General features: G+C 61.2%; 217 protein-coding genes, 1 tRNA gene, 3 pseudogenes and 1 riboswitch (2 of these 222 cut by a window edge). Of the genes and pseudogenes, 116 read left to right on the top strand and 105 right to left on the bottom strand.

The annotated features are described in order from the left end of the window. The 3 genes in view from rpsP to ffh are tightly spaced (at most 48 nt apart) and all read right to left on the bottom strand, a layout consistent with a single transcriptional unit that may run on beyond the window. Positions 1–316, bottom strand: the 5' portion of a protein-coding gene (gene rpsP, locus RL_RS23435) for a 30S ribosomal protein S16 (protein WP_003543667.1). 56 nt of this gene lie to the left of the window's left edge; only the first 316 of its 372 coding nucleotides appear in the window; it begins with the start codon at positions 314–316; its stop codon lies beyond the left edge, outside the window. Between the two features lie 48 nt (positions 317–364). After that, positions 365–685 (bottom strand): chorismate mutase, encoded by a 321-nt coding sequence (locus tag RL_RS23430; RefSeq protein ID WP_003543666.1) that lies wholly within the window; start codon positions 683–685, stop codon positions 365–367. Positions 686–701: 16 nt separating this feature from the next. Beyond that, on the bottom strand, positions 702–2,288 hold the full coding sequence (ffh, locus tag RL_RS23425) for a signal recognition particle protein (protein ID WP_011653905.1): 1,587 nt from the start codon (positions 2,286–2,288) through the stop codon (positions 702–704). Positions 2,289–2,790: 502 nt separating this feature from the next. On the opposite strand from ffh, the gene RL_RS23420 reads away from it, so the two are divergent. The 6 genes from RL_RS23420 (at position 2,791) to RL_RS23395 (ending at position 8,226) form a co-directional block, all read left to right on the top strand. After that, a complete protein-coding gene (locus tag RL_RS23420) occupies positions 2,791–3,015 on the top strand; it encodes a hypothetical protein (RefSeq protein ID WP_011653904.1) in 225 nt (74 codons plus the stop codon). Between the two features lie 118 nt (positions 3,016–3,133). Next, complete coding sequence (gene dapF, locus RL_RS23415; RefSeq protein ID WP_028742612.1) at positions 3,134–4,039, top strand: diaminopimelate epimerase; 906 nt, start codon at positions 3,134–3,136, stop codon at positions 4,037–4,039. Then, a complete protein-coding gene (mtaB, locus tag RL_RS23410; protein ID WP_011653902.1) occupies positions 4,036–5,310 on the top strand; it encodes a tRNA (N(6)-L-threonylcarbamoyladenosine(37)-C(2))-methylthiotransferase MtaB in 1,275 nt (424 codons plus the stop codon). Before dapF ends, mtaB begins: the two co-directional genes overlap by 4 nt. A 16-nt stretch (positions 5,311–5,326) precedes the next feature. Then, a complete protein-coding gene (gene ftsY, locus RL_RS23405) occupies positions 5,327–6,922 on the top strand; it encodes a signal recognition particle-docking protein FtsY (protein ID WP_011653901.1) in 1,596 nt (531 codons plus the stop codon). Positions 6,923–6,997: 75 nt separating this feature from the next. Further along, entirely contained in the window at positions 6,998–7,642 is a 645-nt protein-coding gene (locus RL_RS23400; RefSeq protein ID WP_011653900.1) for a septation protein A, read from the top strand. After that, the gene (locus RL_RS23395; protein ID WP_011653899.1) at positions 7,639–8,226 is read left to right on the top strand and encodes a DUF2585 domain-containing protein; all 588 of its coding nucleotides are present in this window, start codon (positions 7,639–7,641) and stop codon (positions 8,224–8,226) included. The genes RL_RS23400 and RL_RS23395 overlap by 4 nt, the downstream gene beginning before the upstream one ends. A gap of 27 nt (positions 8,227–8,253) precedes the next feature. On the opposite strand, the gene RL_RS23390 is transcribed toward RL_RS23395, so the two are convergent. Genes RL_RS23390 through ccmA form a run of 5 tightly spaced genes read right to left on the bottom strand, consistent with a single transcriptional unit; the run spans position 8,254 to position 11,212 of the window. Continuing rightward, a complete protein-coding gene (locus RL_RS23390; RefSeq protein ID WP_011653898.1) occupies positions 8,254–8,862 on the bottom strand; it encodes a DsbE family thiol:disulfide interchange protein in 609 nt (202 codons plus the stop codon). Next, a complete protein-coding gene (ccmD, locus tag RL_RS23385) occupies positions 8,859–9,038 on the bottom strand; it encodes a heme exporter protein CcmD (RefSeq protein ID WP_024320429.1) in 180 nt (59 codons plus the stop codon). The genes RL_RS23390 and ccmD overlap by 4 nt, the downstream gene beginning before the upstream one ends. A 4-nt stretch (positions 9,039–9,042) precedes the next feature. After that, positions 9,043–9,804, bottom strand: coding sequence for a heme ABC transporter permease (locus RL_RS23380; protein WP_011653897.1), 762 nt, complete (start codon positions 9,802–9,804; stop codon positions 9,043–9,045). Between the two features lie 48 nt (positions 9,805–9,852). Continuing rightward, the gene (gene ccmB, locus RL_RS23375; protein ID WP_011653896.1) at positions 9,853–10,512 is read right to left on the bottom strand and encodes a heme exporter protein CcmB; all 660 of its coding nucleotides are present in this window, start codon (positions 10,510–10,512) and stop codon (positions 9,853–9,855) included. Positions 10,513–10,564: 52 nt separating this feature from the next. After that, positions 10,565–11,212 carry a heme ABC exporter ATP-binding protein CcmA gene (gene ccmA, locus RL_RS23370; RefSeq protein ID WP_011653895.1) on the bottom strand — a complete coding sequence of 216 codons (648 nt, stop codon included), beginning with the start codon at positions 11,210–11,212 and terminating at the stop codon, positions 10,565–10,567. A gap of 262 nt (positions 11,213–11,474) precedes the next feature. Here ccmA and acnA point away from each other — a divergent pair, with 262 nt between their 5' ends. The 3 genes from acnA to RL_RS23355 all read left to right on the top strand — a co-directional run bounded on the left by acnA (position 11,475) and on the right by RL_RS23355 (position 15,913). Beyond that, a complete protein-coding gene (acnA, locus tag RL_RS23365; RefSeq protein WP_011653894.1) occupies positions 11,475–14,165 on the top strand; it encodes an aconitate hydratase AcnA in 2,691 nt (896 codons plus the stop codon). A 234-nt stretch (positions 14,166–14,399) separates the two neighbouring features. Next, positions 14,400–15,140 (top strand): DUF1223 domain-containing protein, encoded by a 741-nt coding sequence (locus RL_RS23360; RefSeq protein ID WP_003543652.1) that lies wholly within the window; start codon positions 14,400–14,402, stop codon positions 15,138–15,140. 371 nt (positions 15,141–15,511) lie between these two features. After that, entirely contained in the window at positions 15,512–15,913 is a 402-nt protein-coding gene (locus tag RL_RS23355; protein WP_028742610.1) for a DUF2794 domain-containing protein, read from the top strand. A 6-nt stretch (positions 15,914–15,919) separates the two neighbouring features. Here RL_RS23355 and RL_RS23350 read toward each other — a convergent pair whose 3' ends face one another. The 4 genes from RL_RS23350 to RL_RS23335 all read right to left on the bottom strand — a co-directional run bounded on the left by RL_RS23350 (position 15,920) and on the right by RL_RS23335 (position 20,745). Continuing rightward, positions 15,920–16,477, bottom strand: coding sequence for a GNAT family N-acetyltransferase (locus tag RL_RS23350; protein WP_028742609.1), 558 nt, complete (start codon positions 16,475–16,477; stop codon positions 15,920–15,922). A gap of 111 nt (positions 16,478–16,588) precedes the next feature. Next, the gene (locus RL_RS23345; protein WP_011653891.1) at positions 16,589–17,317 is read right to left on the bottom strand and encodes a Bax inhibitor-1/YccA family protein; all 729 of its coding nucleotides are present in this window, start codon (positions 17,315–17,317) and stop codon (positions 16,589–16,591) included. Positions 17,318–17,497: 180 nt separating this feature from the next. Next, positions 17,498–20,041 carry an ABC transporter permease gene (locus tag RL_RS23340; RefSeq protein WP_011653890.1) on the bottom strand — a complete coding sequence of 848 codons (2,544 nt, stop codon included), beginning with the start codon at positions 20,039–20,041 and terminating at the stop codon, positions 17,498–17,500. After that, complete coding sequence (locus tag RL_RS23335; protein ID WP_011653889.1) at positions 20,038–20,745, bottom strand: ABC transporter ATP-binding protein; 708 nt, start codon at positions 20,743–20,745, stop codon at positions 20,038–20,040. The genes RL_RS23340 and RL_RS23335 overlap by 4 nt, the downstream gene beginning before the upstream one ends. 72 nt (positions 20,746–20,817) lie before the next feature. On the opposite strand from RL_RS23335, the gene RL_RS23330 reads away from it, so the two are divergent. Together RL_RS23330 and thpR are read left to right on the top strand one after the other, a co-directional pair. Then, positions 20,818–21,462, top strand: coding sequence for an arylesterase (locus RL_RS23330; RefSeq protein ID WP_011653888.1), 645 nt, complete (start codon positions 20,818–20,820; stop codon positions 21,460–21,462). 68 nt (positions 21,463–21,530) lie between these two features. Then, the gene (thpR, locus tag RL_RS23325; RefSeq protein WP_003543644.1) at positions 21,531–22,124 is read left to right on the top strand and encodes an RNA 2',3'-cyclic phosphodiesterase; all 594 of its coding nucleotides are present in this window, start codon (positions 21,531–21,533) and stop codon (positions 22,122–22,124) included. On the opposite strand, the gene RL_RS37845 is transcribed toward thpR, so the two are convergent. Next, entirely contained in the window at positions 22,031–22,531 is a 501-nt protein-coding gene (locus RL_RS37845; RefSeq protein ID WP_086935571.1) for a low molecular weight protein-tyrosine-phosphatase, read from the bottom strand. The two genes, thpR and RL_RS37845, sit on opposite strands and share 94 nt — an antisense overlap. Before the next feature lie 33 nt (positions 22,532–22,564). On the opposite strand from RL_RS37845, the gene RL_RS23315 reads away from it, so the two are divergent. Further along, entirely contained in the window at positions 22,565–22,870 is a 306-nt protein-coding gene (locus RL_RS23315; protein WP_003543642.1) for a 4a-hydroxytetrahydrobiopterin dehydratase, read from the top strand. A 68-nt stretch (positions 22,871–22,938) separates the two neighbouring features. Continuing rightward, positions 22,939–23,331, top strand: coding sequence for a YkvA family protein (locus RL_RS23310; protein WP_003543641.1), 393 nt, complete (start codon positions 22,939–22,941; stop codon positions 23,329–23,331). An 87-nt stretch (positions 23,332–23,418) separates the two neighbouring features. Here RL_RS23310 and RL_RS23305 read toward each other — a convergent pair whose 3' ends face one another. Further along, a complete protein-coding gene (locus RL_RS23305; RefSeq protein WP_011653885.1) occupies positions 23,419–23,979 on the bottom strand; it encodes a sigma-70 family RNA polymerase sigma factor in 561 nt (186 codons plus the stop codon). A 336-nt stretch (positions 23,980–24,315) separates the two neighbouring features. On the opposite strand from RL_RS23305, the gene RL_RS23300 reads away from it, so the two are divergent. From RL_RS23300 to RL_RS23280, 5 genes are all read left to right on the top strand, one after another. Next, complete coding sequence (locus RL_RS23300; protein WP_011653884.1) at positions 24,316–24,825, top strand: invasion associated locus B family protein; 510 nt, start codon at positions 24,316–24,318, stop codon at positions 24,823–24,825. A gap of 245 nt (positions 24,826–25,070) precedes the next feature. Then, positions 25,071–26,297, top strand: coding sequence for a 23S rRNA (adenine(2503)-C(2))-methyltransferase RlmN (gene rlmN / locus RL_RS23295; RefSeq protein ID WP_011653883.1), 1,227 nt, complete (start codon positions 25,071–25,073; stop codon positions 26,295–26,297). A gap of 93 nt (positions 26,298–26,390) precedes the next feature. Further along, positions 26,391–27,344 (top strand): ABC transporter substrate-binding protein, encoded by a 954-nt coding sequence (locus RL_RS23290; protein ID WP_011653882.1) that lies wholly within the window; start codon positions 26,391–26,393, stop codon positions 27,342–27,344. Positions 27,345–27,474: 130 nt separating this feature from the next. Next, complete coding sequence (locus RL_RS23285; protein WP_011653881.1) at positions 27,475–28,353, top strand: ABC transporter permease; 879 nt, start codon at positions 27,475–27,477, stop codon at positions 28,351–28,353. Beyond that, positions 28,350–29,144 (top strand): ABC transporter ATP-binding protein, encoded by a 795-nt coding sequence (locus tag RL_RS23280; RefSeq protein WP_011653880.1) that lies wholly within the window; start codon positions 28,350–28,352, stop codon positions 29,142–29,144. Before RL_RS23285 ends, RL_RS23280 begins: the two co-directional genes overlap by 4 nt. 48 nt (positions 29,145–29,192) lie before the next feature. Here RL_RS23280 and RL_RS41150 read toward each other — a convergent pair whose 3' ends face one another. The 3 genes from RL_RS41150 to RL_RS23265 all read right to left on the bottom strand — a co-directional run bounded on the left by RL_RS41150 (position 29,193) and on the right by RL_RS23265 (position 31,477). Beyond that, the gene (locus RL_RS41150; protein ID WP_011653879.1) at positions 29,193–29,558 is read right to left on the bottom strand and encodes a hypothetical protein; all 366 of its coding nucleotides are present in this window, start codon (positions 29,556–29,558) and stop codon (positions 29,193–29,195) included. A 340-nt stretch (positions 29,559–29,898) separates the two neighbouring features. Then, positions 29,899–30,540: a LysE family translocator gene (locus tag RL_RS23270; protein WP_011653878.1), complete on the bottom strand. Its 642-nt coding sequence runs from the start codon at positions 30,538–30,540 to the stop codon at positions 29,899–29,901. A gap of 85 nt (positions 30,541–30,625) precedes the next feature. Beyond that, positions 30,626–31,477, bottom strand: a complete 852-nt coding sequence (locus RL_RS23265) for an SDR family NAD(P)-dependent oxidoreductase (protein WP_011653877.1) — start codon at positions 31,475–31,477, stop codon at positions 30,626–30,628. A 177-nt stretch (positions 31,478–31,654) separates the two neighbouring features. Here RL_RS23265 and RL_RS23260 point away from each other — a divergent pair, with 177 nt between their 5' ends. After that, a complete protein-coding gene (locus RL_RS23260) occupies positions 31,655–32,878 on the top strand; it encodes an argininosuccinate synthase (protein ID WP_011653876.1) in 1,224 nt (407 codons plus the stop codon). A gap of 387 nt (positions 32,879–33,265) precedes the next feature. On the opposite strand, the gene arsA is transcribed toward RL_RS23260, so the two are convergent. Together arsA and RL_RS23250 are read right to left on the bottom strand one after the other, a co-directional pair. Beyond that, positions 33,266–35,032 (bottom strand): arsenical pump-driving ATPase, encoded by a 1,767-nt coding sequence (gene arsA / locus RL_RS23255; RefSeq protein ID WP_011653875.1) that lies wholly within the window; start codon positions 35,030–35,032, stop codon positions 33,266–33,268. Positions 35,033–35,417: 385 nt separating this feature from the next. After that, complete coding sequence (locus RL_RS23250; RefSeq protein WP_011653874.1) at positions 35,418–36,575, bottom strand: acyl-CoA dehydrogenase family protein; 1,158 nt, start codon at positions 36,573–36,575, stop codon at positions 35,418–35,420. Between the two features lie 165 nt (positions 36,576–36,740). Between RL_RS23250 and RL_RS23245 the strand changes: the two genes are divergently transcribed. Then, positions 36,741–37,433 carry a winged helix-turn-helix transcriptional regulator gene (locus RL_RS23245; protein ID WP_011653873.1) on the top strand — a complete coding sequence of 231 codons (693 nt, stop codon included), beginning with the start codon at positions 36,741–36,743 and terminating at the stop codon, positions 37,431–37,433. A 174-nt stretch (positions 37,434–37,607) separates the two neighbouring features. Here the strand turns inward: RL_RS23245 and RL_RS40660 are convergent. Next, a pseudogene (locus tag RL_RS40660) lies at positions 37,608–37,747 on the bottom strand (integrase); the annotation flags it as partial. A 161-nt stretch (positions 37,748–37,908) separates the two neighbouring features. Between RL_RS40660 and RL_RS23235 the strand changes: the two are divergent. Beyond that, positions 37,909–38,550: a LysE family translocator gene (locus tag RL_RS23235; RefSeq protein WP_011653872.1), complete on the top strand. Its 642-nt coding sequence runs from the start codon at positions 37,909–37,911 to the stop codon at positions 38,548–38,550. A gap of 61 nt (positions 38,551–38,611) precedes the next feature. Here RL_RS23235 and RL_RS23230 read toward each other — a convergent pair whose 3' ends face one another. Next, positions 38,612–39,043, bottom strand: coding sequence for a hypothetical protein (locus RL_RS23230; RefSeq protein ID WP_011653871.1), 432 nt, complete (start codon positions 39,041–39,043; stop codon positions 38,612–38,614). A 229-nt stretch (positions 39,044–39,272) separates the two neighbouring features. Between RL_RS23230 and RL_RS23225 the strand changes: the two genes are divergently transcribed. The 4 genes from RL_RS23225 (at position 39,273) to ppa (ending at position 44,828) form a co-directional block, all read left to right on the top strand. Next, on the top strand, positions 39,273–41,360 hold the full coding sequence (locus tag RL_RS23225) for a M3 family metallopeptidase (RefSeq protein WP_011653870.1): 2,088 nt from the start codon (positions 39,273–39,275) through the stop codon (positions 41,358–41,360). Between the two features lie 158 nt (positions 41,361–41,518). Continuing rightward, the gene (gene typA / locus RL_RS23220) at positions 41,519–43,339 is read left to right on the top strand and encodes a translational GTPase TypA (protein WP_011653869.1); all 1,821 of its coding nucleotides are present in this window, start codon (positions 41,519–41,521) and stop codon (positions 43,337–43,339) included. A gap of 247 nt (positions 43,340–43,586) precedes the next feature. Continuing rightward, positions 43,587–44,093, top strand: a complete 507-nt coding sequence (locus RL_RS23215; RefSeq protein ID WP_003543622.1) for a GNAT family N-acetyltransferase — start codon at positions 43,587–43,589, stop codon at positions 44,091–44,093. A gap of 201 nt (positions 44,094–44,294) precedes the next feature. Continuing rightward, positions 44,295–44,828, top strand: coding sequence for an inorganic diphosphatase (ppa, locus tag RL_RS23210; RefSeq protein WP_011653868.1), 534 nt, complete (start codon positions 44,295–44,297; stop codon positions 44,826–44,828). 4 nt (positions 44,829–44,832) lie between these two features. Here ppa and RL_RS23205 read toward each other — a convergent pair whose 3' ends face one another. Beyond that, the gene (locus tag RL_RS23205; RefSeq protein ID WP_011653867.1) at positions 44,833–45,144 is read right to left on the bottom strand and encodes a DUF167 domain-containing protein; all 312 of its coding nucleotides are present in this window, start codon (positions 45,142–45,144) and stop codon (positions 44,833–44,835) included. Next, positions 45,141–45,431, bottom strand: a complete 291-nt coding sequence (locus tag RL_RS23200) for a YggT family protein (RefSeq protein ID WP_041936506.1) — start codon at positions 45,429–45,431, stop codon at positions 45,141–45,143. The genes RL_RS23205 and RL_RS23200 overlap by 4 nt, the downstream gene beginning before the upstream one ends. A gap of 139 nt (positions 45,432–45,570) precedes the next feature. Between RL_RS23200 and RL_RS23195 the strand changes: the two genes are divergently transcribed. Beyond that, positions 45,571–46,806, top strand: a complete 1,236-nt coding sequence (locus RL_RS23195; RefSeq protein ID WP_011653865.1) for an MFS transporter — start codon at positions 45,571–45,573, stop codon at positions 46,804–46,806. A gap of 26 nt (positions 46,807–46,832) precedes the next feature. Here RL_RS23195 and RL_RS23190 read toward each other — a convergent pair whose 3' ends face one another. The 6 genes from RL_RS23190 to hemC all read right to left on the bottom strand — a co-directional run bounded on the left by RL_RS23190 (position 46,833) and on the right by hemC (position 52,695). Next, entirely contained in the window at positions 46,833–47,606 is a 774-nt protein-coding gene (locus RL_RS23190) for a glutamine amidotransferase (protein WP_041936505.1), read from the bottom strand. Beyond that, positions 47,575–48,060, bottom strand: a complete 486-nt coding sequence (locus RL_RS23185; RefSeq protein ID WP_011653863.1) for a TerB family tellurite resistance protein — start codon at positions 48,058–48,060, stop codon at positions 47,575–47,577. The genes RL_RS23190 and RL_RS23185 overlap by 32 nt, the downstream gene beginning before the upstream one ends. Positions 48,061–48,077: 17 nt before the next feature. Continuing rightward, entirely contained in the window at positions 48,078–49,706 is a 1,629-nt protein-coding gene (locus tag RL_RS23180; RefSeq protein WP_011653862.1) for a heme biosynthesis protein HemY, read from the bottom strand. 4 nt (positions 49,707–49,710) lie between these two features. Further along, the gene (locus RL_RS23175) at positions 49,711–50,982 is read right to left on the bottom strand and encodes a COG4223 family protein (protein ID WP_011653861.1); all 1,272 of its coding nucleotides are present in this window, start codon (positions 50,980–50,982) and stop codon (positions 49,711–49,713) included. A 68-nt stretch (positions 50,983–51,050) separates the two neighbouring features. Further along, a complete protein-coding gene (locus RL_RS23170) occupies positions 51,051–51,758 on the bottom strand; it encodes a uroporphyrinogen-III synthase (RefSeq protein WP_011653860.1) in 708 nt (235 codons plus the stop codon). A gap of 7 nt (positions 51,759–51,765) precedes the next feature. Beyond that, the gene (gene hemC / locus RL_RS23165; protein ID WP_011653859.1) at positions 51,766–52,695 is read right to left on the bottom strand and encodes a hydroxymethylbilane synthase; all 930 of its coding nucleotides are present in this window, start codon (positions 52,693–52,695) and stop codon (positions 51,766–51,768) included. Positions 52,696–52,767: 72 nt separating this feature from the next. On the opposite strand from hemC, the gene tsaD reads away from it, so the two are divergent. From tsaD to RL_RS23135, 6 genes are all read left to right on the top strand, one after another. Then, positions 52,768–53,865 carry a tRNA (adenosine(37)-N6)-threonylcarbamoyltransferase complex transferase subunit TsaD gene (tsaD, locus tag RL_RS23160; RefSeq protein WP_011653858.1) on the top strand — a complete coding sequence of 366 codons (1,098 nt, stop codon included), beginning with the start codon at positions 52,768–52,770 and terminating at the stop codon, positions 53,863–53,865. Then, entirely contained in the window at positions 53,862–54,845 is a 984-nt protein-coding gene (locus RL_RS23155; RefSeq protein ID WP_011653857.1) for an NAD(P)H-dependent glycerol-3-phosphate dehydrogenase, read from the top strand. Before tsaD ends, RL_RS23155 begins: the two co-directional genes overlap by 4 nt. 9 nt (positions 54,846–54,854) lie before the next feature. Next, the gene (locus RL_RS23150; RefSeq protein WP_011653856.1) at positions 54,855–55,148 is read left to right on the top strand and encodes a YciI-like protein; all 294 of its coding nucleotides are present in this window, start codon (positions 54,855–54,857) and stop codon (positions 55,146–55,148) included. Positions 55,149–55,150: 2 nt separating this feature from the next. Then, a complete protein-coding gene (locus RL_RS23145) occupies positions 55,151–55,582 on the top strand; it encodes an EVE domain-containing protein (protein WP_003543603.1) in 432 nt (143 codons plus the stop codon). Next, positions 55,579–56,226: a class I SAM-dependent methyltransferase gene (locus RL_RS23140; RefSeq protein WP_011653855.1), complete on the top strand. Its 648-nt coding sequence runs from the start codon at positions 55,579–55,581 to the stop codon at positions 56,224–56,226. Before RL_RS23145 ends, RL_RS23140 begins: the two co-directional genes overlap by 4 nt. A gap of 213 nt (positions 56,227–56,439) precedes the next feature. After that, positions 56,440–58,119: a glycoside hydrolase family 3 protein gene (locus RL_RS23135; RefSeq protein WP_011653854.1), complete on the top strand. Its 1,680-nt coding sequence runs from the start codon at positions 56,440–56,442 to the stop codon at positions 58,117–58,119. Positions 58,120–58,712: 593 nt separating this feature from the next. Here the strand turns inward: RL_RS23135 and RL_RS23130 are convergent. The 8 genes from RL_RS23130 to RL_RS23095 all read right to left on the bottom strand — a co-directional run bounded on the left by RL_RS23130 (position 58,713) and on the right by RL_RS23095 (position 67,519). Beyond that, positions 58,713–59,126, bottom strand: a complete 414-nt coding sequence (locus RL_RS23130; RefSeq protein WP_011653853.1) for a DUF3830 family protein — start codon at positions 59,124–59,126, stop codon at positions 58,713–58,715. Next, positions 59,123–60,556 (bottom strand): dihydropyrimidinase, encoded by a 1,434-nt coding sequence (gene hydA / locus RL_RS23125; protein WP_011653852.1) that lies wholly within the window; start codon positions 60,554–60,556, stop codon positions 59,123–59,125. The genes RL_RS23130 and hydA overlap by 4 nt, the downstream gene beginning before the upstream one ends. Before the next feature lie 11 nt (positions 60,557–60,567). Then, positions 60,568–61,296, bottom strand: coding sequence for an amino acid ABC transporter ATP-binding protein (locus RL_RS23120; protein ID WP_011653851.1), 729 nt, complete (start codon positions 61,294–61,296; stop codon positions 60,568–60,570). Further along, on the bottom strand, positions 61,293–64,241 hold the full coding sequence (locus tag RL_RS23115) for an FAD-dependent oxidoreductase (RefSeq protein ID WP_011653850.1): 2,949 nt from the start codon (positions 64,239–64,241) through the stop codon (positions 61,293–61,295). Before RL_RS23115 ends, RL_RS23120 begins: the two co-directional genes overlap by 4 nt. Further along, positions 64,238–65,128 (bottom strand): 4-hydroxy-tetrahydrodipicolinate synthase, encoded by an 891-nt coding sequence (dapA, locus tag RL_RS23110; RefSeq protein WP_011653849.1) that lies wholly within the window; start codon positions 65,126–65,128, stop codon positions 64,238–64,240. Before dapA ends, RL_RS23115 begins: the two co-directional genes overlap by 4 nt. A gap of 15 nt (positions 65,129–65,143) precedes the next feature. After that, positions 65,144–65,836, bottom strand: a complete 693-nt coding sequence (locus tag RL_RS23105; RefSeq protein ID WP_011653848.1) for an amino acid ABC transporter permease — start codon at positions 65,834–65,836, stop codon at positions 65,144–65,146. A gap of 77 nt (positions 65,837–65,913) precedes the next feature. After that, positions 65,914–66,750: an ABC transporter substrate-binding protein gene (locus RL_RS23100; RefSeq protein ID WP_011653847.1), complete on the bottom strand. Its 837-nt coding sequence runs from the start codon at positions 66,748–66,750 to the stop codon at positions 65,914–65,916. 115 nt (positions 66,751–66,865) lie between these two features. Then, positions 66,866–67,519: a GntR family transcriptional regulator gene (locus RL_RS23095; protein WP_011653846.1), complete on the bottom strand. Its 654-nt coding sequence runs from the start codon at positions 67,517–67,519 to the stop codon at positions 66,866–66,868. Between the two features lie 112 nt (positions 67,520–67,631). On the opposite strand from RL_RS23095, the gene RL_RS23090 reads away from it, so the two are divergent. The 3 genes and pseudogenes from RL_RS23090 to RL_RS23080 all read left to right on the top strand — a co-directional run bounded on the left by RL_RS23090 (position 67,632) and on the right by RL_RS23080 (position 69,538). Further along, complete coding sequence (locus RL_RS23090; protein WP_011653845.1) at positions 67,632–68,315, top strand: GntR family transcriptional regulator; 684 nt, start codon at positions 67,632–67,634, stop codon at positions 68,313–68,315. 30 nt (positions 68,316–68,345) lie between these two features. Next, a pseudogene (locus tag RL_RS23085) lies at positions 68,346–68,504 on the top strand (IS701 family transposase); the annotation flags it as partial. A 176-nt stretch (positions 68,505–68,680) separates the two neighbouring features. Then, positions 68,681–69,538 (top strand): LysR substrate-binding domain-containing protein, encoded by an 858-nt coding sequence (locus RL_RS23080; protein ID WP_011653844.1) that lies wholly within the window; start codon positions 68,681–68,683, stop codon positions 69,536–69,538. A 93-nt stretch (positions 69,539–69,631) separates the two neighbouring features. On the opposite strand, the gene RL_RS23075 is transcribed toward RL_RS23080, so the two are convergent. The 4 genes from RL_RS23075 to RL_RS23060 all read right to left on the bottom strand — a co-directional run bounded on the left by RL_RS23075 (position 69,632) and on the right by RL_RS23060 (position 73,743). Continuing rightward, positions 69,632–70,813 (bottom strand): aspartate aminotransferase family protein, encoded by a 1,182-nt coding sequence (locus RL_RS23075; protein WP_233938700.1) that lies wholly within the window; start codon positions 70,811–70,813, stop codon positions 69,632–69,634. Positions 70,814–70,902: 89 nt separating this feature from the next. After that, the gene (locus RL_RS23070; protein ID WP_011653842.1) at positions 70,903–72,189 is read right to left on the bottom strand and encodes a TRAP transporter large permease; all 1,287 of its coding nucleotides are present in this window, start codon (positions 72,187–72,189) and stop codon (positions 70,903–70,905) included. Beyond that, positions 72,186–72,650: a TRAP transporter small permease gene (locus RL_RS23065; RefSeq protein ID WP_041936500.1), complete on the bottom strand. Its 465-nt coding sequence runs from the start codon at positions 72,648–72,650 to the stop codon at positions 72,186–72,188. The genes RL_RS23070 and RL_RS23065 overlap by 4 nt, the downstream gene beginning before the upstream one ends. A gap of 94 nt (positions 72,651–72,744) precedes the next feature. Then, entirely contained in the window at positions 72,745–73,743 is a 999-nt protein-coding gene (locus RL_RS23060) for a TRAP transporter substrate-binding protein (RefSeq protein ID WP_011653841.1), read from the bottom strand. A 221-nt stretch (positions 73,744–73,964) separates the two neighbouring features. Here RL_RS23060 and RL_RS23055 point away from each other — a divergent pair, with 221 nt between their 5' ends. Further along, positions 73,965–74,222, top strand: a complete 258-nt coding sequence (locus tag RL_RS23055; protein WP_011653840.1) for a CrpP-related protein — start codon at positions 73,965–73,967, stop codon at positions 74,220–74,222. A 135-nt stretch (positions 74,223–74,357) separates the two neighbouring features. On the opposite strand, the gene RL_RS23050 is transcribed toward RL_RS23055, so the two are convergent. From RL_RS23050 to speB, 19 genes are all read right to left on the bottom strand, one after another. Beyond that, positions 74,358–76,160, bottom strand: a complete 1,803-nt coding sequence (locus RL_RS23050) for an adenine deaminase (RefSeq protein ID WP_011649691.1) — start codon at positions 76,158–76,160, stop codon at positions 74,358–74,360. Between the two features lie 108 nt (positions 76,161–76,268). Beyond that, a complete protein-coding gene (locus RL_RS23045; protein WP_011653839.1) occupies positions 76,269–77,459 on the bottom strand; it encodes an amino acid aminotransferase in 1,191 nt (396 codons plus the stop codon). An 85-nt stretch (positions 77,460–77,544) separates the two neighbouring features. Beyond that, complete coding sequence (gene hutH, locus RL_RS23040; protein ID WP_011653838.1) at positions 77,545–79,158, bottom strand: histidine ammonia-lyase; 1,614 nt, start codon at positions 79,156–79,158, stop codon at positions 77,545–77,547. After that, entirely contained in the window at positions 79,155–79,337 is a 183-nt protein-coding gene (locus RL_RS39740; RefSeq protein ID WP_129557807.1) for a hypothetical protein, read from the bottom strand. The genes hutH and RL_RS39740 overlap by 4 nt, the downstream gene beginning before the upstream one ends. Beyond that, on the bottom strand, positions 79,334–79,930 hold the full coding sequence (locus RL_RS23035; RefSeq protein WP_011653837.1) for a TIGR02444 family protein: 597 nt from the start codon (positions 79,928–79,930) through the stop codon (positions 79,334–79,336). The genes RL_RS39740 and RL_RS23035 overlap by 4 nt, the downstream gene beginning before the upstream one ends. Beyond that, the gene (locus tag RL_RS23030) at positions 79,930–80,997 is read right to left on the bottom strand and encodes an ABC transporter ATP-binding protein (RefSeq protein WP_041936499.1); all 1,068 of its coding nucleotides are present in this window, start codon (positions 80,995–80,997) and stop codon (positions 79,930–79,932) included. The genes RL_RS23035 and RL_RS23030 overlap by 1 nt, the downstream gene beginning before the upstream one ends. Positions 80,998–80,999: 2 nt before the next feature. Continuing rightward, complete coding sequence (locus tag RL_RS23025; RefSeq protein ID WP_011653835.1) at positions 81,000–82,025, bottom strand: ABC transporter ATP-binding protein; 1,026 nt, start codon at positions 82,023–82,025, stop codon at positions 81,000–81,002. 1 nt (position 82,026) lies between these two features. Continuing rightward, complete coding sequence (locus RL_RS23020) at positions 82,027–82,950, bottom strand: ABC transporter permease (protein WP_011653834.1); 924 nt, start codon at positions 82,948–82,950, stop codon at positions 82,027–82,029. Continuing rightward, complete coding sequence (locus RL_RS23015; protein WP_011653833.1) at positions 82,947–83,942, bottom strand: ABC transporter permease; 996 nt, start codon at positions 83,940–83,942, stop codon at positions 82,947–82,949. Before RL_RS23015 ends, RL_RS23020 begins: the two co-directional genes overlap by 4 nt. A 67-nt stretch (positions 83,943–84,009) precedes the next feature. Beyond that, on the bottom strand, positions 84,010–84,948 hold the full coding sequence (locus RL_RS23010; RefSeq protein ID WP_017989680.1) for an isocitrate lyase/PEP mutase family protein: 939 nt from the start codon (positions 84,946–84,948) through the stop codon (positions 84,010–84,012). 145 nt (positions 84,949–85,093) lie between these two features. Beyond that, a complete protein-coding gene (locus tag RL_RS23005) occupies positions 85,094–86,704 on the bottom strand; it encodes an ABC transporter substrate-binding protein (RefSeq protein WP_011653832.1) in 1,611 nt (536 codons plus the stop codon). Positions 86,705–86,812: 108 nt separating this feature from the next. Next, positions 86,813–87,388 carry a UbiX family flavin prenyltransferase gene (locus RL_RS23000; RefSeq protein WP_003543560.1) on the bottom strand — a complete coding sequence of 192 codons (576 nt, stop codon included), beginning with the start codon at positions 87,386–87,388 and terminating at the stop codon, positions 86,813–86,815. Next, the gene (locus RL_RS22995; RefSeq protein ID WP_028743668.1) at positions 87,385–88,827 is read right to left on the bottom strand and encodes a UbiD family decarboxylase; all 1,443 of its coding nucleotides are present in this window, start codon (positions 88,825–88,827) and stop codon (positions 87,385–87,387) included. Before RL_RS22995 ends, RL_RS23000 begins: the two co-directional genes overlap by 4 nt. A 152-nt stretch (positions 88,828–88,979) precedes the next feature. Then, positions 88,980–90,830, bottom strand: coding sequence for a LysR family transcriptional regulator (locus tag RL_RS22990; protein WP_028743667.1), 1,851 nt, complete (start codon positions 90,828–90,830; stop codon positions 88,980–88,982). Between the two features lie 110 nt (positions 90,831–90,940). Further along, positions 90,941–91,912, bottom strand: a complete 972-nt coding sequence (locus RL_RS22985) for an ornithine cyclodeaminase family protein (protein ID WP_011653829.1) — start codon at positions 91,910–91,912, stop codon at positions 90,941–90,943. 157 nt (positions 91,913–92,069) lie between these two features. Beyond that, positions 92,070–92,717: an amino acid ABC transporter permease gene (locus RL_RS22980; RefSeq protein WP_011653828.1), complete on the bottom strand. Its 648-nt coding sequence runs from the start codon at positions 92,715–92,717 to the stop codon at positions 92,070–92,072. Next, the gene (locus RL_RS22975) at positions 92,714–93,382 is read right to left on the bottom strand and encodes an amino acid ABC transporter permease (RefSeq protein ID WP_011653827.1); all 669 of its coding nucleotides are present in this window, start codon (positions 93,380–93,382) and stop codon (positions 92,714–92,716) included. The genes RL_RS22980 and RL_RS22975 overlap by 4 nt, the downstream gene beginning before the upstream one ends. A gap of 144 nt (positions 93,383–93,526) precedes the next feature. After that, on the bottom strand, positions 93,527–94,324 hold the full coding sequence (locus tag RL_RS22970; RefSeq protein WP_011653826.1) for a transporter substrate-binding domain-containing protein: 798 nt from the start codon (positions 94,322–94,324) through the stop codon (positions 93,527–93,529). A gap of 84 nt (positions 94,325–94,408) precedes the next feature. Then, positions 94,409–95,470, bottom strand: coding sequence for an agmatinase (gene speB / locus RL_RS22965; RefSeq protein WP_041936498.1), 1,062 nt, complete (start codon positions 95,468–95,470; stop codon positions 94,409–94,411). 261 nt (positions 95,471–95,731) lie between these two features. Here speB and RL_RS22960 point away from each other — a divergent pair, with 261 nt between their 5' ends. From RL_RS22960 to RL_RS22935, 6 genes are all read left to right on the top strand, one after another. Next, positions 95,732–96,808 carry an extracellular solute-binding protein gene (locus tag RL_RS22960; RefSeq protein ID WP_011653824.1) on the top strand — a complete coding sequence of 359 codons (1,077 nt, stop codon included), beginning with the start codon at positions 95,732–95,734 and terminating at the stop codon, positions 96,806–96,808. A 93-nt stretch (positions 96,809–96,901) separates the two neighbouring features. Beyond that, a complete protein-coding gene (locus RL_RS22955; RefSeq protein WP_011653823.1) occupies positions 96,902–97,786 on the top strand; it encodes an ABC transporter permease in 885 nt (294 codons plus the stop codon). Further along, entirely contained in the window at positions 97,783–98,622 is an 840-nt protein-coding gene (locus RL_RS22950; protein ID WP_011653822.1) for an ABC transporter permease, read from the top strand. The genes RL_RS22955 and RL_RS22950 overlap by 4 nt, the downstream gene beginning before the upstream one ends. A 10-nt stretch (positions 98,623–98,632) precedes the next feature. After that, on the top strand, positions 98,633–99,697 hold the full coding sequence (locus RL_RS22945) for an ABC transporter ATP-binding protein (RefSeq protein ID WP_041936497.1): 1,065 nt from the start codon (positions 98,633–98,635) through the stop codon (positions 99,695–99,697). Between the two features lie 133 nt (positions 99,698–99,830). Further along, on the top strand, positions 99,831–100,700 hold the full coding sequence (locus RL_RS22940) for a LysR substrate-binding domain-containing protein (RefSeq protein ID WP_011653820.1): 870 nt from the start codon (positions 99,831–99,833) through the stop codon (positions 100,698–100,700). Positions 100,701–100,877: 177 nt separating this feature from the next. Beyond that, complete coding sequence (locus RL_RS22935; protein ID WP_011653819.1) at positions 100,878–101,231, top strand: RidA family protein; 354 nt, start codon at positions 100,878–100,880, stop codon at positions 101,229–101,231. Between the two features lie 128 nt (positions 101,232–101,359). On the opposite strand, the gene RL_RS22930 is transcribed toward RL_RS22935, so the two are convergent. After that, positions 101,360–101,851 (bottom strand): hypothetical protein, encoded by a 492-nt coding sequence (locus tag RL_RS22930; protein ID WP_011653818.1) that lies wholly within the window; start codon positions 101,849–101,851, stop codon positions 101,360–101,362. Positions 101,852–102,165: 314 nt separating this feature from the next. On the opposite strand from RL_RS22930, the gene sdhC reads away from it, so the two are divergent. From sdhC to RL_RS22835, 19 genes are all read left to right on the top strand, one after another. Next, on the top strand, positions 102,166–102,561 hold the full coding sequence (gene sdhC, locus RL_RS22925; RefSeq protein ID WP_003543532.1) for a succinate dehydrogenase, cytochrome b556 subunit: 396 nt from the start codon (positions 102,166–102,168) through the stop codon (positions 102,559–102,561). Positions 102,562–102,571: 10 nt separating this feature from the next. Then, a complete protein-coding gene (gene sdhD / locus RL_RS22920) occupies positions 102,572–102,952 on the top strand; it encodes a succinate dehydrogenase, hydrophobic membrane anchor protein (protein ID WP_003543530.1) in 381 nt (126 codons plus the stop codon). A 6-nt stretch (positions 102,953–102,958) separates the two neighbouring features. Continuing rightward, complete coding sequence (gene sdhA, locus RL_RS22915) at positions 102,959–104,800, top strand: succinate dehydrogenase flavoprotein subunit (RefSeq protein WP_011653817.1); 1,842 nt, start codon at positions 102,959–102,961, stop codon at positions 104,798–104,800. A gap of 18 nt (positions 104,801–104,818) precedes the next feature. Further along, entirely contained in the window at positions 104,819–105,598 is a 780-nt protein-coding gene (locus tag RL_RS22910; protein WP_003567268.1) for a succinate dehydrogenase iron-sulfur subunit, read from the top strand. After that, positions 105,595–105,846: a hypothetical protein gene (locus RL_RS22905; RefSeq protein WP_011653816.1), complete on the top strand. Its 252-nt coding sequence runs from the start codon at positions 105,595–105,597 to the stop codon at positions 105,844–105,846. Before RL_RS22910 ends, RL_RS22905 begins: the two co-directional genes overlap by 4 nt. Positions 105,847–105,981: 135 nt before the next feature. Further along, positions 105,982–106,497 (top strand): protease inhibitor Inh/omp19 family protein, encoded by a 516-nt coding sequence (locus tag RL_RS22900; RefSeq protein ID WP_011653815.1) that lies wholly within the window; start codon positions 105,982–105,984, stop codon positions 106,495–106,497. Between the two features lie 47 nt (positions 106,498–106,544). After that, the gene (gene zapE / locus RL_RS22895) at positions 106,545–107,708 is read left to right on the top strand and encodes a cell division protein ZapE (RefSeq protein ID WP_011653814.1); all 1,164 of its coding nucleotides are present in this window, start codon (positions 106,545–106,547) and stop codon (positions 107,706–107,708) included. Positions 107,709–107,885: 177 nt separating this feature from the next. Next, the gene (gene mdh, locus RL_RS22890; RefSeq protein ID WP_003543522.1) at positions 107,886–108,848 is read left to right on the top strand and encodes a malate dehydrogenase; all 963 of its coding nucleotides are present in this window, start codon (positions 107,886–107,888) and stop codon (positions 108,846–108,848) included. 36 nt (positions 108,849–108,884) lie between these two features. Then, the gene (gene sucC, locus RL_RS22885) at positions 108,885–110,078 is read left to right on the top strand and encodes an ADP-forming succinate--CoA ligase subunit beta (protein ID WP_011653813.1); all 1,194 of its coding nucleotides are present in this window, start codon (positions 108,885–108,887) and stop codon (positions 110,076–110,078) included. An 8-nt stretch (positions 110,079–110,086) separates the two neighbouring features. Then, complete coding sequence (locus RL_RS22880; protein ID WP_018482679.1) at positions 110,087–110,578, top strand: DUF1579 family protein; 492 nt, start codon at positions 110,087–110,089, stop codon at positions 110,576–110,578. 13 nt (positions 110,579–110,591) lie between these two features. Then, complete coding sequence (sucD, locus tag RL_RS22875) at positions 110,592–111,494, top strand: succinate--CoA ligase subunit alpha (RefSeq protein ID WP_011653811.1); 903 nt, start codon at positions 110,592–110,594, stop codon at positions 111,492–111,494. A 172-nt stretch (positions 111,495–111,666) separates the two neighbouring features. After that, a complete protein-coding gene (locus RL_RS22870; RefSeq protein ID WP_028743652.1) occupies positions 111,667–114,651 on the top strand; it encodes a 2-oxoglutarate dehydrogenase E1 component in 2,985 nt (994 codons plus the stop codon). Between the two features lie 15 nt (positions 114,652–114,666). After that, positions 114,667–114,975 carry a YciI family protein gene (locus RL_RS22865; protein ID WP_011653809.1) on the top strand — a complete coding sequence of 103 codons (309 nt, stop codon included), beginning with the start codon at positions 114,667–114,669 and terminating at the stop codon, positions 114,973–114,975. A 39-nt stretch (positions 114,976–115,014) separates the two neighbouring features. Beyond that, complete coding sequence (gene odhB, locus RL_RS22860; protein ID WP_011653808.1) at positions 115,015–116,292, top strand: 2-oxoglutarate dehydrogenase complex dihydrolipoyllysine-residue succinyltransferase; 1,278 nt, start codon at positions 115,015–115,017, stop codon at positions 116,290–116,292. Between the two features lie 13 nt (positions 116,293–116,305). Further along, positions 116,306–117,055, top strand: coding sequence for a DUF4241 domain-containing protein (locus RL_RS22855; RefSeq protein WP_041936496.1), 750 nt, complete (start codon positions 116,306–116,308; stop codon positions 117,053–117,055). After that, entirely contained in the window at positions 117,052–117,582 is a 531-nt protein-coding gene (locus RL_RS22850) for a hypothetical protein (protein WP_011653806.1), read from the top strand. The genes RL_RS22855 and RL_RS22850 overlap by 4 nt, the downstream gene beginning before the upstream one ends. Further along, a complete protein-coding gene (locus RL_RS22845; RefSeq protein WP_011653805.1) occupies positions 117,579–118,331 on the top strand; it encodes an SDR family oxidoreductase in 753 nt (250 codons plus the stop codon). The genes RL_RS22850 and RL_RS22845 overlap by 4 nt, the downstream gene beginning before the upstream one ends. Before the next feature lie 97 nt (positions 118,332–118,428). Further along, on the top strand, positions 118,429–119,835 hold the full coding sequence (gene lpdA, locus RL_RS22840; protein ID WP_011653804.1) for a dihydrolipoyl dehydrogenase: 1,407 nt from the start codon (positions 118,429–118,431) through the stop codon (positions 119,833–119,835). A gap of 101 nt (positions 119,836–119,936) precedes the next feature. Then, positions 119,937–120,437, top strand: a complete 501-nt coding sequence (locus RL_RS22835; protein ID WP_011653803.1) for a cytochrome b — start codon at positions 119,937–119,939, stop codon at positions 120,435–120,437. 12 nt (positions 120,438–120,449) lie between these two features. Here RL_RS22835 and RL_RS22830 read toward each other — a convergent pair whose 3' ends face one another. Beyond that, positions 120,450–121,526, bottom strand: a complete 1,077-nt coding sequence (locus RL_RS22830) for a TraB/GumN family protein (RefSeq protein ID WP_041936495.1) — start codon at positions 121,524–121,526, stop codon at positions 120,450–120,452. A 189-nt stretch (positions 121,527–121,715) separates the two neighbouring features. Beyond that, positions 121,716–122,651, bottom strand: a complete 936-nt coding sequence (locus tag RL_RS22825; RefSeq protein WP_041936494.1) for a tyrosine recombinase XerC — start codon at positions 122,649–122,651, stop codon at positions 121,716–121,718. Positions 122,652–122,790: 139 nt separating this feature from the next. On the opposite strand from RL_RS22825, the gene RL_RS22820 reads away from it, so the two are divergent. Then, positions 122,791–123,741: a GNAT family N-acetyltransferase gene (locus RL_RS22820; RefSeq protein WP_011653800.1), complete on the top strand. Its 951-nt coding sequence runs from the start codon at positions 122,791–122,793 to the stop codon at positions 123,739–123,741. 14 nt (positions 123,742–123,755) lie between these two features. Continuing rightward, the gene (locus RL_RS22815) at positions 123,756–124,253 is read left to right on the top strand and encodes a GNAT family N-acetyltransferase (RefSeq protein ID WP_011653799.1); all 498 of its coding nucleotides are present in this window, start codon (positions 123,756–123,758) and stop codon (positions 124,251–124,253) included. On the opposite strand, the gene RL_RS22810 is transcribed toward RL_RS22815, so the two are convergent. From RL_RS22810 to RL_RS22800, 3 genes are read right to left on the bottom strand one after another with little or no spacing between them, the layout of a single operon-like run. Continuing rightward, positions 124,234–125,166 (bottom strand): dihydrodipicolinate synthase family protein, encoded by a 933-nt coding sequence (locus RL_RS22810; protein ID WP_011653798.1) that lies wholly within the window; start codon positions 125,164–125,166, stop codon positions 124,234–124,236. The genes RL_RS22815 and RL_RS22810 overlap by 20 nt on opposite strands. 14 nt (positions 125,167–125,180) lie before the next feature. After that, positions 125,181–126,053 carry an amidohydrolase family protein gene (locus tag RL_RS22805; RefSeq protein WP_011653797.1) on the bottom strand — a complete coding sequence of 291 codons (873 nt, stop codon included), beginning with the start codon at positions 126,051–126,053 and terminating at the stop codon, positions 125,181–125,183. After that, on the bottom strand, positions 126,050–127,762 hold the full coding sequence (locus RL_RS22800; protein WP_011653796.1) for an IlvD/Edd family dehydratase: 1,713 nt from the start codon (positions 127,760–127,762) through the stop codon (positions 126,050–126,052). Before RL_RS22800 ends, RL_RS22805 begins: the two co-directional genes overlap by 4 nt. A gap of 240 nt (positions 127,763–128,002) precedes the next feature. On the opposite strand from RL_RS22800, the gene RL_RS22795 reads away from it, so the two are divergent. Beyond that, positions 128,003–129,028, top strand: coding sequence for a Gfo/Idh/MocA family protein (locus RL_RS22795; protein WP_011653795.1), 1,026 nt, complete (start codon positions 128,003–128,005; stop codon positions 129,026–129,028). Positions 129,029–129,160: 132 nt separating this feature from the next. Next, positions 129,161–129,832, top strand: a complete 672-nt coding sequence (locus tag RL_RS22790) for a GntR family transcriptional regulator (protein WP_011653794.1) — start codon at positions 129,161–129,163, stop codon at positions 129,830–129,832. Positions 129,833–129,887: 55 nt separating this feature from the next. Here RL_RS22790 and RL_RS22785 read toward each other — a convergent pair whose 3' ends face one another. Beyond that, the gene (locus RL_RS22785) at positions 129,888–131,516 is read right to left on the bottom strand and encodes a GH39 family glycosyl hydrolase (protein ID WP_041936493.1); all 1,629 of its coding nucleotides are present in this window, start codon (positions 131,514–131,516) and stop codon (positions 129,888–129,890) included. Between the two features lie 351 nt (positions 131,517–131,867). Here RL_RS22785 and RL_RS22780 point away from each other — a divergent pair, with 351 nt between their 5' ends. From RL_RS22780 to RL_RS22720, 13 genes are all read left to right on the top strand, one after another. After that, positions 131,868–133,769 (top strand): ABC transporter substrate-binding protein, encoded by a 1,902-nt coding sequence (locus RL_RS22780; protein ID WP_011653792.1) that lies wholly within the window; start codon positions 131,868–131,870, stop codon positions 133,767–133,769. A gap of 67 nt (positions 133,770–133,836) precedes the next feature. After that, on the top strand, positions 133,837–134,841 hold the full coding sequence (locus tag RL_RS22775; protein ID WP_003543481.1) for an ABC transporter permease: 1,005 nt from the start codon (positions 133,837–133,839) through the stop codon (positions 134,839–134,841). A gap of 6 nt (positions 134,842–134,847) precedes the next feature. Next, on the top strand, positions 134,848–135,705 hold the full coding sequence (locus RL_RS22770; protein WP_041936492.1) for an ABC transporter permease: 858 nt from the start codon (positions 134,848–134,850) through the stop codon (positions 135,703–135,705). 4 nt (positions 135,706–135,709) lie between these two features. Then, positions 135,710–136,744, top strand: coding sequence for an ABC transporter ATP-binding protein (locus RL_RS22765; RefSeq protein WP_011653790.1), 1,035 nt, complete (start codon positions 135,710–135,712; stop codon positions 136,742–136,744). After that, positions 136,741–137,631 carry an ABC transporter ATP-binding protein gene (locus RL_RS22760; RefSeq protein ID WP_011653789.1) on the top strand — a complete coding sequence of 297 codons (891 nt, stop codon included), beginning with the start codon at positions 136,741–136,743 and terminating at the stop codon, positions 137,629–137,631. The genes RL_RS22765 and RL_RS22760 overlap by 4 nt, the downstream gene beginning before the upstream one ends. A gap of 106 nt (positions 137,632–137,737) precedes the next feature. Continuing rightward, a complete protein-coding gene (locus RL_RS22755) occupies positions 137,738–139,954 on the top strand; it encodes a primosomal protein N' (protein ID WP_011653788.1) in 2,217 nt (738 codons plus the stop codon). Positions 139,955–140,034: 80 nt separating this feature from the next. Then, the gene (locus RL_RS22750; protein WP_011653787.1) at positions 140,035–140,424 is read left to right on the top strand and encodes a DUF4345 family protein; all 390 of its coding nucleotides are present in this window, start codon (positions 140,035–140,037) and stop codon (positions 140,422–140,424) included. A gap of 255 nt (positions 140,425–140,679) precedes the next feature. After that, positions 140,680–141,246 carry a F0F1 ATP synthase subunit delta gene (locus tag RL_RS22745; protein WP_011653786.1) on the top strand — a complete coding sequence of 189 codons (567 nt, stop codon included), beginning with the start codon at positions 140,680–140,682 and terminating at the stop codon, positions 141,244–141,246. Further along, positions 141,246–142,775: a F0F1 ATP synthase subunit alpha gene (gene atpA / locus RL_RS22740; RefSeq protein ID WP_003543468.1), complete on the top strand. Its 1,530-nt coding sequence runs from the start codon at positions 141,246–141,248 to the stop codon at positions 142,773–142,775. Before RL_RS22745 ends, atpA begins: the two co-directional genes overlap by 1 nt. 28 nt (positions 142,776–142,803) lie before the next feature. Beyond that, positions 142,804–143,688 carry a F0F1 ATP synthase subunit gamma gene (locus RL_RS22735; protein WP_003543466.1) on the top strand — a complete coding sequence of 295 codons (885 nt, stop codon included), beginning with the start codon at positions 142,804–142,806 and terminating at the stop codon, positions 143,686–143,688. Positions 143,689–143,711: 23 nt separating this feature from the next. Then, complete coding sequence (gene atpD, locus RL_RS22730; protein ID WP_011653785.1) at positions 143,712–145,148, top strand: F0F1 ATP synthase subunit beta; 1,437 nt, start codon at positions 143,712–143,714, stop codon at positions 145,146–145,148. Next, the gene (locus RL_RS22725) at positions 145,148–145,387 is read left to right on the top strand and encodes a hypothetical protein (RefSeq protein ID WP_003543462.1); all 240 of its coding nucleotides are present in this window, start codon (positions 145,148–145,150) and stop codon (positions 145,385–145,387) included. The genes atpD and RL_RS22725 overlap by 1 nt, the downstream gene beginning before the upstream one ends. Further along, the gene (locus RL_RS22720; RefSeq protein WP_003543460.1) at positions 145,387–145,794 is read left to right on the top strand and encodes a F0F1 ATP synthase subunit epsilon; all 408 of its coding nucleotides are present in this window, start codon (positions 145,387–145,389) and stop codon (positions 145,792–145,794) included. The genes RL_RS22725 and RL_RS22720 overlap by 1 nt, the downstream gene beginning before the upstream one ends. Before the next feature lie 278 nt (positions 145,795–146,072). Here the strand turns inward: RL_RS22720 and RL_RS22715 are convergent, their stop codons facing one another. The 7 genes from RL_RS22715 to RL_RS22685 all read right to left on the bottom strand — a co-directional run bounded on the left by RL_RS22715 (position 146,073) and on the right by RL_RS22685 (position 152,739). Beyond that, a complete protein-coding gene (locus RL_RS22715) occupies positions 146,073–146,810 on the bottom strand; it encodes a sugar transferase (RefSeq protein WP_011653784.1) in 738 nt (245 codons plus the stop codon). A gap of 167 nt (positions 146,811–146,977) precedes the next feature. Further along, positions 146,978–148,198, bottom strand: a complete 1,221-nt coding sequence (locus RL_RS22710; protein ID WP_011653783.1) for an acyltransferase family protein — start codon at positions 148,196–148,198, stop codon at positions 146,978–146,980. A 183-nt stretch (positions 148,199–148,381) separates the two neighbouring features. Continuing rightward, positions 148,382–149,392, bottom strand: coding sequence for an ABC transporter substrate-binding protein (locus tag RL_RS22705; RefSeq protein WP_011653782.1), 1,011 nt, complete (start codon positions 149,390–149,392; stop codon positions 148,382–148,384). A 64-nt stretch (positions 149,393–149,456) separates the two neighbouring features. Then, on the bottom strand, positions 149,457–150,269 hold the full coding sequence (locus RL_RS22700) for an ABC transporter ATP-binding protein (protein WP_011653781.1): 813 nt from the start codon (positions 150,267–150,269) through the stop codon (positions 149,457–149,459). Beyond that, complete coding sequence (locus RL_RS22695) at positions 150,266–151,072, bottom strand: ABC transporter permease (protein ID WP_011653780.1); 807 nt, start codon at positions 151,070–151,072, stop codon at positions 150,266–150,268. Before RL_RS22695 ends, RL_RS22700 begins: the two co-directional genes overlap by 4 nt. Before the next feature lie 89 nt (positions 151,073–151,161). After that, positions 151,162–151,794: a YkoF family thiamine/hydroxymethylpyrimidine-binding protein gene (locus RL_RS22690; RefSeq protein WP_011653779.1), complete on the bottom strand. Its 633-nt coding sequence runs from the start codon at positions 151,792–151,794 to the stop codon at positions 151,162–151,164. Then, a riboswitch (TPP riboswitch) is annotated at positions 151,785–151,898 on the bottom strand. It overlaps the preceding gene by 10 nt. A gap of 244 nt (positions 151,899–152,142) precedes the next feature. Beyond that, positions 152,143–152,739 (bottom strand): NADPH-dependent FMN reductase, encoded by a 597-nt coding sequence (locus tag RL_RS22685; RefSeq protein WP_011653778.1) that lies wholly within the window; start codon positions 152,737–152,739, stop codon positions 152,143–152,145. An 83-nt stretch (positions 152,740–152,822) separates the two neighbouring features. On the opposite strand from RL_RS22685, the gene soxR reads away from it, so the two are divergent. From soxR to RL_RS22635, 10 genes are all read left to right on the top strand, one after another. Then, entirely contained in the window at positions 152,823–153,287 is a 465-nt protein-coding gene (soxR, locus tag RL_RS22680) for a redox-sensitive transcriptional activator SoxR (RefSeq protein WP_011653777.1), read from the top strand. A 111-nt stretch (positions 153,288–153,398) separates the two neighbouring features. Continuing rightward, on the top strand, positions 153,399–154,169 hold the full coding sequence (locus tag RL_RS22675) for an SDR family NAD(P)-dependent oxidoreductase (protein WP_011653776.1): 771 nt from the start codon (positions 153,399–153,401) through the stop codon (positions 154,167–154,169). Positions 154,170–154,271: 102 nt separating this feature from the next. Then, positions 154,272–154,613, top strand: coding sequence for an ArsR/SmtB family transcription factor (locus RL_RS22670; protein WP_011653775.1), 342 nt, complete (start codon positions 154,272–154,274; stop codon positions 154,611–154,613). Between the two features lie 191 nt (positions 154,614–154,804). Continuing rightward, positions 154,805–155,698: a LysR family transcriptional regulator gene (locus RL_RS22665; RefSeq protein WP_003543441.1), complete on the top strand. Its 894-nt coding sequence runs from the start codon at positions 154,805–154,807 to the stop codon at positions 155,696–155,698. 135 nt (positions 155,699–155,833) lie between these two features. Then, positions 155,834–156,313 carry a formate dehydrogenase subunit gamma gene (locus tag RL_RS22660; RefSeq protein WP_011653774.1) on the top strand — a complete coding sequence of 160 codons (480 nt, stop codon included), beginning with the start codon at positions 155,834–155,836 and terminating at the stop codon, positions 156,311–156,313. Beyond that, positions 156,310–157,866, top strand: coding sequence for a formate dehydrogenase beta subunit (locus RL_RS22655; RefSeq protein WP_011653773.1), 1,557 nt, complete (start codon positions 156,310–156,312; stop codon positions 157,864–157,866). Before RL_RS22660 ends, RL_RS22655 begins: the two co-directional genes overlap by 4 nt. Positions 157,867–157,923: 57 nt before the next feature. Next, complete coding sequence (gene fdhF, locus RL_RS22650) at positions 157,924–160,803, top strand: formate dehydrogenase subunit alpha (RefSeq protein ID WP_011653772.1); 2,880 nt, start codon at positions 157,924–157,926, stop codon at positions 160,801–160,803. A 37-nt stretch (positions 160,804–160,840) separates the two neighbouring features. Beyond that, positions 160,841–161,665 (top strand): formate dehydrogenase accessory sulfurtransferase FdhD, encoded by an 825-nt coding sequence (gene fdhD, locus RL_RS22645; protein ID WP_011653771.1) that lies wholly within the window; start codon positions 160,841–160,843, stop codon positions 161,663–161,665. Beyond that, positions 161,655–161,900 carry a formate dehydrogenase subunit delta gene (locus RL_RS22640; protein ID WP_011653770.1) on the top strand — a complete coding sequence of 82 codons (246 nt, stop codon included), beginning with the start codon at positions 161,655–161,657 and terminating at the stop codon, positions 161,898–161,900. Before fdhD ends, RL_RS22640 begins: the two co-directional genes overlap by 11 nt. A 107-nt stretch (positions 161,901–162,007) precedes the next feature. Then, entirely contained in the window at positions 162,008–163,666 is a 1,659-nt protein-coding gene (locus RL_RS22635) for an OFA family MFS transporter (protein WP_011653769.1), read from the top strand. 91 nt (positions 163,667–163,757) lie between these two features. On the opposite strand, the gene RL_RS22630 is transcribed toward RL_RS22635, so the two are convergent. The 4 genes from RL_RS22630 to rocF form a co-directional block, all read right to left on the bottom strand. Beyond that, positions 163,758–165,518, bottom strand: coding sequence for a methyl-accepting chemotaxis protein (locus RL_RS22630; protein ID WP_011653768.1), 1,761 nt, complete (start codon positions 165,516–165,518; stop codon positions 163,758–163,760). 290 nt (positions 165,519–165,808) lie between these two features. Beyond that, positions 165,809–166,285, bottom strand: coding sequence for a chemotaxis protein CheW (locus tag RL_RS22625; protein ID WP_003543427.1), 477 nt, complete (start codon positions 166,283–166,285; stop codon positions 165,809–165,811). Between the two features lie 296 nt (positions 166,286–166,581). Continuing rightward, positions 166,582–167,781 (bottom strand): ornithine--oxo-acid transaminase, encoded by a 1,200-nt coding sequence (gene rocD / locus RL_RS22620; protein WP_011653767.1) that lies wholly within the window; start codon positions 167,779–167,781, stop codon positions 166,582–166,584. Positions 167,782–167,813: 32 nt separating this feature from the next. Continuing rightward, entirely contained in the window at positions 167,814–168,749 is a 936-nt protein-coding gene (gene rocF, locus RL_RS22615; RefSeq protein ID WP_011653766.1) for an arginase, read from the bottom strand. A gap of 123 nt (positions 168,750–168,872) precedes the next feature. Here rocF and RL_RS22610 point away from each other — a divergent pair, with 123 nt between their 5' ends. Beyond that, positions 168,873–169,310 carry an Lrp/AsnC family transcriptional regulator gene (locus tag RL_RS22610; RefSeq protein WP_011653765.1) on the top strand — a complete coding sequence of 146 codons (438 nt, stop codon included), beginning with the start codon at positions 168,873–168,875 and terminating at the stop codon, positions 169,308–169,310. A gap of 6 nt (positions 169,311–169,316) precedes the next feature. On the opposite strand, the gene RL_RS22605 is transcribed toward RL_RS22610, so the two are convergent. From RL_RS22605 to RL_RS22595, 3 genes are all read right to left on the bottom strand, one after another. Next, positions 169,317–175,418 (bottom strand): translocation/assembly module TamB domain-containing protein, encoded by a 6,102-nt coding sequence (locus tag RL_RS22605; RefSeq protein WP_011653764.1) that lies wholly within the window; start codon positions 175,416–175,418, stop codon positions 169,317–169,319. Between the two features lie 67 nt (positions 175,419–175,485). Further along, a complete protein-coding gene (locus tag RL_RS22600) occupies positions 175,486–177,414 on the bottom strand; it encodes an autotransporter assembly complex protein TamA (protein WP_011653763.1) in 1,929 nt (642 codons plus the stop codon). 169 nt (positions 177,415–177,583) lie between these two features. Then, entirely contained in the window at positions 177,584–177,841 is a 258-nt protein-coding gene (locus RL_RS22595; protein WP_011653762.1) for a YMGG-like glycine zipper-containing protein, read from the bottom strand. 325 nt (positions 177,842–178,166) lie between these two features. Between RL_RS22595 and hemA the strand changes: the two genes are divergently transcribed. From hemA to RL_RS22560, 7 genes are all read left to right on the top strand, one after another. Continuing rightward, on the top strand, positions 178,167–179,381 hold the full coding sequence (hemA, locus tag RL_RS22590) for a 5-aminolevulinate synthase (protein ID WP_011653761.1): 1,215 nt from the start codon (positions 178,167–178,169) through the stop codon (positions 179,379–179,381). Between the two features lie 360 nt (positions 179,382–179,741). Continuing rightward, positions 179,742–180,719 (top strand): LacI family DNA-binding transcriptional regulator, encoded by a 978-nt coding sequence (locus tag RL_RS22585; RefSeq protein ID WP_041936489.1) that lies wholly within the window; start codon positions 179,742–179,744, stop codon positions 180,717–180,719. A gap of 54 nt (positions 180,720–180,773) precedes the next feature. Further along, positions 180,774–182,012: an ABC transporter substrate-binding protein gene (locus RL_RS22580; RefSeq protein ID WP_011653759.1), complete on the top strand. Its 1,239-nt coding sequence runs from the start codon at positions 180,774–180,776 to the stop codon at positions 182,010–182,012. Positions 182,013–182,087: 75 nt separating this feature from the next. Next, positions 182,088–183,005: a carbohydrate ABC transporter permease gene (locus tag RL_RS22575; RefSeq protein WP_020572186.1), complete on the top strand. Its 918-nt coding sequence runs from the start codon at positions 182,088–182,090 to the stop codon at positions 183,003–183,005. Further along, entirely contained in the window at positions 183,002–183,865 is an 864-nt protein-coding gene (locus RL_RS22570) for a carbohydrate ABC transporter permease (protein ID WP_011653757.1), read from the top strand. Before RL_RS22575 ends, RL_RS22570 begins: the two co-directional genes overlap by 4 nt. 20 nt (positions 183,866–183,885) lie before the next feature. Beyond that, entirely contained in the window at positions 183,886–185,808 is a 1,923-nt protein-coding gene (locus tag RL_RS22565; protein ID WP_011653756.1) for a glycoside hydrolase family 127 protein, read from the top strand. A 24-nt stretch (positions 185,809–185,832) separates the two neighbouring features. Continuing rightward, complete coding sequence (locus RL_RS22560) at positions 185,833–186,906, top strand: ABC transporter ATP-binding protein (protein ID WP_173364448.1); 1,074 nt, start codon at positions 185,833–185,835, stop codon at positions 186,904–186,906. Positions 186,907–186,951: 45 nt separating this feature from the next. Here the strand turns inward: RL_RS22560 and dxr are convergent, their stop codons facing one another. Then, positions 186,952–188,142 (bottom strand): 1-deoxy-D-xylulose-5-phosphate reductoisomerase, encoded by a 1,191-nt coding sequence (gene dxr, locus RL_RS22555; protein WP_011653754.1) that lies wholly within the window; start codon positions 188,140–188,142, stop codon positions 186,952–186,954. 381 nt (positions 188,143–188,523) lie between these two features. Here dxr and RL_RS22550 point away from each other — a divergent pair, with 381 nt between their 5' ends. Next, the gene (locus RL_RS22550) at positions 188,524–189,174 is read left to right on the top strand and encodes a hypothetical protein (protein WP_041936487.1); all 651 of its coding nucleotides are present in this window, start codon (positions 188,524–188,526) and stop codon (positions 189,172–189,174) included. 63 nt (positions 189,175–189,237) lie between these two features. Further along, positions 189,238–189,528: a BON domain-containing protein gene (locus tag RL_RS22545; protein ID WP_011653752.1), complete on the top strand. Its 291-nt coding sequence runs from the start codon at positions 189,238–189,240 to the stop codon at positions 189,526–189,528. 74 nt (positions 189,529–189,602) lie between these two features. On the opposite strand, the gene RL_RS40240 is transcribed toward RL_RS22545, so the two are convergent. Beyond that, positions 189,603–189,755, bottom strand: coding sequence for a hypothetical protein (locus RL_RS40240; protein WP_165422420.1), 153 nt, complete (start codon positions 189,753–189,755; stop codon positions 189,603–189,605). 119 nt (positions 189,756–189,874) lie between these two features. Then, a complete protein-coding gene (locus RL_RS37820; RefSeq protein WP_086935569.1) occupies positions 189,875–190,117 on the bottom strand; it encodes a hypothetical protein in 243 nt (80 codons plus the stop codon). A gap of 147 nt (positions 190,118–190,264) precedes the next feature. On the opposite strand from RL_RS37820, the gene RL_RS22535 reads away from it, so the two are divergent. Then, a complete protein-coding gene (locus RL_RS22535; protein ID WP_041936486.1) occupies positions 190,265–190,783 on the top strand; it encodes a DUF2937 family protein in 519 nt (172 codons plus the stop codon). Between the two features lie 157 nt (positions 190,784–190,940). Here RL_RS22535 and eat read toward each other — a convergent pair whose 3' ends face one another. The 5 genes from eat to RL_RS22510 all read right to left on the bottom strand — a co-directional run bounded on the left by eat (position 190,941) and on the right by RL_RS22510 (position 196,407). Next, positions 190,941–192,305: an ethanolamine permease gene (gene eat, locus RL_RS22530; RefSeq protein WP_011653749.1), complete on the bottom strand. Its 1,365-nt coding sequence runs from the start codon at positions 192,303–192,305 to the stop codon at positions 190,941–190,943. A gap of 31 nt (positions 192,306–192,336) precedes the next feature. After that, entirely contained in the window at positions 192,337–193,083 is a 747-nt protein-coding gene (eutC, locus tag RL_RS22525; RefSeq protein ID WP_011653748.1) for an ethanolamine ammonia-lyase subunit EutC, read from the bottom strand. Then, a complete protein-coding gene (locus RL_RS22520) occupies positions 193,080–194,528 on the bottom strand; it encodes an ethanolamine ammonia-lyase subunit EutB (RefSeq protein WP_041936485.1) in 1,449 nt (482 codons plus the stop codon). Before RL_RS22520 ends, eutC begins: the two co-directional genes overlap by 4 nt. A gap of 584 nt (positions 194,529–195,112) precedes the next feature. Further along, positions 195,113–195,189: transfer RNA gene (locus RL_RS22515), tRNA-Arg, on the bottom strand. Between the two features lie 54 nt (positions 195,190–195,243). Continuing rightward, positions 195,244–196,407, bottom strand: coding sequence for a M20 aminoacylase family protein (locus RL_RS22510; RefSeq protein WP_011653746.1), 1,164 nt, complete (start codon positions 196,405–196,407; stop codon positions 195,244–195,246). Positions 196,408–196,563: 156 nt separating this feature from the next. Here RL_RS22510 and RL_RS22505 point away from each other — a divergent pair, with 156 nt between their 5' ends. Together RL_RS22505 and RL_RS22500 are read left to right on the top strand one after the other, a co-directional pair. After that, entirely contained in the window at positions 196,564–197,697 is a 1,134-nt protein-coding gene (locus RL_RS22505) for a D-alanyl-D-alanine carboxypeptidase family protein (protein WP_011653745.1), read from the top strand. Positions 197,698–197,716: 19 nt separating this feature from the next. Beyond that, positions 197,717–198,898, top strand: coding sequence for a CobW family GTP-binding protein (locus tag RL_RS22500; protein WP_011653744.1), 1,182 nt, complete (start codon positions 197,717–197,719; stop codon positions 198,896–198,898). Positions 198,899–198,929: 31 nt separating this feature from the next. Here RL_RS22500 and RL_RS22495 read toward each other — a convergent pair whose 3' ends face one another. The 9 genes from RL_RS22495 to RL_RS40235 form a co-directional block, all read right to left on the bottom strand. Beyond that, positions 198,930–199,703: a FadR/GntR family transcriptional regulator gene (locus RL_RS22495; RefSeq protein WP_011653743.1), complete on the bottom strand. Its 774-nt coding sequence runs from the start codon at positions 199,701–199,703 to the stop codon at positions 198,930–198,932. A 9-nt stretch (positions 199,704–199,712) separates the two neighbouring features. Then, positions 199,713–200,993 (bottom strand): TRAP transporter large permease, encoded by a 1,281-nt coding sequence (locus RL_RS22490; RefSeq protein ID WP_011653742.1) that lies wholly within the window; start codon positions 200,991–200,993, stop codon positions 199,713–199,715. A 4-nt stretch (positions 200,994–200,997) separates the two neighbouring features. Beyond that, positions 200,998–201,576, bottom strand: coding sequence for a TRAP transporter small permease (locus RL_RS22485; protein WP_011653741.1), 579 nt, complete (start codon positions 201,574–201,576; stop codon positions 200,998–201,000). A 147-nt stretch (positions 201,577–201,723) separates the two neighbouring features. Then, positions 201,724–202,701, bottom strand: coding sequence for a TRAP transporter substrate-binding protein (locus tag RL_RS22480; RefSeq protein ID WP_011653740.1), 978 nt, complete (start codon positions 202,699–202,701; stop codon positions 201,724–201,726). Between the two features lie 522 nt (positions 202,702–203,223). Then, positions 203,224–203,448, bottom strand: a complete 225-nt coding sequence (locus tag RL_RS22475; protein WP_011653739.1) for a sulfurtransferase TusA family protein — start codon at positions 203,446–203,448, stop codon at positions 203,224–203,226. A gap of 5 nt (positions 203,449–203,453) precedes the next feature. Further along, positions 203,454–204,680: a L,D-transpeptidase family protein gene (locus RL_RS22470; RefSeq protein ID WP_028743982.1), complete on the bottom strand. Its 1,227-nt coding sequence runs from the start codon at positions 204,678–204,680 to the stop codon at positions 203,454–203,456. A 195-nt stretch (positions 204,681–204,875) separates the two neighbouring features. Further along, positions 204,876–205,829: an acetyl-CoA carboxylase carboxyltransferase subunit alpha gene (locus tag RL_RS22465; RefSeq protein WP_011653737.1), complete on the bottom strand. Its 954-nt coding sequence runs from the start codon at positions 205,827–205,829 to the stop codon at positions 204,876–204,878. 62 nt (positions 205,830–205,891) lie between these two features. Then, positions 205,892–206,845, bottom strand: coding sequence for a site-specific tyrosine recombinase XerD (gene xerD / locus RL_RS22460; RefSeq protein ID WP_011653736.1), 954 nt, complete (start codon positions 206,843–206,845; stop codon positions 205,892–205,894). 5 nt (positions 206,846–206,850) lie between these two features. After that, positions 206,851–207,027, bottom strand: coding sequence for a hypothetical protein (locus RL_RS40235; protein WP_003543363.1), 177 nt, complete (start codon positions 207,025–207,027; stop codon positions 206,851–206,853). Positions 207,028–207,175: 148 nt separating this feature from the next. Here RL_RS40235 and RL_RS22450 point away from each other — a divergent pair, with 148 nt between their 5' ends. From RL_RS22450 to RL_RS22440, 3 genes are read left to right on the top strand one after another with little or no spacing between them, the layout of a single operon-like run. Then, positions 207,176–207,766 (top strand): shikimate kinase, encoded by a 591-nt coding sequence (locus RL_RS22450; RefSeq protein WP_041936484.1) that lies wholly within the window; start codon positions 207,176–207,178, stop codon positions 207,764–207,766. Next, positions 207,763–208,893 (top strand): 3-dehydroquinate synthase, encoded by a 1,131-nt coding sequence (gene aroB / locus RL_RS22445; RefSeq protein WP_011653734.1) that lies wholly within the window; start codon positions 207,763–207,765, stop codon positions 208,891–208,893. Before RL_RS22450 ends, aroB begins: the two co-directional genes overlap by 4 nt. Further along, positions 208,893–210,203: an HlyC/CorC family transporter gene (locus tag RL_RS22440; RefSeq protein WP_011653733.1), complete on the top strand. Its 1,311-nt coding sequence runs from the start codon at positions 208,893–208,895 to the stop codon at positions 210,201–210,203. Before aroB ends, RL_RS22440 begins: the two co-directional genes overlap by 1 nt. A 48-nt stretch (positions 210,204–210,251) precedes the next feature. On the opposite strand, the gene RL_RS22435 is transcribed toward RL_RS22440, so the two are convergent. Further along, a complete protein-coding gene (locus RL_RS22435) occupies positions 210,252–210,536 on the bottom strand; it encodes a BolA family protein (RefSeq protein ID WP_017989567.1) in 285 nt (94 codons plus the stop codon). Positions 210,537–210,638: 102 nt separating this feature from the next. Here RL_RS22435 and RL_RS22430 point away from each other — a divergent pair, with 102 nt between their 5' ends. From RL_RS22430 to RL_RS22410, 5 genes and pseudogenes are all read left to right on the top strand, one after another. Continuing rightward, on the top strand, positions 210,639–211,256 hold the full coding sequence (locus RL_RS22430) for a J domain-containing protein (RefSeq protein WP_011653732.1): 618 nt from the start codon (positions 210,639–210,641) through the stop codon (positions 211,254–211,256). A gap of 310 nt (positions 211,257–211,566) precedes the next feature. Further along, positions 211,567–212,559 carry a cobaltochelatase subunit CobS gene (cobS, locus tag RL_RS22425; protein ID WP_011653731.1) on the top strand — a complete coding sequence of 331 codons (993 nt, stop codon included), beginning with the start codon at positions 211,567–211,569 and terminating at the stop codon, positions 212,557–212,559. Positions 212,560–212,571: 12 nt separating this feature from the next. Next, complete coding sequence (cobT, locus tag RL_RS22420; protein WP_011653730.1) at positions 212,572–214,473, top strand: cobaltochelatase subunit CobT; 1,902 nt, start codon at positions 212,572–212,574, stop codon at positions 214,471–214,473. A 97-nt stretch (positions 214,474–214,570) separates the two neighbouring features. Beyond that, entirely contained in the window at positions 214,571–215,641 is a 1,071-nt protein-coding gene (locus RL_RS22415; RefSeq protein ID WP_011653729.1) for an esterase-like activity of phytase family protein, read from the top strand. A gap of 94 nt (positions 215,642–215,735) precedes the next feature. Continuing rightward, positions 215,736–216,285 (top strand): annotated as a pseudogene (locus RL_RS22410) (AAA family ATPase). A 1-nt stretch (position 216,286) separates the two neighbouring features. Here the strand turns inward: RL_RS22410 and RL_RS22405 are convergent. Continuing rightward, positions 216,287–216,922 carry a VUT family protein gene (locus tag RL_RS22405; protein WP_011653728.1) on the bottom strand — a complete coding sequence of 212 codons (636 nt, stop codon included), beginning with the start codon at positions 216,920–216,922 and terminating at the stop codon, positions 216,287–216,289. 112 nt (positions 216,923–217,034) lie between these two features. Then, positions 217,035–217,331 carry a 50S ribosomal protein L28 gene (gene rpmB, locus RL_RS22400; protein WP_003543341.1) on the bottom strand — a complete coding sequence of 99 codons (297 nt, stop codon included), beginning with the start codon at positions 217,329–217,331 and terminating at the stop codon, positions 217,035–217,037. 243 nt (positions 217,332–217,574) lie between these two features. Between rpmB and RL_RS22395 the strand changes: the two genes are divergently transcribed. Further along, on the top strand, positions 217,575–218,357 hold the full coding sequence (locus tag RL_RS22395) for a DUF3108 domain-containing protein (RefSeq protein ID WP_011653727.1): 783 nt from the start codon (positions 217,575–217,577) through the stop codon (positions 218,355–218,357). 30 nt (positions 218,358–218,387) lie between these two features. Next, positions 218,388–219,278 (top strand): aromatic amino acid exporter YddG, encoded by an 891-nt coding sequence (locus tag RL_RS22390; protein WP_011653726.1) that lies wholly within the window; start codon positions 218,388–218,390, stop codon positions 219,276–219,278. 116 nt (positions 219,279–219,394) lie between these two features. Here the strand turns inward: RL_RS22390 and RL_RS22385 are convergent, their stop codons facing one another. Together RL_RS22385 and gloB are read right to left on the bottom strand one after the other, a co-directional pair. Next, the gene (locus RL_RS22385) at positions 219,395–219,817 is read right to left on the bottom strand and encodes a cupin domain-containing protein (RefSeq protein ID WP_011653725.1); all 423 of its coding nucleotides are present in this window, start codon (positions 219,815–219,817) and stop codon (positions 219,395–219,397) included. Continuing rightward, complete coding sequence (gene gloB, locus RL_RS22380; protein ID WP_011653724.1) at positions 219,817–220,587, bottom strand: hydroxyacylglutathione hydrolase; 771 nt, start codon at positions 220,585–220,587, stop codon at positions 219,817–219,819. Before gloB ends, RL_RS22385 begins: the two co-directional genes overlap by 1 nt. 53 nt (positions 220,588–220,640) lie before the next feature. Between gloB and RL_RS22375 the strand changes: the two genes are divergently transcribed. The 4 genes from RL_RS22375 to RL_RS22360 all read left to right on the top strand — a co-directional run bounded on the left by RL_RS22375 (position 220,641) and on the right by RL_RS22360 (position 224,102). Further along, positions 220,641–221,453: a class I SAM-dependent methyltransferase gene (locus RL_RS22375; RefSeq protein ID WP_028743993.1), complete on the top strand. Its 813-nt coding sequence runs from the start codon at positions 220,641–220,643 to the stop codon at positions 221,451–221,453. Positions 221,454–221,656: 203 nt separating this feature from the next. After that, positions 221,657–222,754 carry a histidinol-phosphate transaminase gene (hisC, locus tag RL_RS22370; RefSeq protein ID WP_011653722.1) on the top strand — a complete coding sequence of 366 codons (1,098 nt, stop codon included), beginning with the start codon at positions 221,657–221,659 and terminating at the stop codon, positions 222,752–222,754. Beyond that, positions 222,751–223,674 carry a prephenate/arogenate dehydrogenase family protein gene (locus tag RL_RS22365; protein WP_011653721.1) on the top strand — a complete coding sequence of 308 codons (924 nt, stop codon included), beginning with the start codon at positions 222,751–222,753 and terminating at the stop codon, positions 223,672–223,674. The genes hisC and RL_RS22365 overlap by 4 nt, the downstream gene beginning before the upstream one ends. Before the next feature lie 8 nt (positions 223,675–223,682). Beyond that, positions 223,683–224,102 (top strand): GNAT family N-acetyltransferase, encoded by a 420-nt coding sequence (locus RL_RS22360; protein WP_011653720.1) that lies wholly within the window; start codon positions 223,683–223,685, stop codon positions 224,100–224,102. A gap of 105 nt (positions 224,103–224,207) precedes the next feature. On the opposite strand, the gene RL_RS22355 is transcribed toward RL_RS22360, so the two are convergent. Further along, positions 224,208–225,224 carry a DUF2125 domain-containing protein gene (locus RL_RS22355; RefSeq protein WP_011653719.1) on the bottom strand — a complete coding sequence of 339 codons (1,017 nt, stop codon included), beginning with the start codon at positions 225,222–225,224 and terminating at the stop codon, positions 224,208–224,210. A gap of 50 nt (positions 225,225–225,274) precedes the next feature. On the opposite strand from RL_RS22355, the gene RL_RS22350 reads away from it, so the two are divergent. Further along, positions 225,275–225,805 (top strand): gamma-glutamylcyclotransferase, encoded by a 531-nt coding sequence (locus RL_RS22350; protein ID WP_028743994.1) that lies wholly within the window; start codon positions 225,275–225,277, stop codon positions 225,803–225,805. A 2-nt stretch (positions 225,806–225,807) separates the two neighbouring features. On the opposite strand, the gene RL_RS22345 is transcribed toward RL_RS22350, so the two are convergent. Further along, a protein-coding gene (locus tag RL_RS22345) for a lysophospholipid acyltransferase family protein (protein ID WP_041936483.1) crosses the window boundary here: on the bottom strand, positions 225,808–226,106 show its 3' portion. 499 nt of this gene lie beyond the right edge of the window; the window shows 299 of its 798 coding nt (coding positions 500–798); the start codon falls outside the window, past its right edge; the stop codon is at positions 225,808–225,810.

Here is a 226,106-nt window from a genome sequence, read left to right as displayed (position 1 = left end):
CGGCGGCGCGTTCCTGGGCGCGCTTGCCGGGCTTTGCCTTGACCGGGTTGTTCTTGACTTCGCGCTTGGCAACGCCTGCCTCATCGAGGAAGCGCAGAACGCGGTCGGTCGGCTGGGCGCCGTGTTCGATCCAGTGCTTGATGCGCTCGGCGTTCAGCTGAACGCGCTTCTCATCGTCCTTGGCAAGCATCGGGTTCCAGGAACCGAGGTTTTCGAGGAAGCGGCCGTCACGCGGGCTGCGCGCATCGGCGAGAACGACGTGGTAATACGGGCGCTTCTTGGAACCACCGCGGGCGAGACGAATTTTCAGTGCCATGTTCTTTACTCCTTGGGCTTTTCTTGACCGCTTTCTTGAGCGGTACGGTTATCGGGCTGCAGCGCTTTGTTCAGCGTGATCCGCAGCGATTTGCTCATGATGCCGGATGACTTCCTTGATGACGAAGTTCAGGAACTTCTCGGCGAAATCCGGATCCAGATTGGCGGCTTTCGCCAGCTGGCGAAGGCGTTCGATCTGGTATTCCTCGCGCGCCGGGTCGGCCGGCGGCAAATTGTATTTGGCCTTCAGCACGCCGACCTCTTTGGTGCAGCGGAAGCGTTCGGCCAGCATGTGCACGAGAGCGGCGTCGATATTGTCGATCGACTGACGATAGCTCGCGAGCTGGGCTTTGACGTTTGGATCAATCATGGGGCAAGCGATCCTTTCACTTCTTCTTCGGCAATCCGGGCAATCCCGGGAAACCACCGCCAAGGCCCGGCAGCTTGGCGCCGCCGAGGCCCGAAAGACCACCCGGCAGACCGCCGAGACCGGGCATACCCCCACCCGGTTTTCCAAGCCCCGCCGCTTCCGCCTGCTTCTGCAGGGCCTCAAGCTGCCGCGGATCGATATTCGAGAGATCGGGCATGCCGCCACCCATGCCGCCCATGCCGCCGCCGAGCCCCATCTTGCCGGCAAGGCCGCCCATCATCTGCTTCATCATGCCGCCTTTGCCCTTGCCGCCCATCATCTTCATCATGTCCGCCATCTGGCGGTGCATCTTCAGAAGCTTGTTTATGGCGGCGGCATCGGTGCCGGAGCCGGCGGCGATGCGCTTCTTGCGCGAATGCTTGAGCAGGTCGGGATTGGTGCGCTCGGCCTTGGTCATCGACTGGATGATGGCGATCTGGCGGCCGAAAAGCTTGTCGTCGAGGCCGGCTGCGGCCATCTTGTCCTTCATGCCGGCCATGCCGGGCATCATGCCCATGATACCGCCCATGCCGCCCATCTTCTGCATCTGGCGCAGCTGGTCGGCCAAATCGTCGAGGTCGAACTTGCCCTTGGCCATCTTGGCGGCCATGGCGGCTGCCTTCTCGGCGTCGATGTTTTCGGCCGCGCGCTCGACGAGCGAGACGATGTCGCCCATGCCGAGGATACGGTCGGCGATGCGGCGAGGATGGAATTCCTCCAGCTCGCTCATCTTCTCGCCGACGCCGATCAGCTTGATCGGCTTGCCGGTGACGGCGCGCATCGAAAGGGCGGCACCGCCGCGGCCATCGCCGTCCATGCGGGTCAGCACCAGACCGGTGATGCCGACGCGTTCGTCGAAATTTCGGGCGAGGTTGACGGCGTCCTGGCCGGTGAGGCTATCGGCGACCAGCAGAATTTCATGCGGGTTCGACCGCTTCTTGATGTCGGCCATCTCGACCATCAAGGGCTCGTCGATATGCGTGCGGCCGGCGGTATCGAGGATGACGACATCATGGCCGCCAAGCTTGGCTGCCTGCACGGCGCGGGCGGCGATATCCGTCGGCGACTGGCCCGATATGATCGGCAGCGTGTCGATATTGGCCTGCGCGCCAAGCTGGCGAAGCTGCTCCTGGGCTGCCGGACGGCGCGTGTCGAGCGATGCCATCAGCACCTTCTTCTTCTCGCGCGTCGACAGGCGATGGGCAATCTTCGCCGATGTCGTCGTCTTGCCGGAACCCTGCAGGCCGACCATCATGACGACGACGGGGGCCGGCGCATGCAGGTCGATGCCGACCCCTTCGCCGCCCAGCATCTCGATCAGTTCGTCATGCACGATCTTGACGACCATCTGGCCGGGCTTGATCGACTTCAGGATCTCGGCGCCGACGGCCTTTTCACGCACGCGGTCGGTGAAGGAACGCACGACGTCGAGCGCGACGTCGGCCTCCAGCAACGCACGGCGAACCTCGCGCAGCGCTGCGGAAACATCGGCTTCCGAAAGCGCGCCACGGCCTGTCAGTCCATTCAGAATGGATCCAAGACGGTCCTGGAGGTTTTCAAACATCGGCTCTTCCTTGATACGTTTCGGGCGGGTTCTTACCTGCCCGGAAACGTCGTGCTTTTCCTTGACGAAAACAAGACGCAAAGCCAAAAAGCACCCGAGGGCGCATCGCGCTGTCGGGTGTTGACCTCCGGGATCTCAGGTCCCGGTCGGCGGCTCGGAGTCGTGTGGCTCGTCGCGGATTGGGCGCGATAAACAGGAAAGCCGCGCGAAAGTCAAGGCAATGCGGACAAATGACCGCATGACCGACTTCTCAGAAGCCGTGTGACGAGCGAGCGGCGGCGTGTGCTGTCGTTTCATCCGGCGGTTGCAGCAAAAGTACATACTCAAACAAAGTGATGTATTGGCTTGCGCAATCCGCCAGCGTTTCAGGTTTTGCCGATAAATATTGCCACTCGGGCGGGCGAATTCGCTGTCAACGCCAGTTGCAAATTATTCTGCTTATGATTCTACTTTCTACTTAAGTGCGTCCTGTAAAATGATTCGTGAATATCCTTGATGCCGAATGAATCGGCGGAGATATCGAATGTTAAATCCTGATATTGAGAGCTGGGCGCTGGCGCGGGCCCATCATATTGTCCTGAACGAAGGCCTGAATCTTGCCAAGGCGGCACAGGATCTGGATCGCAAGCGGTCCCGCTCGCTGGTCTACGAGCTGAGAAAGGTCATCACCGCAGCTATTGTCGAAGCCCATGCTGCGTCCTTCGATCCCGACGGTCCGCAGCGGTAAAAGCCGAACTGCTGCCTCGAAGGGGTCAGCGGGCCGCAACGCCTGCCCGGCACTCACCCACTGGTAATTCCTTCGCATTTCCGCCATATACACCGGAAAGACAGACGGAATGATACCCATGAGCGCAACGGTCGAATTCGCGAGGATGAACGGGCTTGGCAACAAGATCCTGGTCGTCGACATGCGCGGCCGGTCGGACAAGGTGACGCCGGCGGCGGCGGTCGCGCTCAATGCCGATCCGCAGACTGAGTTCGATCAGATCATGGCGATCCATGATCCGAAGGCCGAAGGCACCGATGCCTTCATCGATATCCTGAATTCCGATGGCTCGAAGGCGCAGGCCTGCGGCAACGGCACGCGTTGCGTCGTGCAGGCGCTTGCCGCCGAGACCGGCAGGAAGGTCTTTACCTTCCAGACGGTCGCCGGCATCCTCAACGCCGTCGAGCACGAGGACGGGACGATCTCCGTCGATATGGGCCGGCCGGTGTTCGATTGGGACAGGATCCCGCTGGCGGAAGAATTCCACGACACCAGCCGTATCGAGTTGCAGATCGGCCCGATCGACAAGCCTGTGCTGCATTCGCCGTCGGCGATGTCGATGGGCAATCCGCATGCGATCTTCTGGGTGGACAGGGACGTGATGTCCTATGATCTCGCCCGCTTCGGACCGCTGCTCGAAAACCATCCGATGTTTCCCGAGCGCGCCAATATCACGCTGGCGCAAGTGACGTCGCCGACATCGGTGACGACGCGCACCTGGGAGCGCGGCGCGGGGCTGACGCTTGCCTGCGGCTCGGCTGCCTGTTCTGCTGCTGTCAGTGCTGCGCGCACCGGCCGCACCGGCCGCAAGGTGACGATCAATGTGGCAAGCGCCAAGCCGCCGGCCACGCTTTCCATCGAATGGCGCGAGCGCGACGATCACGTCATCATGACTGGCCCCGCCGAATGGGAATGGTCGGGCAGGGTCGATCCTTCGACCGGTCTCTGGTCGCGCGAGGGTACCCGAGAGGCGGAGGCGCAGTGAGCGGCATCGAGGTCATTACCTTCGGCTGCCGCCTCAACACATATGAATCCGAAGTGATGAAGGCGCAGGCTGAGAAGGCCGGGCTCAACAACGCCATCCTGGTCAACACCTGTGCGGTGACCGGTGAGGCCGTGCGCCAGGCCCGCCAGGCGATCCGCCGGGCGCGGCGCGACCATCCGCATGCCCGCATCATCGTTGCCGGCTGCGCCGCGCAGACGGAAAAGCAGACCTTCGCCGCGATGGCGGAGGTCGATGCCGTGCTCGGCAACGAGGAGAAGCTGACGAGCGCCTCCTATCGCAGCCTGCCGGATTTCGGCGTTTCGGCTGAAGAGAAGCTCCGGGTCAACGACATCATGAGCGTCAAGGCGACGGCGCCGCAGATGGTCAGGCACATCGACGGCCATGTGCGCGCGTTCATCCAGGTGCAGAATGGCTGCGACCATCGCTGCACTTTCTGCATCATTCCCTATGGCCGCGGCAATTCCCGCTCCGTACCGATGGGAGCCGTCGTCGATCAGGCCAGCAAGCTCGTCGACGGCGGTTATCGCGAGATCGTACTGACCGGCGTCGATGCCACCAGCTATGGCGGCGATCTGCCGGGCGCCCCGACGCTCGGGCTTTTGGCGAAGACTCTTCTGAAGCAGCTCCCCGATATCCGCCGCCTGCGGCTTTCCTCGATCGACAGCATCGAGGCCGATGCCCACCTGATGGATCTCATCGCCGACGAGCCACGTTTCATGCCGCATCTTCATCTGTCGCTGCAGCATGGCGACGACATGATCCTGAAGCGCATGAAGCGCCGGCATTTACGCGCCGATGCGTTGCGTTTCATCGAGGATGCGCGCCGCCTCCGCCCCGAGATGAGCTTCGGCGCCGATATGATTGCCGGCTTTCCCACAGAAACCGAAGAGATGTTCGAGAACGCCGTGAGGCTGGCCGAAGAAGCCGGTATCGCCCATCTGCATGTCTTCCCCTACAGTCCGCGTCCCGGCACGCCGGCCGCCCGCATGCCGCAGCTCGACCGGTCGCTGGTCAAGGATCGCGCCGCAAGGCTGCGCGCCGCTGGACATATGCTGCATCAATCCCATCTCGATCGGATGATCGGAACCCGGCAATGGCTGCTTGTCGAAAACAACGGCCTGGCGCATACGGAGAACTTCACGCTGGTCGCAGCCCCCGGCCTTCGTCCCGGCGAACTTGTGCCGGTCACGATCACCGGCCACAATGGCAAGCATCTCGACATGCAATTGACGGCCGCAGCAGCGGCCTGACTTTCACGGAATCCCCATGGCGCTCAGTTTCATCAAAAAGGTCTTCACCTTCGGCAAGCCGGCTGAAGAACCTGTGCCTGCGGCCGTGGAAAGGGAGCTGGAGCCGCGTTCGCGCGACGAAGACCTGCCGGTTGCCGACGATCCGGTGCTGGCCGAGGAAATGGATACGGCCGGCGGGCCGGCTGCCGATATTGACGACGGCGGCGGCGAAGCAGCGGTTGCTGAAGATGATGTCGAATCCTCAATCCTGCCCGCCGCCGACCAGCTGAGCGACATGGGTGTCGTGCCGCTCTCATTGCTGGAAGCCGAGGCAGCAGCGGAGGCGGAGGCTGAAATCCAGGCGGTCGCCGAACCCGTTGCGGAACAACCACCTTCTGTCCCTCTGGGACATCTCCCGCACGAGGCGGCAGATCCTGTGGAGACCGGAGCGCTAGAACAGCCGGCTGACCTCGAAGAGATCGTCGAAAAGCTTCCGGAAGAGGTTCCGGCTGAGCCGGAAGAGATTCCGACTGAGGATGATGCAGGGCTGGATTCGTCCTCCCAGCCAATCTCCCCACCTGTGGGGGAGATGCCCGGCAGGGCAGAGGGGGGTGGCCCCGAGGTAGAACCGGAGACCGGCTCTCCCATCCTCCCCAGAGGCTTTGCCACCGGCCCGAAGGTCGTCGAGCCGGAGCCCGTTGTTCTGCAGCCAAAACTCAGCTGGTTCCAGCGCCTGCGCAATGGCCTTGCACGCACCTCTTCGCAGCTGACCGGCCAGATCACAGCGCTCTTCACCAAGCGCAAGCTCGATGACGAGACGCTGCAGGATCTCGAGGACCTGCTGATCCAGGCCGATCTTGGTGTCGAGACCGCCATGCGCGTCACCGACACGCTTGCTTCCGAACGCTATGGCAAGGATGTCACCGGCGAGGATGTCAGCCGGATCATGGCGTCGGAAATCGCCAAGGTGCTGAAGCCGGTCGCCAGGCCGCTGCAGCTCGACCTCTCGCACAAGCCGCATGTCATCCTCGTCGTCGGCGTCAACGGTACCGGCAAGACCACGACGATCGGCAAGCTTGCGGCAAAGCTTTCCGGCGCCGGGCTGAAGGTGATGCTGGCTGCCGGCGATACGTTCCGTGCGGCGGCGATCGAGCAGCTGAAAATCTGGGCCGACCGGACGAAATCCGAATTCATCGGCACCAAGCTCGGCGCCGATGCCGCTGGCCTTGCCTATGATGCCTTCGAACAGGCAAAGGCGAAAAAATGCGACGTGCTGATCGTCGATACCGCCGGCCGCCTGCAGAACAAGGCAGAGCTGATGGCCGAGCTCGAGAAGATCGTGCGCGTGCTCGGCAAACTCGATCCCGATGCGCCGCATACCGTGCTGCAGACGCTCGATGCCACGACGGGGCAGAACGCGCTCAGCCAGGTCGAGATCTTCCGCAACGTCGCCGGCGTCAACGGGCTGATCATGACCAAGCTCGACGGCACGGCGCGCGGCGGCATTCTGGTCGCCATCTCCGCCAAGCACAAGCTGCCGGTCTATTTCATCGGCGTCGGCGAGGGCGTCGAGGATCTGGAGCCGTTCGAGGCCGAGGATTTTGCCCATGCCATTGCCGGACTTGGGCAATGATGCCACAGATATGCCGCCGAAAGCCTGCAGGGCACGGCCGGAAACAGTTTCCAGGAAAACAGGTTTGAAGAACGCATGAGCACCGAAAGCGATATCACCCCGTCTGCTGCCGACCGGCATCATCCGCTGCTGAAACTGGCGCTGGAACTCGGGCCGCTGATGATCTTTTTCTTCGCCAATCTGCGCGGCCAATGGCTGGTGGAGACGTTTCCCGCTCTTTCCGAATTGGGCGGACCGCTGTTCGTCGCGACCGGCCTCTTCATGGCTGCGACGATCATCTCGCTGATCGTTTCGAAGATCGTGCTCGGCCATCTGCCGATCATGCCTTTTGTATCCGGCATCGTCGTCGTCATCTTCGGCTCGCTGTCGATCTGGCTGCAGAACGAGACCTTCATCAAGATGAAGCCGACCATCGTCAACGCGCTCTTCGGGGTGGCACTGCTCGGCGGCTTGGCCTTCGGCAAGTCGCTGCTCGGCTATGTCTTCAACGCCGCCTTCCAGCTCGATGCCGAGGGCTGGCGCAAGCTCACCATCCGCTGGGGTATCTTCTTTCTCTTCCTTGCCGTGCTGAACGAAGTCGTCTGGCGCAATTTTTCCGACGGTACCTGGGTCGCCTTCAAAGTCTGGGGCACGATGCCGATCACCATCATCTTCACGCTGGCGCAGATGCCGCTGGTGCTGAAACATAGCATCAACCTGGAAACGGAAGGCGAGAAGTGAGCGCTGTCGACGTAGAATCTCGCGTAAGACACCAGAACTTCTGGTTTGTCGCCTGCTTTGCGGTCCTGGTCATTCAGATCGCCGTCGAATATATGATGGGCCGCGTGCCGATCTGCGCCTGCGGTTATGTCAAGCTGTGGGAGGGCGGGGTCAATACCAGCGGCAACTCGCAGCATCTGTCGGATTGGTATACGCCGTCACACATCATCCACGGCTTCCTGTTCTACGGGCTCGCGCATCTCATCCTGCGCCGCAAGCCGCTGGCGGCAAAGCTGCTGCTGGCGCTGGTGATCGAATCCGGCTGGGAGCTCCTCGAAAACTCCCCTCTCATTATCGACCGCTACCGCACGGCGACGATCGCGCTCGATTATTACGGCGACAGCATCCTGAATTCGGCGATGGACACTGTCTTCATGTGCGTCGGCTTCTTCTTTGCGCGGCGCGCACCGGTGGCGCTCACGGTTGCGATCGCCACCTTCTTCGAGATTTTCACCGGCTACATAATTCGCGACAACCTGACGCTCAATGTTGTGATGCTGATCTGGCCGGTGGAGGCGATCAAGGTCTGGCAGGGTGGGGTGTAGGGCTTCTTTGTCCTGATAGGCGCTTCATTAGGAAACCGGCTTCCCGAGCGCCTTTTCCATCGCAGGAAAAAGCCCTTCCTTCAGGCTGATATCGTCGAAGGGTCCGACGCGCTTGTAGAGGATCGTGCCGTCAGGCCCGACCAGATAGCTTTCCGGAATGCCGTAGACGCCCCAGTCGATCGCTGCCTTGCCGTTCGGATCGATGCCGATCGCCCGAAAAGGGTTGCCGAGCTCGCCGAGGAAACGCAGGGCGTTGTCGTTATGGTCCTTGTAATTGATGGCGACGATGTTCAGCCGTCCGTCTTTTGCCAGTTCTTTCAATATTGGATGTTCGTCCCGGCAGGGGAGGCACCATGAGGCGAAGACGTTGACGAGGGTCAGCTTGCCCTTGATTGCCGTATCGGTCAGCGCCGGCAGGTTGGCGCCGTCGAGCGGCGGCAGGTTCAGCGCCGGCGCCTTGGTGCCGATCAGGGCGGAGGGAATTTCGGCGATGTTCTTGCCATGGAAATCCTGGTCGTAGAGCATCTTTGCGGCCGTGGCCGCAATGCCGCCGAAGACGACGAGCGGCAGCAGCGCCAATGCGTAACGGCTCCGCCCGCGCGGCTTGGCGGCGGTGTTTTCCGGCGTGTCGTTCATTCGCCATCCCCCACACTGTTCTTGGGGCGCGCCGAACGGCGGCGGATGCCGGCAGCCTCAAGGGCGGCAAGTTCCCTGCGGCGGGCGCGGCCGTCGGCCCAGGTCCAGGCCGTGACGGCGATCGTCACCAGGGCTGCAAAGCCATAGGAAGCGTAGACGTAGAAGTCATGCGTCACGGCTCTATTCCTCCCGGCTCGCCATGCGGGCGGCAAGACGGCGCTGGGCGGCAATGCGGCGGCGCCAGATCTCGTTCCTCATCGCCATGATGTGCAGCGTGAAGAAGAGCAGGGTGAAGGCGATCGCCATGATGAAGAGCGGGCGCAGGAATTCCGGATCGATCGCCGGGCCGTCGAGGCGCAGCACGCTTGCCGATTGGTGCAGCGTGTTCCACCACTCGACCGAGAATTTGATGATCGGGATGTTGACGAAGCCGACGAGGATAAGCACGGCGCTGACGCGCGCGGCCTTCGACGGATCGTCGATGGCGCGGCCGAGCGCAATCAGCCCGAGATACATCAGGAAGAGAACGAAGACGGAGGTCAGCCGCGCATCCCAGACCCACCAGGTGCCCCACATCGGCTTGCCCCAGAGCGAACCGGTGACGAGGGCAAGCAGGGTAAAGGCGGCGCCGAGCGGGGCTGCGGCCTTGGCGGAAACATCGGCCAGGGGATGCCGCCAGACCAGCGTACCGATCGCCGAGAGGCTCATGATCGTGTAACACATCATCGAAAGCCAGGCCGAGGGCACGTGCACATACATGATGCGTACGGTCTCGCCCTGCTGGTAATCGCCTTCGGTGGCGAAGCTCAGATAGAGGCCGACCGCGAAACAGAGAGCGGTGATGCCGGCCAGCCACGGAATGGCGCGCGCCGCCAGCGCCAGAAACCGCGTCGGGTTGGCGAGGTCACTGAATTTGCTGATGGCAAGGCTCGTTTCGCTCATGATCGCTTCCTTACCTTGATCCGGCTTTTCCCGCAATCGAATGGCCCATCAATCCGCTGTGTTTCGCAGCGCCAGGGCGGCGGCTGCCGGGCCGATGACTGCGAAGAACAGTGTCAGCGCAAGGAGGATCAGGAAGGGCGGCAGGAAGGGGGCGGGATCCTCGACTGCAGCATAGGTGGCGCTGACGCCGAAGATCAGCACCGGAATGGTCAGCGGCAGCACGAGGATCGAGACCAGCAGGCCGCCGCGGGGCAGCGCCACGGCAACGGCAGCACCGACGGCGCCGATGAAGGTGATGGCGGGCGAGCCGACGAGCAGCGTCAGCATGGTCGCGCCGATTGCCGTCTCGTCCATGTTCATGAAGAGGCCGAGCAGCGGCGAGGCGATGACCAGCGGCAGGCTGGTGGCCGTCCAATGGGCGAAGCATTTGACCAGCACGGTGAGGACGAGCGGCGTTTCCTGCATCAGCATCAAGTCGAGCGATCCGTCGTCGCGCTCGGCCTGGAACAGGCGGTCGAGGCCGAGAAGGGCGGCAAGCAGCGCGCCGATCCAGACGATGGCAGGGCCGATGCGCGACAGCAGTTTGAGATCGGGACCGACGCCGAAGGGAATGACGGCGACGATGGTCAGGAAGAACAGCACGCCGATCAGCGCACCGCCGCCGGCGCGGATCGAGAGCTTCAGGTCGCGCAGGAAGAGGGCAGTCATACGCGGCGGCTCTCTTTATGTGCGGTGGACGGGGTAGCGACCTCGAGAAACATCAACCCCATACCCCATTATCCACGCCGGCAAAGCCCGTCATCTTCAATTCCTGCGAATTCCTCAGCCCCAACGGCTGATGCGTCGCCGCCAGCACGATGCCGCCCTTTTCCAGATGCGCTTCAATCAAATCGGCAAACAGCCGGTCGGCGCTGGCATCGAGTGCGGCGGTCGGTTCGTCGAGGATCCAGACGGGGCGGTGGGCGACCAACAGCTTGGCGAAGGCTATTCGGCGCTGCTGGCCGGCGGAGAGATAACCGAAGGGAAGGTGGGTGATGCCGGAAAGACCGACGGCGTCAGTGGCGTCCTCGACGGAAAGGGCGGCGGCGGAGCCTGTATTGCCGAGAAAGGCGCGCCAGAAATCGAGGTTTTCTGCAACCGTAAGTTCATTCTTCATCGCATTTCGGTGGCCAAGGTAGTGGCTGACTTCCCCAGCGTGCCTGCCTCCCGGGCTCTCTTCGTCGTGAAATATGACAGTGCCTTTTTCCGGCCTGAGGAGGCCGGCGACGACACGCAGCAAAGTGGACTTTCCCGATCCATTTTTTCCCGTGAGCACAAGCGCCTCGCCGGCTGCCAAGTGAAAGGAAATGTTAACGAAAATGAGATCCTCACCGCGCCTTGCAGCCAGAATTTCGGCGGTGAGATGCATGCGTCGGCTCTTTCTTGGTTTCGGCTCGCGGCGGGGTCAAAAAATGTCCGATTTTGACTGTGCTCGGGTATGGCAAGTTTTTAGGAAATTATCTATAAGACCTGCAACCACGCCAGCGGTCGGCGTGAATTTCATCCTTGCGCCGAACTTGGAGCGTCTGTTCCACGTGCGGACAGCGGAAATGGCCGTACCCGCATCCTGATGTGCATTAAGTGCATAGGCGTTCGCACGACTGTGTTGGCTATCAGAAACGGGGTATCTCGTGTCTAAATCTCTTGACAGTTTCAATTGTCGTTCCACGCTTTCCGTGAACGGGAAGGACTATGTCTATTACAGCCTGCCCAAGGCTGAGGCAAACGGTCTGGCCGGCGTGTCGAAGCTTCCCTATTCGATGAAGGTGCTGCTTGAAAACCTGCTGCGCTTCGAAGACGGCCAGTCGGTCACCAAGGAGCACATCCTGGCCGTTGCCGAATGGCTGAACAATAAGGGTGCGGTCGAAAACGAAATCGCCTATCGCCCGGCGCGCGTGCTGATGCAGGACTTCACCGGCGTTCCCGCCGTCGTCGATCTTGCCGCGATGCGCGACGCGATGGTGTCGCTCGGCGGCGATCCGGAGAAGATCAACCCGCTCGTTCCCGTCGATCTCGTCATCGACCACTCCGTCATCGTCGACGAATTCGGCACGCCGCAGGCTTTCGCCCGCAACGTCGAGCTGGAATACCAGCGCAATGGCGAGCGTTACCGTTTCCTGAAGTGGGGCCAGCAGGCCTTCAAGAATTTCCGCGTCGTGCCTCCCGGCACCGGCATCTGTCATCAGGTCAATCTCGAATATCTCGGCCAGACCGTCTGGACCAAGGAAGAGGACGGCGAGACGATCGCCTATCCCGATACCTGCGTCGGCACCGACAGCCACACGACGATGATCAACGGTCTCGGCGTTCTCGGCTGGGGTGTGGGCGGTATCGAAGCGGAAGCTGCGATGCTCGGCCAGCCGGTCTCGATGCTGCTGCCCGAAGTCATCGGCTTCAAGCTGACCGGCAAGCTCAAGGAAGGCGTCACGGCGACCGACCTCGTTCTCACCGTCGTGCAGATGCTGCGCAAGAAGGGCGTCGTTTCGAAGTTCGTCGAATTCTTCGGCCCCGGCATGGACAACATGCCGCTCGCCGACCGCGCGACGATCGGCAACATGGGCCCGGAATACGGCGCCACCTGCGGCTTCTTCCCGGTCGACGGCGAAACCATCAATTACCTCACCATGTCCGGCCGCACACATGACCGGATCGCCCTCGTCGAAGCCTATTCGAAGGCGCAAGGCATGTGGCGCGAAGGCGACGGCTCCGAGCTCGTCTTCACCGATACGCTGGAACTCGATCTTAGCGACGTCGTGCCGTCGATGGCCGGCCCGAAGCGTCCGGAAGGCCGCATTTCGCTCGAGAACATCGCGACCGGCTTCGCCGGCTCGATGGACACGGATTACAAGAAGCCCGGCCAGCTTTCGAACCGCTATGCCGTCGAAGGCACGGATTTCGATCTCGGCCATGGCGACGTGGCGATCGCGGCCATCACGTCGTGCACCAACACCTCCAACCCGTCAGTGTTGATCGCCGCCGGCCTTCTTGCCCGCAACGCCGTTGCCAAGGGCCTGAAGACGAAGCCGTGGGTGAAGACCTCGCTGGCACCTGGAAGCCAAGTCGTCGGCGAATATCTCGCCAAGTCGGGCCTGCAGGCCGATCTCGACAAGCTCGGCTTCAACCTCGTCGGCTTCGGCTGCACCACCTGCATCGGCAATTCCGGCCCATTGCCGGCGCCGATCTCGAAGACGATCAACGACAAGGGCCTTATCGTTTCCGGCGTTCTCTCCGGCAACCGTAACTTCGAAGGCCGCATCTCGCCCGACGTGCAGGCGAACTACCTTGCATCTCCGCCGCTCGTCGTCGCTTATGCGCTTGCCGGCACGGTGCAGATGGATCTGACCAAGGAGCCGATCGGCGAGGACCAGAGCGGCAATCCTGTTTATCTCAAGGACATCTGGCCGACCTCGAAGGAAGTCCAGGAATTCATCCTGAAATACGTGACCCGCGAGCTCTACGAAAGCAAATATGCCGATGTCTTCAAGGGCGACGTCAACTGGCAGGCCGTCCAGGTCCCGCCGGGCCAGACCTATGCCTGGGACGACAATTCGACCTATGTGCAGAACCCGCCCTACTTCGTCGGCATGGGCAAGAAGGGCACCGGCGTTTCCGACATCAAGGGCGCCCGCGTTCTCGGCCTGTTCGGCGACAAGATCACCACCGACCACATCTCGCCTGCCGGTTCGATCAAGGCGGCATCGCCGGCCGGTGCCTACCTCATCGGCCATGACGTCGCCGTTGCCGACTTCAACCAGTACGGCACGCGCCGCGGCAATCATGAAGTGATGATGCGCGGCACTTTCGCCAATATCCGCATCCGCAACCACATGCTCGGCCCGAACGGCAAGGAAGGTGGCTACACCATCCACTACCCGTCGAAGGAAGAGACCTCGATCTACGACGCGGCGATGCAGTACAAGCAGGAAGGCGTGCCGCTCGTCATCTTCGCCGGTGTCGAATACGGCAACGGCTCCTCGCGCGACTGGGCTGCCAAGGGCACCAACCTGCTCGGCGTCAAGGCGGTGGTCGCCCAGTCCTTCGAGCGCATCCATCGCTCGAACCTGGTCGGCATGGGCATCATCCCCTTCGTCTTCGAAGAGGGCACGACCTGGCAGAGCCTCGGCCTCAAGGGCGACGAACTCGTCACAATCGAAGGTCTGGAAAAGATCAAGCCGCGCGAGAAGAAGATCGCCAGGATCACCTATGGCGACGGCACCGTGAAGGAGGTTCCGCTGCTGTCGCGCGTCGATACGCTCGACGAGGTGGTCTACCTCAACAATGGCGGCATCCTGCAGACGGTTCTGCGCGATCTCGCTGCCTGATTTTTAAGAGACTTAGCTGATAATGGCCGCCGGAGAGCAGTTTCCGGCGGCTTTTCTTTGCGGCGACAGTATTTTAACGGGGCTCACGATGATTTGTTTTACGCAAGTTCCCGTCGAGCTACGTCTCACCCGTTCGTGACTTTTCGTTTGGACCCGGAAGGATTATTCGTACGTTCATATGTCAGGGCCCCTGGTTCAAACATGCCGTCGGCGCTGAAAAAGAGGTGCAGGTGAATGTCCCCCCGTTTTTTGATTCCGCTGATCGCCGGCGTTGTTCTCTCAGGCCCGCTGCAGGCCGAAGACGGCACGCCGAAAGGTGTCGTCGAACTCTTCACGTCGCAGGGCTGCTCTTCCTGTCCTCCCGCTGATGCCGCTTTCCGCAAGCTGGTGAACCAGGGCGATGTCATCGCGCTCGCCTATCATGTCGATTACTGGAACTATCTCGGCTGGGCCGATACGCTGAGCTCCAAGGAAAACACCGAGCGGCAGTATGGCTATGCCAAGACGATGGGCCGCAGCAACGTCTACACGCCGCAGGCCATCGTCAATGGACGCGACCATCTGGCCGGCGCCGATCTGAATGGCATCAACAGCAAGATCGACACCTATAGCAGCGAAGGCAACGGGCTGACCGTTCCGATCAGTGCCGCGATGCGCGGCGACGAACTGGAGATCAAGATCGGCGCGGGACAGGGCAAAGCCAATGTCGTGATGGTCTACTTCGATAAGGAAAAGACGATCGACGTCGAAAAAGGCGAGAACAGCGGCCAGAAGATCTCCTATCTGCACAGCGTCACCAATGTCGAAACCGTCGGCATGTGGGACGGCAAGGCGACCAGTCTGACGCTGCCGGCCAGCGTCCTGCAGCGGCCGCAGCTCGAGGGCTGCGCCATCCTGCTACAATCGGCGACCGCAGACGGCGATCCGGCTGCGATCCTTGGCGCGACCGTGGTGATGGCTGGCAAAAATATCTGAGATTCCATCCGGCTCCGGATGAAGTGCTGGGGCGGCCCGGCCGAGCGTATTCGGGGCTGGGGTTAAGGTCGATACGCTCCGCCGGGCCCTTTGGCGCGCTGGCGCCAAACTGGAATTCATAAATCTCCTGCAAATGAGGCGCTGTTTTGACTGAAATGCGGCGCTGCGGAGAAAGCGTTGACCTGTCCAGTGCATCATGCTTTCCGCAAATCGAACCCAACTTTCGCAAGGCATGATGCGCTGACTCAAAGTGCTACAGCGTCCTTGCGCGAGAGACGTGCGGCGGAATGTGACGGCTGGCACTCTTGCAATTTGCGGCGGCTCGGGCAAACTGTCACCCTCCTGTCACATGTGGAGGCCTTGTGAGACTGATGACAGATCAGCCGGATTTGCGACACGGCGAAAGCCGTTCTGTCGACCACAGTTCCTCAGTCGTCGTCGATCTCAGGGAATACAAGCAAAGCAAGGACCCGCTTCCGGTGACCTTTCACCGGCGTGAACTGGACGCGATCCTCTGGATCTACGGCCGTATGGTCGGTGACGGTGAATGGCGCGACTACGCCATCGATCACCTGAAGGACAGGGCGGTCTTTTCCGTCTTCAAGCGTTCCGGCGAAATTCCGCTCTTCCGCATCGAGAAAAACCCGAAGCTCGCCGCCAAGCAGGGCGCCTATTCCGTGATCAGCGTCAACGGCACGATCCTGAAGCGCGGTCACGAGCTGAACCAGGTGCTGAAGGTCTTCGACAAGGCCCTGAAGCTCGTCGACAAGTAAGCCATATCAGCCGTTAAACAGCGTGCCGGGATAGGTCGACGGGTCCGGATCTGTGCTCATACCCTCACCGAGGGCGCGCTGCATGAACATCGTATCCAGCCAGCGGCCGTGCTTGTAGCCGGTGCCCTTCATCAGACCAACCTCCTCGAAGCCAGCCGTGCGATGGAGCGCGATCGATGCGGGACTGGCGCCACCGATGACGGCCGCCATCTGACGAAAGCCGAGGGTGGTGCAGCGGATGATCAGTTCGGCGAGCAGCGCCTTGCCGATGCCGCGGCCGCGGGCTTGCGGCGCCAGATAAATCGAATCCTCGACCAGCCAGCGATAGGCAGGACGCGTGCGGAAGGCCGAGGCATAGGCGTAGCCGAGAAGCGTCCCGTCCGCGCCGATGGCTGCAATATAGGGATACTGCTGGCCGACGATCGCCGAAAAACGCAGTGCCATCTCGGCCTCGGAGGGCGGGACGATCTCATAGCTCGCGACGCCGTTCAGGACCGATTCGCGATAGATATCGGCAATGGCGGGAATATCGGCGTTCGAAGCATCGCGCAGGAGGAAGGACATTTCAGCAGCATATCCATAAGGGCGGCAAGGGCTTTCTAAAACCATTCCGTGATAGCCTACGCAACAAAAAAAGGCGGCCGAAGCCGCCTTTTCGATCCCAGTCTGCCCTGCTTATTTACGGTTGCCCATGAACTGCAGCAGGAACATGAAGAGGTTGATGAAGTCGAGATAGAGCGTCAGCGCACCCATGATCGCCTTGCGGCCGGCGACGGCGACGTCATCGGCTTCCAGGTACAATTCCTTGATCCGCTGCGTATCGTAGGCGGTGAGGCCTGCGAAGATCAGCACGCCGAGCACCGAGATCGCGAACTGCACGGCAGACGACGCCAGGAAGATGTTGACCAGCGACGCGATGATCAGGCCGAACAGACCCATCATCAGGAACGAGCCCATCGCCGACAGGTTACGCTTCGTCGTGTAGCCGTAGAGCGACAGCGCGCCGAAGGAGGCAGCGGTGACGAAGAAGGTCTGAACGACGCTCTGACCCGTGTAGATCAGGAAGATCGATGAGAGCGACAGGCCGACGAGCGCGGCGTAGACCGCAAAGGTCGTCTGGGCGGCGGCTACCGTCATCGTATTGATCCGGAAGCTCAGGAAGAACACCAGAGCCAGCGGTGCCAGAATGACCACCCACTTCAGCGGGCTCACATAGATCGCCTGACCGAAAGCGGTCAGCTCGCCATTGGCGAAGGCGAATTGGAACGACAGATATGCGGCCACACCGGTGATCGCCAGACCCAGCGCCATCAGGTTGTAGACCTTGAGCATATAAGCGCGCAGGCCTTGATCAATCATCTCGCCGGTCTGAGCGCGGCTTTGATAGTTACGAAGATCAGCCATAGTTTCCTCTTACAAGCTCCGATGGAAATACGGTGTCGGGGTTTTCGACCCGGGCGCCGCTGCGGAGCTCCAGCATGCCTGCGGATAATATGAGGCTTTCGCCCTTTGCAAACAAGAGGCTTGCAAAGGCTCGGTCGGTTAAATCGCCGTAAGGTGAAGGGTTTGGGTGCCGCTGCCCGGTCAAAGCTCGCGCAAGACGGGGGCCGCCTTCTGTCCGAGGATGCGCCAGGTGCCGATAAGGCCGATGCCGACGGTGAGGACGAGTGCTGTGACGAGCGTCAGTCCGGCGACGTCGGGCAGAAAGGTCGAGGGCAGACGCATGATACGGGCGACGATGAACCAGGCGGCGACGCTGCCGGCGATCAGCGCGAAGATTGCGGTCGCGAGGCCGAGGATCAGATATTCGTAGCTGAAGGCGCGGATGAGCATCGCGCGCGTGGCGCCGAGCGTCTTCAGCACCACCGCGTCGTGGGTGCGCGCCCGGTTTCCGGCGGCAAGCGCGCCGGCAAGGACGAGGATCGAGGCGATCAGGGCAACCGAGGCTGCGGCGCGGATCGCGGTCGCCAGCTGTGCGACCAGCTGGTTGACGATATCGATCGCGTCCTTGACGCGCACACTTGTTATCGTCGGATAGGTGTTGGTGACGGATTTCAGGATCGCCGCATCTTCGGCCGGTGTCGAGGAGGGATCGGTCAGCGTCGCCAGCCACGCATGCGGGGCGCCGCGGAAGGTATTCGGGGAGAAGACCATGACGAAATTGATCGACAGCGATTCCCACTCGACGCGGCGCAGATTGGCGATCTTCGCCGTGATGTTGCGGCCGAGCACGTTGACGGTCACCTTATCGCCGAGCTTGAGGCCAAGTTCATGCGCCTCTTCCGAGGAGAAGGAGACGAGCGGCTCGCCGCTGTAATCCTTGTCCCACCATTTGCCTTCGGTGAGGGCGGCGTTGTCAGGCAGAGTTTCGGCATAGGTGATGCCGCGATCGCCGTTCAGCACCCAGCGGCCGGCGGCCGGCACGTTCATCTTGGCGACGTCCTCGCCGTTGAAGGCGATGATCCGGCCGCGCAGCATCGGCACTTCGACGAGCTTGCCCTGCGGCGCTTGGCCCTGGACGAGATCGCGGAAGGCGCCGACCTCGGCGCTCTGGATATCGACGAAGAAGAAGTTCGGCGCACCCTCGTTCATGCGGCCGGTCAGCTGCTGGCGCAGGTTCCCGTCGATCAGGGTCAGCGTCACCAGCAATGCCAGGCCAAGGCCGAGCGAGAGCACGACCGAGGGCGTCAGTGCGCCGGGGCGGTGGATGTTGCCGATCGCAAGCCGCAGTGCCGGCGAATTGACGCGGGGGCTGCGGCGCGCGAGCCAGGCGATCAGCGCGGCGACCAGGCGCAGGACGACGAAGGCGAAGACGATCGCGCCGACGAAGACGACGGCGATGAAGCGGTCATAGGCGGTAAGAATGGCAAGCCCGGCAAGGGCGGCCATGAACAGGGCGGCAAGCAGGATGTAGGGCCAGGAGGGCAGGTGGCGGGCCTCGAAGCCTTGCTCGCGGAACAGTGCGGTCGCCGGCACTTCGCGAGCGTGGCCGAGCGGCAGGATGGCGAAGGCGAGCGTCGTCAGGATGCCGAAGAGCGTCGCCAGCAGCAGGGCGCCGGGATAGAGGGTCGGCGCGGTCGAGACCGGCAGGAATTGCGCCAGGAACTGCGCGGCAAGCATCGGCGACAGGGCGCCGATGACGAGGCCGATCAGGATGCCGCCGAGAGCGATGATGGCGATCTGGAACAGATAGATCAGAACGACGACCTGCGCCGGGGCGCCGAGACATTTGAAGGTGGCGATGGTGGTGCGTTTGGAATCGAGGAAGGCACGCACGGCATTGGCGACGCCGACGCCACCGACGATCAGCGCCGTGAGGCCGACCAGCGTCAGGAACTGCGAGAAGCGGGTGATGTTTTCGGTGAGCGAGGGCGCGGCGCGGTCGCTGGTGCGGATCGCCCAGCCGGCGGAGGGAAACTCCTTGGAGGCGCGCGCCTGGATGCCCGACATCGCGCCCTTGTCGTCCAGCCGGATCTTATAGGCATGTTCGACCAGGCTTCCGGTCTGGATCAGTCCGGAGGCTTGGAGCGCCTGGCGGCTGACGAGCAGACGCGGCGCAAAGCCAAAACCTTCCGACAGTGCATCCGGCTCGGTTTTCACCGTGCCGGTGATGCTGAGCTTGACGTTGCCGAGCAGCAATTCGTCGCCGACCGCAAGCCCCAGCCGATCGAGAAGCAGTGGCGCTGCGACCGCGCCATAGGTGCCGCTTTGGCCCGAAAGCAGTGCTGCAAGCGGATAGTCCGGCTCGGCCACGAACTTGCCGTAGAGTGGGTAGGCGTCGTCGACGGCCTTGACCTCGACCAGCGCCTGATCGGAACCGTCGGGCTTGCGGGCCATCGAGCGCAGGCCTGTCGACACCGAAACGGTGCCGAGGCCTTCGAGGAAACCAATTTCCTGAGGCGTGGCTTCGCGGTTGTTGAGCTCGAAGCGGACGTCGCCGGCCAGCAGTTCCTGCCCCTGCGAGGCGATCGTGTCGGTGATCGACTGCGACACGGAGTTGACGGCGGCAATCGCGCCGGTGCCGAGCGCGATGCAGGCAAGGAAAATGTAGAAGCCGCGGATGCCGCCGCGCAGCTCGCGCAGCGCCAGGCGAAAAGCGAGCGAGACGCGTGGCGTGATGATCCTCATGCGATCGCCGCTTCAGTGCGGCGGGCGGCGCTGTCGCCTTCGATCCGGCCGGAGCGGACGCGAATCTGGCGCGAGCAGCGGTTTGCGAGCGAGACGTCGTGGGTGACGAGAAGCAGGGTCGTGCCGCGTTCGGCCTGCTTGGAGAACAGAAGGTCGGCGATCTGGCGGCCGGTCTCGGTATCGAGATTACCGGTCGGCTCGTCGGCGATCAGCAGGGCGGGCGAGGGGGCGAGCGCCCTGGCAATCGCCACGCGCTGCTGTTCGCCGCCGGAAAGCTGGCCGGGATAGTGGTTCAGCCGTTCGCCGAGGCCGACCGACTTCAGCTCGCGATGAGCGATCTCGAAGGCGTTGCCGACATTGGCGAGCTCGAGCGGCACGGCGACGTTTTCCAGCGCCGTCATGTTGGCGATCAGGTGGAAGGACTGGAAGACGATGCCGATGTTGCGGCCGCGGAAATCGGCGACCTGGTCCTCGCTGAGGCTATGGAGCGGCGTATCGTTGATGTTGATCTCGCCGCTATCGAGCTTCTCCAGCCCGGCAAGCACCATCAGCAGGGTTGATTTTCCGGAACCGGAAGGGCCGACGATGCCGACGGATTCGCCGGCCGCGATATCGAGATCGATGCCCTTCAGCACATGGACGGAGGCGGCTGCACTGCCAAGGGTCAGATCGGCGCCCTTCAACTCGATAATGGTTTTTGCCAACAGAAATCGCCCTATATAAGTCGGTAATCGAAAGGCCGCATAACGGCACCTCGCCAATCTAGGGAAACCAGGATGAGATTTAAAGTTGCCGCCCTTCAATTCACCGTCATCGCCGTCTCGCTGATCTTTGCTACTGCAGCCGATGCCCGGACGATCAATCTCGTCGGTTTTGGGGATAGTTTGATGGCGGGTTATCAGTTGCCGCCCGGCGACGGCTTTCCGGAAAAGCTTCAGGCGGCCCTGAAGGCGAAGGGGCTCGATGTCACCATCGCCAATGCCGGGGTTTCCGGAGACACGACGACAGGCGGTCTTGCGCGCATCGACTGGTCGGTACCCGACGGCACCGATGGGGTCATTCTCGAGCTTGGCGCCAATGATGCGCTGCGGGGCATCCCGCCGGAAGAGAGCGAGAAGAATCTCGACCAGATGATAACCCGGCTAAAGGAGCGCGGAATTGCCGTGCTGCTCGCCGGCATGATGGCGCCGCCGAACATGGGGGCGGATTATGCCGCACGATTCAACCCGATCTACCAGAAGCTCTCGGAAAAACATGGGCTTCCCCTCTACGCCTTTTTCCTCGACGGCGTCGCGCTGGAGGCGGGGTTGAAGCTCGAGGACGGCATGCATCCAAATGCGAGAGGTGTCGACGTCATGGTCGAAAAGATGGAGCCTGCTGTCACAAATTTCGTCGAAGCGATTTCTTCTGTGAAGAATTAGGGGCTTGCGCGGTTGTTGATTGCATGATTCCGTGTGAGCACCTGCAAAAGATTCGGGGAGTGCTCGTGATGCCGAGACTGTTTACCGCCCTCGAAATTCCGCGCAATGCGGCGATGAGTCTTTCATTGCTGCGCGGTGGCCTCCCCGGAGCACGATGGATCGATGTGGAGAATTACCACATCACCCTGCGCTTCATCGGTGATGTCGATGGCCGGACGGCCGATGAAATCGTTGAACGCCTCGACCGGATCGACCGGCCGGAATTCCAGTTCCGGCTGGAAGGCATCGGTTCCTTCGGATCGAAGAAGCCGCATTCGGTCTGGGCCGGCGTCTCGCAATCGCCTGAGATGTATGCGCTGCAGGGCGAGATCGAGCGCATCTGCCAGCGCATCGGCCTGCCGCCGGATCCCCGCAAATTCATGCCGCATGTGACGCTGGCGCGGCTCAAATCCTCGCGGCTCGACGATGTCGTGCAATATCTGGCGGGGCGCGGCAACTTCCATACCGCAACCTTCACCGCGCCGCGCTTCGTGCTGCTTTCGTCGCGCGAATCGGTCGGCGGCGGGCCTTACCTCACCGAGGAAGTGTTCCCGCTGCATGAGGCACGCTCGACGCCCAGCGTTTCGAGCAGCCTGCAGCAGCCGGTCAAGAGCCTGGTGTAGACCAGCTCGAAACCATCAGGGCCGCCATAATAGGGATCGGTGATATCCTCTCCGGTTCCCAGCGCAGCATCACCGAAAAGATGGATATTCGCCCCATGCGGCGCGCTCTTTTCGAGCGCCGCCAGGTTGTCGCGGTCCATGGCGAGAATCAGATCGAAATCCCTAAAGTCCCTCGGCCGTATTCGGCGAGCGCGCTGTCCCGATATGTCGATGCTGTGGCTTTTCGCGGTGGCGATCGAACGCCGGTCGGGCGGCTCACCTTCATGCCAGCCGCCAGTGCCGGCGGAATCGATCATAAAACCGCCAGTCAAGCCTGCCTCGGCGACGAGATGGCCAAAAATTCCCTCCGCGAGCGGAGAACGGCATATATTGCCCATGCAAACGAAGAGGATGCTGATGCGTTTCATCGGTGACCTGTCGACAGAGAAGAGGAGCATGGCATGAAAATGGAAAGACTGGAACGGACGGCGGTTGAGGCGCAACTGACCGAGCTTTCGGGCTGGGCGCTCAATGATGCGGGTTCGTCGATATCGAAGACGTTCAAGTTCGCAAATTTCGTTGAGGCTTTCGGCTTCATGACGCAGGCAGCGCTTGCGGCCGAGAAGCTCAACCACCATCCCGAATGGTTCAACGTCTATTCCAGGGTGGATGTGACGCTGAACACGCATGATGCCGGCGGGCTGACGGAACTGGATTTTAAGCTCGCCAAGGCAATGGAGAAGGCTGCGGCACGCGGTGTTGTTTGAAAGCGGGGCCGATTGAAAAAGACTGGGCGCCATCACCATATGTTCGCATGGATAAAAGGGATGCAGGGATGGACGAGGTCAAATTCGGGGAAATCCTGTTGCCGGGCGACGAGGACACGCAGAGCCGGCGCGAGAAAACCGTCAGGCAGAAATTCTGGCCGACTTTCCGGCGGGCGGTGCGGCAGATCCCGTTCTCGCGCGATGTCGTCGCCGGTTTCTATTGCGCGCTCGATCCGCAGACGCCGACCAAGGTGCGCGGCGTGCTGCTTGCGGCACTCGCCTATTTCGTCATGCCGGTCGACATGATCCCGGATATTTTTGCCGTCATCGGCTTTTCCGACGACATCGCCGTGCTTTCGGCGGCCTTCGCGATGGTGCGCGGCCACATACGGCCGGGCCACTACGAAGCCGCCGACCGCGTTCTCGCCGATCGGCCGGAAGAAGCGATGAAGACGATTTAACGCATGTCGCGTCCAACCGGGATGCGACCGCTTGTTTCATGCGTGTTGCCATCCCCAAAGCGCTGCGTCCTTTCGGGCGACATTGCATCAGGCAATTTCGCGTTCCAGCACCTTGCGGAGCTTGCCGAAGGCAAGCCGGATACGTGACTTCACCGTGCCGAGCGGCAGCCCGGTCGCTTCGGCGATCTCCGAATGCGATTGACCGAGGAAGAAGGCGGCGCGCAGCATGTCGCGCTGTTCCTCCGGCAATTGACCGACGGCGGCGCGTATCTTGGCGTCGCGATCGTCATTGGCGATGATTTCTTCCGCGCCGATATCGGCCGGCGGCTGCAGGGCCGGATCGGTCTCGTCGAAGATGCGGGTGTTGGCGCGGCGCTGCATGTCGATGCGGCGATTGCGGGCAATGCGGAAAAGCCAGGTCGAGAGGGAAGATCGCGTGGCATCGTAGAGCTCTGCCTTGTGCCAGAGCACGATCATGATCTCCTGGACCAGTTCCTCAGCCTCGCCTGATGTCATCTTCTGGCGCATCAGCCAGGCCTTCAGGCGGGGTGCGAAATAGTCGAACAGGATGGAAAAGGCCTGCTGGTCGCGGTCGTCCGCGACGGCCTTCGCGAGGGCAGCGAAACGCTGTCTTTCCTCGGCATCCATATCTCCTCACCAGCCCCCTGCGACAATAATTTCGTCCCGGATTTCCAAGTCTTACTGAGGTACAACGGATTTGGGAAAGGTCAAACTCTTGCCTGAATCTTTGTGTCTTAAATTCAGCCGAACGGAGGGCCAGTGCCATTGGGGCACGGTGTCGCGGCCGATACCGTTAAAGGGACGAAAATTGACACTCGAGCTGAAATGACACAGGCCGACACAAATCGCAGCTATTGTTGACCATTTGGTAACCTGAATTAAGTCAAAATAAAGCAGATCGTGATTATGCGGCGCCCGCTATGATCGCTTCGGGCCTTGAATCGCAAGAACCGGCAGGAATCCATGTTTGTAAAAAGTATCGTATCCGCTCTCGCACTCACCCTTGTTATGGCCGGAGTTGCGACAGCGCAACAGGCCGCGCCGAACCGCATCCAGCAGTTCCAGGCATGGGGCGCCTACTCCTACAAGTCGGGCAACAGCACCGTCTGCTACGTGCTGTCCGTTCCGACGGCAAAGCAGCCGGCAAGCGTCGACCACGGCGACAATTTCTTCATCGTCTCTCAGCGTCCGGGCCAGAACATCTCCTATGAGCCGCAGGCGATGATGGGCTACACGGTCAAGGAAAGTTCGAAGATCAACGTCGTGATCGACAACAAGACCTTTGTGATGTTCACCAAGGACAAGGCCGGCTGGGTCGAGAACGCGGCGCAGGAGCCAGCCCTCGTCGCGGCGATGAAGACCGGTCATTCGATGACGGTCAATGCCGTTTCGCGCAAGGGCACCGGCACCTCCTACAGCTATTCGCTCTCGGGTATCTCGGCTGCGCTGAAGCAGATCGAAACCTGCAAGTAAGCTTTTTTGTTGTCAGAGCTTCGAGGGCCGGCCTTGCGCCGGCCCTCGTCGTTTCCATCTATAGTGACGCGCGGGCAAAATGATGCTAAAGGCCGCGCAACAGCGGACAGATCGCGATATCCGTCGCCGTTCCGCCATTCAATTTCTGCTAATGTGCCGTCATGCACCCGCCAGTCTTCCGGCTTAGCCCTGAAGTTCGCAGGGCTTGCGGGGCGGTTACGTGTTCGAATTCGGGATGAAAGACTATGTCCGTCATGGATGAGATCGTTGTCACCAAGCCGCAGGCGCGCACGTCCGCCAGCCTCGAGAAGCCGTCGTTGATCGGCATGTCGCGCGAGGAGATGGGGGCGGCACTCCGGGAAAAGGGTGTGGCCGAGAAGCAGATCAAGATGCGCGTCTCGCAGCTCTGGAACTGGATCTATGTGCGCGGGGTCTCCGACTTCGACCATATGACGAATGTTGCCAAGGACATGCGGGAGATGCTGAAGCAGCATTTCACCATCGCACGTCCCGAGATCGTCGAGGAGCAGGTCTCCAACGACGGCACGCGCAAGTGGCTGCTGCGCTTTCCCCCGCGCGGCGCCGGGCGTCCCGTCGAGATCGAGGCCGTCTATATTCCGGAAGAGGGCCGCGGCACGCTCTGTATCTCCAGCCAGGTCGGCTGCACGCTTACCTGTTCCTTCTGTCATACCGGGACACAGCGTCTGGTGCGCAACCTGACGGCGGAGGAAATTCTTTCGCAGCTGCTGCTTGCCCGCGACCGGCTTGGGGATTTCCCGGACCGTGAAGCGCCGCAGGGCACGATCATGCCTGCCGAGGGCCGCAAGGTCAGCAACATCGTCATGATGGGCATGGGTGAGCCGCTTTATAACTTCGATGCCGTCAAGCAGGCATTGCTGATCGCCACGGATGGTGACGGCCTGTCGCTGTCCAGGCGCCGCGTGACGCTTTCCACCTCCGGTGTCGTGCCGGAGATCTTCCGAACCGGCGAGGAAATCGGCGTCATGCTGGCGATTTCGCTGCATGCGGTGCGCGACGATCTGCGCGACCTTCTGGTGCCGATCAACAAGAAGTATCCGCTGAAGGAGCTGATCGAGGCCTGCCGGACCTATCCGGGTCTTTCGAACGCGCGGCGCATCACCTTCGAATATGTGATGCTGAAGGATGTCAACGACAGCCTGGAAGACGCCAAGGGGCTGATCAAGCTCCTGAAGGGCGTGCCGGCGAAGATCAACCTCATTCCGTTCAATCCATGGCCCGGCACCAATTACCAGTGTTCCGACTGGGAGCAGATTGAGAAGTTCGCCGACTTCATCAATTCGGCAGGCTATGCCTCGCCGATCCGCACGCCGCGCGGCCGCGACATTCTTGCCGCCTGCGGCCAGCTGAAATCGGAATCCGAACGCATGCGCAAGACCGAACGTCTGGCCTTCGAGGCGATGATGATCGCCAATCACGGCGCCGACGACTGATCAGCAAGTTTGATCCTCGCTACAATTCTCCGCGATTGATTTCAGGGGGCGCTTTTCCTAAAAGTGCCCCCAAAATCATTCAGGAGGATCCTCATGCGCCCGATTTTGCTCGCTCTTGCCGCCACTTTGGCCCTTTCCCTGCCCGCGAAGGCTGATGACGTCACCGTCGCCGTGACGGCGATCGTCGAACATCCGGCGCTGGATGCGGCGCGCAAGGGCGTTCTCGATGCGCTGACGGCTGCCGGCTACAAGGAAGGCGAGAACCTGAAATTCGTATTCGAATCGGCGCAGGGCAATCCGGCGACGGCGGCCCAGATCGCCCGCCAGTTCGCCGGCGACGAGCCCAATGTCATCGTGCCGATCTCGACACCCTCGGCCCAGGCCGTCGTTTCCTCGACGCGGGACATTCCTGTCGTGTTCACGGCCGTCTCCGATCCGCTCGGCGCCCAGCTCGTCAAGAACATGGACAAGCCCGGCGGCAATGTCACCGGCCTCTCCGATATGTCGCCGGTCGCCGAGCACCTTGCGCTGATCAAGGAAATCCTGCCCGATGTGAAAACCATCGGCTATCTCTACAATTCCGGCGAGGCGAATTCCGTTTCGCTGCTCGCCGTGTTGAAGACCGAAGCCGAAAAGGCCGGCCTGAAGGTGGTCGAATCGGCGGCCACCAAATCGGCCGAGGTCCAGGGTGCGGCGCGTGCGCTCGTCGGCCGCGCCGATGCGATCTACATTCCGACCGACAACACCATCATCTCCGCGCTTGAAGGTGCTGTCGCCGTTGCCGAAGAGAGCAAGCTGCCGCTCTTTACCGCCGATACGGATTCGGTTTCGCGCGGCTCGATCGCCGCCCTCGGCTTCAACTATTATGATGTCGGCAAGCAGACCGGCGAGATCGTCGTGCGTGTGCTGAAGGGCGAGAACCCGGGCGACATCGCTGTCAAGACTGCTGCCGGCAGCGACCTCGTCGTCAACAAGGCGGCGGCCGAGAAGATGGGCGTCACCCTGCCGCAGGGCGTGCTTTCCCGCGCTACCAAAGTCATCGAATAACAAGGCGACTGCCGTCGCTGATCGAGTTTGCAGCCGCTCCCGTTCCACGCGGGGGCGGCTGATGGTATTAAGAGCCTGATGTTTTGCGCAAGGCGCGGAGCGGAAGCGGACAGAAGAGGGGCTGAAAGCCTTGAGCCAAATCGCATTCTGGGGGGCCGTCGAGCTCGGCCTGGTTTATTCTTTCGTCGCTCTCGGCGTCTATCTCGCCTTTCGAGTTCTCGACTTTCCCGACCTGACGGTTGACGGCTCCTTTCCGCTTGGTGCGGCGGTGACGGCCGTGCTGATCATTGCCGGCGTCAATGCCTGGCTTGCGGCGCTGATCGCCATGGCGGCCGGTGCCGCCGCGGGCATGGTGACGGCGCTGCTCAATGTGCGCTTCAAGATCCTCAATTTGCTCGCCTCGATTCTGACGATGATCGCATTGTTTTCCGTCAATCTGCGCGTGATGGGCAAACCCAATGTCGCCCTCATCAATGCCGACACGATGATCAGCCCGTTCTTCGGCCATGGCCTTCGCGATTTCTACGTGCGGCCGCTCTTCGTCGGTGTTCTCGTCGTCATCGCCCTCATCCTGGTCTGGCGTTTCCTGGAAAGCGATGCCGGGCTGGCAATGCGGGCGACCGGCGCCAATGCAAGGATGGCGCGGGCCCAGGGCGTCGATACCAGCCGGCAGATCTATCTCGGCATGGCGATCTCCAATGCGCTGGTGGCGCTCGGCGGCGCGCTGTTTGCCCAGACCAACGGCTTTGCCGACGTCACCTCCGGCGTCGGTACGATCGTCGTCGGTCTCGCTGCCGTCATCATCGGCGAGACGCTGCTCGGGCGGCGCGGTCTGCTGATCGCTCTGATCGGCTGCGTGCTCGGCTCGATCCTCTATCGCATTGCCATCCAGCTGGCGCTTTCGAGCGACGTCATCGGCCTGCAGGCGTCCGACCTCAATTTCGTCACGGCCGTGCTGGTGACCGTGGCGCTCATCCTTCCCCGTTTGCGCGGAGGTGCCGCGTCGTGATCAACCTCAAGAACATCAAGGTCGTTTTCGGGCGCGGTACGCCGCTGCAGAAGCAGGCGCTTTCGGGTGTCAGCCTGACGATCGAGGAAGGCTCCTTCGTCACCGTCATCGGCTCGAACGGCGCCGGCAAATCGACGCTGCTCGGCGTGCTCGCCGGCGATGTGCTGGCCAGCGAAGGACAGGTGCTGATCGGCAGTGCCGACGTGACCCGCAAGACGACGGCGGCGCGCGCCGGGCTGGTCGCCCGTGTCTTCCAGGACCCGCTGACCGGAAGCTGCGGTGCGCTGTCGATCGAGGAAAATCTCGCGCTTGCCGCGCGCCGCGGCGAACGGCGCGGACTTGTTTCGGCGCTTGGCGCAAAACGGCGCGACCATTTTCGCGAAAGGATCGCCGAACTCAATCTCGGGCTGGAGAACCGCATGAAGGACCGCATGGACCTGCTCTCCGGCGGCCAGCGGCAAGCGGTCTCGCTCGTCATGGCGACGCTGGCGGGCTCGGAGGTGCTGCTGCTCGACGAACATACAGCGGCGCTTGACCCCGGCATGGCGGAATTCATCATGGGCCTGACCCAGAAGATCGTTTCCGAGCGCAAGCTGACGACGCTGATGGTGACGCATTCGATGCGCCAGGCGCTCGACTATGGCCACCGAACCGTGATGCTGCATGGCGGCGAGATCGTGCTCGATGTCGCCGGCGACAGCCGCAAGACGTTGCAGGTCGAGGATCTGATCGCAATGTTCCGCAAGATGCGCGGCCAGACGCTGGATGACGATGCGTTGCTGATCGGTTAGCGGGCAGCTCATCGTTTCACGACTCCTCAGAGGCCAGTGGGACCGTCATCAAGAGCAGACTTCCACCAGCACGCGATGGCCGTACTGGTTGAGCCATTCCGGCTGGCACTGTTCCGGGTCATAGTCGTCATCGCCGAAGAACAGACGATTTCTATCATGGAAGGCGAAACGACCGTCGCGGTGTCCGCCAAAATGGCCGGCTCCGCCGAAATGATGCGCACCGAAGCCGCGATCGGCGAAATTGCCGCCGCCCGTATGCGCACCACCGCCGAAGTGGCCGCCGTCACGCGAGAAGCCGCCATCGCCATGGCCTCCGCCGGCGTGAGCTAAGGCAGGTGTTGTCGCTGTAAGGGATGTGGCGGCAAACGCCAGCGCAACAACTCCTGCCGTTATGATATTGCGGAACGTAATCATGGACTTATCCTTTCGAGGCAGCTCTTCGTGAGCCGTAAAGGATATGTGGGCAGAGAAGGTGGCGTGGCCTAGCCACAATTGCCGACTTACGATCATATGTTGATCACAAGTAATCGCGCGAAAGGCATGGAATAATTTTGGAAGACGACGAAATTCGCGGTCACCGCCTGCTCCGGCGTGGCGTCTCGCGAATATTGGTGTAGCTGGCGGCGGATCGTTTCACGCCGCGGGCGGATCGATCAACCGACCGCGGGCGGATCGATCAAGCGACCGCGGGCGGATCGATATGCCGACTGCGGGCGGATTGCTGCGCAACCGCGGGATTGCTTCGCAACCGCGCCTATCTCGCCTGGGTGAGCAGGATCTTTGCGGCAAAGATCGAGAAGACACCGGCGAAGGTGTAATCCATGCCGCGCAGCACTTTCTTGTTGTTCTGCAGCCAGGAGGCCAGCCAGTCGGCGGCAAAGACGACACTGGCATTGACCGGCATGCCGATCAGGATGAAGCAGAAGCCGAGAAAGAGCAGCTTGTGGGTGACGGCCGGATCGCCGGCGCTGACGAATTGCGGCAGGAAGGTCATGAAAAAGATGATGACCTTGGGGTTCAGAAGATTGACCCAGAAGCCCGACGAGATGTTCGAAAGCGCAGTGCCCTTCTGCTCCTCGACCTTGGCGACGGTGAGCTTCGAGCCGAAACGGATCGCCTGCACCGCCAGCCAGAGCAGATAGGCAGCACCACCGGTCTTCAGGATCAGGAAGGCGGTCGGTGAGGCGGTGATCAGCGCCGAAATGCCGAAAGCGACCAGCATGGTGTGGACGACGATACCGAGGCTGGTGCCGACGACAACGAAGAGCGCCGCCTTTTTGCCCTGGGCCAGCGCGCGGCTGATCGACAGCGTCATATCGGGGCCTGGGGTCGCCGCGAGCAGCAGCGTCGCGGCGCCAAAGGCGAGAAGGGTCGGCAGGCTGGGCAGGAAATCCATGACACACTCTGAAAGCCGGAAAGGATCTGGGGTTCTCTTACCCGGCTTTCGGAAAATTACCAATCAAACCTTCTGATGGTGCCGATTACTTCTGTTCGAGGAAGGCCTTGAACTTGTCGGCGTAGTCCTTGTGCCAGCGCGACAGCGGCGGCCGGTTCTCGATGATATCGCCGGCCGCCCAAGCCATCCGGCGCTCGTCGACCGGACGCGCCACGTCATTGTCAGGGCACAAAATATAGAAATCCCCGCGTTCGAGGCTCTCGACCATGAAATCGACCGTCTGCTCCGGCGTCCAGGCAGCGGCCGGTTTTTCGGCGCGGTCGCCCTTGGTGAGGCCGGTGAAGACGAAGCCGGGGATCAGAAGATGGGCGGAGATCTTTCCGCCTTCGACGTTGCGAAGCTCGTGCTGCAGCGCTTCGGTGAAGACTTTCACGCCTGATTTGGAGATGTTGTAGGCGGGGTTGCCGGGTGGCGTGGTGATGCCCTGCTTGGAGCCGGTGTTGATGATCAGGCCCGGCTCGCCGTGCGACAGCATCTTCGGGCCGAAGGTGCGCGTGCCGTTGATCACGCCCATCAGGTTGACGGCGAAGATATTGTCCCAGTTCGCCTGCGGGCTGAAGATCGAGGTTTCCGGGCCGATGCCGGCATTGTTCATCAGCACGTGCACACGGCCGAAACGCTGGAGCACGGCGCGTTCGAGCGCTTCCAGCGAGTCTCTGCTGGCGACGTCGGTCTCGACCGCCATCACATTTTCCTCGCCGGCAATGGCCTTGAGTTCGTTGGCGGCGTCGGCCAGCCGATCGCCGCCGAGATCGGCAATGGCGACGCTCATGCCGCGTCCGGCGAAATATTTCGCCGCAGCAAGGCCGATGCCGGAGGCGCCGCCGGTGATGACGGCAACATTGGATTTCTTGAAAATGTCTTGAATATTCGTCACGGGGGCAACCTCTCCTCGAGCATTTGCGGACGTTGGCGAATATGGGCTCCGCTTTCGCCCTGTCAAACGGTATCGGCACCATCACCGTCGCACTTGGCCTTGCGTCACGCGTCAATCTCGCTAAAAGTGCCGCGACACCGGGTTTTGCCGGCCTTTTATGCAACGGACCTCATCATCATGGCATCATACAAAGACGTGAAGAAAGTCGTTCTCGCCTATTCCGGCGGCCTCGACACCTCGATCATCCTGAAGTGGCTGCAGACGGAGCTCGGCGCCGAAGTCGTCACCTTCACCGCCGATCTCGGCCAGGGCGAAGAGCTGGAGCCGGCGCGCAAAAAGGCCGAGATGCTCGGCATCAAGGAGATCTATATCGAGGATGTGCGCGAGGAATTCGTGCGCGATTTCGTCTTCCCGATGTTCCGCGCCAATGCCGTCTACGAGGGCGTCTACCTGCTCGGCACCTCGATTGCCCGTCCTTTGATTTCCAAGCATCTGATCGATATCGCCAAGAAGACCGGCGCCGATGCGATCGCCCATGGCGCGACCGGCAAGGGGAACGACCAGGTCCGTTTCGAACTGTCCGCCTATGCCCTGAACCCCGACATCAAGATCATCGCGCCTTGGCGCGACTGGGCGTTCAAGAGCCGCACCGATCTGCTGGCCTTTGCCGAACAGCATCAGATCCCTGTTGCCAAGGACAAGATGGGCGAGGCGCCGTTCTCGGTCGACGCCAACCTTCTGCATTCCTCGTCCGAAGGCAAGGTTCTCGAGGACCCCTCCCAGGAGGCGCCTGAATATGTGCATATGCGCACCATTTCGCCTGAAGCTGCACCCGACAAGGCAACGACCATCAAGGTCGGCTTCGAAAAGGGTGATGCAGTTTCGATCAACGGCGTGCGCATGAGCCCAGCGACACTCTTGGCTGCGCTCAACAATTACGGCCGCGACAACGGCATCGGCCGTCTCGACCTCGTCGAGAACCGTTTCGTCGGCATGAAGTCGCGCGGCGTCTACGAGACACCAGGCGGCACGATCCTGCTTACGGCGCACCGCGCCATCGAATCGATCACGCTCGACCGCGGTGCCGCCCATCTCAAGGACGACATCATGCCGCGTTACGCCGAGCTGATCTATTACGGCTTCTGGTTCTCGCCGGAGCGCGAGATGCTGCAGGCGCTGATCGACAAGAGCCAGGAGCATGTCGAGGGCGAAGTGACGCTGAAGCTCTACAAGGGCAATGTTATGGTCATCGGCCGCGAAAGCGACAAGTCGCTCTATTCCGACAAGCTCGTCACTTTCGAGGACGATCAGGGCGCCTACGACCAGAAGGATGCGGCCGGCTTCATCAAGCTCAATGCGCTGCGCCTGCGCACGCTCGCCAAGCGCAACCTCGTGAAATAATCACGGTTCGCCTTCGAACCGGATATGAGCCCGCCGGCATCGCCGCGCGGGCTTTTTCGTGGAGTGAGGTGGCAAACGGCACCAAAATCGTAGAGCGTTTTGGATGGCCGGATCGCATCAACAACGGACATCGGCTCGGCTTGGATAGACGACCGCTACAGGGCCGTGAGGGGACAGTCCGATGTTGGAGTGCGGAAGGGAGAGAGCGGACATCCAAACATCTGGCGATGTGGTCACAGTTCGGCCAACTGCGGACATACTAAATATGTTTTTTAGGTAGGCAAAGCCTCAGGGCGCAAGCGCTTCCAGCCCGCCGCGGGAAGGGATATAGCGAGAACCGCCATCGGTTCGACGCGGCTTCCTAATTTGAGCTTGGCGTTCGTCGTCTCACTCCCGCCCGGACAGCCGTTTCAAAGCGTCGATGCCAACCGGGGGAACAGCCTGGAACGGCAGAATATAGGCTCGTTTCGCCAATTTGCGTGTGATCCGGTCGATCTGCACCCGTTCTCCCGCAAGGCGCGACTGCAAAAGCGGGTCATGCGTGCCACTCGCCGCCATGGTCCTGTTGACCACCCAACCGTAAGGCTCAATCTTTGCTCGGCGCAGATCTTCCTGCAGCATCGCCGCTTCGGAGACCGGCGTCGTTTCGGGAAGGGAAACGAGGATGACGCGCGTATATTCCGGGTCCTGAAGGCGCATCAGTGGCGTGACTATCCGGCCAGGGCCGACCGTCTCCATCTGTCGCGTCATCTGACGATGATAAGCGCCCGTCGCATCCAGCAGGAGAAGCGTGTGCCCCGTCGGAGCGGTGTCGATGACCACAAAGGCGTCGCGGGCCTCTGCCACGATCCGTGAGAAGGCGTGGAAGACAGCGACTTCCTCCGTGCAGGGAGATTCAAGGTCTTCCCGGAGAAGCGCCTTGCCTTCCTCGTCGAGATCGCGTCCGCGTGAGGACATGACTTTCTCGATGTAGCGTTTGGTTTCGGCAGCCGGATCAATCCTGTCAACCGTCAGACCGGGCATACTTCCCTCGACGATAAACGACAGGTGAGCCGCCGGATCAGTGGTCGTTAAATGCACGGCATGGCCGCGTTCGACCAGGCCGATCGCAAGGGCCGCAGCGACCGTCGTCTTTCCGACGCCGCCCTTTCCCATCACCATCACCAGGCCTTTGCGGCCACCGGCGATCTCGTCAATCAATTTCGCAAGCGACGGCAGGGTGGTCTGGGCGGCTGCCACCGGTTCCTGGATGGTCGACGCCTGCGACTGAGGTGCGAACAAGGCCCTCAGAGCATCAAGACCCACCATATCGAAGGGAAGCATCGGAAACTCGTCGCTCGGCAGCCTGGACAGTTCAACCGGCATCGTCGAGAGCGCGGCATCCTGTGATCGCTCAATCCCGACTGCAATCGGATCGTCGCGCTTAGTCGCACGAAACCGCCCATTGATCGCGAGCAGTTGGTTCTTTAGCCCGAGGGCCGCCAGTTCGCCCGACGTGCGTGAGGCCTCGCGAAGAGCACTCGAGTCCGGACGGGCGACCAAGACGATCCGGGTGCGCTTCTCATCTCCCAGGCATGCAAGCGCCTCCCGGAACCGCGCCTCCTGCATCTTCAGGCCCGAGTGCGGACCCAGGCACGATGCGCCCCTGTCATTACCCTCAAGAAAGCCGGTCCATGCCTTTGGAAGACTGAGAAGCCGCAATGTGTGACCTGTGGGTGCGGTGTCGAAAATGATATGGTCGAACGTCGACATGTCGTCTGCAAGGAGTCCGACAAAGGCATCGAACGCCGCAATCTCTGTCGTGCAGGCTCCGGAAAGCTGTTCCCGAACCGTGTTCCGTTCGCTCTCGGAAGCGCTGGCTGCCATCTGTGCCAATACACGTTCGCGATAGTCTTCGGCGGCGGCTTCCGGATTGATGTTCATGGCGTAGAGGCCGGGTACGGATGGGACTAGGGTGGGGATAGCCCGGAGCGGCGTAGCCAGCATTTCGTCCAGATTGGAGGCGGGGTCAGTGCTGACCAGCAGCACCTGCTTTCCGCCGTCGCAGAGCGTGATCGCGCTCGCACAGCTTAGGGACGTCTTGCCGACTCCGCCCTTGCCCGTGAAGAACAGGTACCGCGTCGGGTTGGTCAACATCTGCTGCGTCTCGGCCATGACGATCTCACTTTTAGAAAACCTTAGATGATCGAGGCCGAACCATCCTTGATCGACCTCAATCAATATGAATGAGGCGTAACCTTTCTGCGCAGCATTCTCTGCGCGATGGAATGCGAGCGCGTCCGCAACATGCATGATCGCTGATGGCGTACCGGCGACGTGGCGCCGCCACGGAGCTATGTCCGCTCTCTGGCCTGCGCGATGACGACGTTTCCGACCGAATTGACGGCGCAGAGCTGCCGTGGTCGAGGTCGCATATCGGCCCAAAGCGCGCAAGAGGTTGCTCTGTCGTCCCTGCTGGCGGGGCTCGTCCATTCGAATTCTGGACGTCAAAATACCCACCTAGCCTATGATTCCGCGGAGTTCGTCGTTGCGCCAGGCGCTAGAAAATCTTCTCGGTGGGAAGTCCGAGCGCGAATGAACCCGCGTATTGCGCCTGGGCTCCGGGCTGCATCGGATGATAGCGAGCGCCCTGTATGTCACGGAAGCAGCGCTCCAGCCCGTTCTCTCGATAGAATGCCGCGCCGCCTGCGACCTCCATTGCAAGCTCCGTCACCTCGATAGCGTGCCGTGCGACCAAGGAACGGCCGATCATAACCTCGTTGACGGTTTCCGCGGACGGTTCGTTTCGAGCAACTACCTCTAACATCCAGCGATGCGCGATCTGTGCGGCCCTCAGAGACGTTTCCATGCGCCCGGCTAACCCGATCACATGATCGCTGTTGGCCTTGCTACGGACCATCTTGACTGCGATGTCGCGGGCGCTCTCGGCGACGCCAAGATAGACCGCGTAGATCAGAGGAAACGCGATCATGCCGATGACTTGAAATACTGGATGCCATTGCCCCGCGCTTCTGGAAAATGCGACACTCGCATCCGGCACGAAGAGGTTTTCGATGATGACATCGTTTGACCCGGTTCCCCTCATTCCAAGTGTTCGCCACGTATCCTCTATCGAAACCTCTGGCGATGCCATCGGAACGCCGAAATGAATGACGGAGCGCGCGCCGTCCTGTTCTTCATAAACAGCACCGGTCATCAGGATGTTTCCTGCCGCCGCGCCGGAAGTGAAGCGTTTACGCGCGGTGATCCGGTATCCGCCATCAACTTTCATGGCCTTGCCCGATCCGCCGATCCAGTCCGATCCGCCGCTCGAGAGCAATATGATTTGCTCCGACGCAACACGTCTCAGGAGCGGCTCCACCGCGGCCACCTTTTGATGCCGCCAGCGCCAGGCGGGGATGGCGACTTGATGGGTATGCATGGAAAAGGCAAGCGCAGTGGACCCACATGCACGAGCAATGGATTTGAGCATCTCAGAAAGTTCGGGCACTTCCGCGCCCAGCCCGCCCAATTCGATTGGAACGCCTGCCCGCACGAGTCCAGATTCTTTTAGAAGCGCGTAATTCTCGCCGACGAAGGTGTTGCTCTCGTCGACCGATGCGGCGCGTTGAGCGATGGTGGGCAGGACCGAATTGGTTAGTTCGACAATGGTCCGACCGCCGGCAAAGTTCTGTTTTGGTTCTGTAAGCCCGAGCATATCAATGCCTCCTATCTCGTGAGGATTGAGACTCTGCGCTCGTTTCACAATTGCGGCTAGTACACGAACTGTACTGAACGCCGCCGCCGTATGGCCAGGCAAGGAGCATTTGGCGGACCGGTTGTTTTGCAATATTGTGCCTGATCCAGACCGGTGGAGGTCCTTATGGTAGAGCGTGACGGCTACGGGCAATTCTGTCCGGTATCAATGGCCTCGGAAATCCTCTGCTCGCGGTGGACGACCTTGGTCGTTCGAGAATTCCTTTGCGGATCGACGCGCTTTAATGAGTTGCGTCGCGGTCTACCAAAAATGTCTCCGGCACTCCTATCAAAACGACTGAAAGAACTGGAACAATCGGGCGTCATCACGGTGACAAGGAGTGCGAACGGCATTACCGATTACCAACTCACGGCAGCGGGCGAAGAATTGAGACCTCTGATCATAGGTCTCGGAAATTGGGCTCAACGGTGGATGGAATCGCGACTTTCCTTGAAGAATCTCGACCCTTCTCTGCTCATGTGGGACATGCGGCGCAGCCTCGATACAAGAAGACTTCCGACCCGCCGTTGTACGATACAGTTTCTGTACCCGGAACTTTCGGCCGCCCAAAAAAGCTGGTGGCTTGTGGTCGAAAACGGAAAAGTCGATCTCTGCAACTTCGATCCGGGCTATGATGTAGACCTTCTCGTTGAAGGGTTGCTCCGTTCGATGACCGCAATTTGGATGGGCCTCACGACCATACGTCAGGAAACCGATGCAGAAACGCTGAAACTTGAAGGGGACAGGGTCCTCGCGCGCGACATGCAGGAATGGCTCGGTCTTAGTGTGTTTGCCAAAACCCCCCGGATGAGGGCTTGAACCATCGAAGGCGAGTGGTTCTGATGGATACAGCCCAGCAACGAAGCCCGTCACCCAGCCGGAAAATTGGCACGCACTCCTGCAGAAGCCGATGCCCGCTCTTGGCGCATAGCCGCTCAATCGAACTGCTAAAACCGGAAACGTTTTCCCCAAGAGGCACGGCCCCGCACTCTGTCAAATCTCTGTATGCTCCGCTAGTTCCAACGCATCTCGATGTCCACACCAAGATACCTGACCGTGTTCTCGATCTTGGTATGTCCGAGCAGGATCTGGATTGCTCGAAGATTGCCCGTCGCTTTGTAGATCATCGCGGCAGCCGCATCCTTCAACAACGAACAGATGTCCGCCTCGGGCTTGAAAGCCGCCTCCGGTGTAGCGCGCTTGCTACCTGATCCCACTCTCCATAGCCGTGCACCACCCTTGACGGATGGCTGTGATCGCTTAGTCTGCTGCAATCATCCTCCGGAGCATTTCCATGACGCAGTCCCTGCTCTTCGGCGCCTTTCTGGCGGCGCTCTTTTACGTGCTCATTCCGGGACCCGCCTTCCTGCAACTGCTCGGCATCGGCGCCGGGCAGGGCCGCAAGGCCGGCGCCCTCTTTATGATGGGGCATCTGGTCGGGGACCTCATCTGGTCGTCGCTGGCGCTGATCGCGATCGTCGGTGCAAAGACGATCGGAACCTTCGTCTTCGACCTGCTCGGCCTTGCCTGCGGCTTCTACCTCGCCTGGATCGGCTGGAGCGCCGTCAATGCCAAGCCGAAAGCGGAGGGACAGGCGCTTGTTGTGGTCGAGCGACCGTTTCGCCGCGGTCTGATCTTCGGCGTCACCAATCCGAAGGGTTATCCGGTGGCGCTCGCCACCTTCACCGCACTCGTTGCAGGCTCGGCCGGCGCGCTCGATTTCGAAGCGTTGCCGGTGCTGCTCGTCGTGTCGTTCGTCGGTTTCGTGACGGCCGACATTATCCTGATCGGCATCATCGGCGCCGGTACGGTGCGGCGCTTCTATCGCGCCCATGAGCGATTGATCGTGCGCTGCTCCGGCGTGCTTTTCATGGGATTTGCCGCTCAGGCGCTCTGGCACGCAACGCCCGGCCTGCTCGGCTGGCGCAAGGCCTGATTAAAGCGCGTCGCGCCCGAGACATGCGACGCGCTTGTCTTTGATTTATGCATGCGTGAGGTCAGGCATTCAGGAAGCTGACGATCGATTTCAGTGTCTGGACCTCTTCAGAATCGCCGATCGACATGGCGATCTGCAGCTGGTTCTGGTAGTAATCGAGGAAATTGAAGCTGGTGCCGTCGGTGACGCTGGAGAGATCGATGATGTTGCCGAGCGGATCGATCGCATGCATCGGCAGCGGTTCGGAGATCGCGGCGTAGGTGTTTTGATCGATCAGGCCACTGTCGAAACCCTGGCGTGCGTAATTGCGCAGTTCCCCAGGGCTGACCGCGGTGAAATCCGGGCCTTCGCCAACATCGTCTTCGATCTGGAACGAGGCCGGGGCGGGAGCTCTGGTCTCGATTTGAATATCAGAGGTCTTCGAACTTTTTGCGTTATTAGGATTGTTTTTAAAAAGCAAACTCTGAGAAGACCGCACAGAAAAAATTTCCATGGCGCATGTCCCCTTACAAGAAGATCACCTGGAAACTAGCGCTTGCGCGTGATTCGCGTCAATCGTTAACGGTTGGTTAATTTTCACGTATCAATTGTTGTCCACCAGATTTGACAGGCGCCCGCCGGATTTGCCAGGCGAGGCAAAAGGTCCTTCCCGACAACATACCAATTCTATGGCCGCTCTCCTATATTGCCGATTCACTTGCATGCCAAAAAGGAATTCTCCGATGTCTTCTCCACATGATTTCAATCCGGCGCTGGTGACCTGGGACGGTCTTCACGGTCTGCCGCGTTTCGATGCCTTGAACGACGGCGATTTCGCTGCTGCCTTCGAAGCCGCACTTGCCGCGCATGAAAGGGAGATCGACGAGATTGCCGGAAACGGCGATGCGCCGACATTCGACAATACGGTCGTGGCGCTGGAGATTGCCGGCGACGCGCTGTCCCGCGTTTCGTCGCTGTTCTGGAACAAGGCGGGCGCCCATACCAATGATGTGATCCAGGCGCTGGAGCGGGAGATCTCGCCGAAGATGTCGCGCCACTATTCGAAGATCGGGATGAATGCCGCGCTTTTTGCCCGCATCGACACGCTCTGGGAGGGCCGCGAGACGCTTGGTCTGACGCTCGAACAGACACGCGTGCTGGAACGCCACTGGAAAGGCTTCGTCAAATCGGGCGCCAAGCTCGAAAAGGCCGAACAGGAAAAACTCGCGGCGATCAATGAAAAGCTTGCCGGCCTCGGGACGCAATTCGGCCAGAACGTGCTGGCCGACGAAAAGGCATGGGCGCTGGTCCTTTCTGATAGCGCCGAGCTCGAGGGCCTGCCGGAATTCCTTCGCGACGCGATGGCGGCAGCAGCGCGCGAACGCGGCGAGGAGGGCAAATATGCAGTGACGTTGTCACGCTCGATTATCGAGCCCTTCCTCACCTTCTCGGAGCGTCGCGATCTGCGCGAGCAGGCTTTCAAGGCGTGGGTGGCGCGCGGCGAAAATGAAGGGGAGACGGATAACCGCGCCGTCATCAGGGAAACGCTGGCGCTCCGCCATCAGGTGGCGACCCTGCTTGGCTACGGCAATTTCGCCGAGCTGAAGCTCGACAACACGATGGCGAAGACGGCGGATGCGGTGAACGGCCTGCTGAGGGCTGTCTGGGCACGGGCGGTGAAACGCGCCGGCGAGGAGGAGATCGATATCGCGGCGCTGATTGCCGAGGAAGGCCGGAACCACGAGGTGATGCCCTGGGACTGGCGCCACTATGCCGAAAAGATCCGGGCACGGAAGTTCGATTTCTCCGAGACCGAGCTCAAGCCTTATCTGCAGCTCGAGAAGATTATCGAAGCCTGCTTCGACGTCGCCGGCCGACTGTTCGGCGTCCGGGCCGTCGAGAAGAAGGGCGTGGCCGCCTATCACCCTGACGTCAGGGTGTTCGAAATCAGGGACCGCGAAGACAAGCTCGTCGCCCTCTTCCTCGGCGATTATTTCGCCCGCAGTTCGAAACGATCAGGCGCCTGGATGAGCTCGCTGCAATCGCAGCACAGGCTGGAACTGAAGAACGGCCGCCACGGCGAATTGCCGATCATCTATAATGTCTGCAACTTCGCCAAGCCGGCGGAAGGAAAGCCGGCGCTGCTGTCGCTTGACGATGCCCGTACGCTGTTCCACGAATTTGGCCATGCGCTGCACGGCATGCTTTCGAACGTCACCTATCCCTCGGTTGCGGGCACCGGCGTCTCTCGCGATTTCGTCGAGTTGCCGTCACAGCTCTATGAGCACTGGCTGACGGTGCCCGATATTCTGAAGCGCTATGCCGTGCATGTCGAAACCGGCGAGCCGATGCCGCAGGCCCTGCTCGACAAGGTGCTTGCCGCCCGCACCTTCAATGCCGGCTTCAATACCGTCGAGTTCACCTCGTCGGCGCTGGTCGACATGGCGTTTCACACGAGAACGGCCGTCGAGGACCCGATGGCGGTGCAGGCCGAGGTGCTGGCCGAGATCGGCATGCCGAAGTCGATCGTCATGCGCCATGCGACGCCGCACTTCCAGCACATCTTCTCCGGCGGCTATTCGGCCGGCTATTACTCCTACATGTGGTCGGAGGTGCTCGACGCCGACGCCTTTGCCGCCTTCGAGGAGACGGGAGACGCCTTCAATGGCGAGATGGCGCGCAAGCTCAAGGACAATATCTATTCCGTCGGCGGCTCGGTCGATCCGGAGGATGCCTACAAGGCCTTCCGCGGCAAGCTGCCGAGCCCCGACGCGATGCTCGTCAAAAAAGGACTTTCGACCTTCGAGGAATTGACAGGCAGCGACGCCTAAGACAGTTTGATGACACGCCATGATGCGGCAGGGCGACAGCCTTGCCGCAGCTTTTGCGCGTTCCCCCCCTTTCGCAAACGCAAAAAAAACTGTATGGACGCCCCAAACTAATAGGCGCGTCCTCTAGAGCGTGCGCCCCAGCTTCAGAGATTTCACATATGGCACTTCGCAATATCGCGATCATCGCGCACGTTGACCATGGCAAAACGACCCTGGTGGATGAGCTTCTCAAGCAGTCCGGCTCGTTCCGCGAAAATCAGCGTGTCGCTGAACGCGTGATGGACTCGAACGATCTCGAAAAGGAACGCGGCATCACCATTCTCGCCAAGGCGACCTCGGTGGAATGGAAGGGTGTCCGCATCAACATCGTCGACACCCCCGGCCACGCCGACTTCGGCGGTGAAGTCGAGCGCATTCTCTCGATGGTGGATGGCGCGATCGTTCTCGTCGACTCCTCCGAAGGCCCGATGCCGCAGACGAAGTTCGTTGTCTCCAAGGCGTTGAAGGTTGGCCTTCGCCCGATCGTCGCGATCAACAAGATCGACCGTCCGGATGGCCGCCACGAAGAAGTCATCAACGAAGTCTTCGACCTCTTTGCAAACCTCGACGCGACCGACGAGCAGCTCGACTTCCCGATCCTCTACGGTTCGGGCCGCGACGGCTGGATGAACGTCAATCCGGAAGGTCCGAAGGATCAGGGTCTTACGCCGCTTCTCGACCTGGTGCTCAAGCATGTTCCGGAGCCGACCGTCCACGAAGGTCCGTTCACGATGATCGGCACGATCCTTGAAGCCAACCCCTTCCTCGGTCGCATCATCACCGGCCGTATCAATTCCGGTTCCATCAAGCCGAACCAGGCCGTGAAGGTTCTCCACGCCGACGGCAAGACGATCGAAACCGGCCGTATTTCCAAGATCCTCGCCTTCCGCGGCATCGAGCGCACGGCAATCGACGAAGCGCATCAGGGCGATATTATCGCGATTGCCGGCCTTTCCAAGGGCACGGTCGCCGACACCTTCTGCGATCCTTCGATCACAATACCGCTGCCGGCGCAGCCGATCGATCCGCCGACCGTCACCATGTCCTTCATCGTCAACGATAGCCCGCTGGCCGGCACCGAAGGCGACAAGGTGACGAGCCGCGTCATCCGCGACCGTCTCTTCAAGGAAGCGGAAGGCAACGTCGCCCTGAAGATCGAAGAAGCCGAAGGCAAGGATTCGTTCTACGTGTCCGGCCGCGGCGAACTTCAGCTCGCCGTTCTCATCGAAACCATGCGTCGCGAAGGCTTCGAGCTTGCCGTGTCGCGTCCGCGCGTCGTGATGCACAAGGACGAAAGCGGCCAGCTTCTGGAGCCGGTCGAGGAGGTCGTCATCGACGTCGACGAAGAACATTCCGGTGTCGTCGTGCAGAAGATGTCCGAGCGCAAGGCCGAAATGGTCGAGCTGCGTCCGTCGGGCGGTAACCGTCTCCGCCTGCGTTTCTACGCACCGACCCGTGGCCTGATCGGCTACCAGTCGGAGCTGCTGACGGATACGCGCGGCACGGCGATCATGAACCGCCTGTTCCACGACTACCAGCCCTACAAGGGTGTGATCGGTGGCCGCGTCAACGGCGTGCTGCTCGCCAACGCCCCCGGCGAAGCCGTCGCCTATGCGATGTTCAACTTGGAAGATCGCGGCCCGATGATCATCGAGCCGGGCGAAAAGGTCTATGCCGGCATGATCATCGGCATCCATTCGCGCGACAACGACCTTGAAGTCAACGTCCTGAAGGGCAAGCAGCTCACCAACATCCGCGCCGCCGGCAAGGACGAAGCGGTGAAGCTGACACCGCCGATCCGCATGACGCTTGATCGCGCGCTCTCCTGGATCCAGGATGACGAGCTGATGGAAGTGACACCGAAGAATATTCGTCTGCGCAAGATGTATCTCGACGCAAACGATCGCAAGCGTTTCGAAAAGACGAAGGCGGCTCTCTGAGCGCCATTCAAACTGCTGCAGCGTCATGGGTCTCTCGAAAAGAGGCGCGGCGCTGGAGAGAAATCCTTCAAAACCCCGGCCTTCGCGCCGGGGTTTTTTATTGTGCGCCGCGTCGATTCCGTCTTGTGACAATCGTTAAAAAAGCGTTAACTTTTGATCGTCGTCCACATATCAAGTCTGTGGGCAATCGATCACAATGCCTCTGTGCATATGGTTAGTTGCCCTCGGCGGGACCAGAGTAAACGTTATGAAGACGTTGTCGATCGATGTCCGGCGGGCCGAGCCGCAAGATGCCCGAGCCATATCGGAAACACACAGGCTTGCCTGGCAACACACCTATGCGGGCATCATTCCGCATCGCGCACTGACGCAGATGATCGAGCGGCGCGGCGAAAGCTGGTGGCGCAAAGCAACGCGCGGACCGGCGACGCTGCTGGTTCTCGATGTTGCCGGGACAGTCGCCGGCTATGCGACACTCGGCCTCAACCGCGCCCGCGCGCTGCCGCAGGAAGGCGAGATTTACGAGCTTTATCTTCGGCCTGAGTATCAGGGCATCGGCCTTGGCAGGATGCTGTTCGGCGAAGCGCGCCGTCTCTTGAAGTCGCTCGGCTGCAACGGGCTGGTCGTCTGGTGCCTCGAGGATAACGAGACCGCCAGCCACTTCTACCGCAATCATGGCGGCGTCGATTTCTGCGAAGGCATGGAAAGTTTCGATCACAGGCAGTTGAAGAAGATCGGCTTCATCTGGAGCTGAACGGTCGTTCGAAGTGCCACAGCGTCCTTTGGCGTCTGAAAAGACGTGCGGCGCTGGAGTCTGCGTTCGCCTATCTCCTCTTAGAAACTTTTGATGTGAATGTGGCCCGGTGCAGTCAAGCATTGGCGCTGTGCGATGTTGCGTTGCCACATGAAACTGATTATCTGGCTGCCAGCACATTCAACCTCGCGGGAGTTTCTTATGCGCATCGACGCCATTTCAATCGGTAATAATCCACCTGAGGACGTCAACGTTATCGTCGAGGTTCCGGTCGGCGGTCATCCCATCAAGTATGAGATGGACAAGGAAGCCGGCACGCTGGTGGTCGACCGTTTCCTCTATACGCCGATGACCTATCCGGGCAATTATGGTTTCGTGCCGCACACTCTGTCGGAAGACGGCGACCCGATCGACGTCCTGATCGCCAGCACCCGCCCGCTGGTTCCCGGCTGCGTCATCAATGTGCGCCCGATCGGCGTCCTGAAGATGGAAGACAATTCCGGCAAGGACGAGAAGATCATCGCCGTGCCGTCGCCGAAGCTGACGCTGCGCTATGAGAAGGTGAAGGACTACACCGATCTTCCCGAGATCACGCTGAAGCAGATCGAGCATTTCTTCGAGCACTACAAGGATCTGGAACCCGGCAAGTGGGTGAAGATCTTCGGCTGGGGCGACTCCAAGGAAGCCGGCGAACTCATCCTCGAAGCCGTCGAGCGCGCCAAGAAGAAAGGCTGATCGCTCAGCCTAAAAATATCTCGAGCTTTTTTACCAAATCCTCCGGATCGCCGTCGATCCGGAGGATTTTTTTGCGTGCGGTCTCGCCCGAGACGAGGCTGACGCTGGATTTGGGAATGCGCAGGGATTTTGCGATCAAAAGCATGAGCGCCTTGTTGGCCTTGCCTTTCTCGGGCACGGCAGTGACGCGTGCCTTCAGGAAAGCTTCGCCCTCGCCGTCGGCCTCAATACCGTCGAGAGCATCACGCCCGCCATTCGGCGTCAGCCGGACAGCGAGGCGCAGATGGTCATCGAAAAGGCTCCAGGGACTGCTCAAGCGACCAGCGGGTACACTGTCGTCCAAAGCAAGGTGCGCAGGAAGAAGATGATCAGCAGCAGGATGATCGGCGAAATGTCGATGCCGCCAAGGTTCGGCAGCCGGCTGCGGATCGGCTTCAGCACCGGTTCGGTGACATTATAGAGGAATGTGCCGACCGAATTGACGAACTGATTGCTGGAATTGATAACATTGAAGGCATAGAGCCAGGAAAAAATGGCACTGGCAATCAGGATCCAGGTGTAAATATTCAAAGCCAAATCAATGGTTTGAAACAGCGCAAACATCATCGTCTCCAATTCGTTGTTGACAGACATGTAGACATTGGCGACTAAACGGGCAAGTGCCGTGTGAAAACGCACGGTGAATCATGTTTAACGGGCGGCTTTGCAGCTCTTCCGGCGCCCGTCTCCTCGGAAAACATCCATGTCGTTTTCGCCCACCGGAGACCGTTTTGCCGCGTTCCGGCATTCGTCCTACACGCGATTCTTCTTCGCGCGCTTCCTGCTTTCCTTCTCGCAGCAGATCGTCAGCGTCGCGGTCGGCTGGCAGATGTACGACCAGACGGGCAGCGCGATCTATCTCGGCTTGATCGGTCTCGTACAGTTCCTGCCGTCGCTGCTGCTCATCCTCGTCACTGGTTCGGTGGCCGACCGATACAATCGCCGGGCGATCGCCGCCCTCTGCTCGCTGGTGAGCGCGCTCTGCACGCTGGCACTGCTTGTCATGACTTTGATGGGAAGCTTTACGCCGCTGCCTGTCTTCGCGGTGCTTTTGATCTTCGGCATCGAGCGCGCCTTCATGTCGCCGGCAGTGCAGTCGTTGGCGCCCAATCTCGTGCCGGAGGAGGCGCTCTCCAATGCGATCGCCTGGAATTCGTCGTCCTGGCAGCTCGCGGCAATCACCGGCCCGGTGCTCGGTGGCCTGCTCTACGGTGTCAGTGCGCCGACTGCCTATACGGTGGCGGTGATATTTTCCGTGCTCGGTGCGGCCCTTCTCTACATGATCCCGAAACCGGTGCAGAAGACGACCGGCGAGACCAAGAGCTGGGCGATGATCCTCGGCGGCTTCAGTTTCATCCGCGCCGAAAAGGTGGTGCTCGGGGCGATCTCGCTCGATCTCTTCGCCGTGCTGCTCGGCGGGGCCACGGCGCTGATGCCGATTTTTGCGCGCGATATCCTCACCCTTGGTCCCTGGGGCCTCGGTCTGCTGCGCGCCGCACCGGGACTTGGCGCCATCGTCATGGCGATTTTCCTTGTCGCCTATCCGCTCAAGCATCGTGCCGGCATCTACATGTTCATCGGCGTCGCCCTGTTCGGCGTCGGAACGATCATCTTCGGCATCTCGACCAACACCGAGGTCTCGATCGCGGCGCTGGCGCTGATGGGGGCGGCCGACATGGTGTCGGTCTATGTGCGCGAGAGCCTGATTGCGCTCTGGACGCCGGATCAGCTGCGCGGCCGCGTCAATGCGGTCAACATGGTCTTCGTCGGCGCTTCGAACGAGCTCGGGGAATTCAGGGCGGGCACGATGGCGGCGATCTTCGGCGCGGTGCCGGCGGTCGTCATCGGCGGGGTCGGGACGCTTGTCGTGGCGGCGATCTGGGCGTCGAGTTTCCCCAAACTGCGCCGGATCGATACGCTCGACGCGCCCAGCACATAGTGGCGAAATCGGAATCGATTTCGGGGTTATGCGCGAAGAGCGATGGAGGACGTCGCCTTCGCCGCCTTTCCCTCGAAGACGATGTCGAGGAATTCGGTCAGCCAGGCTCTCAGCGGCGCGTCGAACAGCATGCGGCCTTCAAGATGTTCGCGGCCCTGCTGGGCGTTCGGCAGGATGAAGCGATGGGCGCCATGCACGACCCAGCGATGCATCATCGCCCGGGTCAGTTCGGCATGGAACTGCAGCCCCCAGGCGTTGCCGTCGTAGCGGAAGGCCTGGTTCGGATAGGCATCGCCTTCGGCCAAGAGGTCGGCGCCGCGCGGCAGTTCGAAGCCCTCGCGGTGGAAATGATAGACCATCCTCGGCCAGTGCATCAGCAGGCGGCCCTTCTCGGTCGGGTGCAGCGGATACCAGCCGATCTCCGTCGAGCCGTCGGCATTCGACTGCACCTTGCCGCCGAGATGACGCACCAGCATCTGCGCGCCGAGGCAGATGCCGAGGTAGGGGCGCTTTTCCCGGAGCGGAACATCGATCCAGTCGATCTCCTTCTTGACGAAGTCATCGGGATCATTGGCGCTCATCGGCCCGCCGAAGACGACGGCGCCGGCATGGTCTTCAAGTGTTATCGGAAGCGGCTGGCCGAGAACCGGGCGACGGATATCGAGGCGGTAGCCCTTTTCGACGAGCAACTGGCCGACGCGGCCGGGGCTCGACTGCTCCTGATGCAGGACGATGAGGATCGGGCGCCCGTCGCGGTTCGGGTCTTGCTCAGTCGGCATCATCTTGCGCAACCTGGACATCTGTCACCCTGGCGGCGGCCTCCTGCCGCTTCTGGATGCGCTCGCGCGAGGAGACGCCGAGCAGATCGGCGATACGCCAGATCACATGGTCTTCCATCTCGCTGCGTTCGCCATCGGCATAGACGATGTCCCAGAGGATGCCGATCAGCTCGAGGCGTTGCTCGGTATTGAGATGGCGCTTCAGGTCGGCGGTGAAGCGATAATAGTCGACGGCGGAGCTTTCGGCCTCGAGGCCGGCGGCCATCAGGGCATCGAGCTGTTTGCCGTCGAGCGCATACTGCTCCTTCAGGAGCTTGCGCAGCCGTTTCTTCTCGCTGGCTTTGATCTGACCGTCGGCTTCCATGACCTGCATGCAGAGCGCTGCCACTGTGATGCGCGGATCATCAGGGGCAAAACCTTTCTTCTGGTTGTCGGCGGTGAGCTTCTGAAAGAATGCCTGAAAGCGTTCGAACATGCGGTTTTCGTTCCATTTCAAAAAAGGCGGAGCCGTGTCTTGGGTTCCGGTTCCACCCTGGGATCGCGAACGCCGGGATCATCCGGCAGTCCGCCAAAGAAAGGCTTCGCCTCGCTTGGCGCCGGCGCTTTATCGCTCACGGCCGGTTCGACGGGTTTCGGTTTTGCCGATGTCGGTGCTGGTGCCGGTGCCGGCGTGGGGCGCACAGCCTCGGCAATCGTCGCGGCGCGTTCCAGCTCAATGATGCGATGGTCGTTGACGGGACTTTCCGGCCTGACATCACGCAGCGGAGGCAATGTCTTCAAAGCCGTTTCGATCGAGGCCGGCGCCGAACCGTCTTCGAGCGCACCCTCGATCTGGCCGAAGGGCGCCTTCCATTCGAAGGCGTCGAGACGGCCGGTCACGGGCGATACCGGCAGCCATTTGTCCGACACGAAGCCGTCTGCCACCCAAGCCGGATCGCGCGGCGCCTTGAGCGCCTGGGCCAGCCAATGGCGCACGCGGCCCTGGTCGCCAGTCTCGGCTTCTTCGATGTCGGCCAGCAGCAGGTAGGCGGCTTCACGCGGCTGCATGTGGGCCGCCGCTTCCGCCTTGGCGCGAGCCTTGGCGAATTCCTGCGCGTCGAGGGCTGCCTGGGCGACGACGAGAAGGGATTCGACGTTGTTCGGGCGCTGCCCTTCCAGCCGTTCTGCGCGCTTCAGCCGGTCGAGCGTCGAATCGCCGCTGCGGGCCCTGACATAGGCTTGGCCGATCTCAGGATGAGGTGCCGATTTCCATGCCTGTTCGAGGATCGAGGCGGCCTTGCGCACGCCGCCTTCGCGAAACAGCGCCTTTGCGGCGATGAGGGCCGCCGGAATGAAATCGGCGGCAAGCTTCAGCGCCTGCAGGGCGTCGTCGCGGGCACCCGTAGGGTTGCTTTCCAGCTTCTCGCCTGCGCGCGCCGTCAGGAGGACGGCGTGCAGACGGTTGGCTTCGGCCTTTTCGACGACGCGGGCGGCCTTTTGCTGTTCGAGCAGGCGGATCGCATCATCCCAGCGGCCGGCCTGGCTGCGATATTCGAGCGTCGCCTGTGCGGCCCAGGGAAGATATGGCGCATTGTCGGCAGCCTTTTCGGCATATTGGCGGGCGGCCTCGTTGGCGCCGAGACGGCGGGCTTCCAGATAGAGGCCGCGCAGACCGAGTTCGCGCGTCTCGGGATCGTTGGCCATGGCCTCGAACTTGGCGCGGGCCTCATCATGACGACCTTCGATCAGGGCGGCCTGGGCCTCGAGCAAGTTGATCAGCGGTTCCTGATCGGCGCGGATCAGGCCGCGCGAGCGGGCGGCCATCTTGCGGGCAAGCAGCGCATTGCCGGCGCCGGCGGCGATCAGGCCGGTCGATAGCGCCTGATAACCGCGGTCCCGCTTGCGGGCGCGGAAATAACGCGTCACCGAATGCGGCGAGGTCCAGACCAGCCGGACGAACCACCAGGCGATCATCACGGCGGCGACCAGCGCGATGATCGCGCTGGCGGCGACGATCAGCTTCGTCTGGTAGATCTGGCCCTCCCAGATCAGCGAGAGGTCACCGGGACGATCGGCAAGCCAGGAGAAGCCATAGGCGAGAAGCAATACGAAGAGGGCGAAGACGACAAGGCGGATCAGCATGGTCTTATCCCTCCTTGCCGGTGCCGGAAACCGCTTTCGACAGCGCCCCGCCAACCAGTTCCTCGACGCGGATGCGCGCTTCGAGCGATTGCTTGAAGGCGGCGGACGCTTGTTTGCCGAGGGCGGGCAGGCTGTTCCATTCGGCGGAAGCGCCGGGCAGGTCGCCGTTCTTCACCTTCTCCTCCATGCGGGCGGCGATGGCTTCGACGCTTTCACCCTCGATATTGCCGACGGGACGAACGCTCACCAGCGATTTGGCGCTCGACATCAGCCGGTCCGACCAGCTCTGGTTCGGATCCGGCTGGTTGACGGCTTCGACGATCGCGGTGGCGACATCGGGAACCTCGCGCACCAGCTCTGTGCGTGAGGGAATGCCGGTCTCGGCAAAGGCTTTGAGGTCGGCGACGGCTGGATCGTCGGGGGCAACGCCGGCGAAGGTGTCGAGTTCGGCCAGGAACGGGCCACCGCGATCGATCGCCGCCTTGAGGGCGGCAGCCGCGATCGCCCGGGCAACGGCGACGTCCTCGCGCGGCTCGTTCAGCTTCTTTTCGGCCTCTTCGAGGCGCTTGGCGATATCGGCGCCGTTCGTCGTCTGCTGCTCGGATGACTGGGCAAGTGTCGAGCGCAGCTGGTCGAGCTGACCGGTCAGCTCCGCAATCTTCTGGTTGAGTGCCTCGACGTTAGCAGCATCGGCCGGCGCGCCGGCTGCGGGGGCCTTGGCAGCCGTTTCCAGCGCAGCGACGCGTTTCGCAAGCTCGCCGTCATCCGCGCTCGCCGGATTGGCGGCAAGATTGGCGACGGTCTGTTTCAGGCCGTCGATCTCGCCGGCAAGATCGGCCGTCTCCGGCGATGTCGTCTGCGGCGTGGAGGAGCCAGGGAGGTAACCGGCATACTGAATGGCGCCGGCGCCAAGCAGCGCCACGAGGCCGCCGAAGATGCCGGCGGCAATCAGGCCGGAGGTGCCGGCGCTCTTCGGCGCGGGCTGTTCAGGAGGAGGGGTGAAGGAAGGTTCTGGAGCTGCCGGTTCCTCCTCCGGCGTATCCATCACAGGCTTCTCTTCATATTCGGCATGCGACGCGGTCTCGGTTTCGGGCGGCAGGCCGGCATCGGCGGCAGCGGTGCTGTCGGCGTCGGCAGTTTCATTGTTCACCGGTTTTTCGGTATCGGCCGCAGCGGCGAATTCCTGTGCATCGAGGTCGATCGTGACCGGCTCGTCGGCGCTCTTCGAATGGCGTGGCGGGTTTCCCGATACCATGAGGTCCTCTTTATCCTGCATTGCAACGAAACTAGACAGTGATGCCAGTTAAGGGAAGAGGTTAGATCAAATTTGGGCGGTTAGAGCGTTCAAAGCAGCGACAGAAGACTTTTCTCATCCGCCATCGGTGAAATCTCGACGCTTTTTTTCAGAGCCGTCGGGATGGCTTGCGCCACCGCCTCGCTGAGGCAGAGAAGGCGGGCTGTGCTGTGTTCCGGTGGCGCCAACCGCGGCTCCGGCAGACGAAAAAAATCCTCAGTCGTCTGGCGGGAGTAGAAGAGGATGGCGTCCGGGTAACCGTTAGCGAAGATCGCGTCGATCTCGGCGGGATCGGGGACGGTCGGCTGCATGCGGTAGCATTCGGCGACGGAAAAATGGATGCCGAGTTCGCGCAATCGCCTTTCAAAAGTCTCGGCGCGCGGGGTGCCGGCGAGGTAGAGCAGCGTGCCCGGTTTCTCCGCCGCGAGGAGATCGGCGAGATCGCGGCCGTTGCCCTGGGATGAGGCGACCGATCGGAAGCCAAGGCTGCGCGCTTCTTCGGCCGTCGTTTCGCCGACCGCAAAAAGCGAACGGGCAAGATGCGGGTGAAGTTTCTCGCCGAGCGCGGAGAGGACCCTGATGGCTTCGGCGCTGGTCACCGCGATTGCGCCACCGGTGATGGCGAGCGCGTCCGCGGCGGCATTGCTGTCGTGCAGCGGCTCACGCAGCGGCAGCAGCAGCGGCTCGTGGCCCATATCGCGCAGACGTTGTGCGGTTCTAGTCGCCGAATGCGCGGGGCGGGTGACGAGCACGCGCATGGCCGCTTCAGTGCCAGTCGTCGAAAAAGGCGCTGCCGGCCCTGGCGCGCACGTCCTGGCCGGCGCGGGTGCCGAGTGCTGCCGCATCCCGGCGGTGGCCGTCGGTCGTCACCGCATGCTGGCTGCGTCCGTCGGGGGTGATGATGAGGCCGGAGAACCGGATCAGGTCGCCTTCGCAGACGGCATAGCCGCCGATCGGCGTGCGGCAGGAGCCGTCGAGTGCTGCCAGGAAGGCACGTTCGCAGGAGACTGTGTCGAAGGTCATGATATCGTTGACCGGCGCCAGCAGATCGTCGATCCTGGCATCGCCGATGCGGCTTTCGATGCAGATCGCGCCCTGCGCCGGGGCTGGCGGGAAGGTGTCTGGGTCGAGGATATCGGTCAGTACGTCGACCTTGCCGAGGCGTTTCAGGCCGGCAAGCGCCAGCAGGGTCGCATCCACCTCGCCCTCTTCGAGCTTGCGCAGGCGCGTTTCCACCAGGCCGCGGAAGGTGACGACGTTGATATCCGGCCGCATGCGGCGGATCAGCGCCTGGCGGCGGAGCGAGGATGAACCGACGGTGGCGCCATGCGGCAGGTCGATCAGTTTGCGCGCAGTGCGGCCGATGACGGCGTCGCGGATATCTTCACGTGGCAGGTAGGCGGAGAGATAAAGCCCCTCGGGCAGCTTCGTCGCCATGTCCTTGGCGGAATGCACGGCGAAATCGAGCTCGCCGGCGGTAAGCTTCTGTTCGAGCTCCTCGGTGAAAAGGCCCTTGCCGCCGATTTCGGCCAGCGACCGGTCAGTGATGCGGTCGCCCTTGGTCGTCAGCACGACGATCTCGAACATGTCCTCGGGCAGATGATGCGCCGCCATCAGCCTGTCGCGGGCCTCATGCGCCTGGGCAAGCGCCAGCGGGCTGCCCCGCGTGCCGATCCGGAAAGGTTTTGTTTGCATCCGTTCTATTCCGTTGTTACCGGAGTTCTCGTAAACGGGTTTCCATCCCATCGCAATCAACGAACAGGCTTCATGGTTCCCTTTCTGCGCATCCTTGGCATCGAAACGAGCTGCGACGAGACCGCCGCCGCGGTCGTCGAGCGCGATGCGGAGGGGCATTCCAACGTGCTGTCGGACGTGGTGCTTTCCCAGCTCGACGAACATAGCGCCTATGGCGGCGTGGTGCCAGAGATTGCCGCACGCGCCCATGTCGAAGCGCTGGACGAGCTGATCGAGGAAGCGCTGAAGCGCGCCAATGTGTCGCTCAACGATGTCGACGCCATCGCCGCCACGTCGGGGCCGGGGCTGATCGGCGGGCTGCTGGTGGGGCTGATGACCGGCAAGGCGATCGCCAGAGCCGCCGGCAAGCCGCTCTATGCGATCAACCATCTCGAAGGCCATGCGCTGACGGCGCGGCTGACGGACGGGCTGTCCTTTCCCTATCTGATGCTGCTCGTCTCCGGCGGCCATACCCAGCTCATCCTGGTGCGCGGCGTTGGGCAGTACGAGCGTTGGGGCACGACGATCGACGATGCGCTCGGCGAAGCCTTCGACAAGACGGCAAAGTTGCTCGGCCTGCCCTATCCCGGCGGGCCGGCGGTGGAGCGGATGGCGCGGGACGGCAATCCCGATCGGTTCGATTTTCCGCGGCCGCTGGTCGGCGAGGCACGGCTCGACTTCTCGTTCTCCGGCCTGAAGACAGCGGTGCGGCAGGCGGCACAGGATATCGCGCCGCTCAGCGATCAGGATGTGGCGGATATCTGCGCCTCGTTCCAGAAGGCGGTTTCGCGGACGCTGAAAGACCGCATCGGCCGTGGCCTGCAGCGGTTCAAGACGGAATTCCCAGCGACTGGCGAAAAGCCGGCGCTGGTCGTTGCCGGCGGGGTCGCCGCCAATCTCGAACTGCGTGGCACGCTGCAGGCGCTGTGCAACAAGAACGGTTTCCGCTTCATTGCACCGCCGCTGCACCTCTGCACCGACAATGCCGTGATGATCGCCTGGGCGGGACTGGAGCGGATGGCGACCGGTGCCGCACCGGATACGCTCGACGTACAGCCGCGCTCGCGCTGGCCGCTCGATTCCAATGCGGAAACGCTGATCGGTTTCGGAAAACGAGGGGCCAAGGCATGAGCGAAAACATCGCCGTCGTCGGATCGGGGGCTTTCGGCACGGCGCTTGCCGCCGTCATCGCGCTTGCCGGCCGCAGCGCCGTGACCCTCGTCGGGCGTGACCCGTCACTGATTGCCGATCTGAAGGCCGAACGGCTGCATGATGCGGTACTGCCCGGCATTCTCCTGCCCGATACGCTGGAATTTTCCGCCGAGGCGGATGCGATCACCGGCGCCTCCATCGTGCTTTTTGCGATGCCGTCGCAGGCGCAGGCCGATGCGGCGCGGCAATACGGACCTTATCTTTGCAAGGATGCCGTGGTCGTTACCTGTGCCAAGGGTATCGAACGGGCGACGGGCAATCTTCTGACCGACATGCTGGAACGGGAACTGCCGGATCATTCCATCGCCGTGCTCTCCGGCCCGGGTTTTGCCGCCGATATCGCCAAGGGCCTGCCGACGGCGATGGCGATTGCGGCAGCCGACATGGAGACCGCGGAGCGGCTCGCTCAGGCCATATCGGGCCGAACCTTCCGGCTCTACGCCTCCAACGACCGGATCGGCGTGCAGCTTGGCGGCGCACTGAAGAATGTGCTGGCGATCGCCTGCGGCATCGTCGAAGGCCGTGGCATCGGCGATTCCGCCCGTGCGGCGCTGATTGCACGCGGTCTTGCTGAAATGTCGCGTTTCGTCGTTGCCAAGGGCGGGCAGGCGGATACGGTGCGCGGGCTTTCCGGCCTCGGCGATCTGGTGCTGACGGCGACGAGCCATCAGTCGCGAAACCTGCGCTTCGGCATTGCGCTCGGGCGCGGCGAAAAGACCGATCCCCTGCAGGGTGCGCTGGTGGAAGGTGCGTTTGCCGCCTCCGTCGCCTCGCGGCTTGCGGCGGAGTTGAAGGTCAGCATGCCGATCACCGATGCCGTTTCCGCCATCATCGACGGCAAGCTCGATATATCAGAGGCGATAGAGCAGCTGATGACGCGTCCGATCACCACCGAATAGGAGACAGACATGCTTTTCGCCCTTCTCTGCAAGGACAAACCGGGACATCTGAACGTGCGCATGGATACGCGTCCGACGCATATCGAGCATCTGAACAAGCTGAATGCCGAGGGAACGCTGAAGATCGCCGGCCCGTTTCTCGATGACGACGGCAAGCCCTGCGGCAGCCTGATCATCGTCGAAGCGGAATCGAAAGAGGCGGCGCGTGCGCTTGCCGATGCCGATCCCTATGCCAAGGCCGGGCTATTCGAAAGCGTCGAGGTCAAGGCCTACAACTGGGTCTTCAACAAACCGGAGGCGTGAGCATGGCGCACTGGCTCTATAAATCCGAACCCGCTTCCTGGTCCTGGGAGCAGCAGAAGGCTGCCGGCGAAAAGGGCACGGAATGGACCGGTGTCCGCAACTATCTGGCCCGCAACAACATGCGGGCGATGCAGATCGGCGACAAAGGGTTCTTCTATCATTCCAATGATGGACTGGAGATCGTCGGCATCGTCGAGGTCTGCGCCCTGTCGCATCCCGATTCTTCCGCCAAGGGCGATCCGAAGTGGGATTGCGTCGATATCCGCGCCGTCATGGACGTGCCGAAGCCGGTGACGCTGAAGGATGTCAAGGCGAGCGAGAAGCTCGCCAAGATGGCGCTCGTCACCTCGATGCGGCTTTCGGTGCAGCCGGTGACCGAGGAAGAATATCTCGAAGTCTGCCGGATGGGCGGATTGGACAATCCGCCGCGTTGAAGACTGATCCGCAAGCTTTCATCCGCGCCAATACCAGCCTGATGCCGCCGCCGCATGTGCCGGAGATTTCGCTCTATCTGGCGAGCGAGGCGCATGAGCTCTGGCTGAAGACGGAGGAGGAGCTGGAGGCGATCGGCCTGCCGCCGCCCTTCTGGGCTTTTGCATGGGCGGGCGGCCAGGGACTGGCGCGCTACGTTCTCGATCATCCGAAAACTGTCCGCGGCAAGCGCGTGCTGGATTTCGCCAGCGGTTCCGGCCTTGTCGGCATTGCGGCTGTCATGGCCGGCGCCCGGGAGGTCATGGCTGCCGATATCGATCCCTGGGCGGAAGCCGCAGTCCGGCTGAATGCCGAGGCCAACCGCGTTTCGCTCGGATTTACCGGCGCCGATCTGATCGGGCAGGCGGTCGATGCGGATATCGTGCTTGCCGGCGACGTCTTCTACGACCGCGCTTTCGCCGATGCGCTCGTTCCCTGGTTCGCTAAGCTCGCAGCCGACGGAAAGCGGGTGCTGGTCGGAGACCCCGGACGCAGTTACCTGCCCAGAGAGCGACTGGAATTCTGCGCGGTTTATGAGGTGCCGGTGACGCGGGCGCTGGAGGACAGCGAAATCAAGAAGACGACGGTGTGGCGGTTTGCTTCCTAGATCAAAAATGAGAGCCTGATGTCCCAGGCCATTCAGGGGGAACTAAAGCGGCCATCGCTTCGACGCCCGCTGCTCAAGCGACTACTCAAGCCGACCCTCGATATCCAAAATGTTCCCGACGAACTTAACCTGACATCACCGCGCTGGCTTATGACGGGATAGCGTGCATATTCACAGGGGCTATCCGCAGAGCGTTGATCAACGGGGGAACTTATGACGATCTACGACGAGCTTCGCAAAGCGCCGTTCAACCTCGACGACGCTGCGATATCCTGGGTCCGCGACGTCTATGCCTCGCTCGATCTCGATGACAAGATCGGCCAACTCTTCACCTTGATCATGATCGGGACGGATGAAGAGGATTTCAAACGCATTGCTTCATTAAGGCCGGGCGGCGTAACCCGCTTCTTCACGGCTGACCTCGAGTTCGAGCGGCGGGTCATCTCTGACCTCGTGGCCAAGAGCAAAGTCCCGCCCATCATCAGCGCAGACCTTGAAGGCAGCCGTCATTCCTTTGCTTTCGGCACGCCCGTGCTGGGACAACTTGGCCTTGCCGCCGTCGACGACGTTCAGGCGACCGAGAAAAGTTCGGAAATCTTGGCGCGCGAGGGCCGCGCGATGGGCGTGCGTTGGTCCTTCACGCCAGTCATCGATATAAATGCCGCGTTCCGATCGCCGATTGTCGGTACACGGTCATACGGCTCCGATGTCAGCAAGATTGAGCGGCACGCGGTTGCCCATGTTCACGGTCTCCAACGCAATGGCGTTGCCGCCACCGCAAAGCACTGGCCGGGCGAGGGATATGACGACCGCGATCAGCACCTCGTTACGACGACCAATCCGCTTTCCATGGACGAGTGGAAGGAAACCTTCGGTCGGCTCTATAGAACGCTGATCACCGAAGGCGTGTTGGCAATAATGAGCGGACACATTTCCCTTCCGGCCTATATTCGATCGAAGATGCCAGATGCCGGGCTTGAAGCTTTCCGACCGGCCTCGGTTTCCCGGTTGCTGAACGTTGATCTTCTCCGAGACGAACTCGGCTTCAATGGCATCATTGTCTCTGACGCGACACCCATGGGAGGGCTGTCTGCCTGGGGCCACCACCTCGATACGCTGCCTGATATCATCGCGAATGGCTGCGACATGATCCTCTTCAGCGATGCACCTGAGGAGGATATGGCGGCGGTCAAGGCTGCCGTCGAAGATGGGCGAATTACTCAGGAGCGACTTGAGGAAGCAGTTCTTCGCGTGCTGGCGCTCAAGGCGCATCTCAAGCTTTTTCAACCGTCAGATGTCCTCCCCGATGAGGCGGAAGTGCGCCACCTGCTTGCGCATCCAGACAGTGTCGCTGCATCAAGGGAATACATCGGCCGCTCGCCTACGCTTGTGAAGGACGTCAATGGTATCTTCCCGCTCGATCCGGCGAAAACAAAGCGCGTACTGCTGGTCGACGGCGGCATCATTCATCCGCTCATGCCGCAGCCACTGGAATTCTTGCTACCTGCGCTGTTGCGGAAGGAAGGTTTCGAAGTCACGATCGACCGACCGGACATCGTGCCGACCCCCGACGACTTCGACCTCGTCCTCTACACGCTAGGCGACGAGTCGCTGCTCGTCCGAGGCCGGATATTCGTCGACTGGCATAGGATGGGTGGTGGGGGCCTTTTCAAGGCCATGTACCGACCCTGGACGAATATTCCCTCCGCAATGATCTCATTTGGGCATCCCTATCACCTTTACGATGCGCCGCGCGTACCGGCCTATATCAATGCGTACTCCACCATGGACAGCGTCCAGGAAGCCGTCGTTGATTGTATGCTTGGTCGCAAGCCTTTCCTCGGCACCAACCCGGTAGACCCTTTCTGTGGCCTTGAAGATGCGCGTTATTGAAGTCGTTGGGAGCAGAGGCTGCCGGCCTATGGAACGGGCAACAGGCGCGTTCCGGCGACACAGCTCGTCAAGTGTCGCACGCACCGCATCTGCAGAAATGACGCCGCCTCGACGGGAATAGAACCATCGGCACAGCACCGCCTTACCTGTTCGACAAGGGTATCACAGCGTCATTGCGCATCACCACCTCTATATGTGCGCAGAATGCTGAGAGACGGACGAGGAGGAATTGGCGGCGAAGCCATGAACCTCTGCAGAAGAGACATCTTGCGCGTTTTTGGCTGCTTCTGCGACGGAGGCAGTTCTTGAGCCGCTCTTTTCGCAAGTTCGAAGTCAAAATCAAAAGACATTCTGGGCCTCGTCCACCATTTGGAAATCTCGAAGAAAATCTCGTAGACTAGAATGCAGGAAACGTGCCAACCGCTGCGTTTGGCGCTGCTGGCACGCCGGCGTCAACCCTGTCGCCTCGCGCTATTGCGCCTAGAGCATGATGCCGAAAAATGTGATCGGTTTTCGGACGACATCATGCTCTAACTCTTTAATTTAGAATAGGATTCAGATTTTAGGCCGACCCGGCCTAAAATCATCCTGCTCTAGGATACGGCCTCAAATCGAATGGATTGCGCGCCTTCCCACAGCGTGAGGCGCCCTATTTCGGCGAGTTGGTCGAGATTGGATGTGATTGTGATGAAATGATTGCCAGCCAGTTGGCCCATTTTCGATGAAAAATCGACGCCTCCGTAGGCAAGCAGGATTTCCGTTTCGCTGATGCCTCCCGGGTAAAGGATGATATGACCGGGGGCCGGATGGCTTGTATGGTTCTCATAACCGACGCCGAAATCATGGTCGCCAAGCGGGATCCAAACGCCCTCTCCAGACCAGCGAACGTGCACGATTTGACCATCGAACGGCATCTGCTTGATGAATGCTTCACAGGTTTTGGGCGCTCTGGCAGTTTCCAGGACAGCGTCGAAGATGAATGGCCCTGCTGTAATTTTCAGTTTCATGATGTCGCTCTTGTTAGATTTGACTGCTTGTTGATTTGTCTCGCCGCGGCTTTCCGATATTGCCCGTGGCCCTTGGTGCCCACCAGGACGCCGTTTTCGACGACAGGCTTTCCGGCGACAATTGTCGTTGTCGGCCAGCCGGTGATCTCGATCCCCTCGTAGGGCGAATAGTATGCGCCATCATGCAGGTCCGCATGACGGATGGTCCGTTCGATGGCTGGATCCCAGATCGCGATGTCCGCATCCGCCCCCACGGCAATCGTTCCCTTTTGTGGATAGAGGCCATAGGTCTTTGCATGGTTCGTCGAAGTCAGGGCGACAAAGCGCGGCAGATCGATGCGTCCGGCCATGAACCCTTGCGAAAACAGGATGGGAAGGCGGGTTTCGACGCCTGGAATGCCATTGGGAATGTGCCTGAAATTCGTGCGGCCTTTGGGATTAAGCTTCCCGTGCTGGTCATCGTAGCGGAATGGACAATGATCAGATGAAAAGAGTTCGAATGCCCCGGTCTCGATGCCGCGCCAGCATTCTTTCTGGGCATCTTCATCCCGCGGCGGCGGAGAGCAGACAAGTTTCGCGCCCTCCCAATCCATGCCGTCGAGGTCCTTGGCGGTGAGCGTCAGATATTGCGGGCAGGTTTCCCCGACGACCTTGACACCTCTCGTCCTTGCGCGAGCGATCTCTTCCATCGCCTCGCCGTTCGAGACATGCACAATGACAATGGGAACGTCTACGATTTCGGCGAGCGTCAGGGCGCGATGCGTTGCTTCACGTTCGACAGCGACCGGACGGGTAGAGGCATGAGCGCGTGGGGCAACATCGCCCGCCAGCTCGTGCTTTTCGATCAGGAACCTGATTGCGTCTTCGTTTTCACAATGGACCATGACGGTGGCGCCCGTCCGTCGCGCCACATCGAGCGTCATCAGTATCTGCGCGTCATCGAGGCGCAGGCTCTCATAGGTCATGAAGACCTTCAGCGACGGATAGCCGTCGGCCACAAGCGCTGGCAACTCCTGGCCCAGCACGGCGTCGCTCGGGTCGGATATGATCAGATGAAAACTGACGTCGGTATAACACTGGCCCTCTGCGAGCGCATGATAGGCCGTCAGCACCTCTCGCAGCGACTTGCCCTTTTCCTGAAGGCAGAACGGCATGATGGTGGTATTGCCGCCGAACACCGCCGACAGCGTTCCGCTCTCGAAGTCGTCCGCCATCTCGATTCCGTCGCCCGAAGGCTGGGAGATGTGGACATGGCTGTCGATGCCGCCTGGAAGGACATATTTACCCGAGGCATCGATCGTGCGCGCAGCACCCGAGAGGCTCTGCCCGATCTGGACAATCTTGCCGTCTTTAATGCCGATATCCGCCTGGAAAACATCCGCAGCAGTCGCCACCGTGCCATTCTGGATGATGAGATCGTAGTTGCTCACAAGCCTGACCTTCAGTGTTGCAGGATTTTGCCAAGGAAAGCTTCGGTCCGCGGATTGTGTTTTCCCGCGAAAAACTCCTCGCTCGGACGATCCTCGACGATCTCGCCCTGATCGATGAAAATCACGCGTGTCGCCACCCGGCGGGCAAATCCCATCTCATGGGTGACGACCATCATTGTCATGCCGTCCTTTGCCAGTCCGGTCATGACGTCGAGCACCTCGGAAATCATCTCTGGATCAAGCGCGGATGTCGGCTCGTCGAAGAGCATGGCGAGCGGATCCATCGCGAGCGCCCGCGCGATCGCCACGCGCTGCTGCTGCCCGCCGGAGAGTTGGCTTGGATATTTTTTCGCGTGGTCCGTCAGCCCGACGCGATCAAGAAGCGCCATGGCCTTGGCGTGGGCTGCCGTTTCGCTGCGGCCAATGACAATCTTCTGCGCCAGCATGATATTGTCGATGATCGTCAGATGCGGAAACAATTCGAAGTTCTGGAAGACCATGCCTACCCGTGTGCGAAGGTTCGGCAGGTCGGTCTTCGGGTCGCCGACCTCGATACCATGCACCCGGATCGAACCTTCCTGAAACTGCTCGAGCCCGTTGACGCATTTGATCAATGTCGATTTGCCCGACCCCGAGGGACCGCAGACAACCACGACCTCACCGCGCTCGACGTTCACCGAGCAGTTCTTAAGGACAGCGAACTGACCGTAATATTTGGTAACGCCAGTGATCTCAATCATGCCCGGCCTTTCTGGAAACGCGAGATGGAAAAGGGTTGCAAGGCTCTATCGGTCTCGCGACCGAGAACGAGCCGAGATGTCAACTGGCCGACGATCGGGCCGAGGGTGTAGCCGTTTGAGGTGACGGCGTTGAAGAACCCGGGCATTGACGGATGTTCTCCGAGGATCGGCGCACCGTCGATGTTGATGTTCATCGCCGCCCAGCTTCGGATGACGTGAAGTTTGCGCAGAGCGGGAACGACATGCTGGGCAACCCAAAGGTTCCCCTCAAGGCTCGACAGGAGCGGGCGCGGATGTTGATGGACCGGGTCGAGGCCTGCGGTCCAGCCGCCGCCGATGATGAAGTTCCCGTTTGCCGCCTGCTTGAGGGTCAAATGGCGGTCGGCATGGGCGACGAGACACGAAATCAAAGGTGCCGCGGCCTCGGTAACCACCATCTGCAGCGGAGCACCGAATACGGGCACGTCGACACCGAGCATCGCGCCGATCCTTGAGGCGAAGGCTCCGGCTGCATTGACGATCCGTTTTGTCCGCAAGGTGCCCCTCGATGTCCTGACCTCAAACCCGTCGTCCGAGGTCCTTATTCCGGTTACCTCGCAATTTTCGAAGACTTGAGCGCCGTCTCGCCGCGCCGCCCCCAAGATATATTGCGTAGCGACGAGAGGATTGATCTTGCCCTCCTGGGAGCAGTAGGCAGCGCCGACGAAGTGAGAAGACAGAGCAGGCTCCAGGGAGCGCAGTTCCTCTTGCCCGATCAAGCGGCAATCGATCCCGGCCGCGCACTCCACCGCGACTTTTTCCGCCAGAAAACGCATGTGGTCATCGGTTTCGGCCACCATGAGGCCGCCTGTGACCTTCATCTCGAAATCCTGTCCGAGCTCGCTTTGCAGCGCGGCCCAAAGAGCGATTGAATCGCGCTGGAGAGGAAGCGTTTGTGCGGCCGCTCCGCCGCCACCTTCGGCACGGGCACCGTGGTCGAAGGAAAGCAGCTGCGCATGAAGGCTTCCTGCATTCCCTCCTGATGCCAGCGAGTTCGCAAAAGCGCGCTCCACCACCACAACGTCCTCGCCTTCCCGGGCAAGGAAGAGCGCCGTCGAAAGGCCTGCAATGCCGGCGCCGATGACCAGCGTGGACGTTTCCGCCACAGGCAAAGGTTGAGGATTCGCCACTGGGGGTTTTTCCGGCAAAAGTGCGCGCTTGTGGCCGCCCCATTCCGGCTTTTCGACAGCAAGAGCCGCCAGTGGAATAGGTCGAAGTGGCATTTGCGGAGCCAGAAAACCGCTTGTTTCGCCCGTAAGGTGCCGTTCTTTCGCGACGTCAGCGATCGCTTTGCCGCAGTAGCGGCTCTGACATCGCCCCATGCCGGCACGCGACAGGCGCTTTAATGTCGAGACGTCCTGCGCACTATCTGCGCTGAGCGTCCTCAAGGCACCGTAAGCCACCCCTTCGCAACGGCAGATCAATGCATCATCTGGCGGAATTGCCGTCTTTGTCTTTGCATCGTCCTTCGGCGCAAAGACCTGCCAAAGGGCCCCCTGAAACCGTCTATGGCGGGCAAGCCCTTTCACCACGCTTTCATCGGTTTGGACAAGGAGGCCCAGTTTTCGCGCAATCGCCGCGGCGGCGATCTGCCCTTCTGCCATCGCGACATGCGCGCCGCCGAAACGCGCCGCTTCACCGATAATATGCACGTTTGCAAGCGTTGTCTGACCGTCGAGATCTCGCACTGCCCGCAGATCGCCGTCGACGACTTCATGGCCGCACCCGAGTAGCCGGGACAGTTCATTGGAGGATGTGAAATTGCCGCCGATAAGGACAGTGTCAGCATCGAGATTGGTCTCGCCGCTTGGTCCAGCAAAAGTGACGCTCTCCACGCACCGCGAACCGTTGATCGAGGTGAGCACGCTATTCCAGCCTATCTTGACGCCCTTGGACCTGAGCGTCGATATCTGGCGTAATCCGTGACGGGCGAGAGCGGGATCCGTTGCCAGAAGGCTGAGGGCCGCCGCGGGCCGAGACCACGGTGGCGGCGCTGCTTCCAGCAAAGCGACTATGGAGGCTCCTGCCGTTCGAAGTTCGTTTGCGACCTGCATATTCAAAGGACCGTTTCCGGCGATAACGATCCTTCGGCCGGGCACGGTTCCGTAGCTCCTCAGCAACGTCTGGGCGGCCCCTGTTGTCATCGCACCAGGAAGTGTCCAACCCCTCACCGGCGTTGGGCGTTCGTAGGCCCCCGTCGCGATGATCAGTATTTTCGGCTTGCAGTAAAACGCATGGCCGGACCCATAGCAGGCGATAATAAGCGCACCGTCGTCGTCACGTGCGGCACCCCACACCAGTGTAGCGGTTAGAAATATCACGCCGTGATCGCGCACTTGCCCTATAAGCGCTGCGCCGGATAAAGCCTGCTCGTCGCCGCTCATTCGCTCGGCGGCGCTCCATGTCGAGGGTTGTTTGAAATACTGCCCGCCGGCGGACGGCCGTTCATCAATGACAGTCACCTCGGCGCCGGCCGCAGCAAGGAGCTGCGCGGCGGCAAGCCCCGCAGGCCCCGCTCCGACGATGAGAATGTCCATCGTCCTTGTCGTCAAGGACTGCGGCACACCGCAGAGATCGGCAATCTGACCAGTGGCAAGGTCGGGCCGCGCAGCAGGGCGCAGGACCTGCATGTCATTGTCGACAGTGGTCATGCAGGCCCGCTGGCTGACTTTTCCGTCGATCGTCACGAGACAGTCGTGACAGACACCCATTCCGCAGAAGAGGCCACGGCCCTCGCTTTTGATGCCTCGGGAAAATTCATGCCGCCCCGTCGCCTCGATGGCGGCGGCAACAGACATGCCCTTTTCGGCAGATATCTGCAGACCGTCGACCGAGAGCCTGACCCGTGCATCGTCGGGCCTCAAACTCTGGTTTATGGAAGCGACGGGCATCATGGAATTCCTCAAGCGCCGAACGTCAGACCGAAATCGGCCACCAGCCTCTTCATGGCGGCGTCCTGCTCGGGTGGCAACGGTAGGCGCGGCGGACGCGGCAGGCCTGCGCCAAATCCCATGTGGGTCAGCAGTGACTTCGTTCCTGCGACATAGGCCTGGCCCCCGACCGCCTGAATGACAGGCAGCCATTTGAGGTAAAGCTCCCTTGCCTCATCGAACTTTTTCTCATTTGCGACAAGTTCGAAGATCCGCGCCATCGGTCCTGGTGCAACATTTGAAGCCACTGCCACCCAGCCCTGCGCACCCATAACGAAAGACTCGAACCCGAGTATGCCCCCGAACACAGTCATATCGTCGCCGGCCAGCCGGATGATATCGCGCACGCGCGTCACTTCGAGGGTGGACTCCTTGATATAGTCGCAGCCGTCGATTTCGGCGATGCGCTTGACCAACTCCGGCGTCAGGTCGACGTTTGCGGTCGCGGGATTGTTGTAGACCATAATCGGGATGGTCACGGCAGACGCAATGCTCTTGTAGTGATGAACGAGTTCGTCATCCGTTGGGGTGGAATAGAACGGCGGAATAATCATGACGCCGTCAGCTCCCATTGCCTCGGCCTTGACGCTAAGGCGAATGGACTCCCGCGTATCTTCCGCTCCCGTGCCGATCAGAACAGGCACCCGTCCCGCGACAGTTTCGATGACGGTCCTCGCCACACTATCGCGCTCTTCCTCGCTGAGCGACAGAAACTCACCCGTCGATCCAAGAGGGATCAGGCCATGGATACCTTCCTTGACCTGCCAGTCGGTAAAGGCAGCCAGCCCCTTCAGATCAACCGCGCCGCTGGGATCCAAGGGAGTAATCATCACGGTGTAGACACCGCGGAACGTCTTCTGCATTTGAAAATCCTGGTTCTAGCGCTTCTCGTTAATGGAAAGCCGAGATCCGGCTTGACCGAGACGCTTTTCGATATGGCTCTGGAAGAAGTCCCAGAGTGTTGTGAGGAGGAGGTAATAAATCGCCGCGACCGCAAACAGTTCGAGCACCATGAACCGCTCCTGGATGAGGACCTGGGTCCGGCGAAGGAGTTCTTCGACCGAGATGACGGAGGTGACAGAGGTCGTTTTCAAGAGACCGTTCACCGAATTGCCGAGAGGCGGAACGATAACTTTAAAGGCTTGCGGCATGACGATGTAGCGCATGATCTGACGCTCCGTCATGCCGAGCGCGCGGGCTGCCCTAGTCTGGCCTTCCGGCACGGCTTCGATACCGGCGCGAATGATCTCCGCGAGATACGCCGCCTCGTTGAGAGCCAATCCGAGCAACGCCGCCTCTATGACGGTGAACTTGATGCCGAACAGTGGAAGCGCCGTGTAGATCGCAATCAACTGTACGAGAAGCGGCGTGCCGCGAAAAAGCCAGATATACGCCTTGGCAATGTAGTATGGCACCCGCCGCGACGATCGCCGCATCAATGCAAGAGCAAAGCCCAGAATAAGCCCTGCAATCAACGAGACGACGGTGAGCCAGACGGTCGTGAACACCCCGCCAAGTATAAAAGGGTTGAACAGATAACCGAAGAAGCCAGACCAGTTCCAAAGCGACATGAAGACGACTTTCTGCAAGAGGTTTGGCGCGATGTGGTCGCGCCCCGCCTCATCTCTAAACGATCTTTGAAATCAGTTCAGCGGCCGGGGCCTTTGACCGAATAGTCACCCGCGACCATCGGCAGACCGTATTTGTCAAAGAGCGCCTTCAGAGATCCATCCGCCTTCATCTCTTTCAACGTCGCAGACACGGCATCAGCCAAAGCCGGGCTTTTGAATGCGACAGAAACCGGGGCGGGGTAGAGGCCGCTGATTGCCCGTTTGAAGTCCCCGCGGGAATCGTACTCCTTGGCGACGGCGTCGATCGACACGACACCCTGGACCTGGCCTGCCCGCAAAGCCTGGAAGGCCAAGGCGAAATTATCGAACGTCTGGATGGTCAAGCCTTCTTTGCCCGCGTCACGCAGTTCCTTGTCGAGAAGGCGTGTCTTTGTTTCCTCGAAACCACCAATTTCGACACCGATCGTCATGCCGGCCAGATCATCTTTTGCGGCGACGTTTTTCTTCGAATCCGGCGCCACCGAAACGCTGATGGCCTGATCTTCATAGGGGATCATCTGCATGATCTTGGCGCGTTCTTCGGTGAAGAAAATGCCCGTATTGATCATGTCCCAACGGCCAGCCTGCAGACCCGGAACCATCGCGGAGAATTCGATGCGGACATATTCGGGTTCAAGGCAAAGGCGCTTGGCGATCTCTTTGCCGAGGTCGATGCGCATGCCCTTCAGATCACCCGTGGAGTCGATGAACTGGAGCGGAGGAAGCGTTGGATTGGTCGACATGACGAGCGTGCCGGGCTTGATCAACTCGCCTGCCGCCACTTTGGGTTCGCAGGATTGAGCCAAGGCAAAAGACGCTGTGACCGACAGGAAGGACGCGGCAAGAACGCTGCGAGAGAAGTGTGAACGGAGCATGGAGAGCCTCTGGAGTTCGGTTCTTTATCGTTGGATCCCGACCGTGCATTCAAGTGGGATCCCACTTTTATACAAAAGTTCCTTGTAGATGCAAGGGCATTCTCAACTCATCGATTCAGTAGTTCGCAAGCACGCCCTGACGGACGACTTCGAGATGATCGGCCATGGCTCGGCGAGCCGCCTCGGCATCGCTGGAGGCCAAGGCAAGCAGGATCGCTCGATGTTCCCGCACGCCCGGCTTTGCGCGCACGACAGGCAGCTGTCGCTCGAAGATCGTTGTGTAGCGCCGCATCTCCCCGATCGTGGTTGCCATAAAGGGGTTGCGGCTTTCGCTTGCGATATAGTTGTGAAGCGCATCGTCAAACGCCCAGACCACCTCAGGGTCAGGGTCGGGGTCGGCCTCGATCTCGTCAAGCATCCTTGTCAAAGGGTTCAGTTCAAGTCGCGAAACGTGGGGACTGGCGAGCGCGGCCGCGGTTGGTTCGAGCAGCATCCTCATGGTGAGGCTGTCAAGGTAGTCCTTGAGACTGATGACCCTGACCGAGAGAACGCCTTTTTCGTTTCTGACAAGTAGTCCCTCTCCTTCGAGACGTCCCAGCGCGTGGCGCATGGGAGAACGCGAAACAGCATGCTTCGTCGCCAGGCGGCGTTGCTGGACGACCGATCCCCCCGCGAGCCTGGCCGATAGAATATCGGCCAGCAGGGAACGGTAGGTTTCGTCAGCAAGGCTGGAGTCGCCAACTTCATTCAGACCATCGTCCATCTGCACTCGTTCCAGTCCTTTTCCAAATCGGCTATCATATGTAACAAGTGATCGCCTAAGGAAAGCGCGGTGCCGCGTCGAGCGGCCAACGCCCTGAAGAACAAGGAAATAGCAAACGGTGACAGACGCCTTAGCGGCCCCGGGTCGGAAAATTGCGGAGAAAGGGCAGCATAATCTTGCATCGCTGACCTACAAGGCCGTGTCCGACATGATCCGGCATCGCCGGCTGAAAGGCGGGCATGTCATCGTTGAGGCAAGGCTTGCCGAGACACTCGGGATTTCGAGGACACCGCTGCGCGAAGCGCTGCAGAGGTTGGAAGGCGAAGGCCTGGTTCGCAAGGGCGATGGCCGAAACTACGTCGTGCGACAGGTGGATGTCGGCGAGTATCTTCAAAGCTTGAAACTGAGGTTGTTGATCGAACCTGAAGCGGCGGTATTGTCGATCAACGCCATTCCGCGACGGCTTTTGATGAGCGTCCGGCAGGAAATCCACGACCTTTTGGGCGCGACGGCGTATCACACAGACGCGCACTGGTTCTCGGACGACAATCTCCATAATATGATCATTGATCATTGCGGCAACGCGGTCATGGCAAAGGTACTACGGGAGCTTCGGGCGACCACGCGTCTCTTCGAAATCGACCGCCTGAAAGATCGTTTGAAGCCGGACTCCACGGAACACCTCGTTATCATCGAGGCGATCGACCGGGGCGAGGTCGAAGAAACGCGCCGAGCTGTCGCCCAACACATCGAAAGCCTAATCGCATTTACGCGAATGCATCTACAAGTCGCTGACCTTTAGTATTGCAGTTGCATTTTTGTGTGTCACGGCAAGACGGGTTGCATGCGGGCGGAGGCGGCGGGCGACACCGGCCCGTGGTGGCAGCAGGCTATTCTGGGGCATGGTCATTGGGACGCGGCTGGTTTGTGCGACATCGTGTGTGTTCATGCCCTTGAGACATTGGCTGATCTCGCGGTCCCGGTGATCGACGGTGAGACGGACAAGCAATGATCCAGTGAAGCATTCAGCTGTCGCATCATGGCCAGCGCTTTACTCACTTGAGAAAAGGGGAAATGATATCCGCAGTCCGACGGTCTTTTGGTGGAGCTCGCCTAGTCGGAACTATCAGATTGCCGCACGTCCCATAGCGAGCTCCAAGGTTCAAAATGCAGCACTTCGACACAGATGCGCTCGCGACCTTCGTGGCAGTGGCCGACGCCGGTGGCTTTACTGCAGCAGGGACGAGGATCGGCAAATCGCAAGCGGCCGTCAGTCTCATCATCGCCCGTTTTGAAGAACAGATCGGGCGGAAGCTGTTCGACCGGACAAGACGCGGCGTGCACCTGACTGAAACAGGCGAGATCCTGATTGGCTATGCCCGCCGTATCATTGCGATCGAGGACGAGGCGCTGGCAGCGCTCGATCCAGGTGCCATGCGCGGCTATGTCCGTCTTGGAATGCCGGACGACTACATCGAGCTGTTTGGCAAGCCTTTGATTGAAGAGTTTTCGCGCGCCAATCCCCGTATCCAAGTCGAGATCCAGTGCGACTTCTCCCGCTCCCTCGAGGCGATGGTCGAACATGGCACTATCAATCTCGCTATCATCACTCGTGCACCGGATTCAATCGTCGGCGAGTTGCTGCGTCGCGAGCCGCTGGTCTGGTGCGGACCTCCGGATGGGCAGATTGAGCGACAGCGGCCCCTGCCTCTTGCCTTGTTTCCAGAGAAGGATTGTCGAGCACGGCCCCATATCGTCCACGCTCTCACCCAGGCCGGCATCGGATGGCGAGCGGCATGGACATCCTCACATCTGCCGTCGATTCAGGCGGCGCTGGATGCGGGTGCCGCGGTTACAGCTTTGCCGGCCTCGGTTGTCGCTTCGCGACACCGCCGTCTGACCGCGGAAGACGACGGCCTGCCGTCGCTGAAACCGCTTGAGATCGCCCTTCTCGTTCCACATGGCGCGCGAGCCGCTGTTCGCACGGTCGCCAGCTTCGTCCGCTCGCATTTTCAGCAGCTTTGACACTATCTACTGGTCGCCGTGATCAGGGTCGCGATCCGGCGAACGGCCAGTTGCAAGGCATATGGTTTTCAGGATCCCAAAACAGCAAATTGGCTAAGCCGCCATGTCTCTTGCGGCGTTTTCAAAAATACCGATCATCTCGTCGATAACGCCATCAGTATGGGCATCGGAAAGATAGAGACGACCGAAGGCAAACGGCATGATCAACAGCCCGCGGCGACGCAGCGCCTCATGAAGTTTGAGGGTCATGACGGCATTTGCCCTGCTCAGTGTCTCTGCGTAGTTTGAGGGCGGGCTATCGGCAAACCAGATTGTAAATACAGAGCCTTCCCCCGAGGTCGTAACTGTCCTACCGCATTTAGCGAACGCGGAACTTATACCGTGTCTCAAACGCTCGCCGCGCGCCAGCAAGGCAGCGTAATCGAGGTCTTTCAGAACCTGAAACGTTGCGGTGACGGCGGCTGTGGCAACAGGATTGCCGCTGTAAGTCCCGGCGCGATTGACCGTACCCTCTTCTGCAAGCGCCATGAGGTCGGGTCGACCGACGACAGCGGCCACTGCGACGCCACTGCCGATGGCTTTGCCGACGGTGGCCAGATCTGCTTCCACCTCCATGCTATGCCCCGTCAGCCCGAAACGCGTGCGAAATCCCATCAGCACTTCGTCGAGAATGACAAGCGCGCCATGGCGCCGCGCCGTCGCTTCCACATGCGCAAGATATCCGGGCGCTGCCGGGATGCATCCCGCATTGGCCAGCATCGGTTCCAGGATGACGGCAGCGATGCCACTGTTTTCCGCGAACAGTTGATCGACGTCATCGAAGTCGTTGAAGCGCAGCAGCGTGGTTCGCTCGTGCACCGGCCTTGCATTTGTGAGCATTGCCGCATCGGCGGATCCCGCCTGGCCGAGCGTGACATCGTCATACCAGCCATCATAGCCGGCAGCCATTTTTGCGATATAGGAGCGGCCCGTGGCAGCGCGAGCGAGCCGGCAAGCGAGATGAACAGCCTCGCTACCGGTATTGGTAAAAATCGCCCGCGACAAATGCTGCGTTGCAGCGGTCAGCACGCCGGCAGCTTCCTCCTCTCCATCATGGGCAAAGGCCGGCATCGGCCCGTTGCGCAGGGCGGCAGTGACGGCCTCGACAACCAGCGGGTTCGCATGACCGATCACCGTCGCCCCAAATCCGAGCGCCGTATCGATATATTGGCACTGTCTGTCGTCCCAGATATAGGCACCTTGGGACCGTCGGGCGACAAAGGGTTTGCCGTCCATCGGTGGCAAGGCCCGCCCGGCGCTGGAGATTCCCCCAACCAGATGTGTCGTCATCGTATTTGTCCATTCGTTGCGGCCACGGACGGTTGCTAGAACCCGAAGTAACGCGGAAGCCATTCCGTCGTCTCCGGAATGAAGGCGACGAGCAGGAGGCAGATGTTGCTGGTAATGAAGAACGGGATAAGCCTGCGCGTAACCGCGTTCACCCCGACCTTGGCGACGTTGCAGACGACGAAGATGTTGGTGCCCACCGGTGGGGTGAACAATCCGATACCCAGCGCCATGGTGAAGATCAGACCAAGCTGATAGGGCTGAAGCCCGGCTTCGATGCCGATCGGATGTAATATCGGTGCGAGGATGATCAACGAAGGCCCAAGGTCCGCCCAGGTGCCGACGAAGGTCAGAAGCGCCAGGATGAGCAGGATGGTGATTGTCGGACCGGCTCCCCAAGCATGAAGGAGCCCGGCGGTCCATTGCGGAATCTGCTCGACGGTCAGTATCCAGGAAAACGGAACGGAAACAGCCATGATGATCATGATCGCGCCGGTCATGCGTACCGTCTCCACCCCGATCTTCCAAAGGCCGGCCAAGGTAATTTCGCGGTAGAGGACGCCTCCGACCAGAAGAGCCCAGACCACTGCGACGAAAGCAGCCTCCGTCGTTGTCGCAAGCCCACTCAGCATGGAACTGAGAACCGCAATAGGCATCATTAACGCAGGGAGTGCCCGCAAAAGGTGCTTGCTGAAGCTTGTTACGGTCGGACGGGTCTCCGACTTTGGAAAGTTCTCCTTCACCCCGACCCACCAGGCCGTGAGCATGAATGTGACCGCCAACATAAGACCCGGAATGATGCCTGCTGCAAATAGCCCACCAATCGATGTATCCGTTATGACCCCGTACATGATCATCACAACGCTCGGCGGAAGAATGATGCCGAGCGTACCGGCCGCAGCGGTGACGGCTGCAGAGAAGTCTCTTGGATAGCCCCGTTCGGCCATCGCCGGGATCATGATGGCGCCGACAGCACCTGTGTCGGCCGTGGCCGATCCGGTAATTCCGCCATAAATCATGCAGGTCGCGACATTGACGACACCCAATCCTCCTCGCACCCATCCGACCATGTCATTGGCAAGGTCGATGATCCGGCGTGTCAGGCCACCCTCGTTCATGATGCCGCCGGCGACGAGAAACAGCGGGATGGACGCCAATGAAATGGAATCGGCTCCCATATAGACCTGTTGCGCAAACCAGGAGGGTGGGAGCGGAACCAGACCGAAATAAATGACGACAAGGGTGGAAAACGCGATCGACCATGCGACCGGCACACCAGTGTAGAGCGTGATGGCGAAGACGCCGAAGAGAACCAGAAGTGTCATTGCCTACGCTCCCGGAATGCTGAAACAATACGAGCAATGGCGATGACGGCGAGAGTGGCGCCCATGAAGACGATGATGCTCTGAACGGTCCAACTCGGCGCGCGCATAACGGGGGTCGGAACAAATCCCGTGCGCGCAAGCATGGCCTTGCCGCTCCACAGAAAGGCGGCGGCAACGGCGAGCAGGATGAGATTGTGATAGATGCGAAACCAGCGGTTCCGGCCACTGGTGGACGTGTTGCCGTCGATGGAAACATTTTCGCCGGCGACCTCCGACAGAACAGCACCGATCGCGGTCGTCCACAAGAACAGGATACCGACCATTTCAAATGACCAAGTGATACCGGAAAGACCGAGATACCGGCCCACGGCGCCAAGCCCGGTAGAAAGGATTAGGGCGACGACAACGAGGACACCAACGATCGTCATCACGAAGACCGCTGAAGAAGCGAGGCGTTTCATGGGGCTTTCCATCAAAGGAGGACGTGGCTGCACGGGCAACGAATGCGGTAAGGACACGTCGGAGGACCGATCGCATCCTCGCCGCAGGCATTGCCTATTTTCCGGCTGCTGCCGAGCGCACGGACGACACCAGATCGCCGCCCCATTCCGCCCCGAATTTCACATAGACAGGATCAACCATCGCACGGAAGGGTGCCGTGTCCACCGTCGTTACGGTGACGCCCTTCGACTTGAGGTCCTCAATGACCTGGGCATAGACCTCGTCGAGTTTTCCGCGGTACCAGATCGTCGTCTCTTCCACTGCCTTGGTCACCGCAGCCTGGTTTTCCGGGCTCAGAGCGTCGAAGCGCTCCTTGTTCATGAACCAGTAATTTGGCGTCCAGATATAGTTCGAGACCGATAGGAACTTCGCGCTTTCGTACCATTTCTGATCCGCGAAATCGCGTATTTCCGGCTCCACGCCGTCGACCACATGTGATTGCAGCGAGGTATAGACCTCCCCGAATGGAATCGATTGCGGCAGGGCGCCCAGCTGTTCGATGGTTGCGAGAATGACGGGGTTCGGCGGCGTCCGCAGCTTCAGACCCTTGATATCCTCCGGCGTGGCGATTGATTTGCTGACGGTTGCAAATTGACGGAAACCGGAATCAAGCGCGCCGAGCATCTTGAAGCCGTTGTCTGCACCCGTGTCGAAGACCTTTTTCCCGATTGGTCCGTCGAGAAAGGTGTGCGCTGCGTTTGCATCGGAAAACAAGAACGGCAAGGTGACGACGTTGAGCTTCGGATCGATCGCATCCGCAACGCCGCCTAGCCCGATATCGATGGAGCCGGAGCCGACACCATCGGCGATCGGTCCCTCATCGCCCAACTGACCATCTGGAAAAATCTGGACGGTAAGGCCGCCCTTGGTTTCGCCGGCGAGCTTGTCGGCGAACATGACGACAGCCTCCTGGATGAGGCTCTTCGAGCTTGACGCGTGGGCGAGCCGAAGAGTTTCGGCATTCGCTTGGCCGGCGCAAAGCAACAGGATGCCGGCGATGGTGGACATGGAAAGGCGACCGGCGTGAGCCCGCATGATATTGAATTCTAACATGTTACCCTCTTTGTCATTGTTATGACCAAGAGTATGTGCGGCCTTTCTCAGGGGTACAATCGGTAAAGCAACGTCTTCGATCAGGAAACGTTATGTTGCTATATCAGATCGTTATGCTGCGCCGCTTGTCACGCAACTGTGCCAAATTAACCCATTAATTAGCATTCGCTTGCATGCACGGACTGCGATGCTACCGTCGCCGGCATCGTGGGGGATCGCGTATGACAATTGAAGAGCTGATTGATTTACAGGAAGCAGGCTCCAGGGCGCGGGTGCTCGGCCTGAAGGCTCACGAAAACCCATACCTCGCCGCCCATAGGATGCCGACTGGTGATACCGGCGCTCTCGGCGATTGGCTTGCGCGTCACGACGCGTGGAAGTTCGGTTGGGAAGCGGAGGACGCTAGCCGCGAAGGTAGGATTGTTACGCACTTCAAGGAGCTGATCTCGATTGCCAAACGAGGTGCGCTCGATGCCTAACGTTATAGATGGTGGTTCGCTAGATCAGGATGATTTTAGGCCCGATCGGCCTAAAATCTGAATCATGCTCTAACGACGAGTTCGGTTTTCTTGCCCCGTCACGGCGAACCTCTTTCACCATCAGATTGCCAGCGTTCAGGCCTTTTCGAAGAGCGGCGAGATCACCATTTCCGGCACCAGCACCAGGCCCTTGTCGGTTATCCGGATTTCCGGGATGACTGATAGCGGGATAAGGTTGAAGCCCATATAGGCGATGGTGCAGCCTGCCTTTTCCCATTCGAGCTTCAAGGCCTTTACCTCGTCGGCGACCTGGTGCACGCGCTTGTCGGACAAAAGCCCGGCGATCGGCAGCGGCACCATGGCCGTCACCTTGCCGTCCATGACGACACAGACGCCACCCTGCTTTTCCTCGATCGCGTCGAGCGCCACCTGCATGTCCGCGGCATTGGTGCCGGCGACGATGATGTTGTGGCTGTCGTGGCCGACCGAGGATGCGACAGCGCCCTGTCTGAGCCCGAAGCCGTTGAGCAGTCCGTGGGCGACATTGCCGGCAGACTTGCCGTGACGCTCCACCACCGTCACGAAGCAGAGGTCGTGCTTGTCGAAATGGGCCTGCCAGTCATTGGCCGGTTCTAGCGTGACGGTGACATGGCCGAGGGTAATGCCAGGCAGCTCCGTCTTGATCGTATGAGCGACGACCGTCTCCGTCGGCAGGTCCGGTGTCAGCTTGAGATTTTTTGGCAGTTTGACCGTGTGGTAGGCGGCATCCGGATAGCGATACGGTTTCGACAAGGCTTCGTCGAGGATCGGCGTGATCTTCTTACTGTCGACGACGAGCTTGCCGCCATACCAGGTGCTAACAGGCGTAAGGTCGTCGCTGAGAAGCACAAGGTCGGCGCGGCGCCCGCCGCCCAGACCTCCGATTTCGCCTTCCATGCCGAACCGCGTCGCGCCGTGCAGCGAACCCATCGCCCAGGCCTCTTCCGGCCTCATGCCGTATTTCACTGCTTCGCGCGTTACCCAGTCCAGGCCGAAGGCAAGCAGATCTTCGGCATCACGGTCGTCGGTGCAGACGGCCACGCGCTTGTGGGAAGCGCCGAGCTCGGTGATCGTCTTGATCGCCTGCGGCAGCGAATGCCAGGGTGTTGTCGGCGGGCCGCCGCGCAGGAAGATCCACACGCCGGCTTCCAGCAGGTCGTCGGCAATGCCGCGGTCGATGGCTTCATGCGTGTCGGTAACGCCGGATGCGGCATAGGCGGCAACGAACTCTCGTCCGTAGACATGGCCCGATACCGGCCTGCCGCGCCCGAGCGCTGCAGCCAGGATCGCATGGCTGCGCTCGTCGCCCATCGCAACGGGGACAAAATCCATCTTCTCACCGAGAGCCACGGCTTCCGGCCACTTGTCGAACAGGGCAGCGATCTTGTCCGGCGTCAGGTCGCCGCCGGCCGTTTCCAGATCCGGCGTCGTCGCCGGCACGGTGCTCGGCACGGTCAGGAAGATCGACAGCGGCGCCTGCCGTGCGTCCTCGAGCATGGCCTCGACGCCGGCGACGTCCATGACGTTGCCGATCTCGTGGCTGTCGCAGAAGATCGTCGTCGTGCCGTTGAGGAGCGCCGCTTCGGCATAGGCGCAGGCCGTCACCATCGAGGATTCGATATGGATATGCGGATCGACCAGACCGGGCGCGATGATGCCGCCCCTGGCGTCGTAGAGCTTGGCGCTCCCGCCTCTGTAGCTGCCGGCCGGCTTCACGGCTGCGATGCGGCCCCCCGAAATCCAGACTTCGCGTCCGTCGAGAAAGCGCTCCGAATAGGTGGACAAGACGCGTGCGCCCTGGATGACCAGGTCTGGTTCGCGACGAGCGGAGGCGACATCCGCAAGACGGCGGGTCATGGTCGAGAGCGGCTGAACGGAGAAGCGGGTAAGCGTGCTCATGAAAACCTCATTTCCAGGGCTCGGGGGAGAACAGGCAAGATTGTAGGGAACGCCGTCGGCGGAAGGAAGCACCAATAGTTCTTGTCTCTGGCCTCAAACGGATGCCGATCAGCGTTTCCCGCGAACTGCCAGAACGGCTTCCGCAAAGGTGTCGATCTGGCTGGCCTGCAGCCCGGCGACATTGATGCGTCCGTCCTCGACGATGTAGATGGCGTGCTGCTCGCGCAGCATCACGGCTTCTCCGGGTGTCAGACCGATCAGCGAAAACATGCCTTTGTTCTTGGCGAGGAAATCGTAGTCGCTGCCATTGGTGAAACGCCGGAACGAGGCAGCAAGCCCCTGGCGCAGCGACAGAATGCTGGAGCGCATATCGTCCAGTTCGGCGCGCCAGTCGGCCGCGAGTGCAGGGTCCTCCAGGACGGTGCGAACTATAGCCGAGCCATGATCCGGCGGCATCGAATAGACGACACGGGCTCGCACCGTGAGTTGCGCCTTGGCTGCATCCGCCCGATCCGCGTTCCTGGCGAGAATGAATGCGGCACCTGTACGCTCGCGATAGATTCCGAAATTCTTCGAGCATGACGAGGAGACGAGCATTTCCGGAACCATGCCGGCGAGCAGCCGTACCACGAAGGCATCGTCCTCGAGACCCTCGCCAAACCCTTGATAAGCGATATCGACCAGCGGAACGAGCCCGCGCTCGGCGATGATCTCCGCCAGCGCCTGCCATTGCGAACGGCTCGGGTCGGCGCCGGTCGGATTGTGGCAGCAGCCGTGCAGCAACACGATGTCGCCCCGTTCCGACCGTGAGAAATGATCAAGCAGGGTGTCGAAATCCACTTCGCCTGTCCGGCGATCGAGGTACGGGTAAGTGACGACCCGAAGCCCGTTGTCTTCGAGGATCGACACATGGTTCACCCAGGTCGGATCGGGCACATGGACCGCTGCACCCGGGCGCGCCAGGGAGATCAGGCCGGCGAGCACCGTCAAGGCGCCTGCTCCGCCCGGCGTCTGGATGCCGCGAATTCGCTCCCACGGCGCTGCCTCGCCGAAGACAAGCCTGCCGATGAGATCGCAAAAAACAGGATCCCCGGCCGGGCCGACATAGGCCTTGGTCGTCTGCGCGGTATGGATTCGCTTTTCTGCCTCCCTCACCGCCCGCGGGATCGGCGTCGTACCGGAGGCGTCGCGGTAGACTCCGACGCCGAGATCGATCTTGTTCGAACGACTGTCCTGCCGGAAAATCGGCATCAACGACAGGATCTTGTCGGCTGGCGGCATTATCAGATCATCGAACATAGTTCTCTCCGGTCAGGGGAATTGCGGGCGGCGATGAAACGCCGGCGCTTCATGATGCGGCCGCAGCGTAAATCAGCCGGCCCGCCTATTTCAGGGCGCCGATCTTGTTCTCGATGGTCTCGAGAAATGCGCCGGACCGCACGATCTCGAGAGCCGGTGTGGTCTGCTTGGGCATGTAGCTGTCCTCCTGCTGGAACGGGATCGCGTCGCGAAGCGCGTCATAGAGCGCCTGGCTGCCGGCTCCGAGCTTGTAGCCGCCGAGTGCCTCTTCGGTCAGGAAGATGGCGCGGGCGGCAAGCAGGCATTCGACACCAAGGATCTTCGGCATGTTGTCGACCACCTGACGCGTCTTGCGGCATGCCCATGTCGCCATCGAAACATGGTCTTCCTGGCTGCTCTTGGTCGGGATGGTATCGGCAACGGCGGGGAAAGCCAGCGTCTTGTTTTCCGATGCGACGGACGCCGCTGCCGTCGAGATGATGCCATAGCCGTAATTGAGGCCGATCGGCTTGCCGGCGAGGTTCGGCGGCAGGCCGTAGTTCAATGTCGTGTCGCAAAGCGAAAACAGGCGGCGCTCGGAAATATTGCCGATTTCCACCAAAGCGATGGTCAGCAAGTCCATGGCAAAAGCGATGGGTTCGCAATGAAAGTTGCCGCCGGACAGGAATTCCAGCGCGCCGAGTTCGTTCCAGAAGACCAGCGGATTATCGGTCGCGGCGTTGAGTTCGCGCGTGATCAACTCCTTGGCGTGCTCCAGCTGGTCGCGGCAGCTTCCATGCACCTGCGGCAGGCAACGGAAGGAATACTGATCCTGGATTCGGGCGGTGTGTTTCGGATGCAGGATATCGTCCTCGAGGCGCACCGCACGTGCTGCCTCGGTCGTGCGACGGCTGCCCTCGATAATGCGACGGATATTTTCCGCAGTCGCGATCTGCCCGGGCTGCTTGCGCACGAGATGAATGCGGGGATCGAATGCCGCCTGCTCGCCGCGGATCGCCTCCAGACTGAGCGCGCCGGCCGCATCGGCGGTCTTCATCAGCATCTCGGCGTCGTGGAGGTTGAGAACCGCCATGGCCGCGCAGAGGCTGTTGCCATTGATGAGGGCAAGGCAGTCCTTCGCCTTGAGATCAAAAACAATTGGGGAGATGCCGGCTTTTTCCAGAGCCTGCGGCGCCGGCATGCGTTCGCCCTGGTAATAGGCTTCCGCCTCCACGTAGCCGATCAGCACCGAAACCATGTGCGCGAGCGGCGCCAGATCGCCAGACGCGCCGACCGATCCCTGAATCGGCACGACAGGATGAACGCCGCGGTTCAGCATCTCGACGAGACGATCGACCACCTCGATCCTCAGGCCGGAAACTCCGAGGCAGAAGGCGTTGATGCGGACGGCCATCATGGCGCGGACGATTTCTTCTGATGCCGGCTCTCCGATGCCGGAGCAATGCGAGAGCACGATATTGCGCTGGAAGCGGTCGTTGTCGGCCTGGTTGATGGCATAATCCTTGAGCTTGCCGACGCCGGTGTTGAAGCCGTAGGTCGGCGGCGCGTTTTCGGTCAGCCAGTTTTCCTCGATATAGTTTCTCACCTTGATGATTTCGGCGCGCGCTGCATCGGCGAGCGCTACCTTGGCGCCCTGGCGCGCGATGCGAACGGTATCTTTGATCGTCAGGCTGTCACCGTCTAAAATTATGGCGTTCATCTCGATGTCCTTGAAGCTCGATAAGTGTGAGAAGGTAAGTGCGGAAATCGAACACGCGCGCCGGGAGCGCAGCCTGTCTCGATCGCAGCGGCAATGCCGCCAGTGACGGCGACGGAGTTTTCCGTGACACCTTCTTCGGTGACGATGGTTCCTGTCATGACGGCGTCGAAATCGCTCATGATGTCTTCAGATCCTCAGTGCGCATGATGGGGAAGCCGTGGCACACGGCTTTGGCGGCGTCTCGAAGCCGTCCGACCAACGTCCCTGCTTCGGGTTCCGGCATGGAAATCGTTTCGAGATAACGGGCTGCCAGCCCGCCCGGCCCTTCGAGCGGCAGAAAGTCGTCGGCCAGACGCCGGACCTGCAACCGTTCCGCCTCCAGCTCCGCTGCCTTGATCTTCTCGTAAAATTCAATCTCTGCCGTGTTCCTGCGGCCTTGACGCAGGGTTAGCCGAAGGTGTCGCAACGGGAGGACGAAAAGCGCGCGCCATTCGCCGGCACGTTCCAGAAGCCGCTGCATCTCGCCGTCATCCGCGCCGTGTCCGTCACTATCCGCAAGAGCGAAGAACAGCAGTGACGGCACGTCCACCGCATGACGTGTCTGGGCTTCGAGACACCAGGATGCGATGCCGGGCTCACCATAGAGCCGGACCATGACATCGAATACATTGGCACAGAAAGCAGTGCGCCTCGCAGCTCCGGTATCCTGCTCCGAGCCCGCGTTGACGCTGGCCAGTGTTTTTTCTTCGAATGCATAAGGGGCTTTTTCCATCACGCTTGCTCCGCCGTCTTCATTCCGGGTGCCGGTTCGTCGTGAGGAAAATGGCAGGCCGCGAATTGGCCGTAGGGCATCGCCGCAAGCTTCGGTTCCTCTCCCGCACAGACCGCCTGAGCGCGTGGGCAACGCAGGCGGAACCGGCATCCGGACGGCGGCGCGCTCCGCGACAAGGCCTGCGTCGGCGTTGCGCTCGGCACGATCTTTCGGCTGGCATCGGGAACCGGGACTGCTTCCAGCAGCATGCGGGTATAGGGATGCGCCGGACGCTGATAGATGGCATCGCCGGTTCCGATCTCGACGATCTTGCCCATGTAGAGGACGGCGACCCTGTCGCTGACATTGCGCACGACGGCGAGATCGTGGGAAATGAAGATCAGCGCCAGGTTTCGCTTCTGGCGGATATCCTGCAGAAGATTGATCACATGCGCCTGCACCGACACGTCGAGAGATGCAACCGGCTCGTCGCAGATGATCAGCTCCGGCCCAACGGCTAGCGCCCGCGCGATCGCAATGCGCTGGCACTGGCCACCGGAAAACTGATGCGGCCTGCGGCCCTCCACCATCGTCCGGCTCATTCCGACATCGTTGAGGGCACGATCGACCCTTTCCAGTCTTTCCGCTTTGCGGATGCCCTGGATCTCGAGGCCTTCTCCGACGATATCCTGCACCCTGCGGCGCGGATTGAAGGAAGAAATCGGGTCCTGGAAAATCATCTGCAGCTTGCTGCGGATGGCGCGAAGATCGGAAGCAGACAGATCGGCAAGATTCAGGCCGTCATATTCGACGTGGCCGTCGACACGTGTGTCCGCCTTCGGCAGCAGCTTCAGAAGGGCACGGCCGATGGTTGTCTTGCCGCTGCCCGACTCTCCGACGAGACCAAGCGTTTCCCCAGGTGCCACGTCGAAGGAGACGCCGTCGACCGCAACAAAGATCTTGCCGCCGCGGCGATATCTGACCGAGAGATCGCGAACTTTCAAAAGCGCGTCGTCGCGCAGGAAAGCAGCGAAGGCATGCGTTGCGGCACCTGTATCGACGGCCTGGCCGGAAGCCTCGTCATTCATGACTATGCCCTCCTTTCGACCGGGGTGTCGGCTGCATCGCCCGTTTGAACAGGCACATAGCAGGCGAAGCGATGCTTGCCGTCCGCACTGGTGGTCATCGGCGGCATCGAAGCATGGCAGCGGGCCTCGGCGGCGGGACAGCGCGGTGCGAACGGGCATCCGGGCGCGGGGTTGGCAAGATCGGGCGGACGGCCCGGGATCGTGCGCAGTTTCGTATGAGCCGGCTGGTCCATGCGCGGCATCGCCGAAAGCAGAGCCTCGGTATAGCGATGGCGCGGACGGGAAAAGACAGTCTCCGTCGGGCCGTATTCCACGACATGCCCGCCATAGAGCACGAGGATGTCGTCGGTGCGTCCCGCGACGATGCCCAGATTGTGCGTGACCAGGATCATCGACATCTGCCGCCGCTGCTGGATAATCTGCAGCAGATCGAGAATTTCCTTCTGAACCGTCACGTCGAGCGCGGTCGTCGCCTCGTCGGCGATCAAGAGATCCGGCTGGCAGGCAAGTGCCGTGGCGATCATGATCCTCTGCTTCATGCCGCCCGAAAACTGATGCGGATAATGCCCGTAACATTCCGCGGCATCGGGAATGCCGACGCTTGCCAGCAGTTCGATCGCGAGCGCCTTCGCCTTCGCCTTTCCGAGCCGCAGATGGAAGCGGCTCGCCTCCTCGATCTGCCGCCCCACCCGCACGAACGGGTTGAGGGATGTCATCGGGTTCTGGAAAACCATCCCGAACTTGCGGCCGAGAAAGGCACGGCGTTTCGCCTCGTTGAGCGTCGACAGATCAGTCCCGTCCACAAGGATACGGCCGCTGGTCTTCATGCCCTCCGGCGCAATGCCCATGATCGTCTTGACCAGCATGGATTTGCCCGCGCCGGATTCCCCGACGATGCCGAGCGTCGTGCGCGGCGGGATGCTGAAGTTCACGTCATGCAGCACGCGGATCGGCCCGAGCGGCGACCTGAAATGACAGGAGAGATCGTGACAATCGAGGACCGGGGTGGTGTTCGCCGCTTCATTCATGTCAGAGTTCCCTGCCGCGATGGTTCATGCGACGGGCCAGACAATCCCCGACCGTGTTGAGCGAGTAAACTGTTAGAACGATGGCGACGATCGGTCCGAAGATCAGCAGTGGAAAGCGGCTGAGCAGGTCGGTCGAGCTGGCGATCATCCCGCCCCAGCTCGGCGCCGGCGCCGGAATGCCGTAACCGAGAAAACTCAGCGATCCCTCGGTGATGATCAGCCCCGCCATCAGCGGCGGAACGATGGCCGTCAACGCCGGAACGAGATTGGGCAGGATCTCGCGCAGCAGAAGCCGCATGTCCGACGCGCCCATGGCGCGTGCTGCCAACACGTAATCACGATCGTTCTGAGCAATCACGCCGCCTTTGGCGATGCGTGCGTAGGTTCCGATGTCGAGCAGGCCAAGCGCCAGCATCATCGTGAAAACCGAATTTCCGGTCACCGATATCAGCGCCAGGATGACGAGGATCGGCGGAAGCGACGCCATGGAATTGGCATAGAGATCGACGATTCGCTCGACCGGGCCGCGATAGAAGCCGGCGAGCATTCCGAGGATCATGCCGATCACCAGCGAGATCAGCGTCGCGACCGAGACGATGGCGAGCGTCGTTCGTGCACCGTAGAGCACGCGGGACAGGATGCTGCGCCCAAGCGCATCGGTTCCGAACAGGCCGTTCAGGCTCCATTCCGGGCCTTGCGAGAAATCGCCATAGGGGAAGCTTGCCCGAACGAGACCCGGAATGAACTCCACGAAAACCGAGGAGATGATCAGGACTGCCAGGAACACGAAGGCGAACCATTCCATCGGATGGCCGCTCGGCATGCGGAACCGCGCGGTCTTCGGCATCGCGGCATTCAAGGTCTCCGCCAATGCGACCGCTTCGCCGGGTACGAGACCCGTCTCTGTGGGCTGGAGGCGGCTCATGACACGTCCACCCGCGGATCGATAAGCGCGTAACCGAGATCGACCAGGATGAAGATCACGACGAAGATCACCACCGTCAGCGAGAGGATGGCCTGCATGACGGGCAGGTCGTGGCTGCTGACTGCATTGAGAACGGTCCAGCCGATGCCGGGCACCGCGAAGTAACTCTCGACGATGAAGGAACCGCCGAGCAGATAGGTCATCGACAGGCCCATCACCGTCAGCACCTGAGGGGAGGCCGGGCGCAGCACGTGGCGCATCAGGATATAGCGCGTCGGCAGGCCCTTGGCCCTGGCAACGAGGACATAGTCCTCCTGGAGGATCGCGACGAATTCGCTGCGGCTCACCCTGTAGAAATAGGCTGCCTGGTGCACGCTGAGGCACATGACCGGCAAGGCGACGTAATAGAGATTGCCGATCGGATCGTCGCTGAAGGAAACCCAGCCGGTGGCCGGCAGCCAGCGCAGCACGATTGCGAAAACGAAGCCGAGCAGAACCACGATGACGAAAGTCGGGATCGACAGCATGACCGAGGAGACCGCCCGCAGCACCGTATCCTCGATGCCGCCCGGACGGCTGGCCGTATACATGGCCAGCGGCAAGCCGATCAGGAGCGAGACGAACATCGCAAGCAGCGCGATCTCGAACGTCACCGCTGCCCGGTCGACCAGGAGTTTTGCCACGGACTGCTGGCTGAACATGGTCTGTCCGAGATCTCCTTGAAGAAGCCGTCCGAGCCAGCCGAGATAACGCTCCCAGACCGGCAGATCGTAACCGTAACGGCTGTTCAGCGCATCGATCTGCGCCTGCGTCGCGTTCTCTCCAAGGATCAGCTGCGCGGCCGACCCCGGCATCAGGCTCGACAGAGCCGTCGCCGAGAACGTGACCAGCAGGAAGACCGGAATGCCGGCCAGAAGCCGGACGCCGACCGCTTTCAGATAGGAGAGTTTGGCAATTCGCAACGATCGGACTCCGATTGTCAGGTGGATCATCCAATGCCGGACTGGACCGGCATCCGGATTTCGCAAAACGAGACGGCAGAGCGGCCGGCTTCCGGGATCAGAGCGCCTTCCATCTGTCCTCAGCATCGAGCCAGCCACTGTCCCGCTCCAGCGAGGCTTTCTGCTCGGCAGGCGTCATGCCGCCCATGCTGTGCTCGTCCGCGTAGCGCGTGCTGCGGTCCTTGAAGACATGCCGACCGTAATCCATCATGCCATACATCGATCCCTTCTCGAGATAGTGCATGGTCACCAGGTTGAAGCCGAGCGCCTCGATTTCCTCGAGCCGCACGAAGGGCACGCCGTTGACGGTCGCGACATCGCCGAACATCTTCCAGCCGGGCAATTCCTTGGCCACCTTCCGGCATTCCTCCAACGTGCGCAGACCGTGCACATAGGTCATTTCAGCGCCGAGTGCTGCGGCGCGCACGCAGCGTTCGATAGCGTCGTCCAACCCCTTTTCGAGCTTGGATTCGGTGCGCGCTATCACCACGCAATCGCTGCCTTGACAGGCTTCGATCGAGGCCTTGATCTTGGCGAGCCACAGTTCCTGCGAGACGACCTCGTGCGGCACGTTTCCATCGACCTTGCCGGCAAGCGTCGCCGCCTCCATGGCGCGGCCGAACCGCGCATAGCCGCGTTCATTGGGCGTATCCTCGATCAGGATCGCTCCGGCGCCGGCTTTGGCGAGACGATAACAGGTGCGGAAGGTCTGGACGACATCGCCGAAGCCGTCATCGGCATCGATGACCAGCGGTAAAGGCGAGTAATCGGCGATACGGTCGGTCGCGTAGACCAATTCCTCCTGATTGTGCAGGCCAAGATCCGGCACGCCGGACATGCTGAATCCCAATGATGCGCCGCTGAGCAGGATCGCCTCGAAGCCGGCCATTTCCGCCGCCTTGGCGGAGTAGCAATCCCAGACGCAGGGCGTGAACACCTGCTTGCGGGAAACCAGGTCCCGAAACTTCACCTTCTCGCGATTGCCGATCATCGTCATCCACCTTTTCCGATCGCCCCGCATCGCAGGGCTCATTCTGTCGTCTTAACGTCTCTGGCGTGTACGGTCGTCCAGCCCATCGACCGGCCCTTCGCTGCCCGCCCGGATCTTCCGGGCGAGCCTGCGCATTGTGATCTGGAACCTGCTATTTCTGGCAGGCATCCGTGCAGACATAGAGGAACTGCTTTTGCAGGATGCCGCCGTTCGAGGGAACGACGCCGCCGGTATTGTTGCGCAGCAGCAGCGAGCGCGTCTGTTCCCCGAAGATGTAGAGCGGCATTTCGGTTGCAACGAGCTTCTGAACCTTGACATAGGCGGCTTTGACAGCAGCAGGGTCGAGGGTGGAGCTGGCCTCCTTCAATGCAGCGTCCATCTCGGCGCTTTTGTACTGTCCCCAGTTGAAAGCACCACCGGAGCTGAGCAGGTTGGAAATGTTCGGCTCGGCACCGTTCGACACCAGCACCCCGCCTTCGACGCAGATGTCGAAGTCGAGCTGCGTCTTGCACCGCTGGATCAGCGAGGCCTGGTCGACCTCGACGATCTCAGCCGAGGCGCCTTCGTAGCCAGTCAGCACCTGCTGGATGTAGGCGGCAAGACGCTTCAGGTCCGAATTGGTATAGGTGACGATCTTGATCGAGAATGGCTTGCCGTCCGCCTTCAGAGCATCGAACAGTTCCTGCGCCTTCTTCGGATCATAGGCCGGAAGAGATGAAGCGCTGTCGAAATAGGGCGAATTCTCTCCAAAGTAATTGCTGGGTGCCTTGTATCCGGGCATCTGCGTGAAGGCCTGCATCAGCCGCGCGCGGTCGATGCCGGAATAGAAGGCCTCGCGGGCGCGAACATCCGTGAAGATACCCTTGGCCTGGTTGAGATAGGCGCGGTTGATGCCGCGGATCGGGATCTCGCGGGTCGCAACCCCCGGCGCCGTTGCGTTCGAGCCGAACTGATAGGGATAACCGGCCATCATCGTTGCGCCGCCCTGCACGACGGTGGCGATGCGGCTGTTGGTTTCGGGAATGATCGCGAACTTGATCGTATCCAGATAGGGGCGCGGCTGATCCCAATAACCGGGATTGCGGGCCATGGTCATCGATATGCCCTGGTTCCACTCGGTCAGCGTAAAGGCGCCGGCGCCCACCGGCTTGATGTCGGTCTTTTCCTTGGCGGCCTTCAATGCTGCCGGCGAGGCGATGAAGGGGCACAGCTCGGCGACCTGGGCTGCGAAATTGGCGTTCGGGGAGGACAGCTTGATCGTCAGCGTCTGCGGATCGACGACGGTGATCGCCTTGTTCCATGAGGATATGAACGGCTGCGCCGGTGAAAGTGTGGCCGGATCGGCGGCGCGGTCCCAATTGTATTTGACGGCTTCCGCATCATAGGGCGTCCCGTCTGTGAACTTCATGTCCTTGCGAAGCTTCAAGGTCCAGGTCACGGCGTCTGTGCTGGTCAGGCTTTCGGCCATGCCGCCGGTCACGACGCCCTTGTCGTTGACGTAGACGATAAAGCCGTAGACGGCGTCGAGCACATCCATCGGCCCGCCGGGATAGGTGCCGGCGGTGATCGCCGGATCCCAGCTCTTGATGTCCGAACCGTTGATGATGGTCATCGCGCCGCCGCTAACGGGTTTTTCCGTCTGTGCACCCGCGTGAGACGCGGCGAGCATCACGGGTGCGGCCGCCATCAGCGACAACAGCAACGCGGCGCCGCCGCGCATGAACAGGCTCTGCAACCTTCTGGAACGATTGTCTGACAACATCACTCTATCTCCTTTTTTTTGAGTTCCCCTGGGGGAGTGATTGTGCGTCGTTGTTTTGCATGCGGTTGACATGATGGGCCGGCAGCTTTCAGCGCTGCTCTTCATGGCTCAGTCGTTATGATCCTCCGTCCAGCGCCTGACCGTCGGATGATGAAGCCCGAATTGATCCAGCGCACGCCCCACGGTCTGGTCGACCATTTCGGCGATTGATTTCGGCAGCGTGTAAAAGCTCGGCACCGGCGGCATGATGACGGCGCCGTTGCGTGTTGCCTGGTCCATCAGCGCGATATGGCCCGCATGCAACGGCGTTTCCCGCACCATCAGCACCAGCCGGCGGCGTTCCTTCAGGCAGACATCGGCGGCGCGCACGATCAGATCGTCCGCATAACAATGCGCGATCCCGCTCAGCGTCTTGATCGAGCATGGCGCAACCAGCATGCCGTCGCACCGGAAGGAGCCGGAGGCGATCGAGGCGCCGATATCGCCGTGGCTGTAGACCCGGTCGGCGAGGCCACGGATTTCGTCGGCGGTCTTTCCCGTCCCTTCGGCCAGTGCCGTGCGGATCGCCGAGGGCGATATGACGAGATGCGTCTCGACATCGTCGAAATCCCGCAGCATCTCCAGCGCACGCAGTCCGTAGATTGCACCGGAAGCCCCTGATATGCCGATGATCAATCGCCTCAAATCAGCATCTCCGGCTTGGTGCGCAACAGCAGCTGGCGCATCCGTTCGTAGGAATCCGGCGGCGGAAGCGCCTTGTCGAACCCTTCCCTTCGGTCACCCGCCTTCATCGTGGCGTCGTAACCGACCTTGGTGATCACGCCGGCGTCTTCCTGAGGCTCGGACCGGTCTGCCGGAAGGTCCGTGACGATGAGAATGTCGCGCTCCGCGCGCATGCGCGTCATCTTTGCCAATTCGACGGCATCGAGATCCCAAGGGTCGACATCGCTGTCGACGATCGTGATGTTCTTGACGATGCTGACCGCACCCCAGCAGATCGACATGATGCGGCGTGCCTGTCCCGGGCGGGGCGCATCGATCTGCACGACCACGTTGTTCCGTCCGCTGCCGGAGGCGGTGACGGCAACCTCGCCGACATTGAGAACGGACCGCCGTATGACGGCCTTGAGGCTGGCAGCGATCGGCACCGCGCCGAGATAAAGGTGCTCCATGTGGTAACCGGGCTCGATCACCTGCAACATCGCGTCGGAGCGGCAAGTCATGCATTCAAATCTGACGCGCACCCCGGAACCGTAATCCTCGTACATGCCGTGATATTCCGAGACCAACCCTTCGAGGATCGGCTCGTCGATATGAATATGACCTTCGAGCACGATCTCCGCCTCTGCAGGCACGGCAAGATCGACCGACTTGCAGCGGGCAAGCCGCACCGGCTCGCCGAGCAGCGATCCGGCGCAGTGCATTTCATCGTCACCAAGCCCTAGATAGAAGCAGGCGGCAAGCTGAATGGCTGGATGCGCGCCGAGGACGACGGCGAAGGGGAGCGGCTCGCCTTTGGCGCCCGCCTTGCGGGCCATGATGGCGAGATGATGGTTCGGTGCAATTCCGATCATCGCCTCGTTCGGACCAAGCACCTTGATACGGGCATAGGACGCGTTGCCCAGGCCCGTTTCAGGGTCGCGCGCCACGATCAGACCCGCGGTAATGTAGGGACCGGTCTCCTTGGAAAAGAATGTCGGGACTGGAAGCCGGGTCAGGATATCGTCCTGGAATAGCAGTTGCTGTACCGGCGCATCGTCCACGAAGACTGGCGGCACCGGAGACGCGATCGAGGACAGCAGCTTTTCCTGGATATCGCCTTTCGCGACGTCAAGCGCCAGGGCGACCCGATCGAGATCCGACAGGATGTTGCCGAAGATCGGCATGTCGTGACCTTTGATGCAGTCGAGCCGCACCGCGGCCTTTTCATCGACTATGGAAAGAATGGCCGATACGTCGTGGATCGGGTCGACTTCCTCCGAAATCACCAGCAGCCGACCGCGACGGTCGAGCTCCCGAAGAATGCCCCGACACGACTGATCGCTTTCGCTGCGTGGCATTGCAGCGCCGGCCGTCCCGGATGTGATGGCCGCGTTTTCAAGCGGATCAGGGTGATCATTCATCCGGCAATCCTGTGAAAGTCATTTCCGAGCTGTTTGATGCGCCAAGTATCAGCCGCAGGCCGGAGGCTGGGTAGCTTGAAAATCATGAATTGGAGGATAGGAAAATCAGAATGCTCCGCGCATGGCGCGATTCGACACGATATGTTTTTAGATCACGCCTGTCGGCCGAAGACGGCAACGAGTGACTGGATCATCGTCCGTTCGGCCTCGGACAGCGTCCTTTCGCCGGAGAAAATCACCGAGAGGTTTCCGGCGATGACGTCTTCCGTAATCGGTGCCGCGGTGAGGCGCCCGCTGCCGATGTCCTGCTGGACTGAGGACACCGGCAGGACCGTACAGACCGGCAAACGGCGGACCATGGCGATGGCCAATGGCAGGGAACCGACGTCCATGACCGGCTCGACACGCAGATGCCGCGCGCTGGCGGCTGCCATGAACGCCTGATGGATACTGAGATGCTTGATTCCGAGAACCAGCGGAAATCCGCAAACTTCGGCCAGTGGAATCTCCGTTCGGCCGGCAAGGTCCAAGGCCGGATTGGCAACGACCGACAGGCGCTCGCTCGGCCCGAGATGGATCCGGGTCATCTGCGTCTGGACGGCACCGACAATGGCCAGATTGAGCTCTCCCGCGCGCACCTGGTCGTGAAGCGCGGCGTTGGAACCTTCGACGATTCTCAGCCGGTATTCGGGATGGCCAAGGCGGGTTGCCGTCAGCGCCTGCGCCACCTTGTCCGTCATGACGCTATCATGCCCCGAACTCGGCAGCATGCCGATCGAGATGGTCGCCTGTGTGTGGGCGGCAATATCCAGACTGGCCCTAAGGAGGCTATCGATGCGCTCCTCGATCTCCAGGGTGAAGGGAAGCAATGCCTTGCCGGCCTTCGTGCTCTCGGCACCGTTGCGCCGCCGGTCGAACAGGGGTTGCCCGACAATTGCCTCGATCTTCTGAATCTGAGTCGAAACGGAAGGTTGCGTGATATGCGCCGCACGCGCCGCCGCCGAAATACCTCCGCTGAGATGCGCAAGGTTGAAGTAGTGCAATTGACGTGCCGTCAACTGCGGTCGAAATACGATATTGGCCTCCGTTGCCTCCAGATTTTTCTTGAGGCGACAAAGCAGGGCGGACACGACCTCCTGGTCCGGCCCGTTTGCGCGCACGCCCAAGGTGCTCGACAACGGCGGATCGAGGGGCTCCAGATGCAGGCGCGCAAGTCCGAGCCGGTCGGCGACCATACTGCGGGGCATCAGGAACCGCATCTGCGGAAACTCATTGAGCAGCCGATGAAGGTCTGCCGGCTCCTCATCCATCAGGATCATGCGGTCGCGGATGCCATGCTCGTCAGCATATCGGGTGACGGCATCGCGAAGTGCCTGACGCATTTTCAAAACGACAAATTTTTGATTGGGGGAGCGAAGATCAACCGCGGCTTCCGCCGTTCCGACGGAAAACCAGACCTCATCGTAAAAGGGCGTCATCGTAGGCAGGTTCGCAGATGGCACGCCGGTCATATAGCCGACTTGGATTTCCATCGAACCCGTATAGCCCGGGATTTCCGCAGCCTCGTCGTCAACAAGGGATTTTCCTCGCCCGTCTGCAAACAGCACGTCGATCAGCAGGTCGGGCCGCTCCCGTTCCAAATCTTCGATGGTGCGTCCGATCGCCTTCGAAAACCGGCCGATGGAAAAACTGAGATCGAGACGAATATCGATGCGAAGATGGTCCGTGTCCCCATTCCGCATCCGACGCACGAACCTTTCGCGATGAAGGATGGCCGTTGCCTGCTGAAACAGCCAGAAGGCTGCCGGTAACGGGCTGAGGTGACCGCTTTTCCGAATGAAGAGCTTGAGTTGAAGTTCATTTTCTAAAGTACGCAGACTTGATGTCAGCGCTGAAGGAGCAATCCCAAGCTCGCGCGCGGTCTCTGCCAGCGTCGGGCTCTGACAGGCCAGCACGAAATGGGCCAGTTGCTGGATTTCGATGCGCGGCGGATTTGTAATCACTGTGGGTCTATATCGGATTGCACAAGGGGCTTACCCGACTATGGCACACCAAGCGTTATACCGCACGAATATCAGCGCCGGCCCGTTGCTTCCCCTTCGCCCCAAAGACGTCAGCCGGCGATCAAAACGGCTTCATACACCATTGTCGCGGCGGCAAGATCAGCCAACGCCGTTCCGACGGCCTTGTAGAGAGTGATCTCATCGTTGGACGTCCGCGCTGGAACATCCCGGCGACACAGCTCGTCAAGTGTCGCACGCACCGCATCTGCAGCAATGACGCCACCCCTGATCGGCTGAACCAGATCGCCTGCCTCGTGAAGGGCTTCGTGGGTGTCGATATAGACCGAGGAACGCCGAAGCGCCTCGTCATCGGCCTCGCGCATCGCCGGGGTGAAGCCGCCGATCAGATCGACATGGGTGCCCGGCCGCAGCCATTTGCCGCGGATAAGCGGTGCTGTCGCCAGCGTCGCTGCGCTGACGATATCGGCTTGCCGCACCGCGGCTTCCAGATCCGTGACGGCAGCGGCCTGGAGCCCCTGTTGCCGGAGGCTCTGCGCCAGCCGTTCGGCGCTGGCTGGATCGATATCCCAGATATCGACATGCGCGATCGGCCGGACGGCGCGGTAGGCATCGGGTATGAGGCTCGCGACGCGGCCTGCGCCGATCACCAGCAGACGGCGGGCGTCCTTTCGAGCAAGATAATCCGCGGCAAGGGCCGATGCCGCTACCGTGCGGCGCGCCGTGATCGTGTTTCCGTCAAGGAGCGCAAGCTGCATCCCGGTCCGGCCATCGTAGAGCATATAAGTCGAGGTCAAACCGGGAATGCCGCGCACCGTGTTGCCGGGAAAGACGGTGACGATCTTGATGCCAAGGTAGCGCTCCGACCGGTGCGTTTCATGCCAGGCCGGCATCAGAAGCAGCGTCGCATCCGGTTCGCCGCTATTGGCTATCGTGTGGTGATGCCGTACCGGCACCACACAGCCTTCGGCAAATGCTTGCCGCAGGGTCGCAACCAGCGCGCCGAAAGGGAGAAGCTCGCCCGTTGTCCGGGCATCGAGAATACGGATTTGTGTGTCGGTCATTGAAGCGATCTCCCGGTAAGTTCTGACTGCTGGATAAAGCGAATTCTCTGTGATTGAACGAGAGCCGCGTCGCCGCTGCGCGGCGTACCCGCTTTCAACCGGCATCGGCCCTTTGGACACTCCGTTGCGATCGGAATGCGGAGCAACTCGGCACCGCTCAGCCAAACGCCGCTTTCTTCTCCAGAAATCTGGCGTATTGCGTCAGCGGATAGCACAGGGCGAAGAAGATCAGCGCGACGAGACCGTAGACCTTGAAAGGTTCGAAGGTCGCGTTGTTGATGGCGTTCGCGGTTTTCAGCAGTTCGTCGAAGCCGAGGATCGAGGCCAGTGCGGTGCTCTTGATCAACTGGACCAAGAACCCGACGGTCGGCGCGCGGGTGATCCGGAAAGCCTGCGGCAGGATGATAAGGCGAAGTTCGAGGAGACGATGCAAGCCCAGGCTGGCTGCGGCGTCCCATTGCCCGCGCGGCACCGCCTCGACGCCGCTCCGCCAGATTTCGGCAAGATAAGCGCTGGCGTAGAACGTCAGGCCGCAAACGGCGGCGGTCCATGACTCGATCCGGAAGCCGAGCATCGGCAGGCCGAAAAACATCAAAAACAGCTGCATCAGAAGCGGCGTTCCCTGAAACAGGGCAATGTAGCCGGACGCGAAGCTGCGCGGCCAGCGTGTTTTCGATATCCGCGCAGACAGGATCGCCAGGCCAACGATGGCGCCGCCGGCAAAGGCTGCGAGCGAAAGCAGCAGGGTCCAGCGTGTCGCGAAGACAAGATTGCGCAGAATGTCCCAGAAGGTGAACTCAATCATGCCAGACCGGCTCCCAGAAAACGGCGCTTCCCGGCGAAAAGGAGCCGGCGAAGTGCGGCGGACATCGAAAGGTAGATCAACGTCGCCACCAGATAGGTCTCGAAGGAGCGGAAGGTGCGCGACTGAAGCAGATCGGCCTCCTGCGCCAGCTCGCGGACGGATATTTGCGAAACCACCGCCGATTCCAGCATCATGATGATGATCTGGCTCGTCAGCGCCGGAAAGATGATGGCGATCGCTTGCGGCAGGATGATCTTGAAGAACACCAGCCGAGGCCTGAGGCCGAGTGCCTGCGCCGCCTCCTTCTGGCCTCTCGGTATGGCATCGAGCCCGGCCCCGACCACCTCGATCGTGTAGGCCGCCATGTTGAGGGTCATGGCAAGGACGGCGGCAGTGATCGGATCGAGGCGAATGCCGAGGCTAGGCAAGCCAAAGAAGATGAAGAACAGCTGCACCAGGAATGGCGTATTGCGCATGATTTCCACATACAGCCCGACGAGCTTGCGCAACCATGGATAAGGTCCCCGGCGCGCGGCCGCGCCGAGAATGCTGAGAACGATCCCGAGGACCGATGTGGAGACCGTCAGTGCAAGCGTCGTGCCTGCGCCATAAGCCAGAGCTCCCATTCCGTCCCAAAGCCAATTGAAATCGAGGCTGTATCTCATCGCTTGTCCTTTGGAGCCGGATGATCCGGGCCGGGTCGGCCCGAAATCCCGATCCGCCTCTCAAGCAAAGAATTGGAGCATGATGCCACCGCAATCGCCTGCAGTTTTCGGCATCACGCTCTGGTGAGTGGGAGGCCGTGCTCGTCAGTCCTTCAGGTTTTCAGGGTTGAGCGGCGTTTTCAGCCAGCTCTTCGAGCTTGCGTCGAGCGAACCATTGGAGATCATTGCGGCGACGCTGTCGTTGACGACCTTCTTCAGGCCTTCCTCGCCCTTGCGGAGCGCGATGTGCGAGGGGGAGCTGAGGAGCTGGAACTTCTGCTCCGGCTTCAGCTCGTCCTGTCGTGCCAGAACCTGCGCACCGACATCGTTGCCGACGACCATCAACTGGGTCTGGCCGGATATGAAGGCCTGGATGACCGAATTATAGTTCTCGAAACGCTGGATCGCAGCCGAACCGGGGGCGACGGCCGTCAGCGAGGTGTCTTCGAGCGTCCCACGATTGACGGCAACGCTCTTGTCGGCGAGGTCTTCCTTGCCGCTCACCTTCAGCGCCGCCGGACCGATGACGGCGATATAGTAAGGGGCGTACGGGGCGGCAAAATCGATAACCTCGGCGCGCTCCTTCGAATAGCCGACGCTCATCAGCAGGTCGACGCGGTCGTCGTTCAGGTAGGCGATCCTGTTCTGGCCGGTAACGCTGACCAGATTGAGTTTCACGCCGAGCCCGTCGGCGATCTTCTGGGCGACGTCGACGTCATAGCCCTTGATGCTCATATCGGCGCTTGCCGAAGAGAAGGGCGGGAAATCGGAGAAGATGCCGATGTTGATCTCGCCTGCGGCTTTGATATCGGCTAGTTCGTCGGCCTGCGCGGCCCCTGCCAGGATGCCGAATACGGCAATTGCCGCGGTGGCGGTGTAGCGCAATTTCATAAGAGCAGTCATGTCGTTCCCCTTTTTGAGACGTGTTGTGCGACAGGTGATGGATGGCAGCGGGCGCGAGGCCCGCTGCCGTTGTGGAGCTGGTTCTCAGGTCAGCTTTGTCCTGACCGCGGGACTGAACGTCGCGAGGCACAGGAGTTCGAACAGGACCTGGGCGGCGATCTGCGCGGTGTTGGTGGTGTTGTCGTATTGCGGCGCGATTTCCACGACGTCACCGCCGACGAGGTTGATGCCTTTGAAGCCGCGCAGCAGGGTCAGGGCCTCCCTCGGCTGAAGCCCGCCGACTTCCGGCGTGCCGGTTCCCGGAGCGAAGGCCGGATCGAGGCTGTCCACGTCGAAACTGAGATAGGTCGGACCGGTGCCGACAACCTCCAGAGCCTTTGTGATCACCGCCTTGAGCCCCATCTCCGCCACCTCTTCGGCGTGAATGACGGTCATGCCGGAGGCAAAGGAGAACTCCCAGAGATATTCGCCGCCGCCACGGATGCCGATCTGGATCGTACGCTTCGGATCGAGCACGCCCGCCAGAACCGCCTCGCGGAAGGGCGCGCCGTGATGGAACTTCGAGCCCTCATAAGGACCGGCGGTGTCGCAATGAGCGTCGATGTGGATCATGCCTACCGGCTGGCTGGCCGCCAGGCCCTTGAGGATGGCGCCGGAGATCGAATGGTCGCCGCCGACCGACAGCGGGATGACCCCGGTTGCCGCGATCATCCGGTAGCAGGCCTCGATGTCGGCATGGCACTCGGCCAGGCCGAACCGGCTGCGCATCGGCACGTCGCCGACATCGGCGACCTTTAGCCCTCCCATCGGCGCGACACGCAGAACATGTTCGTAGGGACCGATACGCTCGATCGCCCGGACGGCCCGCGGCCCCAGCCGTGCGCCGGCGCGATTGGTGACGCCGAGATCCATCGGCACGCCGATCAAAGCCACGTCAAGCGCCTCAAGCACCTCGGGCTGCAAGCCGTTCTCGATGAAACGGGCATCCAGAAAGGTCGCGGGATCGGCGAAGGGCCATTTGCGGCTGTCGCCGTCCTTGAATACGCTCGCCGCCACGGCGCGGAAGTGCGGATCTTCCATCTCTCCGCCTGCCGCGCTGCCGAAGCGCGTTCTCAAGTCTTCCAGAAAATCCCGGTCAATGGTCAAGGCAGGCTCCCACGGTATTGATGCTGCCATCATCATCAGCGCCGCCCGCTTCTCTTGGAACCGCGAAAATTCGAGAGGGGATATAACGATTCTTGATAGCTCGGATCCGCCGAGGCTCAGCGATTGAGGTAGCGCGTTCATCGGGATGTTCAGAAAACTTTATAACCCGGCGAGAATTTTCCCACTACCGCGGTTGGCAACCTCCAAGCAGTCTCCGATGCGAACGGTCCAGCAGAGGGCCGACAACAAAGGGAACCTGCCATGTTGCATGATATGACACGCCGCCGCTTCCTCGGATCCGCCGCTGCCGCGGGCATTGCCGGCACGATGACCGGGGTTGCGAGATCCGCCGCAGCCGGCAGCGGCAATCTGACCGCCGTCGAATGGGGCGGCGATGTCGTCGAAGCGATGAAACAGATTGCCGCCGACCAGAATGCGGCGACATTCAACTGGGTTCTTCACCAGGGCGGGGCGGGCGCGATCCTGCCAAAGATCAAGGCCATCTGGCCGAATGTCGACTACGACTACGTCGCCGGCTGGGAAGGCTCGTTCAACAGCATGGTGAAGGAGGATTGGCTCGAGACCATCAATTCTGCCGATATTCCCAACCTTGCGAATATTCCCGAGAAAATCATCATTCGTGACAGCAAGGGCAATATCAAAGCGGTCCCACGCGCAGTTGGCGGCATGTATTTCGGCGCCCGAACCGACACGGCTCCGATCGCCGTGAAGACCATCGATGATCTGCTGAGCCCCGATCTTAAGGGTGCGATCTGCTGGCCAGGCCCGACACAGAGCATGATGCTCCAGATCGTCGCGCTCGCCCTTCACGCCGGCGGCAGTGAAACGAATATGGAACCCGGGTGGAAGCTCATGACGGAATTGGCGAAATCCGGCAATATCGGCCGCGTCGCCATCACCGATATCGATTTCACCAATTCGCTGACGTCGGGCGAAACCTCCGTCGGCTTCTTCGCTGAGCCCGGCTGGGCGGCCGTGGCGAAGAACTTCCCGGTTACGCGTTTCACCAAGGACAGCAACTTCAAGGCCTTCCTCTACCAGAGCGGTTTCGGCGTCCTGAAGAATAGACCGAACACCAAGGCGACGCTCGATTTCGTCAACTTCGCGATCAGCCCGGAGATGAATTCGCTCTACGCCAAGGTGGCTGGCGAAGCGCCGTTGAACAGCAAGGCGGTCACGCCCGACAATCTCAAGCATCTGTCCTTCACGTCTGACGAGTTTTCGAGCTTCGTCTATGTGCCGGACTACAATGTCGTTCTCGAACAGCAGGATGCCTGGTCCAAGCGCTGGGAGCAGGACATCGCCCCGTTGCTCTAAGGCGTGTCGCGGCAGGTTGTCGAAGGCGCGGGTGCGGCTTCGACAATCTCCCTTTCTCATGGCCCGCAAGGGCGAGGAAAAGGCTGTTCCACCATGACCAAGGTAAGGCGGCAACCCGTTGCCATTTCTATTCCGGATCGCCGAGATGCTGCCCTGACGCTCGGGCCAGCCCTCCTGGTGTTCGCATTCGGTTTTCTGTCACCGCTCATCAACCTGGCAATCGAAAGCTTGAAGGAGTTTACGCCCGGGCGCGTCGGCTCGGTTGAAAATGCCGCAGCAACGGTTCAAAACTATTACGAGCTTGCAAACCAGGCGTTTGCAAGTGTGTTGTTGACGACCTTCTGGATCGGTGGAGTGGCCGCGATCATCGGCCAGCTTGTGGCATTCCCGCTGGCCTATTTCATCGTGCGGCGCATTTCGCCGCGGATGCGCACGCTCACCCTCGGCTTTTTGATTACGCTTGTTCTTTCCAGCGTGCTGATCAAGACGTACGCGATTGAACTGACCTTCGGGTCGGTCGGCATCTTCCGACCCTTCCTCTTGACACTGGGCCTCTCTCCCAACAGCCGCGAATATATCAACATCGTCGTAGTTGCGGGTCTGGTTCACTCGATCATACCGGTCGCAACACTAACGCTGATTGGCGCGATGCAATCGATCGATCCGCGTCTGCTCGATGCGGCCCAGTCGCTCGGCGCGCCGGGATGGAAAGCCCATCTGTCGATCACGCTTCCCCTGAGCTTCCCGGCTCTGATCTCAAGCACGCTTGTGTCGCTGACTTTCGCGATCAGCGCCTTCGTCATTCCCATGGTGCTCGGGAGGGGCAGGGTGCTTTTCATGTCGAACGTCATCTACACCCGGTTCAGCGATATCGCCAACTATCCAAGCGGCGCGGCGATCTCGCTCGTCATGCTTGCTGCGGCCTTGGCAGTCGTCGCTGTCATAACGTTTGCGCAGGCCTGGAAGGTTTCCCGATGAGCATACGGTCTCTTGCAACGCGAACCGGAGACCGGATCGCCGCTTCCCTTGCCTGCAGTGTCATCGGCCTTGGATTGGCGTTCCTCGCCATCCCGTTGGTGATAACATGCGTGATGGCTTTCGACGCCAGGACCTACCTCGGCCCGATGCCGCCGCCTGCCCTGTCGCTTCACTGGTTCGAACGGCTCGTCTCCCAGGCGGATATCCTTGCCAGCCTGCGCACCAGCCTCATCTTGGCGGTACTCACCACGGTTCTGTCCGTCACGATCGGAACTGCGGCGGCTGTCGGTCTTGCCCGGGGCAATTTTCCAGGAAAGGCAGCGCTGACTTCGGCCTTTCTCTCGCCGCTCATCGTTCCGCCTGTTGTCATTGGATTCGGCCTGCTGCTTTTCCTTTCCAAGGCCGGTATCACAAATGGCATGGCGCGCCTGCTCCTCGGCCACGTGATCGTGACGTTGCCCTATTGCATAAGGACCAGTCTCGCCAGCCTTCTCGGCAGCGACCAACGATTGACGGAAGCCGCAATGGTTCTCGGCGCCACCGAGCGCCAGGCCTTCTGGACCATTACCCTGCCGCTCATGCGGACCGGCGTCGTCACCGGCGCGATCTTCGCCTTCGCAATTTCGATGGATGACGTATCGATCAGTCTCTTCCTGAGCGATCCGTCCGCAACGACCTTGCCTGTTACGCTGGTCAGCAACATGCGGGCGGCTTTCGATCTGACGATCGCTGCGGCGGCCGTGGTCCTGATTGCCGTCACCGCGCTGCTGATCGTCGTGCTGGACCGTGTCGTCGGCTTCGACACTGTCGTCGGTCAGGGTTTGTTTCGTTCATGAGGACAATACGATGAATTCTGCCGTGGAATTTCAAGGGGTCAGCAAGCGCTTCGGCGAAACTGTCGCCCTCGGTGATATCTCCTTCTCGGTGAACCCAGGTGAAACAATCGCACTGCTTGGGCCGAGCGGCTGCGGCAAGACCACCATTCTTCGGCTCATTGCCGGATTCGAGCGGCCCGACAAAGGTTCGATCCTGATCGACGGCGAGCCGATGGCCGGATTGAAACCCTATCAGCGCAATGTCGGGCTGCTGTTCCAGCACTACGCTCTTTTCCCGCATATGACCGTCGAACAGAACATCGGCTACGGACTTCGCCATCGCAACCATCCGCCGGGACAAATACCGCGCCGCATTGCCGAGATGCTTGAGCTCGTCCGGCTCGTCGGTTTCGGACAGCGGCGGCCGCACCAGTTGAGCGGCGGCCAGCAGCAGCGTGTTGCGCTTGCGCGGGCGCTTGCCACCCATCCGAGCCTCGTTCTTCTGGATGAGCCCCTGTCGGCCCTCGACGCCAAACTTCGGCATGAGCTGCGCACCGAATTGAAGGATGTGCTCGCCGCGGTCGGCTCGACCGCCATCGTGGTAACCCACGACCAGGAGGAAGCGATGAGCCTGGGAGAGCGCATATTCGTGATGAACCGTGGAGCAATCATGCAATCCGGCAGGCCGGACGATGTGTATTGGCGTCCAGACTCGCGTTTCGTCGCGGATTTCATGGGTCGGACGAATTGGATTCATGGCTCGATTTCGGCCGCCGGCGGAACGGCCGGCAAATTTCGCTCCGAATCCGGCTGGGAGTTTCCGGTCGTGTCCACGGGAAGTCTTTCAGGTGCCGCCGAGATTTGCGTGAGGCCGGAAAGCGTCGAGATATCGTCCGGCGCTCCGGCTGCCGGAGCCATGAGCGGGCGCGTTGCCGACGTCGTGACGCTCGGTGCCTTCAGACATGTCGTTCTGGACCTCGCCAGTGGCGACCGGATAATCTCGGCTTGCCCGAACCGTCCAGACATAGCCTTCGCGCGCGGGCAGGAGATCAGCGTTTCCATTCCGCCCGAGGCATGCGTTCTCTTCGCGCGATAAGCTGGCATTGATGGGGCGCAGCCTGCACTGCGCCCGGGGGCTAAGGGTCACCGGTTGCCCGAAGGACATGGTTCGTCCAATATCCACTTACGCGCGGAGAGGCCCTCGGCTCTCGAGCGCCATAAAGTATGGAATGCGGCTTGCGATGCTTGATCTTGATTCTTATCTGCTTCGTGCATTTCTGACCGTCGCGGAGATCGGCACCGTCAATGGGGCAGCCGTCAAGCTGAACAGAACGCAGGCGGCCGTGAGCATGCAGATCCGCAAACTGGAGGAGCTTGTCGGCGTTACGTTGTTTTCGCGTTCGTCAAAAGGCCTCGAGCTGACGAGCCATGGGCAGATCATGCTGGCTTATGCCCGCGAAATGGTCGCCCTCAGCGACGAGGTCGGGAAAAGGCTGACAGGCAAGATGATCGAGGACCGCATTCGCCTCGGCGTCGTTGAGGACTTCGCAGCCGGCCACCTGATCGACATTCTTAGTGCCTTCAGAGCCCAGAACCCGAAGGTCGAGATCGACATCATTGTCGAGCCGAATCGCCGCCTCGCCAAACTGTTTGAAGACAGGAAGCTGGATCTCGTGGTTTGCGATATCACGTGCCTCTCGCGAAAACCGACCCTGATCTGGACCGAATATTTGATGTGGACGGTCAGATCCGATTTCGTGGCGGATACGGAAAAACCGCTTCCCATCATCATGTTCGAGGAGGAGTGTCCCTGGACGCTTCCGACGATTGCGGCGCTGTCCCAGCGGAACGTCAAGTGGAAGACGGCGTGCGTCGCATCGACGCTGGTGGCCATGGCGACCGCGGTTCGCGTCGGTATCGGTATCGCGCCAATGATGCTCACCACGAAACCGGAGGGCTGCCGGACGCTTGACAGATCGGCGGATCTGCCCGGTCCGGTGCGCATCGAGATCGGTCTGTATGCTCAACCCGAGACGGCCGAAGGCGCGCGCTACCTTGTGGACTTCATTTCGCGGCATACGGCCATATTGTCCAGCTAGAGCATGATGCCGAAAAGTGTCATCGGTCTTCGGACGACATCCTGTTCCAGGAGCGTTCAGCTTCCATTATATCGGGTCAATTTAATTCCCTCTACCGGAGTGGCCAGCGAAGCCCCACAGTGATCCATGAAGGGTCGACGGCCCAATCTCAAACATTCATGGAAGTCTGCGAATACGATGATGGGGCAAGCCAAAGTTGACGAAACTCTCCTCGCGGCTGCCGCCTATCTGCCCGGCCAGGTCGCAAACCTCACCAGGGGAGCGAGCGTGACGGCGCAAACCAACGAAATACTGGAGCGCATCGATGACATGCTGCTGCGCGAAGGTACCGACAAGTCAGAGATCATTCTCGCCAACATCTGGCTTAGGGACCTTGCTTCATTCGAGGAAATGAACAGAGCCTGGGATGCTTGGATGCCGGATAGCGGAACGCCGCGGCGGGCGACGTTTGAGGACAAGAATCTCCCGCCGATGTGCGCCATCCGTATCGACGTAGCCGCGTCGCGAAAGAGTGGGGCCGGCCAAATTTGAGCCGCCTGCGTTCGTCATCATGCGCTAAAGCGCGTCGCGATCATTCAGAGTCGCTCCTCGCGCTTTAGGTCTTTGTTTTTACGCATGTCGTTGTCGCAAAACCGCGGCACACTTTCCCGCGACATGCTCTAAGGCCGGATGACGCAGACATTGGCCTCGTAGGCGCAGGGATCGTCCTGCACTGCAATATCGATGACTTTCGCTTTCGGGGCTAGCGGCTCAGGCCGCGCAGGAGGATAGAAGCCGTAGCGCTCGCCGCCGACATAGGTTCCGCCATCGGCCTGATAGACGTAAGACGTACCAGCATAGGTGTCGCCGCCGTCACGCTGCGCCTGGGGTACGACGACGATGAGATTGTTGCGGGCGACGCGATTGGTCGCCGGCGATGAAAACTGTTTCAGGAACGGCATCCGTTCTTTGCGGTTCCGATATCGATAGGCATTGTCGAAACGGATGCCGCGATTGCGCCAGTTCACACGTTCGCCGAGAAGCAGCCCGCCATGAAAAGCGTGGCGGTGGTCGGAAAAGCGACGATCATGACGGCGGTCGCCAGCTTCGGCGGGAAGTGCAACAAGCGCGGACAGGGCAAGCAGGGCGACTGCGGACAGACTTCGAAACATGGGTGGCCGGCCTCCGGAATTCCGATCCCTAACAAATCGTTAACGCCAGATTGCGCCAAAAGCCGAAGCTTGTCCATTCGGGCCGGAGAAACAGCGCAAAATTTGAGCGGAAAGGGCCAGTTTTGTTAGCCCGCAAACTTCCCGGTAACGCGAATCGATTAAATTAAAAGCAGACAGCGATTGTGCTTGTCGTCGGCGTTCCCGGTGATTAAACGTCGCAATTGATGCAACGCACACAGAGAATTTTGTCATTCGTGTGGTTGACTGAGCATGCTCCGAATTCGGGAGTGCAGAATAGCCGCCGCGAGGTTCTGATGGCGAACGTGACAAATAACCGGCCCCTATCGCCGCATTTGCAAATTTACAAGCCTATCCCCACCATGATCATGTCCATCGTTCACCGTATCACCGGCGGCGCCCTCTATGTCGGCACGATCCTCGTGGCCTGGTGGCTGATCGCGGCGGCAAGCGGCCAGGGTTCTTACGATTGGGCCAACTGGGTGCTCGGCAGCCTTCTCGGCAAGCTCGTCCTTCTCGGTTATACCTGGGCGCTGCTGCACCATATGCTCGGCGGCTTCCGCCACTTCATGTGGGATCTCGGCTACGGCTTCGGGAAAGAGTTCTCGACCAAGCTCGCCATCGCCAACATTATAGGGTCGCTCTGTCTGACCGTGCTGGTCTGGGTGATCGGCTTCCTCATTCGCTTCTGAAGGTCCTCTCATGGATATGCGCACCCCTCTCGGCAAGGTTCGCGGGCTTGGCTCCGCCAAGGACGGCACGGACCATTTCTGGCGCCAGCGGCTGACGGCCGTCGCCAATGTTCCGCTCATCCTCTTCTTCGTCTTCTTCATGCTCGCCTATGCCGGCGCGCCCTATGCGGATGTGGTTCGCGCGCTGTCGAACCCCTTCGTCGCGGTGGTCATGGGGCTGATGGTGATCTCGGGCGTCATCCACATGAAGCTCGGCATGCAGGTCATCATCGAGGATTACGTGCATGGCGAATTCGGCAAGGTCGCTCTCCTGATGCTGAACACGTTCTTTGCGATCCTGATCGCCGGCCTCTGTCTCTTCGCCATTCTGAAAATCGCATTCGTAGGATAAGCTGATATGGCACCGACTTCACCCGCCCAGAATGGCAAAGCCTACAGGTATGTCGATCACTCCTACGACGTGATCGTCGTCGGCGCCGGCGGCGCCGGGCTGCGCGCCACGCTCGGCATGGCCGAGCAGGGTTTCCGCACGGCCTGCATCACCAAGGTATTTCCGACCCGCTCGCATACGGTCGCCGCCCAGGGCGGCATCGCCGCCTCACTGCGCAACATGACGCCGGATAGCTGGCAGTGGCACCTCTACGACACCGTCAAGGGCTCCGACTGGCTCGGCGACGTCGACGCCATGCAGTATCTCACCATGGAAGCGCCGAAGGCGGTCTATGAGCTCGAGCATTACGGCGTGCCGTTCTCGCGCAACGAGGAAGGCAAGATCTATCAGCGCCCGTTCGGCGGCCACATGCAGAACTACGGCGAAGGCCCGCCGGTACAGCGCACCTGCGCCGTTGCCGACCGTACCGGCCACGCCATTCTGCATACGCTCTACGGCCAGTCGCTGCGCAACAATGCCGAATTCTTCATCGAGTATTTCGCGCTCGACCTGATCATGTCGGAAGACGGCAGCCGCTGCATCGGCGTGGTCGCCTGGTGCCTCGATGACGGCACGATCCATCGCTTCGCCGCCAAGATGGTGGTGCTGGCGACCGGCGGCTACGGCCGCGCCTATTTCTCGGCAACGTCTGCGCATACCTGCACCGGCGACGGCGGCGGCATGGTGGCGCGCGCCGGCCTGCCGCTGCAGGACATGGAATTCGTCCAGTTCCATCCGACCGGCATCTACGGTTCGGGCTGTCTGATCACCGAAGGCGCGCGCGGCGAAGGCGGTTACCTCGTCAACTCCGAGGGCGAGCGCTTCATGGAACGTTACGCACCTTCGGCCAAGGATCTTGCCTCGCGCGACGTCGTTTCGCGCTGCATGACGCTGGAAATCCGCGAGGGCCGCGGTGTCGGCAAGGCGAAGGACCACATCTTCCTGCATCTCGACCACCTCGATCCGGCCGTTCTTCATGAACGCCTGCCGGGGATTTCCGAGAGCGCCAAGATCTTCGCCGGCGTCGACGTCACGCGCGAACCGATCCCGGTTCTGCCGACCGTTCACTACAATATGGGCGGCATTCCCACGAATTATTGGGGCGAAGTGCTGAACGCCGACGGTGCCAATCCGGAACGGATCATTCCCGGCCTGATGGCTGTGGGTGAAGCCGGCTGTGCTTCGGTGCACGGCGCCAACCGTCTCGGCTCCAACTCGCTGATCGACCTCGTGGTCTTCGGCCGCGCCGCTGCGATCCGCGCCGGCGAGGTGATCGACCGCGCCGCGCCGATCCCGCATCTCAATGTCGCAGCCTGCGACAAGATCATGGACCGCTTCGACGGTCTGCGTCACGCCAGCGGCGGCACGCCGACGGCGGAACTGCGCGAGAAGATGCAGCGCGCCATGCAGGAAGACGCCGCGGTGTTCCGCACGCAGGAATCGCTGGAATCCGGTTGCCGGCGTATCTCTGCGATCTGGGGCGAGATGAAGGACATCAAGGTCACCGACCGCTCGATGATCTGGAACTCGGATCTGGTCGAGACGCTGGAGCTGCAGAACCTGATGGCCAACGCCATCACGACGATCTATGGCGCCGAGGCCCGCAAGGAGAGCCGCGGTTCGCATGCACGCGAAGACTATACCGAGGGTGCATTCGCCGGCCGCGACGACGTCAACTGGCGCAAGCACACACTCGCCTGGGTGAACGAGGCGGGCGAGGTCAAGCTCGACTACCGGCCGGTCCATACCGAGCTCATTGCCGAAGGCATCGATCCGCACAAGATCGAGCCGAAGGCTCGCGTGTACTGATCTCAAGAGGAACCGGACATGGTTGAACTCGCTCTCCCCAAGAATTCTCAGATGCGCGAAGGCAAGGTCTGGCCGAAGCCGGCTGGTGCCAAGAACACCCGCGAATTCCGCGTCTATCGCTGGAGCCCCGATGACGGTCAGAACCCGTCTATCGATACCTTCTATATCGATGTCGACGATTGCGGACCGATGGTGCTCGACGGTCTGCTCTACATCAAGAACAAGATCGATCCGACACTGACGCTGCGCCGCTCCTGTCGCGAGGGCATTTGCGGCTCCTGCGCGATGAATATCGACGGCACGAACACGCTCGCCTGCACCAAGGGCCTCGACGATATCAAGGGTGCGGTGAAGATCTATCCGCTGCCGCATCTGCCGGTCGTCAAGGATCTGGTTCCCGACCTCACCAACTTCTATGCCCAGCATCGCTCGATCGAGCCATGGCTGAAGACCGTGTCGCCGGCGCCGGCCAAGGAATGGAAACAGAGCCACGAGGACCGACAGAAGCTCGACGGCCTTTATGAATGCATCCTCTGCGCCTGCTGCTCGACCTCCTGTCCGAGCTACTGGTGGAATGGCGACCGCTATCTCGGTCCGGCCGTTCTGCTGCAGGCCTATCGCTGGCTGATCGATTCCAGAGACGAGGCGACCGGCGAGCGTCTCGACAATCTCGAGGATCCGTTCCGCCTCTATCGCTGCCACACGATCATGAACTGCGCGCAGACCTGCCCGAAGGGTCTCAACCCGGCCAAGGCGATCGCCGAAATCAAGAAGATGATGGTCGAGCGCCGGGTTTGATCAACCTCGGTACCGATGGCGGAACAGACGGCTTCGATCCCGAAGCCGTCACCGGGATCAGGTCGCAGCTTGCCTGGATGCGCGAACAGGGCCTCCGCATCGGTGCTGGTGCAATCCTTCTGCGAGGTTCGCCGGAGCGCTATTCCGAGACATTGCGCGAGTTCGACAGGGATCCTGACAGAGATGAACGCGGGCAACACCTTGCTGACAAATTCTATGTGCAGGAAGTTTTGCAGCGGGACAGTTGAACTGTATCGTTTTTCGGTTAGTTGTTGTCACGGGCAATTTATGCTGCCCGACTTGATTAACCAAAGCGAATTACGATAATCGGACTTGTCTCACGCCGTTTCTCTACGGCGATGGCCGAATTCAGGAGTATGATGATGCAGTTGCGATATGCGATGACAGGTCTGGTGGTGGTTCTGTCGCTAGCCGGTTGTCAGCGTACGGCATATGATTACAGCTCCAACGCCAGTGCCGGCCCGGCGCCGTTGACGGCGCAGCCGGTGCCCTCGGTGCAGGGCGGGCAGCTTCCGCCGCCGACCGGCGGCTCGCAGTTTCCGGCCGCGCCGACGACGACGGCGCCGATGCCGGGCGCTGAGCCTGGTGCAATGGCCGCGAATGCGCTCGATATTACCAAGGAATCGATGGTCGGAAGCTGGCGTGTCAACGGCAGTTGCGACATGTTCCTGACGCTCACCAATCTCGGCAGCGGTTCGCGCGGCGGAACGCGTGGCTGTGTCGGGGAGCTGACGGCGATGGGCTCCTGGGAGGTCGCCGGCAAGCAGGTGCTGCTCAAGGACCGCTCGGGCAACCAGCTCGGCAGCGTCTACAAGACGGCCGACAACCGCTTCCAGGGACAGACGAGCACAGGCCAGTCGATCAGTCTCAGCCGGTAAATGTTCCGGCGGGTCTCCGCCGTTGACTGACAGGCGGATATGCCCTCATGCAACCAATGCCGGATTATGCGCTCAGCGTCTGCGAACAGCTTAAAGCGCTGACCGCATCGGGCGCCCTTCAGGTCGATTCCGCTCAGATGGACGTGGCAAAGAGCCTCGACCGGGTGCTTGCCGGGCTGAAGCGGCGGCGGCCGGCAGCAAAATCGAGCGCGCTCGGCTGGCTGTTTGCCGCCAAGAAGAAATCCGCCGACGGCATCAAGGGACTCTACATTCACGGCAGCGTCGGGCGCGGCAAGACCATGCTCATGGACATGTTTTTCGCCATGGCGCCGTGCAGGAAGAAACGCCGGGCGCATTTCCACGAATTCATGGCAGATGTGCACAACCGCATCGCGGCGCACCGGCTGAAGCTCAAGAACGGCGAGACGACACAGGCCGATCCAATGCCGCCGGTCGCCGCAGCGCTCTACGACGAGGCGGAACTGCTCTGCTTCGACGAGTTCACGGTCACCGACATCGCCGATGCGATGATCCTGTCACGGTTGTTCTCCGAGCTTTTCGCGCGCGGATGTGTGCTGGTCGCGACCTCGAACGTCGAGCCCGACAATCTCTACATGGATGGTCTCAATCGCGGCCTGTTCCTGCCCTTCGTCGCCTTGCTCAAGCAGCATGTCGATGTCGTCACCCTGGGTTCGCCGACCGACTACCGGATGGAGAAACTGAGCAGCCAGCCGGTCTATCTGGTGCCGATCAACGAGCATAACGACATGGCGATGGATGCGTCCTGGACGCAGGCGCTGCATGGGCGCAAGGCGCAGCCGCTGGATATCCCGATGAAGGGGCGCCACATCCATGTGCCGCTCGCCGTCGACCGCATGGCGCGGTTCTCTTTCGCCGATCTTTGCGACAAGCCGCTCGGGGCGGTCGACTTCCTGGCCATCGCCGAACGCTTCGATACCGTCTTCGTCGATCACATTCCGTTGCTCGGGCCGGAAAAGCGGAACCAGATCAAACGATTCATCATTCTGGTCGATACGTTCTACGATCATGCCGTGCGGCTCTACATTTCCGCGGCGGCCATGCCGGAGGAACTGCTGCTGCAACGCCGGGGCACCGAGGGCTTCGAATTCGACCGCACCGCTTCGCGCCTGTTCGAGATGCGCAGTGCGGAATATCTTGCGCTGCACCATGAAAAACGCGCCGCTGAGTAACAATCCGGTGACAGAATGTATTACGTTTACGTAAGATTTTTTGTATCTAAACGATTGAAAACGCTGCATCAAAATTAATGGATTGCCATTTTTGGGCTTTGGGTCTATGCGATTGCGTCATTGGGCGGTGCCTTGCGCGACCGTTCGACGAATTTGATCGCAAAGGAAACAGCGAAAATGGCGCGTAACAAGATCGCACTCATTGGTTCTGGCATGATTGGTGGCACGCTGGCGCACCTCGCCGGCCTGAAGGAACTGGGCGACATCGTTCTCTTCGACATCGCGGACGGCATTCCCCAGGGCAAGGGTCTCGATATTTCCCAGTCGTCGCCGGTCGAAGGCTTCGACGTCAATCTGACGGGCGCCAGCGACTATTCCGCGATCGAAGGCGCTGACGTCTGCATCGTCACGGCGGGCGTCGCCCGCAAGCCCGGCATGAGCCGCGATGACCTTCTCGGCATCAACCTCAAGGTCATGGAGCAGGTCGGCGCCGGCATCAAGAAGTATGCGCCGAACGCTTTCGTGATCTGCATCACCAATCCGCTCGACGCCATGGTCTGGGCGCTGCAGAAGTTTTCCGGTCTTCCGGCCAACAAGGTCGTCGGCATGGCCGGCGTTCTCGACTCCTCGCGCTTCCGTCTTTTCCTCGCCAAGGAATTCAACGTGTCCGTACAGGACGTCACGGCCTTCGTTCTCGGCGGCCACGGCGACACGATGGTGCCGCTCGCCCGCTACTCGACGGTCGGCGGCATTCCGCTCACCGATCTCGTCACCATGGGCTGGGTCACCAAGGAGCGCCTCGAAGAGATCATCCAGCGCACCCGTGACGGCGGCGCCGAAATCGTCGGCCTGCTGAAGACCGGCTCGGCCTATTACGCCCCGGCCGCCTCGGCGATCGAGATGGCCGAATCCTACCTCAAGGACAAGAAGCGCGTTCTGCCCTGCGCGGCCCACCTCTCCGGTCAGTACGGCGTCAAGGACATGTATGTCGGCGTTCCCACCGTCATCGGCGCCGGCGGCGTCGAGCGCATCATCGAGATCGATCTCAACAAGACCGAGAAGGAAGCCTTCGACAAGTCCGTCGGCGCCGTTGCCGGTCTCTGCGAAGCCTGCATCAACATCGCGCCTGCCCTCAAGTAGTCGATGGGCTGAAGTAATCGAAACAGGGATACACCCATGAACATTCATGAATATCAGGCCAAGGCTCTGCTGAAGGGCTATGGCGCGCCGGTTGCCGAAGGTGTGGCTATTCTCAAGGTTGAAGAAGCCGAGGCTGCCGCCAAGTCGCTTCCCGGCCCGCTTTACGTGGTCAAGAGCCAGATCCATGCCGGCGGCCGCGGCAAGGGCAAGTTCAAGGAACTGTCGCCGGAAGCCAAGGGCGGCGTGCGTCTCGCCAAGTCGATCGACGAAGTCGTCGCCCATGCCAAGGAAATGCTGGGCAACACGCTGGTGACGGCGCAGACCGGCGAAGCCGGCAAGCAGGTCAACCGCCTGTACATCGAAGACGGCGCCGACATCGCTCGCGAGCTCTATTGCTCGCTGCTGGTCGACCGCTCGGTCGGTCGCGTGGCTTTCGTGGTCTCCACCGAAGGCGGCATGGACATCGAAGCTGTCGCCCACGACACGCCTGAGAAGATCCAGACGATCGCCATCGATCCGGAAGCCGGCGTGACGGCTGCCGACGTTGCTGCGATCTCCAAGGCTTTTGAGCTCGAGGGTGCTGCCGCCGAAGACGCCAAGACGCTTTTCCCGATGCTCTACAAGGCCTTCGGCGAGAAGGACATGGCTCTGCTTGAGATCAATCCGCTGATCGTCATGAAGGACGGCCACCTGCGCGTCCTCGATGCCAAGATGTCTTTCGATGGCAATGCGCTCTTCCGTCACGACGACGTCAAGGTGCTGCGCGACGAGACCGAAGAAGACGCCAAGGAAATCGAGGCCTCGAAGTGGGACCTCGCCTATGTCGCGCTCGACGGCAATATCGGCTGCATGGTCAATGGTGCGGGCCTTGCCATGGCGACGATGGACATCATCAAGCTCTACGGCAAGGAGCCGGCTAACTTCTGCGACGTCGGCGGTGGCGCCGGCAAGGAGAAGGTTGCTGCGGCTTTCAAGATCATCACCGCAGACCCCAAGGTCGAAGGCATTCTCGTCAACATCTTCGGCGGCATCATGAAGTGCGATGTCATTGCCGAGGGCGTCATTGCTGCGGTCAAGGAAGTCGGTCTCAAGGTTCCGCTCGTCGTGCGCCTTGAAGGCACCAATGTCGAGCTCGGCAAGAAGATCCTGAACGAGTCGGGTCTGGCGATCACGGCGGCTGACGACTTGGACGATGCGGCCAAGAAGATCGTCGCGGCGATCAACGGCTGAGAATGATCATGGCCTTCCAGTCCACGCCCTCCGCTGCTCATTTCCGCCTCAACGCCTTCGCTGGCGTGTGGGAAGGGGACGAGCGTGTCGCGGCGTCGGCGTGGACGAGTGAAGGCAAGGCCAGTGCTGAGTTTTCCGGCGAGGCGTTGTTCGGCGGGTTCTTCCTCGAGCAGCGCTATCGCCAGACGCGCGACGGTGCTGTTTCGTTCGAGGCGCGAAATGTTTTCGGCTTCGATGCTTCGGACAAGACCTACAAACTCTACCAGTTCGACACCGCAGGTTTTGCGCCGCCCGTGCCGGCGTCCGGCGAGTGGAACGGCAATGAGCTTGTGCTGATGAAGACTTCGCCGCGCGGCAGCCAGCGCACCGTATTCACATTTGAAAATGAAGACTGCTACCGGATGGGCGTCAGCTTTTCGCCTGCAGGCAGCGATACTTGGCAGGAGGTCGTCAGCGGCGTCTATCGTCGTGCGTCCCCCACGTCTTCCAACCTCTCCTAAACAAAGGCCTCGCATGTCCATTCTCGTCAACAAAGACACAAAGGTTCTCGTTCAGGGCCTAACCGGCAAGACCGGCACGTTCCACACCGAACAGGCGCTCGCTTACTACGGCACCCAGATGGTCGGTGGTATCCACCCGAAGAAGGGTGGCGAAACCTGGACCGGCGCGAAGGGCGAAAGCCTGCCGATCTTTGCAACCGTTGCCGAAGGCAAGGAAAAGACCGGCGCCAACGCGACCGTCATCTATGTTCCGCCGGCTGGAGCCGCCGACGCGATCATCGAGGCGATCGACGCCGAGATCCCGTTCATCACCTGCATCACCGAAGGCATCCCGGTCATGGACATGGTGCGGGTCAAGGCTCGCCTCGACCGCTCCAAGTCGCGCCTGCTCGGCCCGAACTGCCCGGGTATCCTGACGCCGGAAGAATGTAAGATCGGCATCATGCCGGGCTCGATCTTCCGCAAGGGTTCGGTCGGTATCGTTTCCCGCTCGGGTACGCTGACCTATGAAGCCGTGTTCCAGACCTCCAATGAAGGTCTCGGCCAGACGACGGCCGTCGGCATCGGCGGCGACCCGGTCAAGGGCACCGAGTTCATCGACGTCCTGGAAATGTTCCTGGCCGACGAAGCCACCCAGTCGATCATCATGATCGGCGAAATCGGTGGTGCGGCTGAAGAAGACGCAGCGCAGTTCCTCAAGGACGAAGCCAAGAAGGGCCGCAAGAAGCCGATGGCTGGCTTCATTGCCGGCCGTACGGCGCCGAAGGGCCGCACCATGGGTCATGCCGGTGCTGTGGTTTCCGGCGGCAAGGGCGATGCGGAATCGAAGATCGCGGCGATGGAATCGGCGGGCATCAAGGTATCGCCCTCTCCGGCCCGCCTCGGCAAGACGCTGGTTGAAGTCCTCAAGGGTTAAGCCACCTATATAGACCGGGCGGAGGAACGGCATCTGCGCCTTCCGCCCGGCCTCGACAACACGAGACCAGCAGATGCGCCGCGGACAGGCGGCAATCGGAATGCGGCAGCCGGCCATCAAGCCGGCAAATTCATCAAAGTCAGGAGGCGGACGGAAGCGTCCGCATAACACCATGGCACGGCAAGAAGCCAACGAGCAGTTTCAGATCACCTCGTTTCTGGATGGCGCCAACGCTGCCTATATCGAGCAGCTCTACGCGCGGTACGAAGAAGATCCGGCATCGGTCGACGATCAGTGGCGGTCCTTCTTCAAGGCGCTGGAGGAGGATCCCAGCGATGTGAAAAGGGCAGCCAAGGGCGCTTCCTGGCGCAAGAAGAACTGGCCGCTTCAGGCAAGCGGCGATCTGGTATCGGCTCTCGATGGCGACTGGGGCATCGTCGAGAAGGTGATCGAGACCAAGGTCAAGGCCAAGGCCGAAGCTCAGGGCAAGCCTGCCGACAGCACCGAGGTGCTGCAGGCGACGCGCGATTCCGTGCGCGCCATCATGATGATCCGCGCCTACCGCATGCGCGGCCACCTGCATGCCAAGCTCGACCCGCTCGGCATCGCCGCTTCCGTCGACGACTATCACGAGCTCTCGGCGGAGAATTACGGTTTCACGGCCGCCGATTACGACCGCAAGATCTTCATCGACAACGTGCTCGGCCTCGAATACGCGACCATCCGCGAGATGATCGAAATCCTCGAGCGCACCTATTGCTCGACGCTCGGCGTCGAATTCATGCATATCTCCAATCCTGAAGAAAAGGCCTGGATCCAGGAGCGCATCGAAGGGCCGGACAAGGGTGTCGCCTTCACGCCGGAAGGCAAAAAGGCGATCCTTGCCAAGCTCGTCGAAGCCGAAGGCTACGAGCAGTTCCTCGACGTCAAGTTCAAGGGCACGAAGCGTTTCGGCCTTGACGGCGGCGAATCGCTGATCCCGGCGCTGGAGCAGATCCTCAAGCGCGGCGGCCATCTCGGCCTCAAGGAAGCCGTGTTCGGCATGGCCCATCGCGGCCGCCTGAACGTGCTCTCCCAGGTCATGGGCAAGCCGCACCGGGCGATCTTCCATGAGTTCAAGGGCGGCTCGGCCGCTCCCGACGAGGTCGAGGGCTCGGGTGACGTCAAGTACCATCTCGGCGCCTCTTCCGACCGCGAATTCGACGGTAACAAGATCCACGTTTCGCTGACGGCGAACCCGTCGCATCTCGAAATCGTCGATCCCGTCGTCATGGGCAAGGCCCGCGCCAAGCAGGATATGAACGCCACCGTCTGGGACGGCGATATCATCCCGCTTTCCGAACGCGCCAAGGTGCTGCCGCTGCTGATCCATGGTGACGCGGCCTTTGCCGGCCAGGGTGTCATTGCCGAAATCCTCGGCCTTTCCGGTCTGCGCGGTCACCGCGTCGCCGGCACCATGCATGTGATCATCAACAACCAGATCGGCTTCACGACCAACCCGGCCTTCTCGCGCTCGTCGCCTTATCCGTCCGACGTCGCCAAGATGATCGAGGCGCCGATCCTGCACGTCAACGGCGACGATCCGGAAGCGGTGGTCTATGGGGCCAAGATCGCCACCGAATTCCGCATGAAGTTCCACAAGCCTGTTGTGCTCGACCTGTTCTGCTACCGTCGCTACGGCCACAATGAAGGCGACGAACCGTCCTTCACGCAGCCGAAGATGTACAAGGTGATCCGCGCCCACAAGACCGTGCTGCAGCTCTATGCGGCCCGTCTCGTCGCCGAGGGCCTGCTCACCGACGGTGAAGTCGAGAAGATGAAGGCCGACTGGCGCGCCCATCTCGAGCAGGAGTTCGATGCCGGCCAGCACTACAAGCCGAACAAGGCCGACTGGCTTGATGGCGAGTGGTCGGGCCTGCGCACGGCCGACAATGCCGACGAGCAGCGCCGCGGCAAGACCGCCGTGCCGATGAAGACGCTGAAGGAGATCGGCCGCAAGCTCTCCGAGATCCCGTCGGGCTTCAACGCGCACCGCACGATCCAGCGCTTCATGGAAAACCGCGCCAACATGATCGCCACCGGCGAGGGTATCGACTGGGCGATGGCCGAAGCGCTCTCCTTCGGCGCGCTCTGCGTCGAGGGCAGCAAGATCCGCCTCTCCGGCCAGGATTGCGAGCGCGGCACATTCTCGCAGCGCCACTCGGTTCTCTACGATCAGGAAACCGAAGAGCGTTACATCCCGCTCGCCAATCTTTCGCCGACACAGGGGCGCTACGAAGTCATCAATTCGATGCTTTCGGAAGAGGCCGTGCTCGGTTTCGAATATGGCTATTCGCTCGCCCGCCCGAATGCGCTGACGCTGTGGGAAGCCCAGTTCGGCGATTTCGCCAACGGCGCGCAGGTGGTCTTCGATCAGTTCATCTCGTCGGGCGAACGCAAGTGGCTGCGCATGTCGGGCCTCGTCTGCCTGCTGCCGCACGGCTATGAAGGTCAGGGTCCCGAACACTCCTCGGCCCGCCTCGAGCGTTTCCTGCAGCTTTGCGCGGAAGACAACATGCAGGTCGCCAACGTCACGACGCCGGCGAACTACTTCCACATCCTGCGCCGGCAGCTGAAGCGCGACTTCCGCAAGCCGCTGATCCTGATGACGCCGAAGTCGTTGCTGCGCCACAAGCGGGCGGTCTCGACGCTTGCAGAAATGGCCGGCGAATCCGCCTTCCATCGCCTGCTCTGGGACGATGCGGAGGTGATCAAGGACGGACCGATCAAGCTGCAGAAGGATAACAAGATCCGCCGCGTCGTCATGTGCTCCGGCAAGGTCTATTACGATCTTCTCGAAGAGCGTGAAAAGCGCGGCATCGACGACATCTATCTTCTGCGCGTCGAGCAGCTCTATCCGTTCCCGGCAAAGGCGCTGATCAACGAGCTGTCGCGCTTCCGCAATGCCGAGATGGTCTGGTGCCAGGAAGAGCCGAAGAACATGGGCGCATGGTCGTTCATCGACCCCTTCCTCGAATGGGTGCTCGCCCATATCGACGCGAAGTACCAGCGCGTCCGTTATACAGGCCGTCCGGCCGCCGCCTCGCCGGCGACGGGCCTGATGTCCAAGCATCTGTCGCAGCTCGCCGCATTCCTCGAGGATGCATTGGGCGGTTAAAACAAGGGTGGCGCAATGGCTTATTTCTTTCTGAGACTGCAGCCGCCGCGCCCCACTTTCCCGCATGACGGGACCGGGGAGGAAATGGCGGCGATGAAACGCCATGCCGAATACTGGCATCGGAACGCTCTTGCGGGATCGGCGATCATCGTCGGCCCCGTCTTCGAGGGTGAAGGCGCCTGGGGCATGGCGATCGTCGAGGTCGAGGATCAGGCGGCGGCGCAGGTTCTTGCCGACGGCGATCCGATCATCGCTTCCGGTTTCGGTTTCCGCTTCGATATCCTGCCGATGCCCTCGATCATCTCGCGGCCGCCCGCCGTCTGAAACGCATAAACGAAAACACACGAAATCAGGATCTGAACAATGGCCACAGAAATCCGCGTTCCAACTCTCGGTGAATCCGTCAGCGAGGCAACCGTCGGCACCTGGTTCAAGAAGGTCGGCGACGCCATCAAGGCCGACGAGCCGATTCTCGAGCTTGAAACCGACAAGGTGACCATCGAAGTTCCAGCACCCGCCTCCGGCACGCTTTCGGAAATCGTTGTCGCCGCCGGCGAGACAGTCGGCCTCGGCGCATTGCTCGGCCAGATCGCCGAAGGTGCCGCCGCTGCCGCCGCGCCGGCTGCCGCTGCACCGACCGCCGCTCCTGCTGCTCCGGCTCCCGCCCAACCGGCCGCTGCTGCTCCGGCCCAGCCGGCGGTTGCCGCCGCTGCTGCGTCGTCCTCGAGCGCCTCCGTCTCCACCATGCCGCCGGCGCCTGCGGCTTCGAAGATGCTTGCCGAAAACAACCTTTCCGCCGATCAGGTCGACGGTAGCGGCAAGCGCGGCCAGGTGCTGAAGGGCGACGTCATCGCCGCCGTCGCCAAGGGCATTTCCGCTCCGGCGGCCGTACCCGCGGCGACGCCTGCCGCCGCGCGCGGCCCGTCGACGGTCGAGGATGCCTCGCGCGAAGAGCGCGTGAAGATGACGCGCCTGCGCCAGACGATCGCCAAGCGCCTCAAGGATGCGCAGAACACCGCCGCCATGCTGACCACCTACAATGAGGTGGACATGAAGGCGGTCATGGACCTGCGCAACAAGTACAAGGACATTTTCGAGAAGAAGCACGGCGTCAAGCTCGGCTTCATGGGCTTCTTCACCAAGGCGGTGACGCATGCGCTGAAGGAACTGCCGGCCGTCAACGCCGAAATCGACGGCACCGACGTCATCTACAAGAACTACTGCCATGTCGGCATGGCCGTCGGCACGGACAAAGGTCTCGTCGTTCCCGTCATCCGCGACGCCGACCAGATGTCGATCGCCGAAATCGAGAAGGAGCTCGGCCGTCTTGCCAAGGCAGCTCGTGATGGCTCGCTCTCCATGGCCGACATGCAGGGCGGCACCTTCACCATCACCAATGGCGGCGTTTACGGTTCGCTGATGTCTTCGCCGATCCTCAACGCGCCGCAGTCCGGCATTCTCGGCATGCACAAAATCCAGGAGCGGCCGGTCGCGATCGGCGGTCAGGTGGTCATTCGCCCGATGATGTATCTGGCGCTGTCCTACGATCACCGCATGGTCGACGGCAAGGAAGCGGTCACCTTCCTCGTGCGCGTGAAGGAAAGCCTGGAAGATCCGGAACGTCTGGTTCTCGATCTTTAAGGGAGCGCTTTCGATGCGGAACCGGATCATGCGAGCGGCGCGCCTTCTTCTTTGCGCTGCCGCCGCGCATATTCCGGTCGCCGCATCGGCTGCCGGCTGGGATATCGGCAAGGCAAGCAGCAATTTCGAGCTGGTGGCACTCAGCGATACCGAACTCTCCGGCCGGTCGATCGGCGCGATCCATATGGGCAATGTCGAGCTGACATCGGGCCGCATCGTTGCCGCCGATCCGCTCGCCCAGCCCGACCGTCCGGCACTCGCAAGAACGGTTGCGCCTGGCGACTATCCGGTGACGCTCTACCAGGCCTTCGGGCGCATCGCCGCTGCCAGCATGCGGTTTGCCGAGGGCAAGCCGGATCGTTGGGAGCTTGCGGTCCTGCCAGGGCAGGACCCGGCGACGCTTAAGGACGGCGAGATCTTCGGCTACCCCGTCGATGCCGGCCTCGGCTGCTACATGGATGCCGATACGCTTGATCTGATCGGGGAGCGCGAAGAGCAGGTGCAAGCGCAGAAACCGGATTCCGATGTCAACTATTACGACGACGTGCTGGCGTCGGACCTCGACGCCAACAAGGGCATCTATGCGCTGCACCGGCCGGTCGCCGGCAAGAAGGGCAATGTCGCGGTGTTCTGGAGCGGCTGGGGCGACGGTTTCTATCCGGTCTTCTGGGGGCTCGACAAGGACGGCCGCGCGCTGGTGCTGCTGACGGATTTCAGCGTTGTCGAGAATGCCGACGGGCGCAAGGAGCCGAAGCTGCAATGAGCGGAAGGACCGGGATCACGACGAGACGGACAGGCGTGGCTGCAATCGCAGCCGCCGCGTTTTTCTTCGCTCCGGCGTCCACCTTCGCTGCCGCATGCAAGCAGGAACAGGCCGTCTATGCCGATCGCGACGGTGCCTATGAATTGCGCTTTGCACCGATGAATTCTCCATCGGCTGCCGCCAGCAACCAGTTCAAGGTCAGCGCACTGAAGACGTCAGTCGTGATGGACGGTTATGTCATGCCGTCGGAAGATCCGGTGCGCGCCATCGGCATCCTGATGTTCAACTGCCCCGACGGTGATGCGACCGGCGCCGATCTCGATGCCTGCACGGTCTGGCAGGGCGCCGTCTACGGCATGGATGCCGATGGCGAGATGGACAATCTGCAACCCGAAGGCGCCGAGGCGGCCGAAAAGCTCGTGCTTCCCGGCCTCGGTCCCGCCATCCGCGAATCCAGCGCCTGGGGCGAGGGCAAGGCCGTGGTGGCACCCTGGGACGTGCTGGTTTTCAAGGAGTGTGCGACATGAGCGATGCACCTGTGGTTCTCATTACCGGCGGAAGCCGGGGTATCGGCGCTGCGGCTTCACGGCTCGCCGCGCGCCAGGGCTGGCGTGTAGCGGTGAACTACGCCGCCAACCGTCAAGCCGCGGATGCCGTCGTGGCTGCGATTGTCGAGGATGGCGGCGAGGCCGTGGCGATCCAGGGCGATGTCGGCAAGGCTGCGGATATTGTCTCGATGTTCACGGCGGTCGACCGGCATTTCGGCCGGCTCGACGGGCTCGTCAACAATGCCGGCATCGTCGATTATCCTCAGCGCGTCGACGAGATGTCGGAAGAGCGGATCGAGCGCATGCTGCGGGTCAATGTGACAGGCTCGATACTCTGCGCGGCAGAGGCCATACGCCGCATGTCGAGCCGGCATGGCGGGAAGGGCGGGGCCATCGTCAACATCTCGTCGATGGCGGCGGTCCTCGGTTCGGCGACGCAGTATGTCGATTATGCCGCCTCGAAGGCGGCGATCGACACCTTCACCGTCGGGCTGGCGCGCGAGGTCGCTGCCGAGGGTATCCGCGTCAATGCGATAAGGCCCGGCGTCATCGAAACCGACCTTCATGCTTCCGGCGGCCTGCCGGATCGGCCGCGCGAGCTGGCGCCGTCGATCCCGATGCAGCGCGCGGGCACGCCCGAGGAGGTGGCGGATGCGATCCTCTATCTTCTTTCACCGTCGGCCTCCTATATAACCGGCGCGATCCTCAATGTGAGCGGCGGCCGCTAGAACGACAGGGCGAATAACAGCATGCAATATATTCTCGAATTCCACGGCCAGATATCGCGCACGGCCGATTAAACAAAAATCCAAAGGGAAAGAAGCAATGTCTTACGATGTGATCATTATCGGAACCGGCCCGGGCGGCTATGTCTGCGCCGTCAAGGCGGCCCAGCTTGGCCTTAAGGTCGCCGTCGTCGAAAAGCGGGCGACCTATGGCGGCACCTGCCTGAACGTCGGCTGCATTCCGTCGAAGGCGCTGCTGCATGCCTCCGAAATGTTCCATCAGGCCGGCCACGGGATGAGCGCGCTCGGTATCGACGTCCCGGCGCCGACGCTCAATCTCGGCAATATGATGGCCCACAAGGATGCGACGGTGAAGTCGAATGTCGACGGCGTCGCCTTCCTCTTCAAGAAGAACAAGATCGATGCCTTCCAGGGTACCGGCAAGATCGTCTCGGCCGGCAAGGTCTCCGTCACCGCTGATGACGGCAAGGTGCAGGACATCGAAGGCAAGAACATCGTCATCGCCACAGGTTCCGACGTCGCCGGCATTCCCGGAGTGCAGGTCGAAATCGACGAAAAGACCATCATCTCGTCCACCGGCGGCATCGCGCTGGAGAAGGTGCCGGAAACGCTGATCGTCGTCGGCGGCGGCGTCATCGGGCTCGAACTCGGTTCCGTCTGGTCGCGCCTCGGCGCCAAAGTCACCGTCGTCGAATATCTCGACACCATCCTTGGCGGCATGGACGGCGAAGTCTCCAAGCAATTCCAGCGCATGCTGGCCAAGCAGGGCATCGATTTCAATCTCAGCGCCAAGGTCACCGGCGTCGAAAAGGCCGACAAGGGCGCCAAGGTCACTTTCGAGCCGGTCAAGGGCGGCGACAAGGTGACGCTCGACGCCGAGGTCGTGCTGATCGCCACCGGCCGCAAGCCCTATACGGCGGGTCTTGGCCTCGAAGAGGCCGGTGTGACGCTCGACAATCGCGGCCGTGTCGAGATCGATGGTCACTACAAGACCAATGTCGACGGCATCTATGCGATCGGCGATGTGGTCAAGGGGCCGATGCTGGCGCACAAGGCGGAAGATGAGGGCGTGGCGCTTGCCGAAATCCTCGCCGGACAGCATGGCCATGTGAACTACGAGGTCATTCCGAGCGTCGTCTACACCCAGCCGGAAATCGCTTCGGTCGGCAAGACCGAGGAAGAGCTGAAGGCGGCAGGCGTCGCTTACAAGGTCGGCAAGTTCCCCTTCACGGCGAACGGCCGGGCGCGTGCGATGCTGGCGACCGACGGCTTCGTCAAGATCCTTGCCGACAAGGAAACCGACCGGGTGCTCGGCGGCCATATCGTCGGCTTCGGCGCCGGCGAGATGATCCACGAGATCGCCGTGCTGATGGAATTCGGCGGTTCGTCGGAAGATCTCGGCCGTACCTGCCACGCGCATCCGACCATGTCGGAAGCGGTGAAAGAGGCTGCGCTCGCAACCTTCTTCAAGCCGATCCATATGTAATCTTACATATTCGTAACAAAGCATACAGCCGCTTGCCGGAAGGTAGGCGGCTGTTTTAGTTTTTGCGTATCGTTGAGTTCAGCATTCGTGAAGGTCCAGAAATGCAACAGCCGTCCATCGTGAGTTACAGCCTGAGCCAGCGCTTTCTTCACTGGGCCGTGGCGCTGCTGATCTTCTTCAACCTGCTGTTTCCCGATGGCATGAATATCTGGCATCGGCTCATGCGCAGGGGACAGGTACCGACGCCGGAGCAGATTTCATCGGCGAATATCCATGCCTATGTGGGTATCGCCATCCTGGTGCTTGCCGTCCTCAGGCTCGGGCTGCGTTTTTCCAAGGGCGTTCCGGATGAGATCGCGCAGGAGCCGGCGATCTTCCGTCTTGCAGCGAGGCTTGCCCATGCCGGCCTCTATACCCTGATCTTCGCCATGCCGCTTTCGGGCATTGCAGCTTACTACTTCGGCTTCGATTCTGTAGGTTCGATCCACGCGGATGTCTTGAAGATCATCCTCTGGGCGCTGATCGCGGCGCATGTCGCGGGCGCGCTCGTCCATCACTTCTATTGGAAAAGCAATGTTCTGCGCCGCATGACGCTCGGCTGACCGCCGGCGGGTTCAGTTTACTGCGGTGACGGTGAAGCCCTGCTTGCGCAGAAGTTCGATGACGCCTTCCCTCCCGGGCAGGTGCAGGGCGCCGACAGCCATGAAGACGTTGCCGTTGTCGAGGATGGGGGTAGCGCGCTCGGCCATCACCTTGTTGCGGTCGAGGATGACGCGTTGCTCGAAGGCGGCATAGTCGCTGTTTTCGCCTTCTTCCTCCGGCGTCACCGTTTTCAGCATCGGCATGGTCATGCCGATGTCGCCGGAAAGGTAGAGGTCGGTCATCGTCTCGACGACATCGCTCATCTTGTCGCCAAGTTCCAGCGTCTGGATCAGGGATTTCAGATGGAATTCGACCGGCAGATCGGCCATGGCCTGGATCTGCTCGGCAAGGGTTTCCAGCCCCTTGACCTGCTTGCCTTCGGAAATGGCGTCGGTGGCGATCTTCTGGTCGAGGAACTGCGCGCCTTTTGCCTTGCGGGCGATTTCGCAAGCCGGCAGGGCGACGGCGCTCGAAATCATCCAGGGCCGCATCCGGGAAACGGCGCTGATCGGGATACCGCGCTGCTTGAGGCCGGTTTCGAGACGCGTGTAATCCTCGGGGGAAAGCAACTTGTCGATCGTCGTGCCGTCGGTGAACATCGTCAGTTCCGGCTTTGCGAGCAGGGCGGCGGTCGCCTTTCGCTCATCGAGGATCTCGTCGGATTCGATGATGATCGTGTCGGCGGCGTCATGGGCTGCCTGGGCGCGTGGCGGCAGGGCCAGCACGCGCGGATCGGTGACATGCATGCTGCCGAGCACCCACGAGGGTGCAAGCCCCGGCTTCTCGATCTTCCAGAAGATACCCTTGCCGTTCGGCGTGGCGTCGGCTTCCTTCAGCGCCTCTGCGTAGCGGGCAGGGTCGTTCTGCTGCAGCTCGACCATCAGATTGCGGCCGGTGCAGGCGACGTCTTCGGCTGCTGCCGGCCTTGCCGTCAGGAAGGCGGCAAACAGGGCGGCAAGAAGCAGCACGTGAAAGGCTGCGATCAGCCAGAGCAACAGATGGGCCGGCACTGCGAGGTAAGACGTCCGGCGGCCGATTGATGTCGTCATGATGGGTGTTCCGATCACATGCTATAGGCTTAATGCTCTACGCCCGGCTTGCGCATATTCCTTTAAGAGAATGGCTTAACGAGAGCTTAAAGCGCCTCACATTCAATCGCATTCATGCGATGCGCTTTAAGCCTATCGTTTATGCATGTCGTTGCCCCAAAACCGCTGCGCACTTTTGGGCGACATCCATTACGCTCGCGGATGCGCCCGATCATACACCTCGAGCAGCCGCGATGCATCGACGCCGGTATAGACCTGCGTTGTGGAAAGGCTGGCATGGCCGAGCAATTCCTGGATGGTGCGCAGATCGCCGCCACCGGCAAGCAGATGGGTGGCGAAGGAGTGGCGCAGCGCATGCGGTGTCGCCGTCTCCGGCAGACCGAAGGCGCTGCGCATCTTCTGCATGGTGCGCTGGATGATCGCCGCCTGCAGCTTGCCGCCGCGGGCGCCGCGAAACAGCGGTTCTCCGCTTTCCAGATGGTATGGGCAGAGCGCCCGGTATTTCTCGACGGCATCGAAGACCACAGACAGCAGCGGCACCAGCCGCGTCTTGTTGCCCTTGCCGGTGATGCGCAGCGTCGTTGCGCCCTTCTGCAGGTCGGCGGGAGTAAGATCCAGCGCTTCGGAGATGCGCAGGCCGCAGCCGTAGAGCAGTGTCATGACCGCCGCATCGCGCGCCGCAATCCAGGGCTCGTCATGGAGCTGGGCTTCATCGCTGACGACGGTGATCGCCTGCGTGTCCGACAGCGGCTTGGGCAGCGATTTCGGCTGTTTCGGCGAGCGCACCGCGGCGGCACCGGCTGCATTGACCAGGCCCTTCTTTTCGAGATGGCGCAGCAGTGAGCGAAGACCGGCGAGATTGCGGCCGAGCGATCGGGCGCCGGAGCCCTGCTTTCGCCGGGCCGCCAGGAAGGCGCGGAAATCGGCGGGGCGCAACTCCCTGATATCGCGGAGCGTCGCCGGGCCGGCGAGATGGCCAGTCAGGAAGGTCAGAAACTGGCGGGTATCGCGCTCGTAGGCGTCGAGCGTGTGCTCGGAAAGACGGCGCTCCCGGGCGAGGTTTTCGAGCCACGCGGCGCGTTCCGCCATCAGGCGGTGATCGGCGATAACAAGCAGTTCGTTCACGTTGCGGGCCTTGATTTTGCCTTCAAGTCCGCCAATTTGGAGCAGGAACAGTTATGGAATTGATAATGCCGGCCAAGCCTTTGTCATCGTTCGATCATATTCAACTGCGATAGCTTATACCCCATAGACAGGATCTTTCATGGCACGGCGCGATTCCATGACGGCTTTCGGACAGCTCGCGGAAGCGATCGCTCTCGTTTCACAGGGAAAGCCCGGTCATATCGTCGATACGCTGATTGCCGAACGCGGCCAGAGGATCGTGAAAAATCCGCTCTGGCCGGTCATGCGGCCATTCCTCTATACGCTGCTGCGCTACAACAAAGCGCTCGAATTTGCCAATGCCGTCGCCAAAATGCCGGGCTTCCAGTCGTTCGAATATCTGAGCGACGTGCTGAAACTCGACATCGGCATCATCAATGGCGAACGCATTCCCGATACCGGCGGCTTCATCCTCGTTAGCAACCATCCGACCGGCATCGCCGACGGCGTTGCCGTGTTCGATCTTTTGAAAACGCGCCGGCCGGACATGATGTTCTTTGCCAATCGCGATGCCATCCGCGTCAATCCGCGCTTTGCCGAGATGATCATTCCCGTCGAATGGCGGGAGGAGCATAAGAGCAAGCTGAAAGCGCGCGAAACGCTGCAATTGACGAACCATGCGGTGAAGGAAGGCAAGGCGACAGTGCTCTTTCCCTCAGGCCGCATCGCCTATTGGGCGAACGGCCGGCTGAATGAACGTCCGTGGAAGACCTCGGCCGTCGGGCTGGCGCGTAAATACAATCTGCCGATCCTTCCCATCCATATGACGGCCCGCAATTCCGGCCTGTTCTACTGGCTGGCGAAGTGGTCGACCGAGCTTCGCGACATGACCGTGTTCCACGAACTGTTGAACAAACGCGGCGACCGCTTCGATTTCGTCATCGGCAACCTCATTCCTGCCGAACAGCTGGACGGCGACCTCAACGAGGTGACGAAGGCGCTGGAGAAACATACGGTGCACGACATGGCAGTCGATGGTGACGCGAGTTTCGTGCCGGTCGGCCTGCCGGCTGCGGCGATGCGCCGCGAGATTCCGGTTCCTGCAATCTAACCACCGGCATTGCCATGACGATCGATATCCGCAGGCTTCGCGATCGGTTGCTGCCGGAGATCGCTGATCTCGAAAGCGAGGCCCGGCGGGAGGGCCATCGCCATGTCGCCCGCCTTATCGACGAATGGTCGACCGGCGATAACAGGTTCGAACATCACGGCGAAGGGCTGCTTGGCGCCTATGTCGGTGACGCGCTCGTGGGCATCGGCGGCATGACCGTCGACTCCGCCATGTCAGGGGCGCTGCGGATGCGGCGTTTCTACATTCATCCGGCAATGCGTGGGCGCGGCATCGGCCGGATGCTTGCCCTGGCTCTGCTCGACCATGCGCGTTCCTTCTGCATCGTCGTCACCGTTCATGCGGGAAACGATGGTGCGGCGAAGTTCTGGGAGTCGCTCGGGTTTCAGCCTCACGGACGAGATGGACATACCCATCTGCTCGCGCTGCAGCACCATAGCGATGATCCAGCGGCTTCGAATTTGCGCCAGTGTATTACGCCCCGATCTCCTTGAGGCGGATGGTCTGGCGTGCCAGCAGCCGTTCGACATCGGCAATATCGAGCGCCGAGAGCTTGGCGCCCGGCTTGCGCAGGGTGGCGGACTTGATCACGCCGCGCTTGGCAAGCACATATTTGCGCGAGGCAAGACCGATGCCCTGCTGCTGTTCGTAGCGGGCGAGCGGCAGATAGGCATCGAAGATCGCATGGGCGCGATCGGGATTTCCGGCGGCATAGGCGTCGACGACACCAACCATCATCTCCGGATAACAAAAGCCGGTCATGGCGCCATCAGCGCCGCGGCCCATCTCTTCGGGCAGGAAAAGCCCGCCATTGCCGCAGAGGATGGAGATGCGCCGCATGGTGCCCTTGTCGCTGGCGGCGCGAAGTGCCGAGATCTTCGACAGACCCGGCCAATCTTCATGTTTGAGCATGACGCAGTTCGGCACCTCGTTGACGATGCGCTCGATGACCTTGGGCGCGATCGTCACATTGGTGGTGAGCGGGTAATCCTGCAGCACGAAGGGCGTATTGCCCAGGGCCTCGCCCACCGACTGGTAGAAGGCGAAAGCCTGATCGTCGGTCTTGACGGTCCAGGGCGGAGCAACCATGACACCGGCAGCGCCTTGGTCCATGACGGCTTCGGCGAGTTCGCTCATCGGCGCAAGCCCTGGCGCCGACACGCCGACGACGACGGGAAGGCGCCCGTCGAGGCGCTTCAGCACCCGTTCGACGACTGTCCGCGATTCCTCGGCGGTCAGCTTCGGAGCCTCGCCGAGCTGACCAAGCACCGTCAGGCCGGTGACACCGGCGCCTTCGTAGAAGTCGACCATGCTGTCGATGCTGGCGAGATCGAGCGCGCCGTCATCGGTGAAGGGGGTTACGGCGATCACATAGACGCCCTTGGCATCTTCAGTCAGTCTGGCCATTGGTGCTCTCCAATTCAGCGGCCGAAGAACAGCGCTTCGGCATTTCGGACAAAAATCTTTTCAGCAACCGCGGGGTCGTCGATGGCGGCTTGCATGGTCTCTACCAGCTCAGTGTCATCGGGCATGCCGTCCCACAATTCGGTGTGCGGCCAATCGCTGCCCCAGAGCAGCCTTTCCGCGTGGCTGGCGGCAAGAGCGCAGGCGACCTCGGCAAAACCGTCGTAATTCACATCCTTCGTCAGACGATAGGGCGCGGTTACTTTGACGTAGGCCTCGGCTCTGTCCATCAGTCTTTTCAGCGCATCGACATGCAATGATCTCGTCTCTCTGGCAAGCGGAATGAAGCCGAGATGGTCGATGACGATGGGCAGGCGGATGCCGGACAGCGGTGCCGCAATATCGGGAAGTTGTTCGGGATTGATCTGCAACTGCAGCGACCAGCCGAGAGGGGCAATGCTTTCCGCCAGTGTCCTGGCGGCGGCGAGTGGGAGGCCGCCCTTATTGCGCGTATTGATCCGCACGCCGCGCACGCCGAGCCGGTCGAGCCGTTCTATCTCGGTTTCTGCGGTTTCGGGATCGATGACGACGATGCCGCGCAGACGATCTGGATAGGCGGCCAGCGCCTCGAGCAGCACCCTGTTGTCGAGGCCATAGACGCTGGGCTGCACCAATACGCCCCTGGCGATGCCGAGATTGCCGGAGAATTCGATCCAGTCGGAAATCGTCGCGATGTCAGGCGTGTAGCTGCGTGGGGTGTTGAGCGGAGCGCCGGCGCGAAAGACGTGGAAATGCGTATCGACCGTGCCTTGCGGCAGTGCCGCCCGCGGCAACCGCGTCAGCGGCCGGCGGGGCAGGCAAAGCGGTGCCTCCATATCAGCGGCGCTCATCGCGCGTCGAGCTCCTCGCTTTGCAGGAAGTCGAAATCGGCGCCTTCGTCAGCCTGGAGCACGCGCTGCTGGTAGAGCTTGGCATAGCCGCGCGCCGGGGCCGGGGAGGGCCGATTGACGACATCAAGCATGCGGCGATCGAATTCCGCCTGGTCGATATCGAGATCGATACGCCGGCCCTCGACGTCGAGGCGAATGCGATCGCCGGTGCGGACGATCGCCAGGGGCCCGCCATCGGCCGCCTCAGGCGCGATATGGAGGATGATCGTGCCGAAGGCCGTGCCGCTCATGCGGGCATCGGAAATCCGCACCATGTCCTTCACACCCTGCCGCGCGAGCTTGCGGGGGATGGGTAGATAGCCGGCTTCCGGCATGCCGGGCGCACCCTTTGGCCCGGCATTGCGCAGAACCAGAACATCGTCGGCATTGACGTCGAGATCGTCACTGTCGATGCGCAGCGTCATATCCTCGACGGTATCGAAGACCACGGCGCGTCCGATATGCTGGAGCAGTTCCTTGGAGGCAGCCGATTGTTTGATGACGGCGCCGCGCGGCGCAAGATTGCCGTACAGGACGGCGATCGTTCCGGTCGGCTTCAACGGTTTCTCGACGGTGCGGATGATGGTCTGGCCCGGCTCGTCGACGACATCGTCGATGATTTCGCCGATTGTTCTGCCGTAGATCGTCGGGGCGCTGCCGTCGATTTCATGGCGCACCGCCTTCAACAATGCCGGGACGCCGCCCGCCTCGTGGAACTGCTCCATATAATGCTGGCCGGAGGGCTGCAGGTCGACGAGCAGGGGAATGCTTCGGCCCAGCCGGTCGAGTTCGGCCATGTCGAGGCGCAGCCCGAGGCGACCGGTTATCGCGGCAAGATGGACGACGGCATTGGTCGAGCCGCCCATCGCCTGCAGCGCGACGAGACCGTTGCGGATTGCCTGCGGCGTCAGGATATCGCGTACGATTGGGGAAGCCTCATCCATGGCGAGACGCGCGGCGACACGGCCCGTCTCCTCTGCCAAGCGAACCCGTTCGGATTCGACGGCGGGCGCCGAACCGGCGCGGGGAAGGCAGAGCCCCATGACCTCGGTCAGGTTCGCCATGGTGCTCGCTGTGCCCATCACCGTACAGGTGCCGATCGAGCTGGCCAGCTTGTTGTTGACCTCGGCGATCTCGGCCTCGTCGATCTCTCCGGCGCGGAAGCGTCCCCAGAAGCGGCGGCAATCCGTGCAGGCGCCAAGCCGTTCGCCCTTGTGGTGGCCGACGGCCATCGGCCCGGTCGGCAGGAAGATCGCCGGTATCTCGCTACTGGCGGCCGCCATGATCTGGGCCGGCAGGGTCTTGTCGCAGCCGCCGATCAGGACGACTGCATCCATCGGCTGGGCGCGGATCATCTCTTCCGTTTCCATCGCCATCAGATTGCGCAGATACATCGAGGTCGGCGAGGCAAAGCTCTCGTGGATCGAGATCGTCGGAAACACCATGGGCATCGCTCCCGCCAGCATCACGCCGCGCTTGGTTGCCTCGATGAGTTGCGGCACATTGCCGTGACAGGGATTGAAATCACTATAGGTATTGGCGATGCCGACGATCGGACGGTCGAGCGCATCGTCCGAATAACCCATGGCCTTGATGAATGCTTTGCGCAGGAAAAGGGAGAATCCCTGATCGCCATAACTCGTCAGCTTGCGGCGAAGACCGTTCGACAAACCTGTTCCTCCCTCGCCAAATTGATCCATGGCCGTGGTGTCAGCGTAGAGGGATACGGAGGATTGTCAATAAATAAGATGGTGTCACTGTATCGTATTTTTGGATTTCTTCGGCGATCACCATAAAATACAACGGGAATCTCCGCAATTCGTACTTTCGTTCGATAATCGACCGATTGGCTTTTGCGACGAAGCAGGATAGATTATTGATAAAATGGGATTGAATACAGAGGAAGCGCGATGATGGGAACGGAACGACGGCGTATCGGCATTATCGGCGCCGGCTGGGTCAGTGGCTACCATCTGCCTGCATGGATGCGGCAATCGGAAAGAGCCGAGGTCGTGGCGATTGCCGACCCGTCGCCAGGCGCCATCGAAGCCCGGCTTGCCGCCTTCGATATCGCGCGCAGCTATGCGAGCGCGCAGGCGATGCTGGATGCCGAGCAGCTCGATGCCGTTGATATCTGCGCGCCGCGGGAATTCCATGTCGAACTGGTCCGGCTGGCGGCAGCAAAAGACCTCGACATCATCTGCCAGAAGCCGCTCGCACCCTCCTACGGCGAGGCGGTCGACCTGCTGGCAAGCCTTTCCGGCAGGGGCAGGCTGATGATCCACGAGAACTGGCGGTTCCGCGCTTATTATCGGCGGCTGAAGGCGTGGCTCGACGAGGGGCTTGCCGGCGAGATCCGCCAGGTGCAATTCGAATTCCTGTCCAGCGGCATGATCGCGGATGCGGAGGGAAAGAGACCGGCGCTGGTGCGCCAGCCGTTCTTCCGGACGCAGCAGCGATTGCTGGTCATGGAGGTCATGATCCATCATCTCGATACGCTGAGATATCTTCTGGGCGAGATGGAGGTGGTCAGTGCCGGGCTTGAGAGGAGCAATTGCGATATTGTCGCGGAGGATGTCGCAAGCGTCGTCCTGCGCCGGACGAGCGATGGCGTTCTCGTCACCATCAATGCCAATCTCGCCGTGCATGGCGCGCCGCCGGCGCCGCGCGATCACCTACGCATCTTCGGGGCGCGCGGCACGCTCGAACTTAACGGCAATCTGCTCACGGCCGAGGGTGCGCAGCAGCGCCGGGAAAGCTTCGATCCTGACGAGACCTACCAGGGCGCCTATGACGCAACCATTGCGCATTTCCTCGACAGCCTCGATGGAAAGGTGGCGATGGAGACATCGCCGGACGATAACATCAAGACGCTTGCGCTTGTCGAGGATATCTATCGCCTGAGCCGGTTCGACCCGGAACGCAATCCACCGTAACATGGCCCGCCGTTAGAGCGCCGCGCGTCCGACAGGACGCGCTAAGGACGCTCTATCACATTAAATTGGCGCATAATCCCTTTCCGAAAATCGACTTCGATTTTCGGGGTTATGCTTCAGAGGAGATGACATTTGCAGACGCTCAACGAAAGCCGCGAAGACGGCATCGAGCATGATGATCTAAGCATTGCCCGCGCGCTGGAAGAGGACATCATTTTCGGGCGGCTGGCGCCCGGAACCCGTCTGACCGAAGACGCGCTCCTTGCCCGCTTTCATGTCACGCGCCATTTCGCCCGGCAGGCGATCGTGCAGCTGGAGACGATGGGCATCGTGGTGCGGGAGCGCAACAAGGGGGCGACGGTCCGTTCGCTGACGGCTCGCCAAGTCCAGGAAATCTACGACGTTCGTGAGTTGCTGCAACGGCAGGCAGCACTGTGGATAAGGCTGCCGGCGCCAGAGGCGTTGATCGAGGAGCTGCTGGCGCTACACGAGGAGCATGGCCGCCACATCGAATCCGGCTATCTCAGGGGTGTGCACGAGGCCAACGACAAATTCCACCTGACGCTGTTCGGCGCCTGCGGCAATACGCATCTGGTGCAATCGATCGAGCTTTATATGCGGCTCAGCCTGCCGGTGCGTGCCAATTCGATGTCGAGCAAGGAATCGCTGCGCATCTCGCACGAGCACCACCGGCTGATGATCGAGATGCTGCGCGGTGGGGATAACTGGGTTCTCGCCCAACTCTGCGTAGACCATCTGCAGCCGAGCAAGAAACGCTATCTTGCCTATGTCAGCGAGAATTGACCGGTCGTTTGAAAGGGAGCGCAATCATTCGATTGCGCTCCCTTCGCCTACCGGCTCACCAATCGAGGCGCAGGAGAGACACGCCTTGACGCGGTAGGGAGACCTTGAGGGCGATCTTGCCGTCATCGACCTTGACCGACGCCTGACCGCCGATCTCGGCGAGCTGTCCCGAGGCCTCCAGCCTGGCATAGTCTTCGGCGGCCGGATTCTGCGGCTTGCCCATCGCTTTCCAGACGCCAAAGGCATTGGAATGCTCCTCGTCCATCCTGAAATGCCTGAGCGAGGCGGATTTGTCGCCCCAGCCGTCGAGATTGACCGTGATGTCTGCGGACGGCCCGGCTTCATCATCGTCGTGGTAATGCCAGACGAGAATGGAGACGCCCTTGTCGTCGCGGGTCGCCACGACGTTGACATCGGGCTTGCCGCGAACGCCATGGCTCATGATATCTTCGATATCACGGCGATAATCGCTTTCCGATTCCAGCCATTCGCCGCCGAGTTTGCCGAGCATGCGGAAGCCGTTGAGGACAGCCTTGTCGACGCCGTTGGTGGCAAGATCGCGGAAGCCGTCGAAATAGGGCTGGTCGTCGAAGAGGAAGGCCCAGGTGACCGCGCCTTCGATATGGATGTTGGCGCGTCTTGCTAGCTCATAGGTGCGGATCATGCTTTCCACGACATAGACGCCGTAGAGCGGGCCGTTGCGATAGCCGTTCTGCGGATGGACGCGTGCGGAGCAGGCGGCACAGCCTTCCGGATCGGATTCGCCGATCACCACGGGCAGGTGGCGGAGTTCCGGAAACTCATTGATGATGGCAAGGTTCGTCTCGATGTCGCGGAGCTGCTTGTGCAGGCCCATCCGCACGTGACCCTCGTAGATCACCGGATTGCCCTTGGCGTGGAAGGCGAGGAAATCGATCGGCGACTTGTTGTCGACCACGTGCTTGAGGAAGGCGCGCAGAAAGGTCTGGGCTTTTTCATTGGCAAAGGCGCCGCAGGTGTGCGGCCCGCCGACGCGGGCCTTCGGAAGCGCGCGCTTCAAGGCCTTGGCGCTGACGTCATACATCTCGCAAAATTGCGGGATGGTGCCGGTCCAGTAGTGACCGTCCGGCTCGTTCCACACTTCCCATGGCCAGCTTGAAACGACGTCCTCGCCATATCTTTCGGCCAGATGGCGCGCCCATGCTTCGATCAGGTCGCCCCATTTCTTCAGGTCCGTCGGCGGGGCCGTCCAACCGGTGGTAATCGTTGCGTATTTGTCGGCCGGCTCCCATTGGTGGCGATAAGGGCCGTCGAAGTCGGAGAGCGCTTCGGGCGTGAAGCCGATCTGAATCAGCGGAATGTTGCCGGCTTCGACATAGGTGTCGAAGATCTTGTCGATGATTGCCCAGTCATAGACCGGATTGCCGTTCGCATCCTCGGTATAGGCATTGGTCGAACCCCATTTGAGGGCAGGCAGGCCATCGCCGCTGGTCAGAAGATTGTGCGCGCGGATACGGGGCGGCTCGGGGCTGAGCTCTGTCAGTTCCTTGAGCAGCTTCCTGCCGTGCGGGGAGTAAGTGTAGTTCGGCTCGTCGTAACCGAACCAGTTCCACAAAGGTTCGTATTTGCCGGTCGGCCGGTTGGCGTGAACGGAGATTGTCACGTCATAGGGGCTGCTCATCCTGGTGTCCTCTTGAACGGTCATGCCAAAGCCTCCTCCCGAAAGCAGCTGACCTCTCTGGTGATGAAGTACGGCCACTTGGGAGGGCGCCGCGCTCGCCGCAAAAGCTAAGCCAAACGCTCACTTTGTCAATAATATAAAAAAGCACATCGCTACCCTGCGTCAAAAATGCCTGAAAATGCGCTATTTTTTTCAGTCTGCAAAATTATCAGTTGCCGTTTCTCAAAAAATTGTCGATAACTATGGCGTGAGTTCGCCCGCCGCCGAGGAGTGCATGTGTCCCTGCGGCACGTGCAGGCAGGGGTTCGCTGGACGCTATCGTCAATTGATTACGGGAAGCGCTCGCCGTGGCGAGTTGAGGAGGAGGAACATCCGATGAAGTTCCGTAAATATGTAGCCATTGCCTTATTGTCGCTCATCGCCCTTCCGGCATTTGCGCAGGATTTCATTGCCGGCATACCGCGCAACGAAACGCTGATCATCCAGGGCACGCCGCAGCAGAATGCCGACTGGTTCAACGTCTGGGCTCCGGGCGGCGGGGCGGCGGCAAACCTCAACGGCCTGCAACAGCTGACCACCGATACGCTGTGGTTCATCAATCCCGAGGGCGGCAAGGATGCCTGGCAGAATGCGCTGGCCAGCGAACCGCCGAGCTACAACGCCGAATTCACCGAGATGACGGTGAAATTGCGCAAGGGCATCTTCTGGAGCGACGGCGTCGAATTCACCAGCGACGACGTGGTCTATACCGTGCAGACGCAGATCGATCATCCCGGCATGGCCTGGAGCGCGCCCTTCACCGTCAATGTCGCCAGCATCGAAAATCCGGATCCGCAGACGGTCGTCTTTCATCTGAAGAAGCCGAACTCGCGCTTCCATACGCTTTTCACGGTGCGCTGGAATGCCGCCTGGATCATGCCGAAGCACGTCTTCGAGAAGGCCGCAGATCCGCTGTCCTTCAACAATAATCCGCCGGTTTCGCTCGGGCCCTACCAGTTGCAAAGCTATGACAAGGGCGGCAACTGGACGATCTGGAAGCTGCGCGACGACTGGCAGCGCACGTCGATCGGCCTGGCTGCGGCACAACCGCCCGAGGTCAAATACGTGGTCTATCGGGCCGCCGGCAATCCGGAAGCTCGCGTCATCGAACAGCGCAACCACAATCTCGACGTCATCAACGACATGGCGCCCGAGGGCATGTTCTCGATCATGCGCGACAGCAAGAGCACGGCCTCCTGGCTAAAGGGCTTTCCTTTCGCGCATCCGGACCCGACGCTGCCTTCCGTTCTCTTCAATACGAAGAAGGCGCCCTTCGACAACAAGGACGTGCGCTGGGCTCTCGCTCTGCTGATCGATATCCGCGAAGTGGCGCTCGGCTCCTACCGCGGCGCGGCCAATATCGCCGCCCTTGCCACGCCGCCGACGGGTTCTGCCCCGGACGATTATTACGCACCGATGCAGGACTGGCTGACGAATTTCGAGCTCGACACCGGATCCCGCAAGATCAAACCCTACGATCCGAACATCTCGGCGCAGATCGCCAATATGGTGCGCGGCCAATGGGCCGATCAGATCCCGACCGATCCGGCCAAGCTGCAGCGCACATTCGGCTTCGGCTGGTGGAAGAAGGACGTTGAGGCTGCAACCGAGCTGCTGCAGAAGGCAGGCTTCAAGAAAAGCGGCCGCCAGTGGGTGAAGCCTGACGGCACGCCCTTTGCGATCCGCCTGCAGGTGGAAGGCGATGCCATCCCGACGCTTGCCCGCGCCGGCACGGTGATCGCCCAGCAATGGACGCAAGCCGGCATCGCCACCAAGGTCGATGTCGCCGGCCCGACCAATGGCCAGCGTCTCAGCACCGGCGACTTCGAGGCGGCGATCTACTGGAGCATCGAGACCTGGGGCGGCCATCCCGACCTCTCCTTCTTCCTCGACAGCTATCATTCGGAGTTCATCAAGCCGGTCGGGCAGATCCAGCCGCCGCGAAATCTGCAGCGTTGGCAGGATCCGCGTCTCGACCAGATTATCGAGCGCAATCGGTCGATCGCCTTCGATTCGCCCGATGTCGCCAAGCTCGGCCAGGACTTCCTGAAGCTTGCCGTCGAGGAAATGCCGATGATCCCGCTGATGGCCTACAACAAGTTCGCTCCGCTCGATACGACCTACTGGACCAACTATCCGAGCGCCGACAATCCCTATTCGGCCTCGGGTCCGAACTGGTCGAACATTCGCTACATGGTGGTCGGGCTGAAGGCCAATCCGGATGCGCCGAAGCCTTGATCGAGGCACAACAAAGGAAACAGCCGGCCGCCGGCTGTTTCCGTTCTGCTATTGAAGGGTCGATGTCATGAACGGCTTTCTGATCTATGCGGCAAAACGCTTTCTGCAATTTCTCTTCGTGGTCTTCACCGGCATCACGCTGGCCTTCCTGATCGCGCATTTTTCGCCGGTCGATCCGATCGAGCAGACCGTGTCGCTGTTGACGAGCTTCGGTTCCACCGATCCGCAGGCCGTCGAAATCCTCCGCGAATCGCTGCGCGAGCTCTACGGCACCGGCGGCCCGCTGCTGGAGCAGTATTTCACCTTCTGGGGCCGTGTCCTGACCGGCGATTTCGGCCCGTCGCTTTCGTCTTTTCCGACCCCGGTGATGACCGTTATCGGCCGGGCGCTGCCCTGGACCGTCGGGCTTCTGACGCTCGCAACGATCATTTCCTGGATCATCGGCAATTTTCTCGGCGCGCTTGCCGGCTATTTCCGCAGCAGCAAGCTGCTGAAGGTCGCCGGCATCGTCATCATGGCGCTGCAGCCGATCCCGACCTACATCATCGGTCTCAGCCTGGTGATCCTCTTCGGTTTCATCTGGCCGATCCTGCCGATCAGCGACGGCGCGCAGGTCAATCTCGCGCCGGCCTTCAACTGGGCCTTCATCAGCTCGGTGATCGAACACGGCATCCTGCCGGCCCTGACCCTCGTGCTCGTGGGCATCGGCGGCTGGTTCATCTCGATGCGCTCGCTGGTTTCCAACATCGTCACCGACGACCACGTCGTCTATGCCGAACTTGGCGGCGTGCGCTCGCGCAGCATCTTTTCGCAATATGTGGCGCGCAACGCCATGCTGCCGCAGGTCACGGGCCTGGCGCTCAGTCTCGGCAATGTCTTCGGCGGCGCCGTCATCGTCGAGTTCGTCTTCAATTATCCCGGGATCGGCAAGCTTCTGATCTCCGGCATCTATTCCGGCGATTACAGCCTCGTGCTCGGTGTCACGACAATCGCCATCATCGCGGTTGCCGCCGCGGTCTTCGTGATCGACATCATCTATCCGCTGATCGATCCACGCGTGAAACTGGGGTAATCCGTGATGTTCAAAGTCCTCAGAGACCTGCTGCGCTACAACAAGGAGTTCCTGGTCGGAACCATCCTGATCGCTATCATCCTGGCGTTGATCGTGGCGTCGTTCTTCTCGCCCTATGACGAGAATGCCATCTATGTCGTTGCGCCCGACATGCCGCCTTCGGCCGAATTCTGGCTCGGCACAACCTCGCGTGGCCAGGAGGTTTTCTGGCAGATCGCCGCCTCGATGCGCAATACGCTGTTCTTCGGCATCATCGTCGCCTTCGTCAGCCGCATCATCGCCATCGCCGTCGGGCTGATCTCCGGTTATATCGGTGGGCGGACCGACCAGATCATCATGGCGGTCAACGATACGCTCGGCGCACTGCCGAACATTCCGATCCTGCTGCTTCTGGTCTTCGTGCTTCGCGACCAGATGACGTGGTTCATGCTGGCGATCACCGCAGCGCTGCTCGGCTGGACGCACGACAGCCGCCTGATCCGTTCCGTCGCCCTGTCTCTCCGTCAGCGGGAATTCACCCGGCACGCGGTCTTTTCGGGCATGCGCACACGGCAGATCCTCATCCGCGAACACCTGCCCTATGTCATGCCGATCGTCTTCTTCACGACGATGAACAACATGATCTGGGCGATCGGTCTCGAGGTGACACTCTCGGTGCTCGGATTTTCCGACATCAACCGGCCGACGATCGGCGGCATGATCTACTGGGCCAATGCGCATTCCGCGATGGTATCGGGCATATGGTGGTGGGTCGCCTTTCCGATGCTCTTCGTCGTCATTCTGTTCCTCGGCCTGTTCATGCTCGCCATGTCGGTGAACGAATATATCGACCCGCGCTCGCGGCTCGCCCGCATGGGAGCTTGAGGAGATGCAGAACCTGATGAGGACGCAGCCTTTGACGCTTGCCGAAAACACCGTGGACGCACTGACAATCGACGGGCTGAAATGCTACTACGTCAACGACTATTTCGGTGTGCGGCGGGAAATCCGCGCAGTCGACGATATCAGCCTGACCATCCGCAAGAACGAGATCTACGGCATTGCCGGCGAATCCTCGAGCGGCAAGACATCGCTGATCAAAACGCTTGCCGGCGCCATCCGCCCGCCGATGCGCGTCGTCGGCGGGACGGTGAAATTCAATTTTGCCGACGGGCCGATCGATGTCTACGGCGAACCGGCGAAGATGAAGGCGGCACGCTGGCGTCACCTCTCCTATATCATGCAGGGTTCGATGAACGTGCTGAACCCGGTCAGAAGGGTCAAACACGCCTTCACCGATTTCGCCTCCCGCCATATGAACCTCGATCCCGCCGCCTTCCGGGCACGCGTCGAGGCGCATCTTGCCAGGCTGCATCTCGATCCGCATGTGCTCGAGGCCTTTCCGCATCAGCTTTCGGGCGGCATGCGCCAGCGTCTGACGATTGCTCTCGCCACTGTCTGCGAGCCGGAATTCATCATCGCCGACGAGCCGACGACGGCGCTCGACGTGCTCGTGCAGCAGGACGTGCTGGCGCTGATCAAGGAAGTGCAGGCCCGCATGCAGTCCTCGGTCATCTTCGTGACCCACGACATGTCGGTACATGCCGCCATCACCGACCGGCTGGCCATCATGTATGCGGGACGGCTGGCGGAGGAGGGGCCGACGCAGGCGATCTTCGACAATCCCCAGCATCCCTACACCGTCCACCTGATCGGCAGCCTGCCGCGCATTGGCGACGTCTCGACGCGAAAGAGCCTCAGGGGCAAGCCGCCGGCACTTTCGGATCCGCCTTCGGGATGCCGTTTCCATCCGCGCTGTCCGATCGCGATCGACAAATGCGCACGTGAAGTGCCGGCCATGCTGCCGAGCGCCACAGGAGGGCGGGTCGCATGCTTCCGTGCCGGGGAGTACCAGATCCAATGAGCAGCCATTTCCTTCTCGAACTCGATCATGTGAGCAAGCTCTTTCCGATCGGCGGTTTCTTCTCGCGCGAAAAGATGAAGGCGGTCGACGATGTCAGTTTTGCCCTCAGCGCCGACAAGCCCGAGATATTCACGATCGTCGGTGAATCCGGCTCCGGAAAATCGACGCTGGCGAAGATGATTCTCGGCAGCGAAAAGGCCGATCGGGGCAGCATTCATTTCGACGGTACGGATGTGAAGGCGGTGCGTTCCCGCAGGGATCGCGAGGCTTTCATGGCCAAGGTTCAGCCGGTCTTTCAAAATCCGTTCGAAGCTTTCAATCCGCTGACGCGGATCGACGAGTATCTGCTGGCCACCGCCCATCGCTTCAAGGGAGCAAAGAGCCGCGCCGAGAAAGAGGCGCTTGCCGACGTTGCCCTCCAACGCGTCGGCCTGTCGATGGCGGAGATAAAGGGCCGCTTCTCGCACGAGCTTTCAGGCGGGCAATTGCAGCGCATCGCCGTCGCTCGTGCGCTGATACCGGAGCCGAAGCTGATCGTGGCGGACGAGCCGGTCTCGATGGTCGACGCATCGCTTCGCATGTCGATCGTCAATCTCTTCCGTGATCTGCGCGATGCGCTCAACGTCTCGATCGTCTACATCACCCATGACCTTGCGACCGCCTATTACATTTCCGACCGCGTGGTGATCATGCGCAAGGGCGTGGTGGTGGAGAGCGGCGATGCCAGGGAGGTGCTGGAAAATCCGAAACACGCCTATTCGATCGCGTTGAAGAATGCCGTGCTGCCGCCTGATCCCCGCGAGGCGTCGGCGATCCTGCGTCTGCGGCAGCGCAATGCCGAGACAAGTGAAGCCACTTCCGGCAGTGGCGACCGCCTTGCCAGGTGAAGCGCAATTTCTGACCTTCACTGTTTAAATCGTCGCGATGACCCGGAACGCGTCACTCCGTCTTTGCGGTTCCAATTCCATCGATTTGCGGGCATGGTCTCGCGCGATGAGCACAGATTCGTCCGATCTCTTTGGCGCGCTTTTCGAGGCACCGCCCGCGAACCGAACGGTTCCGGTGCTGGTGCCGATGCCGGCGCCGAAACCCTATTCCTATTCGGTGCCGGATGGCATGGCGGTCGAGCCCGGCTCGGTCGTGCAGGTGCCGCTCGGGCCGCGGCAGGTGATCGGCGTCGTCTGGGACAGCGGCGAGGACGGCGTCGATCCGAAGAAGCTTCGACCGATCAGCCATGTCTTCGACTGCCCGCCGCTTGCCAGGGAGATGCGGGATTTCATCGATTGGGTGGCGACTTATACGCTCTCGCCGCCCGGCCTCGTCGCGCGCATGGCGCTGCGGGCGCCGAACGCCTTCGAGCCGGAACCGATGGTGGAGGGGTTGAAGCTCGTCGGCGGCGAACCGGAGCGGATGACGCCGGCGCGCGCCCGGGTCCTCGATACGGCCTCCGACGGCTTTTCCTGGACACGCAGCGGCCTTGCCCATGCGGCGGGTGTCTCGACGAGTGTCGTCGACGGGCTGATCACACTCGGCATCTTCGAGACTGTATTCCTGCCGCCGCCGCCGGTCGTTGCGATGCCGGATCCGGATTTTGCCGCCGCACGTCTCGAAGGGCCGCAGAAGCAGGCGGCCGAAGAGATCGTTTCCGACGTCCGCAAGGGCGAATTTTCGGTGTCGCTGATCGACGGGGTAACCGGCTCCGGCAAGACGGAGGTTTATTTCGAGGCGATTGCCGAGACGCTGAAACGCGGCAAGCAGGTGTTGATCCTGCTGCCGGAGATCGCGCTAACGGCCAGTTTCATGGAGCGCTTCCAGGACCGCTTCGGGGCAAAGCCTGCCGAATGGCATTCCGATCTTGCGCCGCGCATGCGCGAAAAGGTCTGGCGCCAGGCGGTGACCGGCGAGGTGCGCGTCGTGGCGGGGGCTCGCTCGGCGCTCTTCCTGCCCTTCGAGGATCTCGGCCTGATCATCGTCGACGAGGAACACGATCCCGCCTACAAGCAGGAGGATCGCGTCTTTTACAATGCTCGCGATATGGCCGTCGTGCGCGGCCGCATCGGCGATTTCCCCGTCATTCTGGTGTCGGCGACGCCGTCGGTCGAAAGCCAGGTCAACGGCCAGAGCGGACGCTACAGCACCGTCCACCTGCCGACGCGTTTCGGCGATGCGGCGATGCCGGACCTGCATCTGGTCGATATGCGCAGGCACGCGCCGGAGCGGGGCGGCTTCCTGTCGCCGGTGCTGATCCGGGCGATCGGCAAGACGGTGGAAAAACGCGAACAGGCGCTGCTGTTTCTCAACCGGCGCGGTTATGCGCCTCTGACGCTCTGCCGGGTCTGCGGCCATCGGTTCCAATGCCCGCAATGTTCGAGCTGGCTGGTGGAGCATCGTTTCCGCAAGCAGCTGCAATGCCATCAATGCGGCCATGCCGAGCGCACGCCGGAGGCATGCCCGGAATGCGGCACGCTCGACCATCTCGTCGCCTGCGGGCCAGGCGTCGAGCGCATCGCCGAGGAGGTGGAACGGCATTTTCCGGAGGCGCGGACGATCGTTCTCTCCTCGGATATCATGGGCGGGGTGAAGCGGCTGCGGCTGGAGCTGGAAGCGATCGCCAAGGGCGAAGCCGATATCGTCATCGGCACCCAGCTTGTGGCCAAGGGCCACAATTTTCCGCTGATGACGCTGGTCGGCATCGTCGATGCCGATCTCGGCCTTGCCAACGGCGACCCGCGCGCGGCCGAGCGCACCTTCCAGCTTTTGTCGCAGGTGACCGGCCGGGCCGGGCGCACCGGACTCAAGAGCCATGGGCTGCTGCAGACCTACCAGCCGCAGCATCCTGTCATGCAGGCAATTGTCTCCGGCGATTCCGACGCTTTCTACGAGCGCGAGATCACCGAACGCGAACGCGCCCTATTGCCGCCCTTCGGCAGGCTCGCCTCGATCATCGTTTCTGCCGAAACCCGCCACGACGCCGAAAACCATGCGCGCGGCATGCGCAACGCCGCACCGCAGGTGTCGGGCATCTCGGTGCTCGGCCCGGCCGAAGCGCCGCTTGCGCTGGTGCGCGGCCGCCATCGCTTCCGTCTTTTGGTCCACGGCCGGCGGAACTCTGACATGCAGGGCTTTCTGCGGGTAATGCTCTCACAATCGCCCAAAGAGCGCGGATCGGTGCAGGTGCAGCTGGATATCGATCCGCAGAGTTTTCTCTAATTCAAATGACGCCGCCATTCCCTCCTTTTTCGGCCCATGTCATAAAACACTGATTCATCCGAGTGATTTGGGGCTGGCGCATGGAGTTTTACTTTCCGACCGAGCTTGGCGAGCAGCTTGCCTTTTGCTCCGCCGCTTTCACGGCACTTGCCGGCTTCATCATGATGTTCGCGCCGGGCCAAACTTTCCGTCTTCTCGGTCTGCAGGCGCAGGAGGGGCGGCCGGAAGGCTTCGGCGAGGGACGCTCGATGGGTGGTTTCTATCTCGGTTTCGGGCTGTCGGCGATCATGCTCGCCCAGGATTGGATCTACATGGCGCTCGGCGCCTCCTTCGCGATGGCGGCCTTTGCCCGTATCATCTCGATCCTGTCTGATAAGGGGAGTAATCTCGTCAACTATTTACTTTTGGTTGTGCAGATCGCCTTAGCCGCGCTACCGCTGCTCTACGTCTTCGGCTTTACCCAGACGTAAGTCTCGCTGCCGACAGACGGCTTGTTCGGCCTGCTTCCAGGCCATTGCGCAATTTTGCGGACAGAAATTCATATGAAAGGCGTATTCGGGCGTTACGCGTGTTGCGAGTCCGAACATCCTATGTTAGACGGACCCCGAATTTCGGAAGAAGCAAGAGGCTTCTCTTGTGATTTCTGGGGGAAATCAAAACGAATTCAAGATCATAGGTTCGGCGCCCGCCGAGAGCCGGATTTTGGGTTGAAATCAGGGAAATTTGTGCCAGTGGCAGACACGTCCCAGCTTACTTCTGGTGTTGCCGAGCGCTATGCCTCGTCGCTTTTCGAACTGGCGCTCGAGCAGGGCGCTGTCGACAGCGTCACCGCCGATCTTGACCATTTCCAGGCTATGCTGGATGAGAGCGCCGATCTGAAGCGTTTCGTCGCAAGCCCGGTTTTTTCCGCTGAAGACCAACTGAAGGCGATCGTCGCCATCAGCGAGAAGGCCGGCATCAGCGGTTTCTTCGCCAATTTTTTGAAGGTCGTGGCGCGCAACCGTCGCCTGTTCGCCCTGCCGGGCATGATCAAGGCCTTCCGCATCATCGCCGCGAACCATCGCGGTGAAATCTCCGCCGAGGTCACCTCGGCGCATGCGCTTTCGCAAGCGCAGGAAACCGAATTGAAGGTGGCACTCAAGGGCGTTACCGGCAAAGACGTGACGATTGCCGTCACGGTTGATCCGTCAATTCTTGGTGGTCTGATCGTGAAGGTCGGGTCCCGTCAGATTGATACGTCTCTTCGTACCAAACTCTCTACCCTTAAGCTCGCATTGAAAGAGGTTGGCTGATGGATATCCGCGCCGCGGAAATTTCCGCAATTCTCAAAGACCAGATTAAAAATTTCGGCAAAGAGGCAGAAGTCTCGGAAGTCGGCCAGGTTCTCTCCGTCGGTGACGGTATCGCTCGTGTCTACGGTCTGGACAATGTCCAGGCCGGTGAAATGGTCGAGTTCCCGGGCGGCATCCGCGGCATGGCGCTGAACCTCGAATCCGACAATGTCGGCGTCGTCATCTTCGGCTCCGACCGCGACATCAAGGAAGGCGACACCGTCAAGCGGACCGGCGCCATCGTTGACGTTCCGGTTGGTCCGGAACTGCTCGGCCGCGTCGTCGACGCGCTCGGCAATCCGATCGACGGCAAGGGCCCGATCAACGCGACGCGCCGTTCGCGCGTCGACATCAAGGCTCCCGGCATCATTCCGCGCAAATCGGTTCATGAGCCGATGTCGACCGGCCTCAAGGCCATCGACGCGCTGATCCCGGTCGGCCGCGGCCAGCGCGAGCTGGTCATCGGCGACCGCCAGACCGGCAAGACCGCGATTCTTCTCGATGCCTTCCTCAACCAGAAGGCTATTCACGACAACGGTCCGGAAGGCGAAAAGCTTTACTGCGTCTACGTCGCCATCGGCCAGAAGCGTTCGACCGTCGCGCAGTTCGTCAAAGTGCTCGAAGAGCGCGGCGCGCTGAAATATTCGATCATCGTCGCCGCCACTGCTTCCGATCCGGCGCCGATGCAGTACCTGGCCCCGTTTGCCGGCTGCGCCATGGGCGAATACTTCCGCGACAACGGCATGCATGCGCTGATCGGTTACGACGACCTGTCCAAGCAGGCCGTTTCCTACCGCCAGATGTCGCTGCTGCTGCGCCGCCCGCCGGGTCGCGAAGCCTATCCGGGTGACGTTTTCTACCTGCACTCGCGCCTGCTTGAGCGTGCTGCGAAGATGAACGACGACATGGGCGCCGGTTCGCTGACGGCTCTGCCGGTCATCGAAACGCAGGGCAACGACGTTTCGGCCTTCATTCCGACCAACGTGATCTCGATCACCGATGGCCAGATCTTCCTTGAAACTGACCTGTTCTATCAGGGTATCCGCCCGGCCGTGAACGTCGGTCTGTCGGTTTCCCGCGTCGGTTCGGCGGCGCAGATCAAGGCGATGAAGCAGGTTGCCGGCTCAATCAAGGGCGAGCTCGCCCAGTACCGCGAAATGGCCGCCTTCGCCCAGTTCGGTTCGGACCTCGACGCTGCGACGCAGCGCCTCTTGAACCGCGGCGCACGCTTGACCGAACTCCTGAAGCAGCCGCAGTTCTCGCCGCTGAAGACGGAAGAGCAGGTCGCTGTGATCTTTGCTGGCGTCAACGGCTATCTCGACAAGCTGCCGGTCGCTTCGGTCGGCAAGTTCGAGCAGGGCTTCCTCTCGTACCTGCGTTCGGAAGGCTCTGCCATCCTCGACGCGATCCGCACGGAAAAGGCAATCAGCGATGATACCAGGGGCAAGCTCACCGCTGCTCTTGATAGCTTCGCAAAGTCTTTCTCGTAATCGGGCCCTAAGTTAGGACGGATCACGGATGCCTTCACTTAAGGATCTGAAAAACCGGATCGCCTCCGTCAAGGCGACGCAGAAGATCACCAAGGCGATGAAAATGGTCGCCGCGGCGAAGCTTCGGCGTGCGCAGGAGGCGGCCGAGGCCGCCCGGCCTTATTCGCAGCGCATGGGTGCGGTTCTGGCGAATATCGCCAAGGCCGTCACCGATGCCGACGGTGCACCGACGCTGATGACCGGCACCGGCCAGGACCAGGTCCATCTGCTGGTGGTCTGCACGGCCGAACGTGGTCTTTGCGGCGGTTTCAACTCGCAGATCGCACGCTTTGCACGCGAACATGTCCGCAAGCTGGTTGCTGAAGGCAAGACGGTGAAGATCTTCACCGTCGGCAAGAAGGGTTACGATATCCTTCGCCGCGAATTCGCGTCGCTGATCATCGAGCGCAAGGAATTGCGCGACGTCAAGCGCGTTGGTTTCGAGAATGCGGATCAGATCGGCAAGCGCATCATCGAGATGTATGCTGCCGGTGAGTTCGACGTCTGCACGCTGTTTTATTCCGAGTTCAAGTCGGTGATCAGCCAGATTCCGACGGCGCAGCGGCTCATCCCGGCTTCGGCGGAAGCTGTGCAGGCCGAAGATGCCGAACATGCAGGCGCCGTCTACGAATACGAGCCGGATCCGGCATCGATCCTCGAAGATCTGATCCCGCGCAACATCTCCGTCCAGATCTTCCGCGCGCTCCTTGAGAACGTCGCAGGCGAGATGGGCGCCAAGATGAGCGCTATGGACAATGCGACGCGTAATGCCGGTGAGATGATCAACAAGCTGACGCTGAGCTACAACCGCCAGCGTCAGGCGCAGATCACCAAGGAACTCATTGAAATCATTTCGGGCGCGGAAGCGCTCTGAGGCTAGGAAAAGAGGGTCAGAAAATGGCTGAGGCAGCTACCCCCAAGATCGGCTCTGTCGGCAGAGTCACCCAGGTTATCGGCGCCGTCGTCGACGTTGCTTTCGAAGGCGAACTGCCGAAGATCCTGAACGCGCTGGAAACCAGCAACAACGGCAACCGCCTGGTTCTCGAAGTTGCGCAGCACCTTGGCGAGAACGTCGTCCGTACCATCGCGATGGACTCGAGCGAAGGTCTCGTTCGCGGCCAGGAAGTCGCCGATACCGGCGCTCCGATCATGGTTCCGGTCGGTAACGAGACGCTCGGCCGCATCATGAACGTCATCGGTGAGCCGGTCGACGAAGCCGGTCCGCTGGTCACCGCTCACAAGCGTGCCATCCACCAGGATGCACCATCCTATGTCGAGCAGTCGACGGAATCGCAGATTCTGGTCACCGGCATCAAGGTCGTCGATCTTCTGGCTCCCTATGCACGCGGCGGCAAGATCGGCCTCTTCGGCGGCGCCGGCGTCGGCAAGACCGTTTTGATCATGGAACTGATCAACAACGTCGCCAAGGCGCATGGTGGTTACTCGGTTTTCGCAGGCGTCGGTGAACGTACCCGCGAAGGTAACGACCTCTACCACGAAATGATCGAATCGAACGTCAACAAGCATGGCGGCGGCGAAGGCTCGAAGGCTGCGCTGGTTTACGGTCAGATGAACGAACCGCCGGGCGCCCGCGCCCGCGTCGCCCTGACCGGCCTGACGGTCGCCGAGCACTTCCGCGATCAGGGCCAGGACGTTCTGTTCTTCGTCGATAACATCTTCCGCTTCACGCAGGCAGGTTCCGAAGTGTCTGCTCTGCTCGGCCGCATCCCGTCGGCCGTCGGTTATCAGCCGACGCTCGCAACCGACATGGGCCAGATGCAGGAGCGCATCACCACGACGACGACCGGCTCGATTACCTCGGTCCAGGCCATTTACGTTCCGGCCGACGACTTGACCGACCCGGCGCCCGCGACCTCGTTCGCTCACCTTGACGCAACGACGGTTCTGTCGCGCTCCATCGCTGAAAAGGGCATCTACCCGGCGGTCGATCCGCTCGACTCCACGTCGCGCATGCTCGACCCGATGGTCGTCGGCGAAGAACATTACGAAGTCGCCCGCAAGGTCCAGTCGACGCTGCAGCGCTACAAGGCCCTGCAGGACATCATTGCCATCCTTGGCATGGACGAACTGTCCGAAGACGACAAGATTGCTGTTGCCCGCGCCCGCAAGATCGAGCGTTTCCTGTCGCAGCCGTTCTTCGTCGCCGAAGTCTTCACCGGTTCGCCGGGTAAGCTGGTTGCTCTGGAAGACACGATCAAGGGCTTCAAGGGCCTCGTCAACGGCGAATACGATCACCTGCCGGAAGCTGCCTTCTACATGGTCGGCTCGATGGAAGAAGCGGTCGAAAAGGCCAAGAAGCTCGCAGCTGCTTAATGAGCGACGCGCTGGACGAGATATTCTGCTGCGACTCCCTGAAGGGGGTCGTGGCGGATCTTCCGGAACCAGCCGCGCCGACCGTCTATCGCGCCGATAACGGCGTGCTGATGATGGTGGTGGGTCTGGTTCAAAGCGAGGAAGGCCTCGGTTATCTCGACCAAGCGATAATGCACTGCCCGTTCTGCGGGACTAAATTGCAAGATGCGAAAGCCATAGCCGAGAAGGTAAGTCACTGATGGCTGACAATTTCAACTTTGAGCTCGTTTCGCCGGAGCGCCTGCTGCTGTCGGAGATGGTGACCGAGGTCGTTATCCCTGCGACTGAAGGCGAGATGACGGTCATGGCAAACCATGCACCGACGATGACGACGATCAAGCCGGGCGTCGTGAGCGTGCGTTCGGCCTCCGGCAAGAAGCAGGATTACGTCGTGTTCGGCGGTTTTGCCGATATCCTGCCGACTGGCTGCACATTGCTTGCCGAATCCGCGGTTCCGGTCGAGGAACTCCAGAAGGACGAGCTGACACGCCGCATCGAGGCTGCCCGCCAGGAACTCGAACATGCCGAATTGCATGAGCACAAGTCGAAGCTTGAGCACTTCATCATGGAAATGACCCATCTGCGCGGCGTCGTTGAACAAGACTGATCGCAACCGACTGCGACGGATGAAAGGCGGCTCCGACAGCCGCCTTTTTTGTGTCTGTTCTAATCTGTCGGTCGCTGGCCCGAAATCGGAAACGCATTTCCGAAAGCGCGTCGCGATCTTTTCAGATTTGCGCCTCGCGCTTATGTCTTTGTTTTACGCATATCGTTATTGTAAAGCCGCTGCATAGTTTTGCGCGACATGCTCTAAAGACAGTGCCACTGGTGGCTTGAAATGAAGAAGCGGCCGATAGGCCGCTTTGCCGACCTGCCGGGACCGTCTCAGAAGCCGGTGCCGCCGCGCAGCTCGATGACGACCGTCTTGAACAGGATCTTAAGGTCGAGCAGCAGGCTGAAATTCCTGACATAATAGATATCGCAGGCGATGCGAGCGCGGGCTGCCAGCGGCCGCGCCGTCGGGCCGCGCCAGCCGCGCGTCTGCGCAAGGCCGGTGATGCCGGGGCGCATGATGTGGCGGTAGTGGTAGTCTGGCACCAGTTCCTCGTAGAGCCGACCGGCTGCCCGCATATTGATGGCGTGGCAGCGCGGGCCGACCAACGACATCTCACCCCTGAGAACGTTGAAAAGCTGCGGCAGTTCGTCGATATTGGTCTTGCGGAGCACCGAGCCGATGCCTGTCACCCGGCTGTCGCCCATAACGGTCTGTTGAATGCCGCTCGGATCGCAAGCTTCCGCGCGCATCGACCGGAACTTGAAGACCGTGATCTTCCGGCCGTTCAGCCCCCAGCGGATCTGGCGGAAAAACACCGGACCGCCATCGTCGAGTTTGATGAAAAGAGCGATTGCCAGAAAAAGCGGCGCCAGCACGATGAGGGCGCTGACTGAGGCGACGATGTCGATCAACCGCTTCACGCCCAGCCGCACAGCCATCTTTCTTTCGATAAGGGAAAAGCTATCCGGCTGGCGAATGTTGGAGTTCGCTATAACCAGGGTCTTGGTTTTGTCCTGACGCTGAGACGGATCGAAGCGTGGATTCGTCTTCGAAGTAAAAGCATTCATTACGCAAGTTCCACAAGTTTAGATGCGATACTGAACAACATGGAGACAAATACATGGTCACGTATCGTTTGTCATCGGTATAAATAAGAATTTGATAACCCTAAAGACGCCAAAAATGGGAGTATTCCGCGTTAACCTTAACGCCTGTAGTTGCGCTTATGGGAAATTTATACTTTGAAAGGAGTAGCCCGATTGGGTTGATGAGATGTCAGCCGGTTGCCGAAATCGATCGCAGGCTTTTCCAGCAGGAAGTAGCTGAGGCTCGCGACCAGAAGGATGAGCGCCGCCGCCAGCCCGCAAGATTGCAGCCAGCCGGTGACGACATTTTCCGAGGAAACGCCGAACGAACCCGGGTCGAGCCTCTGGATCAATATCAGGATGATCTCCTGCCAAATATAGATGCCGAAGGAGATCTTTGCGATATAGCGGACAGGAGCGTTGTCGAGCAGCCTGCCCAGGCGTTGCGAATGGCTGAGCGAAACGAGCGCCGTTGCGACCGCCAATGGAAAGACCGGAAAGCCATAAGGGATTTCGAGCCAGCCGTAAGCTTCGGCAGAGCCGCCGGGCGATATGACGAGGCGGTAGGCGGCAATGGCGAGGGCCAGCAGCGCTGCGGCATCGAACCGGTAGGAGCGCCTTCTTGGCAGCATGACCTCGACGCCGGCGGCAAGCGCGCCGAGCGCGAAGACGGCGAAGAAGCCGATCGGGTTATATCTCGGCATCCATTCTTTAGCCCCGCCCTGCAGGCCGTACTGCCAGCCGCGTTCGATGTCGTCGAGCGGAAAGACGGTCAGGATCAGCACATGGGCGAGGAGTACGCCGGTGATGACGCAAAGCCAAGCGAAACGGGCAAACAATGGGCGCTGCCTGAGGAATGGCAAACGAAACAGCAGGAGAAAGCAGACCGGCAGGAGCACATAGCTGGTGACCTCGAAGGGAATGGACCAGAGCGGCCCATCGGCTTCGACAGGAAACAAGGTGCGCCAATGCCACTGGCTCATGAACAGCAGCCCGGAGACGTAGCGGAGCACAAGCTCAGGCGTCAGCGGCAGGGCAAGTAGCGTCAGGCTGAGGGCGAAGCCGATGGTGGCGGCGAACCAGAAGCCCGGAGCGATGCGCGCCATCCTGCGGATCGTGTAGTGCCGCAGGCTCGGCATATCGCCGCCCGCGTCGAGCGCGCGCCAGAAGGGATGGGCAAGAAGAAAGCCGCTGAGCACGAAGAAGATGGCGACGCCGAAATTGCCGAAGCGGAGGATGTTTGCGGTCGGGCCGAGTTCATCAGGGATTCTCCGCATATCCAGCCGCAGCGCGAAGTGGTGGGCGAGCACCAGCAGACAGGCCGTCGCGCGCAGAAAGTCCGCTCCGGCCAGTCTCTCCTGTTGTCGCATCTTGCCTCCCCACCTTGCCCAGAGCATGATGCCGAAAAGTGTGAGCGGTTTTCGGACGACATCATGCTCTACTTCTTTGATTTAGATACGGATTCGGACCTTTAAGTCGATCCGGCCTATGATCTGAATCCGTATCTAGGATTTTGCAGCGGAAAGCCGCGACGGGCAAGGCAGGCGTTGGGCTCAGTCGAGAAGTTCGTTGGTATAATAGGTGGAAAAGTCCGGTTTCTCCTTGAGTGCGGCGCCATTGGCATCGACCAGAATGCCATTCTCCATCAGGAAGCTGCCGAGGGCCTCGGCCTTTGCCGGGTCGAGCTTACCGATCACACCGGCCTCGGATTTCAGGAAGTGCCCCTCGATCAATGCCTTCTGAGAAGCCTTTACCAGTTCCGTATTCATCAGTGCGCCGTTGCTTCCAGAGATCAGCAAGTCGCAGGCTTCGTCGGGATGGTCGACGGAGTAGGCATAACCCTTTCGTGTCGCCTGGATGAAGGCGCGGGCGTGTTCCCGACTTGCGGAGAGATAGGCGTCGCTGGAGACGATGACCGTCGTCTGCTCGTCGGGAATGCCATAATCGGAATAGTGGAAGCGGCCGATCTTCCGGTTTTCCAGTTCGGCGGCGATGCCTTCCCAGGTGTAGATCTCCAGCGTGAAATCGATCGAGCCATTGTCCAGCGCCTCGTAAGCGGAAGTGCCGAGGGTGACGGTCCTGACGTCGCCTTTGCCGCCATCATTGCGGATCATCGCGGAGATCAGCGCGCTCTCCCAGGTGCCGCCAAAGCCGCCATAGGTCTTGCCGTCGAGGTCCTTCGGGCTCTTGATGTCGTCGCGTCCACCCTTGAAGATCAGGCGTGCGGTTTCCGTCTGGACGACGCCGTAGACCATCTTCACGTCACCGCCGCCAGCGCGCTGCGTGAGGGTCTCGATCTCGCTGCTGATGCCGAAATCGGCAACGCCGTTCGACACCAGCGTTCCGGCGCTGGTATCGGTGAAGGGAAGAATCTCGACATCGAGCCCGGCATCGGCATAGAAGCCCTTCGCCTTGGCGACATAGATGCCGATATGGTTGGTGTTGGGCGTCCAGTCGAGCGCGATGCGAACCTTTGCGGGCGCCGATTGGGCGAAGGCGGGGCGGCCGGCGAGGCTTGCCGCGATGGCGGCGAAGATCGTCTGGCGACGGGTGAGAAGCAGCATGGTGACCTCCTCAGGTCTCTAGAGCATGATGCCGAAAAGTGTGAACGGTTTTCGGCGTCATGCTCTAACTCTCTAAATTATAACAGGATTCAGATTCTAGGCCGACCGGCCTAAAATCATCTTGTTCTAGCGGATGAAGCAGGGTTTGCAGGATTTCGGTTTCGATCGCCTGGGCCGCCGGCGAGCCTAGATCGGCAATGCTTCTCGGACGGGGCAGGGGAACGCGGAATTCGCGGATGATACGCGCCGGACGGGCCGAGAGCACGTAGATCCGGTCGGAGAGGAACACGGCCTCGCGAACATCATGGGTGATCAGCAGCGCCGTCCAACGGTGTTCGGTCCACATGCCCTGCAGCCATTCCTGGATCTGCGTGCGCGTCAGCGCATCCAGCGCGCCGAAAGGCTCGTCGAGCAGCAGCATGTCCTGGGTCTGGACGACGGTGCGCAGCAGCGCGGCGCGCTGGCGCATGCCGCCTGACAGTTCGGAGGGATAGTGTTGCTCGAAGCCTGCAAGGCCGAAGCGCTCGAACAGAGGCGCGACGGCGGCGCGGGCCGCGCGGCGGCTCATGCCGCGCACCTCCAGGCCGAGTGCGGCATTGTCGATGATCCGGCGCCAGGGCATCAGCGCATCGCGCTGCGGCATGAAAGCGAAGGAATGCGGAGCCTGTTCCAGCGGCGCGCCCTTGAAAAGCATGGTGCCGGAATCGGGCCGAAGCGCCTGTGTCAGCAACCTCAGTACCGTCGATTTTCCGGAGCCGGATGGGCCGACGATCGAAACGAACTCGCCGCTTGCGACAGCGAGTGAAATATCATCCAGTACCTTCATGCCGTCGAAGGACTTCGAGATGTTGCGCAGTTCAACCATTACATCGCTCATCGGCGCTGCTCCCCGGATTGTTGCCAGGGCATGATGAGGCGCTGGATCATCAGCGTCAGCCCGAAGAGGCAGAGTGTCAGCACGGCGCTGACGACGACGGCGGCAAGCACGAGATCGGGACGGAAATTGTTCTTGGCGTTGAGAATATAGATACCGAGGCCGCGGGCGGCGCCGGCATATTCGGCAAAGATCGCGCCGACGACGGCATAGGTGATCGAGATTCTGAGGCCGGCGAAGAAATAGGGTAGCGAGGAGGGAAGCCGTGCCAGGCGGAAAATGCGCCAGCGGCTCGCCTTCATCGAATTCAGCAATTCGGCGATGTCGCGGTCGGTCGATTCATAGCCCTGCAGCAAGGCGACGAGCAGCGGGAAGAAGGTGACGAGCGCCACCAGCAGGACCTTCGGCAACAGGCCGAAGCCGAACCAGAGGACGACGAGGGGGGCGATCGCCACCAGCGGCAGGGTCTGGCTGGCGATGAAGATCGGCAGCAATGCCCGGCGCATGAACGGCACGAAATCCATGAGGATCGAGGCGGCGAAGGCGAAGGCAAGCGACAGGGCGAAACCTCCGAGTGTCGCGCCGAGCGTCGGCCAGGTGTTTGATATCAGCGCCTCGCGGTTCAGCCAGCCTTGGACGACGATACGCGACGGCGCCGGCAGGATGGACGGTTTGATGCCGGAGAGATCGACATAGAGTTCCCATGCCGCCAAGAAAACGCAGCCGGCGAGCAAGGCGGGTATGCCCCGGTAGAGAGCGGCGCGGAGCGCGGCAAGGCGCGATTCCGATGGTTTTGACGGTGTCATCAGCGTTCGATTTCAGGCCTTCGTCGGGACTGCATAATTCCTTAAATCGGAATCGATTTAAGGATAAAATTATGCAGCAATTTAAAGTGTTACAGCGTCCTTGGCGCGTCTGAAAAGACGCGCGGCGCTGTATTGGCGGACACCGTGATGTCGAGGGTCACATGTCCCTCGGGGTCGCCGAAGCGAAAGAAGGCCTCGCGAATGGTGGCGAAGACCGCGCCGGCATCCCCAGAGAGTCTGGTGCAGAAATTCTTGGCGCGGTCGAAGGTGCCGGAGCGCTTCAGGAAGTCGATGCAGCCATAGATCTCGTCCATATGGGTGCCGGTTCCCATGACGTAGAGCGAGAATTGCGCGGCGGTCGGCTGTCCGGTTTCGGCAGTGGTTTCAACGGCGGCAAGTGCGGCTGTTATACGCTCGGCAAGCGGCTCCGCCTGGCCGAGGGAGGGGTTGACGCCGCAGATGGCGTCGTTGGGCTCGCCGGGGCAGCCGCGTGAAATGGCAGCGGACAGCACGCAATGCTCGCCGGTCTTTGCGGCGGCGACGAAAAGATCGTGCATGGCAGCGAAGAGAATGTCAGGCGGGCCGACCAGCAATGTGGAGATGTCATCGGTCTCGATGCGCAGCCGGTCGCGATAGGGATCCAGCGCCTTGACGGCATCGAGAATGATGCCGACGAAATTGTCGGACATCGGATAGAGTGACACTTGTGCGCCTGAGAACATCTGAACCTCGCTCCGCTGGCATTACCCAGATCAGCTTTGAAGGGTCCAGAGGCTTGCGCCTCACATCTCAGCCCCGGCAATACGGAGCTCCCCTGTTATTTGCGCGGAAACTATCACCGGGGTTTTCTCCCCGCAACCGCAAAATTGCGAACCCGTCCGTGCGGTCGGAATGAGCCGGATGTGACCGAAAACACCCGGGCGGAGGATCTGCCCGGGTGTTCCCAATGGTTCCGTACCTGCCGGGAACGGAACCGGAGCTATCTGGCTCAAGCGGCCAGCGCATAACCCCGAAAATCGGAATCGATTTTCGGAAAGGATTATGCGCAGATTCAAAGTGATAGAACGTCCTTAGCGCGTCTGAAAAGACGCGCGGCGCTCTATGTCGGCATAGGGACGATCGCTGCGGGCGGTGACGAGCGCCTGCGTCCACCATTCCAGCCTCGCCATCATCCGATCGAGCAACCGCATTGTATCGGCGGGATGATCGAGTCGTCCGTCTGGATCGAAGCGGTTCCAAGGTGCGGCAAAGCTCACCGAATCGCGGATGGTGACGGCGTGGAGTTCGGCAAAGACCAGCCGCAGCTGTTCGACGGCGCGCAGGCCGCCGGATATGCCGCCATAGGAAACGAAGGCGAGCGGCTTGCCCTGCCAGGGCTCGAAGAAGAAATCGATGATCGACTTCAACGGGGCGGTGAAGCTGTGATTGTATTCCGGCGTGACGATGATGAAGGCGTCGGCCATGCCAAGCCGTCCGGCGAGCCTGTCGACTTCGGGGTGCGCCATGTCACGGTTGGCCGGCAGCGCGAAATCCAATGGGTCGATGATGTCGATATCAAATTGCGGGAAGCGGAGGAGTTCCTGCGTCAGCCACTTGACCACCCGGTCGCAGATGCGGCCCTCTCTCGTGCTTCCGTAAATGACAGCGAGTCTGGTGGGTGTTTTCATGCGTCGCTCCTTGTTACGATTGGACTTTACGATTGCAGGAGCAAGGGTTATAAAACCTCAACTAATCTTGAGGTCAAGAGACGATGGATACAATTCCGGCAGCGCCGCTCGGCAAGCTTCTAACGGTCGGCGAAGTGGCGGAGCGCAGCGGCCTCGCCGTCTCGGCGGTGCATTTTTACGAGACCAAGGGGCTGATCTCGAGCATCCGCTCTCGCGGCAATCAGCGGCGTTATGGGCGCGATGTGCTTCGCCGGCTCGGCATCATCAAGGTGGCGCAGCGTGTCGGCATTCCGCTTTCGGAAATCCAGGCAGCGTTCGAGTCTCTGCCGCAAGGACGCACGCCGACCGTCGCCGACTGGCAGACGCTGTCGGCGCTGTGGAAGGATGATCTCGACGCGCGAATCAGGCGGCTTAGCCTGCTGCGCGACCGTCTGACCGGCTGCATCGGCTGCGGCTGCCTGTCGATCGAAAGCTGTCCGTTGCGCAACCCCTGCGACCGGCTCGGCAAGGAAGGGCCGGGCGCGCGGCTTCTGGAGACCGAAAACTAACCCCGCTCCTCCCCAGGAAAGATCGATGCGCGCCTTTCTTTCGGTCGGCGCGCTCATATGTTAAGGGCGAATGACACAACCGGCGGCACTGTCCGCGAGGAGGACGGCTTCGTGTTCCATCCCAGACTGTTCGAAAATCGCAATGTGGTGGTGACCGGCGCCGGCCGCGGCATCGGCCTTGAAGTGGCCCGGCAGTTCCTGGACTGCGGCGCGAAGGTGATCGTCCATACCGGGCGCAAGCCGGGACGCGACCTGCCGGATTTCCTGCTCACGGCTGAATCCGAAAGACGGGCGCTGCTGCTCAATGCCGATTTCTCCGCAGTCGGTGGCGCCGCGCAATTTGCCGAGGATACTCTCGCCTTCTTCGATAAGGTCAATGTGCTCGTCAACAATGCCGGCACTATGCTTGGTCGTTTTCCCGCTGCCACGCTCACCGATGCAGAATATGAGGCGGTCGTGCGGCTCAACCAGACATCGGTGGTGGCGCTGACGCGGGCGTTGCTGCCGGCATTGAAGGCGGCTGGTGGCGCTGCTATCGTCAACACCGTTTCGATTTCGGCGCTGACCGGCGGCAGCCCCGGTTCCTCGATCTATTCGGCCTCGAAAGCCTTTGTTGCGACCTATTCCAAGGCGCTTGCCCGCGAGCTTGCACCGGACGGAATCCGCGTCAATTGCGTATCGCCGGGAACGATCGAGACGGATTTCCATGAGCGCTATTCCTCGCGCGAAAAGCTGGAGCAGACGAGAAAATCCATCCCCCTGCAGCGGCTCGGCACGGCGGAGGATTGTGCTCCCGCCTACCTGTTCCTGGCGGCTCCCTCGCTCTCGGGCTACATCACCGGACAGGTGATCGAGATCAATGGAGGTCAGCTTATCTGCTGATTTGTTTGGACTTTTTTTGACATTTCATCACTTTTGACCAATTCGCTTGTGCGAATATGCTATTGTGCTGATCTACTCATTGCCTCCCTTCCGAGATACCGAATGCCGTTGCCCAAACCCGAGCCGGGGATGTCCGGCCAGGAATTGCACAAACTCGCTGGAAAAGCCCATGAAGCGAGCGATCTGCTGAAAGCCCTAGCGCACCCGACCCGACTTCTGATCCTCTGCATATTGGCGAACGAGGAACGGACGGTGGGTGAAATCGAAAATATCCTCGGCATCCAACAGGCAATGGTTTCGCAGCAGCTGGCGCGGTTAAGGCTCGAAGGCCTGGTCCATACGCGCCGCCAGGGCAGGCTGGTCTATTACAGCATCGGCAATGTCAGCGTGCTAGCCTTCCTCGAATCGCTGTTCGATCTTTTCCCGGCTGCAGAAAACAGTTAGAGCATGATACCGAAAAGTGTGCGCGGTTTTCGGACGACATCATGCTCTATTTCTTTGATTTGGATCAGGATTCAGATTTTAGGCCGATCGGGCCTAAAATCATCCTGATCTAGAGATCGCCCTTGCGGAGCACAGCTGCTGCGTCAAAGATGAACTGGCCCGGATGATGTCATGCCGGATCGGGAGACCGGATGATCGACAAGCTGGAATTCTTCATCGCCCTTGCCAATGAAAAGCATTTTGGCCGCGCCGCGGAGGAGTGCGGGATCTCGCAGCCAACGCTTTCGGCTGCCATCCGGCAGCTCGAGGATCAGCTTGGCGTCATGCTGGTGCAGCGCGGTTCGCGGTTCCAGGGGCTGACGCCTGAGGGGCAGCGCGTGCTCGAATGGGCCCGACGCATCGTCGGCGATGCCCGCACCATGCGCGAGGAGATGCGCGCCGCGCGCCGCGGTCTTTCCGGCCACATCCGCCTCGCCGCCATTCCGACCGCGCTTGCCATGCTGTCGCGCATCACCACGCCATTTCAGGAGCGGCATCCCGGCGTGACCTTCTCGATCGTCTCGCGGAATTCGCTGCAGGTGCTGAGCATGCTCGAAAACCTCGAAATCGATGCCGGCATCACCTATCTCGAAAACGAGCCGCTCGGCCGCGTCACGACCGTTCCCCTTTATGCCGAGCGCTATAATCTGATCACGGCTGCCGGCAGCCCGCTATCTGATCGCGACAACGTGACCTGGCGGGAGATCGGCGACCTTCGGCTTTGTCTATTGACTGCCGACATGCAGAACCGCCGCATCATCAACCGCCACTTGACGGAAGCAGGCGCCACAGCGCATCCGACGCTCGAATCCAACTCGATGATCGTGCTGTTCTCGCATGTCAGGACTGGACGCTGGGCGAGCATCATGCCGCGCAACGTCGCCAAATCCTTCGGGTTTCCAGTGGAAATCCGCATGATCCCGATCGTCGAGCCGGAGGCGCATCATCTGGTCGGCCTTGTTGCGCCTTATCGCGAGCCCTTCACGCCGCTTGTCTCGGCCTTGCTGCATGAAGCGAGAGTACTCGTACAAGATGAAGAACTTTGATAGAAAAAACCTATCAAGCAACGAGATAGCTTTATTGATCGCCGGCTGCTTCCCTGAGATGGTGGTTGCGGAATAGCAACCGGCTGGGGGAGGCCCGCTATTTCGCAACGAGCAAGCGGCTGGGAGGGCTGCCTTATGACCATTCATATCGCCGAAGGCGATATTGCAGCACGCACCCGAGCCATCGTCGCCGATCTTCGCTTTCTCGAAGGACCGCTGCTTCCCATTCTGCACGAGGTTCAGCAGGAATTCGGCTATGTGCCGCAGGAAGCCATGCCTGTTATCGCGGAGGAATTGAACCTCTCGCGCGCCGAGGTGCATGGCGTGGTGACCTTCTATCACGATTATCGCGACCATCCCGCCGGCCGGCATCTGCTGAAGCTCTGTCGCGCCGAAGCCTGTCAGTCGATGGGCGGCGATGCGCTGGCCGAACGTGTCAAGGCGCTGCTCGGCATCGATTTTCATCAGACGACGCCCGATGGCGGCGTGACGCTGGAGCCGGTCTATTGTCTCGGGCTCTGCGCCTGTGCGCCGGCGGCGATGCTCGACGGCGAGGTCCATGGCCGGGTCGACGAACAGAGGGCGGCGGAACTCGTCGCTGAGGCACGCCGATGACGGTCAGGATATATGTTCCGCGCGATGCCGCAGCGCTGGCGCTCGGGGCCGAAAAGGTGGCAAAGGCGATTGCCCAGGAGATCGCCGCCCGCGGCTTCGATGCCGAGATCGTGCGCAACGGCTCGCGCGGAATGTTCTGGCTGGAGCCGCTGGTCGAGGTCGAGGTTGCCGGCAAGCGCATCGGCTACGGGTCGGTGAAGGCGAATGATGTGCCTGATCTGTTCGATGCCGGGATGATTGATGGGGGCGAGCATCGGCTCTGTCTCGGGGAGGTTGAAGACCTCCCGTTCCTCAAGGAACAGACCCGCCTGACCTTCGCCCGCTGTGGCGTCACCGATCCGCTTTCGCTTGGCGATTACGAGGCGCATGGCGGTCTTGCCGGCCTTCGCCGAGCCGTTTCGATGACACCAGTCGATATCGTCAAGGAAATCACCGATTCCGGCTTGCGCGGACGCGGCGGCGCCGGCTTTCCGACCGGCATCAAGTGGAAGACCGTTCTCGATGCCGCCGGCGAACGCAAATATATCGTCTGCAATGCCGATGAGGGCGACAGCGGCACCTTTGCCGACCGGATGATCATGGAGGGCGATCCCTTCGTGCTGATCGAGGGCATGGCGATATCAGGGCTCGCCACCGGGGCGACCAAGGGTTTCGTCTATACGCGTTCGGAATATCCGCATGCGATCGCTGTCATGACCGAAGCCGTCGGCATCGCGCGCCAGGCCGGCATTCTCGGACCATCGGTGCTCGGATCCGGCCGCGCCTTCGATATCGAGGTGCGCACCGGCGCCGGCGCCTATGTCTGCGGCGAGGAGACGGCGCTGCTGAATAGTCTGGAAGGCAAGCGCGGCATCGTGCGTGCCAAGCCGCCGCTGCCGGCGCATAAGGGGTTGTTTAACTGTCCGACCGTCATCAACAATGTGATCTCGCTGGCTTCGGTGCCCGTCATCATGGAGAAGGGTGCGGCCTTCTACCGCGATTTCGGCATGGGCCGTTCGCGCGGCACTATCCCGCTGCAGATCGCCGGCAATGTCAGATATGGCGGCCTCTTTGAGACGGCCTTCGGTCTTTCGCTCGGAGATATCGTCGACAGGATCGGCGGGGGGACGGCGACGGGACGGCCGGTCAAGGCCGTGCAGGTCGGCGGACCGCTCGGCGCCTATTTCCCGCGAGCGCTGTTCGACACACCGTTCGATTACGAATCCTTCGCTGCCAAGGACGGGCTGATCGGCCATGCCGGCATCGTCGTCTTCGACGACACGGCCGATATGCTGAAGCAGGCACGTTTCGCCATGGAATTCTGCGCCGTCGAAAGCTGCGGCAAGTGCACGCCCTGCCGCATCGGCTCGACGCGCGGCGTGGAGACGGCCGACAAGATCGCGCACGGTATCGAGCCGGAGAAGAACCGGGCGCTGCTTGCCGATCTCTGCAACACGATGAAGTTCGGCTCGCTCTGTGCGCTGGGTGGGTTCACGCCCTATCCTGTGATGAGCGCCATGAACCATTTCCCGGAGGATTTTTCGCCGGCACCTCTGGTGGAGGCGGCGGAATGACGCGTTTTTCATGGCACGTCTGCGCTGACCTCATCATCTCAAGCAAGGAGACCAATCATGTCTCTCATCCATGAAATCGACTATGGCACTCCCGCTTCGAAATCCGAGGCCATGGTGACGCTCACCATCGACGGACAGCAGATCAGCGTGCCGGAGGGCACCTCGATCATGCGCGCCTCGATGGAGGCCGGTATCAAGGTGCCGAAGCTCTGTGCCACCGATATGGTCGATGCTTTCGGCTCCTGCCGGCTCTGCCTCGTCGAGATCGAGGGCCGCAACGGCACGCCCTCCTCCTGCACGACGCCGGTGGCGGCAAACATGGTGGTGCACACGCAGACGGGGCGGTTGAAGGATATCCGCCGCGGCGTGATGGAACTCTATATTTCCGACCATCCGCTCGACTGTCTCACCTGCGCGGCCAACGGCGATTGCGAGTTGCAGGACATGGCAGGCGCCGTCGGCCTGCGCGACGTGCGCTACGGCTATGAGGGAGACAACCACGTCAAGGCGCGCAGCAATGGCGACATCAATCTGAAATGGATGCCGAAGGACGAATCCAATCCCTATTTCACCTATGATCCCTCCAAGTGCATCGTCTGTTCGCGCTGCGTGCGCGCCTGCGAAGAAGTACAGGGAACCTTCGCGCTGACGATCGAGGGGCGCGGCTTCGGCTCGCGCGTTTCGCCCGGCATGCACGAGCATTTCATCGATTCCGAATGCGTCTCCTGCGGTGCCTGTGTCCAGGCCTGCCCGACGGCGACGCTGACGGAGAAGTCGGTGATCCAGATCGGCCAGCCGGAGCATTCGGCTGTCACCACCTGCGCCTATTGCGGCGTCGGCTGTTCCTTCAAGGCGGAGATGCGCGGCGAGGAACTGGTGCGCATGGTGCCGTGGAAGGACGGTCAGGCCAATCGCGGCCATTCCTGCGTCAAGGGCCGCTTCGCCTATGGCTATTCCACCCATAAGGACCGCATCCTCAATCCGATGATCCGCGAAAAGGTCAGCGATCCCTGGCGGGAAGTGAGCTGGGACGAGGCCTTCGCACATGTGGCGACGGAATTCCGCCGCATCCAGTATCAATACGGCCGCGAGGCGATCGGCGGCATCACCTCGTCGCGCTGCACCAACGAGGAAACTTATCTGGTGCAGAAGCTGATCCGCGCCGGCTTCGGCAACAACAATGTCGATACCTGCGCCCGCGTCTGCCATTCGCCGACCGGCTACGGCCTCGGCCAGACCTTCGGCACGTCGGCGGGCACGCAGGATTTCGACAGCGTCGAGCATTCCGACGTCGTCATCGTCATCGGCGCCAATCCAACCGATGGGCATCCGGTGTTCGGCTCGCGGCTGAAGAAGCGGCTGCGCCAGGGCGCCAAGCTCATCGTCATCGATCCGCGCCGTACCGATATTGTCCGCTCGCCGCATATCGAGGCCTCCTATCACCTGCCGCTGAAGCCCGGCACCAATGTCGCAGTCATGACGGCGTTGGCGCATGTGATCGTCACCGAAGGGCTCTTTGACGAGACGTTCATCCGCGAGCGCTGCGACTGGTCGGAGTTCGAGGACTGGGCGGCCTTCGTCGCCGAACCGCAGCACAGTCCCGAAGAGACCGAGATCTTCACCGGCGTGCCGGCGGCGGATCTGCGCGGCGCGGCAAGGCTCTATGCCAAGGGCGGCAATGGCGCGATCTACTACGGCCTCGGCGTCACCGAACACAGCCAGGGCTCGACCACGGTCATCGCGATCGCCAATCTGGCGATGGCGACCGGCAATATCGGCCGTCCCGGCGTCGGCGTGAACCCGCTGCGCGGCCAGAACAATGTGCAGGGCTCCTGCGACATGGGTTCCTTCCCGCACGAACTGCCGGGCTACCGGCACATTTCCGACGATGCGACGCGCGATATCTTCGAAAAGCTCTGGGGCGTGAAGCTCAACAACGAGCCGGGCCTGCGTATTCCGAACATGCTGGATGCAGCAGTCGACGGCTCATTCAAAGGCATCTACATCCAGGGCGAAGACATCCTCCAGTCCGATCCCGATACCAAACATGTCGCGGCCGGGCTTGCGGCGATGGAATGCGTCGTCGTGCATGATCTGTTCCTCAACGAGACCGCCAATTACGCCCATGTCTTCCTGCCGGGCTCGACCTTCCTCGAGAAGGACGGCACCTTCACCAATGCCGAGCGCCGCATCAACCGCGTGCGCAAGGTGATGTCGCCGCGCAACGGTTATGGCGACTGGGAAGTGACGCAGAAGCTTGCCCAGGCGATGGGGCTCGACTGGAATTACAGCCATCCGTCGGAGATCATGGACGAGATCGCCGCAACGACGCCGAGTTTCGCGATGGTCTCCTACGACTATCTCGAAAAAATGGGCTCGGTGCAGTGGCCCTGCAACGAGAAGAACCCGCTCGGCTCGCCGATCATGCATGTCAATGGCTTCGTGCGCGGCAAGGGCAAGTTCATCCGCACCGAATATGTGGCGACCGACGAGCGCACCAGTCCGCGCTTCCCGCTGCTGCTGACAACCGGCCGCATCCTCAGCCAGTACAATGTCGGGGCGCAGACACGGCGAACCGAGAATGTCGTCTGGCATGCGGAAGACCGGCTGGAAATCCATCCGCATGATGCCGAGCAGCGCGGCGTTCGCGATGGCGACTGGGTGAAGCTCGGCAGCCGCTCCGGCGACACGACGCTCAGGGCGCTGATCACCGATCGCGTCGCGCCGGGTGTCGTCTATACGACCTTCCATCATCCCACGACGCAGGCGAACGTCATCACCACCGATTTCTCCGACTGGGCGACGAACTGCCCGGAATACAAGGTGACGGCGGTGCAGATCTCGCCCTCCAACGGGCCGAGCGAATGGCAACTCGAATATGACGAGCAGGCGCGGCAATCGCGCCGCATCGCCGGCAAGCTCGAGGCTGCGGAGTGACGATGCGGGGGCGGCTCTTTAGGCAGGAACGCGCATCATGACCTTCACCGCTACCGCCCGTGCTCCCGAAACCGCCCGTCGCAACGGCATCCTCCAGACCGGTTCGCGCATCGTGCCGGAAGAGGTGCCGATCGCCTTTTCCTATGGCGGTAGTTCGCATGCGGTGATGATGGCAACGCCCGATGATCTCGCGGATTTTGCCGTCGGATTCAGTCTGACCGAAGGGATCATCACCGGGCCGGCGGAGATATCGGGCATCGAGGTGGTCGAGGGCGAGCAGGGGATCGATGTGCAGGTGAGCCTGGTCGATGACGTCGCCGATCGGCTGCGGGCACGACGCCGCAGTATGGCGGGACCGGTCGGCTGCGGGCTCTGCGGCATCGAATCGATCGAACAGGCGGTACGGCCGGTGCCTGACGTTTCGGCATCGCCGTTGGCGCTGTCGCATGCGGATATCGTCCGCGCCGTTTCGCTTCTGAACGAGGCACAGCCGCTGCATCGTGAGACGCGGGCGGTGCATGGCGCCGGGTTCTATCTTCCCGGCAGGGGGCTGATTGCCGTGCGTGAAGATGTCGGTCGGCACAATGCGCTGGACAAGCTCTGCGGCGCCGTCATCGGCGCCAGCGAAAAAGGCGGGGATGGCGCCGTCGTCGTCACCAGTCGGCTCTCCGTCGAGATGGTGCAGAAGGCGGCGATCCTCGGCAGCCCGGTGCTCATCGCCATTTCGGCTCCGACGGCTCTCGCCATCCGCACGGCCGAAGAAGCCGGCATGACGCTCGTCGCGCTGGTGCGTGGCGAGGATTTCGAGATTTTCACCCACCCGCACCGCATCTCGCCCGGAAGCATTGCCGATGTCGCATGATACCAAGACCAAGCTCGTTTATATGGCAAACCAGATCGCCACCTTCTTCAAGAGCCAGCCGGAAAGCGAGGCCGCGCAGGGGGTCGCCACCCATATCAATAAATTCTGGGACCCGCGCATGCGGCGGCAATTGTTCGAAATTCTGGAGAATGAGGAGAATGGCCTGGACGCGCTCGTGCTTCAGGCCGTTCCTTTGATTAGAAAGCCGGTGCCGGTGACACACCAGGTCCCATAGCAGGGGATCGGCCGATGCGCGAGGGGAGGCGGGAGCAACCTGCCTGCGCATATGTCGGTGACAGTAAAGTCTGAGAAAAACCAAGTCTGAGCCAGGAGGAGTTGTTCATGACAGCCGCGGGGACACGTACGGACGGGGCGTTGGCGGGGGTGGGCCTGCTCGATCGTGAAAGGATCGTCGCAAGGCCCGGGTTCAATCGGTGGCTGGTGCCGCCGGCAGCGCTCGCCATTCATCTCTGCATCGGCATGGCCTATGGTTTCAGCGTGTTCTGGCTGCCGCTTTCCAAGTCGCTCGGGATCACGGCCTCGACGGCCTGCCCCGATCTGACACTTGCCTCGGCGCTGTTCACCACGACCTGCGACTGGCGCGTTGCCGACCTCGGCTGGATCTATACGCTGTTCTTCGTGCTGCTTGGCTCGTCGGCGGCCATCTGGGGCGGCTGGCTTGAGCGGGCCGGTCCGCGCAAGGCGGGCGTCGTTTCCGCCTGCTGCTGGTGCGGCGGCATCATTCTTGCCGCGATCGGCGTCATTACTCATCAGCTCTGGATGATGTGGCTGGGCGCCGGCGTCATCGGCGGCATCGGTCTCGGCCTCGGTTACATCTCGCCGGTCTCGACGCTGATCAAATGGTTTCCCGACCGGCGCGGCATGGCGACCGGTATGGCGATCATGGGCTTCGGCGGCGGTGCGATGATCGGCGCCCCATTGGCCAACCTGCTGATGAATGCCTTCAAGACCGACAGTTCGGTCGGCGTCTGGCAGACCTTCATCGTCATGGCGGCGATTTATTTCGTCTTCATGATGGGCGGCGCCTTCGGCTATCGCATTCCGCCGGCCGGCTGGCGTCCTGAGGGTTGGACGCCGCCTGCAGCCAAGAGCACGATGATCACCACCAAACACGTGCACCTCAACAATGCCCACAAGACCAAACAGTTCTGGCTGATCTGGGCCGTGCTTTGCCTCAACGTTTCGGCCGGTATCGGCGTTATCGGCATGGCCTCGCCGATGCTGCAGGAAATCTTCGCCGGTTCGCTGATCGGCCTGCCGGATGTCGGCTTCGCCCAGCTCGACGCCGGGCAGAAGGCATCGATCGCGACGATCGCCGCCGGTTTCGCCGGTTTGCTGTCGCTCTTCAACATCGGCGGGCGGTTCTTCTGGGCGTCGCTGTCCGACAAGATCGGCCGCAAGAATACCTATTATTGCTTCTTCGTCCTCGGCATCGTGCTCTATGCGCTGGCGCCCACTTTCGCAGGCATGGGCAACAAGGCGCTGTTCGTCCTCTCCTTCGGCATCATCCTGTCGATGTACGGCGGCGGCTTTGCGACGATCCCGGCCTATCTTGCCGATATCTTCGGCACGCAGTTCGTCGGCGCCATCCACGGCCGGCTGCTGACGGCCTGGGCAACGGCCGGCATCGTCGGGCCCGTCGTCGTCAACTATATCCGCGAAGCGCAGATCGCCGCCGGCGTTGCGCCCGGGCCAACCCTCTATACCGGCACCATGTATATCCTCGCCGGCATGCTGGCGCTCGGGCTGATCGCCAATGCGCTGATCAGGCCGCTTTCGGACAAATGGTTCATGTCGGATGACGAGGTTGCTGCGCTGCAGGCGAAGTCGGCAGCCGTCAATGCCGGGCCGACGGGTTCCTTCGGCATCGGCACAGGCGGGCTGGACGCCAAGGCGATGCTTGCCTGGGCCGTCGTCGGCATTCCGCTGCTGTGGGGTGTCTGGGTGACGCTTAGGGCAACCTTCGCGCTGTTCGGCTAAGCCATCAAAGCGCGTCGCATGAAGTTCATGCGACGCGCTTTATCGACGTATACAGCGCATCCGGTCAAGGTGCCGCCTGCACCGGCATGGTTCAGAACTCTTCCCAGCTCTGGGCAGTCGCCGCGCCAGGACTATTTACCTTTCCGACACGTGAAACGAGGTGCAGCGCCGGTGAGCCCGTCTGTCTTGGCCTAGCTCCGCCGATGGACTGCGTTTGACCCGGTAGGCGGAACCTCGCCAGCAGAACACGCAGCGTTTCGGCTTCTCTCGCAAGGCTGTGGCTGGCGGCAGTACTTTCTTCGACCATCGCGGCATTCTGCTGGGTTGCCTGATCCAGCGTATTGACCGCCTGGTTGATTTCCTTGAGGCCGGTCGCCTGTTCCCTGGAGGCTTCGACGATGGCGACGACATTGCCGTTGATATCGCCGACCTGTGCGACGATTGCCTCGAGCGCCTTGCCGGTCTCGCCGACGAGGCCGACGCCGTTCTTGACATGCTCGCCCGACGTGTTGATCAGTGCCTTGATCTCCTTGGCGGCCTTGGCGGAGCGCTGGGCGAGCTCCCGCACCTCCTGGGCCACCACGGCAAAGCCCTTGCCGGCTTCACCGGCGCGGGCCGCCTCGACGCCGGCATTCAGCGCAAGCAAGTTCGTCTGGAAGGCGATGTCGTCGATGACGCCGATGATGTTGGTGATCTCGCGGGAGGACTGTTCGATCTGACCCATGGCGGCGACGGCATTGCGGACCACGACACCGGAATGTTCGGCGCCCTGTTTGGTCATGGCGACGAGGCGACCCGCCTCATCGGCGCTACGGCTGGAATCGTTGACGGTCGTGGTGATCTCCTCCAGCGCGGCGGCCGTCTCTTCGATCGATGCTGCTTGCTGTTCCGTTCGCTTGGAGAAGGAGTCGGCCGCTGCGCCGATCTCGCTCGACCCTGCGGCGATTGCACTGGCATTCTCACCGATCGTTTTCATGGTCTCGGAAAGGCCTTTGACAGCGGTGTTGAAATCGTGCCGCAGCTCCTCCATCGATGGAACGAAAGGCGTGTCCACCGTCATTGTCAGATCGCCTTCGGAAAGATTGCGCAGCGCGGTGCCGAGAAGGGAAATGGCGCTCATGCGCTGGGTAACGTCGGTTGCGAACTTCACGACCTTGTAGACCTTGCCGTCGGCATCGAGGATCGGGTTGTAGGCCGCCTGTATCCAGATTTGCCGGCCACCCTTGCCGAACCTGACAAATTCGTTGGCGATGAACTCGCCGTGCGCCAACCGCTTCCAGAAGTTGGTGTAGTCGGCCGTATCCGTATAGGCACGATCGCAGAACATGCTGTGGTGCTTGCCAGTGATCTCGGCGAGCGAATACCCCATGGCACTGCAGAAATTCTCGTTGGCGGTCAAGATTTCACCCGCCGGGGTAAATTCGATCACCGCCTGCGAGCGCGAGATCGCCTCCAGCTTGCCGGAATCCTCCACCGCCTTCTTTTTCGCTGCGGTGATATCGGCCGCGAATTTCACGACCTTGTATGGATTGCCCCCTTTGAAAACCGGATTGTAGGACGCCTGGATCCATATTTCCCGGTTGCCCTTGGCAAAGCGCTTGTAAGCGCCGGCGTCATATTCGCCGCGTCCGAGCCGCGCCCAGAATGCGCGATATTCCGGGGTTGCCGTATAGGCCGGCTCGCAGAACATGCTGTGATGTTTGCCGACGATCTCGCTCAGGCGATAACCCAGTGCATTGCAGAAATTCTCGTTCGCCGTGAGGATATTTCCCTTGAGGTCGAATTCGATGATCGCCTGCGATTTGGAAATGGCATTAAGAATATATCTCGAATCGGAAGATAGACCAAACATTCCCGCCCCTCTGAAATGCACAGTTTCTGCTGCTTCGTCTGGTAAATCGAAGCCGATCGGACGAGGAATGCCGTGATGAGAATACAAACAGTACTGGCTGTCATTCCCAAATTGGCGGAAAACGTGTCATCCTTAAGTATCTCATGATGACGGAACGTGGTTAATTTCCGGTATAGAAGCTGTTTCTAATCATGAAGCGCCAAGTGGGTGGCGGCGGCCGAGGCTTGCTTGCGATGCGCAACAAAAAACCGCCCAGGTGGGCGGTTTTTATTGAGAATTATATTGGCCGATCAGGCGGCCAGTTCATCCGTCTCGTTTTCCTTGAACATCTTGGCAAGGTTCAGGAAGCAGATCATGCCATTTTCCGAGGCGATGATGCCTTCGCAATAGGCCCGGTCGAAGGAGGCGGTCACTTCAGGCACCGGCTGGACCTGGCTGGACGAGATGGTGAGAATATCCGAGACGCGGTCGACCAACATGCCGATGACCATGCTGTGAACTTCGGCGACGACGATGGCGCTACGCTCATTGGCGACCGTGCTCTTCATGCCGAGCTTGAAAGCAAGATCGATGATCGGGATCACCGAGCCGCGCAGGTTCATGACACCGATGACATCGGCCGGCGCGTGTGGGATCGGCGTCGACGGCGCCCAGCCGCGGATTTCGCGGATGGTCGTGGTCTTGACGCAGAATTCCTGATCATGCAGGCGGAAGGCAATAATTTCGAGCGTATCGCCGCTGAAGTTAGTCGAATTTATCGTGGCCATTAGAATTCTTCCCAACTATCGTAAGCCAGGGCAGAAGCGGATGCGCCACCATTGGCGCGGACAAGCTTTGCCTTCATACCACGCGATGGCTTTGCGCTCGGCGAAGCATCGTTACGGTTATCGACGACATTAGCGAAAGAGTGTTGCCCAAATCTAAATTGGGCGACGAGATTGCGAAGGTTTTTATCTCGGATGAAGACCAGGCGGTTTTGCTGTCGATCTCTTCCAGCCGATCTTTGGAATTCGGGATCTTCCAGGCTTCTTCGGGATGGTGAAGAAGAATTGCGCCGATTTACTCAGCCTATCGTCTTTTCAATCTGCGAGACGGCCCAATCCACCTGCTCTTTGGTGATGACCAGTGGCGGAGCGAGGCGAATCGTATGGTCGTGGGTATCCTTGGCGAGAAGGCCGCGCTCTTTCAGCGCATGGCAATATTGCCGTGCGCCGCCGGCTTCGGGTACCAGCTCGATGGCCATCATCAGGCCACGGCCGCGCACGTCCCTGACGATGTTCGAGCGGATCGACCTGAGGCCTTCGGTGAAGTAGTCGCCCATGACAGCGGCGTTCTCGATCATGCCCTCTTCCGTCAGCACCTTGAGTGCGGCGCGCGCCACTGCGCAGGCGAGCGGATTGCCGCCGAAGGTCGAGCCGTGCTGGCCGGGTTTCAGCACGCCCAGAACTTCGGAATTCGAAAGCACGGCGGACACGGGATAGAAGCCGCCGGACAGCGCCTTGCCGATCAGGGTCACGTCGGCCTCGATGCCTTCGTGCTCTTCGGCCAGCAGCTTGCCGGTGCGGCCGAGGCCGGTCTGGATCTCGTCGAGGATGAGGGTGACGTTGTTTGCCGTGCAAAGCTCGCGGATGCGGGTGAAATAACCCGCCGGCGGAATGATGACGCCGGCCTCCCCCTGAATCGGCTCGATCAGGGCGGCCACCGTATTGGCATTGATTGCGGCGGCGAAAGCCTCGGCATTGCCGAAGGGAATGATGCGGAAACCTGGCGTATAAGGGCCGAAGCCCGTGCGGGCCTCGGGATCTGTGGAGAAACTGATGATGCTCAGCGTCCGGCCATGGAAATTATCGGCGCAGACGATGATCTCTGCCTTGCCCTCCGGTACGCCCTTGACCTCGTATCCCCATTTGCGCACCGCCTTGATGGCGGTCTCCACCGCTTCGGCGCCGGAATTCATCGGCAGGATCTTGTGCGATCCGGTGAGAGCCGCGAGCTCTTCGTAGAGATAGGCGAGCTGATCGTTGCGGAAGGCCCGGGAGGTGAGCGTCAGCCTGCCCGCCTGCTCGACCATGGCGGCGAGGATCTTCGGATGACAATGGCCCTGGTTGACGGCGGAATAGGCCGAGAGGCAATCGAGATAACGGTTGCCGTCGGTATCCCAGACATAAACACCTTCGCCACGCGTCAGCACCACGTCGAGCGGCTTGTAGTTATGGGCGCCGAGCCGTTGTTCCGTGGCGATCAGTTTTTCCGATGTGTTCATGGCCGTTCTCCCTCCAGAGCATGATGCCAATTCTATGCGGCGCGTGTCGGACGATCGAAGATGCGGCGGCCAAACAGGCTTGCCGTCAGCTCGACCAGGATGCGGGCGCTCTTGCCGCGATCGTCGAGAAACGGATTGAGCTCGACGAGATCGAGCGACGAGACGAGGCCGCTGTCCGAAAGCATTTCCATCACCAGATGCGCCTCGCGAAAGGTCGCACCGCCAGGCACCGTCGTGCCGACACCGGGAGCGATCTCGGGATCGAGGAAATCGAGGTCGAGGCTGACATGCAGCAGGCCGTTCGCCTTGATGACGACATCGAGGATCTCACGCATGATGGCGCCGATGCCCTGCTCGTCTATCGCGCGCATGTCGAAGACATTGACGCCGTGTTCGTGGATTTCCTCGCGCTCGCGCGCATCGACCGAACGGATGCCGACCTGGAAGACGTTCTTCGGATCGACGAACGGACGGTCCTTCGGCAAGATCTCGGCGAACTCTGCCTCGCCGCAGAAGAAGGCGACGGGCATGCCGTGAATATTGCCGGAAGGCGACGTGGCTGGAGAGTTGAAATCGGCATGGGCATCGAGCCAGAGCACGAAGAGCGGGCGGCCTTTGCCGGCGGCATAACGGGCCATGCCGGAGACGCTGCCCATGGAAAGGCTGTGGTCGCCGCCGAGAATGAGCGGGAAACGGCCGGAGGCGGCCACGTCGTGGACGCTGCTTTCCAGCGCGCGCGTGAAGGCGCCGACGATCCTCAGGTTGTGGGCCTTCGGGTGGTTCGGCAGGTCCATCGCCGGCACGATCCTGAGATCGCCGATATCGGCGACGTCATGGCCAAGCTCGATCAGCGTCTGGTCGACGCCGGCAATACGCAGGGCCGCAGGGCCCATGGCAGCCCCTCTGCGGCCGGAGCCTTCTTCCAGCGGCGCGCCGATGAGGGTGACAGATCGCGATTGCGCATTCATTTGGAGGGCTCCGTGTTGAGGCCTGTTTCGGCCGATAGTGGAATAAAGGGCTGGCGGCAAAAAGATGGAAAAGTGTCAGAAATGGACTATGATTGCGCAGATTGATAAACCTATTTTGACAAAGTGATCAGCGTGGATGATCTCGATACCGAACTTCTGAGCGCACTTCGCCATAACGCCCGGATTTCGGTCTCCTCGCTTGCGGCGATGACCGGCGCGTCGCGGGCAACGGTTGCCACCCGTATCGACCGGCTGGTTGCCAGCGGCACCATCGTCGGCTTCACCATCCGCACCGGCCATGAGACGCGGTCCGCCGGCGTGCGCGCCATCGTCATGATCGAGGTGCTCGGCAAGCTCGCCGACAGAGTGGCCGATCAGTTGAGGGGCCTGCCGCAGGTGCGCGCGCTTCACAGCACCAACGGCAAATGGGATTTTGTCGCCGAACTCGAGGACCGCGACCTTGCCGCCTTCGACGAGACGCTGCGCCGCATCCGGCTGATCAACGGCATCAATTCGACCGAGACCAACATCCTTCTCAAGACCAGCAAAACCGGTTTCTAAGCTGGCTCAGTATTCCCGTTCATAGACAATCCCGGCTTCGCCCTCACCGTTGCCACCGGCCCCTCCGCGCAGCTTGACGCCGCGGCCGACATCGAGGTTGATCACCGCCTTGGCGCCGGCCGAGCCGCCCTGCTGCAATTCGAAATAGGTGCGATCGTTAAGATAGCGGCCGACGCTGACGCTCGTCTGGCCCTTGGAATCGGTGCTGACGTCGAAATCGTCGACGCCGAGCTGATTGCGCAGGCCTTCGAACAGTGAGGTGGAGCGGTTGCCGGCCAGCTGGCTGACGGCGTCGGCGAGCTGGGCGATCTGCACCGGCGAGAGCTTCGACATCGACTGGCCGAAGATCAGCTGCGCCAGCACCTCGTCCTGCGGCAGTTCGGGCGAGGAGGAAAAGGTGATCGCGGGATCGGTGGCGAGGCCCGCAACGTCGACGGTCAGCGTCGTCGTGCCGGAAGACGACGTCGCTTCCATATCGAGCGCCGGCGTCAGGTCGCCGGCAAAGGTGATCCTGCTCTTGTCGGAGAAATCCAGGCGGCGGTTGAGAATGGTCAGCCGGCCGCGGCGCATGGTGAAGCCGCCGGTGACGATGGGCGCTGCCGCCGTTCCGCGGATCGTGACGCGGCCGCCAAGCTCGGCGTCGATGCCGCGGCCGCGCACGAAGATATGCGAGGGCGCGTCGATTTCGAGATCCAGTGTGATTACGGAGGATTTCTCGCCGGGTTTACGCTCGCCGTCATCGCGCAGCTGCGCAAGCACCGCGCGCGGAGCATTCTTATGGCGGATGTCGATTTCCCGCAGCGAGGTCGGCAATTTTTCCGGAACCGTGATCGAGGTCTTGTCCAGCCGCAGCTTGCCGCTCAGCGTCGCACTCTTGATCGGCCCGCGCAGGCCGACCGTGCCATTGACGGTCGAGACGACAAGGGTTCCATCGACATAGACCGCCTTGTCGAGCTTGATCGAAATGTCGGCGGGAAAGCCGCCGGCCGGCTGGATGCCGATGGTGCCGCTGGCCGAAATCGTGCCGCCGCCGCCAAGGTTGCCGCTGAGGCGCGATATCACGGCCTGGCTGCCATTGAAGGTCACGGTCGCCGTCAGATTGTTGACGGCAAGATTGCGCCGGACGTCGACCAGCTTCGCGCCATTGGTCGAAACGGTGCCGTTGATGACGGGTGCTGCGGCCGTTCCGCCGATCTGGAGGTTGACGGTGGCGACGCCGTCCGCGACGAAGCCCTGTTGCGCAAGCGGGGCGCCGAGCACGGCGAAAGGAAGATTGCCTGTGAAGCGCATGTCGATGGCGCGAGCGCCTGTGATGACGACGCTGCCGCCGCCCTTCAGCGACATGCCGGCATCACCGGCAAGGCTGGTATCGACCGTCAGCTTGTTTCCGGCAAGTTTGCCTGATGCGCCGATACTGAACGGCGAAAGGCCGGCACCTTTTGTCTGGCTCGTCGCGGCGTTCTTCCAGTCGACCTTGAAGTCGACGGAGGGCGCCGACAGCGCCCCGGTGGCCTTTGCGGTCGCCGACACCGTGCCTTCGGCGGCAAGGCCGGGAACGAACCCGTTGGCGATCCCCGCCGGAACATTGGTGGCGTTCGCCGTGACGTCGACCGAGCGGATCGAGGTGCCTGCGATCGAAAGATTGCCGGCTGCTTTCAGCGCAATGCCGCCGCCGCCAGTCAGGTTCGCATCGAAATCCAGCCTGTCACCGACATATTTTCCCGTTGCCGCCAGCGCGAGGCGGGACAGACCGGCAGCCTTGGTATGGCTGGTCGCGGCGTCCTTCCAGTCCAGCTTGAAATCGACGATCGGATTGGCCGGGGTTCCCGACGTCGTGGCGCTTGCCGAAAGCGTGCCTTCGGCGCCGAGACCGGGAACGAAGGCATTTGCGATATTTGCCGGCAGCGCGGGAATATCGGCATTGATCGAAAGGTCCCGGATGGCCGTTCCCGCGATCGTCACGCCGCCCGTCGCCTTGGCCAACACGCCGTCCTTGCCGGCGAGATTGGCGTCGAAATCGACCCTGTCATTGGCGAATTTGCCGGAGGCTGCAGCACTCAGGCCCGAAAGGCCGCTGCTCTTGGTCTGGGCGGTCGCGGCGTTCTTCCAGTCGAGCTTGAAATCGACCGCCGGCTTCGGAAGCGCGCCGGAAGCGGATGCCGTTCCCGAGACAGTGCCTTCGGCGGCAAGACCCGGGACGAAACCGTTGGCGAGGCCTGCCGGAAGGTTGGCGAGATCGGCTTTAACGTCAAGATTGCGGACCGACGTGCCTGAAATCGCGACGTTGCCGGCGGCCTTCAGCGAGAGGCCGTCCTTGCCGCCGAGATTGGCATCGAAATCGAGCCGGTTGTCGGCGAAGCGTCCCGATGCGGCAAGTGCGAGGCCCGAGAGGCGAGCGCTTCTGGTCTGGCTGGTCGCAGCATCCGTCCAGTCGAGCTTGAAGTCGGCTTTCGGTGCGGCGGGTGTGCCGGCGGCGGACAGGGTGCCTGATATCGTGCCGCCGGCCGCCAGATCCGGAACGAAGGCATTTGCGAGACTGGCCGGAAGCTTGGCGATCTGGGCATCGACCTTGATGCTGTCGATCGCCGTACCGGCCAATGCGACATTGCCCATGGCCTTCAGCGAGAGGTCTTTGTCGCCGCTCGCTGCCGCATTGAAATCAAGCTTGTTTTCGGCAAATTTTCCCGATGCGGTCACGCCGATCGCGGCAAGGCCGGCACGTTTCGTGTGGCTCGTCGCAGCGTCTTTCCAATTGAGGTCGAAATCGGCACTCGGGGCGGAGAGCGATCCGCTGGCCGAGATCTTTCCGGAGACCGCGCCTTCGGCGGCGAGATCGGGGACGAAGCTGTTTGCTATATTTGCTGGGACATTTGCCAGCGCGGCATCGACCTTGACGTTGCCGATCGTCGTGCCCGTGATGGCGACATTGCCGTTTGCCTTCAGCGAGAGGCTGTTGGCGCCGCCGATCACGGTGTCGAAATCGAGCTTGCTGTCGGCGAATTTTCCAGAGGCCTTGACGGCGAGCTCGGCAAGGCCCGCACGCCTCGTATGGCTCGTCGCAGCACTTTTCCAATCGAGATCGAAATGGGCGGTGGGACTAGCGAGGGAGCCGGAGGCCGCCAGTTTTCCCGTAATCGTGCCTTCGGCGGCGAGATCGGGAACGAAACCGTTGGCGATGTGGGCAGGCAGATTGAGGATATCGGCGTCGACATCAAGCACCGGCGCCTTCGGGTCGGCGAGCGCGACATTGCCGGCGGCCTTGAGCGACAGACCGTCATTGCTGCCGACCGTCGTGTCGAAATCGAGCTTATTGTCGGCGAATTTGCCGCCGGCGGTGATGCCGAGCGGTGCCAGGCCCGCTCCCTTCGTCTGGCCCGTCGTCGCATCTTTCCAGTCGAGCTTGAAGTCGGCGACCGGTGCTGCCGGCGTTCCAGTCACGGCAATGGTTCCGGAGATCGTGCCGCCGGCTGACAGGTTCGGCACGAAACCGTTGGCAAGCGCTGCCGGCAGCTCGCGAATGTCTGCATCGATCTTCAGCGTTTCGCCGGCGGAACCGGTGACGGTCACCGAACCGGCGCCGGTCTTCAGCGTCAGTCCGTTCAGGCTGGCGGCACCGTCGCCGATGGCGACCTGCGTCGGTGCGGCAAGCTCGATCGGGATATTGCGGGGGCTTGCCGAGAAGCGATCAAGGTTCAGGTGCATCGTGCCGCCGGCCGCTTCGATATTGCCGGCGGCCAGCACGGGATTGCCGTCATAGGCAGCATCGAGATCGAAATCGGTATGGTCTTGCTGCTTGGTAAAATCGAGCGAAAGGCCGGCGAGCCTGTTCGTTCCGGCACTCACCTCCTCGGCCTTGACCGTGCCGTTAGCCGCAAGGGCTTTGAGATCGCTGACCGTGACATCGATATCCGGCTTGACGATCGCAAGCGTATCACGGCGTATCGAGCCGCCGGTCGCAAGCAGTTTGAGCGCGATCCTGCCGCCATCGCTGCTGACGCCGAGCGACCCTTTGAGATCGCCTTCGGCCTTCTGTCCGCCGAGTGCGGCGAGCAGGCCGATATTGGGGAAATCGAAGGTCAGCGCGCCTGTCGGCTCAAGGGAGGACGAGAGTTCCACATTGCCGGTCAGCCGGTTGCCACCGATGTCGGCGGTCAGCGCCGGAATGCTCGTCTTGCCGTCCTGCGAGCGGATGTCGCCGTTGATGCCGATCGGCTGGCCGTCGATCGTGCCGGTGGCGGCGATCCTGCCCTGCGGCGCCTTGGGATCGGCGAGACCAGACAGGTCGATATTGAGGTTGCCGAGCACGCGGTCGGCGATTTTAAGGCTGGGCGCCTTGAGATTGGCCGTCACGGAAATTGCCGGGAGCTCACCTCCCACTCTCAACGCATAACCCGCCCCACCGCTTGCGCCGGGAATGAGCTTGCCGATGTCAGGCAACCGGCCGGAGAGATCGGCGTTCAGGATCCCGCCGTCGAGCGCGACGTTGCCGGCGGCTTCGAGCGTGCCGGACTTCAGGACGAGATTGGACAGCGCGAATTTCGACGGAATGGTGCCGACCACCTGGCTTTCGAGCGAGATCGGTCCGTCGAACCTGCCTGTTGCCGCAGCCGGCAGGGCTGCCGGGTTGATGGTGAGCTTGAGGTTGCCGGTCAGCGCTTGGTCTGTCAGCCGATAGGAGCCGTTGAGGCCGCCGTTGATATTGGCGCTTTCGACGGTGGTGCCGTTGAAGCCGATACCACTGGGCGAGATCTGCAGCGGCGAGGCGATGGTGATCGGGCCTTGGACCGCACGGTTGAGGTTCGGCTCGGCAAAGGTCGCGTCGCCGGCAACAAGGCGCAGCTGGACGCTGCCGGAACGGGCGGCGAGATTGAAGGCGTCGCTCTTTGCCGTCAGCTTGACGTTGCCGATATCGGCCTGCGGCAGGGTTGCGGTGTCGAGCGAGCCGCTGACGTTCAGTCGGGCGGTCTGCGCATCGCCAGTGAGCGCCAGGTTGAGGCCTGATATAAGGAAGCGCGCTTCGCCTTCGGCGAGCGGCCAGCGGAAATCGACAGGCCCCGACGTGCCGAGCAGATTGGCGTTCAGGCTGTTGTTGCCGGCCGGATCGAGGGTGCCCGAGGCGGCGATCACGACGCTGCCGGTGGCGATATTGCCGGTCTGGATATCGATCTTGCCGTGATTGTCGAAGGTGGTGGCAAGATCGATATTGGTCTGGCCGGCAAAAAGCGGCCGGAATGCCGATGGAAGCAGCGAGCTTAGGTCACCGCCGCCCTTGAGGTCGAGGTGGTGCAGCCCGTCTTCGGTAATCTGATGCCGGGCTTCTATTGCGGCGCGCTGCTGCCCGTCGAGGGCAGCCTGCAATTTGCCTTTCCAATCGGATATCGGCCCCTGGCCATCGAGATCGATGTTGACGGCCGGGCTGTCCGGCAGGCCGAGAAAGCCTGCCAGCAGTCCGCCCTTCGGCTCGGACAGCTGTGCCTTCAGCCGCAGCCGGTTTTCGGCTGGCGCAAAAGCGATATCGGCGGCAAGCCGCGCATCCGGAACCGCGTGACGGCTGACATTGACGATGGCCTCGCCGCCATCGCCGTTTGCCGAAAGGCTGCCTTCGGCGGCGAGTGCGAAGGCGCGGCCGGCAAGCGGTGCGGCAAGTTTGATATCGGGCAGCGCGATGCGGTCTACATCGACTTTGATCGGAAGGCTGAATCCGCCGGAATTTTCAGCCTCGGGCCGCGAGGGCAGGGTGCGTACCGGCTTGCGCAGCACGTTGATCGCTTCGATCTCGAAGCGTTTGGCATGGAAGGTTCCGGTCAGCAGCGCAAACGGATTCCAGTCGATCGCGACGCCATGAATTTCCGCAAAGACGCCCCTGGTGTCGGAAATGGAGATCTCGGCGGCGCGGAGCCCGCCGGTCAAAAGGCCTTGCGGTTCGCGAACCTCTATCGTCATGTCGCGATTGGACAGAGTGGAGGCTATCTTTTCGGTGACGATGCGGGCGCCAAAACTGGTGAAGCCGAAGATCGCCAGTGCCACGACCGCGAGAATCAAGGTGGCGCCGACGACATAGCCGGTGAGCCGTACGATCCAGTTGACGATTTTTGTCAGCGTTTGCATCGGCGCGGACACTACCCCGTTTTCATGACGGCCCACAGATCGGAAAACACGAGCGGAATCGGCAATCCTAGAAGGATTGGCCGATGCCGGCGTAGATTCCGTAATCTGTGCCATCTTCGTACTTGTTCAGCGGCATGGCAAAATCAAGCCGCAGCGGGCCGAAAGGCGTTGCATATCGTATTCCGGCGCCGGCGCCGGCGCGGATATCGGAAAAACCCGGAAAGGTGCTGTCCGATACGGTGCCGACATCGACGAAGGGCACGATGCCGATCGTATCGGTGATCTTGATGCGGGCCTCCAGCGAACCGGTCACATAGGAGCGGCCGCCGGTGGGATCGCCATTGTCGTTATAGGGCGAGATTTCCTGATAACTGTATCCGCGCACGGAGCCGCCGCCGCCGGCAAAGAAGCGCTGCGTGGCGGGAATGTCCCCAATGCTGTCGCCGCCGATCAGGACGCCGGCTGCAACCTTGCCGGCAAGCACCACGCCGTCTTCCTGTCCGAACGGCAGATAGCCGGAGATCGAGCCCTCGAATGCTGCATAGGGCGTGGCGTTGAAGATCTCGTAGCCGGGCTTAGCCGAGAGCGTCGCGCGATAACCCTCCGTCGGGTTGAACTTGTCGTCACGTGCGTCGCGATCATATTGGATCGGCAAGGTGAAGGTCAGATAGTCGTTCGTGCCGAAGGCGTCGTCGTCGCGCTCCCAACTGACCTCGCCGCTCGCCGAGACGGTGTCCTGGTCGGTCAGTTCGTAGGAAAGGCCGAGCGAGGCGGTGACGAGCGTGGCGTTATAGGCATCCGGATTTTCGGTCTTGGCGACGATGCCGGCCTTCAGGGTGGCGGCGGGGAAGAAGGCGCCGGGCTTGGTGAAGAGGATGCCGGCGGAATAGTCGAGGCTGCCGACATCCGTCGTTTCCCCAAGCCTGGAGACCGATCCCTCGATCCTCAGCGTTTCGGCTTCGCCAAAAAGGTTGCGGTGGCCCCAATATCCCTGAACACCGAAGCCGTCGGTGGTGGAATATTGCGCGCCGACGCCGAAGTAGCGCCTCTTGCCCTCGGAAACTTCGATCGTCATCGGCAAGGTGCCGTCCGATGCCAATGCATCTCCTTGGTGAATGGTGACGCTCGAAAAGACGCCGAGGGCGCGAAGCCGCTCGCCGGCTTTCTTCAACGTTTCCGGGGAATAGGCTTCGCCCTTGTTCAGCCGGGAATAGCGCTGGATGAAAGCTGGCTTGACGGTCTTCTCGCCGGTGACGCCGACATCGCCGATCGGAGCGATGGGGCCTCCATCGGCAGCAAGGACGATATCGACGGTATCGCTGTTGTGATCGGCGACCACCTTGCGTTCGGTCAACTTGGCGAAGGGTCGGCCTTCGCTCTTCAATTGTTCGACGATCTTGTCGCCGGCCCTGATGATGGCGAGCGAGCCGGCCTCAGCGCCCGGGGCGAGCTCGTAATCGGCGGGATTATGGTTTGCGGCATCGCCGCCGAACTGGACCTCCCTGACCTTGAAAACCGGGCCGGGAGCAATGGCGACGGTGACCGGGATCGGTCCGGACCGGTCGAATGTCGGATTGGGCGGCAGATCGTCGATATTCTTGCCGTCGATGGTGATCGTCACCAGGCCGCCATAGCGGGCCTTTTCATACAGAGTGGCGATCAGCCGCTCTCGGTCGTCGCGCGCCTTGACGACGATGCCGAGATCGCCGGAAACCGGCAGCTTCTGGTCGCTGACGAGACGGGAACTGTTTTCCAACGCTTCTTTCAGGTCGGGATCGGCGGTATCGGCTTTGAGGTCGACCTGGTAGCGCACCGGATCGGGCACCTGTTCGCCTTCGTCTTCTTCCTTGCCGAAAATGGTGATGCCGAAAAGCTTGAAGGCGTAAGCGTCGCCGATCAGGACCGGTGAGAACGCAGCTGCCGCTGCGACCACCATCATGGTGCCTGTTCGCCGATACGCAGTACCTGTTTTCGGGCCTGTCCCTCTGATCCGCATCCGCCGCTTTTGGTTGTGTCTACATTGAAGCTTCGTTGCCCAGCCATGAACAGCTTAGCGGCAAAATCGCGCGGGGTGTACCATTTTAAATTGCCAACGCGCTAATTTAGCACAAAAAATCCCGGACCTGTGTCCGGGATTTCCTGAATTTGCCGATTTCCAAGCGCTCTCAGCGCGGGCAACTGTCGATGTAGCGGCGGCCGTAGCGGTCGCGATAGTAGCACTGGCCGGGCTGTTCGGCGACGCTGCCGATGAGGGCGCCGGACACGCCGCCGATAGCGGCGCCGACTGCCGCGCCACGGACGTCGCCGGTGACGACGCCGCCGATGACGGCACCTGATGCAGCACCGATGCCGGCGCCCTGCTGCGTCGGCGTGCAGCTTGCGATCGACAGGCCGATCAATGCGAGTATGGCAACTTTCTTCATCTTTTTTCTCCTGGGTTGCCGCCTTAATGGGCGGGGACCGTCCCTTCTGTTTTTTATAGGCTAGCCCGAAAACTATGTCGGAAGAAAGGGTTGTCCACTGCTGTCCTGATTTTTTTCGATACAGGATGTTGTCGCCAGCTGCACGGTTTCGCGAATTTCCATTATGCTTGCCACATCAATTTCGTTGATCGCCGCTCGCATATTCTTTATCTGGAATCATTCAAAACTCTGCGCCTTTTGCCGCAGTTGATGTTAAAGCAAGGGGCAAGGGTTGACGCGCGAACGTCCGGTCAGCAAGAACGGTCGCGTGATACTGGAGCATATGATGGATTTCGAAGCGTATTTTAAAAGCGCGCTGGACGGGCTTCACACCGAGGGCCGTTACCGCGTTTTTGCCGATCTCGAACGTCACCGCGGCAATTTTCCGCGCGCGACGCGCCATACGGCCGATGGCGCAAAAGAAGTTACCGTCTGGTGCTCCAACGACTATCTCGGCATGGGCCAGCATCCCAAGGTGATCGAGGCGATGAAGAACGCCATCGACCACTGTGGCGCGGGTGCGGGAGGCACCCGGAATATTTCTGGCACCAACCATCACCACGTCGTGCTCGAACGTGAGCTTGCCGATCTGCACGGCAAGGAAGCGGCACTGATCTTCACATCAGGCTATGTTTCCAACTGGGCGGCACTCGGCACGCTCGGTGCGAAGATTCCCGGGCTCATAATCTTCTCCGACGCTATGAACCATGCCTCGATGATCGAGGGTATTCGCCACGCCAAGTGCGACAAGGTGATCTGGAAGCATAATGACGTGGCCGATCTCGAGGCCAAGCTCGCTGCCGCCGATCCGAAGGCGCCGAAGCTGATCGCCTTCGAGAGCGTCTATTCGATGGACGGCGATATCGCCCCGATCAAGGAGATTTGCGACCTCGCCGACAAATATGGCGCGATGACCTATCTCGACGAAGTGCATGCCGTCGGCATGTACGGCCCGCGCGGCGGCGGCATTGCCGAGCGCGAAGGGCTGATGGACCGTCTGACCGTGATCGAGGGCACGCTCGGCAAGGCTTTCGGTGTGATGGGCGGCTATATCGCCGCGTCGACGGCGCTTTGCGATTTCATCCGTTCGTTTGCCTCCGGCTTCATCTTCACCACCGCGCTGCCGCCGGCACTTGCCGCCGGCGCTGTTGCCTCCATCCAGCACCTGAAGGTCAGCCAGTTCGAACGCGCCCGCCATCAGGACCGTGTCCGCAAGCTGAGAGCACTGCTCGACCAGCGCGGCATTCCGCATATGCCCAATCCGAGCCATATCGTGCCGGTGCTGGTCGGCGATGCGGCCAAGTGCAAGTGGATCTCCGATCTGCTGCTCGACAATTGCGGCGTCTACGTCCAGCCGATCAACTATCCGACAGTGCCGAAGAAGACCGAGCGCCTGCGTATCACCCCGACGCCGCTGCATTCCGACGCCGATATCGCCCATCTGGTCGAGGCGCTGCATTCGCTCTGGTCGCGCTGCGCGCTCGCAAGGCACGTCGCCTGATTTTTCGATGATCGCTCGGTTCGAACCGTAATTCAGGGCCTCCACTGGAGGCCTTGACAGCGATCGGTCTTGCTCCCGCAAGACGCTGCAACAAACCTCCCTTGCCCGCCCAGGATCATCCGCTCTTCGCTTGGTCTCAACGCCGATGACACATCGCAATCGGCCTGACCGATGCGCATCGATCTTTCCCTGTGCTTGCCTCTCCCGCAACCGGCCCTGCCAATTCGAGCCTTGGCGTCGCATGAGAAAACCTTTTCTCACTTGACATAAGGATTGGTAAAAGCTTTTCTCAGATCACTTCAGAAGGAGGACGTGCTGAATATATCGGGAGGAAAAAGAGGCAGGATCACCATCCACGAGGTGGCGGCGGCTGCCGCGGTGAGCATCTCGACGGCGTCGAAAGCTCTGAATGATACCGGCCGGATGGGGTCGGAAACGCGCGAACGGGTGAAACGGATCGCCGCTGCGATCGGATACCGGCCGAATGCGCTGGCGAGAGGTCTTCTCAGCAAGCGCAGTTTCACCATCGGGCTGCTGACGAACGACACTTACGGCCGGTTCACGCTGCCTGTCATGGCGGGTATTTCCGACGCACTCGTCGATCACGGCGTTTCGGTCTTCCTGTGCGCCATCGAAGACGATCCGGCGCTCGCCCAGATCCATGTCGACGCAATGCTGGACAAGCAGGTCGATGGCATCATCGCGACGGGAAAACGTCTGGACAGACGCCTGCCTGTCGATCTGTCGAATTTGCATGTGCCTGTCGTCTACGCATTCACGGAGGGGACGCAGAACAGCGTGACCTTCCGTTCGGACGACGAACAGGGTGCGCGGCTGGCGGTGGAATGGCTCGTGAAGATCGGACGGCGGCGGATTGCGCACATCACCGGGCCGGAGGACTTCTTCTCGGTGCGGGAACGTGCCGGCGCCTATCACGAGGTGGCCGGTCACCGCGAACCGGTGCTCTACGGCGTCTGGTCGGAAAGCTGGGGGCATGAGGCGGTCGATCAGCTTTGGAGGAGACCGGGAGAAAAACCGGATGCGCTCTTCTGCGGCAATGACCAGATCGCCCGCGGCGCGGTGGACGCGTTGCGCGAGCGCGGCGTGAAGGTGCCGCAGGACGTCTCGGTCATCGGCTTCGACAATTGGGAGATTGTCGCGGCCCAGACGCGACCGCCGCTGACGACGGTGGACATGGAACTGAAGGAGCTCGGGCGGCAAGCCGGTTTGACGGTGCTCGCGCTTGCGGAAGGACGGCCTGTCGAACCGGGAGTGAGGAAATTGCCGTGCCGGCTGATCGTCCGGCAGTCATGCGGGGGTGAAGCCCCCCAGGGATGAGAACAAGAGAATGAGCAAAGGCGCGAGGAGATGCGCCATATTGGGAGGAGTGTCATGATCAAGCGTCTTTTGGCGGCGACCAGCATCGCTACCTTATGTCTGGTGTCGGCCGCGTCGGCTGCCGAAAATGTCGAAATGTGGGTTCGCTCGGGGATCGGCGACGCCTTCAAGAAGGTCGTCGAAGCCTATAATTCCGGTCACGAGAACAAGGTCGTGATGACCGAGGTGCCGTTCTCCGAACTCGTGCAGAAATATGCGACGGCAATCGCCGGCGGACAGGCGCCGGACGCGCTGTCGATGGATCTGATCTATAATCCCGCCTTTGCCGCGGCCGGTCAGCTCGAAGACCTGACGGACTGGGCAAAATCCCTGCCCTATTTCAACTCGCTTTCGCCATCGCATGTTCGCCTCGGCACCTATCAGGACCGGATCTACGGCCTGCCGCTGTCGGTCGAGACCTCCGTCTTTGCCTGGAACAAGGATCTTTACAAGAAGGCCGGTCTCGACCCGGAAAAGGCACCGGCGAGCTGGGACGAAATCACCGCCAATGCCGAGAAGATCCGGGCGCTGGGTGACGATACCTACGGCTTCTATTTCTCCGGCGGCGGCTGCGGCGGCTGCATGATCTTCACCTTCACGCCGCTGGTCTGGGGTGCGGGCGCCGATATCCTGTCGGCCGACAGCAAGACGGCGACGCTCGATACGCCGCAGATGCGCAAGGCCGTCGATATCTACCGCAACATGATCAAGAAGGACCTGGTGCCGGCGGGAGCCGCCAGCGACAACGGCGCCAACTTCCTGACCTTCACCAACGGCAAGATCGGCCAGCAGAGCCTTGGCGCCTTTGCCATCGGCACGCTGGTGACCGAGCATCCCGATATCAACTTCGGCGTAACGCTCATTCCTGGCGTTGACGGGAAGCCTTCGTCCTTTGCCGGCGGCGACAACTTCGTCATCACCAAGGGCACGAAGAAGATCGACGCGGTGAAGGAGTTCCTCGAATATGTGTATTCGATGGACGGCCAGAAGATCATGGCGAAGTATGGCAGCCTGCCGACGCGCGGCGATATCGCCGACAAGGTGCTTGAGGGCCTCGATCCGCGCATGCAGGTTGGCCTGAAGGCGATCGGCGTGGCCAAGACCCCCTATACGCTGCAGTTCAACGACGTGATCAACAGCGCCAACGGGCCATGGGCAAGCTTCACCAACGCCGCGATCTTCGGCGACGACGTCGACGGCGCGTTTTCGAGTGCGCAATCGGAAATGCAATCGATCATCGATAGCGGCCAGTAAACTCTCCCTCGGCCGCGGCCGGGGAGCGGTGGCAGCTTCCCGGCCAATTTCACTCGACAGATGCGGAGCGTTTTGATGACCGGTTCCGGTTCAGAGATTCTATTGCCTCGGCGCAGGCGACGGCGCAGATCGAACTGGCGCGGCCTCGTCTACATCGCGCCGGCCATGGCGCTGGTCATCGTCTTCTTCATCATGCCGGTTCTCTTCACAGGATGGATGAGCCTGCACAACTGGCCGCTGATGGGGGCGTCTCGCTGGATCGGCTTCAACAATTATTTCCGCATGGCCAACGACACTCGTTTCATGACGGCGCTGAATTTCACGGCCTATTACACCGTGATCGTCACCATCGCGATCTTCGCAATCGCCTTTCCGCTGGCAATCTTCGTCGAGAAGGAACGGCAGTTCGTCGGTGCCTACCGCACGATCATCTTCCTGCCCGTCGTGGTCGGCCTTGCCACAGCCTCGCTGCTGTGGGTCTGGCTCGCCAATGTCGATAGCGGCTTCATCGGCCCGGCCTTGAGAGGGCTCGGCCTCGTCGAAAAGAGCCCCAATCTTCTTGCGACCTTCGACACCGCCTTTCTGACGATCGTGGTGATGGTCGTCTGGAAGATCGCCGGCTTCACCATGATCATTCTTTTGACCGGGCTTCAGGCCATTCCGTCCGAACTGACGGAGGCGGCCCGCATCGACGGCGCCGGCCGCTGGCAGCGTTTCCGGCATCTGACGCTGCCGCTGATGCGCAAGACGATCGCGCTGGCGCTGATCGTCTCCGTCACCGGTTCGATCCTCGCCTTCGACCAGTTCTACATCATGACGTCAGGCGGTCCGCAGAACAAGATGATCTCGGTGGTCTACTACATCTTCAATCAGTCCTTCGTGTCGTTCAATCTCGGTTATGGCGCAGCACTCTCGATCGTGCTTCTCGCCATCCTGGTGGCGATCAGCATCGTGCAGCTCTGGCTGCTTCGCGTCGGGGAGGAGCGTCCATGACCACCTCAAGGGAACGCCGCGCGCGCAAGGCCATTCGGACGAAGTCGGCCTATCATCTGACCGGCATTGCCATATCGATCTTCTTTCTCGCCCCCTTCGTGATCACGCTGTTGTCGTCCTTCCGGCATGGCACGGAGGCCAGTCTGCCGCCTTTGCCGCCATGGCCGATATCCGGCGTCAGCATCGATTCCTACGCGCTGCTCGATACGTTCGGCGCCGGCATCTGGCGGCACATGATCAATTCGCTGTTCGTTTCGGTCGCCACCGTGGTGCTCACCGTCGCCGTCAGCCTGCTCGCCGGCTACGGTTTCTCGCGGTACCGGTTCCCGATGAAGAATGCGCTCTTCGTGCTGATCATCGCGACGCTGATGATCCCGTTCCAGTCTATCCTGACGCCGCTCTTCATCATCCTCGCAAAGCTCGGCCTCAACAATTCGCTGCTTGGGCTGACGCTCGTCTATGTGACGCTGCAACTGCCCTTCTCGGTGTTCATGATGCGCAACGCCTTCGACGCCGTGCCGAAGGAGATCGAAGAGGCCGCGCGCATCGACGGCGCACGCGACCTCAGGCTCTTGGTCCGGGTTCTTCTGCCGTTGGTGCTTCCCGGTGTCGCCACGGTCGCGATCTTTGCCTTCCTCAATGCCTGGAACGAGTTTCTCGCCGCACTGGTGCTGCTCTCCAGCAATGAGAAATACACCCTGCCGGTGCTGATGACGGCGGTTCGCGCCGGACGGCTCGGCGCCATCAACTGGGGAGCGGTGCAGGCCGGTGTCGTCGTCATGACGATCCCCTGCCTGATCGTCTTCCTGCTCCTGCAACGCTACTACATGCGCGGGCTGATGGCCGGCGCGGTGAAATGATCTTAGAGAAAGTGGAACCCATGAACAAACCAAGCAATGACCGCCAGTTTCGTCCCGTCGCCGTTCCCGATGTGGAGCTCGGCGGCTTCTGGGGCAAATGGCAGGACGCCGTCTGCAATTCCACTGCCGAGACCCTGCTCGACCGCTGCGTCGAGGCCGGCATGCTCAAGGCGATCGATGTCGACCAGCCGAGCCCTGGGGTCGTCATTCCCATTCAGCCGTGGGGCGGGACGACGCAGATGTTCTGGGATTCCGACCTCGGCAAGTCGATCGAAACGATCGCCTATTCGCTCTATCGCCGGCCGAACCCGAAGCTCGAAGCGCGCGCCGACGAGATCATCGACATGTATGAGAAGCTGCAGGACGAGGACGGCTATCTGAACGCCTGGTTCCAGCGCGTGGAGCCGAACCGCCGCTGGACCAATCTGCGTGACCATCATGAGCTCTATTGCGCCGGCCACTTGATGGAAGCTGCCGTCGCCTATTATCAGGCGACCGGCAAACGCAAGCTGCTCGACATCATGTGCCGCTACGCCGACTACATGATCAAGATTTTCGGTCATGGCGAAGGTCAGATATCAGGCTATTGCGGCCATGAGGAAGTCGAGCTGGCGCTGGTCAAGCTCGCCCGCGTGACGGATGAGAAGAAATATCTCGACCTGTCGAAATACTTCATCGACGAACGCGGCACCGAACCGCATTTCTTCACCGCCGAGGCAAGCCGCGACGGCCGCGATGTCTCCGAGTACCACCAGAAGACCTATGAATATGCGCAGGCGCACCAGCCGGTGCGCGCGCAGACAAAGGTCGTCGGCCACGCCGTGCGCGCCATGTACCTTTATTCGGGCATGGCCGACATCGCCACCGAATACAAGGACGATAGCCTGACGGCGGCGCTGGAAACGCTGTGGGACGATCTGACGACCAAGCAGATGTACATCACCGGCGGCATCGGGCCGGCTGCCTCCAACGAAGGCTTTACCGATTACTTCGATCTGCCGAACGATACCGCTTATGCGGAGACTTGCGCCTCGGTCGGCTTGGTGTTCTGGGCGAGCCGCATGCTCGGCCGCGGTCCGGACCGGCGCTATGCCGACATCATGGAGCAGGCGCTTTACAACGGCGCGCTGCCGGGGCTTTCGACCGACGGCAAGACGTTCTTCTATGACAATCCGCTCGAAAGTGCCGGCAAGCACCACCGGTGGAAGTGGCACCATTGCCCCTGCTGCCCGCCGAATATCGCCCGGCTGGTGACCTCGATCGGCTCCTACATGTACGCCGTTTCGGATAATGAGATCGCCGTGCACCTCTATGGCGAGAGCACCGCAAGGCTGAAGCTGGCCAACGGCGCCGAGGTGGAACTCGAGCAGACCACCAACTATCCGTGGGAAGGGGCGGTCGCCTTTACCACCAGGCTGGAGAAGCCGGCGAAGTTTGCGCTGTCGCTGCGCATTCCGGACTGGGCGGAGGGTGCCACCCTCAGCGTCAATGGAGAGATGCTCGATCTCAACGCCAATATGCGGGACGGATATATCAGGATCGATCGTGAGTGGGCCGCGGGCGATCGTGTCGCCCTCTACCTGCCGCTGGCGCTTCGGCCGCAATATGCCAACCCGAAGGTGCGCCAGGATGCCGGGCGCGTCGCGTTGATGCGCGGCCCGCTGGTCTATTGCGTCGAAACCACGGACAATGGCGAAGACCTCAACGCCATCGTCCTGCCCCGTGAGCTCTCCACAGCCGAAACCGTCGTGCTGAAGGATCTCAATGATGCCGTCGCCCTCGATCTCAAGGTCGAGCGCGAGGAAACATCGAACTGGGGAACAGCGCTCTACCGCAATGCGCCGGCCGAAAGGCAGGTCGCCACCGCGCGTTTCGTGCCCTATCATCTCTGGGACAACCGCGCGCCCGGAGAGATGCTCGTCTGGGTCCAGTCGGACAGATAGGTCTTTTTGGGGATGACGAACGGTATGGGTAACAAGAGCGTCGTGCTCCAGGACGTGCGAAAAAGCTATGGCAATCTGCAGGTGGTCCACGGGATCGACCTGACGATCGCGGAGGGTGAATTCGTCGTCTTCGTCGGCCCCTCCGGCTGCGGAAAATCGACGCTTCTTCGCATGATCGCCGGCCTGGAAGACGTGACCGACGGGGAGGTCGAGATCAAGGGACGTGTTGTCACCGATCTCGATCCATCCGAGCGCGGCATCGCCATGGTCTTCCAGTCCTACGCGCTCTATCCGCATATGAGCGTGCGCGACAACCTGGCCTTCGGGTTGAAGATGGCGCGCACGAATGCTGCGGAGATAGAGACCCGCGTCAAGGCCGCTTCGGCGATCCTGAAAATCGATCATCTTCTCGACCGGCGGCCGGGACAGCTTTCCGGCGGCCAGCGGCAGCGTGTGGCGATCGGCCGGGCGATCGTGCGCAAGCCGGATGTCTTCCTGTTCGACGAGCCGCTGTCCAATCTCGATGCCGAACTGCGCGTTTCGATGCGCATCGAGATCGCCCGCCTCCACCGCGAACTCGGCAACACGATGATCTATGTCACGCACGACCAGACGGAGGCGATGACGCTCGCCGACAAGATCGTCGTGCTGCGCGACGGCCGCGTCGAACAGGCGGGAACGCCGCGGGAAATCTATGAGAATCCCTCCAATACCTTCGTGGCGGGCTTCATCGGCTCGCCCCGAATGAACCTTTTGAATGCCCGCTGGGGTGAGGGGGGCCTGGTCGAAGTCGCCGGCCGGCAGATCGAAAGCGGCCTACCGCCGGCGGACAGGCCGGTTGGCGGCGCGGTGACGCTCGGCCTGCGGCCGGAGCATCTGAAGGTGGCATCCGACCTATCGGGCAGCCTGACGGCCAGGGTCGATTTTTCGGAATATCTCGGGGGAACGCAATATCTCTATTGCCAGCTTGCCGATGGCCAGTCACTCACCGTCGAGCATCGGTCACCGATCAGCATCGCGGCGGGTGAGCAGGTGAGCCTGCTGTTTGAACCGTCGGATTGCCGCTTGTTCGACGAGGGTGGCAACCGATTGCGGTAATAGCGCCGGTCACGATCACAGGCGCGCGACCGCTCGACGATCAGCTCACTCGGCGATCGCTAGTGTCATGAGTTCCGCCGCCCTTTGCCGGGCTTCCCTGTCGGCGGCGAAGACATCGTCCATGCCGGCAGCCTGCGGCAGGCCGGCCAGATCGTCCATGACCCTCTCAGTCACCTCGGCCATGGCGAGGAAGGAGAGCCGCCCTTCGATGAAGGCTTCGAGCGCCACTTCCTTGGCGCCGTTCAGCACGGCGCCCTGAACACCGCCGCGTGTCATCGCCAGGCGCGCGAGCCGCAGCGCCGGAAACCGCACCTCATCCGGCGCCTCGAAATCCAGCCGGGCGAGCTTGGCGAAATCCAGCCGCTCGACCGGCAGGTTCGGCCGGCGCGGAAAGGACAGGGCATAACCGATGGCGGTGCGCATATCGGGCGCGCCGAGCTGCGCCAGCACCGACCCATCGGTATAGCCGACCATGGAGTGGATGATCGATTGCGGATGGAAAATGACCTCGATCTGTTCGGGTCTGAGGCTGAAAAGGTGCAGGGCTTCTATCATCTCCAGCGCCTTGTTGAACATCGAGGCGCTGTCGATCGAGATCTTCAATCCCATCGACCAGTTCGGGTGGGCGCGCGCAGTTTCCACCGTCACATCCGCCATGTCACGCAGCGAGGCGGTGCGGAAGGGGCCACCCGACGCCGTCAGGATGACCCGCTCGACGGCGTGGCGCTGGTTCTCTTCCAGCACCTGGAAGATGGCGTTGTGCTCGCTGTCGACGGGAAGCAGCCTGCCGCCGCCTTCGCGGATCGCTGCGATAAAGAGATCGCCGGCCGATACCAGGCATTCCTTGTTGGCAAGGGCGATATCGGCGCCGCGGCGGGCAGCGGCAAGCGTCGGCGCCAGGCCCGCAGTGCCGACGATTGCTGCCATCACCCAGTCGACGTCGCGGTCGGCGGCTTCCATCAGGCCGGATTTTCCCGAGGCTACCGCGATGCCGGTGCCGGAAAGTTCGCTCTTCAGTGATTCGTAATGGCGGTCGTTTGCCGTCACCGCCAGCCGCGCGCCGGATGATTTCGCCTGCCGGGCCAGCAATTCGACATTGCCGCTGCCTGTGAGCACGGAGATTTCGAAGTTCTCCCGTCCGCCCAGGTGATCGACGACATTGAGTGTATTCTGGCCGATCGAACCCGTCGAACCGAAGATGCTGAGGCGCCGCGGCGCGCTTTTGCCGGTCATCATGTGGAATTTCGCGAAAATTTCTCTCGTAGGCTCAGGCTCTACTAGGCTTTGGAGGGGGCGGCAAGTGTGCGGTGCAGCAGATTTCAACCCTTGAGGGGTTTACAGAGCAGCGGCTGGATGTGATCCTTCTAACATTGCTTGAGGAATCGCGGTTCCGTTGCGGCCGGTTACGGTCGCATGGGCAAGTCGGGGCGCCGCGGCGTCCATCGAAGAACAGGCACTCGGTGCCGCCGGCCTTTCGGCCATACATTAAATCGAGGATGAAACCGGGATGGGCGGCTTGGCCGTGATCCCATTGCGTTCGTTGCGAACGCTTTCATATGCGCTGCTGTGTCGACTTCCGCGCAGCGGCCCTGTGGCAGGTCAAAACGCTTTACCTTCATGACGACATTCAAATTAGCATGCATCCTTTTCGCCATTCTGCCTTCGCTCACGGCCGCAGCGAAGGCGGACGACCTGCTGATCTGGTCGCCGGCTAAGCTTTCGGACCGGTCCTACAAGGCGACGGTGGGTTTCCGCCTGCCGGCGGAATGGGAAACCAGCGCTGGCGCCGACCTCGCGCTTGCCTCGACCAAAGGCGGCGCGCTGCTGCCTGATTCCCAACAGGCAATGCTTTGGGGCAGGATCAGCAGAACGAGCGTTACCCCGGCAGGCCGGTCACAGCAGGGTGCCAGCGTCAGCGTCGACACGCTGCGCGGCAGCGGCGCGCTGACCCTCAGCCGCTCGCGCAGCTGGATCCTCTCCGATTCGCTCGACATGCAATCGAGCCGCTCCATCAGCGTGCAATATGACGCGGTCGATGCCCGGCAGGCTTCGGTGACGGCATCGCAGGCGCTGAAGCTGATCCATCCCTGGACGGGAACCTCGCTTTCGGCAGGCACAGGCGTCAGCAATGCCAGCGGCGACTTGTCGAGCACGGTGGGGGTCAGCCAGGCCATTCTGCCGAACCTCAACCTCGATGCCGCGGTGAATAATCCATTTTCAGGGGGTGAGGCGGGCAGCGTCAATCTCCGCTATCGCGTCAACTGGTAGCGTGTGCTGAACCAAACTCCGCCGATCAGCGTTTCCTACGAGCTATTCACGGAGGAACGGAACATGGTTTTCAAGGAGCAGACATTTCACGGGCTCGAACCCGAGATGGAAATAGAGATCGCCAATCGCGCATCGGTCGAGGCGGCTGTCGCCAATGCGCTGGCGATTGCCGGCGGCATCGATGCGTCCGATGTCGAGGTGACGATGGAACACGATCAGATCGTGCTGAGCGGCACCGTTGCCACGGTGGGCGAAATCGAGCGGGCAACCGCGGTCGCCAAGGCGGTCGAGGGCGTGCATGCGGTGCAGAACCGGATCCTGCTTGGCGGATCTTCGCTCGACGGCACACATTAAGCAACGGCTGGCCGCTGCGCCCGGGTCCCTCCCGGGCGATGTCTATTTCCCCATCGTCGCCTACAAGCCGCCGATCAACCGGCGAAGCGTTCGACGAGGAAGGACGAGCCGGCCAGACGATCCGTCTTCTGCGCGGCGCCCGACCCCTGCGGCTGGTAGGCGACGGCGAGCAGCAGAACACTGACGGCGACATAGGCGATTGCCAAAAGAGTCATCTTGATACGCATGATGAATACTCCTGTTTCGCGATAAACGCAGCTGATATGGCGAAGTTCCTCATCGGCGAGATCAGAAAGGAAAAGCCCGGCCGGGGAGGATCGGCCGGGCTTTTCCTGCATGGATTGCCTTATCGGCAGATTCGGGTTTCCTTGACGATCGTGTGACCGTGACGGCGGATTTTTTCGGTCTTGGTGAAGCAATCCTGGGAGACGTGGCGTGGCCTCATATGATGACGGTAATAGGGCCGTTCGGCATGACGGTAAGTAGGACGCGCGTCATCCGTGGTAATGGTCACACTTGCCGCCTGGGACGGCATTGCGGAAAAGATGGACGCAGCAGCGAGCGTGCAGGCAAGGATAATTTGTTTCATGACGAGCCTCTCTTTCTGAGTTGGTCACGGCATCAACTCGCCGGAAGCGCCGTCGGTTCAATCACATAGAGTTACCGATTGTGTCGACGGCAGAAACCTTTGACGCGCCGGATCGTTAGCGCAAGGGGATAGCCGGAGGCATTGTTCATGGGACCGATTGCAAGGATCATCACCATCGTCGCCGGGCTTGCCGGCGGCACGGTCTTTTCGCAGGCGCCGGAATTTGCGCAGCAATACCGCCAGCGGATCGGCGGGGCGATCGACGAATTGCGCGTCATCGTCGAGGATTTCAATGCCCAGGCGGCCGCGCACCATCTCGATCGCCAACAGGCGCTGAGCGCCTATGCCCAATCATCCGACGATTTCCTGCGCGACCGCGGCGTCTCGATGCAGAGCACGATCTCGCGCTACGAAACGCTGCTGTCGCAGCAGCTCCACCTCGGCACCGCCGCACCCGTCGCCAAGCCCTTTGTTCTGCTGGGGAATGCCGATGACGTCGTTTTCGCCAATACCTGGCGCGACTTCGTACCCGGCGTGCCCGTCAGCTTTGCCGGTCTCGTCTGGGGCGCGATTGGATTTCTCGGAGGTTGGGTCGTGGCGGCGTTGCTGGGATTGGGGGCGCGGCGGGTCACAAGGACGCGGCGAGTCCATCGTCAGGTGCGGTGAACCAATCGGTGGCGAACGTGGCACTGGCCCTGGAACGTAATGATATCAGCTAAGCTTTGCGCTGAAATGACCCCCGCCAAACTTCGGCGGGGGGCATCGATATTGATCGGAACCGGTTCGTCCGGTTGCCTCCCGGTGATCGGGCCAGAGAGCCTTGTTACGTGGACGCTGCCGCTTCCTTGGCGATGCCACCTGACAGCAAACGCCAAATGCCGAATGCCACCACGCCCATCGCGAGGAAGATCACAAAGATCAGGAAGTTGTAGTAGATCATCGCTGCCAGCGCGACGAGGGCGAGTCCGAGGGCAATGGCTGGCACCACGGGATACCCCCAGGCCCTGAAGGGTCGGGCGAGTTCAGGTTCGGCGCGACGCAGCTTAAACAGCGATGCCATCGAGACGATGTACATGATGATCGCGCCGAACACCGACATGGTGACAATATTGGCGGTCAGCGGCAGACCGCCAATCTGGATCAGGCTGTCAGAAAAGATGGCTGCGATGCCGACGGCGCCACCTGCAAGGACTGCGAGATAAGGCGTGCGGAATTTCGGATGGATTTTTGCAAGGACTTCAGGGAGGTAGCCTGCGCGGCCCAGCGCAAAAATCTGCCTGGAATAGCCCATGATGATGCCGTGAAAGGAAGCAATCAGGCCGAAGAGGCCGATCCAGACCAGCATATGCAGCCAACCGGAGGATTCGCCCACGACCGCCTTCATCGCCTGCGGTAGCGGATCGTTGATGTTGGACAGCGTACGCCAGTCGCCGACGCCACCGGCGAAGATCATGGTGCCGAAGGCGAGGAAGACGAGTGTCAGAATACCCGCAATATAGGCAATGGGAACGGTGCGGGTGGGGTTCTTGGTCTCCTCAGCCGCCATCGCCGCGCCTTCGATCGCCAGGAAAAACCAGATGGCAAATGGAATGGCGGCAAAGATGCCTCCAATGGCACCGACCGAGAATTCAGGGGCGCCAGCCCAGCCATTGGCCGCGAAATTGGCAAAAGAGAAGCCCGGCGCGACGACACCCATAAAGATCAGCAATTCGGCAATCGCCAGAACGGTGATAAAGAGTTCGAAGGTTGCCGCGATCGTGACTCCGACAATATTGAGCGCCATGAAAATGATATAGGCGCCGACGGCCGCCATTTTCGGATCAAGCCCCGGGAACTGCACATTGAGATAGGCGCCGATGGCAAGCGCGATGGCCGGAGGGGCGAAGACGAATTCAACCAATGTCGCAAAGCCCGCAACGAAGCCGCCGAGCGGGCCGAAAGCCCTGAGCGCATAGGCAAAAGGGCCGCCGGCATGCGGAATGGCCGTCGTCAATTCCGTGAAGGAAAAGATAAAGGTGGTGTACATGACGGCGATCAGGATCGTGGTGATCAAGAAGCCGAGTGTCCCAGCGGCCGCCCAGCCATAGCTCCAGCCGAAATATTCGCCCGAGATGACGAGGCCGACTGCAAGTCCCCATAAATGCAGCCCGGTCAGGCTCTTGGCGAGCGTCGGTTGAGAATTTGACATGATTGTTCCCCTTTTTTTTGTAGATTGAACTTTATGATTCTTGGTGTGGCAGCGCTTCTATGGCGCCTTCGGCATTTTCCTTGAGATCGACACCGGTCAGTTGCAAGCGAAGCGCCTCCCGGACGATCCAAACGATCTTGTCGGCTGCGACCTCGTAGCCGAGCCCGTCGGCATGAATATTGGAAATACAATTGCGCTCGCTGTCACGCCGTCCCGATTGCGGTCGGAACGTGATGTAGGTGCCGAGACTGTCAGGCACGCTTAGTCCCGGCCTCTCGCCGATCAGCACGATGGCAACTTCCGCACCGAACGCTGCCGCTGCCTCATCACCAAATGCCACCCGCGCCTGCTCGCCCAATATCACCGGGGCGACGCTGAAGTCGCCAAGACGCTTCATGCATGCCTTAAACAGCGGCACCGCGTGGTGCTCGACCGCCGAGGCCGAAAGTCCGTCTGCGATGATGAAGGCGATATCATAACGATCGCCTGAGCTCGGGAGATCGGCTGTGTTGGTCTGACGGCCGAGATCCGGGCGCGCCAGATAGATCGTACGGTCTTTGGCGCGAGACCGGATCCGGACCGTCGGCACGGGAGCAAGCTGTTTGGCAAGGGCGACAAAATCCACTTGACCATGCACGGCATCCCGCGCCCGGGCATGGGCGAGCTGGAAGTCGAGGATTGCCGATGTCGGCAACGCGTCGCCCGCTCTGCCAAGCCCAATTCGGGCGCGTGTGGCGTTGCGGAACCGCGCAAACGGATCTCGTTCGAAGGGACTCATGCCGATGCCCTGTAGCTCAAGAGATTGCGAGAAAAAGCGCCCGAGGCGCTGGCAGGCGCAAGACGACCCGTGTGATCAAGCATGCCCATGCGGTGGAGCCAGGCTTCGAACTCCGGGGCGGGCGGACGATTGAACTGGTGCCTGAGGCCGACAATATCGTGGTAGGAAAGGCTCTGATAATTGAGCATGACGTCATCGGCGCCGGGCACCGCGATGAGGAAGCTGACGCCCGCGACAGTCAGCAACACCATCAGATTATCCATATCGTCCTGGTCCGCTTCGGCGTGGTTCGTGTAGCAGACGTCGACCCCCATCGGCACGCCAAGCACTTTGCCGCAGAAATGATCTTCGAGCCCGGCGCGGATAATTTGCTTGGCGTCGAAAAGATATTCGGGGCCAATGAAGCCGACCACTGTATTGACAAGCAACGGATTGAGTTCACGTGCAACGGCGTAGGCCCGGGTCTCAATCGTCTGTTCGTCGACACCATGATGGGCGTCGGCCGAGAGGGCGCTGCCCTGGCCGGTCTCCAGATACATGACATTGTTTCCGACCGTGCCGCGCTTCATGGAAAGGGCTGCCTGCTGGCCTTCCCTGAGGACGGCGAGATCGACGCCGAAACCCTTGTTGGCAGCCTCCGAGCCGGCGATTGACTGGAACACCAGATCGAGCGGCGCTCCAGCCTCAATCGCCTTGATTGACGTGGTGACATGGGTCAACACGCAGGATTGGGTCGGGATCTCGAACCGTTCGCGCAGCCGGTCGAAAAGAACCATCAATCTTGTGCAGGCCTCAAGATTGTCGGTCGCCGGGTTGATGCCGATCACCGCATCGCCGATCCCATAGAGAAGTCCGTCGAGCGTCGAGCCGGCAACACCTTCAGGATCATCGGTGGGATGATTGGGCTGAAGACGGCTCGACAGTCGGCCGGGCAGACCGATCGTGGAACGAAAGGCAGTGACCACCCTGCATTTACCGGCGACAGTGATCAGATCATGGTTGCGCATGATCTTGGAGACCGCCGCGACCATTTCGGGGGTGAGGCCTGGTGCAATGGCAAGCAGTTTTTCGGAGGTCGCGTCATAAGAGAGAAGCCAATCGCGAAACTCACCGACCGTCATATGAGATACCGACGCGAATGCCATCCAATCATGGCGGTCGACGATCAGCCGACTAACCTCGTCGATCTCGTATGGGATGACGAGATCCTCCAGGAAAGTTTTGAGAGGCATATCCGCGAGCAGGTAGCGGGCGGCCACCCGCCGCTCGTTGCTTGACGCCGCGATCCCGGCCAGCACGTCACCGGATTTCAGCGGCGAAGCGCAAGCCAATACCGATTTCAGATCCTGAAAGACATGGCGTTCGCGTCCTAGAACGATCGAATAGGTTGTCATCTGCTCCTGGCCGTCGACCGGCCTACTCCAAATGTCCGAGAACTCATCCACCTTCCGGTTGTGAGAATTCGTGGGCTTCCGCCGAATATGCTCGGCTCTACGCCAAGCTACGCAAGAAGCGTGCCATTCTTTATGGGCTGGGATGGCGAGGCAGCGGTGCGAAAGACTTCGCATGGCTGGGACCATGACGACTTCCGCGGCGCGCTCATCGCAGAGAACATTTTCAACTAGGGATCGATAATCAGCCGCAGTGGCCATATCCACTTTACGATGGCATGCTCCGATATGCGCGCATTTGCGTCGGGCGCGCATTGATCGCAAAAATATTCGTTGACTGTTTCCGATCTAGTGGTTCTGGCCGGAGTGCCTTTTCGGGAGGGCAGTCTGTGCGGAGACGCGATCGTCAACTTTGAGCGAACTGACCGCGGATCGATCCGATGTTGAAAAACTAGCCAGTTGAACGAATCCAATTGATCGCCAATTTCTTCGGCCCAAGAGCTCGGGTCGTGCGGCCTTAGCGCGACGCTCGGCCTCGCTACTAACAGTCAAGGCCGGTTTCTCATGACATCGTTATTACGTTCTTGCATGTCTGCAGGAACGTAGGTTCTGTCGAGGGAGATAAGCATCTGATTGACTGGTGATCCCGGCGCGATTCGAACGCGCGACCCCCAGATTAGGAATCTGGTGCTCTATCCTGCTGAGCTACGGGACCACTTGCACGCCATGCATACAAAAGGCTTGGCGCGAAGCCAAGCCTTAATTGTTGCTAGAGGCCGAGGCGTTGTTCGGCAAGGCGGACCCAATAGGAGATGCCGTGGGCGATGGCTTCGTCGTTGAAGTCGTAGGCCGGGTTGTGGAGGCCGGCGCTGTCGCCGTTGCCGATGAAGATGAAGGCGCCGGGGCGGGCGTTCAGCATGTAGGAGAAATCCTCGCCGCCCATCATCGGATCGATCTCGGCGTTGACGTTGCCTTCGCCGGCGATGGCGCTGGCGGTGGCGATTGCATGCTCGGTCTCATCCGGGTGGTTGACGGTGACGGGATAGTTGCGGTGGAAGCTGATTTCGGCCTCGGCGCCGTGGGCCGCGACCAGGCCCTCGATAATCTGCCGGAACCGGGTTTCGGCGAGCGTGCGCACCTCGGGGTCGAGGGTGCGGACCGTACCGGCGAAGGTCGCATCGTTCGGAATGACGTTATGGGCGAAACCGGCATTGAACTTGGTCACCGAGACGACCACCGAGCGCAGCGGATCGGCGGTGCGCGAGGCGATCATCTGCAGATTGGCGATGATCTGGGCGCCGATGGCGATCGGGTCGATCGTCTTATGCGGCTGGGCAGCGTGGCCGCCGCGGCCCTTGACGGTGACGGTGAATTCGTCGGTCGCCGCCATGATGGCGCCCTTGCGGGTGGCGAACTGGCCGACCGGGAGGCCTGGCAGATTGTGCATGCCGTAGACCTCTTCGATATCGAAGCGCTCCATCATGCCGTCCTTGACCATCAGATTGCCGCCGCCGCCGCCTTCTTCGGCGGGCTGGAAGATGACGGCGACATTGCCGTTGAAGTTTCGGGTTTCGGCCAGGTATTTCGCGGCGCCGAGCAGCATGGCGGTGTGGCCGTCATGGCCGCAGGCATGCATCTTGCCCGGCGTCTTCGAAGCCCAGGGTTTGCCGGTGATTTCGGTGAGCGGCAGGGCGTCCATGTCGGCGCGCAGGCCGACTGTGCGGCGGCCTTCGCCCTTGCCCTTGATCAGGCCGACGACACCGGTGCGGCCGATACCGGTGACGATCTCGTCGATGCCGAATTCCTTGAGTTTTTCGGCGACGAAGGCGGCCGTGTTTTCCACCGCGAAGAGGAGTTCGGGCCGAGCGTGGATGTGGCGGCGCCATTCGGCGACCTCGTCCTGCAACTCCGCGGCTCTGTTCAAAATCGGCATATCGGCGTTCCTGTTATGAAATCTCGACAATCTTTCATCGCATCACAAGGGTGTGAGGCTGTGGAAATTACTTAGTCAATGACCTTTGCCATGTCATAGCCATATAGGCTAAATAGGGGAAGATTTCGAGATTTTCCTGTATCTGAAGGACGAACCGTGTCGACGAGCCACTTCCGTTTGTTTGCTGCCTTGCGGCCGCTTTCTTTCGTGTCAGCGGCGACGGCCGTTTTTCTGACCTCGGTTCCGCTGGCCCAGGCCAATCCGCACATTCTCGTCGATGTACAGACCGGCCGCGTGCTGGAGCATGAAGAGGCCTTCCGCAAATGGTATCCGGCCTCGCTGACCAAGCTGATGACCGTCTATACCGTGTTCGACGCGATCCGCGCCGGTCAGATCAGCCTCGATACGCCCGTCGTCATCAGCAAACGTGCCGCCGCGCAGCCGGCCGCCAAGATGTATTTCAAGCCGGGTCAGAAACTGACGCTCGACAGCGCATTGAAGATCCTGCTGGTCAAATCGGCCAATGATGTTGCGGTCGCGGTCGCCGAAGCCATCGGCGGCACGCAGGAAGGCTTCGTGACGCGGATGAACGGCGAGGCGCTGAAGCTCGGCATGACGGATTCGCACTTCGTCAATCCGAACGGCTTGCCCGGCAAGGGCCAGTATACGACGGCACGCGACCTTGCGGTGCTGACGGTGGCGCTGCGCCGCGATTTTCCGCAATATGCCGGCTATTTCTCGCTGGAAGGTTTCACCAACGGCCAGCAGAACGTGCCGAACCTCAACATGCTGATCGGCCGTTTTGCCGGCGCGGACGGCATGAAGACCGGCTTCATCTGCGCCTCGGGCTTCAACCAGATCGGTTCGGCGACGCGCAACGGCCGCACGCTGGTCTCCGTCGTGCTCGGCACCGACAGCCTTGCAGCCCGCGCCGATGCGACCGCGAACCTTTTGCAGAAGGGCTTTACCACCCAGCCTGCCAGCAACGACACGCTGGGTTCGCTGAGACCTTACGGGGTGGGACAGGACCAGGTGACCGACATCGGCGCCGATATCTGCAGCGCCAAGGGCGCCAAGGTGCGCAGCGAAACGCGCGACGAGGTCGGCCGCATGAAGGTGCTGTCACCCTATATCCAGCCGATGGACCACGATCCGCAATTCGTCTTTGCCGGCCTCATTCCGGGCCAGGATCCGCAGCCGGCAGCGCAGCCGGAGAAAATGGCGCGGGGCGATACCGCGGGAGCAATCGCCAACGTGCCGGTGCCGATGCCGCGCCCGACATCCTTTTAAGCTTTTAAGGTAAAATGACATGAGCGCGCTCAACGACAGGATTCCGGTCACCATCCTGACAGGCTTTCTCGGCGCCGGCAAATCGACGCTGCTCAACCGCATCCTCAAAGATCCTGTCATGAAGGATGCGGCCGTCATCATCAACGAATTCGGCGATGTCGGCATCGATCATCTTCTGGTCGAAAGTTCCGGCGATTCGATCATCGAGCTGTCCGATGGCTGCCTCTGCTGCACCGTGCGCGGCGAGCTTGTCGATACGCTGGCGAACCTGATGGACGCCGTGCAGACGGGCCGCGTCAAGCCGGTCAAGCGCGTCGTCATCGAGACGACCGGCCTTGCCGATCCTTCACCGGTCATGCAGGCGATCATGGGAAATCCCGTCATTGCCACGAATTTCGAGCTCGACGGCGTCGTCACCGTCGTGGACGCGGTTAATGGGCTGCAGACGCTCGACAATCACGAGGAAGCGCGCAAGCAGGCGGCGGTCGCCGACCGGCTGATCGTCTCGAAAAAATCGATGGCCGAGGCGACGGACGGGCTGGAAAAGCGGCTGCGGGCGCTCAATCCGCGTGCCGTGATGATGGATGCCGACAGCGCCGAGGCGGGCAGTGCCGCGGTGCTGGTCAACGGGCTCTACGATCCGGCGACGAAGATCGCCGATGTCGGCCGCTGGCTGCAGGACGAGGATGCACACGAGGCGCATCACAATCACGACCACGGTCGTGATGGACATCACGATCATGATCATGATGGCGATCACCACGGTCACCACCATCATGATCATCATGGCCACGCGCATCAGGATCCGCATGACGTCAATCGTCACGATGCCTCGATCCGCTCTTTCTCGATCATCGAGGAAAAGCCGATCGATCCGATGGCGCTCGAGATGTTCATCGATCTTCTGCGTTCGGCCCATGGCGAGAAGCTGTTGAGGATGAAGGCGATCGTGTCCGTTTCCGACCGGCCGGATCGGCCGCTGGTGCTGCATGGCGTGCAGAGCATTTTCCACCCGCCGGTGCGGCTTCCCGCCTGGCCGGGGGAAGACCGGCGCACGCGCATGGTGCTGATCACCCGGGATCTGCCGGAAGCCTTCGTGAAGGATCTCTTCGACGCCTTCCTCGGCAAGCCGCGCATCGACATGCCCGATCGTGTGGCGCTGTCGGACAATCCGCTCGCCATCCCCGGCATGCGGATTTAAACCGTTGATGTTTGTTGTTGCGCGATCTTCTTCAGGTCTTGCGTTTAAGGATACTTGAAAGCCACTTGGCCTGCTGGCCGCTGAGAAGGCTGCGATAGCGCTCCTGGCTTGCCGCCAGATGGGCGCGCATGGCGGCGCGGGCGGCTTCCGGGTCCCCGGCAGAAATCGCCTTCAAAATCGCCAAATGCTCGCGCTGCAGGCCTTCCTGATAGTCACGCGACAGCGTGCTATCCGTACCCCACGGCGAGGCGACGTCGCAGGGGATGGCCCGCATGCCAAGCGCATCGAGAACTTCGACATAATATGAATTATTGGTGGCAGCCGCGATTTCTCGGTGGAAAGCGAAGTCGCTCTTGCCGGTTGCTTCGCCGCGCTCGAGCAGCCGGTCGAATTCGAAGAATGCTTCCTGAATCTGCGCTTCCTGAGCCGCATTGCGCCGTAGCGCAGCAAGCCCTGCGCTCTCGATTTCCAGCCCCATGCGCACCTCGATGATGTTGAGTGCATGGGAAACCTTGTTGCCGACATCGGCGCTGATCGAACCGAAGGCAATCGTCGGATGGTTCTTGACGAAGACGCCGGCGCCTTGCCGCGCCTCGACGAGGCCGTCGGCGGCAAGGGTTGCAATCGCCTCACGGACAACGGTGCGGCTGACGCCGAAGAGTTCGCCCATCCGGGTCTCCGTCGGCAGCTTCTGGCCTGGCGCGTACACTCCGGACACGACCTGAGCGCGGATGGCCGAAACGACGCCTTCGGAGAGTTTCGGCTTTCGCTCGACCCTGAAATCTACGGCTGTGTCGGTCGCCATCTCGCACTCCTATTTGAACACGCTCGGCAGCCACAGCGAAATCGCCGGGATGTAAGTGACCAGCCCGAGCACCACGATGCCTGCACCGTAGAACGGCCAGATCGAGCGCATGGCCTCCCAGACAGAGATCTTGCCGACTGCACAAGCCACGAATTGCACCGCGCCGACAGGAGGCGTGTTCAACCCTATGCCGAAATTCAGGATCATGATCACGCCGAAATGCACCGGGTCGACACCGTAGGCCTGTGCAACCGGCAGGAAGATCGGCGTGCAGATAATGATGGTCGGCCCCATGTCCATAAAAGTGCCGAGCACAAGCATGAGGACATTGAGCAGGAGCAGCACCGTCAGCGGATCGTCGGCGACGCTCTTCATCCAGATTACCAGCGAGGCCGGCACCTTGAGGAAGGCCATCAACCAGGAGAAGGCGGCGGCCGTGCCGATAATCAAAAGCACCATTGCCGTCGTGCGCACGGCGCCTTGCGTGGCGTGAACGAAGTCTCTCCAACTCATCTGCCGGTAGACCAGGAGAGTTATCAGCAGCGCGTAGAGCACCGCGATGCAAGAGCTTTCCGTCGCAGTGAAGACGCCGGACCTCACCCCGCCGAAGATGATGGCGATCAGCAGCAACCCGGGCAGTGCGACGGCGAGCAAATGAGCCACCATGACAAAGCCCGGAAAGGGCTCGGTCGGATAGCCGCGCGAGCGCGCAACGATGTAAGCCGTCACCATGAGCGCGACCGCGAGCAATAGTCCGGGTAACACGCCGGCGGTGAACAGGTCGGCGATGGAGATCTTGCCGCCGGCAGAGATCGAATAGATGATCATGTTGTGGGAGGGCGGCAGGAGCAGCGCGATCAGCGCGGCCATCGACGTGACGTTCACCGCATAATCGGCGCCATAGCCGCGCTGCTTCATCTGCGGGATCATCAGGCCGCCGACGGCTGCGGCTTCTGCCACCGCCGAACCGGAGATGCCGCCGAACAGCGTGGCAGTGACGATGTTGACCTGGCCGAGGCCGCCGCGCACGTGGCCGACCAGTGATGCGGCGAAGGCGACGATGCGGCTGGCGATGCCGCCGCGCACCATCAGGTCGCCGGCGTAGATGAAAAAGGGGATGGCGAGGAGCGAAAATACACTCATGCCGGAATTCAGCCGCTGGAAGATGACCAGCGGCGGCAGGCCCATGTAGAGCACCGTGGCGAAGCTGGCGACGCCGAGGCAGAAGGCGATCGGCGTGCCTATCAGCATCAGGGTGGTGAAAACACCGAACAGGATCCAGAGTTCCATCGCGCTACACCTTCAATTTGACGTTCGGATCGGCATTGATGTTCTCGATCTCGACGGCGATTTCCGCCGGCAGAATCTCATCCAGCGCATCGTCGATCGGTTCTCCGGCGAGGCGGAGCACGATGCGCTCCAGCGAGAAGATAACGGCAAGCACCCCGCCGCCTGCGAGCGGCAGATAGTCGAACGCGCCGGAAATACCCAGCGACGGCAAGGTTGTGTTCCAGGTCAGGCTTATGAGCGCGCCGCCGTACCAGACCATGCCGGCGCCGAAGGCGAGAATGACGACGTCCGAGATCATGCGCAGGACGCGCTTGCCGGATTTCGGCAGCACATAAAGCAGCACGTCGAAACCAAGATGATTATTCTCCCGGATGCCGACGGCAGCGCCGAGGAAGATGAACCAGCTCATCAGCATGACCGAGCCCGGCTCCGTCCAACTCGGCGAATCATTCAGCACATAGCGGCAAAATACCTGCCAGGCGACAAAGACCGTCATCAGCACCAAGCCGGTGCCCGCGAGCCAAAGGGCGGCGTTGCTCAGGCGCGTCAGAAAATTGACGACGGGTGTCAGGTTGTTCGACATAGGGACCTCGTCGAATTTGGGCGCTCACTCTCCCTTGTCGGGAGGAAACGAGAAGATGTGCACGAAGCGGCGTGTGAACCGGGGTGGAGATAACTGTCCACCCCGATAACCGCCGCCGCTTTCCGCAAAAAGGAAGGCAGGCTAGGGCTATTGCACAGCCTTTACATCCTCGACCATCTTCTTCAGCACGTCGTCTTTCACGTGCTTTTCATAAACCGGGGCCATGGCGTCGATGAACCCCTGCTTGTCCGGCATGGTGATCTGAGCGCCGAGCTTTTCGACATTGGCGCGCGATTCAGCGACCTTGGCTGACCACAGCTCGCGCTGCTTGGCGACGCTGTCCTTGGCTGCCTGTTTGAAGACCGCCTGATCCTCCGGCGTCAGCTTGTCAAACGCCGCCTTGTTCATGACGAACACTTCCGGCAGGATCGTATGCTCATCCAGCGAGTAGTTCTTCGCCACTTCGGCGTGCTTGGCGGTGTCGTAGCTCGGGAAGTTGTTTTCCGCGCCGTCGATAACGCCCGTTTCGATCCCCGAATAGACTTCTCCATAGGGCATCGGCGTGGCATTGGCGCCGAGGGCGGCCACCATGTCGACGAAGATGTCGGACTGGATAACGCGGAACTTCAGACCTTTCATGTCGGTAACCGAATTGATCGGCTTCGTTTTGTTGTAAAACGAGCGCGCGCCGGCATCATAGTAGGCAAGCACCACGAGGCCGGCCGGTTCGAACGCCTTCTTGATCTGGTCGCCGATGGCGCCGTCCATGACCTTGTGCATGTGATCTTCCGAACGGAAGATATAGGGCAGAGCCGGAACGATCGATTCCTTCACAGTGCCGTTGAAGGGCGCCATCGACACACGATTCAACTCGATTACGCCGGAGCGCACCTGCTCGATCGTGTCTTTCTCCTCGCCGAGCTGGGCGGAATGATACACTTCGAGGGAATAGCGGCCCTGCGTGCGCTCCTTCAACAGCTCGCCGAAATATTTGACGCCCTCGACTGTCGGATAGCCGTCCGGATGTGTATCGGACGATTTCAGCACCGTTTGAGCGCTGGCCGCGCCGCTCATGAATGAAGCGGCAACCATAAGACCGGCCGCCAGTTTAACAAGGTTTTTCATGCTCTCCTCCCGTTTTGCATGACGATGAATTCTCAGAGTCGGTATCCCGGCTTTGCGACTTAGAGGAAGGTGCCTCTGCACGCTTCGCCTCCTTCCAGCGATATTTCCACGCTCGGGCACTGATGGTCGGCCCGAAAGGTTTGCACGAGTTGGACGAGCCTCATCGAGACATACCAACATGGCTCAGCGTACCCATCGGGTTCGATGGAGCAGCTGCTTACCTCTACACGCGAACACTGTCGCTCTTCTTGTGGAAACAGAAGACTTGGATCGATAGCCTCCTCTATTCTTGCCGTTCCTCCGACCGGCTCACTATGGCTAGAACCTGTAAAGTATAATGTCAACATACAAAAGCTGTGTAGTTGTATGATGAATTTTCGACGCCTCTTGGTCTCCGACCGACAGCTGCGGAAGCGCGAGCAGGCAAGGTTGGAGACGCGGGCGACAGCCTTATGGTGGAGGCGTGCGCTTCGTAATAACCCTCAGGCTCATTCAATTAGGTTCAGTTTTGCGCGACGCGCTTTAGCGCTTGCGGATCAGGAAGCGGTGGCCGCTTTCGGTCTTTTCCGTCTCGACCAGTTCGTGGCCGTCCTCATTGCAGAAATGCGGCATATCGATCACGGCGAGCGGATCGGTGGTGTCGACGCGAATGAGCGTGCCGCTCGCCATGGCGGCGAGCTTCTTGCGTGTCTTGATCACGGGAAATGGGCATTTCAGGCCGCGAAGATCGTAGAGAACGGGGTTCAAGCCGTTCAGTTCCTCGCCCAGAATTTCCAGAACGGCTTCTTCGTGGTGGCTTCTGCCGTTTCCTGCGGTTCGGGTGCCGCAAAGGCCAGCGGGTTCTGCATCGGCACCGGCACGACCGCAGGTGTCGCGGCAGCGACGGCCGTTGCCGGCGGCTGGGCAGGTGCTGCAGGCGTGGCGCCCGGCGCGGTCTTGGCGGCGAGGCCCTGCGCGGTGCGCTTGGCCATCAGTTCTTCGAGTTCGGCGACCTTGACCATGCGGCCGGCTTCCAGCGACGTGCCGGTCGGCGCGTAAGCAAGTTCGCGGCCCTTGCGCTGCTTGGCGACCACGGCCTTGCGCTCGGCTTCCGTGGGATCGTACCAGGCCATGCCGTCAAATTTGCTCATCGCCTTGGCATAGTCGGCATCGTAGGTCTTGCCGTAGGAGGCAAGGGCCGCCGTCAGTGCCGGCGGCGTCGACATAGCAGGGCACTTGCCGGCGGCATTGAAGGCGCCGCCGTCGGTTGCCTGCTGATTGAAGACGTATTTCTTCTCGCAGACGGCGACCTCAGGCGGGCGCTTCGTCACTTCGAAATTGTCGTAGCCGACCTTCAGCATCTTCCAGAAGTCGTAACTGCTGTCGAGGCGATGTTTGACCATGTTTTCCGCCGTCATGCGGAAGGGGAAAGCCTGCAGCTGCACCGTCGCCTGGCCGCCCTTGAAAGCGTCGCGGGCAAACGCGTAGATCTCCAGCACCTGCTGGTCGGTCATCGAATAGCAGCCGGAGGACGAGCAGGCGCCATGGATCATCAGATCGGAACCGGTGCGGCCGTTCGCCGCGTCGTAGCGGTTCGGGAAGCCGGTATTGATCGCCAGATAATATTTGGAATTGGGGTTCAGGTTGGCGCGCGTCAGTTCATAGAAACCTTCCGGCGCCTGCCGGTCGCCGGTCTTTACCTTCGGGCCGAGACGGCCGGACCAGGCGCAGATCTTGTAATCGGCGATCTTGTCGAAACGGTTGTCGGTCTTCGCCTTCCAGATCTCCATAGCACCTTCTTCCTTGAAGATGCGGATCATGATCGGCGAATTGCGGTCCATGCCCTTGGCGGACATCTGAGCGAGGATATGGCTGGGAAGCGGCTGCTCGACCTTGTTCTTGACCTTGGAAAGATCGACCTGCGCTGTTTCCAACGCGTCATTGCAGCCGGACAGAGCCAGCGCCATGAGGGAAATATAGGCAAAATGACGTATGCGCATCCCAACTAGCCCATAAAGATAATGCGACCCGGTCCGCCCATGGAGTCCGGCATCAAACGGAATCATAGGCGGCTTATACTTTATAAATCCTTACCAGCCTATGACGTGCCTGGAACATCCCCGCAAGCGCGAATGCTACAGATAACATCAATGTGGCCAAGGTTTGGCCCCAATCGGCGAAGAGCCGAATGTCCGCTAGAGATTGCGGCCCATGGCGAGGAATTTCTGGCGGCGGTCGTTGCGCAGCTGTTCGCCGGAGCGGGGTGCCATTTCGGCCAGAGCACTGGCGATCACGTCACCGGTTGCGGCAATCACGCTGTCGGGATCGCGATGCGCGCCGCCGAGCGGCTCGGAAATGATGCCGTCAATGACGCCGAGCGATTTCAGGTCCTCGGCGGTGATCTTCATGTTGGTCGCCGCTTCCCGGGCGCGGGTGGAATCGCGCCAGAGGATGGAGGCGGCCCCTTCCGGCGAGATGACGCTATAGATCGAATGCTCGAGCATGTAGACCTTGTTGCCGGTGGCGATGGCGATGGCGCCGCCCGAGCCGCCTTCGCCGATGACGACGGAAACGAGGGGAACCTTGACGCCGAGGCACATTTCCGTCGAGCGGGCGATCGCCTCGGCCTGGCCGCGCTCTTCGGCGCCGACGCCGGGATAGGCGCCTGCCGTATCCACCAGCGAAATCACCGGCAGGCCGAAACGATCGGCCATTTCAAGAATGCGGATTGCCTTGCGATAGCCTTCCGGGCGGGGGCTGCCGAAATTGTGCTTCAGGCGGCTCTTGGTATCGTTGCCCTTTTCCTGACCGATGACGGCGACGGGCTGGCCGCGGAAACGGGCAAGGCCCGCCTGGATCGCGGCATCCTCGGAAAATTTGCGGTCGCCGGCAAGCGGCGTGAATTCCTGGAACAGCGTCTTGGCGTAATCGACGAAATGCGGGCGCTGCGGATGGCGGGCGACCTGCGTCTTCTGCCAGGGATTGAGCTTGGAATAGATTTCGACAATCGCCTCACGGACGCGAACCTCCAGCCGGCCGATCTCATCGGTGGTGTCGATGCTCTCGTCTTCCGTGGCGAGCTTCTTCAGCTCGATAATCTTGCCTTCGAGGTCGGAGATCGGCTTTTCGAAGTCGAGATAATTGTGCATGAGGTGCGTTTCCGTTCCTTGTGCCCGGGGCGTTTTCCTGGCTCCGCCCCATGTCGCCGGTCCTATTCGTGCTTTTTCGCCTGTTTGGCAAGGGGGTGATGCGTCTGGACAAGCTGCTGCAGCCTCTCTTCGAGCACATGTGTGTAAATCTGCGTGGTCGAAATGTCCGAATGGCCGAGGAGTTCCTGCACGACGCGCAGATCGGCGCCGTTGGCAAGCAGGTGGCTGGCAAAGGCGTGGCGCATGACATGCGGCGAGATCAGCGACGGCGTCAGACCGGCGCGGATCGCAAGGTTCTTGAGGTCGCGGGCGAAAACCTGGCGCGGCAGGTATCCCTCCTTCGAGGCGGAAGGAAACAGCCAGGGGCTTTCCTGCGGTTCCTTCACGGCTGCATTTTCCACCGCCAGCAGGCGTCCGTAGGATTTCAGGGCTGATATCGCCGATTGCGACAGCGGCACCAGCCGCTCCTTGTTGCCCTTGCCGCGGATCATCAGGAAACGGCCTTCCTGATCGAGCACGCGGGCGGGAAGCGAGACGAGTTCGCTGACCCGCATTCCGGTGGCATAGAGCAGTTCCAGCAGCGCCAGCATGCGCAGGCGCTGCAACTGGCCCGGAGCCGGATCCTCGGCTTCGGCCTCCGCCCGCGAAAGCAGCCTGCCGACCTCTTCGACGCCCATCGTCTTCGGCAGCGGACGGCCCTTCTTCGGTGCGTCGAGAATGCCTGTGGGGTCGTCGGCCCTCAGTCCCTCGGCGTAGAGGAACTTGTAGAATTGCCGCATGGCGGCAAGCCGGCGCGCCTGGGACGAGGGTTTGAAGCCCTTTCGGGCGAGCGAGGAGAGATAGGCGGCGAGATCGGTGGAGGCGGCTTCGGTCAGCCGTATGCTGCGCTCCGTCAGGAAGGAGCGGACGTCGTCGAGATCGCGTTCATAGGATTGCAGCGTGTTGGCGGCAGCACCTCGCTCGGCGCTCATCATCTCCAGGAAGGATTCCACATGGACGCGGCCGAGATCCACCATGCCGGTCACTTCCTGGTCGTGTCGATCGCGCCCGTGGCGGGCGGATTGACCCGCTCGGACGGAATGCGGATCGTCACGTCGCGCGGCTCGGGCTCCACGAAGGTCACAAGCGCCAGCATCGCTCCGTAGACCGTCCCGGCGAGGATCGCGCAGACGAACAGGAAACGGAACAGGGTCGGCATCCAGCAACTCCTTCATGCTCTGCTTCTGTTATAAGAAGCCTATCTGCAAGTGCAAGAAGCGGTATTCAAGCCATGATTCCCTTGCCTGCGACTTGACGCTCCATCTGCATTTGTCGATACCGTTTGCAAACAAAGTGTGAATGGACCGATGAGTGAACAACTGCTGACCGTTGCTGAAAGCTTGAAAGACAGAGCTCGCGCCGCGCTCGGTTCACGCAATCTCATCCTTGTCGGCCTGATGGGCGCCGGCAAATCCTCTGTCGGGCGCATCGTCGCCAGCCAGCTCGCCATTCCCTTCATCGACAGCGATCTCGAGATCGAGCGGGTGTCGCGCATGACGATCGCCGAGCTTTTCGCCGCCTATGGCGAGCAAGAGTTCCGGGCGCTGGAAGCGCGGGTGATCAAGCGGCTGCTGAAGAGCGGGCCGCGTGTCGTCTCCACCGGCGGCGGCGCCTTCATCAACGACCGGACGCGCAAGCATATCAGGAAGGGCGGCCTTTCCGTCTGGCTGAAGGCCGATCTCGACGTGTTGTGGGACCGGGTCGCCAAGCGCGATACGCGACCGCTGCTCAAGACCGAAAATCCGAAGCAGACGCTCGAGGGACTGATGAATGCGCGTTATCCGATCTATGCGCAGGCCGATCTGACCGTGCTTTCGCGCGACGTCCGCAAGGAAATCATGGCCGACGAAGTCCTAAAGGCCTTGATCGAAGCTCAGAAGGAAAGTGCAGCGTCATGAATGCGATAACCTCCGCCTCCGCCATCCGAACGGTGCATGTGCCGCTCGGCGAGCGCGCCTACGACATCCTGATCGGGCCGGGGTTGATTGCGCGGGCCGGCGCCGAGATCGCCTCTCGCCTCAAGGGCCGCAAGGCGGCTGTTGTCACCGATGAAAATGTCGCGCCGCTCTATCTCAAAGCCCTTGTCGCAAGTCTGGATGAAGCAGGTATCGCCTCGGCCGAGGTCGTCCTGCCGGCCGGCGAGAAGACCAAGAGCTTCGAACATCTGATCACGGCCTGCGACAAGTTGCTTGAGGCGCGCGTCGAGCGCAACGATTACGTCATCGCGCTTGGTGGCGGCGTCATCGGCGATCTTTCCGGATTTGCGGCCGGCATCGTCCGTCGCGGCGTGCGCTTCGTGCAGGTACCGACCTCGCTGCTGTCTCAGGTCGATTCCTCCGTCGGCGGCAAGACCGGCATCAATTCCCGCCACGGCAAGAATCTGATCGGCGTCTTCCATCAGCCGGACCTGGTTCTGGCCGATACGGATGTGCTGAATTCGCTGAGCGAGCGCGAATTCCGCGCAGGTTACGCCGAGGTCGCCAAATACGGGCTGATCGACAAGCCGGATTTCTTCGCCTGGCTGGAAGCGAACTGGAAGTCGGTTTTTACCGGCGGCTCCGCGCGCATCGAGGCGATTGCCGCCAGCTGCCAGGCAAAGGCCGATGTCGTCGTTGCCGACGAGCGTGAGAATGGTCAGCGGGCGCTGCTCAATCTTGGCCATACATTCGGCCACGCGCTGGAAGCGGCGACCGCCTATGACAGTTCTCGCCTCGTGCATGGCGAGGGCGTTTCGATCGGCATGGTGCTGGCGTATGAATTCTCCGCACGAATGAACCTTGCAAGCCCGGACGATGCGCGGCGCGTCGAGCGGCATCTGAAGGAGGTCGGCCTGCCGACCCGCATGTCCGACATTCCGGGCGACCTGCCGCCGGCCGAAACGCTGATGGACGCGATCGCCCAGGACAAGAAGGTCAAGAGCGGCAAGCTCACTTTCATCCTGACGCGCGGCATCGGCCAGTCCTTCGTCGCCGACGACGTTCCGGCGTCCGAAGTGATCAGCTTTCTCCGGGAAAAACACGCCTGATGTCGGTCGAAGGCGCTCTGGCATTTCTTTCGACATACTGGCCGGAGATCCTTTCGATCACGGCGCTGGTGCTCATGTCCGCCTTCTTTTCCGGCTCCGAGACCGCGTTGACCGCCGTTTCGCGCAGCCGTGTCCATACGCTCGAAGTCAACGGCGACGAACGCGCCGGCCTCGTCCGGCAGCTGATCGAGCGGCGCGACCGGCTGATCGGCGCGCTGCTGATCGGCAACAATCTCGCCAATATCCTGTCCTCATCGATCGCCACCAGCCTCTTCCTCGGGCTGTTCGGCAGTTCCGGCGTGGCGCTGGCGACGCTTGCGATGACCGTCATTCTGGTCATCTTCGCCGAAGTGCTGCCGAAGAGCTGGGCGATTTCGGCGCCTGAGCGCTTCGCACTCGCCATCGCGCTGCCGGCCAAGCTCTTCGTCGCCGTCGTCGGCCCGGTTTCCTCCTTCGTCAATGCGATCGTGCGGCAGATTCTTTCGCTGTTCGGCATCAATCTCTCACGAGAGACATCGATGCTGACGGCGCATGAGGAGCTGCGCGGCGCCGTCGATCTGCTGCACCGCGAGGGATCGGTGGTGAAGGCCGACCGTGACCGCCTCGGCGGCGTACTCGATCTTAGCGAGCTCGAACTGTCCGACATCATGGTCCACCGCACCGCGATGCGGGCGATCAACGCCGACGATGCGCCGGAAGCGGTGGTGCGCGTCATCCTCGAAAGCCCCTATACGCGCATGCCGTTGTGGCGCGGCACGATCGACAACATCATCGGCGTCGTCCACGCCAAGGATCTGCTGCGGGCGCTCGCCGAACCGAACATGGAGCCGCAGAACCTCGATATCGTGAAGATCGCGCAGAAGCCGTGGTTCGTGCCCGACAGCACCAACCTCGAGGACCAGCTCAATGCCTTCCTGCGCCGCAAGCAGCATTTCGCCGTCGTCGTCGACGAATATGGCGAGGTGCAGGGCATCGTCACGCTGGAGGATATTCTCGAGGAAATCGTCGGCGACATTTCCGACGAACACGATATCGAAATACAGGGTGTGCGCCAGGAGGCCGATGGTTCCGTCGTCGTCGACGGCGGCGTGCCGATCCGCGACCTGAACCGGGCGCTCGACTGGAACCTGCCCGATGAGGAGGCGACGACGATCGCCGGCCTCGTCATCCACGAATCGATGACCATCCCGGAAGAGCGCCAGGCCTTCACTTTTTATGGCAAGCGTTTCGTCGTCATGAAGCGGGAGAAGAACCGCATCACCAAGCTGCGCATCCGCCCGGCCGGGGAAGACGGCGCAAAGCCAGCCTGATTCTGCTTGGATCTTAGGCGGCCAATGCCTATATGGGCTTGCGTGCCGCTACCAGCGGGTCGGTTCACCAGGTGCAGCCGGTTCGACGGCCAGCGCATGCAGGCCGGCATCGAGCTCCGGTTTCAACAGGTCGGTGATCGCCCGGTGACGCGCCAGCCGCGACATGCCGGCGAATTTTCCGGAAACGATCCTCACCCGCATATGGGTTTCGCCGGTGCCGGTGATATCAGGCTGGTGGCCGGCATGCAGATGGCTTTCGTCGATGACGCTCAGGCGGTCGGGCGCGAAGGCTTCGACAAGTTTTTCTTCGATGCGGGTTCGCAGGGTCATCATCCGGTCTTGCTGGTTCGCGAAAAGGGTTCCTACCAAGCCAGCAACATTCCCGTTTGTCAATTCTTGTTGTCGCTTCGCGACAGCCCCATAATTAGCGCCGTCATGAGACTTGATTCCAAATATTTCGATCGCATCCGAACACGCCGCAAACGCGAGCCAGAGACAGAGCAGGCGCCGCCTACCTGTCAGTGGGACGGGTGCGACAAGAAGGGGGCGCATCGCGCTCCCGTCGGCCGCAATGCGGAAGGCCAGTTCTTCTTGTTCTGCTTCGAGCACGTCAAGGAATACAACAAGGGCTACAATTATTTCTCCGGTCTTTCGGACGGCGAGATCGCGCGGTACCAGAAAGAGGCGATCACCGGCCACCGGCCGACATGGACCGTTGGCGTCAACAAGGCGGCGAAGGACAGTCCGTTGCATTCAGAGATCCGCTCCGGCGCCTATACGCGTGTTCGCGATCCCTTCGGCTTCGTCAAAGAAGGCGGCAAGGGCAGCGGACCGCGTTTTCCGCAGGCGCGCAAGCTGAAATCGCTTGAGACCAAGGCCTTCGAAACGATGGGTCTCGACGCCAATGCGACATCGGCGGAGATCAAGAGCCGCTACAAGGAACTGGTGAAGAAACACCATCCGGATGCCAATGGCGGCGACCGCGGCTCGGAGGAGCGTTTCCGCGCCGTCATCCAGGCCTATCAATTGTTGAAGCAGAACGGTTTTTGTTAATTCCCGTCCTTGCTCTTGGGCTTCAATCGGGTATGGTCCAAATCGGCTGAGGCCGCAGGCAAACGCGGCTCATATTTGTGCGTTTTCCCGACATCGCCTCCGCCGACCTTCCGGACGCGGCGTTTCTTGTCCGGGACTCTTTCAAGAATGCTCGCACGCGGTCATTATCCCGCCGAGGTTTCGTTTCAGTCCCGGAGAAGTATCGCCGACGTTCCGACCTGGACGGGCGCGGAATAAAAAACGCGGCGTCTGGGTTGCGACATGGCCTGAGACAGTATGGCCGGGTGGCGTCACCCGCCTTGGAGACATGATGAGCAAGATCGACCTGGATATATCAGAACTGCCCGATACCACCGTTTCGGTTCGCGAGGCCTTCGGCATCGATTCCGACATCCGCGTTCCCGCCTACAGCAAGGGCGACGCCTATGTGCCGGATCTCGATACCGACTACCTGTTCGACCGCGACACGACGCTCGCCATTCTCGCAGGTTTCGCCCATAACCGCCGCGTGATGATTTCCGGCTATCACGGCACGGGCAAGTCCTCGCATATCGAGCAGGTGGCGGCGCGCCTCAACTGGCCCTGCGTGCGCATCAACCTCGACAGCCATGTCAGCCGTATCGATCTCGTCGGCAAGGATGCGATCGTCGTCAAGGACGGGCTGCAGGTCACCGAATTCAAGGACGGCATCCTGCCCTGGGCCTATCAGCACAATGTTGCGCTCGTTTTCGACGAATATGATGCCGGCCGTCCCGATGTGATGTTCGTCATCCAGCGCGTGCTCGAATCCTCCGGCCGCCTGACACTGCTCGACCAGAGCCGCGTCATCCGGCCGCACCCGGCATTTCGCCTGTTTGCGACCGCAAATACGATCGGCCTCGGCGACACGACCGGCCTCTATCATGGCACGCAGCAGATCAACCAGGCACAGATGGACCGCTGGTCGATCGTCACCACGCTGAACTATCTGCCGCATGATCATGAAGTGAATATCGTCGCCGCCAAGGTGAAGAGCTTCGGCAAGGACAAGGGCGGCCGCGAGACCGTGTCGAAGATGGTGCGCGTCGCCGACCTGACCCGTGCGGCCTTCATGAACGGTGACCTCTCCACCGTCATGAGCCCGCGCACGGTCATCACCTGGGCCGAAAACGCCGAGATCTTCGGCGATCTCGCCTTCGCCTTCCGCGTCACATTCCTCAACAAGTGCGACGAGTTGGAGCGTCCGCTGGTCGCCGAGCACTATCAGCGGGCCTTCGGCGTCGAGCTGAAGGAGAGTGCCGCCAATATCGTTCTCGGGGCTTGAGACCGACCGATCATGGCAGCTCGCGGTGACAATTCGAAAGCAAAGCCCGGCGCGCCTGTCGACGTCGAGCCATTGCGCCGGGCGATAACCGGCTGCGTGCGCTCGATCGCCGGCGACGGTGATGTCGAGGTGACCTTCGCCAATGAACGGCCGGGGATGACCGGCGAACGCATCCGGTTGCCGGAACTTTCCAAGCGGCCGACGGCGCATGAGCTGGCGGTCACCCGCGGTCTCGGCGATTCGATGGCGTTGCGCCTTGCCTGCCATGACGAGAAGGTGCATGCGACGATGGCGCCGCAGGGCTCGGACGCCCGGGCGATCTTCGACGTGGTCGAGCAGGCGCGTGTCGAATCGATCGGCGCGCTGCGCATGGAGGGCATGGCGTCGAACCTGCGCTCCATGACGGACGAGAAATATTCCAAGGCGAATTTCACCGGCATCGAGCGTCAGGAAGACGCACCGGTCGGCGAAGCGGTTGCGATGATGGTGCGCGAGAAGCTGACCGGCCAGCGCCCGCCGGCCTCCGCCGGCAAGGTGCTCGACCTCTGGCGCGACTTTATCGAGGATAAGGCGGGGTCCGAACTCGACAACCTGTCAAGCGCGATCAACGACCAGCAGGCCTTCGCCAAGGTCATCCGCAACATGCTGTCGGCCATGGAAATGGCCGAGGAATACGGCGACGACGACAGCGATGCCGATAACGACGACCAGTCGGAGCAGGAAGACCAGTCGAGCGGCGACGAGCAGGACCAGGACGAGGTCGACGAGGACGCCGGCACGGATGCCGCCCCTGTCGAGGACAGCGAGGTCGCCGACGAGCAGATGGAGGACGGCGAGACCGAAGGCGCCGAAATCTCCGACGACGACATGATGGAAGAAGGTGAGGACGATTCGGAAACGCCGGGCGAGACCCGCCGTCCAAATACGCCTTTTGCCGATTTCAACGAGAAGGTCGATTATCACGTCTTTACCGAAGAGTTCGACGAGATCATCACCGCCGAGGAACTTTGCGACGCCGCCGAGCTGGAGCGCCTGCGCGCCTTCCTCGACAAGCAGCTGGCGCATCTGCAAGGGGCCGTCGGACGTCTCGCCAACCGGCTGCAGCGCCGCCTGATGGCGCAGCAGAACCGCTCCTGGGATTTCGACCTGGAAGAGGGTTATCTCGATCCGGCCCGGTTGCAGCGCATCATCATCGATCCGATGCAGGCGCTCTCCTTCAAGATGGAGCGCGACACCCAGTTCCGCGATACCGTCGTTACCCTGCTCATCGACAATTCCGGCTCGATGCGCGGCCGGCCGATCACGGTTGCCGCCACCTGCGCCGACATTCTCGCCCGCACGCTGGAGCGCTGCGGCGTCAAGGTCGAGATCCTGGGGTTCACCACCAAGGCCTGGAAGGGCGGGCAGGCGCGCGAGAACTGGCTTGCCGGCGGCAAGCCGCAGACGCCAGGCCGCCTCAACGACCTGCGTCATATCATCTACAAGTCGGCCGACGCGCCGTGGCGGCGCGCGCGTGCCAATCTCGGGCTGATGATGCGCGAGGGTCTGCTCAAGGAAAATATCGACGGCGAGGCGCTGATCTGGGCGCATAATCGCCTGCTCGCGCGCCGCGAGCAGCGCCGCATCCTGATGATGATCTCGGACGGCGCGCCAGTGGACGATTCGACGCTTTCGGTCAATCCGGGCAATTATCTGGAGCGGCACCTGCGCGCCGTCATCGAGCAGATCGAGACGCGCTCGCCTGTGGAATTGCTGGCGATCGGCATCGGTCACGACGTGACGCGCTACTATCGCCGCGCCGTGACGATCGTCGATGCGGACGAGCTTGCCGGTGCGATGACCGAGCAGCTTGCCTCGCTGTTCGAAGACCAATCTGCCCAGCCGCGCGGCGGCCGGCTACGCCGTGCCGGCTGACGCCGCTCAAAGGAAACGTCTGCAATGCTAGATCAGGATGATTTTTGGGCCGAATGGCCGATAATCTGAATCCGGATCTAAATCAAAGAAATAGAGCATGATGTCGTCCGAAAACCGCTTCCATTTTTCGGCGTCATGCTCCAAGCGCCTCTGCCGTGCGGCGTCGATCGCTCTCAGCATCGCAGTCGGCGCTTCCTCGTCATGGGCCGGCGACGTGCCGGTCATTAGCCGGCAAATCTCTGATTTCAGGATCGGCTCTTCGGAGACCAAATTCGGATCGCTGGAATTTCTCGGCGGGCTGGAGATGGTCTCCAGCAGAGCACTGTTCGGCTCGCTCTCCTCTATTCGTTTCCGGCAGGACCAGAAACATTTCGTCGTCGTGCTCGATACCGGCCAGTGGCTGACCGGCAGCATCGAACGTGACGTCAAGGGCAGGCTTTCCGGTCTCTCGGATGTGGAGATCACGCCGATGAAGAACGGCGACGGGCGCAGCTTCGAGGGCAAGGGACATATGGATGCCGAGGGCCTGGCGCTCGATGGCGACCGGATCCTGGTCTCCTTCGAGCAGGATCATCGCGTCGATGTCTATCCCGATCCTGGCTTTGCCGATTCGGGAGCGATCGCCACCCTGCCGATCCTCATCCCGCGGGAGATGCTGAGCTACAACCGCGGCATCGAGACCATCACCGTGGCGCCGGCATCCAGCCCGCTGCGGAGTGGCGTAGTCATCGTCTCCGAGCGCGGTCTCGACAGTGACGGCAACCGGCTGGCGGCCATTCTCAGCGGGCCGCTGAAAGGGCGTTTCGCGGTTAAGCGGGATGGCAGCTTCGACATCACCGACGGCGCCTTCCTGCCGAACGGCGACCTGCTGCTGCTCGAACGCCGCTTCAACATGGCCGAAGGCATCGGCATGCGCCTTCGGCGCATCAACGGCGGCGATATCAGGCCTGGCGCCATCGTTGACGGCGAATTGCTGCTGGAAGGCAATTTCAACTCGCAGATCGACAATATGGAAGGGCTCGATGCTTTCCAGGCCGCCGACGGCACGACCCATATCATTCTTGTGTCGGACGACAATCATTCGATCCTGCAGCGCAATCTGATGGTGGAATTCCGGCTTTCGGAAGAGGCCGCGTGGGCAGGGCCGAATTCCCAGAAGCGGAATTGATCCGAGACGTCAGACTGATGTCATATGCCTCGGCTATCCGCCGCGGCATCGGGAAGCAGTCTTCGGAGGGAGGTTCACGGTGCATATTCATGTCATGGGCGCGTCCGGTTCCGGCACGACATCGCTCGGCCGTGCGCTTGCCGAAAGGCTCGATATCGCCCATCTCGACACCGACGATTTCTTCTGGCTGTCGACGGACCCGCCGTTCACGACGCCGAGGGATGCCGACCGGCGCATCGGGCTGCTGCTCGACGAGGTAGCGCGGCATGAAGGCTGGATCCTCTCCGGATCGGCGCTGAAATGGGGAAGGCCGCTCGAGCCGCTTTACGATCTGATCGTGTTTCTGAGGATCGACCCGGAGCTGCGAATGGCGCGCATCCGTGCGCGGGGAGACAGCCCGATACGGAAACAGAATCAGGCTCGGCGGCGACATGGCCGCAAAAAGCGGGGAATTCCTGGAATGGGCGGCCAGCTATGACACGGCCGGCCCCGAACGCCGCAGTCTTGCGGCGCATGAACAATGGCTGGAAACGCAGACAGCGGCGGTGCTGCGGCTCGATTCATCGCTAGATATCGACGATCTGGCTGTAGAGGTTCTGCTGCATCCTGCCCTCGCCGCCGGTGCGGTCCGGCGGCGTCCTTGATTTAGCCGGCGCGAGCAGCCTGCATTGGCCGCAACACGTTCATCAGCGCGCCATAGGGCAGCAGCATGACGAGGCCGACGATCATCTTCACGGCGAAATCGCCGATCGCCCAGGAAATCCAGCGAGGTGCCTCGGTGGCGAAGACGCCGAGGACGGGGGCTGCTTCCAGCGCGAAGGGATCGTTCGGGCCGAGGAAGACGAAAAAGGCGGCGAAGGACAGCGAGAAGAACATCACCGTATCGAGCGCCGAGCCGATCAGCGAACCGACCAGCGGTGCGCGCCACCAGGCCTGGCGGCGGAGGCGGTTGAAGACGGCGATATCGAGCAGTTGGCCGGCGAGATAGGCCGAGCCGGAGGCGATGGCGATGCGCGGCACCGAGGTGAAGAAGGAGAGCGTCACGCCGACGACGAAGCCGGCAAAGACGACTTTGCGGGCCGCCTGCGGTCCGAACTGGCGGTTGGTCAGATCGGTGATGAGGAAAGCGATCGGATAGGAGAAGGCGCCCCAGGTCAGGATGTCGGCAAGGTTGATGCCGGCGACTTCGGCGTTCAGCGGAAACTGGACGAGGAAGTTGGAGGCGACGACGACGAGCGTCATCAGCGCGACATAGGCGATGGTATAGCGGGTCTTCAGCATTTTTTTATCCTGGGTGATGCCACCAGTTGGAGGAGCAGACCGGCAAAGCAAAAGGCTTGTCCGGTATTATCCGTTCAAGCCTTTTGAAGCCGTATGAAAGAAGGGCAGAAGCTTACGCAGCAGCGGCTTCAGCGGTCTTCTTGGCGATCTGACGGCGCAGCAGGCGAGCGCGCATCGACAGTTCGTTCTCGCTGGCCTTCAGCAGGAAGGCATCGAGGCCGCCACGATGCTCGACAGTGCGAAGAGCGGCAGCCGAAACGCGAAGACGGTAACGCTGGTTGAGAGCGTCGGAAATCAGCGTTACCTGGCACAGGTTCGGCAGGAACCGGCGCTTGGTCTTGTTGTTGGCATGGCTGACATTGTTACCAGTCAGGACGGCCTTGCCGGTCAATTCGCACACGCGGGACATGGAACACCTATTCTTGTTTTTCTCGGGCCATCGAATTGCCATTCCCGGCAAAACCAGGCGCGCAATCCAACGGGCATGATTGGAAAGTTGCGGTTCTATAGTCAGACAGGCTGCTCGCGTCAAGCCAAACCTTGGCCTTTCCCGCAATTCTGTCAAAAAGCTGCTGTTTTCTTCCCTTCGCGGCAGGAGTATACAGCGCTCAGCAAGGGCCTGCCAGCGCGCAGCAAGACAAGGCTTTTTTCCATGGCTCATTCGGGCAGACGGATTTTCATTTCGGCCATTGCCGCACTTCTTGCCATACCGGCATCGGCGGCCGAAATCCAGCATCGGACGGAATACCGGGTGGCGCTCGCCGGCCTGCCGATCGCGCGCGCCGCGTTCCTCACGCAGATCGAGGACGATCACAGCTACAAGATCGCCGGCGACATCAATTCTGCCGGTCTTGCCGATCTCGTCACGACGATTTCGGCCAAGACCAGCGTCACCGGCGTCGTTCGCAATGACAGATTGCAGGCGCAAAAATACTCTCTCTACTACAAGAGCGGCAAGAGGAAGGCCCGCGTCTACGAGGTCAGCTACCGCAACGGCAACATCATCTCGGCGACGACGACACCGATGCCGAAGCGTCCGAAGAACTGGATCGACGTCACGCCGCGCGACATGCGCTCGGTGCTCGATCCGATCTCCGGCCTGGTCTTCACCGGCGATACCAAGGTCTGCTCGCAGACGCTGCCGATCTTCGACGGCGAGACGCGCATGGATCTGGTGCTCTCGCCGAAGGGCGACGAGGATTTTTCGACCAATGGCTTCAAGGGCAAGGCGACGGTCTGCAGCGTGCGCTTCGTGCCGCGCTCGGGCTATAAGAAAGGCCGCAAGGACATCGACTATCTCAGCAAGAGCAATCGCATGGAAATCTGGTTTGCCAAGTCGGACGCGGCAAATGTATACGCTCCTGTCTATGTGCGCATTCCAACCGAATATGGAATGGTGACGATCACAGCCGTCAAATACGGCAGCAACAGCTGACGGGGCTTCTGCCCTCGTGAAGGGGGACAGGTGAAGTTTCGCGCGACGTTGATCGGTTTTACGGCCATTCTGATGTGGTCGTTCCTGGCGTTGTTCACCGCCGCCTCCGGCAAGATGCCGCCGTTCCAGCTTTCGGCCGTCTGCTTTGCGATCGGCAGCATTCCCGGCCTCGTCGTGCTCTCCCTCGATCCCTCGCGCCTGGCGCTGCTGAAGCAGCCGGCCAAGGTCTGGATAACGGGTATTTCAGGACTTTTCGGCTATCATTTCCTCTATTTTACCGCGCTCCGGAACGCGCCGGCGGTGGAGGCGGGGCTGATCGCTTATCTCTGGCCGCTGTTGATCGTCGTCGGTTCGGCGCTGCTGCCGGGCGAACGACTGCGCTGGTATCATGTAGCAGGTGCGCTTGCCGGGCTTTGCGGCACCTTCCTGATCGTTAGCCGCAACGGCATCGATTTTAACGGCGCCTATGCCATTGGTTACGCCGCTGCCTTTCTCTGCGCCTTCACATGGTCCGGCTATTCGCTGCTGACGCGGCGTTTCGATGCCGTCTCCACGGATGTCGTCACCGGCTTCTGCCTTGCGACCTCCATGCTGTCGCTCTTCTGCCATCTCGGCCTTGAGACGACCGTCTGGCCGGAAACGGTTTTCGAATGGGTCGCTGTCGCCGGGCTCGGGCTCTTTCCGGTCGGTGCGGCCTTCTATGCGTGGGATTACGGCGTCAAGAGTGGCGATATCCAGATTCTCGGCGCGGCAAGTTATGCAGCACCTCTTCTTTCGACGCTTATTCTGGTGCTGTTCGGATTTGCCGAGCCGAGCTGGCGCATTGCTCTCGCCTGCCTGTTGGTAACCGGCGGGGCAGTGCTGGCTGCCCAGGAGATGTTTCGCCGCAAAATTCCGGCGCAGTCCGCGGCCGCGGAATAGGCCTTAGAAAAGGATGATTTTAGGCCCCGTCGGCCTAAAATCTGAACCCTGTTCTAAATTAGATAGTTGGAGCATGATGTCGCCCGAAAACCGCTCACACTTTTCGGCATCATGCTCTAGCCGCCTGGCTTCCAATCGGGTGCCGCCATCTCGAAGCTTGAAAATTCGAAGCCGGGCGAGACGGTGCAGCCGACCAGGGTGAAATCGCCAAGGGTTTCGGCCGATTGCCACCAATTGACGGGAATGATTGCTTGCGGCCGCTCGCCGGCGGACAAGTTCGTTCCGAGCGTCAGGGTCTCGCTTGCCGTTCCGTCTTCCGAGCGGTGCAGCGAGAGCGGCGCGCCAGCATAATAGTGCCAGACTTCTGCCGCGTCATGGACACGATGCCAATGCGAACGCTGTCCCCTGGTCAGCAGATAATAGATCGCTGTCGAGTGGCCGCGTTCTCCGCCGGCTGTATCGCGAAATGTCTGCACGTACCAGCCACCTTCGGGATGCGGCTGCATGCCGAGTTCGCGGATAATGTCCTCAGGCGACATCAGAAATGGTCCTTGCGCTTGCGGATCTCAGCAAAGACTTCCTCATTGGTCTTGCCTTCCATCACCAGATTGCGGCGGATCGCCGGATCGGCGGCACGCAGAAACGGGTTGGTTTCCTTTTCCAGCCCCAGCGTCGTCGGGATGGTGAATTTGCCGTCGGCGCGCAAGGCCTCGATCTCGGCGGCACGGCTCTTGAGGCGCTCATTGTCGGGATCGACGGTTAGCGCGAAGCGGGCATTGGACAATGTGTATTCATGGCCGAAATAAACGGCGGTCTCATCGGGCAACACGGCGAGTTTCTGCAGGGAATGCCACATATCGGCGGCCGGACGTTCGAACAGCCGGCCGCAGCCGAGCGCAAACAACGTGTCGGCGGCAAACAGCAGCTTATCGTCGACGAAGTGATAGCAGATGTGGCCGGCGGTGTGGCCGGGCGTCTCGATGACGTTGACCGTGTGATCGCCGAAAAGGAAGCTGTCGCCATCGGCCATCGCCCGATCGAGGCCGGGAATGGCGACAGCCTCGTTGATCGGGCCGATGATCTCGCAGCCGAACTGCTCCTTCAGCGCCAGGTTGGCCGTGACATGGTCGGTGTGATGATGAGTGGTGAAGATATGGGTGATTTTCCAGCCGCGACGTGTCGCCGCTTCCAGGATCGGCGCCTCCTCCGGCGCGTCGATCGCCGCGGTAAAACCTGTCTCCGGATCGTGCACGAGAACGCCGAAATTGTCGGTGCGGCAGAGAAAAACGTCTAATTCCAAAGGTTTCATCGTTCAATAATCCCTTATCCCAGGAGTCTCGCGGAAATGTAGAGGTTCCGGCCTTGAAGTCCAACCGCCCGCTGATAACATTTGTCGCAATGCACGCCGATATCGTCGACCTACGCCAGTTCTATCACTCCGAGCTTGGACGTCTTGCTGAGCAGTCGATCGGCATGGCGCTGTCATCGCTCTGGGTGCGGCTGCCGCAAGAGCGTCTGGTCGGCCTCGGTTATGCCGTGCCCTTCCTCGACCGCTTCCAGGCCGATACCGAACGCACCTTCGCTTTCATGCCGGCCGGACAGGGCGCGGTGAACTGGCCTATGGGCTCGCTCTCGACGACGGCGCTTGTCTTCGACGAGGAACTGCCGCTGCCGGATTCCTCGATCGACCGGGTGCTGATGGTGCATTCGCTGGAATTCGCCGAAAGCCCGCGTGAGACGCTGAAGGAGCTCTGGCGGGTGCTGGCGCCGGGCGGACGGCTGGTCATCGTCGTGCCGAACCGGCGCGGCGTCTGGGCACGCATGGAGCATACGCCCTTCGGTTCGGGCCGACCCTATTCCCGCGGTCAGCTGACAAATCTGCTGCGCGAGACGAACTTCACGCCGGGCGCGACGGCTGAAGCGCTGTTCTTCCCGCCCTCGAAGCTCAGAACCATCCTGCGCCTGCGGCGCGCCTTCGAGCGGATCGGCCGAACGCTTTGGCCCGCCTTCTCGGGCGTCATCATCGTCGAAGCGCAGAAGCGGCTCTATCAGGGGCTGCCGGTTGCGGCGCGCGCCTCCCGTCGCGTCTTCGTGCCGGTTCTCGCACCTCATGGCGTACCGACCACACGCACGACAGCGCCGCGCGTCTTTTCAGACGCGCAAAGGACGCTGTAGCACTTTGAATGCTGCAAAACTTTATCCTTAAATCGATTCCAATTTAAGGAATTATGCAGGAGGTAACGTCGCTCCCGGCGTTCCCCAACTGCTTGTGTCACGCCCATGGCTCTCGACAACAATCGCATTCCGCTTTAATGCCACTTGGTGTTTTTCAGCCCGGATTTACCGGCAATTCCAAGGTCGAACCCATGAGCGTTGAGATGAGCAAGCCCGTTCCGCGTCCCGGTATTCTCGATATTGCAGCCTATGTGCCGGGCAAGGAACATGCGCCGGGTGTCGCCCGCGTCTACAAGCTTTCGTCCAACGAAACGCCGCTCGGCGCGAGCCCAAAGGCGATCGAAGCCTTCAAGACGGTTGCCGACAATCTGGGGCGTTATCCTGACGGGCAGGCGATCGAACTGCGCGAGGCGATCGCCGCCGTGCACGGTCTCAATCCGGCAAACATTCTCTGCGGCAACGGCTCCGACGAGTTGCTCGGCCTGCTCTGCCATGTCTATCTCGGCGCCGGCGACGAGGGCATCATCACCGAACACGGCTTCCTCGTCTACAAGATCCAGATCCTCGGCGCGGGCGCCACACCCGTCGTCGTCAAGGAGAAGGACTATACCGTCGACGTCGATGCGATCCTTGCCGCGGTGACGGAGAAGACGAAGATCGTCTTCATCGCCAATCCCGGCAATCCCACAGGCACCTATGTTTCCGTCAACGAAATCCGCCGCCTGCAGGCCGGATTGCCGAAACATGTCGTCCTCGTGCTCGATGCCGCTTATGCCGAATATGTGCGCCGTAACGATTATGAAGCCGGTATCGAGGTCGTCTCCTCCAATGCCAACGTGGTGATGACCCGCACCTTCTCGAAGGCCTATGGTCTTGCGGCGCTACGCGTCGGCTGGATGTATGCGCCGGCCGAGATCGTCGACGCGCTGAACCGCGTGCGCGCGCCGTTCAACTTGAACGCACCGGCAATCGCCGCTGCCGCCGCTGCCATCCGCGACCAAGGCTTCATCCAGCAGGCGGTCTCTTTCAACCAGATGTGGGTCGAGACGCTGACCCAGGGGCTCGAAGCGATCGGCCTGAAGGTGACGCCGTCCGTCGCCAATTTCGTCCTCATCCATTTCCCCGAGATTGACGGGAAGCGCGCCGCGGATGCCGACGATTTGCTGACGAGCCGAGGCTATATCCTGCGCGCCGTGCGCGGCTATGGCTTCGCCAATGCGCTGCGCATGAGCATCGGCCCCGAGGAGGCCAATCGCGGCGTGATTGCCGCGCTCACCGAATTCATGGGTCATCAGCCATGAGCGTGCAGTTCGATCGTATCGCGCTGATCGGCATCGGCCTGATCGGATCGTCGCTCGCCTATGACATCAGGCGGCTTGGCCTTGCGAGGGAGATCGTCGTCGCCACACGCAGCCCCGATACGCTGAAGCGCGCGGAAGAGCTCGGCCTCGGCGACCGCTACACGACGTCGTCGCAGGATGCCGTCAAGGATGCCGATCTGGTGATCGTCTCGGTGCCGGTCGGCGCTTCGGAAAGTGTGGCGAAGGAGATCTCGGCAAGCCTGAAGCCCGGGGCGATTGTCACCGATGTCGGTTCGACCAAGGCTTCTGTCATTGCGCAGATGCTGCCGCATATGCCTGATAATGTGCATTTTATCCCCGGCCATCCGCTGGCAGGTACGGAAAAATCCGGGCCGGATGCCGGCTTTCCCGGCCTCTTCGAAGGCCGCTGGTGCATCTTCACGCCGGTCGCCGGCACCGATGAGGTGGCACTGAAACGGCTGCGCAGCTTCTGGGAAGCGCTGGGCTCGAAGGTCGACGAGATGGATGCCGAGCATCACGACAAGGTGCTCGCCATCGTCTCGCACCTGCCGCATATCATCGCCTACAATATCGTCGGCACCGCCGACGATCTGGAGACGGTGACGGAATCGGAAGTCATCAAATATTCCGCCTCGGGCTTTCGCGATTTCACCCGCCTTGCTGCCTCCGACCCAACCATGTGGCGCGACGTCTGCCTGCATAACCGCGATGCGATCCTCGAAATGCTGGCACGCTTCTCGGAGGATCTCGCCTATCTGCAGCGCGCCATCCGCTGGGGCGAGGGCGACAAGATTTTCGAACTCTTCACCCGCACACGCGCCATCCGTCGTTCGATCGTCCAGGCCGGCCAGGATGTCGACGCGCCGGATTTCGGCCGCCACGCGCTGGACAAGAAGTAGCCGCCGCGATGGTGGAGGTGGCACGTGCCGGCCGGGCGGATATCGACTGGCTGGTTCGCGCGGATGCCAGCGCCGGTGAGGCGTGGGTATCGCGCTGCGTCGCACTCGGTGAATATCTGGTTGCCAGGGAGGCCGGCGAGATTGTCGGTTTCCTCCGCTTCTCCCGCTTCTGGGGCAGGGTTCCCTATATGGAAATGATCCGCGTCCTGCCCGGCCACCGCCGGTCGGGTGTCGGAACGGCGCTGTTTCTGGCCTGGGAAGACGCCATGCGCGGCGACGGTGCTCGTCTGCTGATGACGTCGAGCGAATGCGACGAAAGCCGGCCTCAGGACTGGCATCGCCGCAACGGATTTTCCGAAACCGGTGCGATCGAATTGCCTGGTCTGCAATGGGTGCCGGAAGTCTTCTTCATCAAGCGAATCGCCTGAAGCGCCTCGCGTCGAGCCGGAATCATGCGACGCGCTTCGGGCCCCTTCCTATTTCCTATGCATCCCGTTATCCCAAAACCGCTGGACACTTTTGGGGGAGATGCATCAGATCGGCGGAATCCGGCCGAGCGGGATGAAACCGCTGACGGTGGCATTGCCGCGATCGACGACGAGATCGACGGAGACCTTGTCGCCGCCGCCGGCAAGCGCCTTCAAGAGCTTCGTTGCCGTGTTGACGGTCGAGGCGATATCCGGAAAGGCCTGTTTCAGGCTATCCCCCCAGGGGCCGAGCTGTTCGATCTCCAGCTTGAATTTTCCCGAGAGGAAGCCCTGCTCGTCAAAGGAGAAGGGGCCAGTCAGCGTCATCACCTTGCCGTCGCCGATGTCGGCGACGATGCGGCGCAGGTCGCCGGTGGCACCATTGAGGCCGTTCGGATCACTGCCGTCGATCAGGCCGGCCTTGCCGGCGACGGTCAGGTCGATGCTCGCCGACAATTTCGGGAAGATCTGCGGCCAGTCCTTGATCGCCGTGTTGGCATCCTGCACGGAAATCGCACCGTCGAGATCAGCGCCGTTCTGGCGCAGATGGATTTCGGTGCGAGCGGCATCAAAGCTCATGGTCTGGCCGGTGTAGGAGGAGACGGCCGTCGCCTTCAGGTCCTCGATGACGGTCGAGCTGTGGTCGATGCCCTGCAGCCTGGTTGCAAGACTTGCCTGCAGGTTCGTCCATTGGGCCGAGATCGAAAGGCCATTGCTGGTGCGGATTTCGGCCGGCGAATCGAGTTCCCAGACGATATTGCCGGGCGCATAGACTTGGGCTGCCGAGCGTAGCGCGCCGAAGGTGGCGGAGACGCCGTTGACATTGTCGTCAACGTCGATCTTCGAGCAGAACAGACCGATACGGAAGGGATAGCCGCGGAATTCGATATCGGAGCATTCACCGCTGACGCCTGCCTGATCGCGCGGCGCGATCGCCTTCAGCACCGTGGTCTTCAATGCTGACGCCGCATAGAACCAGCCGCCGGTATAAAGCGCGATCGCCAGGAGGACGCCTCCACCCAGCAACCAGAATTTCTTGCCAGTGCCGGATTGGCTGCTGCCGGATCGGCTTGACGCTGCCATGATGTTCTCCAATGGTGAATCGCAAATGTGATTCCGGTCTGGCGTGCGATATGGACGAATTTTGGGTATTTGGCTACGGTTCGCTGATGTGGAATCCGGGCTTCGAGTTCATGGAGCGGGCAGAGGCCCTGGTCTACGGCTACAGGCGTTCGCTCTGCGTCCGCTCCTTTGTCCATCGTGGCACCCGCGACAATCCGGGCCTGGTTCTCGGCCTCGACAGGGGTGGCGCCTGCCGCGGCATGGCTTTCCGCATTTCGCCGGGAAAATGGGATGAGGTGATCGATTATCTCCGCGCCCGCGAGTTGGTCACCAATGTCTACCTGGAGCGCCGGGTGCGGCTGCAGCTTGTCGGCCGGCGCCGGGTCGAGGCGGTCGCCTACATCATCGACCGTGAGCATGAACAATATGCCGGCGCACTCGATGCGCTTGCGGCGGCACGGGTGGTGAACGAAGCAAAAGGCCAGTCTGGTCCGAATGACGCCTATGTCTTCAACACGCTGACGCATCTGAAGCAGATGGGTATTCGCGACCATTGGCTGGAGCGGGTGGTCAACGAAGTGGAGCGGCTACGCGCCGCCTGATCTCAGCCAGTTGCCGCGTTCAGCTTGCGCAGCTCGACCAGCCTTTCGACCGCCGTCGGCGGGAGCGGCAGATACGGATTTTGCGCGACGGTTTCGAGCAGAAGCTCGTCGCTTGCCCGCTCTGATACCTCGATCAGATGGGCGAAAAAGGCGTCCGGATCCATTCCTGGCATGATCGGCGGCAGGATTCTCACCTTGAAATGGCCGGGATAACGATGAATGCTCCGCCGCGGCCAGAAGAGGCCGGGATGCATGGCGACCGGCACGACGGGGAGGTTAAGATCGCGGTACATGCGGGCGA

This window comes from Rhizobium johnstonii 3841, from assembly GCF_000009265.1.
Classification (GTDB): Bacteria; Pseudomonadota; Alphaproteobacteria; order Rhizobiales; family Rhizobiaceae; genus Rhizobium; species Rhizobium acaciae.
Note: the sequence above shows the minus strand (reverse complement) of the source record. Positions and strands in the feature narration are given on the sequence as shown.

Excerpts from the sequence above, each read along its gene's own strand:
- RL_RS23430 (WP_003543666.1), bottom strand. The coding sequence starts at position 685 with ATGATTGATCCAAACGTCAAAGCCCAGCTCGCGAGCTATCGTCAGTCG.
- ffh (WP_011653905.1), bottom strand. The coding sequence starts at position 2,288 with ATGTTTGAAAACCTCCAGGACCGTCTTGGATCCATTCTGAATGGACTG.
- RL_RS23420 (WP_011653904.1), top strand. The coding sequence starts at position 2,791 with ATGAATCGGCGGAGATATCGAATGTTAAATCCTGATATTGAGAGCTGG.
- dapF (WP_028742612.1), top strand. The coding sequence starts at position 3,134 with ATGAGCGCAACGGTCGAATTCGCGAGGATGAACGGGCTTGGCAACAAG.
- ftsY (WP_011653901.1), top strand. The coding sequence starts at position 5,327 with ATGGCGCTCAGTTTCATCAAAAAGGTCTTCACCTTCGGCAAGCCGGCT.
- RL_RS23400 (WP_011653900.1), top strand. The coding sequence starts at position 6,998 with ATGAGCACCGAAAGCGATATCACCCCGTCTGCTGCCGACCGGCATCAT.
- RL_RS23390 (WP_011653898.1), bottom strand. The coding sequence starts at position 8,862 with ATGAACGACACGCCGGAAAACACCGCCGCCAAGCCGCGCGGGCGGAGC.
- RL_RS23380 (WP_011653897.1), bottom strand. The coding sequence starts at position 9,804 with ATGAGCGAAACGAGCCTTGCCATCAGCAAATTCAGTGACCTCGCCAAC.
- ccmB (WP_011653896.1), bottom strand. The coding sequence starts at position 10,512 with ATGACTGCCCTCTTCCTGCGCGACCTGAAGCTCTCGATCCGCGCCGGC.
- ccmA (WP_011653895.1), bottom strand. The coding sequence starts at position 11,212 with ATGCATCTCACCGCCGAAATTCTGGCTGCAAGGCGCGGTGAGGATCTC.
- RL_RS23360 (WP_003543652.1), top strand. The coding sequence starts at position 14,400 with ATGTCCCCCCGTTTTTTGATTCCGCTGATCGCCGGCGTTGTTCTCTCA.
- RL_RS23355 (WP_028742610.1), top strand. The coding sequence starts at position 15,512 with ATGACAGATCAGCCGGATTTGCGACACGGCGAAAGCCGTTCTGTCGAC.
- RL_RS23350 (WP_028742609.1), bottom strand. The coding sequence starts at position 16,477 with ATGTCCTTCCTCCTGCGCGATGCTTCGAACGCCGATATTCCCGCCATT.
- RL_RS23345 (WP_011653891.1), bottom strand. The coding sequence starts at position 17,317 with ATGGCTGATCTTCGTAACTATCAAAGCCGCGCTCAGACCGGCGAGATG.
- RL_RS23340 (WP_011653890.1), bottom strand. The coding sequence starts at position 20,041 with ATGAGGATCATCACGCCACGCGTCTCGCTCGCTTTTCGCCTGGCGCTG.
- RL_RS23330 (WP_011653888.1), top strand. The coding sequence starts at position 20,818 with ATGAGATTTAAAGTTGCCGCCCTTCAATTCACCGTCATCGCCGTCTCG.
- thpR (WP_003543644.1), top strand. The coding sequence starts at position 21,531 with ATGCCGAGACTGTTTACCGCCCTCGAAATTCCGCGCAATGCGGCGATG.
- RL_RS37845 (WP_086935571.1), bottom strand. The coding sequence starts at position 22,531 with ATGAAACGCATCAGCATCCTCTTCGTTTGCATGGGCAATATATGCCGT.
- RL_RS23315 (WP_003543642.1), top strand. The coding sequence starts at position 22,565 with ATGAAAATGGAAAGACTGGAACGGACGGCGGTTGAGGCGCAACTGACC.
- RL_RS23310 (WP_003543641.1), top strand. The coding sequence starts at position 22,939 with ATGGACGAGGTCAAATTCGGGGAAATCCTGTTGCCGGGCGACGAGGAC.
- RL_RS23305 (WP_011653885.1), bottom strand. The coding sequence starts at position 23,979 with ATGGATGCCGAGGAAAGACAGCGTTTCGCTGCCCTCGCGAAGGCCGTC.
- RL_RS23300 (WP_011653884.1), top strand. The coding sequence starts at position 24,316 with ATGTTTGTAAAAAGTATCGTATCCGCTCTCGCACTCACCCTTGTTATG.
- rlmN (WP_011653883.1), top strand. The coding sequence starts at position 25,071 with ATGTCCGTCATGGATGAGATCGTTGTCACCAAGCCGCAGGCGCGCACG.
- RL_RS23290 (WP_011653882.1), top strand. The coding sequence starts at position 26,391 with ATGCGCCCGATTTTGCTCGCTCTTGCCGCCACTTTGGCCCTTTCCCTG.
- RL_RS41150 (WP_011653879.1), bottom strand. The coding sequence starts at position 29,558 with ATGATTACGTTCCGCAATATCATAACGGCAGGAGTTGTTGCGCTGGCG.
- RL_RS23270 (WP_011653878.1), bottom strand. The coding sequence starts at position 30,540 with ATGGATTTCCTGCCCAGCCTGCCGACCCTTCTCGCCTTTGGCGCCGCG.
- RL_RS23260 (WP_011653876.1), top strand. The coding sequence starts at position 31,655 with ATGGCATCATACAAAGACGTGAAGAAAGTCGTTCTCGCCTATTCCGGC.
- arsA (WP_011653875.1), bottom strand. The coding sequence starts at position 35,032 with ATGGCCGAGACGCAGCAGATGTTGACCAACCCGACGCGGTACCTGTTC.
- RL_RS23250 (WP_011653874.1), bottom strand. The coding sequence starts at position 36,575 with ATGCTCGGGCTTACAGAACCAAAACAGAACTTTGCCGGCGGTCGGACC.
- RL_RS23245 (WP_011653873.1), top strand. The coding sequence starts at position 36,741 with ATGGTAGAGCGTGACGGCTACGGGCAATTCTGTCCGGTATCAATGGCC.
- RL_RS23235 (WP_011653872.1), top strand. The coding sequence starts at position 37,909 with ATGACGCAGTCCCTGCTCTTCGGCGCCTTTCTGGCGGCGCTCTTTTAC.
- RL_RS23230 (WP_011653871.1), bottom strand. The coding sequence starts at position 39,043 with ATGGAAATTTTTTCTGTGCGGTCTTCTCAGAGTTTGCTTTTTAAAAAC.
- RL_RS23225 (WP_011653870.1), top strand. The coding sequence starts at position 39,273 with ATGTCTTCTCCACATGATTTCAATCCGGCGCTGGTGACCTGGGACGGT.
- typA (WP_011653869.1), top strand. The coding sequence starts at position 41,519 with ATGGCACTTCGCAATATCGCGATCATCGCGCACGTTGACCATGGCAAA.
- RL_RS23215 (WP_003543622.1), top strand. The coding sequence starts at position 43,587 with ATGAAGACGTTGTCGATCGATGTCCGGCGGGCCGAGCCGCAAGATGCC.
- ppa (WP_011653868.1), top strand. The coding sequence starts at position 44,295 with ATGCGCATCGACGCCATTTCAATCGGTAATAATCCACCTGAGGACGTC.
- RL_RS23200 (WP_041936506.1), bottom strand. The coding sequence starts at position 45,431 with ATGTTTGCGCTGTTTCAAACCATTGATTTGGCTTTGAATATTTACACC.
- RL_RS23195 (WP_011653865.1), top strand. The coding sequence starts at position 45,571 with ATGTCGTTTTCGCCCACCGGAGACCGTTTTGCCGCGTTCCGGCATTCG.
- RL_RS23190 (WP_041936505.1), bottom strand. The coding sequence starts at position 47,606 with ATGTCCAGGTTGCGCAAGATGATGCCGACTGAGCAAGACCCGAACCGC.
- RL_RS23185 (WP_011653863.1), bottom strand. The coding sequence starts at position 48,060 with ATGTTCGAACGCTTTCAGGCATTCTTTCAGAAGCTCACCGCCGACAAC.
- RL_RS23180 (WP_011653862.1), bottom strand. The coding sequence starts at position 49,706 with ATGCTGATCCGCCTTGTCGTCTTCGCCCTCTTCGTATTGCTTCTCGCC.
- RL_RS23175 (WP_011653861.1), bottom strand. The coding sequence starts at position 50,982 with ATGCAGGATAAAGAGGACCTCATGGTATCGGGAAACCCGCCACGCCAT.
- RL_RS23170 (WP_011653860.1), bottom strand. The coding sequence starts at position 51,758 with ATGCGCGTGCTCGTCACCCGCCCCGCGCATTCGGCGACTAGAACCGCA.
- hemC (WP_011653859.1), bottom strand. The coding sequence starts at position 52,695 with ATGCAAACAAAACCTTTCCGGATCGGCACGCGGGGCAGCCCGCTGGCG.
- tsaD (WP_011653858.1), top strand. The coding sequence starts at position 52,768 with ATGGTTCCCTTTCTGCGCATCCTTGGCATCGAAACGAGCTGCGACGAG.
- RL_RS23155 (WP_011653857.1), top strand. The coding sequence starts at position 53,862 with ATGAGCGAAAACATCGCCGTCGTCGGATCGGGGGCTTTCGGCACGGCG.
- RL_RS23150 (WP_011653856.1), top strand. The coding sequence starts at position 54,855 with ATGCTTTTCGCCCTTCTCTGCAAGGACAAACCGGGACATCTGAACGTG.
- RL_RS23145 (WP_003543603.1), top strand. The coding sequence starts at position 55,151 with ATGGCGCACTGGCTCTATAAATCCGAACCCGCTTCCTGGTCCTGGGAG.
- RL_RS23135 (WP_011653854.1), top strand. The coding sequence starts at position 56,440 with ATGACGATCTACGACGAGCTTCGCAAAGCGCCGTTCAACCTCGACGAC.
- RL_RS23130 (WP_011653853.1), bottom strand. The coding sequence starts at position 59,126 with ATGAAACTGAAAATTACAGCAGGGCCATTCATCTTCGACGCTGTCCTG.
- RL_RS23120 (WP_011653851.1), bottom strand. The coding sequence starts at position 61,296 with ATGATTGAGATCACTGGCGTTACCAAATATTACGGTCAGTTCGCTGTC.
- dapA (WP_011653849.1), bottom strand. The coding sequence starts at position 65,128 with ATGCAGAAGACGTTCCGCGGTGTCTACACCGTGATGATTACTCCCTTG.
- RL_RS23105 (WP_011653848.1), bottom strand. The coding sequence starts at position 65,836 with ATGTCGCTTTGGAACTGGTCTGGCTTCTTCGGTTATCTGTTCAACCCT.
- RL_RS23100 (WP_011653847.1), bottom strand. The coding sequence starts at position 66,750 with ATGCTCCGTTCACACTTCTCTCGCAGCGTTCTTGCCGCGTCCTTCCTG.
- RL_RS23080 (WP_011653844.1), top strand. The coding sequence starts at position 68,681 with ATGCAGCACTTCGACACAGATGCGCTCGCGACCTTCGTGGCAGTGGCC.
- RL_RS23075 (WP_233938700.1), bottom strand. The coding sequence starts at position 70,813 with ATGGACGGCAAACCCTTTGTCGCCCGACGGTCCCAAGGTGCCTATATC.
- RL_RS23070 (WP_011653842.1), bottom strand. The coding sequence starts at position 72,189 with ATGACACTTCTGGTTCTCTTCGGCGTCTTCGCCATCACGCTCTACACT.
- RL_RS23065 (WP_041936500.1), bottom strand. The coding sequence starts at position 72,650 with ATGAAACGCCTCGCTTCTTCAGCGGTCTTCGTGATGACGATCGTTGGT.
- RL_RS23060 (WP_011653841.1), bottom strand. The coding sequence starts at position 73,743 with ATGTTAGAATTCAATATCATGCGGGCTCACGCCGGTCGCCTTTCCATG.
- RL_RS23055 (WP_011653840.1), top strand. The coding sequence starts at position 73,965 with ATGACAATTGAAGAGCTGATTGATTTACAGGAAGCAGGCTCCAGGGCG.
- RL_RS23050 (WP_011649691.1), bottom strand. The coding sequence starts at position 76,160 with ATGAGCACGCTTACCCGCTTCTCCGTTCAGCCGCTCTCGACCATGACC.
- RL_RS23045 (WP_011653839.1), bottom strand. The coding sequence starts at position 77,459 with ATGTTCGATGATCTGATAATGCCGCCAGCCGACAAGATCCTGTCGTTG.
- hutH (WP_011653838.1), bottom strand. The coding sequence starts at position 79,158 with ATGAACGCCATAATTTTAGACGGTGACAGCCTGACGATCAAAGATACC.
- RL_RS39740 (WP_129557807.1), bottom strand. The coding sequence starts at position 79,337 with ATGAGCGATTTCGACGCCGTCATGACAGGAACCATCGTCACCGAAGAA.
- RL_RS23035 (WP_011653837.1), bottom strand. The coding sequence starts at position 79,930 with ATGGAAAAAGCCCCTTATGCATTCGAAGAAAAAACACTGGCCAGCGTC.
- RL_RS23030 (WP_041936499.1), bottom strand. The coding sequence starts at position 80,997 with ATGAATGACGAGGCTTCCGGCCAGGCCGTCGATACAGGTGCCGCAACG.
- RL_RS23025 (WP_011653835.1), bottom strand. The coding sequence starts at position 82,025 with ATGAATGAAGCGGCGAACACCACCCCGGTCCTCGATTGTCACGATCTC.
- RL_RS23020 (WP_011653834.1), bottom strand. The coding sequence starts at position 82,950 with ATGAGCCGCCTCCAGCCCACAGAGACGGGTCTCGTACCCGGCGAAGCG.
- RL_RS23015 (WP_011653833.1), bottom strand. The coding sequence starts at position 83,942 with ATGATCCACCTGACAATCGGAGTCCGATCGTTGCGAATTGCCAAACTC.
- RL_RS23010 (WP_017989680.1), bottom strand. The coding sequence starts at position 84,948 with ATGACGATGATCGGCAATCGCGAGAAGGTGAAGTTTCGGGACCTGGTT.
- RL_RS23005 (WP_011653832.1), bottom strand. The coding sequence starts at position 86,704 with ATGTTGTCAGACAATCGTTCCAGAAGGTTGCAGAGCCTGTTCATGCGC.
- RL_RS22995 (WP_028743668.1), bottom strand. The coding sequence starts at position 88,827 with ATGAATGATCACCCTGATCCGCTTGAAAACGCGGCCATCACATCCGGG.
- RL_RS22985 (WP_011653829.1), bottom strand. The coding sequence starts at position 91,912 with ATGACCGACACACAAATCCGTATTCTCGATGCCCGGACAACGGGCGAG.
- RL_RS22980 (WP_011653828.1), bottom strand. The coding sequence starts at position 92,717 with ATGATTGAGTTCACCTTCTGGGACATTCTGCGCAATCTTGTCTTCGCG.
- RL_RS22975 (WP_011653827.1), bottom strand. The coding sequence starts at position 93,382 with ATGAGATACAGCCTCGATTTCAATTGGCTTTGGGACGGAATGGGAGCT.
- RL_RS22970 (WP_011653826.1), bottom strand. The coding sequence starts at position 94,324 with ATGACTGCTCTTATGAAATTGCGCTACACCGCCACCGCGGCAATTGCC.
- RL_RS22960 (WP_011653824.1), top strand. The coding sequence starts at position 95,732 with ATGTTGCATGATATGACACGCCGCCGCTTCCTCGGATCCGCCGCTGCC.
- RL_RS22955 (WP_011653823.1), top strand. The coding sequence starts at position 96,902 with ATGACCAAGGTAAGGCGGCAACCCGTTGCCATTTCTATTCCGGATCGC.
- RL_RS22950 (WP_011653822.1), top strand. The coding sequence starts at position 97,783 with ATGAGCATACGGTCTCTTGCAACGCGAACCGGAGACCGGATCGCCGCT.
- RL_RS22945 (WP_041936497.1), top strand. The coding sequence starts at position 98,633 with ATGAATTCTGCCGTGGAATTTCAAGGGGTCAGCAAGCGCTTCGGCGAA.
- RL_RS22940 (WP_011653820.1), top strand. The coding sequence starts at position 99,831 with ATGCGGCTTGCGATGCTTGATCTTGATTCTTATCTGCTTCGTGCATTT.
- RL_RS22935 (WP_011653819.1), top strand. The coding sequence starts at position 100,878 with ATGATGGGGCAAGCCAAAGTTGACGAAACTCTCCTCGCGGCTGCCGCC.
- RL_RS22930 (WP_011653818.1), bottom strand. The coding sequence starts at position 101,851 with ATGTTTCGAAGTCTGTCCGCAGTCGCCCTGCTTGCCCTGTCCGCGCTT.
- sdhC (WP_003543532.1), top strand. The coding sequence starts at position 102,166 with ATGGCGAACGTGACAAATAACCGGCCCCTATCGCCGCATTTGCAAATT.
- sdhD (WP_003543530.1), top strand. The coding sequence starts at position 102,572 with ATGGATATGCGCACCCCTCTCGGCAAGGTTCGCGGGCTTGGCTCCGCC.
- sdhA (WP_011653817.1), top strand. The coding sequence starts at position 102,959 with ATGGCACCGACTTCACCCGCCCAGAATGGCAAAGCCTACAGGTATGTC.
- RL_RS22910 (WP_003567268.1), top strand. The coding sequence starts at position 104,819 with ATGGTTGAACTCGCTCTCCCCAAGAATTCTCAGATGCGCGAAGGCAAG.
- RL_RS22900 (WP_011653815.1), top strand. The coding sequence starts at position 105,982 with ATGCAGTTGCGATATGCGATGACAGGTCTGGTGGTGGTTCTGTCGCTA.
- zapE (WP_011653814.1), top strand. The coding sequence starts at position 106,545 with ATGCAACCAATGCCGGATTATGCGCTCAGCGTCTGCGAACAGCTTAAA.
- mdh (WP_003543522.1), top strand. The coding sequence starts at position 107,886 with ATGGCGCGTAACAAGATCGCACTCATTGGTTCTGGCATGATTGGTGGC.
- sucC (WP_011653813.1), top strand. The coding sequence starts at position 108,885 with ATGAACATTCATGAATATCAGGCCAAGGCTCTGCTGAAGGGCTATGGC.
- RL_RS22880 (WP_018482679.1), top strand. The coding sequence starts at position 110,087 with ATGGCCTTCCAGTCCACGCCCTCCGCTGCTCATTTCCGCCTCAACGCC.
- sucD (WP_011653811.1), top strand. The coding sequence starts at position 110,592 with ATGTCCATTCTCGTCAACAAAGACACAAAGGTTCTCGTTCAGGGCCTA.
- RL_RS22870 (WP_028743652.1), top strand. The coding sequence starts at position 111,667 with ATGGCACGGCAAGAAGCCAACGAGCAGTTTCAGATCACCTCGTTTCTG.
- RL_RS22865 (WP_011653809.1), top strand. The coding sequence starts at position 114,667 with ATGGCTTATTTCTTTCTGAGACTGCAGCCGCCGCGCCCCACTTTCCCG.
- odhB (WP_011653808.1), top strand. The coding sequence starts at position 115,015 with ATGGCCACAGAAATCCGCGTTCCAACTCTCGGTGAATCCGTCAGCGAG.
- RL_RS22855 (WP_041936496.1), top strand. The coding sequence starts at position 116,306 with ATGCGGAACCGGATCATGCGAGCGGCGCGCCTTCTTCTTTGCGCTGCC.
- RL_RS22850 (WP_011653806.1), top strand. The coding sequence starts at position 117,052 with ATGAGCGGAAGGACCGGGATCACGACGAGACGGACAGGCGTGGCTGCA.
- RL_RS22845 (WP_011653805.1), top strand. The coding sequence starts at position 117,579 with ATGAGCGATGCACCTGTGGTTCTCATTACCGGCGGAAGCCGGGGTATC.
- lpdA (WP_011653804.1), top strand. The coding sequence starts at position 118,429 with ATGTCTTACGATGTGATCATTATCGGAACCGGCCCGGGCGGCTATGTC.
- RL_RS22835 (WP_011653803.1), top strand. The coding sequence starts at position 119,937 with ATGCAACAGCCGTCCATCGTGAGTTACAGCCTGAGCCAGCGCTTTCTT.
- RL_RS22830 (WP_041936495.1), bottom strand. The coding sequence starts at position 121,526 with ATGACGACATCAATCGGCCGCCGGACGTCTTACCTCGCAGTGCCGGCC.
- RL_RS22820 (WP_011653800.1), top strand. The coding sequence starts at position 122,791 with ATGGCACGGCGCGATTCCATGACGGCTTTCGGACAGCTCGCGGAAGCG.
- RL_RS22815 (WP_011653799.1), top strand. The coding sequence starts at position 123,756 with ATGACGATCGATATCCGCAGGCTTCGCGATCGGTTGCTGCCGGAGATC.
- RL_RS22810 (WP_011653798.1), bottom strand. The coding sequence starts at position 125,166 with ATGGCCAGACTGACTGAAGATGCCAAGGGCGTCTATGTGATCGCCGTA.
- RL_RS22805 (WP_011653797.1), bottom strand. The coding sequence starts at position 126,053 with ATGAGCGCCGCTGATATGGAGGCACCGCTTTGCCTGCCCCGCCGGCCG.
- RL_RS22795 (WP_011653795.1), top strand. The coding sequence starts at position 128,003 with ATGATGGGAACGGAACGACGGCGTATCGGCATTATCGGCGCCGGCTGG.
- RL_RS22785 (WP_041936493.1), bottom strand. The coding sequence starts at position 131,516 with ATGACCGTTCAAGAGGACACCAGGATGAGCAGCCCCTATGACGTGACA.
- RL_RS22780 (WP_011653792.1), top strand. The coding sequence starts at position 131,868 with ATGAAGTTCCGTAAATATGTAGCCATTGCCTTATTGTCGCTCATCGCC.
- RL_RS22775 (WP_003543481.1), top strand. The coding sequence starts at position 133,837 with ATGAACGGCTTTCTGATCTATGCGGCAAAACGCTTTCTGCAATTTCTC.
- RL_RS22770 (WP_041936492.1), top strand. The coding sequence starts at position 134,848 with ATGTTCAAAGTCCTCAGAGACCTGCTGCGCTACAACAAGGAGTTCCTG.
- RL_RS22765 (WP_011653790.1), top strand. The coding sequence starts at position 135,710 with ATGCAGAACCTGATGAGGACGCAGCCTTTGACGCTTGCCGAAAACACC.
- RL_RS22760 (WP_011653789.1), top strand. The coding sequence starts at position 136,741 with ATGAGCAGCCATTTCCTTCTCGAACTCGATCATGTGAGCAAGCTCTTT.
- RL_RS22755 (WP_011653788.1), top strand. The coding sequence starts at position 137,738 with ATGAGCACAGATTCGTCCGATCTCTTTGGCGCGCTTTTCGAGGCACCG.
- RL_RS22750 (WP_011653787.1), top strand. The coding sequence starts at position 140,035 with ATGGAGTTTTACTTTCCGACCGAGCTTGGCGAGCAGCTTGCCTTTTGC.
- atpA (WP_003543468.1), top strand. The coding sequence starts at position 141,246 with ATGGATATCCGCGCCGCGGAAATTTCCGCAATTCTCAAAGACCAGATT.
- RL_RS22735 (WP_003543466.1), top strand. The coding sequence starts at position 142,804 with ATGCCTTCACTTAAGGATCTGAAAAACCGGATCGCCTCCGTCAAGGCG.
- atpD (WP_011653785.1), top strand. The coding sequence starts at position 143,712 with ATGGCTGAGGCAGCTACCCCCAAGATCGGCTCTGTCGGCAGAGTCACC.
- RL_RS22725 (WP_003543462.1), top strand. The coding sequence starts at position 145,148 with ATGAGCGACGCGCTGGACGAGATATTCTGCTGCGACTCCCTGAAGGGG.
- RL_RS22720 (WP_003543460.1), top strand. The coding sequence starts at position 145,387 with ATGGCTGACAATTTCAACTTTGAGCTCGTTTCGCCGGAGCGCCTGCTG.
- RL_RS22715 (WP_011653784.1), bottom strand. The coding sequence starts at position 146,810 with ATGAATGCTTTTACTTCGAAGACGAATCCACGCTTCGATCCGTCTCAG.
- RL_RS22710 (WP_011653783.1), bottom strand. The coding sequence starts at position 148,198 with ATGCGACAACAGGAGAGACTGGCCGGAGCGGACTTTCTGCGCGCGACG.
- RL_RS22705 (WP_011653782.1), bottom strand. The coding sequence starts at position 149,392 with ATGCTGCTTCTCACCCGTCGCCAGACGATCTTCGCCGCCATCGCGGCA.
- RL_RS22700 (WP_011653781.1), bottom strand. The coding sequence starts at position 150,269 with ATGAGCGATGTAATGGTTGAACTGCGCAACATCTCGAAGTCCTTCGAC.
- RL_RS22695 (WP_011653780.1), bottom strand. The coding sequence starts at position 151,072 with ATGACACCGTCAAAACCATCGGAATCGCGCCTTGCCGCGCTCCGCGCC.
- RL_RS22690 (WP_011653779.1), bottom strand. The coding sequence starts at position 151,794 with ATGTTCTCAGGCGCACAAGTGTCACTCTATCCGATGTCCGACAATTTC.
- RL_RS22685 (WP_011653778.1), bottom strand. The coding sequence starts at position 152,739 with ATGAAAACACCCACCAGACTCGCTGTCATTTACGGAAGCACGAGAGAG.
- soxR (WP_011653777.1), top strand. The coding sequence starts at position 152,823 with ATGGATACAATTCCGGCAGCGCCGCTCGGCAAGCTTCTAACGGTCGGC.
- RL_RS22670 (WP_011653775.1), top strand. The coding sequence starts at position 154,272 with ATGCCGTTGCCCAAACCCGAGCCGGGGATGTCCGGCCAGGAATTGCAC.
- RL_RS22665 (WP_003543441.1), top strand. The coding sequence starts at position 154,805 with ATGATCGACAAGCTGGAATTCTTCATCGCCCTTGCCAATGAAAAGCAT.
- RL_RS22660 (WP_011653774.1), top strand. The coding sequence starts at position 155,834 with ATGACCATTCATATCGCCGAAGGCGATATTGCAGCACGCACCCGAGCC.
- RL_RS22655 (WP_011653773.1), top strand. The coding sequence starts at position 156,310 with ATGACGGTCAGGATATATGTTCCGCGCGATGCCGCAGCGCTGGCGCTC.
- fdhF (WP_011653772.1), top strand. The coding sequence starts at position 157,924 with ATGTCTCTCATCCATGAAATCGACTATGGCACTCCCGCTTCGAAATCC.
- fdhD (WP_011653771.1), top strand. The coding sequence starts at position 160,841 with ATGACCTTCACCGCTACCGCCCGTGCTCCCGAAACCGCCCGTCGCAAC.
- RL_RS22640 (WP_011653770.1), top strand. The coding sequence starts at position 161,655 with ATGTCGCATGATACCAAGACCAAGCTCGTTTATATGGCAAACCAGATC.
- RL_RS22635 (WP_011653769.1), top strand. The coding sequence starts at position 162,008 with ATGACAGCCGCGGGGACACGTACGGACGGGGCGTTGGCGGGGGTGGGC.
- RL_RS22630 (WP_011653768.1), bottom strand. The coding sequence starts at position 165,518 with ATGTTTGGTCTATCTTCCGATTCGAGATATATTCTTAATGCCATTTCC.
- RL_RS22625 (WP_003543427.1), bottom strand. The coding sequence starts at position 166,285 with ATGGCCACGATAAATTCGACTAACTTCAGCGGCGATACGCTCGAAATT.
- rocD (WP_011653767.1), bottom strand. The coding sequence starts at position 167,781 with ATGAACACATCGGAAAAACTGATCGCCACGGAACAACGGCTCGGCGCC.
- rocF (WP_011653766.1), bottom strand. The coding sequence starts at position 168,749 with ATGAATGCGCAATCGCGATCTGTCACCCTCATCGGCGCGCCGCTGGAA.
- RL_RS22605 (WP_011653764.1), bottom strand. The coding sequence starts at position 175,418 with ATGCAAACGCTGACAAAAATCGTCAACTGGATCGTACGGCTCACCGGC.
- RL_RS22600 (WP_011653763.1), bottom strand. The coding sequence starts at position 177,414 with ATGCGGATCAGAGGGACAGGCCCGAAAACAGGTACTGCGTATCGGCGA.
- RL_RS22595 (WP_011653762.1), bottom strand. The coding sequence starts at position 177,841 with ATGAAGAAAGTTGCCATACTCGCATTGATCGGCCTGTCGATCGCAAGC.
- hemA (WP_011653761.1), top strand. The coding sequence starts at position 178,167 with ATGGATTTCGAAGCGTATTTTAAAAGCGCGCTGGACGGGCTTCACACC.
- RL_RS22580 (WP_011653759.1), top strand. The coding sequence starts at position 180,774 with ATGATCAAGCGTCTTTTGGCGGCGACCAGCATCGCTACCTTATGTCTG.
- RL_RS22575 (WP_020572186.1), top strand. The coding sequence starts at position 182,088 with ATGACCGGTTCCGGTTCAGAGATTCTATTGCCTCGGCGCAGGCGACGG.
- RL_RS22570 (WP_011653757.1), top strand. The coding sequence starts at position 183,002 with ATGACCACCTCAAGGGAACGCCGCGCGCGCAAGGCCATTCGGACGAAG.
- RL_RS22565 (WP_011653756.1), top strand. The coding sequence starts at position 183,886 with ATGAACAAACCAAGCAATGACCGCCAGTTTCGTCCCGTCGCCGTTCCC.
- RL_RS22560 (WP_173364448.1), top strand. The coding sequence starts at position 185,833 with ATGGGTAACAAGAGCGTCGTGCTCCAGGACGTGCGAAAAAGCTATGGC.
- dxr (WP_011653754.1), bottom strand. The coding sequence starts at position 188,142 with ATGATGACCGGCAAAAGCGCGCCGCGGCGCCTCAGCATCTTCGGTTCG.
- RL_RS22550 (WP_041936487.1), top strand. The coding sequence starts at position 188,524 with ATGACGACATTCAAATTAGCATGCATCCTTTTCGCCATTCTGCCTTCG.
- RL_RS22545 (WP_011653752.1), top strand. The coding sequence starts at position 189,238 with ATGGTTTTCAAGGAGCAGACATTTCACGGGCTCGAACCCGAGATGGAA.
- RL_RS40240 (WP_165422420.1), bottom strand. The coding sequence starts at position 189,755 with ATGCGTATCAAGATGACTCTTTTGGCAATCGCCTATGTCGCCGTCAGT.
- RL_RS37820 (WP_086935569.1), bottom strand. The coding sequence starts at position 190,117 with ATGAAACAAATTATCCTTGCCTGCACGCTCGCTGCTGCGTCCATCTTT.
- RL_RS22535 (WP_041936486.1), top strand. The coding sequence starts at position 190,265 with ATGGGACCGATTGCAAGGATCATCACCATCGTCGCCGGGCTTGCCGGC.
- eat (WP_011653749.1), bottom strand. The coding sequence starts at position 192,305 with ATGTCAAATTCTCAACCGACGCTCGCCAAGAGCCTGACCGGGCTGCAT.
- eutC (WP_011653748.1), bottom strand. The coding sequence starts at position 193,083 with ATGAGTCCCTTCGAACGAGATCCGTTTGCGCGGTTCCGCAACGCCACA.
- RL_RS22510 (WP_011653746.1), bottom strand. The coding sequence starts at position 196,407 with ATGCCGATTTTGAACAGAGCCGCGGAGTTGCAGGACGAGGTCGCCGAA.
- RL_RS22500 (WP_011653744.1), top strand. The coding sequence starts at position 197,717 with ATGAGCGCGCTCAACGACAGGATTCCGGTCACCATCCTGACAGGCTTT.
- RL_RS22495 (WP_011653743.1), bottom strand. The coding sequence starts at position 199,703 with ATGGCGACCGACACAGCCGTAGATTTCAGGGTCGAGCGAAAGCCGAAA.
- RL_RS22490 (WP_011653742.1), bottom strand. The coding sequence starts at position 200,993 with ATGGAACTCTGGATCCTGTTCGGTGTTTTCACCACCCTGATGCTGATA.
- RL_RS22485 (WP_011653741.1), bottom strand. The coding sequence starts at position 201,576 with ATGTCGAACAACCTGACACCCGTCGTCAATTTTCTGACGCGCCTGAGC.
- RL_RS22480 (WP_011653740.1), bottom strand. The coding sequence starts at position 202,701 with ATGAAAAACCTTGTTAAACTGGCGGCCGGTCTTATGGTTGCCGCTTCA.
- RL_RS22470 (WP_028743982.1), bottom strand. The coding sequence starts at position 204,680 with ATGCGCATACGTCATTTTGCCTATATTTCCCTCATGGCGCTGGCTCTG.
- RL_RS22465 (WP_011653737.1), bottom strand. The coding sequence starts at position 205,829 with ATGCACAATTATCTCGACTTCGAAAAGCCGATCTCCGACCTCGAAGGC.
- xerD (WP_011653736.1), bottom strand. The coding sequence starts at position 206,845 with ATGGTGGATCTCGGCCGCGTCCATGTGGAATCCTTCCTGGAGATGATG.
- RL_RS40235 (WP_003543363.1), bottom strand. The coding sequence starts at position 207,027 with ATGCCGACCCTGTTCCGTTTCCTGTTCGTCTGCGCGATCCTCGCCGGG.
- RL_RS22450 (WP_041936484.1), top strand. The coding sequence starts at position 207,176 with ATGAGTGAACAACTGCTGACCGTTGCTGAAAGCTTGAAAGACAGAGCT.
- aroB (WP_011653734.1), top strand. The coding sequence starts at position 207,763 with ATGAATGCGATAACCTCCGCCTCCGCCATCCGAACGGTGCATGTGCCG.
- RL_RS22440 (WP_011653733.1), top strand. The coding sequence starts at position 208,893 with ATGTCGGTCGAAGGCGCTCTGGCATTTCTTTCGACATACTGGCCGGAG.
- RL_RS22435 (WP_017989567.1), bottom strand. The coding sequence starts at position 210,536 with ATGATGACCCTGCGAACCCGCATCGAAGAAAAACTTGTCGAAGCCTTC.
- RL_RS22430 (WP_011653732.1), top strand. The coding sequence starts at position 210,639 with ATGAGACTTGATTCCAAATATTTCGATCGCATCCGAACACGCCGCAAA.
- cobS (WP_011653731.1), top strand. The coding sequence starts at position 211,567 with ATGAGCAAGATCGACCTGGATATATCAGAACTGCCCGATACCACCGTT.
- cobT (WP_011653730.1), top strand. The coding sequence starts at position 212,572 with ATGGCAGCTCGCGGTGACAATTCGAAAGCAAAGCCCGGCGCGCCTGTC.
- RL_RS22415 (WP_011653729.1), top strand. The coding sequence starts at position 214,571 with ATGATGTCGTCCGAAAACCGCTTCCATTTTTCGGCGTCATGCTCCAAG.
- RL_RS22405 (WP_011653728.1), bottom strand. The coding sequence starts at position 216,922 with ATGCTGAAGACCCGCTATACCATCGCCTATGTCGCGCTGATGACGCTC.
- rpmB (WP_003543341.1), bottom strand. The coding sequence starts at position 217,331 with ATGTCCCGCGTGTGCGAATTGACCGGCAAGGCCGTCCTGACTGGTAAC.
- RL_RS22395 (WP_011653727.1), top strand. The coding sequence starts at position 217,575 with ATGGCTCATTCGGGCAGACGGATTTTCATTTCGGCCATTGCCGCACTT.
- RL_RS22385 (WP_011653725.1), bottom strand. The coding sequence starts at position 219,817 with ATGTCGCCTGAGGACATTATCCGCGAACTCGGCATGCAGCCGCATCCC.
- gloB (WP_011653724.1), bottom strand. The coding sequence starts at position 220,587 with ATGAAACCTTTGGAATTAGACGTTTTTCTCTGCCGCACCGACAATTTC.
- hisC (WP_011653722.1), top strand. The coding sequence starts at position 221,657 with ATGAGCAAGCCCGTTCCGCGTCCCGGTATTCTCGATATTGCAGCCTAT.
- RL_RS22365 (WP_011653721.1), top strand. The coding sequence starts at position 222,751 with ATGAGCGTGCAGTTCGATCGTATCGCGCTGATCGGCATCGGCCTGATC.
- RL_RS22360 (WP_011653720.1), top strand. The coding sequence starts at position 223,683 with ATGGTGGAGGTGGCACGTGCCGGCCGGGCGGATATCGACTGGCTGGTT.
- RL_RS22355 (WP_011653719.1), bottom strand. The coding sequence starts at position 225,224 with ATGGCAGCGTCAAGCCGATCCGGCAGCAGCCAATCCGGCACTGGCAAG.
- RL_RS22350 (WP_028743994.1), top strand. The coding sequence starts at position 225,275 with ATGGACGAATTTTGGGTATTTGGCTACGGTTCGCTGATGTGGAATCCG.